Below are 230,686 nucleotides of genomic sequence, written 5' to 3' on the forward strand. Positions count from 1 at the left end.
GTGGCGCGCCCGGGCAGGCATTCGCCGAGCCCTTGGTGGGGCTGACGGTCGTGACGAAGGCGCCCGTTCCATCGACGCAACGGCCGTACGTCGTCGTCGCGTGCGCGGTCCATGAGTACTGATCGACGAGCGCGCCGGCTGGCGTGAACAGGCGCGCCGCGTCTGCCCCGCCGAGTCCGAAGCTGGCCGAGACGTCGACTGCGAGGAAGCCGTGCGACGCGAGCGTGGTACCGGCCGGAATCGCGAGGGAATGCGTGTCGTCGTTGTCCTTCAGAATGAAGCCCGAGATGTCAACGGCGCTCGCACCCGTGTTGTATAGCTCGATCCAGTCCGTCGCGTCGCCGTCGGATTCGACTTCGTTGACGCGAACAGTGATCGGGCTGCTGCAATCATTCGCGGCGTTTTTCGTCGCGCGCGCCGTGGTCGCGAACGATCCTGTTCCATCTGGGCAGCGACCATAGGTCGTAGCCGCATGCGACGTCCATGTATAGCTGTCGACGAGCTTGCCGGTCGGGTCGAACAAGCGTGCTGCATCGCTCGAACCGAGTCCGAAGTTGACCGAGACGTCGAACGTGGCGAAGCCGCCTGCCGCGAGCGTGGTGCCCGTGGGAATGGTGAAGGCGTGCGTATCGTCGTTGTCCTTGAGAACGAAGCCGGAGAGATCGACCGCGACGCCGGACGGATTGTATAGCTCGATCCAATCTGGATTGCTGCCGTCATCCGACTCGACTTCGTTGACCTTCACGGGAACGCTGCAATCGTTCGCTGCGCCCTTCGTGGAGGAGGTCGTCGTGGTGAAGTTGCCGGTGGCGTTCGGACAGCGGCCATAGGTCGTGGCAGCGTGCGCGGTCCACGAATACGAATCAACGATGCGGCCGTACGGATCGAACAGTCGCGCGGCGTCTGGTGCGCCGAGTCCGAAGTTGAACTGGTTGGGCTGATTGCCCGTGTCGAAGACGAGGTACGCACCGGCGGCGATGGTCGTGCCGGCGGGGATGGTGAAGTTGTGCGTGTCGTCGTTGTCCTTGAAGACGAAGCCGGAGAGATCGACGGTGGACGTTCCGGCGTTATAGAGCTCTACCCAATCATCCGGCGTGCCGCCGTTCGATTCGATTTCGTTGATCTTGATCGGTGCGAGTGGAACGGCCGCGACGTGGAAGCGAATCGGGAGTTCGTTCGCGGCGACCAGGAAGCCTGACGTTCCGTTGTCGCTCGTTGGCGCCCAGCGGCCGCGGACGACGTCGACGGAGATCGCGCCGACGAGCGTGGTGCCGCGGAACGCGCGGATGCGGTACGTCTTTCTGGTGACGAAGCTCGTGCTGAGGAGACTCCATGTCGCCTCGAACTGCCCAACGACGCTGTTCGCCGTCAATACTCCAGCGCCAGCCGTGGTGGTCGTCGTGAACTGCGCAATCGGGGCGCCGACGCATGCACCGGCTGTCCAGGCGCAGATTTCAATGCGTGTTGCGCCAGCGGCATCGAACGTCGTCGGGTTGGCGGCACCTGTTCCGAGCGGTGCCAGCCAGGCCAGCGTTCCTGCCGGCAATTCGGTTCGCGATGCCGCACCAGGCTGTACCTTCGCCGCATTCGGCGAAAGCACCGAATCGGAACACGACCACGCCGATAGCGCGACGAGGAACGCCGTCGTCGCGCCGAGAATCTTCCGAGCGATTGGCATCGATCAGGCCTCGCTCGTGGCGACAGTGCCCGTCGACGCACTCGCGCGACGACGGAGTCCGAAGCCAGCGATTCCGGCCAATCCGGTGCCGACCATGAGCAGCGTCGCCGGTTCCGGCGTCGCGGTAATCGGTTCTCGCGATGCGAACGTGCACGCCGCAGCGTCGGAGCAACTGTCAATCGGGTTGCCATCCGATACGCCGACGAACTCAAGGTCGGCGATCGTCATTGCGGATGGATCGAACGCGCGAGAAGTGTAGAAGCTGAACGTGATCAGGTCGTCGGAGCCGCAGGTCTGACCCATCTGGCCGATACCGCCAACGGGATCGGAAGCCGCGCATCCGCCTACGCCGTTGTTGCTGACCGCGGAGAGAAAGATTGCGTCGCCACTCTCGAAAATACTCCACGGCGATGAGTCCGTGAGCGTCGCGCCATTCTGGGCGACAGGAGTCACCAATGCGTCGACTTCAGTGCCAGGAGCGGCCGCCGGTTGGCCGGTGAGCAGCACAAGATTGTAGATGCTCGTCGCCAGATTCGGCATCGTCTGCGAATTGAGATTCTGCAGTGCGATCTCGAACAGATTCAAACCGCCCGGTCCAACGCCGAGCTGCGACGTCAACTGAACCGTCGCACAATTATTCAGCGCACCTTGAGTACACGCCTCGACGGTCGACGTCTGTTGCGCGGTAGCGGCGCGCGGGAGAACTACGGATAGGCCGCCGGCGAGCAACGCCAGGCTCGCCCATTGGCGATTGAGCAGGAACATCGGCATCGACTCCTCATATGGTGTTCAGGTCTCGTTGCCGACCGTCGCGGGCGGAACGAACGCGTCATGTTGGACGTGCCCGATTCGCGAGGCAACAGATCTTGAGCCGAGTCACGCGCTTGTTACGCGCCCGTTAAACAGCGTTCTCATTCGCACTGGCCATCGACAATTTTCTTTCCTGCTCGCGCCAACAGGTCTGCGGCGCTATCTCATACGTCGTGCCCTTCGGACGCCAACATGACCTCTGATCAGCGAACGCACGGAATCGCGCCGCGAGTGACGCGCTCACTCGCGCTGGCCCTGACATTCTTCGGTGCGGCCGCGTGTTCAACAGGCAGCGTCAGTCAGGCAGGCGTTGTCGCACACGAATCGCTTCCTGCCGACGCGACGCGGCTCCCGACCGGCGTGACACTCGATCCCGCCGGCGTCGTGCGCCCCGTTGGTCCGATGCCGCTGAACATGGTGATGGCGCCCGGAGGTAATCGCGTCGCGCTTCTGCTCAACGGGTGGTCGCGCACGGGCGTGCAGATCGTCGATTGGCGATCGGGCCGGATCGCGCAAACCATCGACTTGCCCGCCGCGTTTCTCGGCCTCGCCTTCTCCCCCGACGGCCAGTGGCTGTGCGCGTCTGGTGGGAACACGGATCAGATCTATCGCTTTCGTTGGGCCGGCGACTCCGCCGTCCTCACCGACAGCATCCCTCTCGTTCCGCGGGTCGCCGGCCGTCGCACGGGTACGCGCTACCCAGCGCAGCTCGCGTTCTCGCCGAACGGTCAGCGCCTGTATGTCGCGGAGAATCTCGCGGACTCGCTTGCCGTGATTGACATGACCTCGCGCGCGGTGATTCAACGCCTTCCTGCGGGTCGCTATCCGTACGGTATCGCCGTCGCCGCCGACGGTCGCGTGTTCGTCTCGGCGTGGGGCGGCAGCAACGTCGGACTCTACGCACCGCGCGGCGACGCGCTTGCCCCGGCCGAGTGGATTCCTGCCGGGCGTCATCCGTCGGCGCTGCTACTCGATCGCTCGGGTTCGCGTCTGTACGTCGCGTCGGCCAGCACCGATCGGATCGCTGTGATCGATACGAGATCTCGCAAACAGGTCGACGAGCTGCGCGATCCGCCGCCGGCTGGGCCAGACGAAGGGAGCACGCCGAACGCACTCGCACTCTCGGCGGACGAAACGAAGTTGTTCGTCGCCGAGGCCGACGCGAACGCGGTCGCCGTATTCGACGTATCGAATGGCGGACGCATGCTCGGCCGCGTGCCGACGGGCTGGTATCCGGCGTCGGTCACCGTTGCGGGGGCGTCGGTGCTCGTCGCGAACGGAAAGGGATCGGGAACCCACGCCAATCCCGACGGCCCTGGTCCGCGTGAGTCGCGCGAGCACCAAGGCTCGGGCGCTGACGGGACGCTCGGCCAGCTACGCGGAACGCTGTCGGTGCTCGACACCGCGATGTTCTCGGCGACTTCCCTGCCGCGCATGACCGAGCGCGTCGCGCGTGCCAACGGATGGGGAACGGCGTCGCGCCCTGGTCGTTTTCCACCGTTCGAGCATGTGATCTACGTCATCCGCGAGAATCGCACGTACGATCAGGTGCTTGGCGACCTGACGATCGCCGACGGTGACACTTCGCTGTTGTATTTCGGACGTCCCGTCACGCCAAACGCACACGCGATCGCGGAACGCTTCGGTGCGTTCGACCGGTTTTTCGTGAACGCTGAAGTGAGCGCCGACGGCCACAATTGGACCACGGCGGCGTATGCGAGCGACTACGTCGAGAAGACCGTTCAACCGAACTACTCCAGCCGCGGGCGAACCTACGACTACGAGGGCACGAACCGAGGCGTGATTCCCGACGACGACGTCAATGCCCCGGCGAGTGGATATCTCTGGACACTCGCCGCGCGCGCCAACGTCTCGCTACGCAACTACGGCGAATTTGTGTCCCCCGACCGCAATACGCCGGGACGCGTCGTTGCCAACAAGCCGGAACTCGTCGGCAACACGAATACAGAATACCCAGGCTTCAACCTCGACATTCCGGATCAGAAGCGCGCCGATGTCTGGCTCGCCGAGTTGGCGACGTACGTCCAGCGCGGTTCGATGCCGGCGCTCGAGATCGTGCGACTGGGAAACGATCACACTTCTGGTGGCTCAGCTGGTAAGCCGACGCCGCGCGCTGCGGTCGCCGATAACGATCTCGCGCTCGGTCGCATAGTCTCCGCGCTCAGCCGCTCACCCTTCTGGAAGTCGACGGTCGTGTTCGTGCTCGAGGATGACGCACAGAACGGCCCCGATCATGTCGATTCGCATCGGTCACCGCTGCTCGTGATCTCGCCGTACAGTCGTGCCGGGTCGTTCCATCGGTTCACGAACACGACCGACGTCGTGCGCACGATTGAGGGAATACTCAACCTCGGCTCGTTGTCGCATTTCGATTATTTTGGACGCCCGCTGACCGACATCTGGTCGACGGAGCCCGATCTGCGTCCCTACGACATACTCACGCCCGCAACACGTCTCGATGAGCGGAATCCCTCCGCATCACGTGGCGCGATCGAGTCGATGAGGCTGCGTCTCGAGCAGGAAGACGAGTCGGACGACGACGACTTCAGTCGCATCCTGTGGGGCGTGGTGAAGGGCTTCGACAAACCGTATCCTGGCGCGACACGCATGGCGTTGCTGGAGGCGCGACGGGGCCGCTGAGAAAGCTGCCGCACGGCTAGCGACGGCGGCTGCGGTATAGGGTACGCGAGTTGCTCGGTCGCCGGGCGTCTCGTGCAAGGACGAAACACTGCGCGCGCCATTGGTTGCGCTACATCCAACGACGAGCGCTGCTCGTCGTTCGCTGATCGGACTGCTGCTTGGTTCAATCAGCGCATTGGTCATTCCAGGCGAGAGTGCGGCGCAAACACGCGCCAGCGCGCCGGACAGTCTGATCAAACGACCGCGAATTGAATTCTTCGGCCAGCTCGTGGCCGACGCGATTCACGACTTCAACTCGGTCGATCCGAACTTCTACGATGTCTTGCGGCCGAGTAGGCTGCCGGCGTTCTCGAACGAGTTCGGTGATGACGGACACCAGTATTTCAGCGTGCGTCCGACGCGTTTCGGAACGCGGCTCACCGTTCCGACGAATGCCGGCGAGGTTCGCGGCATCTTCGATTGGGATCTGTTTGGCTCGGGCGCCAATCGCGGCAGTACTGCATTCAACCTCGTGCGAGCCTACGCGGAGCTCGGCAAGTTCGGTGCGGGGCAGTTCGACAGTCCATTCATGGATATCGACGTGTTTCCGAACTCGATCGAGTACTGGGGCCCGACAGCGATCGTGTTCTTCCGGAACATTCAGTTTCGGTATATGCCGATTCAGGGCGACTCGCGACTGACGATCGCGCTCGAGCGACCGGGAGCGAGCGCTGACCGCGGCGATCTTGACGATCATCTCGATCTTTCGAACGTCGTTGGTCGCTTTCCGTGGCCCGATCTCTCGGCTCAAGGGCGGCTCGGCCGCAAATGGGGCTACGTCCAGCTCGCGGGAATTCTCCGAGGCATCTATTGGGACGACCTCATCCCGCACGACACACTCGACCTTAGCGGGCATTTGCTCGGTTGGGGATTGAGCCTCAGCTCCAACGTCAAAACAAACAAGACGGACAAGCTGAAGTTCCAGGTCACGTATGGCAAAGGAATTCAGAATTATCTCGACGCACCGTTCGACGTCGGCATCGAGATCCATCCGGGAGATCTGACGCATCTGAACGCCGAAGCCGTCACGCTGCCGGTCTTCGGCGGATTGGCGTTCTACGATCATACGTGGAACGAGAAGGTGACGTCGTCCATCGGCTGGTCCGGCCTGCGCGTCACCAACAGCAACGGACAGAGCGCGCTCGCGTATCACGCGGGTCAGTACGCGCTGGTGAATCTGCTCTACAGCCCCGTACCGGATGTCATGGTCGGCGGCGAGTTCCAGTGGGGCCAGCGACGCAACGCGTTCGACAGCTTCCATCCGAACGACTTCCGCCTTCAGCTCACGGCCCGATTCAACTACTCCATCACGCTCACGCCGGACAAGGAGAAGCCCGATGGCAAATAGCACCACTCGCAAGCGACGCGTGAGCACTCGCAAGCAGCGCCCAATCACGCACAACCGACCGGCGAGCAGCGTACGGCGTGAGGCATCTTCCGCGTTTGGCGTGCATTCGGAGGTCGGCAGACTTCGGAAGGTGATGGTGCACCGTCCCGATCTGAGCTTGAAGCGCCTCACGCCTTCCAATCGCAATGAGCTGCTGTTCGACGACGTGCTGTGGGTCGAGCATGCGCAACAGGAGCACGATCAGTTCGTGCGCGAGCTGCGCGGTCGCGGCGTCGAGGTTTTTCTCGTGCACGATCTGTTGGTCGAAGCACTAGAACAGCCGGGCGCGCGTGAATGGGCGATCGAGCACACGGTCAGTCCGTACACCGTCGGGCCGTCGGCGGTAGATGCCGTCACGCAAGCGCTCGACAACATGACCTCCGACGAATTGGCGACGCATCTCATCGGCGGCGTGACGCGGGCGGAGCTGATGGAGTACGCGGATCGCGACCTTGGACTTCACTCGCTCACCGCGAGCGCGACGCCCGATTCGTCGTTCATCCTGCCGCCGCTGCCGAACCATCTCTTCACGCGTGACAGCTCGTGCTGGATCTATGGCGGCGTCTCGCTGAATCCGATGTTCTATCCGTCGCGACAGGCCGAGACGATCAATATCGGCGTCATCTATCGCTTCCATCCGATGTTCCAGGATGGCGGTTTCGAATTCTGGTATCCCGCTCCGGATCACGACGACGAGCACGACGAGTTCGATATTCAGGATTTCGGTCGCGCTGCGCTCGAGGGTGGCGACGTCATGCCGATCGGCAATCGGTCCGTGTTGATCGGACTCAGTGAGCGCACCACGCCGCGAATGGCAGAGATCCTCGCGCTGCGCCTGTTCGAGAAGAACGCGGCTGATAGAGTCATTGCAGTCGATCTGGAGAAGCAGCGCTCGTATCTGCACATCGACGTGGTGTTCACGTTCATGGATCGCGACACCGTCACGATCTACCCTCCGGCGATCGCCAACATGAAGGCGTTCAGCCTCAGGCCTGGCAAGAACTCGTGGTCGCTCGACGTCACGCCTGAGAAGAGCTTTCTCGGCGCGATCGCCAGTGGTATCGGCATGAAGGAGAAGGATCTGCACGTCATCCCAACGGGGGGCGACGCGGCGCAGCAGGAGCGCGAGCAGTGGGACAGCGGCAATAACGTCGTGGCGATCGAGCCAGGCGTCGTCGTGGCCTACTCGAAGAACATCTACAGCAATCAGAAATTCCGCGAAGCCGGGATCGAAGTAATCGAGATCGACGGCTTCGAGGTTGGTAAGGGGCGTGGCGGCGGTCACTGCATGACCTGTCCGCTGCAGCGCGATCCATGAGCCCGACCGACAAGGAAGGCGAGCGGCTCGTTCGCGAGCCGTCGATGATGGACTCGTTCATTCCGCTGATCGCGCTCGTCGTTCTGATCGGCGGTGCGATCCTGCTGTTCGGTCTCGACGCGCTCGACGGGCCTATCCCCGCGGCGCTCATCGTCTGCGATATGATCGCGGCGCTCGTCATCCTGAAGAACGGGCATCCGTGGAAGGACATCGAGGCGTCGAGTACGCGGGCACTCGGCTCAATCTCGAGCGCGATCTTCATCCTGCTCGCGGTAGGCGCGCTGATCGGCACGTGGTGTCTGTCCGGTACGATCCCGACGCTCGTGTACTACGGCATTCGTTTACTGTCTCCTGGATGGTACTACGCAGCCAGCACGCTCATCTGCGGCGTGATCGCCATGTCGATCGGAAGTTCGTGGACTACCGCCGGCACGATCGGGGTGGGCCTAGTCGGCATCGCGACGATGTTGGGCGTATCGACATCGATCACGGCTGGCGCGGTCATCTCCGGCGCGTATCTCGGAGACAAGCTGTCGCCGTTGTCCGAGACGACGATCATGACCGCGCAGATGGTCAAGGTCAACGTCTATGAACACATCAAGCGTCAGGCGTGGACGTCTATTCCTGCGTTCCTGATCGGTCTCGTGCTCTTCTTTTTGCTCGGCCTCCGCGGACCGCAGGTGGCGGGCATCGATACGGGCGTCGAGCTCAAGGAGCTCAACACAGTCTACAACATCACGATCTGGAACCTGCTGCCGCTGGTACTTCTCGTCGTGATGTCCCTCCGGAAAGTGCCGGCAACACTCGCGTTGATGGCGGCAGCCGTGTTCGCCGGCTTGCTCGCGATGGTAACGCAGCCCGACATCGTGCGGACCTTCGCAGGCGACCCGAGTCTCCACATCATTCCCGCCGGCATTCGCGCCGCATGGAAAGCGATGTCGACGGGTTTCTCGATCGACTCTGGTTTCGCCGACATCGATCGACTGCTGACGCGCGGCGGCATGTACAGCATGCTGCTGACGCTCTGGTTGATCATGGGCGCGGTGACGTTCGGCACGCTGCTCGACGAATTCGGATTGATCAAGCGACTGATCGATCCACTAGTCCGGTCGGCGGAGAGCACCGGGCGGTTGTTTCTCACCGTATTCGCTAGCGCATTTGGACTCAACATCATCGCTGGCGACCAGTACATCGCGCTGGTGCTTCCTGCGCGAACATTCCGGGCGGAATTCGAGAAACGCGGACTCGCAGCAACGAACCTTTCGCGGCTTTGCGCCGATTCCGGAACCGTGACGTCTCCCCTCGTGCCGTGGAACTCGTGCGGCGCGTTCATGGGAGCAGTGCTCGGCGTTCCGACGCTCCTGTATCTGCCCTTCTGCTTCTTCAACATCGCCAGCCCGTTGCTGAGCGTTCTGTACGGCTTCACTGGATTCAAGATCGAGAAGACCCCGCCGCAGGAGCCGAGCGCCGGCGCTGGAACGGCGTCGAGCGAAGCGGCGGCCTGACATAGACTCGAGGTAAATCGCATGACCGCGCCAGCAAGGAAGTTCGGCGAACAGCCGGAACGACCGGAACGGCCGAAGCTCGTGAAAGAGCAGCCGGGAGCCGTGCAGAAGCTTCCGCTCATGACACTCGCCGCCATGGTGGTCGGATCCATGGTTGGTGCCGGTGTGTTCTCGCTGCCGCGCAACTTCGCGCAAGCAACGGGAGTGTACGGTGCGCTCATCGCGTGGGCCATCGCCGGCACGGGCATGTTGATGCTCGCATTCGTGTTTCAAACGCTCGCCATTCGGAAGCCGGATCTCGATGCGGGTGTGTACGCGTATGCGAAAGCGGGCTTTGGCGACTACCTCGGCTTCTTCTCGGCGTTCGGGTATTGGGCGAGCGCATGCGTCGGCAACGTCAGCTACTGGGTGCTGATCAAATCCACACTCGGCGCGGCGATCCCGCAGTTTGGCGAGGGAAATACGATTCTCGCTGTCGCGATTTCATCGCTCGGCGTGTGGGGGTTTCACTTCCTCATCCTTCGCGGTGTGAAGGAAGCCGCGGGCATCAACAAGATCGTGACGGTCGCCAAGATCATCCCGCTATTGGTGTTTCTGGTCATCGTCGGAATCGCGATGAAGGCCGGCATCTTCCAATCGAACCTCTGGGGCGGCGACGAACGAAGCATGGGCGCCGTGTTCGGTCAGGTAAAAGCCACCATGCTCGTCACTGTTTTTGTCTTTCTCGGCGTCGAGGGCGCAACCGTGTACTCTCGATACGCCAAGAAGCGCGAGGACGTCGGCAAGGCGACGATCCTTGGCTTCCTCGGCGTGCTGTCGATGTTCGCGCTGGTAACGATCGTCTCGTACGGTGTCATGTCGCGCGCAGCGCTCAGCGATCTGCGCCAACCGTCGGTCGCGGGCGTTTTGGAGTCAGTTGTCGGACGCTGGGGCATGGTGTTCATCAGCGCGGGCCTGATCATCTCGGTGCTCGGAGCCTATCTCGCCTGGACACTCATGGCGGCCGAGGTGGCGTTCGTCGCGGCGAAGGATAAGGACATGCCGAAGTTCCTGTCGCGCACGAACACGAAAGACGTGCCGTCGGCCGCGCTGATCATGACGACCATCCTGATCCAGCTCGTGCTTCTCACGACGCTTTTTTCCGATGACGCATTCACGTTCACGCTGAAACTCTGCAGTTCCCTTTCGCTCGTACCGTACATGCTCGCTGCGGCGTATTCGCTCAAGCTCGGCATCACGCGCGAAACGTACGAGAAGGATCCGTCGAGTCGCGGCCGAGAGATGCTGGTCGCAGGCATCGCGACGTTCTACACGGTGTTCCTCATTTACGCCGCGGGCCTCAAGTTCCTGCTGTTGAGCTTCATCATTTACGCGCCAGGGACGATTCTCTTCTTCATGGCGCGGCGCGAACAGGGCAAGCGCGTTTTTGCACCCGCTGAACTCGTGCTCTTTGCGATTGCCATCGTTGGAGCGATCATTGGTGTCGTGGGGCTGTTCTCGGGTTGGATAACGATTTGACCCAGCGGCATGGATAACTTCGCGCAGTTCGCGCTCCTCGCTTTCACCTCCGTCCTGTTCATCGTCAACCCGATTGCGGTGATCCCGACATATCTGGTGATCACGCAGAAGGAGGCGTCCGCGCAGCGCGCCAAGACTGCTCGGCGTGCCTGTGTCTCGGCGGCATGCATTCTCGTCGCCTTCGCGCTGGGTGGAACGGCGATCTTCAAGCTATTCGGCATTACGATCGATGCGTTTCGCATCGCCGGTGGCTTGATTCTCTGGGTCGTGGCGATGGACATGCTGCACGGCGTGCGTCGCACGCAGGAAAGCGCGGAGGAGATCACCGAGGGCAGCGAGAAGGAGGACGTCGCGCTCACGCCGCTCGCCATGCCGATGCTCGCTGGCCCGGGGTCGATCTCCACGACCATGGTGCTCGCCGGTCAGGCGAGCTCGATGGCGGAAAAGCTTGCGGTGCTCGCGGCAATCCTCGTGACGATGCTGCTCTCGTGGATCGTGCTGCGCGTGGGTGAGCGGGTCGTGCTGCGAATGGGTCAGACGGGCATTCGCGTCATGACCCGCATCATGGGGCTGCTGCTCGCGGCGATTGCGGTGCAGTTCGTGATCACCGGCGCGCGGAACGCGCTGCGCGCCGGATAGCGCTTACTTCAATCGTCCGTACTTCCGCATTACGTCGAGCATTCGATCGACCGGCATCGCAAAAATCCGCAGATCGTTTGCGCCGGTTGTCGTCTCAGCGGCAAGCAGCGCGTTCGTGATCGCTGCCTCGGTTGCTTGCGCCGTAGCTTGGAAGAGCGGCGAGATGCGATCGTTGCTCAGCCTTTTCACTGAAGCAACGCTGTCTGCCGACCACGCCTTGGGATTGGCAGTCGAGAATGCGACGAAAATGTCGCCCGAGCTATTGCCACCGAATCCGCCCTGACGTCCGACGCCGAGCGACACGCGCGTTGCAATCCGCTTGAGCTGGTCCGGCATGAGCGGAGCATCGGTCGCCACGACTACGATGATCGAGCCCTGCTCCGGCGCATCGAGTCCCGTATCTCCACTGCCGGCCGAATCGCAATGTGGTCGTGTGCCGGGCGCAGCCGGTTCGCGATTCGCAATGCACGGTAAGAGATCTGTAATCTCTTCGTCGACGGGAACGCCAGCGATTCTGAGATCGCGACGCGACCCAAAGTTGCATTGGACGAGCACGCCAACCGTATAGCCGCCCTGCTGCGCCGGAAGCTTTCGTGACGCGGTGCCGATGCCGCCCTTGAAGCCGAGGCAGGTCATGCCCGTTCCACCGCCCACCACGCCCTCTTTCGGCAGACCGCCCGCAGCAGAGTTGAGCGCGCTCAGCACGTGCTCTTCCTTCACGTGAAAGCCATTTACGTCGTTCAGGCTCCCATCGTACGTCTCTGCAACGACTGGTAGCCACCATGGCTGCAGCACGTTCTTCTGCGACACTTCCCACTTGATGATCGCGTCGCGCACAACGCCAACGCTGTGCGTGTTGGTGATGCCAATCGGGCCTTCGAGGTAGCCGCCCTCCTGCATCCACGTCGTGCCGGTCATCTCGCCGTTGCCGTTCAGCGTGAACCACGACGCAAACACGGGATCGGAATTCGCTTTGCCGCGAGGATGCACCACGGTCACCCCGGTGCGAACAGGGCCCTGCCCGACCACCAACTTGCCGCTGCCAGAAATCAGCGTGGTGTGTCCAACTTCTACGCCTGCGACGTCGGTAATCGCATCGAGCGGCCCTGGAGTTCCGCCGATGGGAAGTTTGAGATCGTTCTCCCGCGGCTTTTGCTGAGCGCCGAGAGAATTGCCTGCGGCAATGATTGCGAGCATGACCAGAGCACGACCCTTCATGATGCCTCCGCGAGTTGGACCACGTAAGCGCAGCACAAGGATGTCATAGCGGGCCGAGCGGCGCCAGCAGCGTCGTGAAAGTTGGGCTGCGCCGCGGCGCGTGATTTGCGCGCGGGCTCGACACCCCAGCCCTCCACCATGACCACGACAACGTACCACAAGAGAACGCTAAACATCGGCGACCGAGCGTCGTCGAGGTATGTCTTCAATTGGCCAACACTCGAGTTCCGTACTGTTCACGGGATCGCCGGCCTTCGTGAGATTCGTTCGGAGTGGAATACCGTCGTTGGGGCAATGACGCACGCGCGGCACCTCCATCAGTTCGCCTGGTTCGACGCGTACGCCACCCACCTCGCTGCCCCTGAGGCACTCCGCTTTGTAGTCGCCTACAGACGAGGCAGGCCCATCGGAATTTTCCCGCTCGCGAATGGTATCCGAACGATTGGCGGAGTGTCTGTTAGAACTCTCGAAATCCCTGAGCATCCGCACCTTTCGCTCGGAGATTTTGTGTTCGATCGGCGCCCAGACAACGCCGGATTGGTTGCGTCGATGGTCGACTACCTCAACGGAGAGCCGAATTCCTGGGATGTGCTGGTCGCGCCAACCGCACTCGAGAACTCGTCGGTGCTGTTTTCGATCGGGGCCTGCCGTCCTCAGTCGACGTTCCTCGACGAAACGACTCCCTGTCACTTCCTCGACAACACGCCGTACAGCTCGAGGCTGAGTCAGCTCGCGAAGAGCTTTCGCAATGGGCTACGCAAGGCGCGCAACGCGTTGGCGCAGGAGAAGCAGGTTGAATTCGTTCGGGCGCCGGAGGTGTTGGGACTGCCGGCAGCGTTCGAACAGTTCGTCGAGGTCGAAGGCTCTGGATGGAAGGGCAACGACGGAACTGCGATCCGATCCGACGCCCACCTCATCGCATTCTATCGCAGCCTCATCGACGGATTCTCGGCGACAGGCGGTGTGCAGATCAACCTTTTGCGCGTGGCTCGCAAGTGTATCGCTGCGCAGTTCTGCCTGAAGGTCGATCGCTGTCTCTACATCCTCAAAATCGGTTATCGCGAGGAACACTCGCGCTTCGCGCCCGGCAACATGCTGCTCGAACGTGTCGTGAAACACGCCCTCGAAGTGGGCGACGTCGATTCGGTCAACCTTATTTCCGGCGCACCCTGGCAAGCTCACTGGCGACCACAAGCATACCGCTGCTTTGCGGTCTACGTCTTCAATCAGACGCTGCGCGGCCGAATGAGCCACGGAGCGCTGCTGGCGAAGGACCGACTGAGACCGGCATATCATCGGTACGTCAAACCGCTGCTCGACCGTCGGACGCGCGTAGTCGACGGGGACGAACACTAGCCGTGCACGCCGCGAGAATTCTTGACCCGTCGACGCCTCGCCCTGTCGTTAGTGTTAGCGTATGAATGACTGTCAGATCCTGTCGTATTTGAACGCTTCGGCGCAGACGCCCACTCCGTCGGTCGCCTCATGACCTTCCAACCGGAAGTGGATGCGGCCTTGCGTGCTCGGCTCACCGCGCTCTGCACCGAAGGGTGGGCACTCTGGGACAAATTCGACGAAGAGGTCCGCAGCAAGCGCTTCCATCCGTTCGTAGCGGCCGAGTACGACGCGGTAGTCGATGCTCTCATCGAGCATCGCGCGCCGAATCTCCGGTTTCTCGAATGGGGAGCGGCAACGGGCGTCATCACGATCATTGCCGATCTGCTGGGCTACGAAGCCTACGGGATCGAGTTGGAGCCAGACCTGGTTGTCACGGCGCGCAGGTTGGCCAAAGAGTACGGCTCGTCCGCGAAGTTCGTCGCCGGTAGCTTCCTGCCAACCGGATATCAGTGGCGTCCGAGCGACGGAGACGGACGCATTGGCACATTGGGAATCGGTGAGTCCGGTTACCGCGAGCTGGGTCACGCGTTGGACGACTTCGACGTGGTCTTCGGATATCCGTGGGATGGTGAGACCGCGCTGATGCTCGACTTGATGAATCGCTACGGCCGAAGCGACGCGCTGCTCCTCATCAATCACGTGACCGACGGCGTCGTGCCGTACCGTGGAGGACGCGTCTACCGTTGAGCTGAGAATCGGTGCAACTTTGCCGCTCCACCCTCGCATTGACCAGCGGCCAGGTACAACGATGATCACGCTGACGATCAACGGCACGCGTCGGACGTTCGACGGCGATACCACGATGCCGCTCCTCTGGTTTCTGCGCGACGAACTCGCGCTGACAGGAACCAAATACGGCTGCGGAATTGCCCAGTGTGGCGCGTGCACCGTACACGTCGACGGCAAGCCGATTCGCGCGTGTCAGCGACGGATGGCAACGCTCGAAGGCGCGACCGTGACGACGATCGAAGGCCTGCACCCGCGCGGCGAAGATCCGCTGCAGGTGGCGTGGCGTGAAATCGACGTCCCACAGTGCGGGTTCTGTCAGAGCGGGCAGATCATGGAGGCGGCGGCATTGCTCAAGAACACGCCGAAGCCGAACGATCAGCAGATCGACAGCGCGATGAACGGGCACATCTGTCGTTGCGGCACCTATCCTCGCATTCGCGCCGCGATCAAGGCGGCGGCGGAGAAGCGATCATGAGTGGCCGCGAGTCTTTCCCGTGGATGTCCAGCGCGACCTCGCCGGCGCCGAGCAACGAGGCCGACGCTCGCCGGTCTGACGATTCCGCCGACCCCGATCGCCGCTCGTTCATCAAACTGCTCGGCATGAGCGGGCTAGTTGTTGCCGCCGGGCCAATGGGCATTCGTCGCTTCACCGACGCTGAACGTTTCTTCGCCGCCAACGCCGAGCCGTGGTCGCCCGCGGTGTATGTCTCGATTGGCGACGACGGCCTCGTGTCGATCATCTGCCATCGCTCCGAGATGGGTCAAGGCATTCGCACGACCATGCCAATGATCATCGCCGACGAAATGGAAGCTGACTGGGCGCACTGTCGCGTGGTGCAAGCCGACGGCGACGAAGCGAAGTACGGTACGCAGAACACCGACGGCTCCACGAGCATTCGCGACTTCCTGAGCAAGTATCGCGAAGCCGGCGCCACCGTGCGCGCGCTGTTCGAGGACGCGGCTGCGAAAGAGTGGAACGTGAAGGTGAGCGACGTGCACGCGCGTCAGCACACCGTTGTGCACGCCCCAACGGGTCGCACGAAGACCTTCGGCGCCCTGGTCGCCACGGCACGTACCATCGCCATGCCCGCCAAGGAACGAGTGCGCATCAAGCGCCCGAACGAGCGGCGCTGGCAGGGCAAGAAGATGCCGTCGATCGACCTCGTGCCCATGACGACTGGAACCGCCGTCTATGGCGCCGACGTCATCCTCCCGGGAATGAAGACGGCCGTGATCGCGCGACCGCTAGTATGGGGTGGCAAGATCACGAGCGTCGACGACAGCGCCGCGCTGAAAGTGCCGGGTGTCGAACGCATCGTTCGCATGCCCGAAGCCAAGATGCCAGCCGGTTTTCTCCCGGTTGGCGGCGTCGCGGTGATCGCGGCGAATACCTGGGCCGCGATGAAGGGGCGCGACGCGCTCAAGATTACATGGGACGACGGCGCGAACGCGAGCTACGAAAGCGTAGCGTACAAGGCGAGCCTTCTCGAAGCAGTGCGGCAGCCCGGAAAACCGGGACGCACCAATGGCGACGCCACAACAGCACTCGCGTCGGCCAACCGCAAGGTGACGGCCGAGTACTACATGCCGCACCTGTCGCACGCGCAGATGGAGCCGGTGGTTGCCGTCGCGCGCGTGCAGGGCGGAACGATGGAGGCCTGGGCGCCGACGCAGTCGCCGCAGGACGCCCGTAAGTCCATCGCCGAATACCTCAAGGTCGACGTTTCTACCGTGACCGTGCACGTCACGCTCCTCGGCGGAGGATTCGGACGGAAGTCGAAGCCTGATTTCATCTGCGAGGCAGCGTTCCTCGCTCGGGAAATCGGCGCACCAGTGCGCGTGCAGTGGACGCGCGAGGACGACCTGCAGAACAGCTACTACCACTCGGCCGCTGCCCACCGGCTCGAGGCTAGCCTCGACTCAGCGTCGAAAGTGACGGCGTGGCTTCATCGGTCGGCGTATCCCGCGATCGGAGCGTCCTTCGCTCCCAATGTCGCGGGCGCTGATCCAGACGAGCTGACGAATGGCGCCAGCGATATTCCATTCGACATCTCGAATATGAGTGTCGAAATCTGCCCGGCGCCGGCACACACGCGCATCGGCTGGTACCGGAGCGTCAACGCGATTCATCACGGGTTCGCGATCGGATCATTCGTCGACGAGCTCGCGCACGCGGCCCGCAAAGATTCGGCCGAGTTTCTCATGGCGCTCATCGGCAGCGACCGTCGCGTTGACCTGTCGAAGGCAGGACTCGTTACGCCGGCGAGCAACTACGGCGCCACGTGGACCGACCATCCGCTCGACGCAGGCCGCGCACGCCGCGTCGTGGCGTTGGCCGCAGAAAAGAGCGGATGGAAGGGCAAGCTCCCGCGTGGCAAGGGACGCGGCATTGCGGTGCATCGGAGTTTCCTGTCATACGTCGCGATGGTCGTCGAAGTCGAGGTGCAGCCAGATGGCACGGTGCTCGTGCCGCGCGCGACGGTGGCCGTGGACGCCGGTTTCGTGGCCAACCCCGATCGCGCGAAAGCACAGATGGAAGGCGCGCTGATCATGGCGATGAGCAACACGCTCTATAGCGAAATCAGCTTCGCCAACGGTCGCGTGACGCAAAACAACTTCGGCAACTATGGCGTCACGCGACTGCGCGCCGCTCCGCGCGTCGTCGACGTGCACATCGTACAGAGCGAAGGACTTCCCGGCGGCATTGGCGAACCGGGCGTCCCGCCAGCAGGGGCCGCGCTGGCGAACGCGATCTTCGCCGCAACTGGCGTTCGTGTGCGCGAACTGCCGGTCGGCAAACAGCTAGCGGGTTGGACGGCGCGTACTGTGGGAGATCAGTAGCACCAGCGGTCGTGTGCGCGGTCTATCGCGACCGCGCACACTGTGCTTGTAACGTCGCGAGCGTGTTCTGCCCAGCAGTAAGCCCCGCGTTGAGCTGCGGAACGCCTCCCCCCGCGTAGCGGTCGCCTCCATTGCGAAGCTGCGACTGCGCGACATTCAAGAGCTGTGATAGCGGCGCAACACGCTGACACGCGGCGACCCGTCGTCGCTCTCCCTGTTCTTTCGATGCGGGATCAGGATACGTCAGGGCTACCGAGCCTCCGCCGACGACCGACGAAATTTCTGCGATCGGCGTTCCGACCGACTGAACGATCATCGACGCGATGAGAAACTTTGTCGACGAAGAGCTCAAGGCCGAATCGACGCGCGTCGCCGCCGCGATCTGTGCGTCCCACCCGTACGTGCTTCCGTAGAGCGCAGCGTGTCGTAGCGTCGTGGTCACGAACGTTTCGACGGACGTCGACAGCGTTGCGCGTGGAACGTTCTGGCCTAGCGCGCGACGGACATACGAGATGACGCTGTCGGTAACTCCAAGCGTGCCGAAGTTGCCGACGAGACTCGGATATGCCGCAACATATTTGGAATTCTGTCGGACCAAGCCGCGTGCTTCGTTGATGGCCGCTCGCAATGCGCCGACCTGACGCAGCACATTGAGCTCAGCTGCAATCGAGGACCCCGCGCCAGGCTGCGTTGCGGTACGTCCGAGAATGCGAAGAAGCTTGGCGGTGTCGCTTCGCTGATGCGCCGCGGCGATCGCGAGTCGCGACGCTTCGATCGGCGGTTGCGAGTCCAACGTAACGAGCCGATCGTAGGTCGTCGACACGTCTGCGTAGCGGTGCAGACGCGAGAGAAGCACGATCTCGGTCGCGAGCAATTCACGCTGGCTGGTTCCACGACGCCGCAACTCGCCGGTGAGCGCCAGCGCGCGATCGTTCAGTGAATCCGGCACCGGAGTCGTGAGCCGTGCGAAGGCAGCTAGCACGCATGGCGGCGGCAGTGGCGTGGTCGGATTCGCGATGAAGGCCCGATTCGCTTCCTCGACGGCGTTGATCACGATCGACGGACCATCCGCCGGATCTGGACAGGTCTGCATCACTGCCGGAGCAGCAGCGGGCGGAGGAGCGGCAACCACTGGCGCGGGCGTCGTGGCTTTCGGCGCGCAGGCCACCGCCGCCGCAAGAGCACATAACGCAATCGGAACGCAGTAGCTGGCTGGCCAGGAACTGATACGAAGAGAAAAGCGCAATGTCATCAGAATGGTGTGACGCAGGGCACTATCAGGAGCTCGAGCCGTCGATGTATGACTCGATGTACGCGTTTCTGAACTTACCGTGTGGGTCCAGAGATCGCATGAGCTCTCGAAAGTGCGACAGCCGAGGGAAGACAGAGGATAGACGACTTGCATCCATCATGAACAACTTTCCCCAGTGTGGTCGCGGCGCGAATGGAGCCAGCGCAGTTTCGATCGCGATGAGAAGCGGTTCCACGGCTGGCCAGTTGCGCTTCCAGGTGAAGTGGATCGCAACGCAGTCCTGTGCGTAGCATGGGCTCAGCCACAGTCCGTCGGCTGCCACGGTTCGCACCTCGGACACGAGCAGCTCTGGCGCAATCCGATCGCCCATCTGCATCAACGTGCGGAGCGCGACGACGCCATGTTCTCTCGGCACATAGTACTCCGACTGGAGTTCCTCGCCGCTGCTCGGCGTGAAGTCCATTCGAAAATGCGGCAGGCGTTCGTACCACGGACCGCTCAACCCCAGTTGCGGCGTGCAATGCTCGGCAGAGATCCCCGCAATCGGATGTCGATCCGACTCCGCTTTCGCTGCGCCGAAGAGCGACGCCGGCGCCTGTGACAGTCCGTCGTCGACCACGCGCTTCACCCAGAGCTGCGTGAAACGCTCGTGCGTCCAGTCGGTGAACAGGCTCACGCTGTATCCGCTCGCCTGGATCTCATCGAAATGCTCGGCGGCTTGCGCCAGCGGAAGATTCTCGTAGACGTCCTGCCGAACCTCAAATGATGGAACGACGTCGAGCGTCAGCGTCGCCACGATGCCAAGCGTACCGAGCGAGACGACCATTCCATCGAACTGATCGCCGTACATCGTGCGCGACACGCTCACGAGATCGCCGGATGACGTCACTAGTCCCATCGCCGATACCGCGGTCGCCAAATTCCCATTCCGCTCGCCCGAGCCGTGCGTCGCAGTCGCGCACGCACCAGCGACGGAGATGTGCGGAAGCGAGGCGAGATTGCGGAGCGCCAAGCCCTCGCGCTGGAGGTACGCGCCGAGTTGCCCGTAGCGCACCCCACCCTCAATCGTGACAGCCGTGCGCTCCGCATTGAGTCCAACGACACGGTCGAGCTTCGCCATCGCGATGACCGTGTCCGGCGAATCTGCGATCGCGTTGAACGAGTGTCGCGTTCCAAGCGCTCGAACGTTTCTTCTGTCGTGGACGAGCGCCTGGACCTGCTCCACGGAGTCTGGATACTCGATGGTCTTCGCCGAGTAGGCGAAATTGCCAGCCCAATTCCGATTCACGGTCGACGTCTGCCGCTGATCGATCACCGCGATCGCGCGGTGCCTACGCGTTCGGCGTTCCGCCCGTAAGGCGCTTCACCAACTCATAAAGAAACTTCTGCCCTTCGTAGAACGACTGCACTTTGAGCCGTTCGTCGCGACCGTGAAAGCGAATGTCGCCGCGGTCGTAGAAGAATCCTTGAATACCGTACGTGGGAATGCCAGCAGGGCGAAGATACATGCCGTCGGTTCCGCCCATCACCATCATCGGCACCACCGTGACCCCGGGCCACATTGCCGTCGTGACGGCCTTCGTCGCGTTCATCAGATCCTCGCGCATCGGCGAAGCTGGCCCGATATGCGGTGTGCCGTCGATCGTCAGCGTCACCGCGGTATCGTTGATCACGCGCTTGAGCGCGGCCGTCACGTAGCCGATCGAGTCTTCGGGAAGCACACGGCAATTCACGTTCGCCGCGGCGAGTTGCGGCAGCGCGTTCTTTGCGTGTCCGCCTTCGAGCTGCGTCGCAACACACGTCGTGCGAAGCGTCGCGTTCCAGGACGTCGACCCTGCAGCCACGCGATTCATTGCCGCCGCGTCGCCGTTGGCGACTGCAGCGAGGTCGGTACGAACAGCGCCTTTCTCGATCGTCGACATGGCGCGGAAGTATTCGCGCGTCACCGCGTTGGTCTTTAGCGGAAAGCCGAAGCTCGACAGATGATACAGCGCGCCCGAGAGGTGATAGATGGCATTGTCCGCGACCGGCAGCGAGCTGTGACCACCAGCGTTGCGCACCTCGAGACGATAGTTGATGACGTACTTCTCGCTCACCTGGAGGTCGTTCGACAGGCGCGTGCCGTCGACCGACTCGCCCCATCCTCCCTCGTTCAGCGAAAATTCAGCGTCGATCAGCTCGCGCTTGTTCTTGAGCAGCCACTCGACGCCGTTGTACGGTCCCCCGCCCTCTTCGTCTGCCGTGAGCGCGACGATGATGTCTCGGTCGGGTTTGAATCCCTCACGCTTGTACCGAATGAGATTGGCGATCCATACTGCGGCCTGCGCCTTGTCATCGCCGACGCCGCGGCCGTAGAAGTACCCGTCCTTCTCGGTGAGCACAAACGGATCCATGCTCCAGTCTTCGCGCTTCGCTTCAACGACGTCGGTGTGCGCGAGCAGCAGAACGGGACGGTGTCGCCCCGTTCCGCGATACCGTACGACGAGATTCGCCTTCTTCGGACTCGCACCGCCCACGAAGATGTCTGCCGCCGGAAAGCCAGCCGCCTTCAGCCGCTTCGCCGCTGCCTCCGCCACCGGAGTCGTCGAGCCGGTCGTGTACCCGGAGTGGATCTCGATCATCTCCTTGTAGATTGCGCGCGCCAGTTGACGCTCGCTCTCCGGCGGCATCGTCCGATCCTGAGCACGGAGCGTGGTCGCGCACAGGACAGCGCAGATGACGGCAGCGGGGCGAATCATGGCGGTCTCGAAGTGTGGAGGAGAGGCCCAAACGTACCGCGCACCGCGCGACGATGCCATGCACGACTGGACGTTGCTCTCAATCGCTCCCGTCGGCATACTCCGCCGCTGGATTCGCCGCCCCATCACCGGACGCAGACGTCGCGACATGAGCTCTTCTCGCCTTCAGCCGATCATCCTCGCCGCCGCGCTGGCGCTGTGTGCCGCAGGTCCGGCCGCCGCGCAAGCAGCTCGCGGAGCAAAGCCCGCATCGCCGACTGCGCAACGCCAGGCCGCGCTGCTCGACCCGACCGCCGCACTGTGGTCGGCTCACGCGCCGGCAACCGTGAACGTCGATATCGAGACCTCGCGCGGCACCATCACCATCGAGCTGGTTCGCGAGTGGGCACCCGTCGGCGTCGACCACTTCTACAATCTCGCGCGCGCCGGCTACTACGACGACACACGCTTCTACCGCGTGCTCCTCGGCTTCGTTGCACAATTTGGCATCGCTCGCGATCCCGCGATCGCCAATCTCTGGGGCAGCCGAACGATCCGGGCCGACTCCGCGCGCACGTCGAACGTTCGCGGCACGATCTCCTACGCGCAGTTCAAACCGTCGGACCGCACGACGAACGTATTCATCAATCTGCGTGACAATCTGAATCTCGACACGCTGCGCTTCGCGCCGATTGGACGCGTGGTGCAAGGCATGGAAGTGGCGGACAGTTTGTTCTTCGGGTATGGAGACATGCCCCTATCCGACCCGCCGCTCGGTGATGTGAAGCGGCTCTATAAGGAATCCAATAAATACATGGACAAAGAATATCCAAAGATGGACAAAATCATTCGAATCACAGTGAAACCATAAGGCGCGAAATGCCGAACGGCGCGAAATGCCAGACGGCGCCAAATGCCAGACAGCGCGAAATGCCAGACAGCGCCAAATGCCAGACAGCGCCAAATGCCAGACAGCGCCAAATGCCAGACAGCGCCAAATGCCAGACAGCGCCAAATGCCAGACGGCGCGAGAACGCGGAGCGAAATGCGGATGAACCTTGAGGCGTTCAGCGATTCAACAAGGAATTCAGCATTTTGACGATCACAACGAACAGGTTGTGAATCGGCCAATAGTCTCGCGCTTCGATTCGATTCGCGCGGAAATTCGCGCCCAAATGTCGAATCGCTTCCTCAGCTTCTCCGCGAGCGATCTCTAGCGGACGCGCGCGATCGCGACCCTTGCCGCGGCCAAAACCTTCGCTGATGTTCGCCGAGACGGACTGCGCGGAATCACGGAGCTGCCCAACGTGCAGGAGACGCCGCGGGCTGCGATCGATCAATTGATTGACTGCGTCTGCCGCACGCGTCGCGGCATCGAGGACGTCGAGATCTCGGTGTGGCATAGAACGAAACTGCGGCAATGCAACGCATCGACCGTGATCCTTCTAACGCCGTCCCGATCTTTCCCTTCCCGCCGTTAGGCGCCGTTCGGCATTCCGCGCCGTTCGGCATTCCGCGCCGTTCGGCATTCCGCGCCGTTTGGCATTCCGCGCCGTCTGGCATTTCGCGCCGTCTGGCATTCCGCGCCGTCTGGCATTTCGCGCCGTCTGGCATTTCGCGCCGTCTGGCATTCCGCGCCGTCTGGCATTCCGCGCCGTCAAAGCAGCGATTGCCAATATTTGCCCATCTGCCCTCGATTCTCGAATTGCCCCGACGTGAATCGTTGCCGCCACTCGTCGTGACCTACCGCCGCCGCCACGTCGATCGTCGACTCATCCGCGCCATACAACTCGAACGCCGCTGGCAAAATTGATCGATACCACGCGAGCATCAGAACGAATTCGTCGTCCAACTCCCGAGCCATCGCGCGATTGTCGAGCGTCTGCATCACGTCGCGCGCGAGGAGTTCCGGAATTTCCGCAATGCCCGTGATCGGCGACGGCTCGGTCGTGCTGATCCACACGATGAACACCGCGCGCTTGAGCGCTTCGATTCCGGTCGGGTCGTCGGGCGGACCGTCGACGTAGCTCCGCAAGATCGCCGGATACTCGGCGTACAGGCCGGCGCGCGTGATCTGTCGATCTCGTTCTTCGAGGGTTCCTTTGGCCCCGCGCAAACTCGCGAGCACCGCGGATTCCCAGCCGGCAATTGCATCGAGTGATGGCATACAGAACGGCCAAGCTAGTCGCCGGTTCGACGGCCTTCAATCAGCCGAGTCGCTTTTCGACCTCGGCCGGCCGCTGAGCGAAGAGGGGCAGTTGTCGCACGAGGGGTCCGAATCTGGGATGCGACAGAAGCTCCTCCAACTCGCGGTCGACGTAGACGGAAAGCGTCGTCGGGCCCGTCTCTGCCTCGATGTTGAGACGGATCGCCGCCTCTTTCTCGTCGTCATCGCCAAGAAGTAGTGCCGGGCCGAGTAGCGCCGCTTCACCGACGTACTCGGTGGCCGCGCGTTCGTCCAACTCACGAACCAGCGCCTGCGCTTCGTCGAGGCGCCCAAGGCGGACCAGCGCTCGGTGGAGGAACGCCATCATCAGCGCACCGCGCCGGCTCAATTCCACGGCTCGCTGGAATGCACCAAAGGATTCCTGGAATCGACCAAGCCGATCGAGTGCCATCCCGGATTGCCAAAGGCAGAGGACCGAGGCGGGATCGAGCGCGAGCCCCTCCGAATGCAGACGAAGCGCCTCCTCATAGTCGCGGGTCGTGTAGAACGACATTCCCGACACGCCACGGATGAACGGTGAGCGCGGATCACACTCTACGGCGCGAGCCACGTAGCGTGCGCACCCAGCGTGATCCTGCAAGAGACCGTGCAGCAATCCCATGTAGACGTTGGCGAGCGCGTCATTCGGATCGCGGCGCAGCGCCTCAGCAAGGTCCTCTCCGGCCATTGGCCAATCTGCGCGCAGATAGAGTTTCAACTGCGCGCGCAAGACATGAATGGTCGCAAGGTCGGGCTTCAGCTCGGCAGCGCGAGCGATCGCCGCCTCGGTCTTTGGCCGCGCAATGCTCGGAGGAATTGCCTGGTACACGCCGAGGCCAATGTACGCCTCTGCGAGACCGAGGTACGCACGCGCGAACGCCGGGTCGCGGGCGACGGCCTGTTCAAAGAACTCCAATGCCCGTCGCATCGAGGCCGGCGTTCGCTGCTGCACCGCCTCTCTGCCCCGCAGATACAGCTCATACGCCAGCAGATCGTCCGTCGGCTTGGCAACGAGCGACTTCGCCTCGCGGAGTCCGAGCGTGAGCTCTAGCCGCTCGACGATGCTCCGCGCGATCTCGTCTTGAATGGCGAAGATGTCGTCGAGGGCACGGTCGAACCGTTCGCTCCACAACTGGAAGCCATCGTGCGTGTTCATGAGCTGCGCGGTCACGCGCACCTTGTTGCCGGCGCGCCGCACACTGCCCTGCAACACCGTCGTGACGCCGAGCGTCTTACCGATCGTCGCGAGATCTTCGTTCTTTCCCTTGTACGAGAATGCTGATGCCCGCGCGGCGACACGAAGACCTTTCACCTGGGTCAGCGCACTGATGATGTCGTCGGTAATGCCGTCGCTGAAATACTCGTTGTCCGGATCGCCGCTCATGTTGACGAACGGCAGCACGGCGATCGTCGCGCCCGGTGCTGGCGTCGATACCACTGCCGGCATTTGCGCGGGTGTGGCCGACGCGCCCTCGAACGCCGCAACCACATCGGATGCACTCCCCGGGCGCTCGGCGGGATCCTTACCGAGGCACCGCATGACCATCGTCGCGAGCGACGGCGTGACGGTGGTCGTGTGCGTCGTGAGCGCCCTGGGCGTCTCCGTCATGTGCGCAACGACCAACGCATGTGCCGTGCGACGCTCGGCGAACGGATGCTGTCCGGCGAGGAGTTCGTAGGCCATCACGCCAAATGCGTACAGATCAGCGCGAAAATCGACGTCGGGATCGCCGGCTGCCTGCTCCGGCGCCATGTAGGCGGGCGTGCCGATCTGCGTGCCCATCTGGGTGATCGTCTCGCCGGGGCCCGCGAGCGTGGACGCGACACGGAGCGCGCGAGCGACACCGAAGTCGGCGACCATCGCCGTGCCCTCGCTCAGCAGCACGTTCTCCGGCTTGATGTCGCGATGTACGATGCCCTGACGATGCGCGTAGGCAAGTGCTTTCGCGACGTCGCGCAGAATGCCCTGCGCCTCATGCGACGAGATCGGCCCTGACTGAAGGCGCTCCCGGAGCGACGCGCCTGTGACGTACGGCATGGTGTAGAACGGCAGACCATCCACATCGCCAGCAGCGAGCAGCGGGACGATATGAGGATGCTGAAGACGCGCCGCGAGCTTGATCTCGCGCTCGAACCGTTCCGCCGATACACCCGCGCCAAGCTCCGGCGACAGCAGCTTCACAACGACGCGTCGACCCAGCCGCGTTTCCTCGGCCAGAAACACGCGTGACATGCCGCCGCCGCCGAGTTCGCGCTCGATCGTGTAGGCGTTGCCTAGTGTGGCTTGAAGCTGTGCGCGGAGATCAGTCATCGTTTTTCGGAAACTCCAAAAATCGCCGGATCGAGGCCGTAGCCCTTGACCACCGCCGCGAAACGGGGGCTGTGGCGGATCGAATTGTACGCCGGCATACCGAACGGCACCGAGAATCCGATGGGCTCGTGTGCACGCAATGCACGCTCGAGCGCATCCAAGCCACGCGTCGTGTCACCAGCACCGAGATAGGTCCAGGCCTCGGCGACGTTGACGAACGCATTGCGGCCGTGCTCCGCGGCGAGCGTCTGCAGATATGCGGCTGTTTCGACGCGACCGCCCGTCGCCGCGCGCAAATATCCCAGCCAGGGTGAGGCTTGCGGTACGGTACCCGTGGCCACAACTAAAAGTCGTGCGCTGTCGGGCTTACCAGACGCGTGCATGGCGAGTGCGAAGATCAGGCGGGCAAAGGCCGAAGTCGAGTCGAGCTCGTTGGCCCGGCGTGCCATCGCCAACGCGTCGCCGGTGTGGCCAGCATTCAGTAGGACAATGCCGGCCACGGCATACGTATTCGGAGACAGCGGATCGATCCGCGTCGCGCGCTGCGCCTGAGCGATCGCCTCAGCCGGGCGTCCCGTTTGATACAGCGCCGACATGAGCGCTCGGTGCGCCGTCGAATACGTCGAGTCGAGCGCGATCGCGTGCTCTAACGCGCGCGTGGACGCTTGCCACTGCAACGCCAACAGGTCGGACAAACCTTCAGCCGCGTATGCGGCAGCGTCCGTGGGGCTCAACGCTTTTGACTTCGCGATTGCCGCCCGCGCGCGACTGATCGCCGAGTCGGCTGGAACAGGCGAGAACAGTGGGAGCACAGAATACGCGACGCCGAGCTCGGCCCACGCTGGCGCGAATGTCGAGTCGTGATCCAGCGCGCGTTGAAAGTACTCGATCGAACGAGAGACGCCGCCGCCTCTCGCCTGGAGAAAGTGCAGTCCGCGCAGATACAAATCATACGTGTCGACGTCCGTCGTGTCTCTCGCCGGTTTGGCGCCGCCGGCTACGAGAGTCACACGCAATGCGCTCACGATGTCTCGTGTGAGATCATCCTGGACCGTGAACACGTCCTTCATCTCGCGCTCGTAGCTGCTGCTCCAAAGCAACTTGCCTGTTCGTGTGTCAGTGAGCTGCGCCAGCACACGCATGCGCGTGCCTTCCCGCCGCACACGCCCCTGCAATACCGCCCGGACGTCGAGCGCCTTTCCAACTTCGCGCGGGTCAGCGGCCTTGTTGCGGTACGAGAACGCTGAACTCGTTGCTGCCACGCGTAGACCGGTCACTTTCGTGAGCGCCGTCGTGAGCTCGTCGGCGATGCCCTCGGCGAAATATGTGTTGGCTGTGTCGCCTCCAATCGATTCGAAGGGCAAGACAGCCAGCGACTTCTCTCCGACGTCGCGATGCGACACGAACCAACCTGCAGCCGCGAGAACCGCGGCTGTGGCAATCGCCGCAGCGTACGTCCGCACCCGCCGCTTCGAGTCACCAGTGGCCGCACGTGGAGAGTATCGCGCGCCACCAGTCGTATCGATCGCATCGAGCTCCACGATCAGCTCGGCCGATGTTTGCGGTCGCCGAGCAGGATCCTTTTCGAGGCAACGCGCGATGAGTGCGGCGAGCGCTGGCGGAGTGTCAGCTCGTACGCTGGCCAAGGGCGCGGGGGTTTCGCCGATCTGCGCGGCCAGAAGCGCGTGGATCGTGGTACGATCGGCGAACGGATGGCGGCCCGTCGTCAATTCCCATGCGACGACTCCCCACGAGTACACGTCCGCGCGATGATCGACGTTCGGATCACCGCCTACCTGCTCAGGTGACATGTACGCCGGCGTTCCGATCGCCGCACCCATTTGGGTGAGCGTGGCGCTTTGTATGCTGTCTTCGGTCCGCGACGATGTAACCGCTTTCGCAATTCCAAAATCCGTGACGACCGCCGCGCCGCCGGAGAGCAGAATGTTCTCCGGTTTGATGTCGCGATGGACGACGCCTTCGCCGTGCGCGAACGCCAGTGCGCGCGCCACATCTCGGAGAATGCTGACGACTTCGTTCAACGACGTCTGTTGCCCAAGAGCCAACTTGGCGCGCAAGGACTCGCCGCGTACAAATGGCATCGAGTACCAGGGCAGCCCGTTCGCTTCGCCCGCACTCAACATCGGAACGATGTTCGCCTGCTGCAGCCGCGCGGCGAGTTTGACCTCGCGCGCAAACCGCTCGGCGCTCAGGCCCGCGGCCAAATCCGGCGCGAGCACTTTCACGACGATCTGTCGCCCGAGCGACTGATCGGTAACGACGAAGACGCGCGACATGCCGCCACCACCAAGCTCACGCTCGATCGTGTAGGTGCCGCCAAGAGTTGTTTGGAGTTGCGCGTGGAGGTCCGTCATCGGGCGGTCATTCTGCCTATGAACATGCGCAATCGACCTCGACTTGGCGAGGTAGACAGGACTATGATTGTCGCTAATCCTGACACCCAGGACTTCAAATGCCATTGCGAACACTCGCCGTCTCTGCCGCGGTCACGGCAGCGATCATCGCGGCGCCCCTGGCGGTCACCGCGCAGGGTCGCTGTATCCGCGCCTATGGAACGCCGGCGTGTAACACGGATTCCATCAAGCCCGTATTCGAGCGGACGCGCTGGCGCACGACCGGACTCGATCAGATCACCTTCCGCGTGGCGGAGCCGCAGAAGGAAGCCGCGTTCTACACCGCGCTCATGGGATGGAAGCTGCGGAGTGACGACGGCAAGCGCGTCGTGATGGACGTGGGAGATTGGGGCACCGTCGTCTTCCGGCAGGCGCCCGCCGATTCGTTCGCCACGCCGACTCAAACCGAAGGCCGTCCCGGCCGCACCCCGGTGCGAGCCGTGGTCGAGGGCTACGGATTTTCTATCGAGCCGTGGAACGCCAAGACCGTCGAGCAGGAACTCCGCAAGCGCGGCCTCACGCCAATTGCCGACAACGACGGCAAGGGCTTCGAGAGTTTCCATGTGAAGGATCTCGACGGCTTCGACTTGCAGATCTCGAACGGTCAAGGCTACGCCAAGGCGCGCCGAACGTCACAGGCAAACGCGAAGGCGTCGGCCCCAGCGCCGTTCGAGTCGACTGGCTGGCAAACCGTGTGGCTGGACCATCTCTCGTTCGGCGCAACGAACTACAAGGCGAGCGTGTCGTTCTACACCAACCTGCTCGGCTGGGCACCCACATACGACGAAGGCAGTCAGAACGAGCTGATGATCGGTGACGTGGGAGACATCATCATTCGCGGTGGCAATCCACTCGATCCCACGTTCGGCCAACGCCCAGGTCGCGCCGCCGGGCGCATCGACCACATCTCGTTCGGCATTTCACCGTGGGACACAGACGCGGTGAAGGCTGAGCTCGAGAAGCGCGGCTTGCCGTGGACGATCGACACGTCCGACGGCGCTGAGATCCATGCGGCGCAATATAAGAGTTATCATACGACGACGCCGAACGGCTACAACCTACAAATCAGCTACAACACGCACGACACTCGCCTCAACCTCGCAATCGCCGTGAATCCGCGACGGCCCGGAGTGAAATAGCCGTCGATACGATCACTCGCGACCCAGTTCGCGCTCGAGCGTGTATGCTGCCCCGAGCGCGGACTGAAGCTGTGAGTAAACGTCGCTGGTCACCGCCTACTTGATCGGGCCTCCCTTCTTCGTCTGTGGCAGCCCGTCGGCCATCCACTGCGGCATCGGCTTGTCCATCAAGTAGTGATCGAAGAACTGTTTCATCCGGATCGTGAAGTCCTTCTGGTTGTCGCGATTCGTGAGGTTGTGTGCTTCGCCAGGGTACGAGAGCAGGATTACTTGCTTTCCCGCCGCGCGCGCCGCGTTGAAGAACTGAAGGCCTTCGACGTAGTCCACCGCGCCGTCCTCCATGCCCTGAAGAATCATGAACGGCGTCTTGATGTTGTTGACGTGGAAGATAGGCGACTGATCCTCGTACAGCTTTGTCGAATTCCACGGTGTGACATTCGCGCCCATGCGCACCTGACCGACCGTCGTGATTCCCTGCTGCGGTGTTCCGGCGCTCTTGTACAGCTCATCGTAGAAGCTGATCAAGTTCGTTGGCGGTGCGCCGGTGACGACGGCAGCGAACATGTCCGTCTGCGTCACGATGTAGCTCGACTGATATCCGCTCCAACTGTGACCGTGCAGGCCGATGCGTTTTGGGTCGGCGTAGCCAAGCTCGATCACCTTCTTCACCGCGCTCGTCATGCAATCGACCGCCGACGTGCCAGGCGTACCAATCTCATACACGATGTCCGGCTGGAACACGAGATAGCCGTTGCTCGCATACGTCGACAGCTGGGGACTGTTGCTGTACCCGGGCGTCGAGAAGTTGTGATGCGTGTTCGACATGATCTCGTAGAACTCCACGAGCATCGGATACTTCTTTCCTGCCTCGTAACCCGCGGGCAGCATCAGCGTGCCTTGCAGCTTGTGACCCTTCGCCGTCGTGTAGTCCACGAGCACCTTCTTCGGCGACCACGCGTACTCCTTCAAGATCGGATTCGCGTCGGTCACTTTCTTCGGCGACGAGAATGCGCTGTTCGTCGTCCAGTAGTCCGGGAACTCGTCGAAGTCCTGCTCCGTGAAGACGATGCGATCGGCATCCTCGGCCTTGGCGACTCCACCGATCGCTTTGTCGACCCAGATGATCGGCGTCGGTGCCTGACCGGCAGTCACCTTCCAGTAGCCGGACTTCTTCGTGCGATCGCCGTACGCCGAGAGCGTTACGGGCTGCGAGAGATCAACAGCGTCGCTGTCAGCCGCTGCACCTCCGCCGCCTCGACCGCCACGCCCCCCACGACCACCACCGGCGCCGCCAAACCGAACCACGCGGAACTGAATCGCCTGCGATCGGCCGAGCCCCTGCGTCAGATTCGTCGGTTTGCCGCCGTCGAGTGGCGCCTGCCAGACATCAAACTTGTCGTACAACAGCACGGACTTCCCATCCCGCGTCCACCCGCCCACTCCCCAAATCGGCTTTTCATAGGCGTGATCGTCGTCTTCGTTTACATAGCTCTTGCCGGGAATCGACGACGCGTCGAGCGTCACGGCCTTGCCGTTGTCGAGATTGAATGCGACGACCTGCTTGTTCTTTAGGTAGAGGAACCACTTCGAGTCGGGCGACGTGCCATACGTGCGCGAGAGGCCCTTCTCGATCGGCGTGCGAACGCCAGTCACAAGATCGACCTTGAACATGTCTGCTCGCGACGCGCCCCACGCGATTTCACCGCGATACGCCGTATCGCTGCGCCCGATGCCAATGTTGTTGTTCGCCGCGTTCGTGACGGTGCGCATCAGCTCGTCGCCGAGTCGCACGAACTTACCTGTACTTACAGACACGACCCCCGGATACGTCGCTCGGCGCGTCTGCGCGATCTGAACGATCTGCACCGGCTGAGGGACGACGTCCTTCCAATGGAAGACGTCGACGTTCGCCTTGATCGAATCAGCCGCGAGAATCTCCGGCTCTTGCTCCTTGATGCCGACGAACAGTCGAGTTCCATCGGGGCTCCAGCGCGGCGTTGAGTATTCGCTCAACACCATTCCTTTCGGAAAGGAGGCGTCCTTCGATGGGTCGAAGACGAATGCCTTTCCAGCGCCCATTCCCAGCCCGGTCCAGGCGAGCAACGAGTTCTCGCGCTGCTTCATGTCTTTCGACTTGTCGCCACGCAGTGCCGCGAGGTTGGATCCGTCGCCACTCCAAGTCAGTGCGTCGTAGATGGCAGCTCCGGTGTTCAGCGCTCGCGTGACACCGGCTGCCGGGTCGAGCACATACACGCCGTTGCCGAACTTGTCGGCAGCATCGATCGTGTAGGCGAAGAGTTTTCCTGCGTCGTCGAATTCGAACTGATTGACGTTGCCGATCGCGAGATCGGTTCCGGTTGACAGATCTCGCAAGATGAGATCGGCACCGCTCGCAGGAGTAGCGGGTGCCCCCGCGCCGGCAGCGGTCGCGGCCGCAGGGCGATTGAAGCGCACCGCGATCCATTTCGAGCCCGGCGAAAACTTCCAGGAGCCAGCATTCGTGATCGTGCTTTTTTCTCCGGTCGCCAGGTTGAGCAATTCCAGATGCCCCACAGGGGCCGGCGCCTGCGGCTGACCGGCTTGCGTTACGCCGCGGCCAGTCTGAGCGACGCCTCGTCCACGCCCGGCGCCGCCGCCAGCGCGACCGGCCGGATTGACGAAGTACGCAGCCCAATGAGAATCATCTGAAAACGACGGCGCGTTACCACCGCCAGCCGCCGCGCCACGTCCACCGCCCCCGCCGGCACGTCCACCACCGCCAGGTGCTGCGCCGAGTGAGGTCGAGTAGTCCTTGTCGCCGTCGAATGCCTTGACGTGCAACACGGGATCACCGCCTTCGTTCGGCGTATAGGTGAACGTCATCCACTTCCCGTCGCGCGACAGCGCAGTCGAGCCAATCCGGTTCCAAGCGCCGTAGTCGTCGAGATTGAGAACCTTCAGCGGCGCTTTCGCAGCCGTGGTACTCGGCGACGGCGGGGTTGGCGGCCCGTTCTGCGCATTCGATTGCGCATGAATGCCGAGGAACGGCGCGACCACGAGAGCCGTGGCGAGCGGGAGGCGGGCCAGCCGACGAGAAGGGCGCATGGTTTTTCTCCGGACGGGGAGGACTTGGGCGAATCCAATGTGGCACCGAACGGAGGCCGGCGCGAACACCGTCCCCGGGCTACCCGGGACCGCGATTTAAGCGGCTAGGCTTGGGTGGCAGGCCGGACCTATATTCACGGCGCAAAGCACTCGTTTCTCGAGACCGGAGACGCCCGTGGTTCGAGGTGAAGACGCCCGTGAATTGACCGGCATTCCGCGTGCGCATTCCGCGGTGTTCCAAGACGTCGCCAACAGCACTGGCTGCATGATTTCGTCGCGCGCGGTGGGCAAATACGCCACGGGCCTGATTCTCGAGGGCTATGCGTCGAAGGGCTTTCACAACAAAGCCAAGTCGTGCAACTGGGGTCCGATGGCGGGCTTTGTTCTCGCGGACCCTCGCTTCACCAAGGCACCTGAGCTCGTAAAACAGGCCGAAGCGCTTGCCGACAGTCAGCACCACGGCGCCACGGAAGTTCCGCTCGTGATTTCAGAGAATCGGCGACGCTGGCTGTTGAACAACCACTGCATGCAGCCGTCGTCGCGAACGCCGAACACGCACTACTACTTCGCGCCGTCGCCGCAGGGCGAAATGATGCTGTTCGTGCTGCAGCGCGCCACGAAAGTACTCGGCGCAAATGGCGCGGAGATGTGGTCGGTGCACTACGCGTATGGAGAGAAGCGACTCGACTTTCGCGACCCAACCTCCAAGACCGGCGAGAAGTCGAAGGATTCGAACTATCTCCCCGTCCTCGCGATGCGCGACCCCTTCTGCACCATCGCGCCCAACAACTACCGCTCGGCGACGACTGGAGACTACGATCTTTTCGTGATCTTCGCTAAATCAGGCGCCTACCGGCCAGATAGTCTGGATCAGCGCATGGTTGGCCACGCCACCTTGGAAGCCCAGATCAAGAGCAAGGTGAAGCCCGGCGAAGATGAGCATTTGGGAAACATGACACAGCGCATCAGAAATATTCGCGACGCGCTGAACGAAGGCTTCATGCGCGCTGGATACACGGGCGGCAACATGGTGCATCACAGCGATGAGGGCGGGCGTCCGTTCGTCGGCGACGTCGATCTGCCCGTGTTCGCCGTGGTACCTGGTCAGGTTCGGCCCTTCGGCATCGAATCGGTCGACGACCTTCGGCAATTCATTTCAGTGACGCTCAACGGCTACGCGCCGGTCTTCAATCCGGGCTGGATGAAACAGCTCGTCTTCCATTCCGACAAGGGCGTTGCGGCCGGCATTCACAAGGAGTTGCTGGAGCGAACGGCAGGAATACGCGCGCGCCTCGATCGTTAGGGCTTGGCGGGTTCGAACCGCGTCGTCGATTGCGCGAGCTCCCAGCTCGTCTGATGCACGAGCCGCGCAATCCGTTCCATCTTCTCGAAGTTGATGCGCTCCGTCACATCACTGACGAGATGGTAGTCGGGATGCAGTCCGGTGTGAAACCAGATCGCCGGAACGCCGTGATTCAGGAACGGCCATTGATCGCTACGCCGTAGCAGCTGCGACACGTTGTTGTCGTAGTTCTTCTTGAACGTCAGTCCGTAGTTCGCGTTCGCGCGCTCCACTGCCGCGGCAAGCGACGGATACCGGCTCCACCCGAGCAGCGTCACGGTGTTCTTGTTCGCTTCGGACGTCTGCACCGGCAAGCCACGGAAGCGCGCGCCCCCATTCTCCGGCACTTCTTCGTTGCGGCCGATCATGTCCATGTTCAACACGGCCACGGTGCGATCGAGCGGAACGCTCGGCGCTTCGGCGTAGCCCCACGACCCCATGAGTGGACCGCGCTCCTCGGAGTTGAACGACGCGAAGAGTACTGACCGCTTTGGCCGCTGACCATTTGCCGCCGCCTTCGCATACGCCTCGGCGATTGCCAGCAGCGCCACGGCGCCGGAACCATTGTCGTCGGCACCATGAAACACAGAGTCGCCAACCGCGCCGTTGTGGTCAGGATGCGCGCTGATGATGATCCACTCATTCTTCAGTCGCGGATCGCTCCCCTCGATGGCGGCGAGAACATTTCGATCTGGCACCGTCTTGCGCACGACACCGGCGGCCACGGTCACCTGCACGCCGGGAAGCGGAACAGGAGCCGCTCCGCGCTTTGTCTCGGACTCGCGTGCGAGATCGGCGAGTGACTTCCCGGCCGTCTGTATCAGGCTATCGGCGAGAGCAACGGAAATCTGTCCGACCGGAATCGTCAGCTTGTCCGCCCAGAGAGCGAGCGTGTACGGCAATAGACGCGGAGGTTGGTCCGGCCAATACGCGCGCTCGGATGCGTCGAAGCGCTGCGCGTTGGAATGATTCTGCACGTCGGTCACGAACAGCACGGCGGCGGCGCCCTTGGCCTGGGCCGCGAGCGCCTTCTTTAGAGGACTCGAATACTCCGACGTCACCACGCCGTCGAATGCGCTCGTGCTGTCCGTTTCTCCGGGCTCATGATCGAGCATGAGCAAGACTTTTCCGCGGAGATCGCCGCCGAGGTCGTCGTAGCCGAGCGCGGGCGCGGTGATGCCGAAGTGGGTGAACACGACGTCACCCGTCGCCGTTGCAGTCGCGCTGAAGCGATGCGGATAGAAGCCCGTCGTCAGGCCATAGTGCGCCGTCGCGCCGCCGCGCGTGACCGTGAGGTCGTTGGTCGTGCCAAGCGAGCCGATCGACAGGCCATATGGAAGAAAATACGATCCATTCGCGCCCATTGGCTTGAGTCCAAGCCACTCGAAGCGTGACTTCACCCACTCGAGCGCGATGCCGTTTTCTGGCGTGTCCGTCAGGCGTCCACGAAGGGCGTCGCCGGCGAGGAACTCGAGGTCGGCTCGCATCTTGGCGGTCGTAATTGCGTCGTTTCCGGGCGCCCGCGCGGGCTTCTTCGCCTGCGCACTGAGCAGTGCGGGCACCAGGGCCATGATGACGATCGGACGCAGCATTATCGAGACTCCGAGACGGGTCGACGGTGTACGGGACGGCGTAAATCATACGTCGCGCGCCCTCGCCTGCCTATGTCGCACGTCGCCCGGTTTTGCGCTCTGCTTGACTTTGCGGCTTCGCGGTGTCGTGTTCAGGAAGGGACGCACTGCCCACCCCCCGAGCAAGGAGACCGCATGCCTGCGCAAGAGCGAGCGATTGTCGAGGCCGAGATTGGTCGAATTCTTCTCGAGCAGTGGGACCCGATGAACGCGAAAGCGAGTGCCGATCCGAACACGGGCTACGCGCCGCAAGCGCACGAAGTGTACAGTTTGCTCGCCCGCGGCGCGTCGGACGTTCAGATCGCGCGGCGCCTTCACCAAGTCGAGCGAGACGAGATGAATCACCCAGAGCTCGCGTCCCGCGACCTGTCTGGCGTCGTGCGTTCGCTTCGGGCCCTAGAAAAGACTCTTTAGCGTCACGGCCGCGGCCTGCCCCTCGGCGTGACCGGGCGCGCCGAGTACCTTTGTGCACCCTTTCCCCGGAGCAGTTGAAATATGTCGCAGTATGGCGCGAAGGAAATGGCGGCCGCGTTTCGCACCGTCCGCAAGAACACCGTCCAAATCGCAACCGAAATTCCCGAAGACAAATACGACTTCGTAGCCGCACCGGGCGTGCGCTCGGTCAGTGAGTTGTTGCGTCACGTCGCGTTCGCGAACCTGCTGCACTATGACTTCCATCGCGACAAGCGCGTGTCGACGCTCGTCGGCTACGACTTTGGCGCCATCATGGGCCGCATTCACGGCGAAGCGGGCAAGCCGCGCGACAAGGCGAGCATCATCGCTGTGCTCAACGATGAAGGCGAGAAGTTCGCGCAGTGGCTCGAGTCGCTCTCGCCCGAAGTGCTCGCAGAGACGTTCACGGATCCGATGGGCCAGAATCCCAAGACGCGATTCGAGCAATTGCTCGGCGCCAAAGAACACGAGATGCACCATCGCGGACAGCTCATGCTCGTGCAGCGCATGCTCGGCATCACACCGCACCTGACGCGGGCGATGCAGGAGCGGATGGCGGCGCGCGCTGCGGCGCCACAACCTGCCTAACGCTCGATGCAAGATCTGACGTCCGGCCCAATCACTCGGCATCTGCTGAAGACCGCGAGCTTCATGCTCGTGATGATGATCTTTCAGACGCTGTACTTTCTCGTCGATCTGTATTGGGTCGGACGGCTCGGAACGTCGGCAGTCGCCGGCGTTGGTATTGCCGGCAACCTCACGTTCGTCGTGCTCGCGCTGTCACAAATGCTCGGCGTGGGCACGACGTCTGTCGTGTCACACGCCGCCGGCAGGAAGGATCATGCTGAAGCGCAGCACCTGTTCAATCAGTCGCAGGCCCTGTCCGTCGTGACGGCGGCCTTGTTTCTCGTCGTTGGTCTGGCCATTCGCACGCGATACGCGGGCACCATGAGCGCCGACGCGGAGACCGCGCGGTTGGCCGGCGAATACCTGTTGTGGTTCATCCCGGCGATGGCCCTGCAATTCCCCCTGGGAGCAATGGGTGCTGCGCTTCGCGGCGTCGGGAATTTCAAGCCGGGCATGCTCGTGTCGACGGTCACCGTGGTGATCAACATGGTGGTCGCCCCGTTTCTGATTTTTGGCTGGGGCACGGGCCACGCATTCGGCGTCGCGGGTGCGGCAATGGCGTCGCTCATCTCGATCGTCATCGGCATCGTGTGGCTCGGAACGTACTTCGCGGCGAAGGACGCATACCTCCACTTCGATTTCAGCGACTGGCGTCCGGTGTTGAGCCAGTGGAAGCGGATGCTCGTGGTCGGATTGCCCACGGGTGCCGAGTTTGGAATGATGGGCGTGTACCAGTTCGTGGTATTCACGCTCTCGCGCCCTTTCGGCGCAGCGGCGCAGGCAGGTTTCGGCATCGGGATGCGCGTGATTCAGGCGCTGTTCATGCCGGTGGTCGCGCTTGGATTTGCAGTGGCCCCCGTCGCCGGCCAGAACTACGGTGCTCGGTTGGCAACGCGAGTGAAGGCGACGTTCAAGGATGCCGCGTGGCTCGCAATTGCGGTGATGGTCGCGTTCGGGATTCTCTGCCAGGTTGCTCCTGACGCGATGGTGCGCGCGTTTTCCAAGGATCCCGCAGTGCTCAGTGTCGGACGCGAGTACATGAGAATCGTCTCGTGGAGCTTCGTCGCCTCCGGGGTGATCTTCGTCGCGTCGAGCATGTTCCAGGCGATGGGCAACACCGTTCCGTCACTTATCGCATCGGCGACCAGAATGACGCTCGTCGTCGTTCCCGCGATTGCGCTGTCGCGATTGCAAGGCTTCGACCTGCGATGGATCTGGTATCTCTCAGCGGCCACAGTCTGGCTTCAGCTCGGGCTCGCGTTGGTACTGCTCAAACGCGAATACACTCGGCGACTGGACTTTGGCGTGCGTGCTCCCGCGACGGTGCCAGGCATTCACGCGACGGAGAACGTTACGTCGTAGTGTGATTTCCGTCATCTCACATCTCTCCCGCAACGCATAGTTTGCGCTAGCCGCTGAGAGATGGAGCAGTATGTCGGATATTAAAGATCTAATAACAGCTATTTTCGCCGAGTTCGATCGACTGGGACTGGTGCTCACAGAGTCGCCGTACCGCGGAATGGCTGCCGGGCCCGCCGGACCAGAGAGTCTGCTCGAGCAGCTACGCGACATGCAGCCGGGCGTCACCTGGCGAGACGTTCACCCCGACATGCCGAAGCATTGGGTCATCGGACGTCCGGAGACGTGGACATCGCCCTGATCGTGGCCGATAACGGTAGGTACCGGCGATGATGAATCGCTAAAACACCACCGGATGCTTGATGCTGTTGCCGGCCCACCAGACCCAGGCGGAATCGGACGGCACGCGGCGATAGGCCGCGCTCAACGGGAACGACTTCGCCCCAGCACAGCCAAGGCAATAGCGCGTCGGATTCACGGAGTCCACGACAAGCTCGAAATCCCAATACCAATCGGGACGCAGTTCTACCTGAACAGATCCTGAACTCACACTCGCAGTGCCGTCGACCAGCGCGAACTCGAGAAGCATGGTGCCCGTCAGAGGCATCGCAATTCTCGCGGGTGAGTCGGAGCCTGACCGGACGATCTCTCCGCTCGAGAACGTTCGCCGAACTCCCGGAGCGGTGAGAACGATCGACGGCGTCAGCGTCGGCAGCTGCGCGCGCGGTGCGTACCGAACAGACACTCGCGATTCGTCGGCTGAACACGCGGCGAAGACGACAAGGCCGGCTACGAACGCTCGTTTAAAGATATTGAACGTCACGATAATCGTCGTGGGTGCGGTCGAAGGCTCAACCGTGGTCCGTGCCGTTTCGTCACCCGGACACGCCGACCGCCGGCAACTGGTAGCCAAGCGTCGAGCGTGTTGAACGTTTATGACTTCGGTATCTCGATGTCCCCTGCTGCGAGCATACCTGCCGGGCTCCCGTCCATCGACGCGGTGAACCAGAAATGACCGGCGCCGATCAGCGAGCGCACCGTCGACAACGGCACGTCACGCGCGAACGCGACAGACTGGCCCGGATCCAGCGCGAAGGAATATGGATAGATGGCGCACGCCGGAGTCAAATAGGCGAGCGGTGCCTGCATCGGCACCGAGTCGCGCAGCGCCGCGGAGCGAAAGGGATACGCATTCACCGGACAGTCGCTCGCAATCGACGTGGACCGCCGTTCGGTCGCCGTGTTCGTGAGGAGCACGATGGTGCGCGCAGTGTCGGCGCCCAGAGAGCCGTGTACGATCCGAGTCGTCGCAACGTAGGCGATACCGTTGACTATTCGCGAATCAGGCAGCGGATCGCGCTCGCGAGTGATGTCGACCGCGCCGGCAGCGAACGATCGGAGGGTCATCGGAATCGGGCGCACCAACTGATCACCCATCAGTGAAAGCTCGACAGCGACGTAGTACCGTCCGGGAGCCAGGCTATCGCCGGCCACTTCGTACATCGGAAACGAAACGCGAAAGACGACCGAGTCCGCGGGAGCAATGTCGTTCGAGTAGTACGTGGCGAGACAAGCATTTCCCTGCTGGCCGCCGGGCGACTTGCGGTCCTCCGACCGCCAAGCCGGCGTACCGGTACGATCGGCGTTTCGATACAGACGAAAGCGCGCGCTGCAGCCGCCGTAGCCAAAGGTGACCGGACGCGTGTCGCCGTTCTTTAGAACGAACGCGATGTTCAAGCTGCGCGGCGCATTGCCGGCGATCTGGCTCTGCCCTACGAACTGCACGGCGGATAGGTCCCATGTCGCCGATATCTGATCGGTCGCGAGGTAGGACGATCCACCATTGAAGTCGAAGGTGCGACCATCCGCCGTGTGAATGGCGTAGACAATCGTGTACTTCGCCGGCGGCAACGAATCGCCGAGTATGTCGGATACACTCCAGTTGACCGTGACATCTGTTGGCGAAGCGTCGGTCGCTCCAGTGATCGGGCAACGGACCGTCTCGCCCGCACTGTCCGAGTTCCATGCGGCAGCCGAGCCTGCACGATACAAGCGTAGCGACACTGGACAGACGCGCAGCGGCAACCGGCGACCGCCGAGGGCTGCCGACGTGTCGTGCGCGAATGCGCGCACGGTGATCACCGACGGTTGATCGTCGTAGTGAATGGTCGCGACTACGGCAGTCTGCAGAACCGTATCGCCGAGCAGGACAGACAGGGAGTCCCACAATCGCGGAGGAAGTGTGCGGCTCGGCGTAATGGTATCGATGATGGTGCGTGCACCGGGCGCGACGACGAGGTCACGATCGCAGCCCAGCATGATGACACCGAACACCACCGCGACAATACAACTCCACGACAGGACTCTCCCGCGCAATACACCCTCGATGGTTCGGGTTCTACCTGCAACGGCTCGCGCAATCTACTAGAGAACGCTAATCACGCTAGGGCCGCGCTCGTTTATTAAAGAACTGAGTATTTCTCCTCTTGGTCTCGTGTCGTGGATCACAATCGACAGCTCGGCTCGCTTGAAGTCGACGTCGACGATTGGCTCGTGACTTGCGCCGCCGCCCGGCATGCCGAAATCCAAGCGCGTGCGTCAGCAGGCGCGACCCACCCGGCCCGTTCGCCCGCAGGCCGATCGTCGCGACAACGGTAGCCAATCGGTCTCGCTGAACATCAACGGAAAAGCATTCGACGTCGAACTCGACGTGCGAACAACGCTGCTCGACGCTCTGCGCGAACACCTTCATCTCAGCGGCACGAAGAAGGGGTGCGATCACGGCCAGTGCGGTGCGTGCACCGTGCTGATCGACGGACGGCGCATCAACTCATGTCTGACGCTCGCCGTCATGCACGAGGGCGACAAGGTCGTGACAATCGAAGGGATCGGCGAACCGGACGCGCTGCACCCAATGCAGGCCGCGTTTCTCGAGCACGATGGCTTTCAGTGCGGCTACTGCACGCCCGGGCAGATCTGTTCGTCGATCGGCATGCTCAACGAAGCGAAGGCAGGCTGGCCGAGTCACGCCACCGCTGACGTCGCATCGCACAAGATCGAGCTGACCGACGAGGAGCTACGTGAGCGCATGAGTGGCAACGTTTGCCGCTGCGCCGCCTATCCCAACATCATCGACGCGATTCGCAGCGTCGCCGGCCAAGGCCGCGCATGAAGCAGTTCACCTATGAGCGCGCCGCCGATGCCGACGCGGCGTTATCCGCAGTGGCGAAGACAGGCGCGAAGTTCATCAGTGGCGGCACAAATCTGCTCGACCTCATGAAGCTCGAGATCGAACAGCCGTCGCACCTCGTTGACATCAGCCGGCTATCGATGCGGCAGATCGACGATGCGCCCGACGGCGGACTCCGCATCGGCGCGCAAGCCGACAACGCGACACTCGCAGCCGACGATCGCGTGCGCACACGCTATCCCCTGCTCTCCCAGGCCTTGCTCGCCGGAGCGTCTGGCCAATTGCGCAACAAGGCGTCGACGGGCGGCAACCTGCTGCAGCGCACACGCTGCGTCTACTTCTATGACACGACCTCGGCGTGCAACAAGCGCACGCCCGGCGCCGGCTGCTCAGCGATCGGCGGATTCAACCGCAATCATGCCATTCTTGGTGCGAGCGACGCCTGCATCGCGACGCATCCGTCCGACATGGCCGTCGCAATGGTCGCTCTCGATGCGCGCGTCGAGCTGCGCAGTGGCAACGGCGGAATTCGCGAGGTATCTCTCCGCGACTTTCATCGACTCCCGGGTACTACGCCGCACATCGAGACGGAACTACACCAAGGCGAGTTGATCACCGCTGTGCTGCTCCCGCCTGCGCCCCCGGGGCGACAGTTCTATAGAAAGGTTCGCGACCGCGCGTCATACGAGTTCGCGCTCGTCTCGGTCGCCGCGATCGTGAAGACCGCCGATTCGCTGATCGCGTCGGCGCGCATCGCCTTTGGCGGCGTCGCGCACAAACCATGGCGCTCCGAGGAAGCCGAGGAAGTTCTCGCCGGCAATCCGGCGACGCTCGACACGTTCCGCGCCGCGGCAGACGCCGCCATGATCTCGGCCGTCGGCCGCGGACACAACGACTTCAAGATCGAGCTCGCGAGGCGCACGCTCATCGCCACGCTCGTCAAGCTCACCGAAGAGCAGACATGATCGGACAGCCAGTCAGCCGAGTAGATGGACCGCTGAAGGTCAGCGGCCGTGCGACGTACGCGTACGAAGAGTGGAGCGTCGGTCAACCGCTGTATGGCTTCATCGTCGGCGCCACGATTGGGCGAGGAAGCATCACCGCGATCGATGTTGCCGCCGCCGAGGCGGCTCCGGGCGTCCGCCGAGTGATGACGCATCTCAATGCGCCGGTACAGGGCAAGGTCGACATGTCGGTTCCGTCGGGATACTCGCGGGCGTTGCCCGTACTATCGACCGCCGACGTGCGTTGCTTCGGTCAACCCGTCGCCCTCGTTGTCGCGGACACCTACGAGCAGGCACGGGCGGGCGCCGGCCTGGTTCAGGTTTCGTACGACGTGGCGCATGGCCTGTTCGACTTCGCGTCGAAAGAGAACAAGGAACAGACGCCGAAAAAGGTGAACGCCGGTAGCCCGGCGGACAGCGTGCTCGGTGACTTCGAAGGCGCGTTCGCGGCATCGCCTGTCCAGCTCGACGAGACCTACTCGACGCCCTACACGTTTTCGCAGCCCATGGAGCCGCACAATTGTATGGCGTCCTGGGACGGCGACGCCGTCACGCTCTACGCGAGCTCGCAGATTGTCGCGGAAGGAAAGAACCGAATCGCCGCGACGTTTGGCCTGGATCCGCGCAAAGTTAGAATTTTCTCACGGTTCGTCGGTGGCGGGTTTGGCTCCAAGCTCGGCCTCCATGCCGAATCGATCCTCGCGGTGTTGGCCGCGCGCGAGCTGAATCGCCCGGTCAAGGTGATGGCGACGCGCCAGCAGATGTTTCACGTCATCGGCCATCGCGCCGCATCGCGGCAACGCGTTCGTCTCGGCGCCGATCGCGACGGTCGCCTGAACGCATTTGCCCATGACGTCGTGGCCAAAATCAGCACTGGCGACGACTACGTGGAACAGACCGCGACCACCGGGCGAGGGCTGTACGCGGCGCCAAATCGGCGAACGACGCATCGGACTGTCGCGCTCGACCTTCCACTCAACGAAGACGTGCGCGCGCCGGGCGAAGCTCCCGGTCAAATGGCGATCGAGCCGGCGATGGACGCGCTCGCGTACGCTCTCGACATGGACCCGATCGACCTGAGGATCAAGAACGAGCCGGCGCTGCACCCGGAGCTCGGCATCCCGTTCGGCGATCGTCGATTGGTCGAATGCATGCGCGAAGGTGCCAAGCTGTTTGGTTGGGAGCGACGTCCGACACAGCCGGCGACTCTCAGAGATGGCCGATGGCTGGTCGGCTACGGAATGGCGGCGTCGATTCGTCCGCACTTCTATGCGCCGACGCAGGTGAAGGTTCGTCTCGAGCACGATGGATCGGTGGTCGTGTTGTCGGACATGACGGACATCGGCACCGGCACCTACACGATTCTCGCTCAGATGGCGAGCGAGGAACTCGGCGTGCCGATGGATCGCGTCCGCGTGGAGCTCGGCGACTCCGATCTACCACCAAGCAGCGGTTCTGGTGGCTCGTGGGGCGCCACGAATGCGTCCGTCGCGCTCTCGCGCGCCTGTCGCAATCTCCGTGACCGTGTGCTCGCCGAGGTCGGAGATGAAGAGCGGGCGTCAGCCGCTGACCTCACGAAGATCGTGGCCGCGAATTTCCCGTCGGGGGTGGAGGGAGTCGGATCGTTCAAGGAGTCGTGGATGGATCCGAAGCCAAAGTCGCATTCACTGATCGCGTTCGGTGCGCACTTCGTCGAAGTCGGCGTCGACGCGGATACCGGCGAGACGCGACTGAGACGAATGCTTGGCGTGTTCGATATCGGGCGCGTGTTCAATGCCAAGACGGCCCGGTCGCAGCTGATCGGCGGCATGACTTGGGGCGTGTCGATGGCGCTGCACGAGGAAGGTGTCGTCGATACACGGACGGGTGCCTTCATCAATCGCGACTTCGCGCAGTATCTGGTTCCTGTGCACGCAGACATTCCGGCCATCGACGCGGTGCTGCTCGACGGTTATGACGCCGCCGCCAACGAGCTCGGTGCAAAGGGCGCGGGCGAGATCGGCAACTGTGGGTCCGGAGCGGCGGTTGCGAACGCGGTGTACAACGCGACGGGCATTCGGGTGCGCGAGTTTCCAATCACGATCGAAAAGCTGCTGCCGGGTCTACCGAGCCGCAGGTAGTCGGACCGAGGAGAGAGTCGTATGAAAATTGGAATCATCGGCGCGGGACATATCGGCGGCACATTGGTCAGGCGCTTGCGCGCGCTCGGGCACGACGTCTCGGTCGCGAATTCACGCGCACCGAGCACTCTCGCCGACCTGTCGAAGGAGACCGGCGCGAAGGCTGTTCCTCTGAAGGACGACGTGAAAGGGAAAGACGTGGTGATCGTGAGCATTCCCGAGAAGGCGGTGCACGATCTCCCGAAAGGGCTACTCGCCGATGCGGGCGACGCCGTGGTCATCGATACCGGCAACTACTATCCGCAGCAGCGTGACGGACGCATCGACGCCATCGAAGATGGACTGGCCGAGAGCGAGTGGGTGGCGCAGGAACTGGGCTGCCCGGTCGTGAAGGCGTTCAACAACATCTACGCGCAACACCTGATGGAGAATGGCCGACCGTCGGGCGACGCGGAGCGAATCGCGTTGCCGATCGCCGGCGATGACCGCGGAGATAAAGCGGTGGTGATGCGGCTGCTCGACGAGCTCGGGTTCGACGCGGTGGACGCGGGGCCGTTGGCCGAGTCGTGGCGTCAGCAACCTGGCACGCCGGTGTATGGAGCAGACCTGGACGTCGAAGGCGTACAGCGCGCGTTGGCGGATGCACAGCCGGAACGACTCCCGGAGTTTCGCGCACGGTGACCGCCTACGGTCGATAGCTGCTCAACACGAGTCCGTCTTTTCGCAGGTTGTCGTGGCAGGTAAAGCATTGCTGGGGAGTCGGCGCGTTGGCGAGCTCGGTCTTGCTGTCTCTTACGAAGCGCTGAAATCCCCAGCCACCCGTGGCCGCGAAGCGCAACGAGTCCTTCACCATGACGTCGAGCTGACGCCGTGGGCCTTCGGCGAATGCGCCGTTGTTGTCACGCATCTCCAGCCAATCGAACGCCACGACCGACCCTTCCGGAAACACGCGCGTCCGATAGCCAATCATGGCTTCAGCGTTCGCGTAAATGTGCTGGAAGCCACCGATCGCAGCGAAGTTCTTGTTGCTTGGCGCGACGAGTGTGCTCTTCACGTGCGCCCAGTTGCGATAGCCTTCTGGGTAGGCCACTGACGCCGCGGCGTGGGACGTTGCAGCCGTCCGCCACGCAACGACGCTGCCGAGTGACGCCCAAAGAACGAGAATGGTTCCGAGTTTCATCGATGTTCTCTCGCAATCGGCACGATCCGCGGGACGAGCCGATGCCTCGTAGATGTGAAACGAAAAGCCGAACATTTTTCGGCTGCGAGGAAACCATCGACTTCGCTCGTCGCGTCACATCGCAAAACAGCCGATAGCTTTTCAGCTATCGGCTGTTCGTTTGATCACTCTCGGGCTTTTGGCTCGATGCGATGTTCCGACGAAAACGGCTACGCGCTGAACTGGCGCAGATGATGGTCGAGATGCTTGTACGCCAGTACGGACCATTCTTGCGGCGTGAGCGGACCGAAGAAGCTGTGTGGGTGAGTGGTGCACCCGGCAGGACCACCGGAGACGAACCGGTCGATCAGCGCGCGTAAGCGTTGCTGTTCTGCTACCAGGCTCCGCTCGTCGCGAACGACCAGCTCTCTCGCTGTCGGAGTATTTCGTCTCAGCGGCTCTGCATTATCAATCGCTAGTCGCTTGATGACGCGGCCTATGACACGGCCCACCAAGGCGCGCGGCGGGCGGATATCTCCCAACGCCATCTCCATACCTGCGGCGCAGTGAGCCATCGCCTGCGCCGCGCTCATCTTACCCCAGAGGCGCTGACTCTCTGGCGTCACGCGCGCGACGCGCGCCTGAATGTCTTTCGCCACCGCGGGCTCGAAGAGACTCTTCATGGCCTTCCCTCCTCTCGCTACTTCGCCGCTGCCGGAAATGCCGGCAGTTTGCCAACGTCTCGCGCGTCGTGCTGAATGATCACGGTTGCTTTCAGATTCGTGGCGATCTGCTTGAACCGCTCGATCGACGCCACCGACTCGGCGCGACTGGTATTGAACGTCGGTACGCCGTTGCCCGCGTAGTTCTCGCGGAAGTGCGTGAGGTCGCCGGTGATCAGCACGTTGCCCATGTCCTTGAGGCGCACGAGTAAACTGTGATGACCCGGGGTATGCCCCGGCATGCCGAGCATGACGACCGTTCCGTCGTTGAAGATGTCTCTGTCGGCTGGCACTGGCTCGACTTTGCTGCCGCCGCTGATCCAATTGGCGAATGGCGCTGAGGTCGTGGCGGCGGCCTTCGGATCCGCGACCACATCCCAGTCGCCCTTGCCGATGAGCAGCGTCGACTGCGGAAACGAACTCACCTGCCCAGTGTGGTCGCCGTGATAGTGACTAATCCCCACGTACTTGATCTGGCTTGGCTTCAGCTGCAGCTGTCCCAACAGGTCGGCGAGACTCGTTTTCGGAGCTGTCGCTGTAGTTCCGGCAGGATTGCCGGTGTCCCAGATCATGTACTCGTCGCCATGGCGGATCAGGTAGCAGCTGTACGTGAGCTGCACCTTCATGCCTTCGAGGGCATAGGTGTCGGAGAATCGGCCGACGTCCGATGGCGCGGCGCCGGTGCCGCAGTCAAGGCGCGTCAGGGTGACGGCAGGCGTACCTTGGGCAAGCGCCAGCATTGGACCGGAAACGCCGACGCCCAGAGCGAAGGCAAATGTGCGCAGTAGTTGTCTCATCTTCTCTTCCGATTGGTTCGACAAACAAACAGCCGACAGCTATTCAGCTATCGGCCGTTTGTTTCGTCACGTCTCAGTACTTGTGTACTACCTCGGATCTAGCTTCCGACCCGCATTCAGATTGTCAAAATTGAGAATCGTATTGAACACCAGCCCATACGTTCCAATGGTCTCGCCGCGATAGAGCGGGTTGATCGAGAAGAGCACCACGTGCCCCTTCTCCAGCGGAGAGTCAACGACCGCCGGACGCTGTGCGATGTCGCCACCGCCGCTCAACAATCCTGATACCAGCAGTTCGTTCAATGCGCCGTAACGAAGCGCGACACGCGGACGTTGATCCGGCGGAATGATGCCCAGCGGGCTGCGAAGCTGCTCTTCCGTCGGCACTGCGTACTGCCACGGCTGAACCGGCGCGCGCTCCGGAGCCTTGAAGCGCTCTTCCAATGCCGGACGTCCCTGCACTTCATCCTGATCGTCCGGATGACCACGGCCCGTCTCGCGGCCCGCGCCACCGGCGCCACGACCACCACCACCGCCCCCACGTCCGCCGCCAGCCGTCGCCGAGACGCCGAAGCTCTCGCCGCCGTCGGTGTACGCGGCGATACCATCTGCAACGCCGTACACGATCGGGCTCGCGTCATCCACGAGACGCGTCTTGAGGAACGTACCCGTCACCGTGCCGCGCGCCGCCGTGTTCATGCCGACGCCATTCGTCATGCCGTTGTCGATCGCGAACTGCGCCGCGCCAACCGAACCGATGTACACGCCGCCGTTCTTCACGAATTTCTGAAGATTCTGCAAACCCTCATAGCCGAGACCCGGGCGCATGTCTTCGGTCTGCGCAAAGGCCGTGATGTTCGGCGTCTCCGGCGTGACCTTCCACGGAATCGGATTGCGCCACATCGGCATGCCGTCGATGATGCTCTTGCTGTTGCCGCCGCCAGGACCAAAGACGATCACGTCGTACTTCGCGTTCAGGTTCGCGTCCTTCGCCACATCCTGCGTGCTGATGTACGTGTACGGGATCTGGTTGAAGTCGAACGCCTGACGCCACCAGCCTTCCGTCTGCGTGCTCTGCCACGTGTGCATGATCGCCACGCGCGCCGCACGCACCGGATGCATCTTCACGCTCGGCGCGCTGGCAACCGCGGTCGCCTTGAGGCCGAGGTCCTTCGTCGCAGCGTCGAGCTCGGACTGGCCGATGCCCTTGATGACGAACGTGCCGCGCTTGTACTGCGTGCCGCCCGACTCGAACGGCTCTTCGGCCGCCTGGATGTCGGCGCTCTTGACCTTGTAGCGCAACGTCGCGAGGCCGTTGTCGGCGTTCGCATTGATGAGGAAGACGCTGCCCGAACCCGTGACGCCACCCGGCGCACGAACTTCGCCCGTCACCTTCGACATTGGCGTGTCGAGCACTTTCGCATCCGTCACGCGTGTCGCCTGAACGGCGAAGCCTTCGGGGAACGTCCAACCGGTGTCGTCGTACGGCGTCTTCTGCGGATCGTTCGGGCTCCAGAACTGATAGTCGAGGAGCGCGTCGGCGATGCGCGAGTACGGCTGGTCCATGCGGATTATGTAGCTGCCCGCCGGGAATTCCTTCGTCTCGGTCGTCGCTGCTGGTGTGGCCAGCGCGGCGGTCGCATCACCCGCCTGCTGCGCACCACCCCGTCCACCACGACCACCTCGGCCGCCAGCACCAACGGCGATCGTCTTGACCGGGAGCGTGACTGAGAACGCCGACGTTGCCTTCGAGATCTCGACGCGCTGCTTCTGCAGCACGCGGAGAAGCTCGGCCTGTGCGCCCGGACGCGGATCGTTCGCCGTCAGGATGTACGCAGCCGGACCTTCCGTCTTCGCCTTGAGGATCGACCGCTTCGACTTCTCATAGAAGTTCTGAAGGAGCTGGCGGCGATTGTTGGCGACGTAGTTGAGCGAGACGAGCAAGCCAGTCTGCTCGTAGTTGTTGTTGTTGCGCAGCGACCACATGACGCGCGGCAGCGGCGGGTTCTGCTTGAACCAGCTGCGCTGCGTGTCGTTGGCGCCGAGGATGCGTTCCTGCGTGTCGGCGCTGCCACCGTTACCAAACGTCTCATAGAGACGGCTGATGCCGTTGTGCGTCGCGGCAATGAACATCAAATAGCCCGGCGACCACGTGTCGAAGTTGCCGTGCGCGAACACGCCCGGCATGCCGTAGCGCGTCATTTCCTGAACGTTGTTCCAACCGATCATCTGCCACTCGTTCGTGAGCAGCGGATCGATCCACGAGTTGTACGGGCCGTCGCCGATCGTGTTGTCGTAGAGGTACGCGACCGACTCGTGCAGATCGTGCAGCACCGTCGCGTTCCAATCGACGTACGTGTTCAACACGTTCTGCGTCAGCTTGAGCGTCATGCCCATCGCGTCGCGGTTGTTGTCGTGCGCGACGTAGTGGCCCCAGTAAATCGCGTTCGGCGGGGTGTCGTTCGGATGGGCGAGCTTCCACTTATAGATGTCGACGATACGATCGCGTCCGTCGACTTCGACGATCGGCGTGATCAGCGTGATCACGTGATCGCGGATGTTCTTGACGAATGGTGCGTCATCGACCGCGAGACGATAGGCGAGCTCCATCAGCGCCGTGGGCGCGCCCGCTTCCGTCGAGTGAATCGTACCGGTGATGTAGTAGACCGGCGCCGCGAGGTTAGCGATTTCGCTGGCGGCCATGTCGTTCATACCGATCGTGCGCGGGTCGCCGAGCTTCGCGAGGTTCGCCTTGTTCGCGTCGAGCTTGGACATCAGCGCTTCCGACGCGATCGCGACGGCGATGTGTTCGCGGCCCTCTTCCGTCGTTCCAATCGAGTAGACCTTCACGCGGCCCGGCATCGCCTTCGCGAGCTGGCGCATGTAGTCATACACTTCTTTGGAGTACGGCAGCTTGCCCGGCGCGCCGGCAATGTCGCCGAGGACGGCCTTGGGCGTCGGCACGCCGGCTTTGGCCGGCATGTAGTCGACGAGCGGCGACAGGAAGAACTTCTCGGTGGTGTACTCGAGGATCTTCTTCGTGTACTCCGCATCGAGCGGCTGCTTTGGATCACGGCCCGGGCGCGATGCGGCGGGATCGTTGCTCTGCTGAGCGACGACCGTGACCGACGGAACAGCCATGAGGGCCAACAACAAACTGAGCGTGGCGGGGGAACGCCGCATGACACAACCTCGTCAAAGTGCGAAAACGGCCCGGCGGCGGAAGCCTGACGGGCACGGAGGGCTTTGGTACTGAACTAAACCTGTTCGATGAACCCGGACCGCGCCAGATTGTAGGCTGCCAAACACCGAGCCCGGGAGCCGAATCATGTGGAAAGAGTTCAAAGCGTTCATGATGCGGGGAAATGTCGTCGACCTGGCTGTCGCCGTAGTGATCGGCGCAGCGTTTGGCTCGATCGTCAAGTCGATGGTGGATGACATCATCATGCCCCCCATCGGACTGCTGGTGGGGCGCCTCGACTTCTCGAACCTGTTCGTCGTCCTCAAAGAGGGAACGAAGGCGGCAGGGCCTTATGCCACGCCGGCCGCAGCGCACGACGCAGGCGCCGTGACGCTGAATTACGGGGCGTTCATCAACAACGTCATCGCCTTCATCATCGTCGGATTCGCGGTGTTCATGCTGATCCGGATGGTCAATCGCTTTGGCGCGAAGCCCGCTCCGGCGGCGCCGAATACAAAGCCCTGCCCGGAGTGCACGATGTCGATTCCGCTCGCCGCCAAGCGCTGCCCGAACTGTACCGCCGTCTTGGCGTAGCGAGCGATGGTGGATGCCCGCCAGTCGTTCGAGGCGGGCTTACGGCACCGTGAACTGCCCCCGAACACCCGAGATGATTTTGCTCGGATCAATGTTCGGGTTGTTGAAGCGCTCGATGTCGGGAACCGGCAGACACACGGTGCCTCCGTACACACCGCCCTGTAGGTACGGTGATCCAGCCGCAGGCACGAGTTCCAGGTTCAGCCGCTCCACGTCGTAGGCGCGAGTCCCCTCGAGAAACAGGACACGTTGCCGTTCGCTGGCGATCAGATCCTTGATCGAGGCGGCGTCCGTCGCGCCGACGTACGGCTTGAGATTGACGGCCGCACGCATCGTGTTGACGATGGCGACTGCCGCTGCGCCGCCCTGGGCTTCGGCGAGAATCAACTGTGCCTCGGCATACCGGGTGATCGGCTGCGGAAGCGCCTCGCCGGCGGTCAGCGACGCCGCGTTGTATTTCACAGGAATGAATACCTGCGAGATGCCGTCGGGCGGAACGCGGGTCAGTTGAACGGTCGCCGAGCGCGGATCGATCTCGTTTTGCTCGGTGCGGAGCGTTCGCGCCGTCGGCTCGACGGTCAACGATCCCGCGGTGGATATCGCCTGGAACACGTGGTTGAATCGACGCGCGGTGACGGCATCCATCGTCGCGTTGAAGACGAACCCTGAAGGCACCAGTTGCGCATCGGCGATCGCGCCCGCCGTGTTGTGTTGATAGAGCCGGACCCTCGCACGTCCGGCCCGGGCAGCGTTCAAGAGGTCATTCGCGGATGGACCGACCGCCTGTGCCGCCGCAATCCCCGAGGTAAACCTCGCCTCGGCCAGCGCAAACATTCCGAGTTGATCGACGAGCGGCCCTCTGTCGAACGCTGCTTGGCACATGGCCATACCGAGCGCGGCGTAGCTGAATCCCGTGTATACGTTCGCTTGCGCGGTGAGGAGCGTGATGTTCGGGACCTGGGCGGCGGTCCAAGCCGCCAAGCTCTTGAGTGCGGCGTCGCCTTCGCCGCGCGCCGTGGACATCGGTGTGTAGACGCCGGTGTTCGACGTGCACGCGCTGGATCCATACACGCCAGAGGTGAAGCCGTTGTCGCGGCGATCGAGATTCCACGTGGCATTCGCTAGCGCCGAATCGTGCAGCTCGTCCGTTCCCAGGCCTTCGGCGATGACGTAGCCTCCCCACGCACATTCGAAATCACTAATCACGCTGTTGACCATGAGCGTGGCGTTGGCAGGGTCGTTGTAGACGTCAGCGCCGACGGAGTTCGGCACTGCGACGTCGAGCAACCCCGACGTTTTGCACGACACGAGCGCCGCCGCGGTGAGCAGCATCAACATCGCACGGCGTGTCATCGTCGACGACATGATCGTTTTGGTCGGAAGGTCACGACCCATTGTCTCGCGGCGCATCAGTAGGTAATCCGGAGGCCGAGGATGAACGACGTGAGCTGAGGATATTCCGTTTGGTCCGTGCCGAGGTTCGAATTCGTACCGCTCCCCCCGGAAAGACTATTCTCTGGATCCAGGCCGGTGTACCGCGTGTGGGTGTGCAGGTTGCGGCCGCTCGCCGTGATCGAGATGGCCTGCGCCCCGAGACGACTCAACAGTCGTGCAGGCGCGTCGTACGACAGCGAGAGTTCACGGAGCTTCCAGAAGTTGGCAGACCGTATGAAGTAGTCCTGGAGCTGACCACCGTTTTGTACCGTGGCGATGACCGCGGGTGAGTACCGCTCCGGATACATGTTCTCGAGACAGCCGACGAATACCTGACACACCTGCTCGTAGTTGGTGTCCGTGCGGCGAAAACCGTCTTGGAAGTCGACCATCGCGTACAATCTGAATCGGCGATAGCGAATGGTGTTCGTCCATGCGCCGGTCGTCGTCGGAACGGTGTGGCCGAAGTAGAGCAGCGGCGCTTGCAAGGTCTGCGATCCGGGTGCGTAGCAGGCAATCGTGCCGCCTTTGCCGTCGTCGCAAACCGGGTTGATCGCTTTTCTCGTCGTCGCGTCGTAGGTCGCGCTGACGACACGATAGGTGAAGAGATCGAATGGCGAGTAGCCAACGCGATGGAAGACGTCGCCAACGGTGCCGATCGCCGTGTTGCCGCCCGTCACATTGATGAGCGTGTCGCTGCCGGCACCCAGCTTCGCGATCTTCGCTGTCGTTGCCGCGATGTTGAAGTGCATGTCCCAGCCGAAATCGCGCCGGTTGAACAGCTGGCCCTTGAGTGCGAGCTCGAGCCCCTTCTTGTCGATGCGACCCGCGTTGATGAACTGTCGACTCGCTCCGAACGCCGTCGACGGCGCAACGGTGCTGGACAGAATCGCGTCTCGTGAAATGTCCTTGAACAGCGTCAGGTCGACGCCGATTCGGTCCTGGAACAGCCCCGCCTCGAATCCCGCCTCGCTACCGACCACGCGTTCCGGTTTGAGGTCCGCATTGCCGATCGTGCTGTTCGTGAGCGTCGTGGTGCCGTTCGCGCCGGCGACTGGCGCCAGTGTGCGCAAAGCCGAATTGCTGAGCGGTTGCTGGCCCGAGGCGCCGTAGGCGTAGCGGAAGCGCAGGTCGTCGATGAAGGACGGCAGTCGCTTGCGCGCCCAGGACTCTTCGCTGGCCACCCACGATGCGCTCAATTTTGGATAGGTCGTGAAGTGGGCATCACTACCGAACGCGCTGTTGTTGTCAACGCGAACCGCGCCCGTGATGAACAGCCGGCCATTGATGCCGAATTCTTGCTGGCCGTACGCACCGAGGGTGTTGTTCTGCACGAATGACGACGTCGGCGTTCCTTTCGTGCCGGTCGCCGAAACGGTTGAAAGTCCCGGCGTTGGGAAATGTTGGCCCGACGCGGCAAGCGTCGTCTGCGTATTCGTGTAGTACTGTGCGCCGAGGGTACTCTTCGCCGTCAGATTCGGGCGCACATCGAAGTGCACCGAGCCGCTGTAATCGTACGTGTTGAAAGTGGTCTGCTGGGTAGTCTCCGATCGCTGACCGTCGAATCGCGAGCCCAGGAAGAACACGATGACGGAATCCGTCTGGAATGGCAGCAGCGAATTGATGTCCTCGAGGGTGTAGTCTGTGCCGAGGAGAAATCGGTGCGACATCCAGGGAAACGGATCGTACTTCACGAGCGCGCTACCAGTAAAACGGCGCACGTCCTGCCAGTTTTCAGTTTTGTTATAGACTTCCGGCGGGCTGACGAAACTGCCGCGTGACCAGCCGCAACCGCGCGGAACCGTGGTAAAGAGGTACTGGCACGCAGCCGCCGTGCGCTGCGGTTGTGCGAACATTCCCCAGATCGGACCTGCCGAGCCGCCTTCGCCGGTCGTCGTCGTTTTGCTCGTCAGGTAGCCGGCGCTCGTCTCGAGGCTGAACTTCGGACTGGGAACGACCGACAGGTTCGTGCGGGCATTCTTCTGTGTTCGCGCGTTCGAGACGACGATGCCTTCGTTGTCCGTGGCTTCGCCGGCTGCGAAATACCGGAAAGCCCCAGCGCCACCGCTGGCGTTCATCGCGTAGTTCCGCGCGTCGCCGGTGCGGAAGAGTGGCGTGCCATTTTCGCGTTCGGTCTTTACATAGTTGATCGACCACACGCTATCCGTCTTTGGGTTGCGCCAGTAGTTCGTCCGCATGCGCCCTTCGGCGTTCTGGAAGAACTGCGAACCCGTTTGCGCAGTGAACGTGTACTTCGTCGCGCCCGCGTCGCCGCGCTTCGTCAGAATGTTGATGACGCCGCGCGCAGCCTCGGTGCCATATAGCGTCGCGGCAGCCGGTCCCTTCAGGACTTCGATGCTCTCGATCTCCTCGGGATTGATGTCGTTGAATCGTGAAATGATGCCGGTACTGCCGTTGTCCGTGCGAATTCCATCGATATAGACGAGTGGTGTGCTCGAGAGAGAAAACGATCCGACGCCGCGGACACGGATCTGCGCGCCCGCGCCCACCTGTCCGGTCGTACCCAGAACGGTGACGCCTGGTGCGCGTCCGCTGAGTAAACTCTCGAATGACGGAATGGCTGTCTGCGCGGTGACGTCCGCGGCGTTGACGGTCGACACGGACGTACCGAGTTCCTTCGTCTGCTGGCCGCCAGCCGTGCCAGTGACGACGAGCGAATTCAACTCGAGGGCCCGCTCGCTCAACGCGATTCTCAGATCGCGCCGCCCGACCTGCACTGTGTCCGTCTCGGGACGGAATCCGAGGAAACGCACGCTGAGGACGACCGTCGTGCCGTTGAGATCGGCGATCGAGAATCGTCCGGAGCCGTCCGTGGTCGCGCCCTTTCCAGGCACGCCGACGACCCCAATCTGAACGCCAGCCAATGGTCGCTGCGACCCCTCGGCGACGACGGTACCCGCAACGCTCCCGCTTTGCGCATACACCAGCGGCGGCAGCGCGAGCAGCGCAACGAGCGCGGATACGATCGGCCGGAATGCTGTCATCTCAGTCTCCCTCGGTGGTGGCGGACTCGCAGCAATTCAACGTTTACGAACGACGACTCACGACTCGGATCACGGAACGATGTGCGACGGAAGAACCATCAGGTCGAGGTGCGACGGCTGGGACGCGGAGTGATAGACACGCTGCGTCGCCTTGACGAAGTCGGACGGCTTCGCCGAGTAGATGTCCATGAACTTGTGCGGATTGCGATCAATCAGCGGGAACCAACTGCTCTGCACCTGCACCATGATGCGGTGGCCGGGTTGGAACGTGTGGTTCTTGTCGCGCAGATCCCACTCGATCGATGTCGGCTGATTCGGAACCATCGGCTCAGGCTTGACCAAGCTCTTTCGATACTTCGCCCGTACCACTTCGGCGCCGACGAGCATCTGGTAGTTTCGCATTCTCTGATCACCGCCGCCGCCACGCCCGCCGCGTCCCGCAGCGCCGGCTGGTGTGCCGTCCGCCGCCGGGACGTTGTCCGGAAAGACGTCGATCAACTTCACGACGTAGTCCGCATCCGTGCCCGACGTCGCGACGCGCATCTTCGCCAGAATTGGCCCGGCGATCGTCATCGGCTCTTTCAGCGGCTCGGTCTGGTAGACCATCACATCGGGACGCGTGGACGCAAACCACTGATCTTCCACCATCCAGAGAAACCCCTGGGTCGGGCGCTTCTCCGTGGTGAACGGCACCGGATGCGCCGGATCATCAACCCAACTGTCGAAGGAGTCGGTGGCGCCGGAGTTGGTCGGTGGGCTGAATGACAGTTTGCCGCCGGGCTGCAGGTAGAGCGACTTGCTCGTCGCCTGCTTCGGTGGCCACTGGTCGTAGGTCTTCCACACGTTCGTGCCCGATTCGAAGACAACCGCTTCGGGAAGCTGCTTCACCGGCTTGTCTTTCAGATAGCGCTGGAAGAACGGAAGCTGAACCTCGTTTCGGAAATAGTCGCCGGTCGCCGAGCCGAACTTCACAGCACCGAGCGAATCTCCGCCACCTGCTCCCCAACCGCCGTGATTCCACGGGCCGACGACGAGCGTGCTCTTATTGCCCGGATTGTTCTTCTCGATCGTATAGTAAATGCTCATCGGCCCATAAAAATCTTCCTGGTCGAACCACCCGGTGACGTTCAGCACGGCCGGCGTGATGCCCGTGAGATTCTTGAGGGCGTTCTGGTCCTGCCAGTACGAGTCGTAGTTGGGGTGCTGCAGAAAGTCGTTCCACGTCGGAACCTGGTCGTGGAAATACAGCTCGTTGACGCGAGCAACGGTTCCAATATTGAGATAGAAGTTGTACGCGTCTGTCGTTCCGTAGTTGAACGGCGCGCCACGCTCGGTCGTCTGTGCGCCCCGCGGCCTAGCGTTCCCGGCTAACCAGCTGAACGTGTACATGAAGCGGAACGCGCCGTTGTGATGGAAATCATCGCCGACGAACATGTCCGAGGGCGACGACTGCGGTGACGCGGCCTTCAATGCCGGATGCGCGGCGATCATTCCCATCACGGTCTGCCACGCCGGGTATGAAATGCCCCACTGCCCGACTCGCCCGTTGTTGCGCGGAATGTTCTTGAGCATCCAGTCGATCGTGTCGTAGTTGTCGCTACTCTCGTCGACGTCGCCGTTGCTCTTTTTGTTCGGTTTGTAGGGATTCATCACCCGGAACGTGCCTTCCGAGCGGAATTTTCCGCGCGCGTCTTGGTACACGAAGATGAATCCATCCCGGTCGAATTCCGGCGACGGGCCAAGCACACGTTTGTAGTCGGTCAGCGGATACGGCGGAATGCCGTACGGCGTGCGCAAGAGCATGAACGGCCAGCTCTGCGTCGTATCCTTGGGCGTGTACACGATGGTGTACAGCTTCACGCCATCACGCATCGGGACCATGTACTCGGCTTTGTTGTAGTTCTGCCGAGTGTACATCGTATCCTGCTGTGCGGCGCTGGCCTGCGCGATGGCAGAGGAAGCGGCGAGGGTGGTAGCGAGCGCGACGGCTACGGACTCGCGTCGCACTCTGTTCGGAAGAACGACCAAGCGGCTGCGCGGCATATCGTGTCCTCAACGAGCGTGGGACAGCTGCGGCGGGCCTAGTATGAGCGATCCATTCGGACTGTGCAAGAGTCAACTCTGAAACAGTCGACCATTGCGGTATACCTACCTGGGCGCCTATTGTAGGGCCCGTGAGAACCAATGCGCCCCATGATGTTCGCGCGCTCGCGACATCGGACGAGTATCAGGCGTGCGCCGCGCTTCAACGAGAAATTTGGGGGGCCGCATTTCAAGCGGCGCCCGCGGGCATTCTACAAGTCAGCTCTGAGGTAGGCGGCATCACCGCCGGAGCATTCGCATCCGACGGTCAGCTCGCGGGCTTCGTGTTCGGGCTCACGGGCGTCGGCGCCGACGGCGCGATCATTCATTGGTCGCACATCCTTGGCGTTCGCCCGGAGCTTCGCAACGCCGGGCTGGGCCGGACGTTGAAAGAGTTCCAGCGACGCGAGCTCGCGCGTCGACAGATCTCTCGGATGTACTGGACCTACGATCCGCTCATCGCCAAGAACGCGCATCTCAATCTCAACCTGCTTGGCGCTCGCATCGTACAATTTGTACCGGATATGTACGGTGTCACCGGAAGTCCCCTTCATCATGGGCTACCGACCGATAGATGCGTCGTCGTCACCGATACTTCACGTCCCCCGCGCGAGGCGTCCGTGGAGCTCGATGCAGCTGACCTCGATACGCCGGTACTGTCGGCGTTTCCGCGAGAACGGGACGTGGCGCTAAGCAAGGAACAACCCTTCGGCCCACGTGCGCGGCTGGAAATTCCTACCGATTTCGCGCGACTCCTCGCCGATGCGCCGGAAGAAGCGAAGTCGTGGCACGCCGTCGTTCGCGACGACTTTCGATGGGCGCTTGACAACGGATATATGGTCGCAGGCCTGCGTCGCGATCCGAATACGTCGCGATCCTTCTACATCCTGGAGAGACGGCAATGAGCGCACAGAGAGTCGCGGTCGGGCTGCTGCTGTCGATGGCGGTGTATGCGTCCGCGCAGGACGCGCCGTCGATCGAGGCGCGCTACAAGAAGACCGAGTATCAGGTGGCCATGCGCGACGGGAAGAAGTTGTTCACCGTCGTCTACGAACCGCGCGACACCACACGGCCGCATCCGATCCTGATGACGCGCACACCGTACAGCGTCGCGCCGTACGGTCCCACGGCCTATCCACGCGCACTCGGTCCAGCGGCGCAGTTTGCCGACGACGGATACATCTTCGTCTATCAGGACGTTCGCGGACGGTTCATGTCCGAAGGCGACTTCGTGCACATGACGCCGTGGAAAGGAATGGCTGGGGCCCTATCGACCGACGAAAGCACTGACACCTACGACACGATCGATTGGATAATCAAATCGATTCGCCACAACAATGGGCGCGTCGGCATCTGGGGCGTGTCGTATCCGGGATTCTTCGCTGCGTCGGCGCTCGTCAACTCACATCCCGCGCTCAAAGCCGCGTCGCCGCAGGCGCCGCAGGCCGACTGGTTCATGGGTGACGATGTACATCACCACGGCACGTTCTGGCTCACGAGCGCTTTTCAGTTCTTCACAACGAGCGGCCGAGCGCGGCCCGTACCGACCAGTGACCGTGGGCGAGGGTTCAGTTACGGCACCGACGACGGCTACGCGTTCTTTCTCGCGATGGGTCCGCTGTCCAACGCCGACAAACTGTACATCAAGGGCGACGCGCCATTCTGGAACGACATGATGGCGCATGGAACGATGGACGCGTTCTGGGAGGCACGCCGCGTGGCGCCGCATCTCAAGAACGTTGCGCCGGCCGTGCTCACGGTGAGCGGCTGGTACGATGCGAACAATCTTCACGGCGCGTTGCGCGTGCATGAAGCGATCGCGAACCAAAGTCCGTCAACGTCGAACCGAATCGTGCTCGGGCCCTGGTCACACGGGCAGTGGGCCCGCGGGCCCGGCGACGCGCTCGGCGACTTGAAATTTGGGTCGAACACCGGCGATTACTTCCGCGACAGTCTCGAATATCCATTTTTCAAATACTATCTCGAAAATTCTGGTTCTCTCACGCTTCCGAATGCCACGGCGTTCGAGACGGGCATGAATCGCTGGCGGACCTTCGACGCATGGCCCCCAAAAAGCGCCGCGACGAAATCGATCTACCTACAGGCTGGCGGAAAGCTCTCGTTCACGGCGCCGGCTGCTGCGGCCGCCGGCCAGGCAGCGTACGACGAGTACGTGAGCGATCCAGCGAATCCAGTTCCCTTCCTCGCCGACAAGAACACGGGGATGAAGCCGGACTACATGGCGCGCGACCAGCGCTTTGGCTCTTCACGTCCCGACGTGCTCGTGTACACGAGCGATCCGCTCGACAACGACGTCACCATCGCGGGCTCTCTCCGACCAACGCTCTTCGTGTCGACGAGTGGAACAGACAGCGACTGGATCATCAAGCTCATCGACCTCGACCCAGCCACGGGGTTCCAGCATCTCATCCGCGGCGACGCGATGCGCGGCAAGTTCCGGAACAGCTACTCGAAGCCAGAACCGTTCGTGCCCGGCAAAGTGGAACGCGTCGCATTCTCGACCGACGACGTGCTGCACACGTTCAAGCGCGGCCACAAGATCATCGTCGAGGTCCAGAGCACCTGGTTCCCGCTCGTCGACCGCAATCCGCAGACGTTCGTCGACATCTACAACGCAACCGCATCGGACTTCAAGAAAGCGACCGAGCGCGTTTACCACTCGGCGGCGCAGGCCTCGCGGATTGAAGTATCGGTGCTGCCATGATCGCGCTCAGGTCACGGGTTTTTTCTTCACCGTGAGCTGAATCTTCGACGAATTCGCCGGCGACCGGTACACCCGCTGTGTCGCCGCGCGATAGTCGGAGTCTTTGGCGTGATAGATGTCGACGAACGTCTGTGGGTTGCGGTCGAACATCGGGAACCACGAACTCTGAATCTGAACCATGATTCGGTGGCCCGGCAGGAATGTGTGATTCTTGTCGCCGATGTCGAACTCGAGATGCGCGACCTGTCCCGGCACGAGGGCCTCGGGCTTCGTCATGCTCTTGCGAAACTTGCCGCGCAGAATGTCGCCCGTGAGCAACATCTGATAGCCGCCCATGTTGCCCGGCGCGTCGGACGGATAAACGTCGATCAGCTTCGCGATCCAGTCTCCGTCGGTGCCTGTAGTCGAGACGTCGAGCATCGCGCGGACTGGACCTGACAGCGTCAGCTCTTCGGTCAGTGGTTCTGTCTCGTACACGAGAACGTCGGGACGGATCGCGGCAAAGCGCTGGTCTTCGACGGTGTAGAAATTTCCCTCGCTCGTTCGAATCTGCGCCGTGTACGGCACGGGCTTTTTCGGATCGCTGACGTACGCGTCGAACTGGGTTTCGACCTTGGCTGGCGGTGTGAACGCCAGCTTCCCGCGCTCCTGAAGGTAGAGGCTGCGCGTTTCAGTCTCCCTCGGCGGCCACTGATCGTACGTCCGCCATGCGTTCTTGCCCGTCTCGAAGACGATTGCCTTCGCCGAGTTCCAGTCGCCCTTGTCTTTTAGGTAGTAGTTGAAGAAGGGCAGCTCGATCTTGTCACGATAGTACTCGCCCGTCTTCGACCCGAACTGGATCGCATAGATGCTGTCGCCGCCGCCGCGCGCCCACGAGCCGTGCGTCCACGGTCCAACAACGAGTGTGCTCTTGTTCGTCTTGTTCCGCTCGTTGATCGCGTTGAACATGCGGAACGGACCGTAGAAATCCTGGTCGTCGAACCATCCCGCGACGATGAGCACTGGGAATGTGATGTTCTTCATGTCCTTCGGAACGTTCCGCGCCTGCCAGTACTCGTCGTATGTACCGTGCGCCATGAAGAGATCCCACGTCGGCACGCTGGTCGTAAACAACTTCGACGCATTTGCGGCCGCGCCCATCTTCATGAAGAAGTCGTAGCCGTCCGGAGTGCCGTAGTTGAATCGGCCCGACGGCTGATCCGTCGGCGCGTTGCGCTGCTGCGCGTTGCCCGACATCCAGGAAAATCCGTACGCAAGCTCGAACGCGCCGCCCGAGTGGTAGTCGTCGCCGAGGAATTGATCTTCGGGCGGCGCCTGCGGAGACGCGGCCTTGAGCGCGGGATGCGCGTTGATCATCGCCATCGCGACCTCCCAACCAGCCCACGAGATCCCCCACGCTCCAACTCGGCCGTTGTTGTTCGGGACGTTCTTGACCAACCAATCGATCGTATCGTACGCGTCGGTGCTCTCGTTCACGACGCCGGCTTTGTTCTCGACCGGCCGATGGTGGATGAATTCGCCCTCGGATCTGAATCGGCCGCGCACATCCTGATAGACGACGATGTAGCCGTCGCGCGCGAAGTTTGTGCTCGGGCCAATCGATGCGGCGTAGTTATCCGGGCCGTACGGCGGAATGCCGTAGCCCGTACGCGTCATCAGCATCGGGTACTTCTGTGATTGATCCTTCGGCGTGTACACGATCGTGAAGAGCTTGACCCCATCTCGCATCGGGACCATGTGCTCGGATTTCGTGTAGCGATCCCTCACACTGAAGTCGGCCGACTGGGCAGAGAGTGCCCGCGTGGCGATGGTCACAATCATCGCCACGTGAACCCAGGAACGTGAAACCACGTGGACCTCGCGCGGAGTGGGGGAATCAGCGAGGACTATCATGCGGCGACGTCCTCGTGACGGCAACCGCGCCGCGTCAGTGAACGGCGGTTTGGCGTTCGTCCAGGCTGCCTCGGTTCAATGCCGGGCGCTACGTTTCTCGATCCCCCTTTCGCTGTCTACCCACCCTCCCGCCTCACCGCAGTGTTTACGCTTGCACTCGCCGCCTTTCAGCTGGCGACGACAGTCCCGCAGGTCTACCACGGGCGCGAAGGACATACTCGGCTCGCCCCGCCTCGCATCGAAGCCGACGTCACGATCGACGGCCGCTTCGACGAGCCGGTCTGGCAGCAGGCCGCGCTCCTGACGGGTTTTTCGCTCTACTCCCCCGCTGACGGCCGTCCGGCGCCGGATTCAACCGAAGTGCGCGTCTGGTACTCGACCAACGCCATCTACTTCGGTATTCGCGCCTTCGAACCACACGGCCCGGTCACGTACACCTTTGCCGACCGCGATCGCGTCAGCATGGACGACAACGTCGAGATCCATCTCGACACGTTCAACGAACGCAATCGCGCGCTGGTCTTCATCGTCAACCCACTCGGCGTTCAGGCCGACGGGACGAAGAGCGAGGGCGGCGGCTTCATTCCGGGCGCAAACGTTGCGCCGGGCCAGAATGACCTGAGCGCGGACTTCATCTGGCAGTCGAAGGGTGTCGTCACTGAAGGCGGCTATCAGGTCGAGATTCGCATTCCGTTCAGCAGCCTCCGCTATCGCGTCGGGTCGGCGCAGACGTGGGGCATCCAGATCGATCGTCGCGTGCAGCACAGCGGTTATGAGGAAACGTGGACGCCCGCGATCCGCGCGTCGGCTTCGTTCATCTCGCAAGCCGGACAGCTCACCGATTTCTCCGGCATGCACCACGGTCAGATCATCGAGCTCAATCCTGAAGCGACGAACACCGTGAGTGGTTCCGCGTGTTGTGGTACGGCGTTGGACGGTTGGAAGTACAAATCGAATCCGCAACTCGGCGGGAACGTGCGCTGGGCGATGGGTAGCAACTTCGTGCTCAATGGCACGGTGAAGCCCGATTTCTCGCAGGTCGAAGCCGACGCCACGCAGATCGCCGCAGACGAACGTTTCGCACTCTTCTACGCCGAGAAGCGTCCGTTCTTCGTCGAAGGGTCGGATCAGTTCAATGTGCCGAACTCGCTCGTCTACACGCGCGCGATCGTGCGCCCCGACGGCGCAGTGAAGCTCACAGGTAAACTCGGCGGCGCTGACGTCGCCGTCCTCTCGGCGTTCGACGAGGGTCAGTCATCGACAAATGGCGACCGTCCGCTCGTCGACATCGTGCGTCTGCGTCAAAGCATCGGCGCACAATCGCAAGCGGGCATTCTGTACAGCGATCGTATTGGTGGCGGCCGCGAGAATCGCGTCATCGGCGGCGACACCAAGATCGTGTTCGGCGGAAAATATTTCGCGCAGTTCCAGGCGGTCGAAGGCATGACACGCGTGAACGGCACGACGACGGCCGGCCCGATGTGGGAGGCGGTGCTCGACGGTACGGGCCGCGCCTATGGCTTTCACTACAATGTGATCGGCATCGACCCTGACTTCCGCGCCGACAACGGTTTCGTCCCGCGTACGGGCTACGTGCAGCCGAGCGCGTCGAATCGATTCACCTGGTACGGTAAGCCGGGCGAAATGTTCGAGCGGTTCAACGTGTTCGCAACGCTCAATGGACTGTGGCAGTACGACGACTTCTTCTCGGCCAAGAGCCTGCTCGAAGATCACGCGTCAACGCAGCTGCAGATGACGATGCGCGGCGGATGGAGCGTCGGCCTGTCACCCCGTCTATCGACGTATGCGTTCTCTCCGTCGGACTACGCGAATCTCTACCTTGCACCGGGCGTGACCCGGAACTCGCCGGTTCCGTTCACGCCGCTCGACCGAATCGAGACGCTGACGAGCGGATTCAGCCTGTCGACGCCGCAGTTCCCCAAGTTTGCGGCGTCCGTTGGCGCGACGCTCGGCACCGACGTCGACTTCTTCGAGACGTCGCGCGTGAACCGCGTCGACTACAATGCGTCGCTCGATCTGCGTCCGAGCTCGCGCCTGCGCGTGGGTGCAACGTACGTCAGCAGCACGCTCACTCGGCGTCTCGATGATCGGCGCACGACGTTCACGAAGATTCCGCGCGTGAAGATCGAATATCAGATTGCGCGACCGATCTTCGTGCGAGTGGTGTCGCAGTACACCGCCAATCTCCGCGAGCCGCTGCGCGATCCGCGCACGGGCGAAGTGCTGCTCACGAATTCGTCTGGGGTGTATTCACCGGCAGCGCGAACCGCGACGAACTCGCTGCGCACCGACTGGCTGTTCTCCTATCGCCCGCTTCCCGGCACCGTGTTCTTCCTCGGATACGGCGGGAACCTCAGCGAGACGGATCCGCTGGCGTTCCGCGAGCTGCGCCGCACGAACGACTCGTTCTTCATGAAGGCGAGTTACGTGTTTCGGTAGGCCTTCAGACAGAACTGCTTTGACACGAATCACGCGGAATTGAAACGAATCGAATCGATGCGAATCAGGCGGCGACGCACGTCGCTATTCGCCAGTGAGATTCGTTCAGATTCGTGCCATTCGTGTCCAAGCAGTTGAACGACACCAGGCCATCCTGTCCGCACTGTCTGAGGCACAAAGCACCGTCACTACTCCGTCCGCAACGCCATGATCGGATCGACACGCGTTGCGCGGCGGGCCGGCAGATAGCTCGCGAGGCCGGCACTCGCCACTAGCAAGGCTGCCACGCCGAGGAACGTCAGCGGATCCGTGGCCGTCACGCCGAAGAGCAGCGTCGACATGAAGCGCGTCAACGCCAACGCGCCGACGAGGCCAACTCCGAGGCCGGCGAATACCAGCACGAGGCCGCGCCAAACGACCATGCGCTGTACGGCGCTCGATGTGGCGCCGAGCGCGATGCGAATGCCGAGTTCGCGCGTGCGTTGCGTGACGATGAACGAGAGCACACCGAAGACACCGAGCACCGCCATGACGAGAGCGACTCCAGCGAAGACGCTGAGCAGCGTCGTCGACCAGCGCGCCGGTGCAACGGCGGCACTGAGCACGTCGTCCATCGTTTGAACGTTTCGAACAGGAACGGTCGCGTCGAGTTCGTGGATGATCCGTCGCGACGCGGCCGCGACGGCGAGAGGATCACCGTTCGTGCGCACGACGAATGAGAAACCTGGCCACTTGGGTAGCGCAGCGAACGGCATGTACACGGTTGGAAGCGGATCGCTGCCGAGTCCCGCGTCGCGCGTATCACCGACCACACCGACGATCGGCGCATTGTCGATGAGCCGGCTGTCAGGGGAGCCGAGGTACACAAGCTTTCCAAGCGGATTCTCGCCGGTATAGTACTTCTTGACGAGCGCCTCGTTGACGACGATCCCCGGCACTTCTTTGCGATCACTCGCATCGAGGAATCGTCCGGCTTTGAGTGACAGGCCGATCGTCGTGAAATATTCAGGCGTGACGATGCGATAGGCTTCTCCAGTCGGCTGCACGTTGTCAGGGAGTGGCCGGTCGATCCGATTGTACCACGCACCAGTGCCGCGCCCGGCGATCGGCAGATTCGACGTCACCGCTGCGCTCACGACACCGGGTAGTGCTCGGATTTGGTCGAGCGCTGGGCCGAACAGCGTACCGTCGCGCTTCTGCGGCGAAACCGAAAAGGTGAGCACGTGATCGGTCCTCACTCCCGGATTCACGCGCTGCAGTAGATCGAAGCTCCGCAGGAGTAGTCCGGTGCCGATCAACAACACCATTGCCAGTGCGAGCTCCGTGACGACCAGCGCACTGCGCGCCCACTGATGCCCGCCGCTTCCGCGTGCGCCGTCACGCAGCGCCTCCGTTGAACCGCCGCGGGCTAGACTCCACGCAGGTACGCTGCCGAAGAACAGCCCAGCAATGACCGAGACGACGAGCGTGAACGCAACGACGCGACCGTCGAGCGAGATCTCATCCGCGCGCGGCAGATTCGTCGTGACCTGCGCCGAAAGGAGTAGCCGCAAAAACACTCGGCCGACGAGCAGCCCGAGCGCTCCCCCGGCGACAGCGAGAACGACGCTCTCTGTGAGAAGCTGTCTCACCACGCGTGCACGACCAGCGCCGAGCGCTTTTCGAACAGCGATCTCTCTGCGGCGCACCGATGCTCGCGCCAACAACAGATTTCCGAGGTTCGCACACGCAATGAGCAGGACGAACGCGACGGCCCCCATGATGACGACTAACTGGCGTCGCACGTTCCCGACGATCGTCTCCTGCAACGGCTGAACGACGATACGAGTTCCCTGATTGTACTTCGGCCAATCGCGCGCCAGCAGCGCGCCCACCGTCGCCATCTCGGCGCTGGCCCGTTCGATCGTCGCACCCTTCGCGAGTCGTCCAATGACCTGGATGAAGTACTGATCGCGATTGGCGCGGAACGTAGCGCTGAAGTTTGACGGGGCCCAGAAATCGATCGGCGCGCCGGGATAGCTGAACCCCGCCGGCATGACGCCGACGATCGTGCGCGGCACGCCGTTCAGATTCAGAGTAGTGCCGAGGACGGCGCGGTCATCGCCGTACAGGCGATGCCACGCGTCGAAGCTGAGCACGATCGTGCGTGGCGCGGCAGGATCTTCATCCGCCGGCGACAGCAATCGGCCGAATAGGGGCTGCACTCCGGCGACGTCGAGCAATCCACCGACGGTCGTTACGCCAGTGAATTGCTGAGGCTCGCCACGATTCGTGACGACTCCCGAACTGCCGTAGAACCCGGCGATTCGAAGCGCCGTCGAGTGCGACTGCCAATCGAAGAAACTTCCAGGCGACGTGGAGTTGATCGAGTTCGCCGCGGATTCCTTGGCGCGCTCGTTGATCGCGACGAGACGATCGGGCTCGCGCAATTTGAGCGGCGTCAGCAGAACTGCGTTGACGACACTGAAGATCGCCGCGTTGGCGCCGACGCCGAGTGCCAGTGTGAGAAGCGCGATGGCGGTAAACGCTGGCGCACGACGCAGCGAGCGAAAGGCAAAGCTGAGGTCCTGCCGGAGCGAGTCGAACATGTTTTCCTCCAACTGGGTCGACGCACTGTGAGCGCGCATCGTGCGAAGCGTTCGTCGCTCGCGAACGGCGAGGCGACAGAGGCCGGGGAGTTCACTGATGAGCGTGCGCCACGCAGCAAATCGGCCGCGCATTCCGCCGTACGCCCGTGCCGTGCGCTCGAGGTCCGCGAACACCGCGATCATGTCGTCGGCTAGTGCGTCGACAAAGCCCGACGGCAGCAATAGCACGATGCACGCGCGATAGGCGCGAACAACCATTGATTCATGACGCGATCGCTTCGACGCGCTCACGGTGACTGCTTCGACGGAATGAGTTTTTTCGCACGGGCCATCCCGGCCAATCGTTCGAGCCGCAGAGCTTCAGTGCGCGCGGCCTGCCGTCCGACCGGAGTGAGGTGGTAGTAACGCCGACGCGCGTCGTCGTTCACGCGCGGACGTTGGCGACACTCCTCGATCCAGTTCGCGTCGAGCAGGCGTTTGATCGCCGCATACAGCGTGCTCGCCGTAAGCGTGACGTCCCCGCCCGTACGCTCGGCCACGTCTTGAATGATGGCATAGCCGTGGAGATCCTCGTCGACGAGCGACAGAAGAATCTGGAAAACCTGTGTCGAGAGCGGCGCGGACGAGTTTCGGTCGATCACGCGGATTCCGAGTCTATGGCGTTGGGCGATATACCGTCGTGCGGTATAGTTGCACATCGCGCGGTGCGCGTCAACCCGCCCGCGACACCCCAATCAAAGCCTTACAGAACTCTGTGCACGCTATTCATAGATTCCGGCATGCCCACTCGCCGCGATTTTCTCAAGACGTCCGCCGTGGCCGGCAGCGCCGTTCTCGTCGGCGGCCTGCCCAAGCTCGCCGCCGCCGCTCCCCGCGCGTCGCTGAACCTGCTGGTTCTCGGCGGTACGGGATTCATTGGACCGCACCTCGTGCGCTACGCCGTTTCGCGCGGCCATAAGGTCACCGTGTTCACACGCGGTCGACACCAGGCCGAGCTGCCGCCTGAGGTCGTCTATCTGCAGGGCGATCGAAATGGCCAGCTCGCCGCACTCGAGGGAAAGAAGTGGGACGCCGTCGTCGACGACTCGGCCACCAATCCTGATTGGGTGCGTCAGTCCACGGAGCTGCTCAAGCCCAACGTCGGCTCGTATCTCTTCACGTCGTCGACGGGGGTGTTCTATCCGTACCTCAAGCGCGGCGCCGACGAGAATACGCCGGTGCTCTATGAGCCAATCGATCCCAAGGACGGTTCGGCGACCTTTGGCGCGTCGAAGGCGCAGTGCGAGCGACAGGTGATGCAGACGTTCGGCGACCGAGGCGTCGTCGTGCGACCCACGTACATCGTCGGACCGGGCGACACGACAGATCGCTTTCCCTACTGGCCTGTGCGCCTCGCGCGCGGCGGCGAAGTGCTCGCGCCGGGCAAGCGCGACGATCCGATGCAGATCGTCGACGTGCGCGACCTCGCCGAGTTCATGGTGCGTCTGCTCGAGGACAAGAAGCACGGGATCTACAACGTCGCTGGGCCGAAGGATGTGCTCACCGCGCACGACTTCTATCCGGCGGCCGCGAAGGCGCTCGACGCGAAGGTGAACTTTACCTATGTCGACGACTACGATTTTCTCGCCGCGCACAAAATCGACGAGGCGATTCCGTGGGCGATGCTCAAGGGCAATGACTACGGAATGATGTCGGTGAACAACGCCAAGGCCATCGCCGCCGGCCTCACGTTCCGTCCGTTGGCAACGACGGTGCGCGATACGCTCGCCTGGTGGCCGACGGTTCCGCAGGCGCGTCGTGACAATCCGCGTTTCGCCATCAAGCCGGAGCAGGAAGCCGCCGCGCTCGCGGACTGGCACAAATTGAAGGGCTGATCGCGCCGTAGTTGATGCGGCGGCGGATTCGTGCGAGTACATTCGACGCTCACGCTCTCCGCCGACCGCATGCCTGCCACCGCCGCACCCGGTAAAATCGGTTTTCGCGTCCTTCCTGCCCCGCCGCGACTCGACGACGATCTCGTCGAACGCTTCCGCGGGCTCGCCAGTCCGAACATCGCCGACGCGATGGGGCGTTTCGGCTTCATGGACCCCGGCATGCAATCGCGGTCCAAGCTTCCGCTCTGCGGACGCGCGGTCACCGTGCTGTGCCGCCCCGCCGACAATCTCATGGTGCACAAGGCGCTCGCTGTCGCAGAACCAGGCGACATCGTCGTCGTGTCCACATGCGGAAACATTACGAGCGCCGTCTTTGGTGAGCTGATGTGCCACACTGCTGCCGCGAAAAAACTCGGCGGCATCGTGGTCGATGGCGCCATTCGCGACGTGGACGGAATCACGAAACTCGGATTCCCAGCGTTCAGTCGCAGCGTGAGCCCGGGCGGGTGTGACAAGGACGGTCCGGGCGAGATCAACGTGCCGATTGCCTGCGGCAATACCGTCGTCATGCCGGGCGACATCATCGTGGGCGACGACGACGGACTCGCCGTGGTGTCGCGCGAGTCGGCGCGCGAGGTGCTCGATCTCGTTGCCGCGCTGATGTCGCGAGAAACAGCACGCATAGCCGAGATCAAGAGCGGCGTGTTGTACAAAGCGGAAATCGACGACGCACTGCGCAAGAAGGGAGTGATCGAGTGAGCGAGGACGCGTCGCTCCTCCTCATGACGCCGGGGCCGACGCGCGTTCCCGAGCGCGTGCTCCGTGCCGGCGCGCGGCCGATGATTCATCACCGCACACCCGAATTCTCGCGCGAACTCGCCGAGGCGATCGAACTACTCGGGCCCGTGTTCGGGACGCGCACCAAGCCGATGCCCGTGCACACGACCGGGCGCGGCGCGCTCGAAGCGACGATTTGCAATCTCTTCTCCGCTGGCGACGAGATTGCGATGTGCTGCAACGGCAAGTTCGGCGAGATGTGGGCTGGATTTGCCGAGTCGTACGGCCTTCGCGTCCATCGCTTCTCGACGAACTGGGAGCACGACGCCGATTCTGTCGAGCTGCGTTCGTTGCTCGACCTTCATCCGCGCATTCGTGCGGTCACCGTTGCCTACGGCGATACATCGACTGGCGTCGCCAACGATGTCGCCGGTATCGCACGCATCGCGCGATCGCACGGCGTCCTCACGCTCGTCGACGCAGTCTCGTCGCTCGGCGGAATGCCCTTCTCGTTCGACGAATGGGAGGTCGACGTCGCCGTGACGGCGTCGCAGAAGTGCCTGATGTCGAGCCCCGGTCTCGCCTGGGTCGCCATGAGCGATCGCGCATGGAAGGTGACCACCACCTCGCGCCTGCCAAAGAACTACTGGAACTTCACGGACATTCGCGATTCCATCTCCAAGGCAAAACCCGAAACGCCAGGCACAACACCCGTCCATCTCGTCCTGCAAGGGGCCGAAGCGCTGCGCATGATTCACGAAGAAGGTGTGGAGCAAGTGTGGGCTCGACATCAGGCGATGGCCGAACGCACCCGACAGCGCATCAACGCGGTGGGTCTCACGCTACAGTGTCCGGCCCACGTTCGACGTTCGGCGACGCTCACCGCGATTGCACTACCGCGTGGCATCGCGCCGAAACCGTTCCGCGATTCGATCAAGGCCGCTGGGGTGCTCACCGCGGCGGGCCTCGGACCATACGAGCAAACGGGCTTTCGCATCGGCCACATGGGCGACATTCGCATGGCTGACGTCGATCGCACGTTGGATGCGGTGCGCGACGCGCTCCGCGCCGCACAGGCCCCCGCCGCGCAGTGAAGCTCGAGACGAAGATTCTCGCCGCATTCGGTGCGGGAATCGCCGTCGGGGCAGTTTCTCGTCTCGAATCGTTGGGCGCTTTGCGTTCCGGCATCATCGCGCTCGAGCCGATCGGCGTCGTGTTCATTCGGCTCATCACAATGGTTGTCGTCCCCCTAGTGATCGCCAGCGTGTTCGTCGGCGTCGCATCGCTCGGCGACGTGCGCTCGCTCGGCCGCATCGGCGGCAAGACACTCGGCTATTTCGTCGGCACCACGGTGCTCGCCGCGATCATTGGTCTGCTCGTCGCCAGCGTCGCACACGTCGGCGCGGGACTTCCGCAGGTAGATCGCGATACACTGCTCGGTGCCGCGGCCTCGTTGCCGAGCACGCCTCCACCGACGTTCATTCAAACGCTCGTCGGAATGATCCCACAGAATCCAATCGCTTCGGCGGCATCTGGAGATCTGCTCCCGCTGATCATCGCCGTGTGCATCTTTGCGGCCGCTGCCACCGTTGCAACGGGACCCGCACGAGACAGCGTCGTTGGCTTCTTCAGTGGCGTGAACGAACTGTCGGCAATCGTCATCGCGTGGTTGATGAAGCTCGCACCCGTTGGTGTGTTCGTGCTCATCGCCGTCACGGTCGCGCGATCGGGAATGGCGCTGTTGACTCAACTCGCGACGTTTACAGTCGTCGTCGTAATCGCGCTGGCCGTTCACGTTGCGTTGGTTCTGCTCCCTGCACTCAAGCTCGGCGCGCAACACTCGATTCGACGCTTCTTCGCGTCCGTCAGCGACGCACTGTTGCTCGCGTTCTCGACGGCGTCTTCGAATGCCGCGCTTCCGGTGAGCATGGCGGCGGCCCGCGATCGGCTGGGGATTCGTGGCGATGTCGTTGGCTTCGTCTTGCCGGCCGGAGCTTCACTGAACAAGAATGGCGCGGCGGCATACAAGGCAGTCACCGCCGTATTCCTCGCGCAGATCTACGGTGTGCCGATGACTGCGGGCACGATGCTCACCGTTGCCGCAACATCGACGCTCGCCGCGTTTGCTGGCACCGGTGTTCCAGGCAGCTCATTGATCACGACCCTCATCGTTCTCAACGCCATTGGCCTCGGTCCTCGCGCCGCCGCCGGCATCGCGCTCGTCGCTGCCGTCGATCGACCACTCGACATGTGCCGCACAGCGGTGAACACGATTGGCAATTTGATCGGCGCCGCGTGGATCGCCCGCAGCGAGCGACGCAACCCGGCCGAACCTGGTGGACAGTTCGAGTACCCCGAGCCACGCGAGCGGGTGTTCGTCGGATGACGGTCGGAAAAACGATCAGCGAGAAGATTCTCTCGGCGAAATCCGGCACCGATGCACGCGCCGGTGACATCGTCGTTTGCGCCGTCGACCTCGTTGTCGGAACAGACGCGTCGTCGCCAATGACAATCGCGTACTTCGAGCGAATGGGCGGCGAGCGACTTTTCGACCCAACACGTGTCGTCTTCTCGCTCGATCACTACTCTCCACCGTCGACGCCGAAGACAGCCGCGTTTCACGATCAGGTCCGCGCCTTCGCCAAGCAGCACGGCGCCGAAGTGTTCGGCGTGGGCGAAGGGATCAGCCATCAGATCATCGCCGAGCGCGGGCGAGTGCGCCCGGGCGATCTGGTGATTGGCGCGGACAGTCATACCGTGACGTGCGGCGCGTTGAACGTCTTCGCAACCGGTGTGGGTTCGTCTGACCTCGCGGCGGCGCTGATCACGGGACAGATCTGGCTTCGCGTTCCCGAGACGATCCGCGTTCGACTCGTTGGCGAACGTCCGTCGTATGTTGCGGCCAAGGACGTGGCGCTCGCACTGATCGCCATCCTCGGCGCCGAGGGCGCGAACTATCGATCGCTGGAGTTCACGGGTCCAGGCGTCGCAGCACTCTCGGTGGATGAGCGTTTCGTGCTCTCGAATCTCGCGGTCGAGGCAGGAGCGAAGGCAGCGCTATTCGAGGTCGACGCCGCGACTGAGACGTACCTTGCGCGGAATGTGCTCGACGGCGCCGTCTCGAGCGACGCTGACGCGATTTTCAGTCGTGAAATCGTCATCGATCTCGCTTCGCTCGGCCCGCGCGTCGCGATTCCGCACTCACCCAACGACGTCGTCGAACTCGGCGCGGTCAACGGAACGCCGATCCATATGGTGTTCCTCGGCACGTGCACGGGGGGCCGCGTCTCCGATTTCCACGATGCGCTCGCCGTTCTTCGCCGCGGCGGTAGTCGCATCGCGTCTGGTGTGCAACTCGTTGCAACGCCGGCGTCGCGCGACGTCTATCTCCGACTCATGGAGGACGGTTCGCTTGCCGAACTCACGTCGATGGGCGCAATCGTCACCACACCAGGATGCGGCGCGTGTTGCGGTACGAGCGGCGCCATTCCCGGCGACGGGATGAACGTGCTATCGACCGCGAATCGGAACTTCAAGGCGCGCATGGGCAACGCCACAGCGGCGATCTACCTCGCGTCGCCCGCCGCGTGTGCGGCTGCGGCAGTGACGGGCCGCATAACAGACCCGCGGAGCATCGGCTGATGGCGATTCAGCTCGACGGCCGAGCTCGCGTTGTCGGTGACGACATCAACACCGACTACATCATCGCGTCCACGCGAAAGCAAGCCACGCTCGATGAGCAGGTGCTCAAGCAGTACCTGCTCGAGACCGTCGATCCATCATTTGCCGCGACCGTTCAACCGCGCGACATCCTCGTCGCCGGAACCAACTTTGGCTGCGGGTCGGCCATGGAAATCGCGGCGACGGTCATTCTCGCGGCGGGAATCAACGCCGTGGTTGCGCGCTCATTCTCGCGAACGTTCTTCCGCAACGCCGTGAATAACGGCCTCCTACCAGTCGAGTGCGACACGAGTGGCTTCGCGGAGGGCGACCAGCTGCACATCGCGATCGGAGACGGCAATGCGCGCGTCGTGAACCGAACACGCGGCATCACCGTCGATGCGACCCCGATACCAGCGATGATGGCGGACATTCTTCAAGCCGGCGGGTTGGTCGCGTTCGTCCGATCGCAGAGTATTCCGGACGCATCGCCTCCACGGGATCGATAGCCGCCGCGCGTCGCACCGGAAGCCACGACGAAAGGGGTGGCGAGTGTCGCAGTATTATTTCACCACGGTGCTCGTGCGCACGAACTCCAGCCCGCGGGCGCGTCCGTTCTCTGCCGTAAACGTCGCCGCCTTTGCTGACGGTGCGCCGACGAACTTGATCGTGATACCCGTGCCGCGGAGCGTCTGATGGTCCGTGGCGCGCAGCGTATCGGGCGTCGCGCGCGGGCGCTTGAGGACAACGCGCGTTCCGGCGCGCGATAGCTCGTAGTCCGCGTTCAGTTCGTCCGAGTGGTACCGTCCGGCCATCGACGCAGCTTCGCCGTCGGTGAGGTTGATCGTGGGTGTGGCCTGCTGTGCGGCGGCCGCTCGCGTAGTCGCCGGTGGAACCGGCTCCTTGAACAGCGGGGCGAACGCGACATCCGCCGCTCGATGTGCGAGGCCAACCGCGTCGGCAGTGCTGACGTTACACATCGTGGCGATGCTGGCGTGCAGCGACGGGAAGCGCGTGAGGTCGGTTCGATACCCGCCAGTGCTGCCGCTGTGTTCGACCATCGGAATGCCACGATAGGCGCCGATCTCGAGACCGAATGCGTAAGCAATCTGCTTGCCGTCGTTCAACACGCCGCGCTCGAGCTGACGCGCAAGAAACCCTTTGCCGCCGACTGCACCTGTATAGAAATTCTCATCCCACTTCTGGAGATCCTCCATCGTCGTCATCAGGCCGCCCTGCCCGACGATGTCGTTGTTCCAGATGTTCGTCTTCCAGCCATTCAAGGCGGTTGCCTCGGTGGACGGACTGTACGCCGCAGCACGACCGCGCACCGGCTGATTGTGATCGTCGTGAAAGTGCGAATTCGCCATCTTCAGGGGCGTGAAGATCTGCTCGCCGGCGAATTGGCGGAGAGTCTTGCCCGTAACGCGCTGCACGATCACGCCGAGCAACACGTAGCCCGTATTGCTGTAGTTGTATTCGGCGCCGGGATCGAAGTTCAGATGCTTCTGTCGCGAGGCCAGCGTGAGAATGTCGGCGACCGTGTACCCGTCATCCGGACGCATTCCCGCCGCGTCGACGAGCGCCCAGAAGTCCCGGATGCCACTCGTGTGATGCACGAGTTCGCCCACGGTGATCTTCTTCCCGTAGTCGGCGAGTTCGGGGACGTACTTGTGGACGTCATCATCGAGCGAAAGTCGCCCCTGCTCGACGAGCAGCGCAATCGATGCCGCCGTGAACTGCTTGGAGAGGGAGCCGGTGATGAATGGCGTCTGCGGCGTAATGGGGGCCGCGAACTCGACGTTCGCCAAGCCGTAGCCTTTGGCGTAGCTGATCCGCCCATTCTGAAACACGCCGACAACGCAGCCTGGCCCTGCGGGCGTGTACTTGGCGAACACCGCATCGACGCGACGAGCGAGTGAGTCAGGCAACGCCGATTGTGCAGCAGCGGAGCCGGCGGCCATGAGCGTGCCGAGAGTGACGAGGATCGAGCGACGACCAGTCATGTGCGCCTCACCAAAGGAAGATTGCTGCGCTACTTCGGGTTCTTGTTTGCTTTGCCGCGCTCAGTGAATCCACCGAACGTCAGCACCCATCGCAATGCGCGTCGCAGCCCGATGACTGTACCGGAGAGCGCGCCGACGCCAACCCTTCTGAAGACGGCATCAAGTCCGCGCGTGATGAGCAACAACAACCCCAGCACGCCAAGAGCAACGCCCCAGAGGGGAAAGATGACAATGAAGAAAATCAGGACAAACGGCAACAGCAGGAGCGGTACGAGCGGTGCCAACTGCATTTCGACAATCACGACCCTTCCTCCTTCGACAGCGGAGTGATTCAGACCTCAGCGACGCGCCATTTCGATCCCCGCGGTCGACGCGTCGAGTTTCAGGCGCGCGACGACCTCGTTGAAGCGCAGGTCGATGAGGCATACCTCGGGTGATTCGCCGGCAGACCTTGGGTCGGACACGACGAATACCGATGCGCCATCGCCGGCGTCGGCGAGCGCCTTGGGCGATCCGTGAATTCCCTTCACTGCGATCGCTCTCGACTTGTTCGGTGGCGTTACCGCCACGGAGCGGTTGATGATCGACACGCGTGTTCCGGCCGACGTGAGCGTCCGTCGCACCGCGAGCGGACCACGCCCATAGCTCGAATCCGTCGCCGCATCCACGACGCGATCGAGCCACGCTCCACAATCGCTCGTTTCAGCCGGCACGCACGGACGAAACTCGACGACCGACCGTTTGGTTGTGCCAGCAACACCCACGATCACGCGGAAGCGCTGCGCAATGCTCGGCGTCGACACACAGCAGACGAGCAACATCGCTCTCGTCAGCACTCTCCATTGACTCACGCGCTCACCAGATGTGCGGGACGAGCGCTGCTGCCCGAACCATCGGATCGCTCGGCTTGCACCCGAACGCCGCGGCGAACGAGGGCATGTTCGACAGTGGTGCATTCGCTCGCCATCGCTCGGGCGCATGCGGGTCGACCGTGACGCGACTCTTCAGCGCCTCGGGTCGAACGTGTGTGCGCCAACTCTGTGCGTAGGCAATGAAGAAGCGCTGCTCCGGCGTAAATCCCTCGATCAACTTCGGCCGCCCGTTTCGCTTCAACGCGAGCTGCAGCGCGTCGTAAGCCGTGAGCAGTCCGCCATAGTCGGCAATGTTCTCGCCGAGCGTGAGCTTGCCGTTGACGTGCATGGTGTCGACCTGAATGAAGCCGTTGAACTGCTGCACGACCTTATTGGCTTCCTTCGTGAAGTGCACCGAGTCCGACGGCAGCCACCAATCGCGCAAGTTTCCTCTGGCGTCGTAGTGACGACCCTCGTCGTCGAAGCCGTGCGTCAACTCGTGCCCGGCCCAACTCCCCCCAAGCGATCCGTAGTTCGCGCCGTCGTCCGCGTTCGGGTCGAAGGTCTGGGGCGCGAGCGCGCCAGACGGGAACACCATCTCGTTCTTCGTACCGTTGTAATAGGCGTTGACCGTCGGCACGGTCATCTCCCATTCCGTTAGGTCGACGTTCGTGCCGGGACGATTCACCGTCCGCTTCCACTCGAACGCATTCGCGCGCCAGACATTGTCGACGAATGGCCCGTCGGTCGTTTCGAGTTTGGAGTAGTCGCGCCATGTATCAGGATAGCCGACCTTCTCACGCATGAGCGCGAGCTTGTTCAGCGCCTGCTTCTTCGTCGCCTCAGACATCCAATCGAGTTTACGAACTCGTTCGCCGAACGCGGCCCGGATGTCGTCGATGAGTGCCTTCGCCCGCGTTCTCGCCGACGGCGGAAAGGTCTTTGCGACGTACGCTTGCCCGAGTGCTTCGCCGATCAGTCCATCGGTCGCCTGAAGGCAACGCTTCCATCGCGGCAACAGCGACTTTGCGCCGCTGAAGCGCCGATTGAAGTCGAAGCTCTCCTGGACGAACGCACTGCTGAGCCACGGCGCGGCGTCGCTGACGGTGTGATACCGGAGATATGCGCGCCAATCCTCGACTGGCGTTTGCACGATCAGATCGTTGAGTCGCTTGTAGAACGCCGGCTCTGCCACATTCACCTTCGCGAGCGGGCCGGTGAGTCCGACGTCGCGAAGGTAGGTTGTCCAGTCGACGTTCGGCGCGAGTTCGCGGAACTTGGCGAGCGTCATCGGATGATCCGTTGCCGAGGGATCGCGGCGTGCCACTCGCTCGAGCTGCGCTTTCGCCAATTCGGTCTCGAGACGCAGGATCTTCCCCGCGCTCGTGCGCGCCGACGCAGCGTTGTCGCCGGCGAGCGTCAGCATCTTCGTGATATGCTCGACGTACGCCTTGCGCAGCGAGTCGGACGACGGGTCGGTCTTGATGTAGTAGTCGCGATCGGGAAGCCCCAGCCCGCCGCGATCGAATTCGCCGAGATAGTGCGCTGCATCGTGCGCGTCGACGCTCGCGCCGTACGAGAACGCGACGTTCACCCCATACACTTGCAACCGCGCGATTTCATCGAGCAATGCGCCGCGCGAATTCACGGCGTCGATCGCGGTCAGCGTCGCCTTGAGCGGGGTGGCGCCAGCCTTCTCTACCGCCGCCGAATCCATGCACGAGGCGTAAAAGGTGCCAAGCTTGTGCGTTGTGTTGTCAGCCGGAAGCGCTTTCCGCTTAGCCATCGCATCGTCGAGGACCGATCGCACCGCGAGTTGGTTTCGATCGGTCATGTCGCGCGCGACCCCCGATGTCGAGTACGCCGCCGGTATCGTGTCCCGGGCAAACCACCCGCCGTTCGCGAAGTCGAAGAAGTCCGTGCAGGCACTCACCTTTCGATTCATGAAGCTCGTATCGACGACCTTGAGCGGCGAGAGCGACGCTGGCCCGTCAGCCGTGGCGCGCTGGGCCGAGGCCCGGGTCGCCATGAGGATCAATCCAGCGGCGGATGCGACGCGAACGAGATGGCCGGCTGCGCGAATTTGCATCGTTTCGGAGCGTAGAGGTCGACGACGGGCTTTTCCGAACGTATGGCCGCCGCACCGACGGGTCAACGGACCCAGACAAAGCGCGATTCTAATAGATTGTTGACGTCCTTCTGAAACCGAAAAGGCCCATGCGTCGAATCGCTATCGCCGTTGGTCTCACCGTGCTCGTCTCGGGCACCGCCGCTCATACCGCCTCCGCACAGCGGAAGCGCGCCGAGTTCACCCACGCGGACACGCTGCGCGGCAGCAACGGCCCCGGCCGGTCGTGGTGGGACGCGAGCTTTTACGATTTACACGTCACCGTCACGCCGGCCGATAGCAGTATTCGCGGCTACAACGCGATCACCTATCGGGTGCTGAAGCCGGCCAAGGAGATGCAGCTCGACCTGCAAACGCCGCTCGAGGCCGACAGCATCATCCAGGATGGCAAAACGCTGAAGTATCGACGCGATGGCAATGCGTTCTTCGTGTCGCTGGTCGCGGCGCAGCCGGCGCAATCGAAGAAGACGATCACGGTTTACTACCACGGAAAGCCGAAAGCGGCGAAGAACCCACCCTGGGACGGCGGCTTCATCTGGCGGACCGACAGCCTCGGTAACACCTGGGTCTCGACCGCCAACGAAGGATTGGGCGCGAGTGTGTGGTGGCCGAACAAGGATATTCTGTCGGACGAGCCCGATAGCCAGCGAGTCGCGATCACGGTCCCCGACTCCATGACAGACATCTCGAATGGTCGTCTTCGGAGCACGACGCACAACGCCGATGGCACCACGACCTTCGAATGGTTCGTGAGCGAGCCAATCAACAACTATAGTATCGAAGTGAACGCGGGCCATTACGCGCACTTCAGCGACGTGTTCAATGGCGAAAAGGGCAAGCTCACCGTCGACTTCTGGCCGCTCGCCTATCACGCCGACACCGCGCGCGTGCAGTTCAAGCAAGCCCTGTCGATGCTCAAATGCTTCGAGCACTGGTTCGGCCCGTATCCGTGGTACAAGGATGGCTACAAGCTGATCGAAGCACCCCACCTGGGCATGGAGCATCAGAGCGGCGTTGCGTACGGCAACAAATACAAGAATGGCTATCTCGGGCGGGACCTCTCGGGCACGGGACTCGGGATGAAATGGGATTTCATCATCGTGCACGAGAGCGGCCACGAGTGGTTCGGCAATAACATCACGGCCAAGGACGCCGCTGACATGTGGATCCACGAGAGCTTCACGAATTACTCGGAAGGGATCTATACGGAGTGCCAGGACGGAAAGGAAGCCGGCGCCGAGTACATCATTGGTAGCCGCAGGAACATCCGGAACGACGCGCCAATCATCGGCACGTATGGCGTGAACAATGAAGGATCGGGCGACATGTACTACAAGGGCGGCAGCATGATCCACATGCTCCGCCAACTAGTCGACAACGACGAGAAGTGGCGCGGCATTCTTCGCGGACTCAACTCGACATTCTACCATCAGACCGTCACGGCCGATCAGATCGAGTCGTACATCAACCGCGCCGCCGGCAAGGATTTTAGCAAGATCTTCCAGCAGTATCTGACGACGCCTGACGTTCCAGTTCTCGAATACAAGATCGATGGCGACAAGTTGTCCTATCGTTGGACCAAAGTCGTTCCGGGATTTGCGATGCCAGTCCGCGCGACGATCGGCTCGGGCAAACTCGAGTGGATCACGCCGACCGAAGCCTGGAAGGTCTGGCCGGGCAAAGTCGCCGCGACCGATTCAGTAAAGGTCGATCCGAATTTCTACGTCCTGACCAAGAACGCAGCCGCAGCCACTCCAGCACCGTAACGGATCATGCGCCCACGCCTCCACTCTGTCGCTCTCGTTGCGTCCATGCTACTCGTCTCGCGCGTGGCGCACGCTCAGCAGCTGGAGGCGTTGTGGTACTCCGTTGGTAGCGAGCAGAGCACACAGAGCTTTCTTGCGCACGCGGACCACATTTCGGTCATTTCGCCGCAGGTGTTCGCCTTTGACAAGGACGGCGGTATTCATGGCCATGTCGACCCGCGCATCGTGGCAAAGGCGCGCGAAGCGAAGGTGAAGCTCGTTCCGCTGGTGATGAATCCCGGCTTCGACCAGCCGCTCATTCACCGGATTCTCACAGTGCCCGAGGCGCGGAAGCGCGCCGTCGCGAGCCTCGTGTCGCTCTGTCGCGACAACCATTTCGATGGTCTTCAGTTCGACCTCGAGAATGTCAATGTTGCCGACAAGAAGGCGTTCACCGACTTTGTCCGCGAATCAGCCACCGCGCTACACGCCATCAACTGTATGATTTCGGCGGCGGTCGTTCCCCGCACCAGCGACGAGCCCGGCCCGACGAACTATCACCGCTGGATGTACGAAAACTGGCGTGGGGTCTACGACTACAAAGCGCTCGCCGAGTCGCTGGATTTTCTTTCGTACATGACGTATGCGCAGCACACCGGCGGTTCGACGCCTGGTCCGGTCGCCGGCTTCACATGGATGGAAGATGCGGTCAAGTTCATTCTCTCGACGGGCGTCCCACCGGAGAAGGTCTCGCTCGGTATTCCGTCGTATTCGGATTGGTGGTATCCGACATACACGAAGAAGTCGGGTGCACAGGTGCGCGGCAAGGATATTTCGTTCGCGAAGGCGAGCGAGCTCGTCGCGCAATATTCGTTGACGCCGACGTGGGATGATCGAGAGAAGGCATCCTTCGCCATCTGGTCGAATGCCGGCACGAATGAACTGATGTGGATCGAGGACGCCCGGGCTTTCAACGCAAAGCTGGAGCTCGTGCGGAAGTACAAGCTCCGCGGCTACTCCGTGTGGGTCCTCGGAATGGAAGACCCGAAAGTCTGGCTAGGCGCGAACCGCTGAGCGGTCGCCTGCAGCACACAGAAGCACGAGGCACCCTCTGTGACTCCGCGTCGTCTGCGGTTCGCAGCAGTTCCGATGTGACCAACGAAGGTTACCGGTAGCTCGCTTCGTGACCTTCGTGTCCTTCGTGGTAAATGGGCAGTGCTCATTGAATCTCGGAGCACGCGGAGGACTGACTGAGCCACGAAGGTCACGAAGGACACGACGATCTCCTTCGATCGTCATTCTTGGACCACAGAGAGCACAGAGGACACAGAGGTTTTCCTCCGCGACCTCTGCGTCCTCTGTGGTCAATTGCAGTTACGCGCCCTCTGTGGTCAATCGCAGTTACGCGCCCTCTGTGGTCAATCGCAGTTCCGCGTTCTCTGCGGTCAACTGCAGTTTCGCGTCCTGTGTGTCAATTGCAGTTACGCGACCTCGAAATGGACCTGAACATCAGGCGTCGCCACGGACACTGTGCCGAACAGCGGGCAGCGTCGCTTGAACCCGTCCACGACAGCGCCCGCATCGGTAGCATTCACGCCCCAAAGCGTTACATCGAGGCGCACCGAATTGAACGTCGTCACGTCGTCGCGGCGCTGATTCGCCCGATCGACGATGCCGTGGATTTTGATGACCACGCGTTGGAGCGCGATCTTCTGGTCGCGCGCGATCACGTGCATCAGCTCCACGCCACACGCGGCCACGCCCGATAGAAACGCTTCGGCCGGAGTGATCTCTTCACCCGGACAGTCGTTCTGGACCGGGCCGTCGATGACATAGTGGTGGTCACGCGCGCCGCAGAGCACACGACCAAAGACGTCAGTCGAGCGAGCGCTGACGTCGTATTCTCGGAGAGTCGAAGGAGGAGTCGTCATAAGATCCAAGCTGGCTGGATCGTGCGACTCATGCCAGACCCCACGCCGCGCGAGTTGCAACGCGCTTGTTCTCGATGCCTCGACCTCGCATACTGTCGCCTGCCGCCAACCGGAGCCGTCATGCGCGCCCGTGCCCTCAAACTCGCCGCTGTATTCTGCCTCTGCACTGCCCTGTCTGCGCGGGCGCAGGGTACTCCGGAAAAACAGGGCGCGACGTATCGCTCGCCGAATGGAACGACGCTGCATCTCATTCTCGACGATGCGAACGTCGGCCCCGAGGTCTCCGTCGGTGAAATCACGTTCCCCCCGAACGTCGACTCGGGCGACCACGTTCACGGGTCGATCGAAATCCTCTACGTGATCTCCGGACAGCTCGAGCACTTCGTCAACGGAAAAAGCCAAATCCTCACGCCGGGGATGGCCGGCTACGTCAAAGCACCCGACAAAGTCCGCCATAAGACCGGCCCCGCCGGAGCCAAGGTCCTCGTGGTCTGGGTGCCAGGCGACGAGGCGAAGAAGATCACGTCCCGCTGGACGAAAGAGCCGTAGGCCGCCATTCGCCTCGTAAGGATCTTGTGAGCCGACTTGCGCGATTGTGCTGAAAAATCAACATTGATGGAGCCCCAACCCGGTCGCCGACATGTCGCTCATCCTCCAGGACCTTCGCTACGCGATTCGCGGCCTGCGCCGCGTTCCCGGCTTTGCGCTCATCGCCGTGCTCACACTCGCACTCGGCATCGGCGCCAACACCGCGATCTTCAGCGTCGTCAACGGCGTCATTCTGCGGCCGCTCGGATACCCGCATCCCGAACAGCTCGTGTTCATCACGAGCCAATTCCCCAGTCTCGGGTTCAACCAATTCTGGATGTCGCCGCCAGAATTCCTCGAGCTCAGCGAGCGCAATCGGTCGTTCTCGGCAATCGGGGCGTATACGGTCGGTGCGCTGAACATCGAGGCCGACGGCAAACCGTCGCGCGAAACGGCAGCGCAAGTGTCCGCGAGCCTATTCAGCGCACTCGGTGTGCAACCGCGCCTCGGCCGCACCTTCAGTCAAGAGGAAACGCTGCCGAACGCCGCACCGACCGTCGTACTCTCGAGCGAACTGTGGGAGTCGGCATTCGCGAGCGATCCAGCGATCGTCGGAAAGCAAATCACCATCGACGCCACCAAACGAACCGTGGTCGGCGTGATGCCGCCGGGCTTCGACGTTCACGATCAGCGCGTGCGAATCTGGTCGCCGTTGCAACTCGATCCCGCGCAACGCGTCCAGGGCCGTTCGAGCCACTATCTGTATCTCGTCGGACGCATGAAGCCCGGCGTCACGCTGCGGCAAGCAAAAGCGGAGCTCAATTCGCTGCTCACACAGTGGCCTGCGGCAAACGGTGCGACCATCGATGCACGCCCGGGACAGCAGGGCTTCATTCACACACCAAATGTCAAAGATCATCCGCTTCGCTTCGATGACCTGCAGACGGACGTCGTAGGCAGCGTACGCACTGCACTGTGGGTGCTACAAGCCGCGGTCGCACTCGTACTGCTCATCGCGTGCGCGAACATGGCGAACCTGCTGCTCATGCGCGCCGAGTCACGACACAAGGAGATTGCGGTGCGTGCCGCGCTCGGTGCTGGTCGCTCTCGACTGCTGCGACAGTTCATCGCCGAAGGTCTCGTGCTGTCGATTGCCGGCGCTGTGGTCGGACTCGCGCTTGCCAAGCTTGGGCTCAAGGTGCTCGTTGCGTCGAATGCGGGAACGATTCCGCGCTCCGCGTCCGTGGAGCTGGACGGAGCAGTGTTGGCATTCACGCTCTTCCTCGCCGTAGGCACCGGAGTACTGTTCGGCCTCGCACCGCTACTGCACCTCAGCGCGCACAGTGTCGGACTTGCGCTGCGCGACGGCGGGAGCCGCACCACTGCGACGACGACGCGCAACCGTGTGCGACGCGGGCTCGCAGTGGCGGAGGTCGCACTTGCCGTGATGCTCGTCGTGGGCGCCGGACTCCTGATACGCAGCTTCTGGAATCTGATGAGCGTCGACTCCGGCTTTGATCGCGCGAAGATGACGACGTTCAACATCGTGTTGCCCGCGCAGCAGTACGCCGACAGCACGCGCCGCGTCGCGTTCTTCGACAACCTCAGCGCAAAGCTCGGCGCAATACCCGGCGTACAAGCTGTGGCGGAGATGAGCGGGCTGCCGCCAATGCGTCAGGTCAACGCGAACGACACGGACTTCGAAGGCATCGAGCGTACGCCGACTTCACCTGCGCAGAACATCGACTACTACCAGTACGTGACGCCGAACTACGTCGCGACGATGGGCATACCCGTGCTCGCGGGCCGAGGTTTTACGCCCACTGACGTTCAGGGCGCGCCTGCGGTGGTGATGGTCAATCAAACGCTCGCCAAACTCTTTTACCCGACGAGCAATCCAATCGGACGGCGTATCAAACCGTCCGGTGGTCAGACATGGTTCACGATCGTTGGTGTGCTCAAGGACGTGAAGCAGGGCGGCGTCGATGCAAAAACCGGCACCGAGCTGTACTTCAGCTATCCGCAACTGCCAGTGTATTTCGGCTCGGCGCCGCGCAACATGAACGTGGTTATTCGATCACCGCTTGCGACGGCGACGCTTGCTCCGGCCATTCGCGGCGCCGTCGCGTCGCTCGACGCGTCGCTGCCGATTGTTCGCCTGCGAAGCATGGACGATGTATTCTCCGACGCCGTGAGCCGTCCTCGTTTTCTCGCGCAACTCCTCGGCGTCTTCGCGAGTGTAGCACTCGCGCTCGCCGCGCTCGGTACATACGGAGTGCTCGCCTACTCCGTCACCGAGCGCCGACGCGAAATCGGGATTCGCATGGCGCTCGGCGCCGACCACCGCGGCGTTCTCAGCATGGTGCTCGGTCAGGGAATGGCGCTCGCTGGGACGGGACTGGTGCTCGGAATGATTGGCGCGATCGCCCTGACGCGTCTCGCGTCGACGCTTCTCTTTGGAGTGAGTCCCGCCGATCCGCTGACGTTTGCGTCCGTGGGCGGATTCATTCTCGTCGTCGCGCTCGCGGCGTGCATCATCCCTGCGCGTCGTGCTACGCGAGTCGACCCGTTAGTCGCGCTCCGACAAGATTAAACGCGCGCGATGGTTGATCGCGCTCCAGGGTGACGAATCCCGCGATTCCGCCGTTGACCAAGTAGTCAGCGGCAGAGTGCGAAAAGCGCCACGAGCGTTCGCACCGCCGAGACCGCTGATCTCGTTGGTGGAAATTTTCACCGGAAGATTTCTGAATGCGTGGGCGACGATAGTGTCGCCCATGACCACGTGCGCACGCACTTCCCGTCATACGCGTCTCATCGCGTCGTCAACGAGCAGCGCCGTCTGCTCACACGTGACTCGGGCAGAGCGTGGCCGTCCTGGCGCGTCTTCTCCGCGGCGAGATCAGCAGTCGCGCGTTGGTAATCATGATGTATGCGATTCGCGCGCATCAGGCCGGTTTGTCACTTCGCACGTTGCACGAACGCGGCACCGCCCTCGGCCGCATCGCACCAGACATTGACCCGATGCGCGACAAAAAGATTTGCGAGCGTACACCGGAGTGGAATACAGCGATGAGTTTCTTGTGGCCCGTTGCGTTGACGAGAAACTGGATCACCGAGTTATAACGGAGCAGACATTCGCGTCCGCGCATTCCATTTTCGCGTGTTGAGTTTTGCTCACGTCGCCGGTTTGCCCCCGCGCGTGTCGTTATGTTAGTCCGCACTTCTCTCGTTCTTCTCCCGGAGGCTTGCATGTTCCACGTCAAGCGGAGGACGGCGGCTGTTGCGCTGTTTGCCCTCCCGCCACTCGCGATCCCCGCGACCACTGCGTATGCGTTGGCGTCGCCGACTCCACGACTGGAAATCACAATCGTCGCGCGGCCGTCGTTTGCTGGCGTCATCAAAGGCCGCGTTACTGAAAAAGAAACGGGGCAACCGGTCGTTGCGGCGCAGCTCAGCGTCATGGTGGGAACGTCGCGACTCGGTGCAATCACGGATACGAACGGTGAGTACACGATTCGCGGTGTTCCGGCCGGTCAAGTTCGCGTGTCTGTGACGCGCATCGGCTTTTCGCCGACGTCGCAGCTCGTTACCGTTCCCGCAGATGGCGACGTCACCGCGGACTTCGCGATTGGACACGCCGCACTGCGCCTCGAAGAAATCGTCACGACGGCAACGGGTGAGCAGTCGCGTCGTGAAATCGGCAACGCCGTGGCATCGGTGAAAGCGGATTCGATTACGAAGACGCAGCCCGTGACCAACGTGACCGAGTTGCTGCAGGCGCGCGCCGCTGGTGTGCAAGTCGTGCAGACGCAAGGTGTGCTTGGCTCTTCGCCGAACATTCGCATTCGCGGTGTCGGCTCCCTCTCGCTGTCGAACGAACCGCTCATCGTTGTCGATGGTGCGCGATTCAGCAACGAGACCGAGCCGGGAAATCTTTCGGGCGTTCGCATCAACCGACTCGCGACGCTCGACCCCGAAGAGATTGAATCGATCGACATGATCAAGGGACCGTCGGCCGCCGCGCTGTACGGCACGGCAGCGTCGAACGGTGTCATCGTCATCACGACGAAGAAGGGACGCGCTGGCAGCACGAACTGGTCGGCGTTCGCCGAGTCGGGCATCACGCAGATGCCTGGCGGCTATCCCGCGAACTATTGGAGCTTTGGTCGCAACCTCGTGAACGGCGTTCCGGTTGCAGTTGCCGCCGGCGCACTTCCGCCGCATTGCACAATCACGGCTGCGGCGCAGAAGCAGTGCATCATCGATAGCGCGACCGTCTACAATCCGTGGACCGACGCGAGGTCCGACCCGTTCCGCAACGGCCCAACGAGTCAGATCGGTGTTCAGGCAAACGGCGGCTCGGACAAGCTGCGCTTCTTCGTGAGCGCCGATCACACCGGCGAAACCGGCCCGTATCACATGCCGGACTTCGAAGCCAACCGCATCACCGCGCTTCGCGGCACGGCTCCGGCTGGTCAGGAAATCCATCCGAACCAGCTGCACCAGACGTCACTGCGCGGCAATTTTTCGTTCGCACTGACGCCGAACGCGACGCTCGAGCTCACGACGGGCTACCAGGATCGCGATCTCTGGACGCCGTTTGACGGAACGTTCTTCGCTGGTCTTTCCAACCAGCTCTTCTCGGCGCCTGGATACGTGACGCCGACGAACGGCACGGCGCGCGAATTCGTTGGCGATATTTTCGGCGTTCAACAGCGCACCACGCTCGAGCGCTTCAACGGATCGGCAGCGTTCAACTGGACGCCCATCGCGGGCATTCAGTTCACCGCGCAGGGTGGCGTCGACAACGCGAATGCGAACAACTCCGAGACGCAGCTGCCGGGTCAGGGCACGCTGAACGGCTCGGCGTGGGGTCCGACCGCGTCGCAGGGCTACTCTGGTATCGACATCAACCGCACCAACTCGCTCCAATACACGGCGACGGTTCGCGGCCAGGGCACGCGCCACCTCACCAACTCGATCACGTCGGTGACGACGCTCGGCGGTCAATTCTTCAAGAGCGGCATCTACACACTGTTCGGCGAAGGCTACGGCCTCGGTATCGGCGCAACGACGCCGACCGCGGCGCAGCAGCGCCTCGCGACCACGACCACGACCGAGAACGCAACGGCCGGTGGTTTCGCGCAGCAGCAGATGAACTACAAGGACAAGCTGTTCGGAACCGTCAGCGCGCGCATTGACGAGAACAGTGCGTTCGGTAAGCGACAGAAGAACACGATCTATCCGAGCGCCAACGTGTCGTACATCATGTCCGATGAGTCGTGGTTCCCGAAGATCGCGTTGGCTGACAAGTTCCGCCTCCGTGGTTCGGTCGGTCAGGCTGGCCTCCCGCCGGGAACGACGGCTGCCATCACGTATCTCAGCACGCTCACGTATCCGAGCGCTGGTGGCGAATCGCCGGGTCTCGTGCTGCAGCAGCTCGGCAACCTCGAACTCAAGCCGGAAGTCACGACGGAGTACGAAGGCGGCTTCGATCTCGGCATGCTGAAGGATCGCGTGAACGTCGAGTTCACGTACTTCGCGAAGATTGCGAAGAACGAACTCTACCAGATGCCGCTACCGCCGTCGTCCGGCACAGGAGCGGGATCTCAGTGGGTTAACCTCGCCCGCGTCGACAACAAGGGCTACGAGCTCGCGATTGATGCGAGTATGCTCAACAACAATCTGCTCTCGTGGAACACGCGCTTGAGCGGGTCGCACGTCAAGAACAAGCTCGTGACCATCGGTAGCGTGCAACTGCCGTTGACGCAGGGCTCGCGTAACGCCGTCGGCTATCCGCTGTTCGGTCTGTGGGATCGTCCGTACACGTACAAGGATGCGAACGGCGACGGAGTGATCGTGCCCAGCGAGATCACCCTTGCCGACTCGGACAAGTACAAGGGCTCGACGTTGCCGGAATACGAAGCCGCACTGTCGAACAACTTCGGTCTGTTCAACAACCGGGTTCACCTCAACGCGTTGATGGACTACCGCGGCAAGTTCTGGAACTCGTATACGATCGGCTCGAACCGTTGCGTGTCGGCGGCAAACTGCGCCACGATCAACGTTGCCGGCAGCCCGCTCGATGACCAGGCCGCAGCCGTGGCCGCAGCAACCGGTGCACTTCGCAATACGCGCTACGGTCTGTTCCAGCAGAACGACTTCATCAAGCTTCGTGAGGTCTCGGTCGCATTCGACGCGCCGAGTTCGTTCGTCAACCGCTACCTGCACGGACGGAGCACGCAGCTCGTCTTCAGCGGCCGCAACCTGGCCACGCTCTGGACGAAGTATCCGGGAATCGATCCGGAAGCCAACCGCCAAGCAAACGGCAATGATGACCTTGGAACGCCGCCCGCGATTCGCTACTGGATCGCCCGCCTGAACTTCGCGTTCTGACCATTCACGAACTCAGACGAGACATGATCATGAAACTCAGACGGCACCTTCTCGCCCTTGGAGCGCTCCCGCTGTTGGGTGCGCTCGGGCTTGGGGCCTGCAGCAACGTCCATGACCGGTTGCTCGATGTGCAGACTCCCGATATCGTCGATCCGGGCAACACGCAGAGCATCGCCGGTGGACAGTCATACTACACGGCCTCGGTGGGTGACTTCTCGCGCCTCATCGGCGGCGACCGTGGCGGCAGCTCGCCGCTCGGACTCAACCTCACCGGCGGTCTCCTTGCCGACGAAATCTTCTCCGCACGCGCGGGGACGGAATCGATCGACAACCGCAACATCAACTTCAACAATTTCCCGATCGACTCGTGGGTGCAGGTCGGCAACACGTACGCTCGTACCGTGCGCGCCATCCGCCTGATCGTGCAGTTCCCGCCGGCGAGCGGTGGACCTGCTCAGCTCGCGCAGCTCCACGCGAACCTCGGCTACGTGCTGACGATTGCCGCTGAGCATTATTGCAACGGCATTCCGTTGTGGGATGGTCTGAGTGACGTGACGATCACGACGCAAACGTTCTCCACCGCCCAGCTCTATAGCGCGGCGATCGCGCAGTTCGACTCGGCGCTCACCTTGGCCGGAACGACAAACGGCCCGATCCGCAACTTCGCGCTGGTCGGCAAAGGACGCACGCTGATCGATCAGGCCACACCGGCGACCTTGGCGGCGAACACGGCAGCGGCAGCGGCCCTTGTTGGCGAAGTGCCGACGAGCTTTACGTCGACGACGCTTTTCTCGACGCTGACGACCGGCGTCGTGAACGCCATCTATGATTGGATGAACTCGACGAAGAACTTCGGCGCGTCGGACAAGGAAGGCGGCACGGGCCTCGACTACGTCTCGTCGAAGGATCCGCGCATCAAGGTCGACGGCACGAAGGTCGGACGAGGACAAGACGGGACGCCGACTCCGGCGATGAATCAATATCCGACGCTCAACTCGAACGTCGTCGTCGCCAGCGGCATCGAAGCACGAATGTTCGAAGCCGAAGCGCAGTTGGCAGCGGGTAACACCGCGGCCTTCCTCGCGACGCTGAATGCCGCACGCACGACGGTGGCGGGTCTCGCGCCACTCACGGATCCTGGCTCAGCGACAACCCGTCAGGACATGCTGTTCCGCGAGCGCGCGTTCTGGATGTATACGACGGCACACCGGTTGGGCGACATGCGCCGGCTCATCCGTCAGTACGGCCGTGGCATCGAGACGGTCTTCCCGACGGGTGCGTACTTCAAGGGCGGCACGTACGGCACCGACGTTACGCTCGTTCCGTCGCAGCCGGAAACGAACAACCCGCACTGGACCGCGTGCTCGGACAATAAGGCCTGAGGTTTTCGCGGCTCAGCTGTTTCAATGCAACAGGCGGCGTGCTCAGCACGCCGCCTGTTGTCGTTTCGGCGCATTGCGACGACGGCAAAGCGCCGCGACCTTTCGCGAACGATGACGACGACACCTGATCGCGACTACGTCCTCGGCACACACGACGACGAGATCGCACGACTCGGGCTTCAACACAACGTGTGGCGTCCGCATGCTCTCGCCGCGTGGCAACGAGCAGGTTTCAACGTTGGCCAGACAATCATCGATGTTGGCTGCGGGCCGGGGTACGCCACGCTCGACCTCGCGGAGCTCGTCGGGCCCACAGGGCACATTCACGCTGTGGATCGCTCACGCCGCTTTCTCGACACGCTCGACGCCAGGCGCCAAGCGCGCGGTTTAGAGAATGTGAATGCGGTTGAGTCGGATCTGGACGAACTCTCGTTCACGCCCAGCTCCGCCAACGCCGCATGGTGCCGCTGGGTGCTGGCGTTCGTCCTTCGTCCGCGCGACCTGCTGACGCGCGTTGCACGTGCGCTCAAGCCGGGCGGCGTGTTCGTGTCGCACGAATACTTCGACTACGCGTCGTGGCGCACGCTTCCCCGCTCCGCGATGTTCGAGGAGTTCGTGACGGCGACGATCGGCAACTGGCGGCGAAGTGGCGGCGAACCGGATATCGGCGCCGAGATTCCACGGTGGCTCGAGGAGCTGGACTTCGAGATCGAGTCGGTAAAGCCGCTCATCTTCGTGATCACGCCGCGAGACTACATGTGGCAGTGGCCGACCTCGTTCATGGACGTCGGCCTCACACGCCTCGTCGACCTCGGTGCAATCGATGCATCGCGGGGTGCGGAGATGGCGCTCGAGATGCGCGCGATCACGACGTCCGAACGTATGCGCATGATCACGCCCGGCGTTTTGGAAGTGATCGCGAGAAAGAAACGCTAGGAAAGACTCTCGAGTTGATGCTGTAGCTCGCGCGTTCGTCGCTCCGCCTCGTCAGCATAACATTGCGCGCGCTCGTGGGCGTACTGCTGACCATCGCCAACGTCGCGACACTCGATGTCGCGCGCGCCGAGCCAACTGTGCTGCGCCAACTTCAGCTGAACGACCGTCGCTGGATCCGGATCGGTGATCTGCGCCTTCGCTTGGCGCCGCAGCGCCGCGATGAGCCGCTCATACACAGCGTTCATCGGCTTGTCACCTCGCTCGATCGACGCGACGAGACACGCATGTTGATCCTCGGCGTCCGACGATTCGCATGCGTCAACGATTGACGCGGCACCTGGTGTCGACACGTCAGCCGGCTTGGACGAATCCGTGGTGCCAGGCGATTGCTTGGGGAGCGTGGCAGGCGGCGCGCCGCGCAAAGGTTCGTGACGACGAGTCGCCGGCGGTTGCACGAGCGGAGTAGATGGCGGCAGAGTCTCGGGCTTCACGGCGGGTTGCGAGATCGGCGCGGCACCTGGTCGCATACGGGACACTTCTCCGGCGGAGCTCGTCGTCTGCGTTGTTGCTTTCGGTACTACCGTGGGCGGTGGCTGCGGTTCGCGTTGGTATACGAGCGTCCCAGCAGCGCCAACCGCCGTGGAGATCACCGCGAGAATCACCAGGCGCGCGCCAAAACCCATACGTCCTTTCTCGGGCGTGTCCGTCGGTCTGGGAATGGGAGCGTCGGCAACCACGCGCGGTGGCGTCTCACGGCGAGGCGGCCTGGCAACGAAACTCGAGTCCGGAATCTCTTTGAGATGACTGATGAGCGTCTGTGGATCGGGCACGGCTCCACGCCGATCGCAGTTCATCATCGCGCTCAGTTCGCGAATCACACGCGGCGACAGATCGGGACGCACTTCGGCGAGCGGGCCGCCCTCGGCGTCGTCGGCCCGTCGGCCCGACAACATTTCGAAGGCGAGCTTGCCGATGGTTCGCGCATCGTCGCACGCGTCCGGAACGCCGCCGCCAGAGCCGAGCGGCGAGAACTCGAGCTCGACCAATACGCGTCCGCTGCCCTGTTGAAAGCGTACGGCGTCGCCCGGCAGCGCGCGGTGAACGATTCCGTTGTCGCGCGCCCACGCCACCGCCGACGACACCTGCTCCAGTACGCCTGCTGCGCGCGACGCCGTCAGCGGCCCCTCGGCAGTGACGACCTCATCGAGCACCAACCCGCGAACGCGCGGGCGAATCACGGCAAAGTTGCCGCCAAGCCAACGCGACTCGAGCACAGGAACGACAGTCGGATGACGGATCACGCTGAGTGTCCGCGCGTCCGACGCAAACAGCGTCAGCGAGTTGTCGTGGTCGTTGCGAGGCGCGCCGAGCACCTGGATGGTGACGTCGCGATTCAGCCCGAGGTGTCGCGCGAGGAAGGTGCGCGACCGCTTCGAGTGGCGGAGCTCGGTCTCGACACGATAGTCGGACTCGAGTGCTGCGAGATCGGGGGAAAACTCGTCAGGCATCCGTTGGCTCCGGACGAACCGTGAGCCAACGGATGCCTGCGTGAAGCGTGCCCGCGCGTGTAGTGCTAAACCGACTGCTTTGCCGCGCGCTCGGCCTGGACGTACGTGAGCCACCCATACGGATCGTCACCCTTGCCGTGCACGAGATCGAGGAACCGCTGCTGGATCTGGGTCGTGATCGGCCCACGTTTGCCGTTCCCAATCTGAATACGATCGACACTGCGTACAGGTGTCACTTCGGACGCTGTTCCGGTGAGGAACACCTCGTCGGCGGTGTAGAGCATCTCGCGAGGCAAGTCCTGCTCACGAACCGGGAAGCCGCCATCGCGCGCCAACGTGAGAATCGTGTTGCGCGTGATTCCGTTGAGCAGCGTGCCGTTGAGCGTCGACGTGTAGATCGTGCCGTTGTGCACGAGGAAGACGTTCTGGCCGGAGCCTTCGCTCACCATACCGTCTGGGCTGAGCGCGATGCCTTCCGAGAAGCCGTTGCGCAGCGCTTCCATCTTGACCAGCTGGCCGCTCAGATAGTTGCCAGCCATCTTCGCCATCGATGGAATCGTGTTCGGCGCAACGCGGTGCCAACTCGAGACACACGCGTCGACGCCATTCTCTAGCGCGCCGTCACCGAGGTACGCACCCCAGGGCCAGCACGGGATGAAGACCTCGACCGGACTGTCGAACGGCACCATGCTCGACGCGCCGTAGCCGCGCAGAACCATCGGGCGGACGTAGCAGGCATCGAGGTTGTTGCGCTCGATCAGTTCGCAGGTGGCCGCGACCAATTCGTCGAGCGAGTACTTCATGTCCATCCGGTAGATGCGGGCGGAGTCGAGCAGCCGCTGGAGATGGTCCTCGAGCCGGAAGACGGCCGGGCCGCGAGGCGTGTTATAGGCTCGAATGCCCTCGAACGCCGACGATCCGTACTGCAGGGAGTGACAGAGGACGTGAACGGTGGCATCGGCCCAGCGAACAAATTCGCCGTCGCGCCAGATCCATTCAGTCTCGTTGATCTTTGCCATGAAATTCCTCGGGAAAGGCCCGACTGGAACGACCCAGTCGTCGGCTGGTGGAAATATGCCCGGTCGCGCAATCGCACGCAAAACTGGCGGCGCCGGCCTGCCCCGACCTGGCGGAGGCCCGAGACAACCCTTTTGTTGGGGGTAGTGTCTAAGGGTAGACCCGAGGAGGAGACCGGACGATGGCCCTGCTGAAAGGCACGCTCGACGTGCTTGTGCTCAAAACGCTGTCCTGGACGCCGATGCACGCCTTCGAGATTACGACGTGGCTCGAGGAGCGATCGTCACGACGGCTCCAGGTCGACGACGCGGCGCTGCTCCAAGCGCTCCACCGGATGGAGGAGCGCAAGCTCATCGCCGCCGAGTGGGGTGTGACGAAGAACGGCCGGCGAGCGCGATACTATAAGCTCACGACCACGGGCCGGACCCATCTCCGCGCCGAATCCGAACGGCTCGTCGACCACTTCGACGCGCTAACGACGGTGCTCGCCGCCAAACGGATCGAGCGATGAGCGACGCCGATTTCCGGCCGGGCGTTCGACGCCTGTTTCGGCTCCCGGCGCGCGACGACCGCGCGCTTCACGCCGACGTCGACGCCGAGCTCGAAACGCTCTTCGCGTCGCGCATCGAGCACTTCATCGCACAGGGAATGTCCCCCGCCGACGCGCGTACCGAGGCGCTACGCCGACTCGGCGCCAGTGTCGAAGAGGTTCGCAACCAACTCCACAATTCCGCTGAAGTCCGGGAGCGACACATGCAATTCGATGAACGACTCGAGTCCTTCGCACAGGACATCCGGTACGCGGCGCGAGGACTGATCCGGCGCCCGGCGTTCACCATCGTCGCCGTCTTCACGCTCGCCATCGGCATAGGGGCAACGACGTCGATCTTCAGCGCGGTAAACGTACTGCTGCTTCGCTCCCTGCCCTTCGCTCGGCCGGCCGAACTCATGAAGGTCTCGATGGTCACACCGGCGAATGGGACGCGCGGTCCGAACGACGACATGGTCTGGTCGTATCCCAAATTCACGGTCCTTCGAGACGCGCAGCGATCGTTCAGCGATCTCTCATTGTACCAAGCGCAGCAGTACACCGCTACGAGCGGCGAGGTAGAGATCATTCGTGGCGAAGCGACTGGGGCGACCTACTTTCGAACGTTAGGCATGACGCCGTCGCGCGGCGTCGACTTCGATCGCGGCATCGACGCACAAGCAGGAGCGCCTCGCCAGGCAATCCTCACGACGGGATTGTGGACGCGCCGCTTCAATGCGGACCCAGACATCATCGGTAAGACGATCGACCTCGATCGCGAACCGTATACCATCATTGGCATCGCGCCAATCGGCTTCCAGGGACTGACCGGACGCGCGGATCTGTTCGTTCCGATCACGGCTCGGCCAGCGCAGGATCTGACCGAACCGCAGGGGCACCAGTTCTCGCTCGTGGCGCGCCGCCGCAGCGGTGTGAGCGTCGAGCAAGCAGCCGCGGAGGTACGGATCCTCGGCAAGCGGGTGAACGACGCGTATCCGAACGACAACTCCATCGGTGCGTGGGGAGCCAAGGCACAGCCGCTGAACAGCACACGCGTCACGCCAATCATCCGGCGTTCGCTGTTCATCCTCTTCGGCGCCGTCGGCTTCGTGCTGTTGATCGCGTGCGTCAACGTCGCGAATCTCCTGCTCGGCCGAGCCAGTGCGCGCCGCCGAGAGATCGCGGTCCGCTTGGCGATCGGCGCCGGGCGCGGGCGACTCGTTCGTCTGATGCTCACCGAGAGTGCGTTGCTCGCGCTCATCGGTGGAACGGCCAGTATCGGCGTTGCCTGGGCGGGAACGCGCGCGCTGAGCGCGATCAACCCGCTCGTGAATGCGCCCGGTCAGGTTCGCGGAGGTCTCGGCGCGGTCACGTTGTCATCGGTGAGTCTCGACTGGACGGCGCTGGCCTTCACGTTTGGAATCGCACTCGTCGTGGGTCTGCTGTTCGGCCTCGTGCCCGCGCTTCACGCAACGCGTGAGTCGCTCGCGACTGCAATGAAGGACGGTGTTACCGAGCGTCGTAAACGCATGCCATCGGCGCGACGAATGCTCGTCGTGGCGGAAGTCGCGCTGGCGGTCATTCTTCTCGCCGGCTCCGGACTCATGTTGCGCAGCCTCGGGAAATTGCTGGCGATCAATCCGGGTTTCGATCCGCACAACGTCCTCACACTGCGGCTCACGATTCCGCCGGGCGGGATGGCACGCGACTCGATGCCCGCGTTCTACACAGAGATGCTGGACCACCTGCGCGCCGTACCCGGTGTGGCCGACGCATCTCTCGTGAATTGCGCGCCGCTCGACGGCGGCTGCAACGGAACCAAGATCGACCTGATGGATCGACCACACGTAGAAATACCGGCGATGCCGAACATCGGCGTACACTGGGCAACGCCGACGTGGTTCTCGACGATGCGCATTCCATTCAAGCGCGGACGTCTGTTCACGCTCGCTGACCGCGCCGGCGCGCCAAATGTCGTGATCGTCAACGAAGCCGCCGCGCGAAGCTTCTGGCCCAACGAAGATCCGATCGGCAAGCGCGTTGGCGTACTGCAGGGCGGCTTCGACAAAGGAGCCGAAGTGATCGGCGTCGTCGGCGACGTGCGTCAGAATGCCGATTCGGTGGCGAAGCCAGACGTGTATCTCCCGTACTATCAGTCGCCAAGCGGGAGGATGATGATTTTCTTACGAACGAATACTGAACCGACGGCGGTGCTGCCTGACGTCCGGCGCGCGCTCCACGACGTAGCGCCGCTGTATCCCGTGTACGACGTTCGGACGATGAGCGCGCGCGCCGCCACGGCAACCTCACAGGCTCGATTCAGCGCGGTATTGCTTGGTCTCTTCGCGGCGACCGCGCTATCGCTCGCTGCGGTTGGGATCTATGGCGTGATGTCGCTCGTGGTTGCGGCACGCACGCGCGAAATCGGTATTCGAATGGCGCTGGGTGCCGACGCGCGGCGTGTGCGTCGCCAAGTCGTTGGGGAAGGACTCGGACTCGTGTCGCTTGGCGCGGCCATCGGTTTGGTTGGCGCGTTCGCGTGCACGCGAGTGCTGCGGACGATGTTGTTCGATCTCACACCGAGTGATCCGATCACGTACGTGAGCATCATCGCGGTACTAAGCGCGGCAGCGTTCGCGGCGAGTTGGATTCCTGCGCGTCGCGCAGCGACGGTGGATCCGATTTCCGCGCTGCGAGCGGACTAACTAACGCTTAGCGAGCCACTCGACTGTCTTGATCAGTTCTGGAATTGGAATCGGCTTTCGCATGACGCGCCATTTTCCTGGCGCGTCTGCGAGGTTCCAGAACTCCTCCGTCCAGCCGCTGACGTAGAGCGTCGGACGGTGGCCAATGCGCTCGGCGATTTCACGGGCGAGGTCGGCGCCGTCGGTGTCGGGAAGGCTGATGTCGAGGACCAGGACGTCGACGTTCCCGTCCATTCGATCGATCTGGGCCAGGGCATCGATGCGGCTGCCGGCGGTCGAGACCGCAAAACCGTTGAGCGATAGGATCTCGACGTACGCCTCGCAAATGGCCGGGTCGTCGTCCACCACCAGGACGCGCGGTCCGCGCACGGCGTCGTCAGCTACGGACATGGCGTGACTCGGGCCGAATGCGATCATGGGACCAGGGGACGGGTGTCGACCGACACGGGCGGACAGAGCCTCGTTCTATGAGGATCGACCGGTCCGAGCTCGAACTTGAGACTCGGGCCGGCGAACGTTCGCCTTCGCGCCGCCGTATAGAAGGAGAGACGTTTTCACGAGGATCGGAGACTTTGTGTCGGTAAAGAAACATCACGTTACCCATCGCATCGTTCGCGCCGTTGTGGCCGCTGGAATGACTGCCGCTCTCATAGCCTCTGTGGCCGCGCTGCGGCCAACGTGGCGCCACGTTCCTGGCTTGGCGTTCCGGGTGTCGGCCTCGACGCGCATCTTCGCTGGCGACGCGCCGCGCGGTCAGGACGACGAGGTGATGCGCGGTCGTGGAGTCGCCGCCGAGAATCACTCGCGTATCGAGTTTCTGGCGTACACGCCTGCGCCGCAGGGCATCACGACAGACGACTTCCTGATTTCGGTGGACTCGGGCAAGGTGTTCGTCCAGCACACCAACCCAACGCGGTACACGCCGGCCGACGACATGCTCGGAGGCCCGGGCGTCGTGGCGCTGTCGCGCATTATGGGCGGCGGAGGCGGAGGCCGCGGCGGGTTCGGCGGCGGCGCGGGTGGACCTCCGGGTGGCGGAGCTGGCGGCCGCGGTAATCGCGGCGGCGGTGGCCCTCCGGGCGGCGGAGGCGGTGGTGCTCGAGGCGGACGTGGCGGCCGAGGTGGTCGCGGCGGAATTGGCAGTGGCCTGCTGAGCCAGCTCGAACTGCTAGACGTCAAGTTCAACATCGAGAAGCTCGGCGCAGGCGAAGCGATCGAAGGCCGTCCGACGCAGCACTATCGCATCACGACGGACTATCGGATTCTGTGGGGCGACCAGGGCTTCCCCGCCCATGGCGTCACAGAGATTTGGACGACCGCGCTGCCGACGACGATTCCGAATCCATTCGAACCGCTGGTCGTTGCCGAGCAGTCGAGCGATGGACCGCTCATCGAGTACGCGCTCAAGCTGCGCGCGATTCGGTCGCAGTTGGAAGGCACGCCGATCAAGGTCGTGACGACGACGACGTTCAGCGACATCGGCGACGTCGTGGGCCTTCGCAGCTACATCGGGAACGATCCGACTGTCACGAATCCAAAGCTGACGGTCGTGCAGCAGACGCAGATCACGAACATCGCGCCAGCGGATGTCGATCCGAAGCTGTTCGTCATTCCTGACGCTGGTGCCGGGTCACCGGAACAAGACTGAGGTCTGAAGTCTCCGGTCTCAGATCTCAGAGCCGAGTGCGGCTGGCGGGCCGTCGTGCGTCGTGCGATTTTCTTGCGATGAAACGCCTTGCTCTTCTCGTTGCATCGATCGGCGCGCTTGTGGTCGTGAGCGCGCCGCGCCGCGCGGAATCGTCAACTAGCCTGCGCCGGCCACGCGTCCATCGCATTGCACGCACGACCTGGGATAGCGTCTACTCGGATTCGCAGGCAACGCGCGGCGACACGCTCTACAAGAACACCTGCGCCAAGTGCCACGGCCCCGCGCTCGCTGGTACAGATTCGGCCGCGGAACTCGTCGGGAAGTCCTTTCTCGCCAACTGGGACGGGCTGACGCTCGACCAGTTGTACGACAAGGTCTACACGTCGATGCCGCCCGACAATCCGAAGTCCGTGCCGCGCGGACAGCTCGCGGACATTCTCGCGTACGTCCTGTCGCAGAATCACTTTCCCGCCGGCAAACAGCCGCTGACCGACAACATGGATCAGCTGAAGGACATCACGCTGTTGAAGAGCCACCCGTAAGGCCTAGGCCCACCACTAGAGCGGATCGGAGACAACTCATGCGTTGGAACGCGCGCGTAGTGTGCACGACGATCGCGACGATTGCCGTGTCCTTGCCGGCGATGGCGCAGGCGACGACATCGCAACAAGCGACCATGGCGCCAATCAATGATCTCCCGAACCCATATCGAACGGTCGAGGGCTGGGCAAAGCTGCCACAGGGCCGGGCGCCGTGGGGATCGACGAGCGCCGTCGCCATCGACCGCGACGGCCAGAGCATCTGGGTCGCCGAGCGATGTGGCACGAATAGCTGCGTGGGTTCGACGATCGACCCGGTGATGAAGTTCGACGCGAATGGAAACATGCTGACGCACTTCGGCGCCGGCATGCTCGTGTTTCCTCATGGTATTCTCGTCGATCGCGAGGGCAACGTCTGGGTGGTGGACGGCGCGCCACCAGGCGGTGGCGGCCGTGGCCGCGGCGGCGCCGCGCCGGCAGCTGACGCGCCACCACCACCTGCGCCGACGACCGGGCATCAGATTTTCAAGTTCAGCCCCGACGGGAAGCTCCTGCTGACCCTCGGCAAGGCGGGTGGTGGGCGAGATCCGGAGTTCTTCTTCCAGCCGAACTCGATCCTCATCGCGCCGAACGGCACCATCTTCGTTTCGGAGGGACATGCGTCGTCGCCGGGCAGCACGGCGCGCGTATTTAAGTTCTCGAAAGACGGAAAACTCATCAAGGCGTGGGGCACATTCGGAGAAGGCCCCGACGACTTCAACCAGCCGCACGCGCTGGCGATGGACTCGAAAGGCCGCCTGTTCGTCGGCGACCGGAGCAACAACAGGATCAAGATCTTCGACCAGGACGGCAAGCTGCTCGACACCTGGTACCAGTTCAGCCGCCCGAGCGGAATCTTCATCGACAAAGACGACAACATCTACGTCGCCGACTCGGAGTCACAGTCGGTCGGCAACGGACGCGACCGTCAATGGACGCGCGGCATTCGCGTCGGCAGCGCGAAGGACGGAACGGTGAAGTATTTCATTCCCGACCCGGTCGCAAAGGCCACGAACACAAGCTCCGCCGAAGGAATCGCGGTCGATGCAAAGGGCAACATCTGGGGCGCTGAGGTCGGTCCGACGACGTACGGTCCCGGGTTTGAGAATCGCTCGCTGCTGAAGAAGTACGTCAAGCAATAGGAAACGGCAGCGACGCGAGAAACACCGCAGACTCACGCGGATGATTCTCAATCTTCCTAGCGCGAAAAAGCCCCCGGCGAAAATGCCGAGGGCTTTGTTGCTTGCCTGAGCGCCGGTGTTAGTGCTGCGCGCCGCCTCGCGGTAGCGCCAAAGCGATGAGACCCGACGGCCCGCCGGTTCCCGAAGCAAACACGATGTACTGTTTGCCCTGGTGCAGGAACGTCATTGGCACCGCGGTGTTCACGGCCGGAATGCTCACTGCACCCACCTGCTTGCCGGTCGCCTTGTCGAACGCGTAGAGGCGCGGACCCGCGCCAGCTCCGCCACCACGACCGCCACCCTGGGCGCCAGGAGCGCCAGCGCGCCCACGACCGCCTGCCGCACCGCCGCTACGGCCGGTGCCGTTGATCACCAGCGTCTTGGTGGTAATGACCTCAGGCTGTCCGCCAACCGCCGGAATCTTCGGCAGGGCCACGCCGGCAAACATCGGGTCGTTGGAGGTCTGCTCGCGCCAGAGGTTGCCGTTCGGCACCCACCACTTCTTGTCACCCGTGTTCATATCGTACGCGGTGACACCGCCCATTTCCTTCGGCTTGAGAATCGACACGCCGCCGATCGTGGTGACAGCGCCGACGCGCGCGAAACCGCCGGCGCGTCCGCCGCCTTCAGCCGCGGCGGGCGAGGAGTAGCCCGCCGGAGGCGCTGCGGCGCCCGGCTTGCCGCAACTGTTGTGTGGCGACGTGAAGTCGAGTTCAGAACACGGATCCTTCTGCACCGCGATCGTGCTCATGCCCGTCTGACCGCCGACGTAGATCATGCCCGTTTCCGGATCGGCTGCGGTACCGCCATCGATGTTCACACCACCGCTCGCACCAGGCGAATACCATGAGCAGGTGTATTGCGACTTGCCGTTCTTGCCCTTTCCGTCGGCCGGCGATGCGGGAATGAAGTACGGACCCATGCGGCACTTCTGCGCGAGCTTGAGCGCCGAGTCCTTGATCGCGGGCGTGTAGTCGATGAGGTCTGCTTCGAGCATGCCCTGTTGCGAATACGGCGCGGGGCGCGACGGAATCGGCTGCGTGGCCGACGTCTGTTCGCCTGGCACTTCACTCTGCAACACAGGCGTCTCGACGATCGGCCAGATCGGCTCGCCCGTGACGCGATCGAGCGTGTACACCCAACCCTGCTTCGTCGTCGAGGCGATGATCTTTCGCGGGCGACCATTCACGGTCACGTCGAGAAGGTTCGGCGCCATCGGCACGTCATAGTCCCAGATGTCGTGGTGCACGAGCTGATAGTGCCACTTGCGTAGACCCGTCTTCACGTCGATCGCGACGATCGAATTGCCAAACAGATTGTCGCCAGGCCGATGACCGCCGTATTCGTCGGTGAGCGGCATTCCGACGGGGATATACACGAGGCCGAGTTCGGGATCGGCGGTGTACGTCGCCCACGGGTCGTTTTTGCCGACGCCGTCGCTGCCGACCTTGGAACCGCTCTTCCATGTGTCCGCGCCGAACTCACCCGGCTGCGGAATGAGATTGAACTTCCAGAGCTGCTTGCCAGTGTGCATGTCGAAGCCGCGCACCGTACCCGGAATGTTGTGCTTGTGCAGCGGGTAGTAGCCGTGGATCGCCGAGTTGCCGACGACGATCACGTCGCCGACGACGATCGCGGGCGACGAATTGGCGATTTGTCCGGCAGCCGGATCAATGCCCATCGTGCCGTCTGCGCCAGTCTTCGTCGTGGCGTTCCACTTTTCGCCCGGCTTCGCTTTGCGCGCTGGATACGCTTCGCTGATTTCGAGCGAATTCGTATCGTCGACGGCGAGCGGAACGAGCGGATATCCGAGTCCTTCCATCAGATCGACGACGCCATTCTTGCCGACTTTTGGATCGCCCTTGCCAGTCTTCGCATCGAGGATCGCGAGATGGTAGCCAGGCGTAACGATGATGACGCGCTCGTTCGTGCCGTCGGTCCAGTAGGAGAGTCCGCGGCCGGCGAACTGACGCGGCGCCTTCTGCCAACGGATGCCTTCGTCGATGCCCCAGTCCCAGAGCGTCTTGCCCGTGGACGGATCGACGCCGAATGCCTTGCGGCGAGTCGTGGCGACGGTGAACAGTCGGCCGTTCGCGTACAATGGCGTCGTGCGATAATACTCATCGTCGCCGTAGCTCGACGCGTCCCATCGCCACGCAACCTGCAGCGAGTCGAAGTTCGACGCATTGATCTGATCGAGCGCGGAGTAGCGTGAGCTCCACGCGTCGGCGCCCCAGTAGCGCCACTCACCAGGCTTGTTGCCGCGCACGAGCGCGGCCGCCTGTTTTGCACTCGATTGTTTCGCGTATAGCACGAACGCGCCCGACAGCAGCGCGCCGGCAAAGAACGACATTCCCAGATTGCGTGGCCAACCGGTCAGCCAACGTCGCGTCATGGCTTCTTCCTCGTTGCGGTGGAGGTGCCGCTGGACTTCACTTCGATTCGGAACTTCTTGAGCGAGTCGGCATCCGGGTACAGCTCGTCCTTGCCGACGGGCATTGCGTTCATCTTGAGCAGATACGCTACGACATCAGCGACGTCTTCGGGAGCCAACGTGCCCGGGTCGTTCTTGGGCATGCGCTCGCTGATGAACGTGAATAGATCAGACAAAGGCTTGCCGCGCCACCACTGGGCGAACGTCGCCCCTGTGTGGGACGTGGGCGAATGACAGGACCGACATGTGCCGGTGTACAGGTTCTTGCCGCGATTGGCCTGGTCGGTCGTATAGATCCCACTCAACGTCGACGGGCCCGACCGCGCGGCCGGCTTGGTGGTAGCAGACGCTGACTGCACGGGCTTTCCCGCCGGTTTCGGAGTCTGTCCATGCAGCTGAGCGGCTGAGACGGCGATGAGGCACGCGGCGACGGCCAAGGTCCAGCGCGACCGCGATTGAACGACGGCATGACTCACAGATCCGACTCCGCTCCTTGCGTAAGACTCGGCCCGATTTCCTGAGGACCACGCGGTGGCCCCAGACGCCGACGCAGCTCGATCATCGCCCACGCGGCCCCACCAACGATAAGCAGCAGCATGAGCGCCCGCATCCCGCCGGCGACGAATTCCGCGTCGATCGTGGGCAGACGAAACTCGTACTGCGAGAGCACAGCGCCGCGGTCCAACATCCAGTGCCACGCGGTGTGCGCCACGAATGCGGAGAGAATGATCGTCCCCATGCGCTCTTTGACGCCGTACTTGAAGAGAAGCACCAACGCTGGAACGGTGAGCGCCAGTACGAATAGTTGGCCGAGCTCGACACCGACGTTGAACGCGACGAGCGACGTGGCGAGGTGCGCGCCGGCAAACTGCAGCGACTCGCGCAGCGCGAAGGAAAATCCGAACCCGTGCACGAGTCCAAAACCAAACGCGATCAGTGCGCGTCGCTCGAGCTTTGGCCCCACAATGTTCTCGAGCGCCATGTATACAATGGACAGCGCAATCAGGACCTCGATCAACGGCGGAAACCACGCGGCAGTCGGCGCGAGGCCCGCGGCCGATGCGATGAGCGTGATCGAGTGCGCGACGGTGAACGACGTGATGATCGCCACGAGCGGACGTATCCGCCGGAACGGAATCACGAGGCAGAACACGAACAGCAAGTGGTCGATGCCGTCGAGGATATGCTCAAAGCCGAGTCGAACGAACGCCAGCGCCGCCTGGTACCATCGCGGGTCGAGCCGCACGAGGCCAGGATTGCCGACGTACTCGAACGCGCGCTCGGCGCCGTTCGGCGGCACGAAGCGCAGCACGGTGTTCGTCCGTACCCCAAGACGGGCGAGCGCCGGATTGATCGAGAAATGCGATTGATCGGAGGTGATCTTGTAGTCGATCTCGACGTCGAGCATCGCCTGCTGCCAGGCAATGTCTGTCGTCGCGGGCAGCGGCGGCTCGTCGAAATGCGACACGGCGCGCTGGTAGTTCTCGAACGACCGATCGGACGGCAGCGACACACGCGTGGCGACGATCTGCCCGTCGGTGAGGCGCGTGTCTTCCTCGTAGAGATGGACGTCGTCGGCAATCCAGATCTTGGTCGCCTGAGGGAGCAGCGGCGCGAGCTCGGGGAGCCGCAGATATCCCGGTCCGCGCAGCGGAAATTCCATGTCCCGAATCGCTTCGAGCGGCACGCGAACGATCAGCCGCAAGCGATCCCCCGCCGGCTTCACGAATGCCAGAATGGTGACGCTCTTCGGAATCTCGTGCGCCTCACTTGCCGGCGGCGCAATGAGCAATAGGCCGAGCGCAAGGATCAGCGCCCAACGTATGCCCAGTCCTGCGTTCCACTTCCCTCTCGCCGCTCTAACGGTTCGACTATCCATGACGTAAACTTTGCGCGTGGTACGTCGGCGCGCGAGTATTCACGCCGAAAACGTGTGACACGCGGGGACGAGTTCCGACCGCTACAGGAGAGATGCGATGAATCGGTGGCGAAAGCTGCTGTTTGGAGCGACAGGGGGACTCGCGGCGGCCAGTTCGGCGTTCGCTCAGGCAAAGCCGGCGGCGGCCAAGGCCGCAGCGGCGACGGGGCCAAAATTCGAAGTCGAAATGCTCTGGCCCAAGCCAATGCCGAACCGATGGATCCTGGGCTCCGTGGTCGGAGTCGCGGTGGATGCGCGCGACCACATTTTCGTTCTGAGCAATCCCGACTTCTTCAACGCTCGCACGGAAATCGGGTCGGGCACAAACCCGCCGACGAGCGAATGCTGCACCGGCGCCCCCGCCGTTCTCGAGTATGACGCGGCTGGTACGGTCGTCGGTCACTGGGGCGGTCCGGGCGACGGCTACGACTGGCCAACGACGCCGAGTGGCATTGCGATCGATCCAAAGGGCGACGTCTGGATCGGCGGCAGCGGCGGCAGTGACACGCGCCTATTGAAGTTTTCTCATGATGGAAAGTTCATTATGCAGGTCGGCAAGGCGGTGACCGCGGTCGCGTCGGCGGCTCCATCGGGCGCGGCTGCTCCTGACACGGCGTACGCTGGCGTGAGTCGCGGTGCAGCCGCCGCAGCGGGCGGCGGTCGTGCAGCCGGTGGCCGTGCTGGTGGACGCGGGGGTCGCGGCCGTGGCGGTGCTCCTGCACTTCCGCCGAACAACGCGAGTCTCGAGACATTTGGCGGGCCAACGAACATTTCGTTCGACGCCAATTCCAACGAGGCATTCGTCGCCGACGGCTCGCGCAATCGTCGCGTCGCGGTGATCGACATGACCACCGGCGCGATCAAGCGTGTGTGGGGCGCGAACGGCAACAAGCCCGACGACGCAAAGCCGGCTGCTTATTCCGCGAGTGCTCCGTCCGCGGCGCAGTTCGGCTTTGTAGCATGCGCCGATGTGAGCAAGGACGGCATGGTGTATGTCTGCGACCGCTCGAACGACCGAATCCAGGTCTTCAAGAAGGACGGTTCGTTCGTGAAGGAAAAGGCAGTCGGCTCCGCCACGCTCGGCGACGGCTCAGTGTGGGACGTCGCGTTCTCCGCTGATCCGGCGCAGAAGTATCTGTACGTCGCGGACGGCATGAACATGAGAATCTGGGTACTCGATCGCGCCACGCTCGAAGTGATCTCCACGCTCGGCGACGGCGGGCGGCAGCCTGGCGAGTTCTACGCGGTTCACAGCATCGCGACCGACTCCAAGGGCAACATCTACACGGGCGAAACGTACGAGGGCAAGCGCGTGCAGAAGTTCACATTCAAGGGCATTGGTGCCGTCGTCCCGAACGCTGGCGCTGCGTGGCCGCGTGCGGCCGCCAAAGCGGGGAGCGCGAAGCCATGACTCGTAACGGTTATATCGTTCGCATCTCGGCGCTCTTGGTTGCCATCGGTGCGCTAGCGATTGGACAGCGAGCGCTGGAGGCGAGCGCTCGAATTCATAACGTGACGGCACCGCGCTTCGAGGTCGATCCACAGTGGCCCAAGCCGTTGCCGAACCACTGGGTGCTCGGCAACGTCATTGGCGTTGGCGTCGATGATCGCGACCATGTCTTCATCGTGCATCGCAACGACACGTTCGATTCGACCGCCGAGATTGGCGCGGTCGCGAACCCAAAGCTGAGTGAGTGTTGCGTCCCTGCTCCGCCGGTGCTCGAGTTCGATCCTGCGGGCAATATGGTTGCGGCGTGGGGCGGTCCGCCGGCCGACAAGCAGTACGTCTGGCCGCTGTCGAATCACGGCGTCGCAGTGGACAACAAGGGTAACGTGTGGATCGGCGGCAACGGCGCGGGCGATTCACATATTCTCAAGTTCACGCACGACGGCCACTTCCTGCAGCAGATCGGAGTTCCCGGTCAGCCGACCGCGAGTAACGACACGACGCACTTCGGTCGCGTCGCCAAGATCACCTTCGATCTCAAAGCGAACGAAGCATTCGTCGCTGACGGCTACGGCAACAAGCGCGTCGCCGTGCTCGACATGAACACGGGGCGCATCAAGCGCTTCTGGGGCGCGTACGGCCACGTACCGTCCGACTCGAACCTCGGCCCGTACAACCCCGACGCCCCGCTCGCACAGCAGTTCCGGAATCCAGTGCACTGCGCGGAGCCGAGCAACGACGGATTGGTGTACGTGTGCGACCGCGTGAACGATCGCATTCAGGTCTTCGAGAAGAGCGGCAAGTTCGTGAAGGAGAAGATCATCAAGCCGGCCACGCGCGGCGACGGCTCGGTATGGGATATCGCCTTCTCGAAGGACCCAGCGCAGAAATACATCTTCCTCGCCGACGGCAAGAACGAGAAGGTGTACGTGATGGATCGCCAGTCGCTCGAGATCCTTACGCAGTTCGGCGACGGCGGACGTCAGCCCGGCATGTGGTTCGCCGTGCACAGCATCGCGACCGATTCCAAGGGCAACATCTACACGGCCGAGACGTACGAAGGCAAGCGCCTGCAGAAGTTCAGTTACAAGGGCATCACCTCCGTTCCGCAGGAGCAGGGCGTCGTCTGGCCCAAGCCGTAGTCGATGGAGTCTGAGAGTTTACTCGAACGCCTCGCGTCGCACCGCATGTTGAGTGCGGTGCCGCGCGAGGAACTCGAGTGGGTCGTTCGCCACGGCGAGCTGCGACGTGCAGCGGCCGGCGACGTCATCAACTCGAAAGCGATGGGTCCGGTCCCCGGCCTGATGATCGTACTGTCTGGCCACATCGCGATCTACGTCGACCGCGGCGCGGGCCCACAGCGAATGCTCGCGTGGAACGCAGGCGACATCAGCGGCATGCTGCCGTATTCCCGGATGAAGGCGTCGCCGGGAAACATGATCGCTGAAGAGCCGTCAGAGTGGTGCTTCGTCTCGCGAGATTGTCTGCAGGAAATGACGCGCGAGTGCCACGAGATCACGACGATCCTGGTACACGTCATGGTCGATCGCGCGCGCGAGTTCAGCCACACTGAATCGCAGAACGAGCGCATGGTTTCGCTCGGGAAACTCGCCGCTGGACTGTCGCACGAGTTGAACAACCCCGCGTCGGCGGTCGCACGCAGCGCTCGGCTCCTCGGCGACCATCTCGCGGGCATCGAGCAAAGCTCTCGTGAACTCGGCCAAGCTGCGCTCTCCACTGCCGAACTCGAAGCAATCGAAGCCACGCGCGCCGCGGCCACGGCGGCGTTGAGTCGCGTTCGGTCACCCATCGAGGAAGCGACACACGAGAGCGAACTCTCGGATTGGCTGGCCGATCATGGCTTGGCCGAGTCCACGGCCGATTCGCTCGCCGGCTCGGCGATCACCATCGATGCGCTCGATGAATTGGCGCGGGCAATCGACCCGGCCAAACTCGACGCGGCGGTTCGCTGGATCGCCGAAGGAAGCACCGTGCGCCGCATGGCCAAGGAAATCGAGCAGGCGGGAACACGAATTTCAGAGCTCGTTGGGCAGGTAAAGAAGTTTGCACGGATGGATCAGGCGCTGCTCGCAGAACCGGTGAGTCTCGCCGAAGGGCTGACCGCGACGCTCGCGATTCTTCGAGACAAGGCGCAGTCGAAATCGGTGAGCGTATCGGTATCGATCGATCCGAACCTTCCTGCGGTTCGCGGCTTTGCCGGCGAGTTGAATCAGATCTGGGTCAACCTGATCGACAACGCGCTCGATGCAGTGAGTGAAGCGGGTCGAGTCGACGTGACGGCAAAACACGAACAGGGGTCGGTCGTGGTGCGCGTCGTCGACGACGGTCCAGGAATTCCGCCCGAGCTGCGCGAGCGAATCTTCGAGGCGTTTTTCACCACGAAGCCGGTTGGTTCGGGACTCGGACTCGGACTCGACGCGGTTCGCCGGCTCGTGCGTCACAATGATGGAGTCATCAAAGTGTTGTCGGATCCTGGTCGCACACAGTTTGAAGTCACACTCCCGCTCGTCGACGTTCGGCGCGACGGAGTCACGCGATGAGTAAACCAGTCATTCTCGTCGTCGACGATGATCCGCAGGTGCTCGCAGCGGTGCGACGCGACGTGCGCACGCGCTATCGCGAGACGTACACGGTGATGGGAGCCAACTCCGGGCACGAAGCTCTGTCGACTGTGCGCGAGCTGAAGGCGCGAGGCGACGCGGTGGCGCTCATCGTCAGCGACCAACGCATGCCCGGCATGCTCGGCGTCGAACTGTTGGCTGAGGCGCGCACGATCTATCCGATCGCGCGACGCGTGCTGTTGACCGCGTACTCCGACATCGACGCAGCGGTACGCGCGATCAATGAAGCGCACCTCGATCACTATCTGTCAAAGCCGTGGGATCCGCCGGAAGAGCATCTTTTCCCCGTGCTCGACGAACAGCTCGACGACTGGCAGGGGGCGCGTCCGCGCGAGCACGCCGGCCTTCGGCTCGTGGGCCATCAGTGGTCGCCGCGCTCGCACGCGGTGAAAGATTTTCTCGCGAGCAACCTCATTCCCTACGAGTGGCTCGACGCGTCGCGCGACGAAAGCGCACGCACGCTGCTCGATGCTGGCGGCGTGCTCCCGGCGGAATTGCCCGCGCTGTTTCTCGAGAGCGGTGAGGTGCTGCGAAACCCGTCGCTGGTCGAGGTGGCCCAGAGCCTCGGTCGCCCGACGACGGCGACGCACGACCTCTATGATCTCGTCATCGTCGGTGCGGGACCAGCGGGACTCGCCGCGGCGGTCTATGCGTCGTCCGAGGGACTGCGCACTCTCTTGCTCGATCGACACTCGCCGGGCGGACAGGCGGGAACAAGCTCGCGCATCGAGAACTACCTCGGCTTTCCGACTGGAGTGAGCGGCAGCGAGCTCACACGTCGCGCCGTGGCGCAAGCCACGCGACTCGGCGCCGAGTTCATCACGCCGGTGGAAGTCGTCAGCCTGGCGATCGAGGGCGGTTACAAGAAGCTGAAGCTGAGCGACGGGCGCGAGATTGTCGCGAAAGCGATGGTCGCGACGACCGGCATGGTATATCGCGAACACGAGGCGCACGGCGTTCCGGAGCATGCCGGAGCTGGCGTGTACTACGGAGCCGCAACGACCGAAGCCACAGCATGCAAGGACAAGCGCGTGCTGGTCATTGGCGGCGGGAATTCCGCTGGTCAGGCGGCGATGCACCTGTCGCGTTATGCGAGCGAAGTGCACATCGCGGTTCGGCGCGAAGGGCTCGAGGACACGATGTCGCGGTACCTGATCGACCAGATCGCGGCGACGCCGAACATTCAGCTTCGGCCGCGCACTGAGTTGGAGCGCGTCGAGGGAACCGAACGACTCGAACGCGTCGTGCTCAAGTCGGTACACGATGAATCGACCGCGGTCGAGGAAATGCACGCGGTGTTCGTCTTCATCGGTACGCGTCCGCACAGCGAATGGCTGCCGGCAGAAGTGCTGCGCGACGCCAAGGGGTTCGTGGTGACCGGGCGCGAGGCGCTGTCCTGCGAGGGCTTCGCGCGCACGTGGAAGGAAGCGCGCGAGCCGCTTCCGCTCGAGACGACATCCCCTGGTGTATTCGCCGCGGGCGATCTTCGCGCCGGCGCGATGAACCGCGTGGCGTCGGCCGTGGGCGAGGGCGCCATGGCGGTCCGGCTCGTGCACGAATATCTGGCGCTGACATAGGGCAGCGCGAATTCGGGGAACTCGGGAATAAACCGGATCGTTGGTGAGTTTGGTCTTAGGCAGCCGGGGATCCAATCCCGGCAGCAGCCTGGATCCAGCGACCATTTCATGGCACAAGCGGACGTCGAACGGTTCGAGCGCATCGTCCTGCCCTACTTGGACGATGCGTACACTCTAGCTCGCTATCTCCTTCGCGACGAGCACGACGCGCAAGACGTCGTGCAGGACGCGGCGTTGCGCGCGCTTCGGCACTTCGACGGATTTCGCGAAGGTGACGCGCGCGCGTGGCTGTTGTCGATCGTTCGCAACTGCTGCCACACGTGGCATCGCCGCCGCAAGTCAAATCAGCGCGAGTTACCGATCGATCATGTGCAGCCGATTGCCAGCGACGCGGATCCCACCGACGGCGCGGCGATCGAAGCATCCGACCGCGCCGCAATCAATCGCGCGGTCGGCACGCTGCCGGAGGAATTCCGCGAGGTCATCGTGCTGCGCGAAATCGAGGAGTTGTCGTACAAGGAGATCAGCGATGTCGTCGGCGTCCCGATCGGCACCGTGATGTCGCGCCTCGCGCGCGCGCGAAAACGTCTCGCCCAGCTGCTGCGCCAGGGCGAGCAGGAGGCAAGCTGACATGCAGTGCACAGACTGCCTCGAGAAAATCGACGCGTACGTGGATAACGAGCTCTCGCCCGATGAAGCGCGCAACGTAGATCAACATCTGGCGTCGTGCTCCGACTGTGCCCGCGCTCATGCGGAGCTCGTGTCGCTCAGCCGTTCGCTCAAGGAGGGACTCGTGCGATATCGCGCGCCTGACGTTCTCAAAGCAAGAATCCGAAGCGCGGTTCTGGCTGAACCGGCCCGCGTTCCGAAGATCGCACTCGCGACGTCGCGGATGCGGCTGGCCGCCGGTGCGGTGTTGGTGGCGGCGTTCAGCAGCGCGGCTACGCTGGCAGTGGTCAATGCGCGGACCGCGCGTCCGGCGGTCGAGGCGGAAGTCGTGGCGAGCCATATTCGCTCGTTGATTCCCGGACATCTCACCGATGTCGTCTCGACGAATCAGCACAACGTGAAGCCGTGGTTCAACGGCCGAGTCGATCTGTCACCCGCGGTACCGAGCCTCGACTCGGCGGGGTTTCCACTCGTAGGCGGGCGCGTCGACTATGTGGGCGGCAGAGTGGTTCCTGTCACCGTGTATTCGCGACGGCAGCACATGATCAATGTCTACGCCTGGCCAGTCGATGACGCACATGCAGCCGCGCCGCAGCACTTCGCCGAACGCGGCTACCATGTCGTGCGATGGACCTCCGGTGGCATCGAGCTCTGGGCGGTATCGGACCTCAACGCACCAGAGCTCGATCAGTTCGTCGAACGCTTCAACGCGTCACGATGATCTGTCCCTGCATCTTCGGGTGGAGCGAGCAGAAGTAGTCGTAGGTCCCCTCGCGATCGAGCTTGGTGGAGAAACGCTGATCGGTGTCGAGAACGCCTGACTGCTTGAACTGACCGCGCGCGCTGACGATGAGGTGCGGAACGTCGTCGTTGTTGACCCACGTGACGGTGGTCCCGGCGCTCACAGTGAGTGGCGACGGTGCGAAGCGGAAGTTGTCGATGCCAATCTCATTCGGACCAAGCGGCACGGCCGAGCGCTCGGCGCGTCGACGACTCATGGCGTCGTGAGCTGCCGCTTCGAATGCCGGCGCTTCTCCTGATAACGTGGCATCGACGATCGCGAGTGAAGAACGACCTGGAATGAAGGTGACGTTGGCAATTCCAAGAACGCTCTTTAGTCGCTCTGAATCCACTTTCATTGGGCCAGGTGCCGGGGCAGTACCTGGAGCCGGCTGCGGAAACGCGGTCGACATGGCGGTGTGAAATGACATGTGCCCTTCGATCTTCTGCATGATCTGATGAATGTGGCCATTCAGCACCGTGACCGATCCGAAGCGCTTGAGCAGTGCGAGTGCCTGCTCTGAATCGTCGGTCCCCCAGCCCCATTCGGGATAGACGGTCCAGAGCGGCACGTGCGCGAACAGGACGATGGGCGTGCTGCTTGGCAGCTCTGCCACATCCTTCTTGAACCACGCGAGTTGATCGGCTCCGAGCGAACCAAGGCCGCCCGCTTTGAGATTGAGCACGTTGACGAGCCCGACGAAGTGCACGCCGCTATGGTCGAAGCTGTACCAGCCGCCACCCTGTGTGCCCGCGCCATAGCGTCGTAGGTAGTCCGCGCCATTGTCGGTTGCGACGTCGTGTTCGCCAGGAACGTAGAACACGCGATCGGTGCGAACTGATTTGAGAATTTGATTCGCGGTGTCGAACTCCTCGGGCTTGGCGAGCTGCGTGATGTCGCCCGTGTGCAGCACGAAGGCCGGCCGTTCCGGCAGCGCATTCAATTTGTCGACGGCATTCTGCAGCGTCGCAGCAACGTCCTTGTTGGCTTCCTTGTTGAAGCCGATGTGACTGTCGCTGATCTGTGCGAAGAACACGCTCTTACGCTGCGCGTCACTCAGAAATGGCAAACGATTGAGCGGAACGGATGCCGGCACGCCGCCGTGCAGCGTCCACACCATTCCGGTTCCTGCCCACGCCATGCAGCGAAGAAACCCGCGACGATCGATTCCGTCGGCGGTGGCTTCTTCATTCTCGTTGATGTAGTTGCCGGCCGATGGCCGGGTTGTCGCCTTGGCGTCGAATCGTTCGACGTCGCGGTCGCGATGTTTTGACATTCGGAGCCTCCTGGATTCATGAGGAGACTCCGTAACGCGACGATCTATTCCCGGACGCCCGACTTCGGCACTGATGCCGCACTAGGGCCGTGCAGCTTCTCCTCGTGGTGCGACTGTCGGCTTTCCGCCGATCTTCACACCAGCGTCCGATTTCCCGAGTAACCACGCGACCGCGTCGGCCTCGGTGTCGAACAATCGCATTTCGCGTCCGACGACCCGAGCAACCATCTCGGCGAGGAAGCGTTTGAGGCCTGTGATACCGATCAGCGCGAGCTTGTCGATATACGGCTTGGTGCGGGCAGAGCTCTGTTTGAACAGCTCGACCGCTGCGGACGACGCAGTCGTGTCGCTCAGATCCGCGATCGCCAGGACCGATCCCTGTGGCTGGCGACATACTTCGCGATCCGCCGCTTGGACCTCGGCGCGCAGCGCCGCCGTGTCGTTCTTGAAGCCGGAATAGTTCAGATACATGACGCGACGGCCGCCGCGTTCGATCCAGGCTGATTGCACGCTCGACTCCTTACGACTGAACGTGGGACATACGGACCCAGTTCAAAGGATCGTCAGTCGGAGCGAGTGTGATCTACGGCTGTAACGTTTCGTATCAGGCCATCGGCTACTCCCCGACGCGCTTTGGATTCACATAGAAGTTGACATCGACTTTGAACTCGGCTGGATTGGTCAGCTTCGCGGTTTTCCAGTTCGCAGTGGGGCGAATGAGCGTATAGTCGCGACCATCTAGCGCGACCTTCAGCGGCATGTCGAAGCCAGGCACGACGTCCGTCCATCGATACGACAGTGAGTCGCCCGTGATCTTGTACTCGAACGTCGGGACCATCGTCGTGCGCAGATACTGATCGAAGACCTTGGACAGGTTCACGCGCGCCTGGGCGCTGATGTAGTCCTCGACCTGTTTGCCCATGACTGTCTGGTGCCAGAACGTCTTGTTCAGCCCCATGAGAATGCCGCGCCACTTCGCGTCGTCGCCGACGATCTGACGAATGGTGTGCAGCATCTCGCCGCCCTTCGGGTACATGTCGCCGGAGCCCTGGTCATTCACGTCGTACGCGGGAATGATCGGGCGGTCGTTGCGAATGCCGCGGCGATTTCCGACGATGTACTGCGCGCCCGCCTCCTTCCCGAATTGGCACTCCGTGTAGATGCCCTCGGCGTAGTTGGCGAAGCTCTCGTGCACCCACATGTCGGCGTTGTCCTTCGCCGTGATATTGTTGCCCCACCACTCGTGCGCGCTCTCATGGACGATGATGAAGTCCCACTTGAGGCCGAGTCCGGTGCCGGAACCGTCGCGCTTGCGATAGCCGTTCTGATACCAGTTCCCATATGAGACGGCGCTCTGGTGCTCCATGCCCGTGTTCGGCACTTCGAGGAGCTTGTAGCCGTCCTCGTACCATGGGTACGGCCCGAACCAGTGTTCGAAGCATTCCATCATTGATCGCGCTTGCGGCCACTGCCGATGCGCGTTCTCGAGATTGTAGTCGAGCGGCCAGAAGTCCATCGTCAGCTTGCCCTTCAAGCCGTCGTATGTCTCGGTGTAGTGCGCGTAGGTTCCGCCAGCGACGGCAATCGCATAGTTGTTGATTGGGTTGACCACGAACCACTCGTAGGTCGTCGTGCCGTTCGCATTGTGCGTCGTCTTTCGCAGGCGCCCGTTTGACACATCCATCATCGGATCAGGAAGCGTGAGCGCGACGCGTTGACTATCGGGCTCGTCGGCCTGCGTGTCCTTGTTCGGCCACCATACCGACGCACCCATTCCCTGATCGGTCGTCACGACCCATGGGCGGCCGAGGCTGTCCTTGGCCCAGCTGAAACCGCCCTGCCAGGGCGGATTCTTGGCGATCTGTGGATGGCCGTGATAGTACACTCGAATGGTCTTTCGATCGCCGGTCTTCTGCGGGGACGCGAGCGTCGCGAAGAACGCGGCGCCGTCGCGGCGAAACTTCACGGCGCGTCCGTCCTGAATCATGCTATCGACTTCGAGCGGCTCCATGAGATCGATCTGCATCTCCGTGGCCGGCTTGAGAACGCGATAGGTGATGCCGTTGTAGCCAGCAATGCTGCTGTCTTTCGGATTGATCGAGACGTGCAGGTCGTAGAAGCTCGCATCCCACCATGCGCGCCCCGGCGTATTGAACGATCCGCGCAGGGTGTCGGCATGCGAGGACTTGGGTGTGTAGTTCGTGCGCGGACCCAACGCGTTCGATTTTGGAAACTGCGGATTCGTTGGGTTCTGCGAGGCGAGAAACGCGGCATCGCCAAGCGACAGCGCAACGAACATCACGACGGCGAACGGAAAGACTCGGCGCATGAGCAGTTCCTCGAGTATTGAGTCGTTTGAGCGACGTCCGTGAATCTACGCCGGGCCCGCTTGAAACGCTCGTCGACCCCGCTGTGCCACCGCCTGAGGCCCGCGATCTCGACGGGAGAAGCCTTGGCCTGCATTCGTCGCGGCGCGGCGCGTGCCTATTCAGCCAGCGTAGGCCATTCGGGTAGTCGTATATGTTGCATCCATTCATCAGTACCCGGCCGGCTCGTACCGGTCGTTCACGCGCGCTGCTCCTCAGCATCGTCGCCCACCTCGTGGTCATCATCGTCGTCCTGGCGCCGAAGGCAAAGACATCGGCCTCCGCGGGCGACATCCGACGCGGCACACGTGCGAGCGAGCATGTGCAATTCATAAAGGTCGCCGCCGAGCCAGCGCCGGTGGCGCAGGCGCCAAGACCGGCACGTCGGACGGCGGCCGTGAATCCGAAGCTCGTGCAGACCGCGGCCGCGGTCATACCGCACGTCGCGCCGGTCTCGATCGATCTGTCGTCCGTGATCGACGCCGGGCCGCCGCTGCCCAACGTGGACCTTACGAGCAAAATCACGGATTCGCTCGACTTCAAATCGCCTCCAAAGGCAGACGTTGGCGGCGACGGTCTCGGGCGCGGCAACGACGGCGGACTTTCGAGTTCTGGTATCTACACCGCCGACCTCGTCGAGAAGATCGTGATGCCCTACCCCGACAATCCGCGGCCGGTGTACCCGCCGTCGATGCTGTCGGCGGGGATCGAGACGGCGTTCGTCGTGCGGTTCGTCGTCGACACCACCGGGCGAGTGGATGACCACTCGCTCAAGTTTCCATCGTCGGCGGGACGTCTGTTCGTCGATGCGGTGCAGCGCGTGCTGCTCAGGTCACGCTATCGGCCGGCGGAATTGGGTGGACGTCGCGTAGCGCAGTTGGTCGAGCAGCAGTTCACGTTCAAGATCGCCCGCTGAACCGTCGTTGACCTTTCTGCCGCGCGCCCCTGGCTCAGGGGCGCGCGGCGTTTATCATTTGTGAATGGGGCCTTCTGAGCACGAAGTCGAGCGCGGCTTGCCACCGGCGCTGGCCGGACTCGTTGCCGCTGTCGCCGGCATGGGCACATACTACGCGGCGTTTACCCTCATCAAGGATCGAGTCTCTCGTCGCCTAGCGGTCGGCCATCAAGTCTCCAATGCTGACACACGCTGGCTGATCGTCGCACCAATCGGTCTCGCTGTACTCGCCACCGTCGGTATCTATTGGCTGGCGACACGCTGGGAGAAAGCGAACGTCGCGGAGCGGAGCAGTCGTCGAGCCACGTCGGAGCCGCGGGCCACATCGGTGCCGCCGCCGCCGACCGAGCCGCCATCCACCGCCAGCGGTGTGAAAACCGTGTTCTGGTTTATCGTACTCGCGTGTGGCGCTGTTGGCGGAGCCATCTCGGGATTCTTCGCGCAGAGTTCTGGCCCAATCGCCGTGGTTGTTGCAGGCGGCGTTGGAATGCTCTACGGGATGGGACTCGGACTCGTTCCTGCCGTTCCATCGGCGCTCATCATCGGGATCATCGAACGCCGTCGCAGGTAGCTAAGTCATTTCGCGCAGACGTCGCGCGGCCCCGGAAACTGCGCGGAGCTCGCCGCGCCGATCCGTTCGCGTTCGACCGCAAAGCGCATTTGACTGAGCAGCGTCACTGCCATCGGCTGCCCGAAGGTTCGCGCCGGCGCACTGAGACGTCGCACCGAGTCGGTTCCGAAGAGTCGGAAGACCGTGGTATCGACACGCACACCCTGACATCCGGTGAGAACCCGGAGCGTATCGCGATGCTGGACGATGCGCGACACCGGCGACCCAACGTACGTTCGCACGCTGTCCGAAGACGTCGGAACCTGGAATGGGTCGCTCATTCCCAATCGCGCACGCCGCTGGCGGTCCTGATCGGCGAGTACTTCGCTCGCCAACAGCGCGCGCTCTACCATCGCCGACGACGCCGGGATCGCGTGCGCGGCCGCCGGAATAGCCCGCTCTCCGCCAGCGTCGCGAAAGCGGACGACAATCGCCGAGTCGCCGTCCACGACCAGCGTCATTTCCGAACGCAGCTTCCCATCGATCGAAAGCCGACGCGTCACCGTGTCGGCTCGATAGACCACTCGGGTCTCGGTGGTGTCGCGCAACACCCACAAGGTGTCTGCGCGATACCGAAACACGCCGATGGTCGGACTGACGAATGTCTGCTGTGCCTGTACGCCGCGCGCCGTCACCACGCACGCGGCCAACGCCACCCACACCCGAAGACGATGCATGCTACCTCAAGCCGTGAGTGGCGTTGTTCTCAAACTCTAATGTTAGACCGCGTCGCTCGTGCTCGTAAAGTTGAAGTCGCGAGCCTTGACCGGCGGGACGACAATCGCCTGGCCCGGACTTCCATCTTCACTCGCGCTCACGCGCACCGGACGACCCATCGCCTCGAGATTGTTGAGCATGAAGATCGGCGACTCGTTCCAGCGCAGGTTCTTCACCGGGTGCGTGATCTTGCCGTTCTCGATGAGGAACGTGCCGTCGCGGGTAAGGCCCGTGTACAGAATCGTGCGCTGATCCACGGGACGGATGTACCAAAGGCGCGTGATGAGCAAACCACGCTGTGTGGACGCAATGAGCTCTTCGATCGTCGATGTGCCGCCCGACATCTTCATGCCGCCAGCGCCGCCACCAAATCCACCGAAGCCGCCGCCACCGCCCGCGTTCGGCTGAACGCCCTGCTTCTGCGCCCAGAAACGATCGTACGACAGCGTCTTCACGACACCGTTCTCGATCCATACGCGTTTGCCGAGCGGAAGTCCATCGCCGGCGAATGCAGCGCCGGGCGCATCGGGATCCATCGGGTCGCTGGACAACGTCACGCGCTCGTCAACCACTTTCATCCCAAGCTTGTTGCCACCGCCCTGCTTGGAAAAGAAGCTGCGGCCCTCGTCGGCAGCACGCGCGTTCAGCGCACCGGCAATGAGCTGCACGAGATTGCCGACCGCCGTCGGCTCGAGCACCACCGTGTAGCGGCCAGGTTCGATCGCAACCGGATTCACTGAGCGACGCGCCTTGTCAGCCGCGCGCGATCCGATCGACGCGGCGTCGATCTTGGTGAAATCGTCGTGTGTCGCGCCGGCCCAGCCGGAGCCGGTGCCGTCATTCGTGCGGACGGTCGTCGTCATCGCGGCGCCCGTGTCGCGACGATACGCGAAGAGACCCGAGGTATTCGCGATCGCAAACGAATTCACGCGCGTCTCGATGTAGCCGGTCGCCGCGAGCCCGTTCGTGGCCGCCGATGTCGCAGCCTTCACTGCGATAGCGCGCGCCGCGGCGTCGATCGATGCCGTTGCATCGCTCCAATCGCGCGACTCCTGATACTGCTGCGGTCCGAGGTCCGGCATCATTTCCGGATCTTCAGGCGCGAGCCGCGCCAGCGCTTCGGCGCGATCGACAACCGCCTTGAGCGACGCATCGTCGAGCTTATTGGTCGTCGACGTTGCCGAGCGTTTGCCGAACGTCGAGCGAATGGAGACGACGTGATCGAAGTTGTCGCCGCTCGTCGAAATCTGATTCACGGCAAAGCGCGTGTTCCCGCGCGCGCCGCCAGTAATCGTGACCTGTGCCGAATCGGCTTTCGAAAACGCCAATACCTTCTTGCAGATGGCCTGACACTCGTCGCGCGTCAGGTAGCGCGCTGCTGGTGCTGGTGCAAACAGCGAGCGCGGGCCGGAGTATTCAGTCGAGTGGCTCACGCGGTCCGTCCAGTGTTGATGACGTTGATATCGCGGAAACGAGACGGCACGCATCCGTGGCTCACCGCGTTGCTCTGGCTTGGCTGCCCCTTACCGTCGTTGTTCGCGCCGCCGAGGAAGTAGCTGCGCTTACCGCCGATCATGTCCATGGAGCCCCAGAACTGCGGCGTGCGAAGCTGGTACGCTACGTCCTTGAGCATGCCGACGATTTTGCCGCCCTTGATCTCGTAGAACAGCTGGCCGCCGAACTGCGCGTTGTAGCGCTGCTGATCGATCGAGAACGAACCGTCGCCAACGATCGCGATGCCGCGATCCGTCGCCGCGATGATGTCTTCCCACATGAGATCCTTCTCACCGGGAAGGAGCGACACGTTCGGCATGCGCTGGAACTGCACGTCAGCCCACGACTGAGAGTACGAGTTGCCGTGCGAGCGGGTGGGCTTGCCCTGCTTCTTGTACCACCAGTCGAGATACGGCGCCTGCTCGCGCGTGGTCTGATAGTCGACGACGACGCCATTCTTGATGATGTCGAACGTCTCAGGTGCTACGCCCTCGTCGTCCCACTTACACCCGGCGAGCGAACCAGCTTGGCTGCGATCGCCTTGAATGTTCATGAGCGGCGGACCGTACCTGAGCTGGCCGAGAATCTTCTCCGGCGGCGAGACGAAGCTCGTGCCCGCATAGTTCGCCTCGTAGCCAAGCGCGCGATCGAGCTCTGTGGGGTGCGCGACGCTCTCGTGGATCGTGAGCCACAGGTGCGTCGGATGCAACACGAGATCGTAGCGGCCGACTTCCACCGGCTTGGCCGACAGCTTCTGCACAGCTTCCTGCGCCCAGCGGGCGCCGTTCGTCACGAAATCGGAATCCGTCACGTGCTCGTAGCCGAGTCCACGCGGCGCAACGTCAGTAGACTGACGCGTCTGGAAGTCCGAATTGTCCGCCGACACCGCCGTCACCGTCATGCTCGGCGAGCAGCGATACAATGTCTGTACCGTGAGCGCGCCTTCGGTGTTTGCGAACGTCTTTTCTTCGCGCAGGAAGTTCATGCCTGAATTCACGAAGCGCGCACCATTTTTCATCGCGGCTTCGTTCGCCGCGATGAGAAGCGCGACCTTGTCGGCAATCGGGACGTTGAACGGATCGACCTTGATCGGAGCCGTCCACTCGCCCTTCTGCGGTGCGCCATACGGCGCGAGTGTGATTGGGCGCGTGACGGCAGCGCGATTGGCCTTGGCCTGCACCACGGCCTGACGCGCGGCGGCAACCACGCCGTCGGTCGAGAGATCCGCAGTGGCGACGAAGCCCCACGCGCCATTCACGAGCGCGCGAATGCCCATACCGAACGTTTCGTTGTCTGCGAGGCCTTGAACGCGGCGTTCGCGCGTCTGCACGAACTGCGAGCGATTCTGCGCGATGCGAACGTCAGAGTACTCGGCGCCCGCCGACTTCGCGGCATCGATGGCCTTGAGCGCGAGATCGCGGAAATCGGCCGCCGGAATTGGCGAGAGCGCTTCGGTCGGCAAAACCAGCGCACCCGCGCGGCCCGTCACCAGCGCCGACGCGGCCGCAGCTGCGGCCGACGTCTTCAGAAAGTTACGACGATTGACTGTCACGGAATATTTGGAGAAAGGAGAGGCACAGAAACGACTACTTGCTCAGATACGGAATCGGCGCAGGCAAATGCTCGGCGAAGCGCCATGGTGCTGCACCAGCGCGTGTGAGCGGCGTCTTGGCCAGCCGCGCACGTACCATGGCGATCGGCATCGGTCCACCCTGCAGCACGCTGTCGTGGAATTCGCGTTCGGTCATCTTCTTCGTATCGACGAGTTCGGCGTGCAACGAGCGCAACTCGAGACCGCCGATCATGTAGCCGATCTGATAGAGCGGCGCATAGCTGCCGTTGAACGAGCGACGGACTTCGCCTTCGGCATTCGCACGCTCGAAGTCGACCGTATCGACGAGGAACTGAATCGCCTGATCCGGCGTCATCTTCCCTAGGTGGAAGTTGAGCGAGAAGATGATTCGCGCGCTGCGATGCATGCGCCAGAAGAGCGCACCCATCCGATCTTCGGGGCTCGCGTCAAAGCCTTTGTCCCACACGAACATTTCCCAGTAGAGCGACTGACCTTCGTTCCAGAACGGCGTCGAGAACATGCGGCGGTGCTGGTTGTAGCGCGCCGTCATGAAGCCCTGGAGATGGTGCCCAGGGTTCAGCTCGTGAAACACCGTGGCGTGTGAAAAGTGCGGGTTGTTGCCGCGCATGCTCATCATCTTGTCGTCGTCCGACATATCGGCCGTCGGGTACGACACGAGGATCTGTTCGCCACCGAGGAAGAAGGGAGAGACCTTCTGACGCTCGGGAGAGAGCATTTCCATGCGCCAGTCTTCCTTGGCGAGCGGTGGAATCGTCACCCAGTCGTGCGCGTCGAAATACGACTCGGCCTGACGTGCGAGATCGCGAATGACTTCGATCTGCTTGCCCGGCTCGACGTAGGTGTCCTTCACCTTCTCCATTGCCGCCTTCCAATTGTCGCCGAAGCCCATTTCGCGAGCGGCCTTCTTCGCTTCGCTGAGGCTGAAGGCGTATTCCTTTTCGGCGATGGCGATGAGCTCTTCGGGCGTGTACGGAATCATTTCGTGCACGAGGTCGGCCTTGAGACCTTCGGCGCCAATCGGGTCGCCGATGATCGGACCTTCACCGTTATCGCCGCCGCCACCACCGCCACCGCCGCCGCGACCACCACGCCCCCCGCCGGCGGCCGCGCCTGCCGCGGCAACCTGAGTGGCAGCAGCGGCGCGGAAGCCAACGACGCGTTCGCGCAACGTGCGCGCGTAGGCGGTCAGCGATTCATCGAGCTTGCGATACGGATCCTTGAGCCACCACGAGAACATCGGGTCGAAGCCGTCGTAGTAGCGATACCAGTTGGTCACCGTGCCGCGAATCTGATCGACGTTGTCTGCACCGCGGTTGGCCACGGTACGCGTCACGCGCGGCGCCACCGCGCGCGCACGACCAGTGTCACCCTGCACAGCCACCTGATTGGCGGCGCCGCCTCGTCCTGCGGGCGCCTCGAACAGTGCGCGAAGGCTGTCCACGGTCTTGGCGACCGCGGCAACCGTTCTCGCCGCGGCGCGTGCGTCCACCGGCGCCAGCGTCCGACGCGTGTCCTGCAGCGTCAACAGGCGATCAGCAAAGGGCACCAGCACCGCCGTCTCGGAACGGTTCTTGTCCTGACGGTCGAGCAGCGCGAGCTGATACTGCACGTGATTGTCGAGGAGGACGTAGTCGACGCGGCCCTCTTGCGAGAGCTTCTCGAAGTTGATTTCGCCGAGTCGGGTGCGCCATCCTGTGAAGAACTCGCGCATCCGCTTGCGCTGTTCCGGCGAGTCGTTGGCGTCGTAGCGGCGAATGAGAGAACTCTGATCGGCCGAATATCGTTCGACCACGTCAGCCAACTCGCTGCCCGGCTGGCCGACGAGCGTAGACAGCTTCGGGATGGTGGCCATCGGATCGTCGGGCGTCTTGCTACGGGGCGCCTGGGCCTGCAGCGCGAACGCCGAACCGACAAGCATCCCCAGCACCGCGGCGGAGCGCAGTTGACGCGGGGGACGGGCAACGTACGTCATGTGAATCCTCGAGGAATTGGCGAGTCACCGTGAACGATGCGTCGCGGCGGACGGCGGCAGCGCCGGGACCGAGGAGCGACGTCCTCCAATATCGTACGCCACGCGGCGCGGCGCGAATGCAAAAGGCCAGACGACAGCCTTGCGGAGGAGCGGCCGCGAAGGGATGATAACTGGATGCGCCCAGCCTCCCGCACTCTCCGCCTGGCACTCGCCGCCAGCCTCGGTCTAGGAACCGTCGTCGTCGCCCAAACCGCGCCAACGTCCGGCACCCGGCCTGCCCGCCTGATCATCCGCAACGCCACCGTCGTCGACGGCAACGGAACGCCCGCCAAAGGTCCGTACGACATCGTGGTCGTCGACAACGTCATCACGCAGATGGCAGCGCTCGATCCCGTCGCCCTCGGCCGGAATGGCGCGAGTCGCCGCATTCAGGGCGGCGCCAACACGGCGGAGATCGACGCCACAGGCAAGTACGTCATGCCAGGGCTGATCAATGCGCACGCACACCTGCAGGACGACCGCGGGGGCACGGCGCAGCCGATCGATTATGAATTGAAGATCTGGCTCGCCTGCGGAATCACAGCAATTCGGGACGTTGGCAGCGATACGCGAAAGGCCCTCGCCTGGCGCGAAGCCAGCGCCAAGGGCACGCTTGCCGCGCCGCGGATTTTCATCTACCCACAGTTCGGCCGTCCGACCAACGCCGACTCGGCCCGCGCCAAGGTGCGGCTGCTCAAGTCGCAGGGCGTGGACGGTATCAAGTTGCTGGGCATCGATCGCGACATCATGCAGGCGATGGAGGACGAGGCGCACAAGGAAGGCCTGCGCATCGCCCACCACGTTGGCGTCGAAGAGACGAATGCCTGGGACGACATCCACTTCGGCACGACGAGCATCGAGCACTGGTACGGCATTCCCGACGCTGCGATCGTCGATGGCGTGCAGGGCTTTCCGTCGTACTACAACTACAACAACGAGACCGATCGTTTTCGCTGGGCGGGCCATCTCTGGCGCGAGGCCGATCCCAAGCGCCTCGACATGGTACTCGACTCAATGGTCGCGCGCAAAGTCGCCTGGGTGCCTACGCTCGATATTTATGAGGCGTCGCGAGACCTACAGCGCGCGCGCACGCAGCCCTGGTTCACCGACTATCTGCACCCAACGCTCGAGGAGTACTTCCGTCCCGATCCGGCGAATCACGGTTCGTACTTCTTCGGCTGGACGTCGACCGACGAGACGTACTGGAAGGAGAATTATCGAATCTGGATGAACGCGGTGCGCGAGTTCGAGCGCAAAGGTGGACTCGTGGGTGCGGGTGACGATGCGGGCTTCATCTACCAGATGTACGGCTTCGGGCTCATTCGTGAACTCGAACTACATCAGGAAGCGGGCTTCAGCCCGATCAAGGTCATTCAGCATGCGACGTTCAACAACGCACGCATTCTCGGTAAGGAGACCGAAATGGGCCGTGTGCGCGTCGGCTTCAAGGCTGATTTGATCGTCGTGAACGGAAATCCGCTCGAAAATCTCAAGGTGTTCTATCCCACCGGCGTCGATGACATCAAGGATGGCAAGCCGGTGCACACCGGTGGCGTCGAGTGGACGATCAAGGATGGAATCCCCTACCACGGCCCCACGTTGATGCGCGAAGTGAAACAGTTGGTCGCCAAGGCGCGCGCCGATCGCGGTACCAAGACGGCCGACCGTAGCGAGAAGCCCGATCGCCGATAGCACGTCGCGGGTTCGGCCGCGGACGGCGCTGATTCTCAGCGTCGTCTTGCTTGCGCTGGCGTCGTGGAACTTCATCCCGGCGCCAACGTTCTTTCTGCTCTACTTCGACGTCGGCGCGCCGGAAGTGAGTGCCTGGCTCGCCTTGGCCTCGCTTGCCGTGCTGACGATCGGCGCACTCGATGTGCGACGATCGAAGCTGGCACGCGCGACAATGCTGTTCTCGACAGTCGCGGCGATCTTCGCGCTGTCGCCCTTTGTCCGCCTGCCCGGCACTGAGCGTGGATTCGAGACCGCGATGCAACCCGTCTCGGCAGCGCCACAGGATCCGGCGCGAAGCAGCCCGCTCGTCGTCGCCGATCTCTTCCGCGGAATTCCGAGCGGACAAGCGAAGATGAGCAGCGTTGCCTGGCGATCCGAACAGCCGGCGTCACGACTTTCGATCGACGTGCATCAACCGATTCGGCCGGGTCGCTACCCGATTTTGGTGCAGATCTACGGTGGCGCGTGGCAGCGCGGCAGCCCGAAGTCGAACGCCAATTTCGCCAGCTGGCTCGCATCGCACGGGTGGACTGTATTCGCGATCGACTATCGTCACGCGCCTGCAGCGCGGTGGCCCGCCCAACTGGACGATGTCGACAGCGCGTTGGCGTGGGTACGCGATCACGCCGCGCAGTACGACGGCGACACCTCTCGAGTCGTGCTCCTCGGACGCTCGGCCGGCGCTCACCTCGCGATGCTCGCGGCGTATCGCGAACCGCCGCTCCGGGTGCGTGGCGTCGTGAGCTACTACGGGCCTGTCGACCTGGTAGACTCATATCGGTATCCGCCCCATCCCGATCCGATCGATGTTCGCACTGTTGAGGAAACGCTCATCGGCGCGCCACTCGACTCCGCGCTGGCCACGTATACCGCTGCCTCACCCCTCACGTACGTGACGCGCCAGTTGCCTCCGACGCTGTTGATCTATGCCGGCAGAGATCACATCGTCGAACCAAAGTACGGCGTGCGACTGCGCGATCGGTTGCTGGCGACCCGCACACCGGTGGCATATCTTGAAATTCCGTGGGCGGGCCACGGATTCGACGCTGTGTTCAACGGGCCGAGCTCGCAGTTGGCACTGTACCACACGGAACGATTTCTGGCCTGGGCCACGCGCTGAGACCGTTCGACCTCACGGCGCGAACGCTGCGCAATGTTCTCGTTTCCGCCACAGATGAGAGCCGACGTATGCAGAGCAACGCCACGAACGTCGTAGTCGATCGCCGCCGATTTCTCGGTACGGCCTGGGCCGCAGGCCTCGTGCTGCTATTTACGCCTCGAACCAGGCTGCTAGCGAGCACCGCCCCCGCGCATCCGACGCCGCGGCCCGGGATCACCGGCGAGCGCGTTCTGTCACGCGCACAGCTGGCCGATGACGAGGCGCTCATTCCGCTGTTCGACTCGATTCGAGAGATCCCTCAAATCGCCGATGGCATTCGATGTAGCTGCGGCTGTACGAATCCACCGACGTTCTATTCGCTGCTCTCCTGCTATGAAGGCGACGGCATGGCGCGCCATTGCGCCGTTTGTCAGGGACATGGGAAACTGGTCGCGCGCCTGCACAAGGAAGGCAAGTCGCTCGATCAGATTCGTGCAGCAGTCGACGCCAAATTCGGATGACGGAATGAACCTTCGGCCCGCGCTGCTCGCTCTTGCGCTACTTCCGGTCCCGGTGCTCGCTCAGATCCGCGCGAGCGAAGTCGGCACAGTGTCGCAGGTCATCGACGGAACGACGATTCGTGTCGAGTACTCGCGGCCTCGAGCGCGTGGGCGAAATCCGCTCTTCGGGACGAAGGCGGTTCAGTGGGGTGAGACCTGGACGCCCGGCGCCAACTGGGCAACGACGTTCGAGGTCGACAAGAACGTGAAGGTCAACGGCCATCCGGTGCCGAAAGGCAAGTACTCAGTGTGGATGGTCGTACGTCAGTCGGGCGATTGGACGTTCGTTCTCGATCCCAAATCGCATCAATACCACGAGGACCATCCCGACTCGAACGCGCGCCAGATCCGCTTTCCCGTGAGAAAGGAAACGGTGCCGTTCACCGAGGTACTAACGTGGTCGATGCCGGCGATTCGCGTGAATGGCGCGACGTTGGCAATGGACTGGGAGACCGCGCGCGTGCCGGTGGACATCGAGGTCGAGCCGTCGTACACCTTGGCCATGTCCGCGCAGGACGCGGCGGCTTACGTCGGAGAATACGAATACGTCAACGTGGATTCCGCCGGCAAGCCAAAGGGAAAGGCTATGCCTTTCACCATCACGCACGAGGGCGGCGTCCTCAAAGGACACTGGACGCCCGACGATCCGTACATGAAGCGGTTCGCACTCATCCGGATTGCGCCCGACTGGTTCGCGCCTGGCCTGTACGACGACAAAGGCCAGATTTATGAAGTGCTAAAACCCGACCTCATCTTCGAATTCACCCGCGTGAATGGTCGCGTCGTGAGCCTCGTCACGCGCGACATGGAGGACGGGGTGGTTGGGAAGGCGGCGCGGAAGTAGAGGTCACTGGTCACTGGTCTCAGGGAAAACCAGAAACCTCAGACCAGAGACCAGAGACCAGAGACCTCAGACCAGAGACCAGAGACCTCGCCTACAGTTCGGCCAGAATCTTCGCCTTGATCTGCTCGAACTCGGCGTCGTTCAACAGCCCGCTGTCGAGCATTTCCTTGGCACGAGCGAGGCGAGACGTCGGTGAATGGTCGCCGCCGCCGCCACCAGTCGATACGCCGCCGAGTGACCCGCCGAGCGCGCCGACCTGAATGCCACCGGCCTTGGCGCGCAGCTCTTCGAGTTCCCGAATACGACGCTTCTCGCGCCACGCCTGCGCGCGGGCCTGACACACACGATACACTTCCTGCGCTTCCGATTTGCGCAGACCCTGAATCACCATTCGCGCCGGCGGACCTTCGTTCGTCGCAAGATCGTTGCTGCGATACGCTGACAGCGTGAGGCTCGCGCCGAAAACTCCGACGCTCACGTCGGACTCGCGAAGATCCTGCCAGCGAAAGTCGACCGGCTTGAAGCCGCCGAATGGCCCGCGCTGCACGACGATCAAGCGACCGCTCGTCGCGCCAACGGCTTGACGCCGATGGAAGAGCGCGAACAAGCGGCGTTGAATCGCCATCGCCTCGAGCACCTCGCCCGGAATGAGCATCGAGCGGAGCGCTTCGAGCGAGTCGTACACGCCGCGACTCGTTGCCGCATCGGGCGGAATCGATGCTGTTGGGGACTGGGTGGAGGTTCCCATCGCAAGCCTCGTATCAGAAAAGTCGAAAGAGAGTAGCGCGTGAGCTCATCAGGGCATCACGCGTACATCGATGCGGGAGTTCTTGTTCGCGGCGTGATAGACGCGCATCGTCGCCGTCTTGAAGTCGTCCGGCTTCGCCTCGAAGATATTCGGCACGAACGTCTGCGGATTGCGATCGTTCAGCGGGAACCACGAACTTTGGATCTGAATCATGATCCGGTGGCCCTTCTTGAACGTGTGGTTGATGTCGGGCATCGCGAAGTGCAGTGAATCCGGCTTGTTTGGCACGAACGCGACCGGTTTCGCGGGATCCTTGCGATACCGTGCGCGGAACGGCTCACCGCGAACGAGCTGCTGATAACCCGCGACGGTGAAGCCCGTGGTGTCGCCTGCCCAATTCGGCGCATCCGACGGAAAGACGTCGATCAACTTCACATCGAAGTCGGCGTCCGTACCAGTCGTCGCAACGTGCAGCACCGGCGCGACCGGCCCGATGATCGTGACGTCCTCGGTCAGCGGCTCCGTTTGATACGTCAGCACGTCGGCACGCTTGGACGCGAAGCGCTGATCGCCCGTCATGTAGTCGCGCGGCATGCCGCTCGCCGACGGCTTTTCGCCGACCGGAACAGGATTCGACGGATCACTCACGTACTCATCGAACGCCGGCCCCTTCCCCGCGCTCACCGCGCCCGTGGGCTTGGTCCACGAGAGCTTGCCACCGGGAACGAGATAGAGCGACTTGGCAATCGACGTCTTCGGCGGCCACGCGTCGAAACGATCCCATGTCTCACCACCGGTGCGATACACGAGCACCTTCGAGAGCGGCGGCTTCGGACCATCAGCGAGATAGTGCATGAAGAACGGGAACTCGATGGAGTCGCGGAACCACGGACCCGTCGCCGTATTCCATCGCAGCAAACCATGCGCGTTCCCCTCGCCGCGCGCCCAGCCACCGTGCGACCACGGACCGATCGCAATGTGATTATCCGAGCCCGGCGCAAGCTTCTCGATGCCGCGGAACGTGCGCCACGGACCAGCGAGATCTTCGGCGTCGTAGTACCCACCAACTTCCAACATTGCGGGGACGCGCTTTACGTGACGACTGATGTCGCGCGCCACCCAGTACGCGTCGTACGACGGGTGATGCATCACGATGTCCCAGAGCGGCGCGGTCGCCGGAGGCAACCACTTTCGCGACCCAGGTCCGATCGGACCCATCTCGAGGAAGAACTTATACGCGTCGCCCTGATTGTTCGGACGATCGTAGCGCGGATCCGGTCCGAGCTCGGGTGCACGTGGCGTGCGGCCGTAGCCTTGATAGAAATCGAAATTGGCGCCGAGCATGAAGGCGCCGTTGTGAAACAGGTCGTCGCCCATCCAGAGATCGGTCATCGGCGCGCCAGGCTCACACGCCTTGAGCGCCGGATGCGGATCGATGCAACTCGCGGTGGTATAGAAGCCCGGATAGGACGTTCCGTAGATCGCCACGCGACCGTTGTTGTGCGGCACGTTCTTCACGAGCCAGTCGATCGTGTCGTACGAATCAGTCGATTCGTCCACGTCTTTCGGACCCTTCTGATCCTTGTGCGGCGTCATCTCGGTGTACGCGCCTTCCGAGTAGTTCCGCCCGCGCGCGTCCTGATAGACGAAAATCATTCCCGCATCGGCGTACTTGGTGCCGCTACCCGGTCCGAGCGACGCGCGATACGCATCCGCGCCGTACGGGCCAACGCCGTAGGGCGTGCGATCCATGAGGATCGGCACGTTGCGCGTCGAATCGCGCGGAACGTAGATCGACGTGAATAGCTTGACGCCGTCGCGCATTGGGATGCGGACTTCGAGCTTGCGATAGTGCGCCTTTACCGCCTCAGCGGCCGCCGGATTGGCGCCGCGCTGAGCGCTCGCACCAGCCGCTGAACCGACGATGAACGCCAAGGCGAAAAGCGCCGGACCGCGGCGCATGAACGATCGAGCTAGAGCCAAGCACAACTCCCGACAGGGTGATTCGCGACAATATGGTCGGGAGTGTTCGTGTCGCCTAGGCCCGGACCCCTGGTTCGGGCTTGGCGTAGCTCTCGGACGGTCGCTGCCCTGCCGGCAGCGGTTCGCCCTCGAGGCGGCGAATCTGCGACGGCGCAACCACCCGCGCTCGGCGAATTCCCCGGAAGTCCTCGAGGCAATTCCAGCCCTTATCCGCGTTCCGGCTCAGGAACGTGTCGAGCCCCACGTTGAGTCGGCGGATGACCGTCGGCCCAACGTTCTGATCGAGCATCGCCGACGTCCCCACCTGGACGGTGCCCGCACCCAGGAGAAAGTACGACAGGGCTTGAGAGAAGTCTGATACGCCGCCAACACCGGAGAACGCGCAATTGGGAAAAGCGTTGCACATGCGCGCCATCGCATGGAGCGACAGCGGCAGAATTGCCGGGCCACCAAGTCCACCCGACGAGACGAGGCCATCGACGTTCACTTCGAACTCGAGGGTGTCAGCATCGATGAGCGGTAGCGACGGGAAGGTGTTCGACGCGACGACGGCGTCCGCCCCGCTGCGAAAACACGCGTCTGCCTCGACGATCACATCGCGCGTTGCGGGAGCCAGCTTGGCCCAAACCGGAACGCTGGAGATTCCTTTCACCGCTTCCATCACCGCCGAGCGAACGCGCTCGCCCTGCGACGTCGCTGCCGCACCCGCGGAGAAGTTGCACTCCAGACCATCCGCCCCGGCCTCCTGACATCCCTCCGCCAGCATCTGCCAGTCGCGCAAATCGGCATCGGTCGCCGAGCCCGCCATGATCGATGCGATGACGACGCGCGTGGGATACGCATCCTTGATGCGGCGAATGTGGGTCATCCACCAGTCGAGCGATTTCTCGGACGTCTGCTCCCAATGCCACGAACCGTGAAGCGCCGAACCCGGCCGCTCTTTCGTCGACACGCAGTGATTGTCCGGCGACGTGCGAAGAAACGCCGTTCGTGGTCCAGCAACATGCGCCACGGCACGAAGCCCGATCGTCTTCACGACCACTCCGCCCCAGCCCGCATCGAACGCGCGAAGGATGTTGGTCTCGGATTCCGTCGGCGGCGCCGACGCCAGGAGAAACGGGTTCTCGAATCGAATTCCAGTAAACGTCACCGCTCGCGATCGCATGCATCCTCCTCGCTTTTTCGCCCTGAACCGTCAACCGATCACTACCGTTGCGCTTCTACGACATCCAGTTCGTTCCCGACTCGCGATTCCACTTCGTCGTCATCTTCTTCGCTTGCGTCCAGAACTCGATCGAGCCTCGGCCCGTGATGTCGCCCACACCGAATCTGGATTCGTTCCAGCCACCGAACGAGAAAGGCTCCCGCGGAACTGGCACGCCAACATTCACGCCGACCATGCCGGCACTCGCATGCTCCATCACATATCGCGCCACGCCGCCGCTCTCCGTGAAAACCGATGCGGCATTGCCGTAGGGCGACGCGTTCTCGATGGCCAGCGCTCCTTCCACATCGGGTGTGCGGACGATCACAAGTACGGGACCGAAGACCTCCTCTTGCGCAATCTTCATGTCAGGGGTGACGTGATCGATGATCGTGGGTCCGAGGTAAAAGCCGTTCTCCTTACCCGCCACACGTGCGCTGCGTCCGTCCACGATCACCTTGGCTCCGGCGGCTTCCGCTTCGTCGATGTACCGCGTGATTCGCTCCTTGGCCGCCGCTGAAATCACCGGACCGATGTCCTTTCCTGGCACCATCGCGCGCGCCACTTCTGCCATGCGTGCGATGATGTGGTCGGTTGCCGACACCGCCACCATGACCGACGCCGCCATGCAGCGCTGTCCAGCACACCCTGACATCGACGCGATGATGTTGGTCGCGGCCATCTCACGATCGGCATCGGGCATGACGATGAGATGATTCTTTGCGCCGCCGAGTGCGAGGCAGCGCTTGAGGTTCGAGGTCGCGCGCTTGTAGACGATTTTTGCGACCTTCGTCGAACCGACGAAACTCACGGCCGCAATGTCAGGGTGATCGCAGATCGCTTCGACCGCTCGCTGACCGCCGTGCACAACCTGAAAGACTCCCGACGGCAGCCCCGCCTCGCGCAAGAGCTCGGCGATTCGTCCAGCGCTGAGCGGCACCATCTCCGACGGCTTGAGAATCATGCAGTTGCCGAGCGCGATCGCGTTGGGGATCGTCCAGTTCGGCACCATGTTCGGAAAATTGAATGGCGCGATCGACGCGACGACGCCCAGCGGAAATCGCTCGATGCGACATTCAACACCGCGGCTCACCTCGAGCACTTCGCCGGGCGCGATCTGCGGCAGCGAGCAGGCGAACTCGGTAAGCTCGGCGGACTTGAGCACTTCCGCACGCGCTTCGCTCTGAATCTTGCCGTTCTCTTCCGACACGAGAGCGGCAAGCTCGTCGATATTCGACTCGAGCAGCGCCTTGTATCGATAGAACACCTGCACGCGCTCCTTGATGGGCATAGCGGCCCACGCGGGAAATGCGGCGCGCGCCGCCTGAACAGCAGCATCGACCTCGGCCGATTCCGAGAGCGGAACTCGGGAGATGACGTCACCGCTGCTGGGATTGTAGACGTCGATGAATGGACGCGACCCGGCGGGGGCAATGAAATCACCGGCGACGTAGTTGCGAAGCTCTGCGTACTTCATTGGCGCTCCTGGATATTCAGATCGAAACGGATGCTAGTGCCACACCGAGAGAATGACCGCCGCCAACATCATCGACACGAGATTGAACCCGCTGTCGATCACCCACAACATCTTCGGCTTGAACGAGAAGATCGCTGTACCATAACTCGTCGCGCCCGTGAACCCGAGCCACGTCAACAGCGCGACATGAACGCTCGTCATGACCGATGGGTGCGAGAAGTGGCCGAGGAACATTGCCATGACCCACGAGACCAGCAGCCCGCAAATGAACACCTGGACGTAGTGGATCGGCTTCGCGCCGCCGGCCATTTCTTCCATCGATTTGTTTTGCAGCCGGACCCACGGCTTCGCAAACAGCACCGGCGAGTACCAGAGTCCGCCAAGCATGAAAATGGCGACTCCGCTGACAAGCACTGCGAGAAAGTTGACCGGCGGCATCTGGTGATCCTCTTATGGAATGGACGGGCGGCGACCTGAGCGGTACACTATCTAGCCTTGGGGCGCGGCGATAGAGAGATGCCGCCGTGCGGCGTGACCGCCCTGTTCACCAGACACAGACGGCAGAGATGAAACGCAGAGACTTTCTCAGCAACGTCGCCTCGACGTCGCTGCTCGCGGCAATGCCCGCGATCGGATTGAGCGACGCCGAGCGTCTAGCGGTTGGACGTCCGGTAAGCGACGAGTGGGATCTCAGTTGGGTGAATCGCCTGCACGGGAAATCGCGTGCGGTATTCGACTCGCCCGAAGTCTCCGAGGGCGCCGCGCTCTTTCGCGCGTGCCTGTGGCGCACGCAACACAACAAGGTCTTCGGAACGCCGATGGCCGAGCTGACACCGGTTGTCGTTTTTCGTCACTCGGGAATTCCGCTCGTCATGGATGATGCACACTGGGATCACATCGGCGTCGGCAAGGACGTAAAGATGAAGGATCCGGCGACCGGCAAATGGTATCGCAAGAATCCCATCGGCAGCGCGTCGCCCGACGCACCGGCCGAGTTCAAGGAGATCACGCTTCCCGCGTTCATGGCCAGCGGCGGGATCGTGCTCGCCTGCAACCTCGCCTTCGGCGAAATCATCAGTCAGTACAAGGCGAAGGACAAACTTTCCGACGCTGATGCGGAGAAGGCTGCCAAGTCGCACATGCTGCCCGGCGTCATCCTACAGCCCTCCGGATTCTTCGCCGTGCTCAAGGCGCAGGACGAGGGCTGCAAATTCATGCTCGGATCCTGACATGACTGTTCGCTCTTGGTTGGTTCTCGCCGTTGCCGCGGCGCAAGTCGTCGGCGCGCAAGGACGTGGACGCGCAGGCAACGCAGTGCGGCAGTACGTCGCCGTCGATACTGCGGTACTCGCGCTGACTCACGTACGCGTCATCGACGGCACTGGTGCGCCTGCACGCGATGATCAGACTTTGATCATTCGCGACGGCAAGATCGCGTCGGTTGGCGCTGCTGCAAGCACCGCAGTGCCGGCGGGCGCGCAGGTCATGGACCTCACTGGCAAATCGGTGATCCCGGGGCTCGTCATGGTGCACGAGCATCTGTATTACCCCACCGGTCCTGGCGTCTACGGCAATCTTACCGAGAGCTTCACGCGACTGTACCTCGCCGGCGGCGTGACGTCGATGCGCACCGGTGGCAACATGAACGGCTACGGCGAGCTCGCGATCAAGAAGAGCATCGACCGCGGCGACAAGCCTGGCCCGTGGATTGACGCGACCGCGCCGTACCTCGAGGGGCCAGGACTCGGACTCGGCCAGGTGCACGAATTGGCCGACGCCGCCGACGCGCGCCGTCTCATCGACTTCTGGCACGACGCGGGTGCGACATCGCTCAAAGCGTACATGCACATCACGCGCGACGAGCTCAAGGCGTCGCTCGACGAAGGCCACAAGCGCGGCATGAAGCTCACCGGCCACCTCTGTTCCGTGACCTACAAGGAGGCCGCCGAACTCGGAATCGACAATCTGGAACACGGCTTCTTTGCCGCGACGGATTTCGTTCCGAACAAGAAGCCGGACGAATGCCCTGGCCAGGGCGCCGGCCAGGCCGCGATGGCGGCCATCGACGTCAAGGGTGCGCCGATCAAGGCGCTCATTAGCGAACTCATACAGCGCAAGGTTGCGGTCACGTCCACCCTCACGGTGTTCGAGACGTTCACACCTGGGCAACCCATGCCGCCGGGACTCGACGTGCTCGATCCGATCCTCAAGGACCAGTTCGAGCAGCGCTATGCCGCGACTCAGCGCAACGCACGATCGAACTACGCCACGCTCTTTCCGAAGATGCGCCAACTCGAGGTCGACTTCTTCCGCGCAGGCGGCATGCTGCTCGCCGGAACCGATCCTACTGGCGGTGGCGGCGTCATCGCGGGCTACTCGAATCAGCGTCAGGTCGAGTTGCTCGTCGAGAGCGGCCTCACGCCGCTCGAAGCGCTCAAGGTCTGCACGTTGAACGGCGCCACGTTCCTCGGCCGCGCGGATCGCACCGGCTCGATCGCCGCCGGCAAACAAGCCGATCTCGTCGTGATCGATGGCAATCCAGCAGCGAGCATCGCCGATATTCGGAAGGTGAATCTCGTGTTCAAGGAAGGCGTGGGCTACGACCCGGCCAAGCTCATCGCATCGGTGAAGGGGAAAGTCGGTTTGTTCTGATTTACCACGCGCTTTGGCGGCGCGGTGAATGCAAGTTGGACACGAATGCGCTAAGGTTCTTCACGACTTAGCGCATTCTCTTTTTCCCTGAGTGTTGTGCCCTTCACTTCGCTACACCTGCATCGCGATCTCCTTCGCGGTGTCAAAGAGCTCGGCTTCAATCGGCCGACGCCCATTCAGACCGACGCCATCCCCGCCGCGATCTCCGGTCGCGACGTGCTCGCCTGCGCGCAAACGGGTAGCGGCAAGACCGCCGCGTTCCTGCTGCCGATTCTGCATCAACTGCTCGAGAAGAAGCGCGGCACCACGCGCGCGCTGATCCTCACGCCCACACGCGAGCTTGCCGCGCAGATTCTTCAAGAGCTCGAACAGATCGCCGTGCACACGCCAATCACCGCCGCGGCCGTTTTCGGCGGTGTGGGCATGGGTCCGCAAGAGCACGCGTTCCGCACTGGCGTCGATGTCGTTGTCGCGACGCCTGGTCGCCTGCTCGACCATCTCAAGCATCCGTACGCCAAGCTGGACAAGATCGAGCATCTCGTCCTCGACGAAGCGGACCGCATGCTGGATATGGGATTCCTCCCGGACATCCGGCGCGTGTTGAAGCTGCTGCCGGCGAAGCGCCAGACGCTGTTCTTCAGCGCAACGATGCCCGACCCGATCGTCGCACTGACGCGTGAGCTGCTGCATTCGCCGGCAACGATCAACCTCGAACGAAAGTCGGCGCCCGCCGTCGGAATCACGCAGGCCGTGTATCCGGTGTCGCAGGAGCTCAAGTCGTCGCTGCTCTTTGCGCTGCTTCAGGGCGGCGGAATGAAAGAAGCGCTCGTCTTCACGCGCACCAAGCATCGCGCCAATCGGTTGTGGGAGCATCTCGAAAAGCGCGGCGTCAGCGTCGCGCGCATTCACGGCAATCGATCACAGGCGCAGCGCACTGACGCGCTCGAAGGATTCAAGTCGGGCCGCTATCGCGTCCTCGTTGCTACGGACATCGCGGCGCGCGGCATCGACGTCGAAGCGCTCGGTCACGTCGTGAACTTCGACGTTCCCGCGCAGCCGGAGGACTACATCCATCGCGTTGGCCGCACGGCACGCGCCGAGATGACGGGTGAGGCCTACACGTTCGTTGCGCCCGAAGAGATGGACGATCTCCGCTCGATCGAGCGCGCGATCGGCAAGCCGTTGCCTCGCGTCACGCTGCCTGACTTCGACTACAAGGCGCAGCCAACGACGAAGTTGGAGATTCCGCTCAAGGAGCGCATCGCCAAGCTGCGCGCGCAGCGTTCGGACGATCGCGCGCGTGCCAAGGCGAAAGAAGAGCGCCGCTCCGCGGCTGCCGCGGGCGCACCCGCTCGGTCGCAGTCAAAGCCGACGAGTCGTCCGGGACAGCCGCGCGATGGTGAGAAGTCGGCAGCGGGTGGCCCGGCGAAGCATCGTCGCCGCCGACGGCGCGGTGGCGGCGGTGGTGGTGGTGGAAACAGCGGCGGCAACGCCCCACGCTCCGACCGAAATCCGTACGCCGATTAGTTGCCGGTCGCGTTACGCGGCGTTCGACTTTTTCTTCTTCGCCTGCTGATCCGCTTCCCAGTGGAAATGGTGCAGCACGCGATGAAAGACCGGGCCGAGTAGCATCGCGGCGAGCACGAGGAACACGATGCCGGCGTACAACGCGTACACGCCGGCAAAGATCTTCGCGCTCGTCGCGTGTAGTTCTCCCACCGGGCCCATGCCGCCAAGCAGCATCGCGGCATTCAGAAATGCGTCGACCCAGGACTGCTCGGCGAGCCAGTGATACCCCGCCATCCCAATCGCTAGGGACAGCCCAACCACGCGACTCGCCGCCACGCCCTGACGCATCAGGCGGCGCGCAAAGAGCCGTCGACTCAACGGCGGTTGGCTTCGGTGTTCGTATTTGAACATACGGCGAAGCTGTACAGTCGAGACGGTCTACGCCAGTCCATTGGCGGTCATCAGTAAAGTCTTGATGCGGGGCGCGTACGCCTTTCGTCCACGCGGCGTGCGACTTCACTCGACCCGACGCGGCCCAATTGCTGCGAACCCAACGATGGGTCGCAGATGCCACTTCCACCGCCGCTCGAGATGCCGCACGCGGGCGATTCAGTCGACCCGCGACCGATCGTCCTCCTCGTCGACGACGATCCGCTGAGCGCGGAAGCATGTCGCAACGCGATCTCCGCCGGCGGTGCCGTCGACGTCATCCACGTTCGCTCCGGCGAGGACGCGGTCGAACAGCTCAACCGGAACGGCGGCATCGACTGCGTCATCTCCGCCATCGATCTTCCGGACATGAACGGATTCGACGTGCTTCGTGCGACGCGAATTCTTCGACCGCTCACGCCGGTGCTGCTCGTCACCGGCCTCTCCGATCCATCGCATCCAAGCCTCGCGATTCGCGAAGGCGCTGACGATCTCCTGATCGCGCCGGTTGCGGCCGATGCGCTGAGAGCGCATACGAACGCGCTCATCGTGAAGGGACGCGCGGCCAAAGCCGTTGGTGCGCGCACGGTCCTGGCGGTCGGTGCGCACCCAGACGACGTCGAGATCGGCGTCGCAGGCACACTACTCCGTCATGTTGCCGCTGGCGACCGCGTCATTCACTTGATGATGACCGACGGCGAAGCGGGCGGACATCAGAACGTACGCGTTGAAGAAGCGGAACTCGCCGCCGCGACGATCGGCATGACGCTCGTGCGCGGTCATCTGCCCGACGCATTTGTCTCCGACGCGCGCGAAACGGTCAAGATCGTCGAACGTATCGTCGGCGAGTTCTCGCCGTCGGTCGTGTACGTGCATTCGCCGCGCGACGGACACCAGGATCATCGCGCATCCTATCACGCCACAGCGAGTGCGTCGCGCGGCGTGCCTACGCTCTGCGCCTATCAGAGCCCGAGTTCCACTGCAGACTTTCGCCCGAATCGGTTCATCGACATCGGCGAATATCTCGACGCCAAGATCGCCGCGATCAACATCTATCGTTCGCAGACGGCCACGCGACTCTATCTCGCCGAAGACATGATTCGCGCGACGGCCCGCTACTGGGGACGCCATGCCGCGCATCGCCTCGTCGAGCCGCTCGAAGTGATGTGGCAGCTCACGGCATGACGATCAAAGTTGCCGTCACTGGTGCCGGTGGGCCGTCTGCCGTGTCGTTCCTCCAAGCCGTCTCGGCGCCACGCATCGATCTGTTTGCCGGCGACGTCGATCCGTACGCGCCCGGACTGTATCTCGTACACCCGGATCACCGCTGGATTCTCTACCCTGGCGCCGATCCGCACTTCGTCGACGATCTCCTCACGCGCTGCATTGCTGCGCGCATTTCCGTGCTCGTTCCCACGGTGGATCACGAACTGCTGCCGCTCGCACGACGACGCGACGAGTTCGAGCGCCATGGCATTCGCATGCTTCTCGCCGACCTCGACACGCTCGAGACGTGTCTCGACAAGGCGGCGCTCATGAAGCGCTGCGAAGGTGCGTGCTCGATACCGCGCACAGGGATCTTCGACGACGATCTCGATCTCACCGGTTGGCCCCTTCCGCTCTTCGTGAAGCCGCGGCTTGGCTCCGGTGGGCGCGGCGCAAAGCGCGTCGATGATCTCTCGGCGCTCGATCGCATTGTCCGCGATGGATCGCACATCGTGCAAGAGTACCTCGGGGGCACAGAGTACTCCGTCGACGTGCTCTCGGGCCCCGACCGCAAGGTGATCGCTGCGGTTCCTCGAGCGCGACTCAAGATCGACTCTGGCATCGCGGTCACTGGTGTGACGCTTCACGAACCGCGCCTCGAGGCGTTCGCGCGCTGCGTCGCGAAGACCATCGGCGTCACGTTCGTCGCCAACATTCAGTTTCGCGAAGATGGCGACGGCGTTCCACGATTGCTCGAGGTCAACGCCCGCTTTCCTGGTACAATGCCGCTGACGGTCGCCGCCGGTGTAAACATGCCGAACCTCGCGCTCGACTTGCTGCTCGGCTATCCGCTACCCGATGGCGTCGCACACTTTCGAGATGTCGGAATGGTTCGCGTCTGGCGCGAGCACTTTGTCGACGTGGATGAGATCGACACACTGCGGCGCGTGCGCGCGGCGCGCGACCATTCCATCGGAGACACTCTCGCGTGATCACTTCGGCGTTCGTCGTGTCGACGCTGGTCCTCGCGTATGTAACACTGCGCCTCTATCGGCGGCGTGGGGACGCGATGGAAGACACCATCACCGGCCTACCGAGCCGCGACTTCTTCGAGCGCTATTTGCGCCAGTGCGCAGCGCGCTCTACCCGGCACCCGCGGTATGGGTTCGCCGTTCTCCTGCTCGACATCCGCGGTTTTGCGCAGTTGCGACGAGATCTCGGACGTTTTGCCGCCGAGGAGATCCTCGGTGATTTCGCCGAACGTATGCGGCTGTGCATTCGGCCGAGCGATCTGATCACGCGTTTCGACGGCGACAACTTTGCGCTCATTCTCGACGACGTTCGACAGATCACCGATGCGACGCGTGTCGCACTACGCGTGCAGGACTCGATGACCGAAGCCGTCACGCTCGCCGCGCAGCCGGTTTCAGTGCGCGTGAATGTCGGCGTGACGCTGACGACGCCAGGCGTACGCGCCGATCCCCGACTCTTGCTGCAGGAAGCAGAATCGGCACGTGCACGTGCAATCGAGGTGGGGCGTCCCTACGTCGTATTCGACCAGGCGCTCGACGCGAAGTCGTTGAGCGATCTCGCGCTCGAGCAGCAGCTCTCGAACGCGCTCGACTCCGACGCGTTGCAGTTGTCGTTTGCGCCAATCATCCGCGACGACACTGGCCAGTTGGCGGGCTTCTCGGCCGAACCACAGTGGGATCACCCAGAACGCGGTCTGCTCACCGCCGACGAGTTCCTGCCGGTTATTGCCGGATCTGCGGAAACCCTGCGTATTGGTGCCTGGGTTGTAACCGAAGCGTGCGACGCGCTACGGCGGCTCGCCGACGCCTCCGCAAATCCGCCCATGATGATGGTTCGAGTAACCGAGACGGAATTGATGCGCGGCGACATTCCGTTGGCCGTCGAGAATGCCTTCGCCGCTCGCATCGAGGTTGCACAGCTCCTGCGCATTGAAATTCCGGTGTCCGCGCTGGCCAACATGAGCGCCGAACCGAGGAGCGCCATCGTTCGGCTCCGCGCACTCGGAGTTGGACTTCACGTCTCGAGCGGTCGCGCGCTTGGCGTCGACTCGTTCATCGATCCAGTCGCCAAGAGCGAGCTCTCGCTCCTCGCCGCGATTCAACCGACCGGACGGTCGTCGACCGCACACGCGATTGAACCGGTGCCATTCGAAGTCGCCTTGGCTCTCACCCGTGGAGAGTTTCCGGAATTGCCTCGCCGCGCGGCGCTCGCGGCGCCGAGCGAACTACCACCGGAGCACGAGGCCGGCGGTCGCTGAACGTTGCGCAAAATGGCCTTCGCGATCGGATAGCTCCGTCCGAATGCCGAAGGTTGGCCGCGCGTACCAGGTAATTTCGCCGAAGCCTGTCGTTGCGCTGAACCTCGGATCGATGTCCTGCACGACGCCAACGCTGTAGCTGATGCTCCGGCTCGGGTCAACGAGAAACGACGCCCGCGCCACCGTGCGAGCATCGAACTCAGCCTGACGAATGCCTTGAGAGAAATCGAACGTGAGCACCTGAGCGCGGCGCAGCGTATACTCGATCCCTGCGCCGAATTGAGGCTCGCCGTTGCCGCCTGCGATCGGTCGCGTGGTGGCATGCACGACGATCCGATCGGTCAGCTTGAACGCGCCGTCGAGCCACAGGAACGATTGCGACGTGTCGCTCGACGACGTCCACCGTTCGCCACGCGCCGTGAGCGTTACGGACTGACTCGGTCGCCCAATGACCCCAAGCGACGCGACGTACTGTCGAATACCGTTCGCCGAATCCTGATTGAGAAAGATTCCCTGAAATGCGTCGCCACCACCGATGACCGCGAGGCGGCCGGTGAACGACAACGAGGGATTCACAGGAACCTCGGCTGTCGCGCCCCACGTGCTCGTCACATCGCCATGCGCGCCGGACGAACCGGCATCGAGTTGCAACGTGAGCGGGCGATCCCATTCGGTTTCGTGCAGCAGATCTCGCGCGTTCTGTGACGTGGAATCAAGCGCCAACGCTTCGCGAAAGCGGTGGCGAGCCACGCTGTATCGACCTTCGCCGCGCGCGACGAAGCCCAGTCCGATCACGGGATCGAGGGCGAGCGGTTGCTCGCGATGTAGTGAGTCGAAGCGAGCTTCGGCGTCTTTCCATCGTTGTGCGAAGCTCAGTTTCCAAGCGGCCTGCACGCGTGCGCGCCACGTCGTGTCCATTGCCTCGGGATGACTTCGCTCGGGCGACGAAGGCGCGTTCGTGGAATCGCTCTGCGCCACGGCGACCGACGATGTGACGAGCAGCGCGCCCAGGCCGGCGACGATAACCATCAGTCGTACAAGTTTTGCCTCGATGTACGGCACTCCCCGAACACATGTGAGCGTCAATGCATCCACTCCGACTGGACGAAGATTTTCACGTCCATTCCACATTCTCCGACGGGGCTGACTCCGTCGAGGCGAATATTGCTGCGGCGGCAAGCCGAGGACTCGTGCGCCTTGGGTGCGTGGACCACGTGCGGCGCGATACGTCGTACGTCGCCCGATTCGTGGACGCCGTCAGCGCGCTCCGCGAGTCCACGCCCATCGAAACGGTGATCGGCGTCGAGGCAAAGATCCTCGATGCGTCCGGTACGTTGGACCTTCCGCCCGGACTGACGGGCGTCGACTTCGTCTTTATCGCCGATCATCAATTCCCCGACGAGGAAGGGCCCGTATCGCCGCGAACCATTCGCGATGCGATCGCCACGAATGAGCTGACCTCGGTGGAGGTCGTCGAAGAACTCGTGAATGCAACAATCGCGTCGATGATCCGGTATGCGCCGGAATACCGAATCGTGCTTGCGCACCTATTCAGCATCGTTCCGAAACTCGGCCTCGACGAATCGACCGTGACGGACGAAGCGATCAGCCGGCTGCTCTCCGCCGCGCACCTCACGGAGGCGGCGATCGAGGTCAGCGAGCGTTGGCGGTGTCCAAGCGAGCGCGTCGTCCAGATGGCTGCCGCGCGCCACGTTCGATTGGTGGCGAGTACGGATAGCCATCGCGCGTCCGACGTCGGGCAGTACAGTTATGTCGCGAACGTCGCGGCGAATCTCAGTGGAGCCCGTCGCTCGGCCGCATGATCTTCGCGACGCCACTCGGCAACGACCGCCGACGGCGCTCCGCGAACCGACGGCGACGCGATTGGTGCGGCGCCGTGTTCGCCAGCTGCTCTACGGCTTCGCCGACGTCGCAATCGGCCTGCTGATCCTTCTGGCTTTCCTGCCAGACGACGCTCGGCTGTTCGTCATCCAACTCGTGTGCGTGGCGCTCGTGTTGCTCGGCGCCACACCTGTCGCCGCGTCACTCTTTCAGTCGCTCTTGCTTGGGTTCAACTACGTACGAACCAGATACGACCGTCTTCTGCCGTACTATCCGCGAACGGCGGTCGTTGTCCCGGCATGGAATGAGAGTTTGGTGATCGGCACGACGATCGATCACTTGCTGGGGATGGAATACCCAGCGGACCGGCTGCGAGTCGTCGTGGTCGACGACGCGTCGACCGACGGTACGCCGGACGTCGTCCGAGCAAAGGCCGCCGAATATCCGGGCCGCGTCATGCACGTGCGTCGCGCGTATGGTGGCCAAGGCAAGGCGCACACGCTCAATGCTGGCATCGCCGACGTGCTTGCCGATCCGTGGGCGCAAGCGGTGTTGATCATCGACGCCGACGTGCTCTTCGAACCGAGTGCGCTGCGACGGATGACGCGACACCTGTCCGATCCGAGCGTGGGCGCGGTCACGGCGTACATCAAACAGGGAACGCAGGGCGGCAACTACCTCACCCGCTTCATCGCCTATGAGTACGTCACGGCTCAAGCAGCAGCACGGCGAGCGCAGAACGTTCTTGGCGTGGTCGCCTGCTTAGCTGGCGGCGCGCAGTTGCACTCGCGCGAAAACCTAGAGGCGATGGGCGGACGAATCGATACGTCGAGCCTCGCCGAGGACACCGTCACGACCTTTCAGACCCAGCTGCATCACCGGCGAGTGGAGTTCGAGGGCAATGCTGTCGTGTGGGCCGAAGAGCCGTCGACGCTAACTGGATTGTGGAAGCAGCGAATTCGCTGGGGCCGGGGCAATGTGCAGATCTCGCTGCAATATCTGTCGATGTGGGGACGGAATCGCGCCGCATTTCATCGGCTCGGCGGACTTCCCTTCTTCTTCATCTGGTTCACGGTCCTGCTCATGCCGCTGCTCATGCTCGGTGCGGCGACTGGGCTGCTCACGCTGCACGCGATTGGCGCGCCGGCGGCATGGAAGGTCTTTCGCGTCCTCTGGATCTGGCACGCAATCGCCTACGTGTTCGGTACGGCCATGGCCCTCACGATCGACCGCGACACCGCGAAGCGAGCGTGGAAAGAAGCGATTCTCTTTCCCGGCGTGATCGCGCTCGTCGCTATGGCGTACAGTGTCTACCCACCCGTGCTGAACGTGTATGCCGCACGAGGGCTCGCAGACATTGGGATTGTCCTCTCGAGCAGCGCACGTGATTGGCTGGCCGTTCTGATGTACGCGTGGATTTTCCTCTGCGTTCCATTCGCGTATCTCGGCAAAGCGTGGTCGCAGTATCCGAGGTTGCGATGGCTCGCACCCTTCACGATCTACCTGGTCGGCTACGGTCCGTTCCTCTGCGCAGTCACCTTCGGCGCGTACGTCAAAGAGATGCGCAACGTGAGCGCGGCCTGGGACAAGACTGAAAAGGTCGGCCGCGTGTCGCTTGGAGCAGCTCGACCGTGAGCACCGAAACTGATCCGCTCGAACCCATCTGGAACGAGCGCTTCAATGCCGATGTCGCTGACGACGCCGCCGCCGAGCGATCGATTCTCGAGGGTGAGCTGGCCATCGCCGCCGTTGTGATCGTGCTCGTACTGCTCCGCGCGCTGCTGTCGTAGCGATTTACGGCGATTGTTCCGTTTGTGCGGACCGCTCTGGTTCCCGGGCATCGACGTTGCCTCTTAGGAGGTCGGGTAGATGCGGGGGGTGGCGATGGCGGGGCGAGACGACAGCGCGACGATGAGATCACATCGACTCTTGGTGCCGGACGCATTGGCGCGTACGGCAGCGACACATCAACAGTACCGGCTGCAGCTCGACGCATTGCGTCGGCAGCGCGTATCGAGCGCAATCAGCGGCGAGCGCGGCGCAAGTTCGCGACGCGGTGCGGCCGCACTGATTCTGATTCATGACTCACGCATTGCACGCGATGCCTTTCACGACGAAGTCGCACACTTCGTCAGCTATCTGGAAGGCACCGGCGCGCCGTTGCGGCGAATCATCGATCACGTCCGCGGCATGCTCGACGCGCTCCGCGCTTCAGGCGTGCTGTACGACGACGGCGGCGCCATGGCCGACGAGCTCGCGCGGTGGATCATGGAGGACACACGGCAACGTCACGCGATCGCCATGCGGCCGCGCGAAACGCCGTCACGTGTGAAGCGCGAAACGCGCGTCCTTCAACTTCCGCTCAACCGGCGCGCGATCGTTCGACTGGTTTGATCGGCGAAAGCGGGCGAGCGACGCGTCGCTAGCTCAGCACCATGCGATAGCCTTCGACCACTTCGCCGCCAGCTGGCTCGAAGTCACGGTCGGGCGCGCGCTCGAAGCCCATGCTCAGGTACAGACGCATGGCAGCGCGCATGCTCTTCGACGTGTGCAGACCGAGTTCGGTCGCACCCGTGAGGCGTGCGCGTCGAACGCACTCTTTCACGAGCGCGCTCCCCACGCCCATGCCGCGCGCCTCTGACGACACGGCAAGCAGGCGCAATTCCGGCCCGGGCGACGCCTCTGTGAGCTCGCCGTATGCCCGCGCTGACGGCGGAAAGAGCAGCACGCTGCCCACGATCTTGCCGCCGGAGTCGGCCACGATGCGATCGACGGGACCGCTCGACGCGAGCGCAGAATCGATGGCACCGCTCAGGCCCTCCCACGAACTTGGCGACATCACGAACGCGAACTCGGCATAGGCACGACGTGTCAGCTCGGCCAACGCTGGCAGGTCTGCCTGGGTCGCATCACGAATCGTGAAATCGCCTGGCTTCATGGTTCAGTGCGGAGACAATGTGCGTCGGCACCGATGCTAAACGCGCGCCGGAGGATTGATCGCCCGGCCCAGCACGTACCCAGACACGCCACCGAGCAGCGTTCCGATCACCTCGGCTTGAATCCGGCCGTCGATGCCAAGAATGATCACGGCCGACGTGAGGAGGAACACGGTCATCAGCTCGACGAGCAGCCCCGACGTGATGATCGACCGGCGCAGGTCGTCGCTCTTGTAGAACAGCGGCGCCAGGAAAAGCGCGATGAGTGCGAGAGCGACCGCGGGAATTCCGATCGTGATGATCCGCGAATCGAGCTTGGCCTGATCATCTTCTCGCTGTCCAATGGCTCGGCTGACTTCGGCCGCGTCCTCTGACAGACGCGTCGCCTCGTCTCGGTCGGCCTTGCTGAGAATTCGGACGTCGCTCGCTCGCGCGCTGAACGCCGTCAACAAGTCGGACTTGTAGCTCTGGAACGCCGAGTCGGAGAGTGCTGCCTCGAACGCCGTCAGGTCGGACCGCGGAAGCCGCTCCGCGGGACCGCCACCGTCGTCTCGGAGCCCCTGGTAGAGCCGAGTGTTCTCTAACGGCCGCGCCTGCGCCACGGGTACCACGGCGGCAAAGGGCGTGCGCTCCAGAAAATCCCGGGCAACCTGTGGTTTGGCGACGCGCGTCGTGAGCCCGGCCTCGACGGACGTGAAGTTGTTCGCGGCGGCGTCGGTGGCAGCAACGAGCTGCTTGCGCAGCTCTCTCGAGGCGGGATTCTGCCGAAGTTGGAGGAAGAGCTGGTGGACGTTCGCCGAATCCTCCTCGACCGAGGCAGGTCTCGTTGCCGCAGCTAGCCGCAGCGTGTCGGCTGCGAAGAGGCGCAGCACCGAGTCTGCCGGGTCGAGCGACGATCGCACCCGTCGACGACGCTCATCGAGCTCCGCGAGCATTCGCTGGAGCTCGAATCGACTGACGCCGTTGATGTTCAGACGGTGCGTCGTCGCAGGCGACGCGGGTTGATTGGCGGGGGTGGCTTGTGCGGACGCGTGGTGCGTCGAATGGGCGATGAATAGCAGGGAGAATGCGAGACTGCGACGCAGTCGCATGTGCGCTCCGAGGATCGCTCAGTGAATGGCTATCGGATGCGCGGCAATCTAATCAATTCACGCCAGTTGTCACCGAAAAAGGTGCGGCACGAAGCGCGACGTATTCCCCGTCACCCAACCATCGGCTTCACGCACGCCCATACCACCCGCCTCCTGACCAATCATCCAGCTGCCGAGCACTGGTCGCTTGCCATCGAAGTTCGGAATTGGCGCGAGCTGCTGAAAGACGTAACCCTCCGCTCCGTACTCGCCCGTCGACTCGAGATGCTCCTTCATCGTATGCACGGTGACGTTCGCACCCTCGCGCGACAGCAACGGCTTCTTCACGTATTCGAACATTCCATTCGGCTCGTCGAAATACGCCGGCAGCAGATTCGGATGCCCGGGAAACAGATCCCACAGCACGGCGAGAATGCCCTTGTTCGACAGAACCATCTTCCATGCGGGCTCGATGAACTGCGTCTTCGCCTTGGGCAGAAACTGGGCAAACGGCTCGTGAATGATCCATTCCCACGGATAGAGCTTGAACAGCGTGGCGATACGCTTGTTCGACGCATCCACGAACTCGCGGGCGTCCGGGTCCCAACCAATGTCCGACACGGCCAACAGCTCGGCACGCACGCCCGCCTGCACCGCCGTCTCGGCGAGATAGGCGGTCGTCATGCCGTCTTCGATGTCGTCCATCGACGAGAAGTGCACCAGCGGTCCGAGTGCGCCACCGCCGCGCAGATACGGAATCATTTCTCGCCACAGGCCGACGAGCCGTTCGTGGATCGAGTTGAACTGGTCGGCGCCCTTGTGGAGCGCCTCGAGCCAATCCCACTGAATCACGGACGCTTCGAGTAGCGACGTTGGCGTGTCGGCGTTGTACTCGAGCATGACCGGCGGCGACTTGCCGTCGTAGGCGAGATCGAACCGTCCGTAAATCGACGGCGGCTCCTCCTTCCACGACCGCTCGATGAGCGGAATGGCATGCTCCGGAATCTTGAGTTCCGGATACCGGCCATTGTCGATCACATCCTGTACGGCCTCGAGGCAGCGCGCGTGAAGCTCGTTGGTGGCGCGCTCCACGGAGTCGATCTCGTCGGTCGTGAAACGATAGTAGGCGTCTTCGCTCCAATACGGCGTTGCGCCAGAGTGCCACTTGAGGCCGCGCGCCTCGACGGCTTCCTGCCAATTGGGGCGCGGTGTGCTTGCAACTCTCTCCATGGTCAGCTCCCCGCCGCGCCGTGACCGGCGCCAATGCTGCCGAAGCCACCACGCACCACGCTTGGGCGTGAGGGCGCGGAATAACTCGGCGAATAGACAGTAGGCGACATCGAGCGCACACGGCCGCCGCCACCGACGTAGCCGCTGTACCGGTTCATGTACCACAAACCGGCGTACGGATAGACGTGCGGATACCAGGTTCCCGAATACCAGTAGCCGTGATTCGTGACCGCCGCGTCGCACGCAATCTGAGAGTACGACTCAGGCTCGCACGGATCGAAGGCAGGAGAGCGGGAGCACGCGGTCGCGCTCACGAGCGCGGCCAGGGCGGGAACGAGCGAGAGCGGCACCGATAGAGACCGGCGGCGTTTCGAGTTCTCGCGATTGGTGGGCATAGAAAAGGACGCCTCGGCGTCCCCACGGGTCAGGCAGCAGTCCGAGCTCGCACATCCGAGCATCGGATTCCAACGATTGTCCATACGCAGGACGGCAGCAGAAAGTTACACCGGTTTCGCGTCGCCCCACACTGCGCACAGTTCGTCCCCCACGAATTGACGTCAAACGGGCAAACACGGTTGTTAGGTGCCGACCCCCACCCACTCAACCCTCACCCTTTCGAGGAGACCCTCGCGTGGCGACATCGTCCGTGGCCTTCGGGCATCAGGAAACCGCTCGACCGAGCGCCCTGTCGAAATTCGTGTTCGCTGGAGCCACCGTCGCCTTTCTCGATGGCATGTTTGCGGTCGTGGTCTACGTCTGGATCATGCACCGCACGAGCGCCGGCCGAATCTTTCAGTCCATCGCCGCCGGTCTGCTCGGCAAGGCATCGTACGACGGCGGCAGCACGACGATCGCCCTCGGCGTGATCTGCCACATCCTCATCGCGTTCACCTGGACGGCGATCTACTACGTGGCCTCACGCCGCGTTTCGAGCATTCGTCAATTCGCAAGCTCGAATGCCGGCAACCTGATCACGGGTTTGATTTTTGGCGCCGCGATGTGGCTCGGCATGGACTTCGTCGTTCTGCCGCTGAGCGCAGCCAAGCAAACGCCACCCGGCAGCTGGCAGTTCTGGCTGCAACTGGCTTGGCACATCGTTGGCCTCGGCCCACCGCTCGTCCGAATCCTACGATAGCGCGCTGGGAGCGAAGAACACCTCGAGCGCGGCGCGCAGTTCTGGCGTCAACGGCTGCGCTTTCGACGCAGCATAGTCGAAATGCACGACCACGGATCTGATGTCGGCAGCGCGTTGGTCATTCGCGAACACCGTCTGGCCGAGCGTGACACTCGTCGTGCCGAGGCGCTCGACCCACGTGTCGACCCGAACGCGGTCGCGGTACTCCACCTGCCGCCTGTAGTCGACGTACAGGCTCGCGAGAATCAGCGACCGTACCGGTTTGCCGAGTTCTTCAAAGAACTGTAGACGCGCAATCTCGGCCCACGCGGCAAAGCTCGCGTTGTTGACGTGGCCAAGCATGTCGGTGTCGCTGAAGCGCACCTGAATGTCGACGGTATGAACGCTCATGACAAAGCATACACCCGGCGGGAATGATCCCGCCGGGTATCATCGTCGCGACTCTAGCCGGGCGGAATCCGTCCGGTCGAGTCGGGACGGCGCGTCGTGTCGCGAACCGCATTCTGCTTAGCGATGCTGTCTCGGCGAATGGAGTCGCGGCGCCCACCATCCAGCCACGTGGTGTCGACACGAACCACGTGCTGTCTCGACGTGTCGCGTTGATGCGACGTATCGCGCACGTAGCCGGTGTCCGGTCGAGCCGTGTCGCGCAGCGCAGACTCACGACGCATGCTGTCGGCGCGCGCCACGCTATCCGTCCTCGCCCACACAGAGTCAGCCCGCGCAGAATCGTGGTTCGGCGCAACGACACGCTCGGGCGCCTGGTCGTTCGTGTCCACAGCCGGCTTCTGAACCACGCGACGTTTCGGCGGAGCATCCTGACTCGGCGTATTGTCGCGCGGCGGCGTTGCGCGCTGCTGCGATGATGCGGTGTCGATTGGCTGAACGGCCGCGGGGTTCGCCACCGAATCTGGTCGTGGTGCGGGCGCCGGAGTGAACGCACCAGGCACCACCGTTCCCGCTGCAGATCGCGACACAGGCCCCACCGGCGTTGTCGCCACCGTATGTCCGGGCATGCCGTGGCCGCGCACATAGAACACGCCGCCTACCGCTGCGCCGGCCAGCAAGAACAGACCGACGCCCGCCGCGACGGGAACGGCCCAGCGTCGCCGCGCGCCTGGAGGCGCCGCTCGCTTGGGCAACACTACTTTGCGCGGTGCACCGACGATGCTACGAATGTCGGGTTGCTCTTTTCGCAGCGCCTCGCGCGCATCGCGTGCGATCCCCGCATCTGCGTCCGCGGCCGCCTGTTCGCGAGCACGGCGCGCCGCCGCCATTTCTTCCTGGTGCTCCTCGCGAACGCGCGCAATGGCTCCGCGACGCGACTCGAACTCGTTGATCCGCCTGTCGAGCAGCGCCATCTGCTGCTGCAACTCGTCACGGACCTCGCTGAGCTCTTTCTGGTGGTCGCTCATCGTCTGTTCGAAATCCGCGCGCTCGGTGGCTAACATCTCGGATTGCTCCGTTGCCATCTGCTCGGTTTCGAGACGGTGATTCTCGCACTGCGCGATCGCGACGCGATGCTGCTCTTCGTACTCCTCCTTCATTGCCGCTAGCTCGACCTCGGCCTGCTTGAGCACATCGCCCGCGGCGACGATGCCGACGAACGTCGGCACATCGGGTTCTTGCTGATCGTCGCGAGCGCCGTGCACCATCGCTTCGGTCGCATCGACGACGCGAAGCGCGAGATTCGGTGCAAGCTCCTCGAGCGGCTGCCCAGTAGCCTCGGCAACGAACGCCTTGCCAGTGAGCATCGACCACGCGAGCGCCCCGATGGTGCGCGCGTCACCGTTCACGTCGTTCACGCCCTCGACAGGAATCGGCATGGGGCCGAGGACGACGCTCACGTGCTGCGACTGCGGCGCGAAATACACGTTGTCCGGGGTGACGCCGCGATGAACGACGCCGCTCGCTCGCGCCCAATCCAGCACGCCCCAGATTTCCTGCAACACCACCGCTGCGCGCGGATTGCTGAATGCCTCGCCAGCTTTCAGCGCTTCGGCGAGCGTCGTTCCCTGCACGCGCGCCGTGACCACCGCCAGCGTGCCGGTGCCGAGCCATCGCGACTCATACACTCGAGCCATACCCGGATGCGATAGACTCGACAGCAACTGCACATCCGCGGCGAAGTGCGACAGTTCATTGTTCGCCCCGCCGCGCGGCGCCGAGAACAACGTAATGATGACCTCGGTCCCGTCGTCGCGACGCGTCGCCATGTATTTGCGGACGCCTTCGGTCTCGCGCAGCTCTCCAACGATCTTGTACGAATCTTCGAGCGCCTTGACGTCCGGCGCTGGTTGCTTTTCGGCCATGGGATCCAGCTCTCTCGACATCGTGGGTGTGCGGCGTGCCCGACACCCATGAGTGCGTAATCCATGCCGCGACGGTTGTTTAACGAATTGGCAGCGGACTCGGCCGATGCTGCTACTTCGTCGTAACTCGTTTGAAGCGAACGTCCAACACTCGGCCAGCGAAGAACGCGAGGCCGGTGACCTTGCCGCCGGCGTCGCGTGAAAAGCGAATGCTTCCGAGCTCACCGCCGGGCGTCTCGAAATCGTCGACATACGACGGCGTCAGTTCGAACTCATCGGCCGGACGACGAAGCAGAAACAGCTTGCTGCCTCGACCAACGATGCGAAGACGCACGTCGAGCTCATCGCTCGTGTACTCGCCGACGTAGTCGTTCACCGGAATCGTCGCGGCAGCCGTGCGCACTTCGACGAAGCGAGACGTGTCGCCCGACGGTCGAACCAGAGCCATTGTCCGCCGCCCGCGTTCGCCGCCGAACGTCGCCTGGCCGATCGACGACGCGAATGTGCTGCCGCCCCGTGCGGCCCACTGTTGCGCGTTCTGGCCGCTCCCGCTGGTCAGCGAGCCATTGGCGGTCCCGAACGAGATCGTCTGATCGGTGAACGCGTCACGATACGTTCCCGGCCAACGCGCAACTTCAGACGCGGGAATGTCGACGTGCTCCGCCTTCGCCTGCGCGGCAGTTGTCGGTGCGAACGTCAGCACGAGATCCGCAACCTGATGCCCGAGCGCCGTGGGATTGGCACGCGCGTAGTTGCACCAGACGGCGATCGAGACGTGTTGCTCGGGAAAACGCGCCAGATACGTTCGATATCCAGCAGTCGACCCGTTGTGGTTCACTTCACGAACGCCACGATAGTTCGTCACGATCACGCCGAGCGCGTAGGTGATCGATCGACCGGTGGTGAGACGCATCGTCGTTTGCATGGCGTCGACGAACGCGCGTCCTCCCACCTTTGGATTGTCGAGGTTCTCGTTCCACTTGAGCAGATCGCCCATCGTGCTCAGAAGCCCGCCGTTCCCAATCATGTTGGTGAAGGGCATGTCGGTGTGGAAACCGTCGGCCGGCGTGCCCGAATATGCTGTCGCGCGATTGGGCACGACCTCGGTGAAGTCGTCGCGCCACTGCGTGTGCGTCATCCCGAGTGGACGAAAAAGCCGTTCTCGCGAGAACGCGTCGAGCGACTTGCCGCTCACTCGCTCGACGATCAGCCCGGCGAGCGCGTATCCCGAGTTGCTGTAGAGGTACTCCGACCCAACCGGGAAGTTGAGCATTTTCTGATGGGCGATCAGATCCAGCGTCGTTGCCGGCGAATGGACCTGCGTGCCCGGGCCGCGTCCCTCGATCCCGAGCAATCCCCATTGGTCGCGCAGCCCGCTCGTATGCGTCAGCAGGTTGCGAATGGTGATTTTCTGCCCTCCGAAGCTCGGCACCTCTGGCAGGTATTTTCGGATGTCGTCGTCGAGTGAGAGTTTGCCGTCCAACTGGAGCAGCACAATGGCCGCCGCCGTGAACTGTTTCGCGACAGAGCCGCTCTCGAGGACCGTGGTGTCGGTGAGCGGCACTCTGTACTCGAGGTTCGCCAGACCATAGCCATGGACGTACATCGGCTGGCCGTTGCGGGCCACGCCAACCGCACACCCCGGAGTGCCGGCGTACCTGGCAAAAACCTGATCGATCTTTCCGGTGAGTTCCGACGACGTTTGGGCCGCGAGCGCGGCAGGCACCGCGAGGCCGAGGGCGAGGACAATTGTGAGTGGGCGCATGCGATGAACATGCGCCGCGCCCCGCGGCTCGGCTACTCCGCTTCGGCAATCGTGGAAATCGCCACTCAGCCTGCGCGCCGACTCGTTTTCCCGCCACTCACGTATACGCCCGAGCCATGCCGAATTTCCACGACGCCCATCACCTCGAGCCGCGTGAGCGCTTCGCGCACGGTCGCCACGCCGACGTCGAACCGGCGCGCCATCTCCGCGATCGTCGGAAAGCGATCGCCCGCGCAAAACTGTCCGGCCTCGATGGAACCCTCGATCCGCAGCACGAGCTCATCGGACAGCCGCTGCTTTCGAATCGGAACGAACGCGATATCTGAACGCATGTTCAAATTCTCAACCTCCACGCAACGCTTCCACCGCCGGCACCGATGCGGCCCGGCGTGCGGGAACCCAACTCGCCACAACCACCGCCACGAACAAAATCGCGGCGATTCCCGCGAGTGTCACCGGATCACCCGGTTCGACACCGTACAGCAGCGATCGGAGCCAACGCGACGCGACCAGGGCGACCGGAACACCGATCAAAGCTCCGACGAAGGCAAGGACGATGCCCTGTCGCACCACCAAACGAATGACGTCCGCGCCGGTCGCGCCGAGCGCGAGTCGAACGCCCATCTCGCGCGTGCGCTGGGCGACTCCATATGAGATCACGCCATACGTGCCCATCATCGCCAAGACGAGGGCGAGGACCGCGAAGAGCGAAAGCAGTTGCGCCAAGAATCGCGTTTGGCCGAGCGCACCGCCGAGCCGTTCTTCCAGCGTCGCGACGTTGTACGTCGGAAAACCCGGCGCCGCCACGCGCAACGCACGGCGTGTCGCCTCCGTCACGCTCGCGGGATCACCGCTCGTGCGCAACATGATCATCATGCGGAAACTCATCGGAAACTGGTAGTACGAGACGTAGACGTCTGGCGTGGGGTCTTGGCGAAGCCCGTAGTAGCGAACGTCACCCACCACACCGACGACACGAGCCGTGTCATGCGCCTGAAGCACGAGGCGCTTGCCGATCGGATCCTCGTTTGGCCAGAACTCGCGCGCCGCCGTCCGGCTCACAACGACCACCTGAGGCGTGCCCCTGATGTCGCTCGGCGCGATCGACCGCCCGCGAAGCAGCGGAACTCGCAAGACCGAGGTCCAATCCGGCGTGACCCAGTGCGTTCCCGCGTCTGCGTTTCGTGGGCCGGCGACTCCATCGAGAACCACCATGCCACCGCCGGCGCACCCCCCGCTCTGCGGCGCGCAATCGGCGATCGCGACGTTCGTCACGCCGGGAACGGACTGCAGGCGATCGATGGCCACGTCGTAGAACCGCGTGATCGAATCGCGCGACCACGCCGCGGCGCGATTGACGCGCATCGTCAGCACACCACTCGGCTCGAATCCCGGGGGCACGGCGACCAGGTGCACGAGGCTGCGAACGAGAACTCCCGAGCCGGCGAGCAGCACGACCGCGAGTGCGATCTCGAACGTCGTCAGCGCATCGCGGAGCGAGATCCGGCGCGCGACCGAACGCATCGCCGTACCCGACTCGGTCTTTAGAGATTCCGTCAGCTCCGGACGTGTCGCCTGAATCGCGGGTGCGAGGCCAAAGAGAATCCCCGTGGCAATCGCAATCGCGCCCGCGAACGCGAACGCTGACATGTTGAGCTGAAACGGCTCTACGAATACTGTGCCCACACCGCTGGCACTTTGATCGCCCCATAACGCCGGCCGCGCCGCCGAGATTACCCGTACCCCGACGGCCGCGACGGCAACGCTCGCGACGCCGCCGGCGAGCGCAAGCAACAGGCTTTCCACGAGGAGTTGTCGCACCAGGCGCACGCGCGACGCACCGATCGCGAGTCGAACGGCAATCTCGCGGCGGCGGCTCGCTGCCCGCACGAGAAACAGATTCGCGACGTTGGCGCACGCGACGAGAAGCACCATCGCGACCGCACCGAACAGAAGGAAGAGATTGCGACGGTCCGACTCATCGATTCGCGTCTCGTCGAGCGTGCGCGCGCTGACCCCCCAATGTCGCACACGCGGTCCGTGGTCGGGAAACTGTTGGTCGATGCGTGGGCCGAGCTCACGAGAGAGCGCGGCCGCGCGCTCCGGCGTTACACCGGGCGCGAGACGTCCGATCACGTAGAATGCGTGCTGATACGGATCGAGAAAATTGAGCTTGTCCCACGCCGCGGGACTGCTCAGAAACGGAATCCAGAACTGCGCCTGCCCGCTCACGCCGGCGAACTTTGGGGGCGCCACTCCGATGATCGTGAACGTTGCAACGTCGATCGTGAGCGGCTGACCAATCACCGATCGATCGGCGTTGAACGACGTGCGCCATAGCTCGTCGGAGATCACGACCACCGCCGCACCGCCGGGGCGGTTCTCGGTCGGAACCATCGCGCGACCGAGCGCCGGCGTGATGCCCAGTGTCGTGAAATAGTGCGAATCGACGAACTCGCCCGACGTCCGAATTGCGTCGTCGGCGACGCGGATGGTGCTCTGAACGCCGAACCACGCCGTCAGGTCGGTGAAGACGTCCTGCGCCCCACGAAACGTTTCGAGCTTCGGGTACGACCAGGGAATGTTGTCCGTCCTGCGACCGGCCGTCGTCGGCGGCACGGTCAGCGCGAGACTCATGAGTCGCTCGGGCGCGCGAAACGGAAGCGGACGTAAGAGCAGGCCGTCGACCGCGCTGAAAATCGCCGTGTTCGCGCCAATGCCGATCGCGAGCGTGCCGATGGCAATCGCGGTGAACGCCGGCGTTCGGCGGAACGTTCGCAGCGCGAAGCGGACATCCTGTGCGAGCACGTCGAAGAACGCGAGCCCGGAGACGCGTCGCGATTCTTCCTGATAGTAGGTGCTGTTTCCAAAGCGACGCCGCGCAGCGGACCGCGCCGCGTCGTGCGTCAGATCGCCGTGCGCGGCATGCTCGCGCTGCATCGTCTCGAGATCGACGTGGAAATCAACTTCCTCGGCGAGCTCCGTTTCGTGCGTGCGCGGCCGAGACAGCACGCGCAGGCGATAGCGAATCGAATCGAAGAGCGACATGATCGCCTCCTAGACGCGACGAAGCACGCGGTTGATCGCCGCGAGCATGACGTCGAAGCTCGAGATTTCGTTGCCGAGCTGCTTTCGCCCGGCGGCGGTGAGTGTGTAGTAGCGCGCGCGGCGCCCCGTGGGTGACTGACCCCACTTCGAAGTGATCCAGCCTTTTTTCTGGAGACGTTCGAGCGCCGGATAGAGCGAGCCTTGCTCGATTCGCAGCACGTCGTCCGACAGCGCTTCGATCTGCTGCGCAATCGCGTAGCCGTGCGACGGCCGCACGGTGAGCGTTTGCAGCACGAGCATGTCGAGCGTGCCTTTCAGTAGCTCGCTCTTCTGCGCTTCTGGATCTTTGGCCACGACGTGCCCTCGGTGTACGGTGATGGGTAGAAATCCTACCTATCTGATAGGTAGGATTTCTACACATCACCTGTCAAGGGCGAATTTGCTCGCGCCCCGTTGCGCGAAAACTTGTGCCGCAGCGTCAACGGGCCATGTTACCACGAAGGACACGAAGGCCACGAAGATGCCTATGCGTGGCAGTCCTTCGTGGCCTTCGTGATCTTCGTGGTGAATCTCTGATTATCGACTCGGGAGCTTGGCCGCCCGCGTTGACTTCGCGGAACCGCTGGCCAGAAGACTCAGAATGTCGTTGTTCACGCCCGCCGCCGTCACTGCGGGCCCAGCGCCAGGCCCGGTGATCACCAGCGGCTGCGTGTGATAGCGCGCCGTCGTGAAGGTGAACTGATTGTCCGTTCCCTCCAACGCGCCCAGCCGACCGTGCGCCGGCGTCTCGACAATTCCCACACTGATCGACCGCGACGTTACCCGCGCGCGATACCGAAGCACGTTGCCCGCATTGCGCGCCGCCGCCACACGAACGTCCCACGCAACATCGAGATCCTCGAGCCGCGACACGAACGCATCCAACGGAATAGCGTTCCACTCCGGCGCCAGCAACGACTCCACCGACACATCAGAGAGCTCGCCGCGAAATCCAATCGCGCGCGCGAGAATCAACGCTTTCCGCGCCACGTCCACGCCAGACAGATCGACGCGCGGATCCGGCTCCGTGTATCCCGCATCGATCGCCGCGCGCAACGCCGTCGAGAAACGCTCACCGCGTCCGAGCGCGCCGAACAGAAAACCCAGCGTGCCCGACGGGCATCCTTCGATCGACAGCACGGTGTCGCCCGCTTCGAGAAGCTTGTTCAACGTATCGATGACCGGCAGACCGGCACCGACCGTCGCTTCGTTGAGTATTCGACGACCGTGCTCACGTGCGAGAGCCTGCAACGCGTCGACCGACACCTGCGCACCCGCAAGCGGCACCTTGTTCGCCAGCACAATATCGAAGCCATTCGTCAACGCGGCCGTCAGTAGCTCCGTCGTATCCGCCGGCGTGGCATCGACGAGAATGCGCCGTGACGACAAACCTCCGCCGCGCACGATCGCCTCGAGGGCGCGCGCTGGAGACACAGCATGGCCGCCCTCCGCCTCGCGCAACGGCTGCCCATTCGACTTCGCCTCACACAGCTCAGCCAGGCGTTCCGTCGTGAATCCATCATCGTCGGCGATGTAGCCGCTCCGATCGATCAACGCGCGGACGCGTGCACCCGACGGGCCCCAGCTGTCACATGCACCAACCTGTGTGACGAGCTCACGGCCGATCGCGCCAAAGCCGAGCACGACGACGTCGACTGCTTCCTGCGCTGTTGTATCGACGATGTCGCGCGCGACGACGACTGAAGGCGTCACCACCGCCGCGTCGAGATTCGTCACGAGGTCGCGCACGAGATCATCCGAACCCTCGATGCCAACGGACAGTCGCAGCAGCGACTCCTTGATCCCGGCGACCGCCCGCGCTTCAGCGTCCATCGACGCGTGCGTCATCGTTGCCGGATGCGCAATCAGACTCTCCACACCGCCCAGCGACTCGGCCAGCGTGAAACACTCCAGGCCGCGCACGAAGCGCTTCACAGATTCCACACCGCCCGCGAGCTCGAAGCTCACCATCGCGCCGAAACCGCGCTGCTGCGTACACGCGAGCGCATGTCCCGGATGATCGGCGAGTCCGGGATAGTACACGCGCTCGACTGCCGGGTGACGAGAAAGCGCGTCGACGACGGCAGCCGTGTTCTCCAAGTGCGAGCGAATGCGCGGGTGGAGTGTGCGCACACCGCGCAGCGTCAGGTAGCTGTCGAACGGAGCGCCCGTGACGCCAAGACAATTGGCCCACCACGCCAGTTCGTCGGCGAGCGTCTTGTCCGCAGCCACCACGGCGCCGCCGACAACATCACTGTGTCCGTTGAGATACTTCGTCGTCGAGTGCAGCACGATGTCCGCACCGAACGACAGCGGCTGCTGCAACGCCGGCGACAGAAACGTGTTGTCGACCACGACGAGACTGCCCGCCGCGTGCGATACCGCGACAACTGCGCTGATGTCCGTGATGCGCAGCAGCGGATTGCTCGGCGTCTCCACCCATACGAGGCGCGGCTTTCGCTCGGCGATCACCGCGGCGCTACTCGGATCGGTGAGATCGATGAACACCACTTCGAAGTAGCCACGCTTGGCCAACGAGCGAAGTAGACGCTGCGTTCCGCCGTAGCAGTCGTGCGCCGCAACGATCGTGTCGCCGCGCGAGAGCAACTGCAGCGTGAGTGTCACCGCCGACAGGCCGGTATTCGTGACCACCGCGCCTGCACCGCCCTCGAGATCGGCCAACGCGTCGGCGAGCTGCGACCGCGTGGGATTGCCGCTGCGCGTATAGTCGAACTTCCGCGGTGCGCCGAATCCCTCGAAGGCGAACGTCGACGAGAGATGAATCGGTGGCACCACGGCGCCGTGCTCACGATCAGTGGCGATTCCGGCGCGCACCGCGCGCGTCGTCGAAGTGAAGTGGCCGCGGTCGCTCATGAGAGAATGCTCGTGTTGAGGGCTGAAGTCAGAATGGCGCCGAGGGCGGCCGGTTCGGTGAGAAAAGCGTCGTGGCCCGTAGTCGTGGGCAGATCGACGAGTCGTGCGGGGCCGCCGAGCTTGGCCGCCAGCGCTTCCAACTGAATTCGCGGGACGATCGCGTCGCCTTCGGCCGCCACGACGAGCGTGGGAGTCCGAATCGCCGACGCATCCACCTGGTGTAGATCGCCCGACAGCGACAGCGCGAGGAAACGCTCTGGGCGCCACGTGGCGGCGAAGCGCTCGCCGTGATGAAGCAAATACTCTTCGACTGGAAACACCGCGTCATTCGCAGTACAGCTCGAGGGACGCGCGTCGAAGCGCTCGGCGAACTCGCCGGCGCTGCGATAGGTCGTCATCGCCAACGCGCGCGCTAACGCCAACGCATCACTCGCGCAGCCGTTGTCGAGTCCCAACTCCACGACGCGTCGCTGTACGGAACGAAGCGCAGTGCTCATCGGATGCGGTGCGTCGGGCGCCGAGATCACGACGAGCGATTCGACACGATGCGGATATCGCTCGGCGAACGCCAACGCGACCATGCCGCCGTACGATGCGCCGACGATCGCCTGCACGCGCGCGACGCCAATCTCGTCGAGCACCGCGGCGAGTGCGTCAGCCTGATCGTGCGTCGTCACCCGGCGCTCGGGCCGACCGTCGCTGCCACGGCCGCCGTCGACGTAGTCGAAGCTCAGCACCTGATGCTGCGCCGTATCGATCGCGCGCCCCGGTCCGACGACAGGCTCCCACCAACCGGGACGGCCGTCGACGGCGTTCGCGCAGACATGGCGGCTCGCCGAGATCCCGCCGAGCGCGACGACGACAGGCGCTCCGCGCGGTCCAATGACCTCGTATGGGGGAAGCTCGAGTTCCGTTTCCGACGCGACAATGCGACTCACCACGACCTCCTCGTAGAAATGCGCGCCGCCGAGTGCCACTGCCTGTGCATTCGGGGCGCCGAGGTCGCGTCGGCGCTAAAGAGCGCCGATGGAAATCGGGCCGAAAAACGAAATGGCCCGGGCGGAAGAGATGGCCGCCGGGCGCGTCGCGTTTTAGCACATTATTTAGCGTGGCGGCAATAGGCGGCAAATGACCACGTACAACTTCAATTGTGACGGTAGAATATTGCCCAAAGCCGAACCTGTCAATAGTGGCCTCTGGGCACGCTCCCGAAGAGGCTTCTATTAGTGAGCGCGGCCACACATAATGCAGTGCTCCCTGACGGCTTCCCTCTTCCGCTCCCAAATGATTCGTCGAGTTCTCGTCGCGACCGCCATCACGGCGATCGGCGTCGCGTGTGCCAAGTCTGGCAGCTCCTCGCCTAGCCCTGAACAGGCCCCCGGCGGCGCTCCGAGCGCGAATGTGGCGACCGGATCGACCCCCGAACGGGCGATTCGACGCGACTTCCCCATGACGAACATGATTCGGCGGGCCTTCGCCGAGGGGACACGCGACTCGACGGGACGGCCGGGGCGAAAGTACTGGCAGCTGTGGATGGATTACACGATCAACGCGCGCCTCGATCAGTCGACATCGACTCTCGCTGGCCGCGAAACGATCGTGCTTCGCAACAACAGCGACTCGGCGCTCTCGTCGATTCAGATGCGCCTCGATCAGAACATTTTCCGCGGCGACGTTCCGCGCGGCGCCTCGATCCCGGCCGAGAATACCGACGGCATGCGGATCACGAAGCTCGTCGTGGACGGAGCCTCGGTCGACATGAATCCGCCAGCGGGCGCTGGGCGCGGTGGACGTGGCGCCGGCGCGCCGGCCGCACCAACGACCCCGTTCGTGACCGGAATCAGAACGACGTCGGCGCGCATTCAACTGCCGACGCCAATCGCTCCGAAGGGCACGGCACGGATCGAAGTCGAATGGAACTACAAGCTCGCCGGCGGCCCGGGACAGGGACATCGCATGACGTTCCGTTGGGGGGACACGCTCTATCAGGTGGCGCAGTGGTATCCGCGCGTCGCCGTGTACGACGACCTTCGCGGCTGGGACACGGATCCCTATCTCGGCCCTTCAGAGTTTTATAACAACTTCGGGCGCTTCGACGTCAGTCTCGACGTGCCCGCCGGTTGGGTCGTGGGATCGACCGGCGTGCTCAAGAATCCGGTCGAAGTGCTGACGCCTGTGGCGCGCGAGCGCCTGGCGCATGTGCTCGAGTCCGACTCGATGCGCACGATTGTCGGCGCCGAGGAGTCGGGGGCTGGCCGCGCGACAGCGCCGGGCGATCGGTTGACGTGGCACTTCGTTGCCGACACGGTGAACGATTTTGCGTGGGCCACGGCCAAGAACTTCGTATGGAAAGCGACGCGCGCGACGATTCCTGGACGCGGCCCGATTCCGGTCCACGTGTACTTCCAGCCCGGCCGCGCCCAGCAGTTCGCCAACTCCGGTCCCATCCTTCGCCACGCGCTGGAGTTCTATTCGAAGTTGCTGATGCCCGATGCGTTCCCGCAGCACACGATGGTCGATGGACCGGACAACGGTATGGAATACCCGATGTTCGTGATGTCGAACGACGGCCCGGCCGACCATGAGACGGAGCACATGTGGGCGCCGATGATGGTGAGCAACAACGAGACGTGGTACGGCTGGATGGACGAAGGATTCAATCAGTACATGAACATCCTCTCGGCCGCCGACGCCGCGCACCAGCCGCCGAATCTCAACGGTCCGGGACAGAGCTACGGTCGCACGAGCGGCGACGAGCATGAGGGATCTTTGATGTGGGACGCCAACTACGGCGGCCCGAGCTATTCGTTCCAGGCGTATAGCAAGACGCCGCTGATGCTGTCGATGCTCGGCGGAATCGTTGGCGACACGACGGTCTGGCGCGCGCAGTCGGAGTTCATGAAGACCTGGCGCTTCAAGCATCCCGCGCCGTGGGACTACATGTTCTTCATGAGCAACGCGCTCAAGCGCGACCTTGGCTGGTTCTGGTACTACTGGCTGTTCACGACGGAGTCGGTCGAAGGATCGATTCAGTCCGTGAGCACGAGTGGCGGTCGCACAACTGTAACGGTGCATCAGGCCGGCGCGATGCCGTCGCCGGTTGTCCTGCGCGTGGATCTCGGCGCGGGATCAGGGGCGACCTCCATGCGCAACGCGCGCATGATCAACGACCACACGGCGATCGTCACCTATCCGGTCGATGTGTGGTTCAACGGATCGCGAACCTTCCGTGCCGAGCTCGACTTTGGCGGTCGCGCGGTCGAGAAGGTGCAACTCGATCCGGGCTGCCGTTTCCCTGATCGGGATCCGAGCGACAACGTTTGGCCGCGCGGCGGCGCGGCTGCGGTTCAAGCCGGGGGCGGTCGCGGTGGTCGTGGCGGCGCCGCCAATACGGCGGCGTGCCCGGGGGACACCCCCTGATTATTCGCTGAGATTGTTTCGCCGGGTCGCCGCGGGAAGGCAGTGTCGCCGCGCGACCTGGGCAATCCTGCCAAAACTGCCGGCAGAATTGCCACTGGCCCGCGCTCTGACACCGCCTCCCCGCAGCTCCCACCCAGCTTCCTGATGTACTAGGCGTGTGGCGCGGGCGCGCCTCTGCGCGACGGTGCGCGCGCCCACACTCTGCAACGCGCCCCGAGCAACATGCCCGGCGATGTTCGCGCGTGCTTACCGATTTCGCCGCGCCTGACGCGCATGGCGTTTACGTTCGCGCGCCCCTAAAACGGAAGCGCCGCGGGACGAGACGTCGGAGCGCGAGCCGAGGCAATACTGCCGCAGTTTGGCAGTATTGCCAGCGGTCGCGCGGAGACGTCTCGTCCCGCGGCGCTTCCCGCCTTTATCCCGCCGTCAAAACGAAAACGCAACCATCTGAGCTCGGCGAGCATCTAACGTGGGCTGGCCCGTGCAACTTCGGCTGGTCGCCTCCGTAGGGGCGACGGTGCCTCCAACTCGACGGTCATGACCAATCTGAAGCTCGCATTCCGAACGCTCTTCCGTACGCCGTTCGTCACAATCGTCGCAGTGCTATCGCTGGCGCTCGGCATCGGCGCGAATGCGGCCATCTTTTCGCTGTTCGATCAGATGTTGCTGCAGCCGATCCCTGACGCGCGCGACCCGGGGCGGCTGGTGAACCTCGCGGCCCCTGGGCCTAACCCAGGGTCGCAGTCGTGCAGCCAGGCGGGTGGGTGCAATGAAGTCTTCTCCTACCCGATGTTCCGCGACCTCGAAAAGGGGAACACCGGCTTCACCGGAATCGCAGCGCACCGCAGCTTCGGGGCGAACGTCGCGTACAAGAACCAGACGCTGAACACCGAGGGATTGCTCGTCTCGGGATCCTATTTCCCGGTGCTCGGAGTCGCTCCGGCGCTCGGCCGTCTGTTCACGCCAATGGACGATCAGACCATCGGCGCAAATTTCCTCGCCGTGCTGAGCTATTCCTACTGGGAAACAAAGCTCGGCGCCGACCCAAAAGTCATCGATCAGAGAATCGTCATCAACGGTCAGACGATGACGATCATCGGGGTTGCGCCCAAAGGGTTCGACGGCACGACGCTCGGTACCGCGCCCACGGTCTTCGTTCCGATCACCATGCGCGGCACGATGTCGCCGGGCTTCGACGGCTTCGACAAACGACGCAGCTACTGGGTCTATTTGTTCGGCCGGCTCAAACCCGGCGTCTCGATGGACCAGGCCAAATTGGCCATCAACGCCGTGTACAAGCCGATCATCAACGACGTCGAAGCTCCGCTGCAAAAGGGCATGAGCGCGACGACGATGGTGAAGTTCAAGGCCAAGGAACTGACGCTCGAGGACGGCCGTCGCGGACAGAGCAGCATGCATCGCGAGGCCAAGACGCCGCTCATTCTGCTGATGTCGATCACCGGCATCGTGCTGCTGATCGCCTGTGCAAACATCGCCAACCTGCTTCTGGCGCGCGCGGCGAATCGCACGACCGAAATGGCGGTGCGGCTGTCGCTCGGCGCGACGCGGAAGCAAGTGCTGGTGCAGTTGCTCACCGAGTCGGTGATTCTCGCCGTACTGGGTGGTATGGTGAGCATCGTGTTCGCGCAGTGGACGCTGACGTCGCTGATGGCCCTCATGCCGCCCGACGCTTCGCAGTCGATGCACTTCGCCATGCACTGGAACGTCGTGTACTTCGCGGCGGCGCTGTCGCTTGGAACGGGATTGCTGTTCGGACTCTTCCCCGCTCTGCAGAGCACGAAGCCAGACCTCGTCACGACACTGCGCGCCGGCTCCGGCAAGCTCGCCGGCGTCCGCTCGGCGGCGCGCTTCCGCAACTCGCTCGTCACGGTGCAGATCGCCCTCTCGATGGCGCTGCTCGTGTCGGCCGGACTGTTCGTGAAGAGTCTGCAGAACGTCAGCAAGGTCGATCTCGGATTCAAGACGGAGAACGTCGTGACCTTCGGTCTGTCGCCCGAGCTCAACGGCTACAAGAACGCGCGGTCGCACCAGTTCTTCGGTCAGGTCGAAGACGCGCTCGCAGCGATACCTGGCGTCACGGGCGTTTCGTCCGCGCTAGTGCCGGTACTCGCCGGCAACAGTTGGGGCAGTGACGTCGCCGTGCAGGGCTTCAAGAAGGGCCCAGACACGGATGCAAATGCGCGCTTCAACGAAGTTGGCCCGGGCTACTACAAGACACTGGGCATGCAGGTGCTGAGCGGTCGGGAGTTCACGCCCTCCGATCAGTTGGGCACGACGAAGGTCGCGGTCGTCACGGAGGCGTTCGCCAAGAAGTTCGGGCTCGGACGCGATGCCGTCGGCAAGTTCATGAGCAATGGCGGTAACGATTCGCTCAACGTGCAGATCGTTGGCCTCATCAAGGACGCGAGCTACAACAACGTGAAGCAGCCGCCTCCGCCGTTGTTCGCGTTGCCGTACAAGCAGGATTCAACCGTCGGCTCGATGGCATTCTACGTTCGCACGGCCGCCGATCCGATTCAGGTCCTGCGCGCAATCCCCGCCGTGATTCAGCGCCTCGATCCGAATCTTCCGGTCGAGAATCTCAAGACGCTGCCGCAGCAGGTGAAGGAAAACGTCTTCATGGACCGTATGATCAGCACGCTGTCGGCCGCCTTCGCCCTGCTGGCAACGATGCTCGCCGCGGTCGGTCTCTACGGTGTGCTCGCCTACTCGGTCGCTCAACGCACGCGCGAAATCGGCGTCCGCATGGCGCTCGGTGCCGATGCGTCGAGCGTCCGCGCGATGGTGCTGCGTCAGGTTGGCGTGATGACGTTGATCGGCGGCGTCATCGGCATCATCGCTGCACTCGCGATCGGGCGCGGCGCAAAGTCGTTGCTGTTCGAGCTGCAGGGCTACGACCCAACGGTGATCGCAATGTCGGCCGTGGTGTTGACGATCGTCGCACTCGGCGCCGGTTATTTGCCGGCACTGAAGGCGTCCAAGGTGGATCCGATGCAGGCGCTGAGATACGAGTAGGGCCTGCGGCGTGAGGCGTGCGGCGTGCGCCTCGCGCTCAGCGTATGTCCTCGGCGAACCAAACCTCCGGCCTCCCCACCACGCCGGCCTTCACCATCGCCTTATGAAGCTCCACTGACTCGGTGAATTCCCGCGCCCGGGTCAGATTCTCGGCCTCGAGCGTGATGATGATCTCGAGCGGGCGATCGACGTTGCGCTGCACACGCTGCACGGTCAGCCCGTACTCGCGACGCCTCGCCTCGTGGCTGTCGAACGCCTCGCGCCAATGCGCGTAGTCCTCAATCGGATGCCGTACGTAGATCGTCGTCACGGCATCTCCGTCGCGCCGCGGGTGGTTTGAACCTTTCTCCCCATCAGCCTGTCGAACGAACTGGCGCCCTCCACCAGGCTCGGGGAACACACGATGCAAAATCTGAAGCTGGCGTTTCGAACGCTCTTCAAAACGCCCTTCGTCACGATCGTCGCGGTGCTGTCGCTCGCCCTCGGCATCGGGGCCAACGCGGCTATCTACTCGCTGTTCAACGAGATGCTGCTCCAGCCGCTGCCCGTGACTCAGCCGGAGAAGCTCGTCAACTTCGCCGCGCCCGGTCCCATTCGAGGATCGAACTCGTGCGGTCAGGCCGGCGACTGCGACGAAGTGTTCAGCTATCCGATGTTCCGTGACCTCGAGAAGGCGAACACGGCATTCAGTGGTATCGCCGGCCACACCATCTTTGGCGTCAATGTCGCCATGGCTGGCCAAACGGCGGTGAGCGGCGACGGGGTCTACGTCTCCGGATCGTATTTCCCCGTGCTCGGCATTCGGCCGGCGCTCGGTCGCTTGTTGACGCAGGCAGACGATCAGACCATCGCTGGCAGCTTCGTCGCCGTCGTGAGCTACGCGTACTGGGAGACGCAGCTCGGCTCGAACCCGAATGTGATTGGGCAGCAGCTCACGATCAACGGAAAGCAGTTCACGATCATTGGTGTGGCGCCAAGAGGATTTACCGGGACCACGCTCGGTTCGCGTCCATACGTGTTCGTTCCGCTCACCATGCGCGCCGGAATCAATCCGTCATTCGACGACTACCAGCGCCGCAATTCGTATTGGGTCTACCTGTTCGGGCGACTCAAGCCGGGCGCGACGTTCGATCAGGGACTGAGTTCGGTCAACGGCGTCTACCGCACGCTGATCAACGACGTCGAGGTTCCGCTTCAGAAGGGCATGAGCACCAAGTCGCTCACGCAGTTCAAGGCGAAGCTCGTCACGATGACGGACGGCCGCAAAGGTCAGAGCTCGACGATCAAGAGCTCGCGTACGCCATTGACGCTGCTGTTCGGCATTACTGGTATCGTCCTGCTCATCGCGTGTGCCAACATCGCGAATCTGCTGCTGGCACGCGCTGCGAATCGCGCTATGGAAATGGCGGTTCGTCTGTCGCTCGGCGCTACACGGCGCCAGTTGATCGTCCAAGTGCTCACCGAGTCCATTCTGCTCGCGGTACTCGGCGGCATCGTAAGCATCGTCGTCGCGCATTGGACGCTCGCTGGGATCACTGCCATGCTGCCGCCGATGGTGGCCGCGACGATGGAATTCAGCTTGAGTATTCCGGTACTCGTTTTTGCGGCGCTGCTGTCGCTCACCACTGGCCTGGCATTCGGCATCGTACCCGCGCTTCAGAGCACGCGCCCGGATCTCGTCACCGAGCTTCGCAACAACTCCGGCAAGTTATCCGGTAGCCGAGCGGCCGCGCGTTTTCGCACGACGTTGGTAACGGCGCAGATTGCGCTCTCCATGGCGCTTCTCATCTCGGCGGGTCTCTTCATCAAGAGTCTTCGCAACATCGCGCGCGTCGACCTCGGCATCAAAATCGACAACGTCGTCACGTTCGCAATCTCGCCGACTCGAAGTGGCTACGACTCGACGCGGACACTCGCGCTGTTCCAACGCGTGGAGGAGGAGCTCGCGGCCACGCCTGGCGTCACAGCGGTGACATCGGCCATGGTCCCGCTGCTCGCCGGCAACAACTGGGGACGCGGCGTTTCCGTCGAAGGCTTCCAGAAAGACGCGGACACCGACGACGGCTCGCGCTACAACCCCGTTGGCGCGAACTACTTTCACGTCCTCGGCGTTCCCCTCCTCGCTGGTCGCGATTTCACGCTGAACGATGGCGTCGGCTCGCAACGCGTGGCGATCGTGAACGAGGCGTTCGCCAAGAAATTCAACCTGGGCACGAATCCTGTCGGCAAGCACATGTCGGTCGACAACGATTCGCTCAACATCACGATCGTCGGCTTAGCCAAGGATTCGAAATACTCGCAGGTGAAGAACTCGGTGCCGCCAGTCTATGTGCTTCCGTACCGGCAATCCGGACGCCCGCAGACGAACTACTTCTACGCTCGGACATCGCTGCCGCCGGAGCAGATCCTGCGCACGATTCCCGCGACGATCAAGAAGCTCGACCCGAACCTTCCGGTCGAGCGACTCAAGCTGCTTCCGCAGCAGGCCGAGGAAAACGTCTTCATGGATCGCATGATCTCGACGCTCGCCGCGGCATTCGCGGCGTTGGCGACGTTACTCGCGGCGATCGGACTGTACGGCGTGCTCGCGTACTCCGTCGCGCAGCGCACGCGTGAGATCGGCGTGCGCATGGCGCTCGGCGCGAACAGTGGCGCCGTGCGTGGCATGGTGCTCAAGCAGGTCGGTCTGATGACACTCGTTGGCGGAATCATCGGACTCGTCGGCGCGCTAGCCATCGGCAGAGGCGCGCAGTCGCTCTTGTATCAACTCAATGGCAACGATCCCATCGTGATCGTGGTCGCGACCATCGCACTCACCGCGGTAGCGTTCGGCGCCGGTTTCATTCCGGCACGACGCGCGAGTCGTGTCGACCCGATGGCGGCGCTTCGTTACGAGTAGCTACTCCGGAATCGCTGCAACGACGCTCGACCCTCGCGTTCGCGCGAAGAGCGCGAGCGTCGCCGCCCCGAGACCGAGGCCGAGCATCAGTGTCCAGGTCACGGTTCCACCCGCGCGATCGAGGAGCGCGGCCCCCAGCCACGGTCCGACGATGAGTGCGAGCGAAAACGTGCTCGAGAATGCGCCCATGTATTCGCCTGTTCGGCCCGGCGGCGCTAGCTCGCTGACATAGGCTGTGGACGTCGGGAAGAAAATCATCTCGCCGAACGTCCAGATGACCACAGTCGCCGCTATCGCCAGCGGGGATTGAGCCACGGCGAGCGCCCCGAATCCAATCGCCACCAGCGCAATGGCCAGGGAGAGCGTGCGACGCATGTCCCAATGCGCCATCGCAATATTCAGCGGAACCTCGATCGCGACGATGATGAGCGTATTGAGCACGAACAGCCCGCCGTAGAACGATTCCGGATAGTGCAGGTCGCGCACGATCGTCAGCGGCATCGCCCCTTGGTGCTGCGAGAATACAAGATTCATCAGGAACGACGTCGCGAAGAATGTGAGCGCCGTCCGGTCGCGCCACACAACGGACGATTTCGCGAACACTGCCGCGCGTGCGGCGACGACGTGCTCTGGCTCTGCGCCGCCTGTTGACCTGCGACGCACCCAGAGGAGCGCCGATAGCACGACCGCTGCCACGAGCGAGGTCGCGCCATCGACGACGAAGAGCAGCGGGAACGACACCTGCGCGAGAAATCCGCCGAGTGCTGGACCAACGCTCATGCCGAGGTTGATGGCCAGCCGATTCACGGCGATCGCGGCCTTTCGTTGCTCCGGCTTTGTGGTGTCGGTGAGCGCCGACATCGTTGCTGGTCGCGCGGCGTCAGCGACGACGGCCCAGAGAAACGTGAGGCCGACGACCGCGACGAATGTATGAACGAGCGGAATGATCAACAGGATCACGCCGGTGAGCGCGAGCGACACTCGCATCACGGCGAACGGCCCGATGCGATCGGCGAGACGGCCGGCGATCGGGGCCGTCACTAGACCGCCGACGCCGTACGCACTGATGGCGAGCCCAGCCAGCGGTGCCGACACGTGGAGATATCTCGTGAGATAGAGCACGAGAAAGGGCAACGCCATCATCCCCGCGCGATTGACGAGGGTGGTGGCGAAGATGATCCACACATCGGTTGGCAGTCCGCGGAGACCGCGGTACGGATTTGGGAACGGCACGGATCGCGAGTGGACGCCCGGGGAGTTGAAAGATATCTCGCCGAGCGTCCAGGTGGTCCGCCCGGCTTACATCACGTTCAGGTTTGCGAGGTATTCGTCGAGCTCTCTGCGTAGGTCGTTGCGCTTCGCCTCGAGGCTTTCGCGTTCCTTTTGCAGCCGTTCGATCGACGATTCCTGCTCATTCAGCTTGGCGAGGAGTCGTTCGTAATACTGCGTGGAAGGCGCCACAGTTTTCATGTTCTCGCGAATCCGGTTCTGCTCGGCAGTTATCTGCCCTACCTGCTGTGAGTGCGTGTTGATGTCCCGCTCGACGTCGACGATTGCCTGTCGCATGCGAATCGCCTTGGAAATGGCGTCGCGCACTGCAGTGGGAATCGTCCCGGTTCGTGTGTAGTTGAGTAGCTGCCCGACATCTGCTGAGAGCAGCGCGTAAGACTCGGACTGCGTCAGCTCCTCCTTGACCGCGAGCGTCGTCACCTTGCCGGGAGCAGCAATGCCCTTGAACCGGTACACGGCGGGCGTCGTCTCGGCCGGCTTCTGCGTATCGAACAACGCCCATCCCTGGGAGAATGGGTGTTCGATGATGAGCATTTTCTCCTTCGCTGACTTGTTGTCCGCCGCGTACTCGACTGTCTGCACCAGCCGGCGCTTGAGAACGATCGCGCCCTTGTAGATGGTTGCGCTCACGACGGCGTCCGTACTCGTCGACTTCGTGTTGTCCACGGTCACGTCGAGATCGATGCCAAAGCTGAGTAGACGCTCTTGGCCTGGCGGAACGTTGTCGATGCGCGCGTCGCCGCCGTAGCCGCCGCGATCGAGCACCGTCATCGGCCCTTGGAGCAGATGCTTGCCCGTGGAGTTGGTGAGGCGAACGCCATTGAGCGGATTCGTGCGGAGCACGCCGGCATTGTAGATCGAAACGCGTTCGATATCGACGCTGTCGGTGATGATCGGAATCATCGCCGACTTCTGGCGCGGCAGGCTGACGTCGCCCACAGTGTACTGAAACAGCTCGCCGAGTGACGTGGCCGATGCCATCGCGGCCACCGTAGCGGCAGAGAACGACGCTGCGCCATGAATGGCGACGTCCGACGTCACGACGACTGCGTCGAGCTGCACCGGCAGCGGCTTGCCGTCGGGCCCATAGCCGATTCTGCGCTTGGCCATCCCGCCCGCTGTCCCCATCGCCGGTGCGGGCGCTGGCACCGCCGGGGCGTCGGCCATCGCGACGCGGTCGCGCGCGTCGCCAATCCCCGCATCGTACACCTGCGGCCGAAGCCCGGCGAACATCTCGGGCACGACGTTCGGCCGCGACGCATACAATGGCTGGTACAGATCCATCGTGAACGACATCGGTCGCCCGCTCACGAGTGAGAGCGAGACGTCATTCCAATCACTCTCGGTCTGATTCTCCACGATCGCCCAGCCCTGCAACCTGCCACGCTTTCCCTTTTCATCGAGCAGCAGGCGATAGCTCGTCTTCCATACAGGCGTCTCGACGACGTACCCAATTCGCACACGCCGTTCGCCAGCGCCATTGAAGTTGATCGTCACCGGCTTCTTGTCCTGATCGCGCGCCACCACGAGCGCCGAAAGCGCTTTCGACAGCTCATCCTGTAATTGAGCATCGTCGAGCGTCAGGTTGTTGATTGCCTGCAACTCCACGGCACGAATGCTCGCGCCCGAGATCAGATTCAGCACGGGCACGTCGACGACGTCGCCCTTGTCGATCGCTTTGCGGCGCGATTCGACGCCGAGAATCGTTCCCGTCATCCGCTCGGCCTGCGCCTGAATCGTTACCTTCGCGCCGCGCAACTGATTGAGAAGATCGGCGAGGCTCGGATTCCGAGTGATGTCGACTTGGAAGCTTCGCAGCGTCTTGGCCAGCGGATCTTGCGACGGATACGTGATCACACCGACACGGCCGCCGTCCTGATCCTGCAGCATCAACGACTTGAGGATGTCGTTGATCTGAGTGGTCTTGAAGCGCAGCTGCGTTGCGCTGTTCCCGCGTACGGCGCCCGCGTGCTCGAAATATCCGACGCCGGAGGAGAACAACATCACCTTCTTCACCGGAACGTCAGTGGCGGCAGTCCCAACCTGGACCGACTGCGCAACGACGGCACTGACGGGCGCAATGCCGATCAGCAGCGAGACAAGAACGCGGTTTACCACGGGCCCTCGATTGTGAGCGACTCCTCATACAACTCCACTAGTGGCTCGAAACGCCACATTCGTCCCAGTGGAGACGTCGTTCACACTCGAATTTGCACACGCAATGACAAAGCTACGATTTGCAAATCACCGCGCCGCATTTTGCAAGACGCTCTACTCCGGCGCTGCCACCTCGACGCGTCCCTTCAAGCCACTGTCTCGTTTATAGATGTCGTCGGCAAAGAAGAGCTGATGATCACGCTCGTACGCCGTGAAGTAGACGATGTACACGGGAACCTTGCTCGTCAGCGACACCCACCGGTCGTTCTTCCCCGCCTCCATCGACGTCTTCACGCTGTCAGGCGTCCAGCCAAGCACATACTCGGCGAGTTTGTTCGGTTGCTCGAGACGAATGCACCCGTGCGACGCAGCACGTGCCGCCTTGTCGAACAACGTTTTCTGATTCGTGTCGTGCAGATAGATGTTGTACTCGTTGGGGAACAAGAACTTCACGAGCCCGAGCGAGTTGTGCGGTCCAGGCCGCTGTCGCAACACGCGCGCACCGTTCTCCACGCCGTATTCCATGTCGTTCCGCGCGAGATAGCTCTTGTCCGACGCGATTTTCGGCAGAATCTCGCTCTTCAGAATGTTCGGCGTCGGCTTCCAGTACGGTCGAAACACGACGTAGCGCATCGAGTCGCTGAAGACCGGCGTGGCATGGCCGTTGTACTCCGCGCCTACCACGACCTTCATCGACAACACGCGCTGTCCCGAGTCGTACGCGTCGAGCCGGAACGACGGAACGTTCACGTAGACATAGCGCTGGCCGAGCATGCGGGGCAGCCAGCGATGACGCTCCATGTTCGAGCCGATCTGTCGCACGCGTTCCGCGGCCGGGACATTCAGTGCAGCGAACGTCCCGCGACCAATCTTTCCGTCCGGCTCGAGATTGTGGCGGCTCTGCCACTGCGCAAGCACACTGAGAACCGAATCCTCGGCGGGTATCTCGTAGCCCTCTGCCGTCAAACGCTCGGTGAGCTCTTCTGGGCTCATTCCGGTTTCGACAGGCTTCCATCCACCTTTCGCGACGATCGCTCGATAACGCGCGTATTCGGATTTGAGCAGCACGTACTCTGAATCCTGCGGCGCCATCTCGCCAAGTCCGTCGGCCATCGACGAATCCTGCAGCGTTGCGAAGAGCGCGGAATCGACCGCTGAGCTTCGCGCCGGAATGTGCCACGACTGCGAAACGGTGCGAGGATCGACCTGACCGATGAGCATGTCCGACGCATAGCCGACGTACGCTGCCGTGAGCAGCATGTCGGCGTTCGCGATGGTCTGCGCCGTCGCACCACTATCGAGTCGCTTCGCGTTCACCCATCGACGTAGAGAATCGATCGGATACGCATCGGTACGGAGTGCATGATCTGGCGCGCTCTCGAGCGCTGCGAGCAGCGCGGACGCGCGGTCCTTGATGCCCTCCGGCTCCAACCATAGCGGCGCATACTCGTACTGCGAGTACAGCGCGCGCACGGTCTTCCATCGCTCTGGTGTAATCCACACCGGCGCTGCGCCACTATCGACTAGCGCTCGTAGCGTACCGCGAACGTCCGGCGCCTGAACGCCGAGAACGACGGAGACTTCTTGCGGAACGTATTTCGGTTTGCGCGGCGCGGTGTGACACGCGGCCAGCGCAGCGAGCGTCGCAATGGCGACGCGGATACGATACCTCAGGGGGAACCGACCGCCTGACACATGGCCTTGGAGCTAGCGGACGCACCGCGCTCCACCCCGGCGCGCATGGCCGAATCCACCATTCCCGCCGGAAGCTTCGACATCATTTTCCGCATGTCCATCGTGCGGAAGTCTGCCGGCACCTGGAACACGGACGGATCGAGCGGTCCGTGCTCGAGCTCGACATACTCGCTCGTCGTTGTCACCGTCATCATGCGCCCCTGCGCGTTCGGCCTGGTGACTCGGTTCATCGTACGTAGCGGCGTGCCGCTCGGGATCGATGAATTCGATGCCGATTGCGCCGTACCGATCTGGGTACCGAGCGCTGCGTTCGTTGTCGCCAACAGTGACTCGGTAGCACGATGAATGTCGACATCGGGCGCAATCCACATTTCCGAAACACCATTCACGGTCCCGGTGCAGGTCGTACCGCCAACCGTAATATCGACCGTCGCCTGACTGGTGATGCGAACGTGGTGCGTCGCGTGGCCGAGGATGCGATCGCCCGCGCCGAGATCCTCAAACTGCGACTGTGTCGTGTGCGTGGCGAATTTCGGCGTGGCAATCGTACCCAGGGCGCTCCCGACCTGCATCACCATCGCGGTGTGCTGCCCCGTCATGACCATCGTAATCGTGCTGTCGGCGGCGTTGATGATCTGATACATGCCCTCGGCGGCCTCTCCTTGCGGCATGTTGGAAACCTGTACGGTCTCCATGCGGAGCCTGCCGTCGGTCACGTATTGACGCGTCGCCATCGACGATCGGTGCGCGGCGTCGCCGGAATCGATGGTCAGGTTCATCGTCAGCTTCCACCCGACCGGCGACGACTGGGCCGCCATGCTCGACCCGGCGATGAGCAGGGCCAGAAATGCAGCCCGGTAACAGCGTGAGTGAGTCACAAAAAGATCCTAGAGAGGAATTTCGAAAACCTGTTTCAGCGTCGTCGCTTTCAGTTGCTGGGTCGTGAAGAACGAACTCTGGGCCTTGAGCGCCGCGACGAGCGTTTGACGCGGAACCTCGGTGCCTTCAGCCATGTTGCCGTACTTCCCTTCCATGGTAGAGACGACTGTCTGCAGGCGGTCTGCCTTTGTCGACGAGCCACGATTCAGAAAGTTGTTCCACAATGACTTCGGCGTCGCATTCCGACTTCCATGATGCCCAACCTTATATAGCGACACCTTGGCAAGCCGTTTCATGAGCGCCGCGTCCTTCAAGGTGAACGCCCAGTTCTCGATCTGTGCGTCGCCCGGAAACAGCATCGCTTTTCCGTTCACTTCGAACAACAGTATGACGCTCGTGTTGTTCAATGCGTCATCCATGATTCGGACGATGCTCAACAGGCTGTCCCCGCGAAGGGCCCGCAGGCGCGGAATGAACCAGCGCGCGTAGAGCGGCGGGCGCCTCGTCGATAGTGTTTTGGCGCGCGGAAAGACCTTGGCGCTGCTCGCCGCCACACGTCGCCCGGCCGCCGCCTGGAGCATCCAGAACTCGGCGGCGTCCTTCGATCGCTCCTTGGTAATCTCAGCCGACTGCTTGATCGTTGGAGGGCCAAGAACGGTCACCTTCACGCCCGGCAGTAGCGTTTCGAAACCGTGCTTGCTGCCGTGCGACACGTACGTATGACGCTCGCCCATCCGCTGGAGATTCTTCACCGCCGACGCGTTCTGGATTCCCTCCTCGCCCAGGAACGCCAGCCCCTCGAAGAAGCGCTTCCGCCAACCCGCGGTTTCTGCGCTCGCGAGGGCGTTCGCCTCGGCGACAACACCGGATGAGACATCCTGCATCGCCGCCAGCGATGCTACGAATGCCTGCGGCGCGGTCGTCGAGACGGTCGTCGCCTCTTTGGCGTCCGTCTGCGCTTTCGGATCCTCCGTCCACGGCTGAACGATCAGGTGCGGCTTCAGCGATGCGATGATGTCGCCAGATCCCGTTCCATCGGCCAGCGTCGCGAAGCCGGCGATGTGATCCTTGTGCCGATGCGTGAGCACGACGGCATCGAGCTTTCCGCCACACTCCTTCTTGATGTCGTTCGCAATCTGAAGGAGCAGGTTCTTCGGCGCGTCGGCCGGCTGTCCATTACTACCAAAGTCGATGAGAATGTGCCGATCGCGCTGCGGATAGTGCCACGTGAGCAGAAAGCAGTCGCCGAATCCCACCTGGTATGCGCGAAGGGTCAGGCTCGTCGGTTTTGTCGCGGCCATTCTACCACTCCTCGCGGCTATCGGGTTCGAGCGTCGCATTCAATGCGCGCTGCAGGTGCATGGCCGCGAATGGCTGTGCCGCCGGCTTGGTCGTCTCGAAGAAACCGTACTTCCAGAGATAGTCCAACCGGCGCTGCTGCCGAACCGTATCGTCGAAGCTGTTATGAATATTGAATTTCAACTGCCCGTATTCGTTGAACACGAGCGCGTTCCCGCCGTACAGTGAAACCGGCGTCGTGGGTGGCATTCCCTCTGGCGCAACGAGGCCAACGCTCCCGAGCTCCGCTGCCGAAATCTTGAGGATCTGATAGAACTCGGCGACGGTCTCGCGCAACGGAAATCCGTCTGGCGCAACGCGCAGGCACGGCCGCACTGACAGCACGTGGCCAAACGCACCCTCTTTCACGCCAAGCGCTTTCCGATTCTCCCAGATGAACCAGAACACTTCGTCGGGGTCGCGCAGCATCGACTCGAAGTGCGTGCGCGCATAGACGAATGGTTCACCGCGCGACGATTCCCACAACCCCGGCTGAGCGACCGTTCCTTTCGACGCCGGCTTCACTCCGAATCGCGCGAAGCTGTCGAGCAGATGGGCGCGGAACTGATACAAACCGTCGTCCGGTCTGAGCTCGGTGTCGGCGGTGATCAGCGCACTCACGAAGTCGCCGAACTCCAACTGCACTGGCGGCGTGTAGTCGAGCGCGCGAACGGCCATCGTCAGTAGATAGTCGGCCGCTGCAGCACCCTCCTCGACTACACGCGCTCTATCCAATTGCCCACGCGCCACGTCACCGAGCGAGTCGAGACGCGACGACCAAACGCGCACGAAGGCATCCATGATTGCCGCAACCAACAGCTCACCGCGACGATGCGGCTCGAGATACTCGGGATCTGACAAATAGTATTTCGGCGACGGCGTGATGCTCACCGAACGTCGCAGCGCCTGGCCGCGAACACCGCTCATCTCCGCGCCCATTTGCTCGGCGAGTCCAAAGAAGATCGAACTCTTGAGCGCCTTGGCCGACACGCGATCGCGCGCGATGAGCCGGCTCGCCTTTCCACTCGACCGCTGACTCACCGTTGGGTCGATGTCGATCAGCTTGTCGACGATCCCACGGAGCGAAAAGACCGATAGCAACGCCACCACGTCGGCGAAGCCTTCGTGAAATGCCGCCTGGTCTGGCGACGACGGGTCGGTGAACCGCTCGCGAAGTCCGTCCACGAGCGCATGTGTCGTTTCGTGCGCGACGACGTCGTGCGACAGACAGCTGAACACCATCGAGCCGTCCTGCGCCGGGAAATACCCAAACACCAACGCTTCGTCGCGACCTGAATAGAACGCGTTCGCGTCAGCAAAGGCGTGCGGCGCAACCTTGAGCTGATGCGCCTGGAAACCCCAACTCACACGGCGGCCGAGTGCAAACTCGAAACGCGCCAACGTGCGCATCACGATTGCGTAAACGTTCTGCGCGTGAAAGCCCGGATCGGACAGCAGGCGTGAGTCGGAGACGTGGCGATACGGATCCGTGTACGTCCCCTTGGGCCCGGAGTACGCGCCGGGAGCAACGGGCTTGTACAGCGTGTCGCTCGATGCGTCGTAGTCGATGACCTGAACCCGGTGCCCCCACGGGCCAGCCACCAACAGTTCCGCCGGCACCTGCACCTCGGCGGTCACGATCCGCCCATTCCGCATCACGCTCGGATCCTGCGCGATGATCCGCAGCGTTCGCGTTCGGTCTTGCTCTGGCATCGACTGGCTTGTCGGGACGCTGAGACAGTACGACGCTCAGGCGCAGCGGTCAATATGGTCGAGCAAAGATTAGCGGATTCTCATTTTCGCGTGGCCATTTACCCGTCACGAATCTGAGAGTTTGGTGAAACAAAACAGCCCGACGAGACGGTCGTTTCAGCTAGCCTGTGGCCGAAGCTGGTACAGGAGGTCGTCCTCGACCCGGTAGAGCAGCGGAGCGATCGCGATCCGCGGATAAATCGCCCGAAGGCGATCCGCCTCGCGAAGTACGAACTCCACTTCGTCGCGGAATCCGAACTTGGGCGCCGACTCCTCGAAGTGCTTGACGGCATGCGCCTCGTTCCAGCCCGCGGCGTCCATCAGCCCACGAATGAACTGCTCGCGCCGTTCATTGAGGCGCGCCATTCCGCAGTCCGTATGCGCAATCAACACGATCGTGCGTATCCCGCCCACAGCGATGGCGTATGAAATCCGGAACTCGTTGTCACGCATGTTGGCGCCGGCTGTCCGCAGAACGAAGGCAAAGTCGTTAGGGATGCTGAGCGACTTCCGGCTGTCCATGCACATGCCGATCAGCAGCTGCGGCGTCATGGACGACCCTCTCGCGCGCCCGAGGTTGTGGTACTCGAGGAGGAGTCCTACCGGAGTTCCGGCGTACTCCGGGAGGATGTCGTCGACGTAGTTGACGGGAATGATCTCGGCCATGCCGGAAATTTAGCGGGCTCGGGGCATTCCTTGCTGACCGACGGTGCGCCGAGTCATGTTTGCGCCTCTGGCGGTATTGCCAACCCCCAATCCGCGAATCGCGTGGCTTTTCCGACCCAGATCGCCCCGGAATCGAAGTACGAGCGGCCCGTTCCGCCGCCGATTTCCGCCGAGCCAGAACCCTCGGCCTGGCATCCAGCCACACTCGCCGCGTTTCGTTTCGGCGTGGTCTACTTCGGCTTGTACGTTCTCACGACGCAGATGCTCGGGGCGCTGATCGTACTTCCCGGGCTGAATCTTCCCCTGCTGCAGGGCGTTCCGCCACTTCGAAATGTCATCGTGTGGATTGGCGCGCACGTCTTCGGAATCGCTAAGACCATTACATCGCAACCGACTGGAAGCGGCGACCGGACGTTCGACTTCCTTCACGGATTCACGCTGCTGGTGGTGGCTGTGGTCAGCACGGTGATCTGGACGTCGGTGTCGACCCAGCAGCATCAGGCTCAGCTCTTTCGCCGCTTCCGCCTTTTTCTGCGATTTGCGCTCGGCACGACCATGCTCAGTTACGGCATGGTGAAGGTCATTCCCCTTCAGATGCCGATCGGCACGCTCCAAAAGCTCGTCGAACCATTCGGCAATTTTTCGCCAATGGGCGTGCTATGGTTTTCCATTGGCGCGTCGCCCGCGTACGAGACGTTCGTCGGACTCGCCGAGGTGTGCGGTGGCCTACTGGTGCTGATTCCAGCCACGGCGCCAATCGGAGCACTCATGTGCCTCATGAACACCATCGAGGTGTTCGCGCTCAACATGACCTACGATGTTCCGGTCAAGCTGTTTGCGTTCCACCTCGTTGTGATGTCCGCGTTCCTCGTCGCGCCAAACGCACCGCGACTGTTCGACTTCTTCATTCGTCGCCAGCCCACGCATGTTCGTCCCGAGCCGTCGCTCGGCGCTACACCCGGAACACGCCGCGGCCTTCGCAACGCGCAGATCGGTTACGCCATTTGGGTGGTGCTGTGCCTTGGCGGTTCCGGCGTTCAGTCGTGGAAGCGGTACGGCGACGGCGCACCGAAGTCACCGTTCTACGGGATCTGGACAGTTGACGCGATGGCGGTCGACGGTCAGGAGCGGCCGGCACTCGTGACGGACAGCACGCGGTGGCGCCGCGTCATCTTCCAGCGCCCCACGAGCGCGACCTTCCAGCGCATGAACGACTCGTTCGTCAGCTACGGTTCCGTCGTGGATACAACGGCGAAAACGCTGAAGCTCACCGCGTTCGATTCGGCCAAGACGCTCTCACCGCTTACGTTTCAGCGGCCGACCAGGGATCGCATGTTGCTCGATGGCACGTTGGATGGGCACGCCGTCCATCTCGAACTGTCGTATCGCGATCCTGATACATATCTCCAACGGAGTCGCGGATTCCATTGGATCTCGGAAGTTCCGTTCAACCGCTGATACTTCTGACTTCTGTAATACTTTTTCGCTCATTGCCTCGTGCTTGACGCCATCGTCGTCGGCGCAGGTCCGAACGGTCTCGCCGCGGCGATCACACTCGCCCGCGCGGGGCGTTCGGTTCGGGTGTACGAGGCTACGTCGACGATTGGCGGCGGCACACGTTCGGCCGAGCTCACAAAGCCGGGCTTCGTGCACGACGTCTGTTCGACGGTCCACGCGTTGATGCTCGCGTCGCCCTTTCTCAAGAGCCTTCCGCTCGCTGATTTCGGGCTCGAGCTCGCGCATCCGGCCGCGCCATTCGCGCATCCGTTCGATGACGGCACTGCAATCGCCGTTCGCCAATCGATCGACGAGACCGTCGAGGCGCTGTCATCCTCCGATGCACGGTCGTATCGTCGGCTCGTCGAACCATTCGTCGAACGCGCCGACGACTTGATGCATGCGATGCTCGGACCGTTTGGCGTCCGCAATCCATTGCTGATGGCGCGCTTTGGACGACACGCAATTCGATCGGCCGAGGCGCTCGCGCGCGCGCGCTTCAAGGACGCACGCACGCGCGCAATGTTTGCCGGCGTTGCAGCGCACAGCATGGTGCCGCTCGACCAACTCTCGACCGCCGGCTACGGACTCGCGCTAGTCATTGCGGCACACGCCGGCGGTTGGCCGGTTACACGCGGCGGCTCGCAGCGTGTGGCCGACGCAATGGCCGCGTATCTCCGCTCGCTCGGCGGTGAAATCGTCACCGACATGCGCGTTGATTCCCTCGCCGCGCTTCCGCCAGCGCGCGCCGTACTCTGCGACGTCACGCCGCGTCAGCTCGTGCGAATGGCTGGAGATCGCATGCCGGCCCGCTACCGCACACGTCTCGACAAGTATCGCTACGGGCCAGGGGTGTTCAAGATGGACTGGGCGCTGAACGAGCCCGTGCCTTGGCGAGCGAAGGCGTCTGCCGGCGCCGGGACGATTCACATCGGCGGCACGATGGAAGAAATCGCCCTCGGTGAGCGCGAGGCGTGGCGGGGGCGTTCCGTCGAACGACCGTACGTGCTCGCCGTGCAGGCGACTGTGTGCGACAGTACTCGCGCGCCGGCTGGCAAGCATACGCTGTGGGCGTATTGCCACGTTCCGCACGGATCGACCGTCGACATGACGCAGCGGATCGAAAGTCAGATCGAACGTTTCGCGCCCGGCTTCCGCGACTGCATCGATGCGAAGAGTGTCATGTTCCCGGCGGACATGGAACGCCGCAACGCCAATCTTGTTGGTGGCGACATTGGCGGCGGCGCTGGTGACTTCGCTCAGTTCTTCGCCCGGCCGGTCGCCAGTCTCGATCCGTACAAGACCGCGATGGATGGCGTGTACCTCTGCTCAGCATCGACGCCGCCGGGCATCGGCGTCCACGGTATGTGCGGCTACTACGCGGCGAAATCAGTGCTCGCTCGGTAGCCTCGGAGCTATCCGTTCTTCGGCTTTTCGTAGTTGAACATCCAGTGCACGCCGAACTTGTCGGTCAGCATTCCGAAGCGCGCACCCCAGAACATTTCCTGCACTGGCATCTCGACCTTCCCGCCGTCCGCCAGCGCCGCGAATAGATCTTCGATCTCTTTGTCGCTCTCGCAGGCGATGTTGATGTAGTAGTTGTTTCCCTGTGTGAACGGCGAATCCGGCGGGATGTCGGACGCCATCACGACACACGCCTCACCTCTGCTGAGAAACGCGTGAATGACGCGATTCTCCGTTCCCGGCTTCGCCATTCCAGCGTCGGCGTACGTCTGCATCTGGAGCTCCGCGCCAAGCGCCTTGGCGTAGAAGCGCATGGCTTCGGCGGCGTCACCGTCGAAGTTGAGATACGGATTGAATGATTTCACTGGTCGGGTTCGTTGGTTTGATATAGGCGACAGCGAACGTTGATCAGGACGAACCGTGCCGAGAACGACCGCGCGGCGCAATCCCACTGAGCGAGCAGAACCGTGGCATTCAGCGACTTGTGTCGGCGGCCTGAACGGCGTTTAGTTTTTCGAGACCGGCAGGTTCAGCAGTACGTCCACCCAGCTGAAAGCACCTTCGGCCGCGCTTGCCTCGAATTGCTGAATGCGAAGAACACTGCTCCTCGCCACGCTTGTTGGAATCGTCGGTTGCACGGAGACGACCGCACCGAACCCGCCGGTTGCCGTCACGGCGTCGATCGATCGTTCCACGTTCCGCGCGGGTGACACCGTCACTGTGACGGTCACCATTTTCAACGTTGGCAGCGACTCGACGTCCGTCTATCCTGACGCCTGCGGCTTCTATCCATTCGTCGTCACGACGCTGGACGGCGTCGAGGTTGGGCCCGAAGTCGTTCCGGTGGCGTGCTCGCTCGCGTTGCACGTCCGACCGCTCGCGCCGCACGAGTCCTACTCGTTGTCGACGAAGTGGACGGGATCGGCAACGCGCCTCGACCCGAATCAGCCGCGATTGCTTCCTCCCGGCGACTACATCCTGAACGCGCGCACGTTCGGCACCCCGCAGCAATCGATTCCGACAGCGATTCGCGTTGTGAATTAGTCGGGTAGCGCGCAACTTCTACCTGCGCGCCGCTGCGCCATTCAGCGTCCTCAACCTCGCGAACCACAATGCAAAGCGGTGCAGGCGTTCTCGACTCTAGCGCTGCGGTCGCCGCGGGATGGCTTCGCTGGTTGGTGATCGGGTGGCTCGTCGCCGGTACATTCGACATCTCATACGCGACGAGCTTTTCGTATTTCCGAAGTGGAGTCGCGCCATCGCGCATTCTGCAGTCGGTCGCCAGCGGAGCCCTGGGTAAAGACGCCTATCAGGGAGGTGCGGCGACCGCGACGCTCGGGCTCGGTCTGCATTTCGTGATTGCGCTCATCATCACGTGCATCTTCTTTGCTGCAGCCTCACGTCAACCGGTGCTCACGGCGCAGCCCATTCTGGTTGGCGCCCTGTATGGCGCGATGGCATACGCAGTCATGAACTATGTAGTCGTTCCCTTCTCGCGCATCGGTCCGCGTCCAACGCCCGCCACGCCAGTTTGGGTGACGGGTCTGCTCGTCCACATGTTCCTGATCGGCGTTCCAATCGCGCTCGCCGCACGCCGGGGGTTCAATCGATGAAACCGTATCTGGCTGTCATGGCTGTGGTTTTCGGGCTGCTCGTGGTCGCGCACATCTTTCGAATGTTCGCGGAGCCCGGGAGCAGCACGCACAACCCCTGGTTCATCGGCATCACGATCGTTGCCGGAGCGCTCTGCGCCTGGTCGGTCCGGCTACTCGTAAGACCGCCAAGGGCGTAGGCGTCAGTCGGCGAAGAGCGTCGTGGACAGATAGCGCGACGCGGAATCCGGCGCGATCATCGCGACGCGCGCGTCAGGTCCGAGCTCGCGCGCAATCTGTAGCGCCGCCCACGCGATCGCACCAGACGACATTCCAACGAACACGCCCTCTTCGCGCGCCAGTCGTCGCGCGAGCGGAAACGCATCCTCCTCCCAGACCTGGATCACGCGATCCACGACTGTCCAATCGAAATTGTCTGGCACGAAGCCGGGACCCATCCCCTGGAACTGATGCTGCCCGCGCACGCCGCCCGACAGCACGGGAGAACGCGCTGGCTCAACCGCGACCACGAGTGCCTCTGGCCGTCGCTCCTTGAGAAAATGGCCGACGCCCGCGATCGTGCCGCCGGTGCCCGACCCATACACGAACGCGTCGATGCGCCCTTCGAGCGCGTCCCAAAGCTCGGGCGCTGTAGTCCGATAGTGGATGCGCGGGTTCGCCGGATTGGAGAACTGATTCGGCATCCACGCGCCGGTCGCGATGCGGATCTTGTCGGCCTCCTCGATCGCCGCGAGCATGCGACGCTCGGGATCGGTGAGCACCAACTCTGCGCCGTACGCGAGCAACGTACGCTTCCGCTCCTCGCTCATCTGCGCCGGCAAGCAGAGAATCAGCTTGTAGCCGCGCGCTGCTGCCACCTGCGCCAAACCAATGCCGGTATTGCCAGACGTCGGCTCCACGATAGTGCCACCCGGCTTGAGCAGGCCGCGCTCCTCGGCGTCGAGAATCATCCCGAGTGCTGTGCGGTCTTTGATCGACGCACCCGGGTTGAGTCCCTCGAGTTTGACCCAGACCTCGGCCATGCCCGGCTCCACGACCCGTTCGAGCTTCACCACCGGCGTTCGGCCGATGGTCGAATCGATTCGATGACTCACAGGCTGGGGCGTCAGGACCCGGCTTCGCTCAGTCTCTGTTTTCACGAAGAACATCCTCAGCTACCAAATGGGGAGCAAAACAAAAAACGGCCACCGAAGGTCGGCGGCCGGGATCAACTTCCCTGGATCTGTGGGAGTGCGAGTCGGTTAGGTCGACGATCGCGTTCCCGGGCGCCAAACGATATGCGAGTGCTGTGGACAGCCCCGACAACAGGAGGCGGCCATGGCGACCGGACAGGTGGATTGGAGCGGGAGGACGCAACGCGACATATCGAAAGCGTACGGCCCCCCGCAAGCCCCGTCAATCTGCCCGACACTCTCCGAACCAAACTGCCGTTCCGGTTGTCTTACGCCTCGGAGACCCTTTCCCCCGAGAAACTCATGCGCTCGAAGTTCCTGTTCCTGTCGCTCCTCGCTGGTCTGATCGTCGCCGTATCTCCCGCTCACGCCTCCGCCCAGTGGGTCACCTCTCGCGGTTACGATTCGCGCGACTACGACCGCGTACGCGAGCAGGCGCTCGAGCGAGCCGAACGCGCTCGCGAACGCGCTTCCGAGCAGCGCGCACGCTCTCGTGAACAGGCCGCTGAGCGGCTTGCGCGCACGCGAGAACGTGCAACAGAACGTGCGTACGAACAGCGGCGCGAACGCATGGAGCGGAAGTGACGCGCAGCGTCGAGCGCACGAATCGCGACATCCGCAATCATCTCGAGCGCGAGCGACGTCAGTTCGATCGCGTGTCGTACCCGCGCGAGTATTATCGTCGCTGGGAGTGAAGTAAGTTGGGTCCATGCGACCCACACTTCGACGGCTTTTCCTTCTCACACACCTCGTCGCGCTTGCGCCGGCTCTGGCGCAACGCGGCGGTCGTGCTCCCACCCGTCCAGCCACCGTCCTGATCGCTGACGCGACGCTGATCGACGGTACCGGTGCGGCTCCACAGCCGCATCTGAGTATTCTCATAGACCGCGGTCGCATCAGTCGCGTCTTGTCGTCCGCCGAGCCGGCGCCAGCGGCAGACACGGTGATCAACGCCGCGGGCCTCTACGCCATGCCAGGGCTGATCGACGCCCACGTGCACATCGGCACGACTCCGTGGGTTGACGAAAGCGCCCAGTTGCGACGCGCGCTTCGCGGCGGCGTCACCGCGGTATTCGATATGGCAAGCGACACGCGTGCAACCGGCGATCTCTCGCGGGCGGTGCTCGCCGGCGAGATCTCCGGTCCGTCGATCTATTACACCGCACTCATGGCTGGACCCGCATTCTTCGCCGACCCGCGAGTGCTCGCGGCAAGCTTGGGATACAAGGCCGGCGAAGCGCCGTGGATGCAGTCGGTCACGAATGAAACAGATTTCGTTCGTGCGGTCGCTCGCTCAAAGGGCACTGGCGCGACGGCGATAAAACTCTACGCCGCCCTCGACGGCGCGGTCGTCACGCGGATTGCCGCCGAGGCGCGACAGCAGGGTCTTCGTACCGTTGCACACGCCACGGTCTTTCCTGGAAAGCCAAGTGAACTCGTCGACGCGGGCGTCGACATTCTGGCGCACACACCCTACCTCATCTGGGAAGCGAGCGCACCGACGGACAGCTTCCAACTCCGCGGCCGCGGCGATTTCGTGCATGTGCCGCCAAACTCGCCGATCATCGAGCGTCTCCTCGCTCGCATGCGCGAACGCGGCACGATGCTCAATCCGACGCTGTGGGTATTCGCCGAGTCGCAACGACCCGATTCGGTGACCGCGCTGCGGTCGCCGTGGATGTACGCCGTGACCAAGCGCGCCTGGCAACTCGGGATTCCGATCGTCGCCGGCACCGATGGTCTCATCTCTCGCGACTCACTGCCCACGATTCATCGGGAGCTCGAGCTCCTCGTATCGAACGCCGGACTGACGCCGCTCGACGCCATCACCTCGGCCACGCGCAACGGCGCGCGCGCGATCGGCATCGAGAAGACGTACGGCACGCTCGAGGTCGGAAAGACCGCGGATCTGCTGCTGCTCGCCGGTAATCCAGTCGATGATATCCGTAATACACGACGCATTCGCCTCGTGGTGAAGAACGGAGCAGTCGTCAGCGGACGAGAATAATCCGCACAAGCGCAGCTCGGTCTGCTTCGCTAAGCGACTTGAGTAAGCCATCACAACCGTAGGCGTTGATCGCTGTACTGTTCCATATCCCGGAACTGAGAGAAGTCGAAATGCGCAAGAGACGTTGGCTCCCCTTGGCGTTGTGCGTCGCATTGTCGAGCGCGTGCTACCATCAGGTTGTTCACACAGGAGCCACTCCTGGGAAGATCACCGTCGAGCATTGGTTCGTGTCGACATGGCTCTGGGGACTTATTCCGGCGAAGGACATCGACGTCCGACGTGAGTGCCCTGCGGGAGTGGCGACGATCATGAGCGAAGAGAGTTTTGTGAACGGCCTGATCACCGTTCTAACGGTCGGGATCTACGCGCCGCAGCACGTGCAGGTCACCTGCGCCGCGCAGAGCGCAACCGGGCGCACGGATGACCTTCCCGCCGAAACGCGCTAACAGCCCAGTCAACGGAGACTCACATGACTCGCATTCGTGGACTCGCGTTTCTCGCGCTCGTCCTCTCGCTGGGCTGCTTTCGGATCGTCGTTGTCACGGGCGCGCCCGCGTCGGACAAGCAGATCGACAATCCCTGGGCGCATTCGTTCGTATTTGGAATCGTTCCGCCAGGCGAGATCTCGACGAAGGAGGCCTGTCCGCAGGGCATCGCACGATATCAAACGGAACGCAGTTTCCTGAATGGTTTGGTCGGCGCGCTCACGGAGAACATCTACACGCCAATACATACCACGATCACGTGCGCTTCAGGACCCGTCGCGCGTTGATCGTGTCCTGATCGCCCACACACTACGGCGTCTTCGCGTCGTCGCCCGGCTTGGTCTTGAGGAACACGACGCGCAACCGTCGCTGTATTTCGTACGCGGTGTCGGGAAGAATCGGCCGCGTCCGATCTGTGTGAAGTGCATGTATCGAACGGATCGTCGACGCGAGCGAAATCGACGGAAGCACTTCGTCGAAATCCGACACAGCCTCAACGACGGCGATCTCTGGCGTTTCGTCGGGGACCTTCGTGAGGCGCAGCCGCGCTCGCCGAATCTGAAAGCTCGAGCGATCGAGATACATCGATCCTGACACGTCCGGCTGTCGAATCTTCGATGCTGCCGCGAAGTCGACGCGCACCACGGCGTGACCGTCGACGGTATCGACACCGCCGTTCGCGAAGCAGTGATTCTCGAGAAATGTGCGCTCAGCGAACTGCGTCAGCGTCGGAATGTTGAACACGACTTGTCGCCGTCGCGGATCGTCCGATTGCACCACGACATTTCCCGGCGAATAGCTCCAGCGCATTCCGGTGCCGACGGTCGTGGTATCAATGCGCTGAAGAATCGACTCGCCGCCCACGTAGTGAATGGTCGACGCGCGCTCCATTGCGTAGACGAACGGGTATTGATCGGCGAGCAGGCGATATCGATCGGCGTTCTCCCGCAACTGGTCGAAGATCGCGGCGAACGCCGGATCGTTCGTTGCGCGCGGCGGACCGGGATTGGTGCACTGTCCCAGAGCGCGCACGGTCATCCCACCCAACTCGACGGCGATTTTCGCGAGCTGGATGCGCACGGTATCGGCGCGGTTACGATGCGCTGCGAGCGACAGCTCGACGGGCGAGTAGCCGATGTGTCGCACCGTCAGGCGGACCACGCCTTCGGGAAGATCGCGAAGGGCGAAGTATCCGCGTTCGTTCGTGAATTGCTCTCGTCCCAGCGCCGGGATCGCTACCACGCTATACGCGAGCGGCGCGCCGTTTTCCTTCGACACCACGACGCCCGCAATCGTCCCCCTGGCGCTCGAGTCGGCGCGGGGGGCGCGCTGCGCGCGAGCGAGCGATGACGCCGTGAGGAGAACCGCCGCGACGTGAACCAATCGCCGGAGAGCCTTCGTCATGTGCCGTAACCTAGGCCGCTGGGGCACCTCTCACCGAAGGTGCCCGGATGGGTCCCGCACGTACCCGGATCCGTCTGCGGAACGAAAAGATCTGAGTCGCTGGTCAGCGGGTGCTTGTCGAAAGCACCGGTGAACTACATGTTGCGAGTCGGCGGACTCACCAGCTCCGCCGGCTCGCGCGAAAGCATCTCGGCGCCACTGGCGACGCCGCAACCTTAGGGGTCGGCGTGCCCTACTCGTCGCCACAACACGAATGAAGGCCCAGTTCGAGCACGCGCCTGTCGCCTTCGCGGTGACCGAGGGCCCCGAGCACGCAGTGCGTTACGCGAATGTCGTGTTCAGCCAGCTCCTTGCCGCCGGCCAGATCGCGATCGATGCCACTTTAGCAAACTCTGATCGGACGTCGTCGAATATCGCACCGGCGCTCGACCGCGCCTTCCGAGGAGAGATCGTCCAGGATGAATTGCTAGCGGTCTCGGCAGGAACGGCGAGATGGAGTTGCACGGCGTGGCCCGTCGAAACAGACACCGTAGGACTGAAGGGCGTGGTGGTCGAGATTCGCGACGCCGGTGATATCGGAAAGGCCGTCACCCGCCAGCGTGCTCTCACGGAACGACTGCTGCTCGGCGCACTCCGCGAACAGGATTCCGCTCGCCAGGCGATCGAAGCTCGCAGCCGCGCCGCGTTCCTGGCCGCGGCAAGTCGCAACCTCGCTCTGTCCCTCGATCAAAATTCGACGCGCGAACTGGTGCAACGCAGCGTACTTCCTCGCAAGGGAAGTTGGTGCATCGTCGACATCATCGAATCGAACGGACAGATTCACCGCCTCGCTGTAGTTCATCCGGATCCGGCAAAGCAAAGTCTCGCCAGCGAACTCGCCGACGCGTGGTATCCGACGCCTGAGGATCCGGTCGATCCGCTGAGCATCGGGCGCCTTGCCACCGGACATCCGATCCTCTTCACGAACGACTCGAGCGCCGCGCTGGTCAGTGCTGCGCATGGACCGGAGAATCTCGCTGTTCTTCGACGGCTGGGCTTCGGCGCGCTACTGGTCGTTCCACTGGTCGCGCGCGACATGGTGCTGGGTACCATCACGTTCGTCATCCCCGAAGGTGACGATTCGTTCTCTAGCGACGAAATTGCCCTCGCATCGAATCTCGCCGACCGTTGCGCGCTTGCCCTCGAGAACGCCCGCCTCTACCGCGAAACAGACGCTCTGCGCGCGGCAGCCAATGACGCAAACCGGGCCAAGTCTGAATTCCTGCGCAACGTCGGTCACGAATTGCGAACGCCGCTCTATGCCATCGGCGGATATGTCGAGCTCCTCGAGACGACCACGCGGGGAGTGCTCACCACGGAACAGCGGTCTGACCTCAAGCGCATCAAGTACAATCAGGAGCACCTTGTCACGCTAATCTCGCAGTTGGTCAACTTCGTGCGGTCGGAATACGGTCGCGTGGAGTACGACCTTTCCGACGTGTCGGTTCAGGCCGCGTTGACCGACGTCGCCGTTTTGCTGGACGGGGCCGCGCGCGAGCGCCAGTTGGTCCTCGACGTACACATCGGAGACGTCGACGCATTCGCGCGGGCGGATCAGGATCGCGTCCGCCAGATCCTTCTGAATCTCGTCATGAACGGAATCAAGTACAGTCCGATTGGTGGCGGAGACGTTACGCTGAGTTTCGCTGCGCACCACGACACCGTAGTCATTCAGGTATCTGACTGCGGACCGGGCATCCCGACGGAGAAGTTGGAGGCCATCTTCGAGCAGTACGTGCAACTCCCGGGCGGGGCCGCAAACCGCCAGGGCGGATTCGGGCTTGGTCTCGCCATCAGCCGCAGCCTTGCACGAGCCATGGGTGGCGACCTCACCGTCGAGAGTACGGTCGACGTCGGATCTCGCTTCACCCTTACGCTCCCTCGTGTGAGCGCGGATTGGCTCTGATAGCCGTTCCGCCTGAGCACGGTTCTCGCACGTGCTTTCACCGATGATTCCTCCAGAGCCGTCGTCGGCTCGCGCCATGGCGCGTCAACTCCTCGCCGCCTCGGTCGCTGAGAGCGAACAGCCGAAGGATGTTGCGGCTGCAATACAACGCGTGTGCACACGCGCATCGGAGAATCTTCGTCGCGCGGTCGGCGACGACGGATATGACGCGCTGCTCGCCCGTGCACTTCGACGAACGGAGAGCGAGCACCCGGCGTTGGCAGACATCCGTCGCAACGTGGACGGCAGCATTTATCTCGACGGCATTGTCACCGGCGCCGAGAAGCACGGAGTTCCTGCGGTATCTGCCGCCGTCGAAGCACTACTCGCCGCGCTCGTCGACATTCTGAGCGGCCTCATCGGAGCGGACATGGTCCTAAATCTCCTGAGCAACGATGGTCCCACCTCACAACCACCCGGCGTACGGCCGATTCGATGACTGCCCCTGAGTCTTCACTCATTCGGAATATTCTCACGGGCGTACCAGGCCTCGACGCGGTCCTTGGTGGTGGCCTGTGTGAGTATTCGTTCAATCTGATCGCTGGAGCTCCGGGAGTCGGCAAGACGACGCTCGTGCAACAGATGCTCTTTGCCAATGCGACCGCCGAACGCCCCGCACTGTACTTCACGGTCCTTGGCGAGCCGACGATCAAGATGATTCGATATCAGCGTCAGTTTGGCTTCTTCGACCCGGCGCGCGTTCCGTCAGCGGTGCGCTTCGTGAACCTTTCGGCTGAGGCAGCTCAAGGCGACTTGGACGCGGTGTTGCAGCGAATCGTCGACGAGGTCGCCAACGAGAAGCCGGCCTTCGTCGCTGTCGACTCGTTTCGCACGATCAACAGTTCGCCCGACTCGGTCGATGCGGATGGCGGACTCACACTGGCGCGCTTCGTCCAGCGCCTGGCGCAACAACTCACCTCGTGGGAAGTGACATCGTTCCTCATCGGCGAGTATTCCGAAAGTGAAGGTCGTCATCCGGTATTCACTGTCGCCGACTCCATTCTCTGGCTGTCGGAAGACGTCGAGCGGAATTCCACCACGCGAAAGCTGCGCGCGGTCAAAGTTCGCGGACGCAGTCCAATGCCCGGCCTGCACACATTTCGAATCACGAACGCGGGAATGCAAGTCTTCCCACGTATTCCCGAGCAACAGCTGCTGCGCAAGACTCGCTCGGGCCGACGACTCGCGACGGGAGTTCCTGGTCTCGACGAGATGACCGGTGGCGGCTTTCCAGAGGGAGATGTCATTCTCATCACCGGTCCCGCGGGCAGCGGAAAGACGACCTTCGCGTCGCAGTTCGTTGCGCAAGGCCTCCTCGACGGCGAGAACTGTGTCGTCGCCGTATTCGAGGAGTATCCTGAAGGCTATCTCGCTCGCGCCAAGACGCTGCCCGTCGACCTCGACGAAATGATCGAAGCGAATCGGTTTGCCGTCACCTATCTGCGTCCGCTCGACCTCTCGGTCGACGAAATGCTCGCCGAGATCGGCGAGGTCGTCGCGCGCATTGGCGCAACGCGCGTCGTCATCGATTCGCTTTCTGGCTTCGAGATCGCCCTGGCACCGACGTTCCGAACGGACTTCCGCGAGTCGCTGTATCGGTTGGTCGGCGCATTGACGGCAACCGGCGTGACGGTACTGATGACGGCCGAGGTCGTCGACGCGAATCCAGCAGTTCGCGCGACGTCGGAGCGCGTATCGTTCATCACCGACGACATCCTGGTGCAGCGATACGTCGAGATCGACGGGCGACTCGAGAAGGTGCTCACCGTCGTGAAGATGCGCGGCAGCGAGCATTCGACCGACTTCAGGCAATATCATCTCAGTCCCGGAGGCGCGAGGATCGGTCGATCGCTCGGCGGTTATCGTGGGATCACGACTGGTGTTCCCGAATTCATCGGCAATCAGTCAACAGTAGACCCTGACGGGTGATGCTATGACGATCGAGCGACCGGACGTCGATCGCGGGCCGATCGACCACGAGAGCGCCGAAGTGTCGCTCGTGGCTGCGCTGGCGCGCCACCTCGCCTTTGCGCCGGTGGCCTTTGCCGTGACGGAAGGACCAACGCATGTCGTGCGCTACGCGAACGTCGCCTTTCAGACGTTGCAGACTATGGGCGACATTCGCATCGGTTCGCCCGCGCCCCATGCCGAGCGTCCTGGCGTCGACCTCACGCCATTGCTCGACCGCGCATTTCGCAGCGCTGAGACAATACGCGATGAACTGCTGGCTCCGGCGACTGGAACCGCTCGTTGGCGTTGCACCATCTGGCCGATTGCGAACGAAACGCGCGTCCCTGACGGGCTCGTTCTCGAAGTCCGCGACGCTGCGTTTGTCGAAGGCGCCATCGAACGACAGCGCGCTATCGCCCAGCGGCTGCTCCTCGGCGCGCTGCGCGAGCAAGACACCGCGAAGAGCGCGCTTGATGCCGGTCGACGCGCCGACTTTCTAGCGTCGAAGAGCCGCGACCTCTCCCGATCGCTCGATCAGGACGCGACGCGGGCGCTCGTTCGACAGACGGCGCTTCCTCGCGAGGGTACGTGGTGCATTGTCGACATCATCGAGTCGAACGGTTCGATTCATCGGCTTGCGGTCGTCCACCCCGATCCCGAGAAACAAACTCTCGCCAAGACACTGGCAGACAGCTGGTATCCCAAGCCAGACGATCCTGACGACGTCCTGAGTCTCACGCGGCTCGCTGGAGGCAAGCCGTTGGTGATCACGGCGGACTCCGAAGCGGAGCTGGTCGCGGCGGTGCACGGTCCAGAAAACCTGGCCATTCTTCGTGAGCTCGGCTTCGGCGCGCTCCTCATCGTGCCGCTGATCATTCGAGACACGGTGCTCGGCACAATCACCTTCGTCACCCCTGAGGGTGGCGAGCCATTCACCCCGGAAGAAATCTCGCTCGCCGCCGACCTCGCCGACCGCTGCGCGATGGCGCTCGACAATGCGCGTCTGTATCGCGAAGCCGATGCCCTTCGCGCATCGGCAAACGAGGCCAATCGAGCAAAGTCTGAATTCCTCGGGACCATGAGCCACGAGCTGCGAACACCGCTCAATGCGATCGGCGGATACGTCGGACTCCTCGAGATGGCGGCGCGCGGTTCATTGAACCCGGAACAGCGAGCAGACCTCGGGCGCATCAAGCACAACCAGGAACACCTGGTCGCGCTGATTGCTCAGATACTCACGTTCGTGCGCACCGAAAGCGGTCGCATGGAGTACCACCTGAGCGACGTTCCGGTGCTCCCGGCGATGAAAGAGGTGGCCGACCTCCTCGATGGATCCGTGCGAGAGCGGAAGCTGACGCTCGACATCGAGGCCGATGACCCCTCCGCAACGGTGTGGGCCGACCCCGACCGCGTGCGTCAGATTCTCATGAACCTCGTGATGAACGCGGTGAAGTACAGCCCGATCGGCAGCGGCGGGATTACGCTCAGGTCTGCTACAACAGCGGAAGCCGTGAGCATCCACGTCATCGACTGTGGCGCGGGGATTCCCGCCGAGAAACTGGACGCGATCTTCGAGCCGTTTGTTCAGCTTGCCGATGGAGTCACCAACCGGCAGGGCGGGGTCGGACTTGGCCTTGCGATCAGTCGCGATCTCGCGCATGCGATGAAAGGCGATCTGACGGTCGAGAGTACGGTGGACGTCGGATCGCGCTTCACACTCACGCTGCCGCGCGCCGCTTCAGAGCGCCGTAAGAGCGCAGATTCGGAGCGCCGTAAGAGCGCGGATTCAGAGCGCGTCGCCCCGCCCTGATCCGCGCCGCAAGACAACGGCTCGATCGCGTGCAGGTGCCCGATCAGCCGTGCGCCGGATTGTTCCTGTGCAGGAATTCCTCGATGCGACTCGCGATCTCTTCGCCGTGCGTTTCGAGTGCGAAGTGGCCTGTGTCGAGCAGATGTGTCTCGACGTTCTTCAGATCGCGCGCATACGGCTTCGCACCGTCGGGCGGAAAGATGAAGTCGTTCTTACCCCACACGATCAACGCCGGCGGCTGATGCGTGCGGAAGTATTCCTGGAACTTGGGATAGAGCGGGACGTTCGTTCGATAGTCGTAGAAGAGATCCATCTGAATCTCGAGGTTCCCCGGGCGATCCAGGCCCACCTGGTCGACGAGCCACGTTGTAGGATCGAGTAGCGAGCAGTCGCTAACACCATTCTCGTACTGCCATCTCGTCGACTTCGGACTGACGAGCGAATTCAGCGCCTTGCGATTCTCCGGCGTCGCATCGGCCCAGTACTTCTTGATCGGATCCCAGAATTCCTTCAAGCCTTCGTCGTAGGCATTCCCGTTCTGGATGACGAGCCCCTGAATCGAGTCAGGGTTCTTCAGCATCAGCCGATACCCGACCGGCGCGCCGTAGTCCATCACGTAGAGTGAAAACTTCCGCGCACCGATCTGCTTCAGCAGTTGGTCGACGATGTTGGCGTAGTTCTCGAACGTATAGGCGAACTTCGTGTGGTCCGGCATGCTGCTCTGGCCAAACCCCGGATAGTCCGGCGCGATCAGCCGGAACGAACCGGCGAGACGCGGTATGAGATTCCGAAACATGTTCGAAGACGTCGGGAATCCATGCATCAGCACCAACACCGGCGCATCGCTCGGCCCGGCATCGCGGTAAAAGATGCTCTGCCCGTTTACCTGGGCGGTCTTGTAGTGAACGGGGTGTTGCGTTCGAGTGGAAATGTCGACTGTGGTCATCGGCGCTAGTGCTCCTGTGTTGGGCGCGACGTCGCGGGCAACAAGGGTGCCGATCCCAGACGCGCCAAGCACGACGCGACGACACCGACGCACTCTACTCGACGTCGATCACCGCGCGCCAGCGAGGAACTTCAGGCGCGTTCTGGCCAGGACGAGGTCGGGAAGATCAGATGGCGCAGCTTGCCACCGTTCCATCACCGTTCGGTACTGCGATACGGCGGCGGCCGTATCACCCGTCGCGAGCAACAACTCGCCGAGGGCGACCGGGGCGTGAAGCCACTCGGCTTGCCCTTCCGATCCAAAGCCTCGCTCAGCGATCACCGCCGCCAATGTCGACTTCGCCGAGTCGGCTTGATGCGACGCCGCGAAGGCAGCCGCGGTCAGCGTGAGGCGAAGCACCGGCCAAGGAAGCGCGCGCGCACCTCGCAGCGACGCGAGCGCACTGTCAGGCTGGTGATGTGCTAGCGCGATGGCGCCATCAGCAAATGCTATCGCCGACTGATCCTGGGCATTCTCCCGGGCAGCTCGCGCACGAACCAGGCGCGCAACGGCCTCGGCATCCTGACTGCGCTCGAGCTGCTCGCACTGAAACACCAATACGCTGAGGAGTGTTGGCGAAAATGTTGGAGCGGAGGTGAGCGCAATGGCACGATCGATCTCGTGGTTTGCATCAGCAATGCGATTGTTCGAGCGATAGACTCCAGCCAGCAACATGTGATTGCGAGCTTCGCTCAGTCGCGTGTTCGGTTGAACGGACGCTGCGATCGCCTGCTGCAGCGACTCGGAGGCATCGCGTACGTTACCACGCCAAAACGCGAGCAGCGCCAACGATCGGAAACCCAATGCGCGGTCGTCGAGGCGAGGCTCGGTTGTCATCCGACGGAACGCCGTCTCCGCATCGGCGAGTCGCCCGGCCTCGACGAGAGCACTGCCGTATTCGTTGTTGATGTTGTTGCGGTACAGTACCGTCGAGTCGATGCGCTCCGCACGCCGGTAGCTCTCGATCGCGTCAGCAGGCCGGCGAAGACGCGAGTTGGCGGTCGCCACATTGATCCATGTGTTGGCATACGACGAATCGAGCGCGATCGAGTGCTTGAAGGCATCGATCGCTTCAGCCGTGCGGCCACCGCCGAGCAGGTTGGTGCCGTAGTCATACCAGCTCACGCTGTTCGGAAAGCGCTCGGCCAGCTGCCGCGACAGAGCGATGGCTGAGTCGGTACTTCCACGGTTCTGCGCGCGGCCAATGCGGAGGCCAATCAATTCCCGGTCGGTCAGGCGGCTCGCGTGCGAGAGCGCCAAATCGTAGTAGTGCTCTCCGCGTTCGCGATCGTGCGCATAGTAGTGCCATCCCGCTAGCGCACCGAGTGCCATCGAAAACGTCGAATCGAGATCCACGGCCCGTTCCCACAGCTCACGAGCGCGCGGAAAATCGCCCTTCACCCATGCGGCCGATCCGTCGGCGTAGGAATGAAGCGCCTCGATCGATGCCGTTGTCACGAGCGGTAGCCGCGCGCGATGCTCGGTGAGCTCTCTACTCGACTCACCCAAGCTTCGGCGAACGCGAAACAGCAATTCGTCGAGCGCCGGTAACACGCCCGCCCGCGATACTGGGGGTGTGCTGTCACTTGCGAGCAGACGATGTCCAACCACATCGGCCAATTCGGTGTGAATGACTATCGCGTCGCCGTGACGCGTGGCGCTCACGCCGAGCACCCATGGAACCTCCGCCCGCTCGGCGACCGCCTGGGCGAGGGAAAAGGTGAGTGCCGTGTCGGGATGCTCGATACGCATCAACGCGTAGAGCGGCGGAACGCGCGATCGTGGAAACAGCCGAACGAACGGCGACTGTCGTAGCGCGATGGACACTGCCGTACCCAACGACCGATCGAAGACAGTATCACCGGTGCGGTTGGCGACGTCGGCCACGAGCAGTTGAACGCTCGCGTCGGGCGCGGCCTCGTGTCGGGCGCACCCGATTGCGAATAGAATGACAGTGGCGACCACGGCGGGCGCGTGCATCGTCCGAAGCCTGCGTAATCGCGGCAAGGCAAACGTCATCGAGGACAAAGCCTATTGCGCCGAGTGTCTACCGTCGTGACTGAGCCAACGTTCGGCCGCATCCCGTCTGGTCGCGAGGAACGGATCGGCCGATGCCCAGGCGCGGGCAACGATACCATAGTGAACCGCGGCGCTATCGCGCTGTCCGTCGGCGTCGAACAACTGCGCGAGTAACTCGTGCAGTTCCGTGCGCGTGATGTACAGCCCAGCGCCCTCGATACCGCCATGTAGAGCTCCTTGCACGATTGGAATCGCTTCGTGTGGCCGATGCAATCGCAGAAGCGTTTTTCCCAACTCGGCGTTGATCCGAGTGTATCCGAATGTCGGCGAGTCCAGGGCCGCTCGAAATTCCCGCGCGGCCGCCTCATCCTGCTGCGCACGCGAGTAGAGCAAACCACGCACGAAACGATGCAGCGACGCGTCGCGCCTGAACGAGCTTCGGCTACCGGCCACTTCGATGCTGTCCACCAAGCGTCTGGCCGACAACGTGTCGTTCGCGGCAACGAAGGCGGTCGCCGCGAGCGTCAGCATCCATGTCGTCGAGCGTGGAGTCTGTGCTCCGTCCTGCCCCGCGCGCGCGAGCGTCAGAAACTGATCGGCCGCAGTCGTCGGACGCGCCATTTCCCAATCGAGAATCGCCGGCATGTATGGGTCGCGCGGCACGTCCCGGCGAGCAATCCTCGACTGCGGACCGCGACCGTCGTGCACGAGCGCAAGCGCTTCGCGATAGCGCCCTTCGCTTCTCAGACCGATGGTGCAGTACCAACGATACTGCGCGAAATCCACCGTGTTTTCGGTGGTGAGTCCATCGGCGCATTCATCGTCGACCGTTTTGAAATGATCGAGTCGCAGCGCTTTGACGAGCGTCGAGAGGTGAGAGGTATCAGTCTTGGCGCCGAGCGTCGCGGCGTGTGCCATCGCGGCATCGGCTTCGGAGGTTCGTCCAAACCCGACAGCCCAATCCGCAAGCACCGTCCAGGGAACGGCATCGCTCGGCCGCATCGCACGCCAACGAGCGAGCGTTCGGCGCACGGTCGCATCTGAATCTGCCCACTCGTAGCGCGTTACCAGGATGCTGAGCGCTTCGCACAGACGACAGATCGCCGCCTCGCCGACGCCGGCGGCTGAATCGAGCGCGATCGAACGATTGAGAAGACTCACCGCGCGGCCAAGATCGCGCGTAACTTCGCCCGCGCGAGTCAGCGCTTCAGGATCGTTTGGATAGCGCACGGCCAACGTTTCGGCTGCCGCCAACGTGCGCGCGTCATTCGCTCGCGCGCCGACGTGCGTAGTGATGAGCAACCGATCACGACTCGGTGCCGTCGTCGCGAGCGTGAGCGCACGTTCGGCGAGCTTTGGTTCATCTGCGTCGCTCGTCGCGAGAGCAGTTCGCCACGTGTAGTATGCGGCCATCGCGAATGTTGAATCCTCGCGCTGAGCATTCTGAAACAGGCGACGCGCGGCGACAGCGTCGAAACGGAAGAAGGCGCGGAGTCCTTCCTCGTAAAGTCGGAGCGCAACTACTGATCGCGTACTCGCCTCGCCGGAGGAGCTTAGCCCCGCGCTCCCGCCAGGCTCAGCGGTGGCTGCGGTGTGTGCCCCGCCATCGTGAACCGTACGCAGGCCACGTACGACCGCGGCGAGCGCCACCAGTGCGATGAGTCCCACCCCGACGCGCACGACGCGATTTCGCCAAGGCCGACTCGATCCCGCACCGAGAACCGCCGGCGACCGCTCTGAATCTGAAACCGATCGAGACGTGAGGCCGGCGGTCTGAAGCGTATTAGAGATATCTAATTGCCGCCCAGAGTACGCCGCCTCAACATCCTGATCGATCTGAGGCGCCTCCTGCTCTGGCGCGGGCGGAACGTATCGATCGGGCGGCTCGCGTCGAGCGCGTTGCGTGGCGATTTCCGCCCCCGGCGGCGATTCGCGCAATCGGGCGATGAGCCGCTCCAGCTCGGCGTCGGGATCGAGATCGAAGTCGCGCTGCAAAACCTCGAGATGTGCTTTCCCATGCGCGACTGCCGCAGCTCGATCTCCGCGAGCGGCGAGTGCCTCGATGTATCTCGCGGCGAACCTGGAATTGCCGGGATTGATCCGAGTCAGCTGTCGGAGGAACTCGATCGCTTCGTCGTGTTCGCCTTCCGCCGTGCAGGTCGCGGCTGCCGCCTGAATGGCGCGCACGGCGTCGGCGTCGACTGAGGATCGCTCTGACTCGACCCATCGCTCGAATTCGGGCGCCTCGTTGAGATAGAAGCCGTCGAGAAACGGACCGGCATAGAGTCTCGACGCCTCGGCCCAACGCTCTGCGCGGGCGGCCTGACGGAACGCGTCGATGTCGCTGGAAATTCGGTTGGGCTCGAGACGAAGCTCGGCTGAAGCGACAACGACGTCAGCGCCAAGCTCCCGCTTGAGACTGTAGAGCGCCTGCGAGAGTGCGTGGCGCGCGCGGTCTGGATGGGACTCGGGCCACAGGATGCCGAGCACGCGCTCGCGGCTCACTCCTTTGGCGCCGGCGGCCGCGCAAATCGCCAGCAATGCAAGCGATCGCGGTCGCGCTGCAACGCCGCCTTTCGCCTCAGGATTTTCGACCCAAAGCCCACCGAACGTATTGAGACGCAGCGACATAGGCCACGCTGATACCGAGATGACGCGCGCGTGATAGCCGGCTGAGGGAGCCCGACGAATTTGCGCGTCGATTGTACGTCGGGACAGGGGCAGTAGCAAGCGCTCCGGCCTCGAATTGGGTTCCGGCGCTCGAACCGTTCCCCACCCCTCTCGCAGGAAAGCCATGATTACCAAACGACTGCCCACGCTCGCGACCCTGATTGCCGCGTTCGCTTGCGCACCGCTGACTCCAGTGCTCGCGCAATTCCCCGGCACGGCGCAGAGCGGCTCCTCCGACCACCACCTCCTTCGAGTCGGCTTCGGCGGCGGAATGAGCGTCCCGACGCAGCACGCCGCCGACGCATTTAAGAACGGCGTGAATGGCGAAGCGTTCGTGCTCATCGACCTGCCCATCCTTCCGACACTCCGCGTCAACCTCGGCTACCAGAAGTTCGACTACAAGCAACTGCTAACCGGGCAGGCGCAGGGAACGACCAACATTTTCAGCGGCGTTGGCGGCCTTAACGTCACGCTCATCCCCTTCGGGCCAATCCGCCCGTATGTCACGGCCGGCGTCGGTGCCTTTCACGTGTCCGACGATCTGACCGCCGCCGCGACGACAGCAGCGCCGGGAATCAACGCATCCGCATCGAGCATCAAGTTCGGCGTCGACGGCGGCGCCGGATTGCGCCTCAAGCTCGGACGACTCGAAGCATTTGCCGAAGGCAAGATTCAGAACGTGTACACGGATCAGGGCGTGATCGACCGAAAGAACATCACGTCGATTCCCGTCACGTTTGGGATTCTGTTCTGATGCGTACGTCTCGCCGAAGCACAAACGTCGGCCGACTCCTCCTCATGGCCGCGGTGTCGCTGAGCGCGGCACTCTCCGTGTCGTGTTCAGCAGACGCGTCGACGTTGGCCGGCGCCATCACCGGCGGAGGAAAGCGTGCGAGCGGACGCGTCTCACTCGCCGTATCCGTCGATGGGTCGCGCACGCAAGCGTACGTAGGCGTGACCGAGACAAAGCGCGAGCTCGCTCAGAGCGACCTTGCGTTCGACCTTGTCGAGATTCAGGGAATCGGCGGCGCCCTGTTCAAGTGGGACAACACTCAGTACGGCGGCACCGCAAGCGCGTTCGAGGAATACACCAAGCCGGGCACTGTGCCGATTCCTGGGACACGGGATTCCAGAAATTGCACGACGGTCGATTCGACGAGTCAGAGCTTCTCGAGTGCGGCCGCGGGTGGTCAGTCGGGCGACGTGAAGCTGGAGATACAGGGGAACAGCTATCAGCTGTACATCGATGCGGGCGGCTTCGGTCCAACGAACCTCGTTCAGATCACCAACACCAATTGCACGAACGACGGCCACTTCCAGCGGTCGAGCATGGCGTCAACACTGAACCTCGTTCCATTCAGCCAGTATTTCTCGTCGTACACCAACGGCGCGGCGGGGTCGAGGATTTCCGTCAACGGCACCATCCCCGCGGGGTCGAATCGCGTGAACGACGTGCTGCAATGGACGGACTCCATGGTCGTGTTCTCAGTTGGAACAACGACCACGAAGGTCCCGGTCTTCGCGCGATTGACCTGGGACATCACGATCAAGTAGCGACCGTCGCCGTTCAGTCGGCGCGCAGTGCCTGAGCAGGATCGATCTGTGTTGCTCTGCGCGCCGGTACGTACGCCGCAATCGCGGCGACAACGATCAACACGACGCACACTCCGCTAAGGACGAACGGATCCGTTGGACTGACGTCGTAGAGGATTGAACGCAAGAGGTGCGTGCTCGACAGTGCCGCTACCACACCGATGACGACTCCGATGCCCGTCATCGTCAGGGCCTGTCGAAGCACTCCAAATCGCAGATCCTCCGGCGAGGCGCCGAGCGCCATACGTACACCGAGCTCGCGCGTTCGCTCACGCACCGCGCTGGCCATGACGCCATACAATCCGATCGCGGTGAGCAGCAGCGCCGTGGCGCCGAATCCAGAAAGCAGCAACGCGCTCAACCTCGGCTGCGCGAGCGGACCGGCCAGCAATTGATCCATCGTCTGTGAATTCCAGATCGTGACTCGAGGATCCACCACGGCGATCTCGCGTCGTATCGCCGGCAACACCGATGCGAGATCGCGGGATGTGCGCACGGCGAATAGCCCCTGCCACCCTATCTGCCGGAACGGATGGTACACGATAGGCGTCGAGCGGCGCAGCTCGCGATAGTGCGTGTCGCCGGCGACTCCGACGATCGTCCAGCGTGGCGTCTTCACCCCATATCCTCGCGCGGGGCGAACGTGCTGACCTACTGGATTCTTTCCCGGAAAGTATTGGCGCGCGAGCGCCTCGCTGATCACGACAACCTGCTCCGCCTTCTCATCGTCGGTATCGAGAAATCCTCGACCGCGCAGAATCGGAATGTCGAACGTGCGGAAGTAATCGGTGCCGCCAACCTCCCACGGTATGAACGGATTCGCTTCCCCTTCCGCGTCCGTCTGGTCGTCGGTGGCGAGTTTGCTGATGTAGAAATCATCACCGCCGAACGGTTGATCGATGACGGGAGTGATTGCCGTCACGCCGGGAACCTCGCGCAGCCGCTTGTAGAGCGCCTGTCCGAGCGCCCCTTCTTTTGCGCTCGAGTCGTACGTCGCAAGCGGGTACGTGATCGCGACGAACGACAACCGATCCGCGGCGTAGCCGAGCTCGATGTGCTCGAGCTGAACGAGACTGCGCGCGAGCAGGCCCGCGCCCATCACGAGAACGAGGGCGAGCGCCACCTGCGACACTACGAGCGATCGCCGAGCGGCCTGGCGCTTACGAGTCTGCGTTCCGGAGCGGCTGTCGGCGCGCAGCGGGGACGCTAGATCAGTGCGGGCCGCGCCGAGCGCTGGCAAGAGTCCGAACAGCAGTACGGCTGCCGTCGTCACGCCTAGACCGATCAGCAAGGCTGTCGTGTCGAACCGGACGAGATCCATGCGCGGCAGCTCTTTCGGCGCGACTGATGTGAGAATTCGAATGAACATTGCAGCGACGCCAACTCCCAGCGCGCCGCCAGCAGCCGCGAGCAACACGCTCTCGACGAGTAGCTGCCGAACAACGCGCGCGTACGTGGCGCCGAGTGCTCGGCGAATTCCGAACTCGCGTGCGCGCGTCGATGCGCGGAGCAGCAATAGGTTGCCGACGTTCACACAGGCGATGACGAGTAGCAGAGCGACCGCGGCGCTCAGCGCCCAGAGCACGGAACGAACGCTGCCGACGATGTCTCCAGTCAGCGGCCGAGCTTCAGCGCCGACGAACGTGCCGACACCGAAGCCTTGCGTCTCCAGGCGTTTCACGAAACCGAAATACTCAGTTGCCGCGGCCGCAGGTGTCGCACCAGGAGCCAATCGAGCAACGACGAGTTGCTGAATCGTCGCAAGCTTTGGCGACTCTGCTTCCCAATCTTCGGCGCGCAGCGGATAGTCGAGGCCCGGCGGCGCGACGCCGATCACGGTGAACTCCGATCGTGTCGCGGAGACGATCAGCTTGCGACCCACGATGTTCGGATCGCCGCCGAACTTGTGCTTCCACGCAGCGTAGCTGAGTACTGTCACGGGCGCCGCACCCGTAGCGCCATCTTCAGGTCGAAGTAACCGGCCCATCAGCGGCCGAACGCCGAGCACGTCGAAGAAATTCGCCGTGACCGCGGATCGGTTGATGATCACCTGCCGATCGCCGTCGAGGAACGGAAGCGGAATGCTTCCAAGGTGATAGACGCCCGCGATTCCAGCGACCGTGCGACCTTCGCGCTGCATGTCGGTGATGACGGTGCCAGCAGGGTCCACCTTGGTGCTGCCTCGATTGAGCGATCGAAGAACGACGAGTCGCTCGGGCGCGGTGACCGGAAGCGGTTCGACGAGCACGGCGCGGAACACCGTGAACATCGCCGTGGCCATCCCGATGCCGAGGCCAAGGATGAGCACCGCTGTGACTGTGAAGGTCGGGACACGCCGAAAGCCACGAAGGGCGACGCGAATGTCCTGCGCTAGGCTTTCCATGAAGCGTCTCCAGGAGACAGTGGTCGCTTTCACCACGACAACGACACGCGGCAGTTCACGCACCCTGAGGCCGACCTTTACCGTCGGAGTCGAAGCCCCCACTGCGTCGAGAGAAACTGCTCCAGCACGACTGCGGTGACATCGCCGAACCGATTCTGGTTTGCCGTGTTGTCGCGAACGCCAGCGTAGTTGGCCTCGATCTGAACACCGCAGATTCTCCCGCCCGTCAAGCCGCCATACGACGGCGCTTCCACTCCGCAGGCGTTGCGACGCGTGTTGTCACCAGCCGAGAAGTACGGCGCGCCGTTCGGACGCGGGTCCTGCATGCTGGGAAGAGACGGGAAACCGTTGTTCGCGTATAGGGTGCCGAGACTCGCCGGTCCGCGTAGCAGAGCGGAGAGCGGCAGCGCGCTGCCCTTCACGATCGTGGCAATACTCGAGGCGGCCGCAATACCTCGATCATCGTTCAACTCGCGGTCGGTGAGTTGCAGATCCGCCGATGCGATCAGATAGCCGAGTTCGAGCCGCTGGATCGGGTGCCCATGCCCGTGCATGTCCATGTACCAGCCCTTGCCGAACGACTGAAGTACTGAGCGCTTCGCCGCGTCGATGAAGCCATCCCATTCGTGCAGGGCCGCTTCGGCTTCGGCATTGTTGCACGCGGCTTCGGGCGCCGTGCGGTTCGCGTCGAGCTTGCGCCGAGAAATGTGCGCGATGATCACATGTGGATACTGACCGAAACGAGCGAAGTACCTCGCCTGCATGGCGCGCACGAGAGCGATGGTGTTGAGATCGGTCGTCGTCGTCGCGGATCCTCCGCAGCGCTCGGCAGTTCGGTCGGGGATCGACGCCGGGACAAGCGCACCGCCGTGCGGCGCCGTGAATATGACCGGCGCGTTCCCGGCGATGTATTCCACGTAGCCGTGCGCGCCGAGATACGAACGGCCTGGGACGTACGCTGCGGCCGGGCCTGTCTCGCTCGCGGTTCGCGGAACCACCGGGCCAGTGCGCGAACAACCCGCGATGAAACCGAGGGTCGCGACGAAGCCACTCAGGCCTCTCATGCGGGATGCTGCAACTGCACGTGCAGATGATCCGCGGTCCCGATGTGTCGCAGCGTGCTGAAACCCATCATCCAGAAGCATAGTTGCACGGTGCCGTTCGCAATCTCCGATCGACCACGCGTTCGGAGATCCACCGCGTGCACCCAACCGTCGCGTTGCATGTAGTGCATGGTGCGGTCGTTCAGAGGCAGCCCCATCCGCCCGTAGTCGGCCGGAACGCGCGCCAAATCCGTGATCGCCAAGTCTGCGTCGACGAGAATCACTGTCGACAGCGCTACGCGAAGAATTGGATGTAGTGAAAGGAAGTAGCCGTGCACTTCGTCGGACTTGGCGTTCACGCGCGCGAGGTAAAACAGCGCTGACAGGCACCACGTTCCGACAATCGGCACGGCGATCCACCGTGCCAGCCGACGCGCTCGCGCCCTGCCCTTGAGCCGACTGGCCAGTCGAGAGGCGAACAGCGCCACGAGACCGAGCGTGAGCGATACGCCTCCCGCGATCGCGACCCAGGTCGGGGCACTGTGCGTATAAAAGAATACTGATGCGCGGACGTACACGAGGAATGGCAGCACGATGATCGCGACCAGCTTTGCGAGCGTCGTGATCCCCTCCACGAGCCACGTCGACCAGCGACCGGACTTACGCCTCGACATGGAGCGCACTACGCACTGAGGATCACGAAATCTTCAACCCGCCAGCTGCAAAACGAAGACGGGCGGAACCGTTCTGGTTCCGCCCGTTCGCTGCATCCGACGACAAGTCAGATCAGCCGCACTCGCTGAACCCGCACACGTGGCACTTCACGCATCCTTCCGCGTACTCCATCTGCGACCCGCAATCCGGGCACGTTCCGATGTACGCTTCCGCATGATGATGTAGCCCGAGCGACAGTTCCATCTCCGCCGCCGCATTTCCCGTCGGGCGCAGCGCGGCAGGCACCTGATGCGTCATCGACGTCACCATGTCCGCCTGACCACCGCTCTGCCCCGCCGACGGCATGAGCTCCTGCTGCACACCGATGACGCGGTCGCGATGCCACTCTTCGATCGCAATACCAATCGCGTCCGGCACCGACAACACCTTGTTCGGCCCGAGGCCAACGGCACGATCGGACGAGATGCCGCGCAGCTGACGATGGATCTCCATGATCGGAATGCCGGAGCGCAGCGCGAGCGACACGAGGCGACCCATCGCCTCCGCATCGGCCATCGCAGAACCACCGGCCTTACCGAGCGTGAGGAACACTTCGAACGGCTGACCTTTTTCGTCTTCGGTGATGTTCACGAACATCACGCCGAGCGGAGTTTCCTTGCGGATCGTGGTGCCGCGGAGCTTGTCCGGGCGCGAGCGCTTGGCGCGGCGCTGGAGATTCTCGGCTTCCACTTCATACAACTGCTTCTTGAGCTTCTCGATCTCCGCATCCTTCTCAGCCGCGGAGCTCTTGAGGTCGGCGATCGCGGCGCGATCTTCTTCACGGCGCGGAGCCGCAGCTCCGTCGCGCGCTTCCTTCGCCTTTTCGGTGGCGCCCGTGCTCAACACCTGGTTGTCGCGGCTACCATCGCGGTAAACCGTGACGCCCTTGCAGTTCATATCGTACGCGAGCTCGTAGATCTTGCGAACGTCTTCGACCGTGGCGGCGTGCGAGAAGTTCGTCGTCTTGCTGATGGCCGAGTCGCAGAACTCCTGGAAGGCAGCCTGCATCTTGATGTGCCATTCCGGGGCGATCTGGTTCGCCGTAACGAACACGCGCTGCCACTGGAGCGGCACTTCCGGGAAGTCGACGCGACCTTCCTTGGCGATGCGCTCCATGAGTGCTTCTGAATACCAACCCTCTGCTTTCGCGATCGCGACGAAGTCCTCGTTCACGTCAGGCATCATCACGCCAGCCTGATTGCGCATGAACGCAACCGCGAACAGCGGCTCGAGGCCCGAGCTGCAACCGGCGATGATGCTGATCGTTCCCGTGGGTGCGACCGTCGTGACATTGCAGTTGCGCAGCAGCTGCATTGGACGGACGCGATCGCCGTTCTCGTCGCGCGCGCACGTCTCATCCGGTCCCCAGATGCTCTTGGGCCACTCGGGGAACGGTCCACGCTCGGCCGCGAGACGGCTCGACTCCTTCTTGCCTTCGACGTCGACGAATTCCATGATGCGACGGCCGAACTCCACGCCGGCGTCGCTATCGTAGGCGATGCCAAGCTTGATGAGCGCGTCGGCGAAGCCCATGATGCCAAGTCCGATGCGGCGGATACGCTTGGACAGCGAATCGATTTCCGGCAGCGGGTACTTGTTGACGTCGATGATGTTGTCGAGGAAGTGCGTGCTCAGATGGATGTCCGCGCGGAACGCGCCCCAATCCATCTTTCCGTCGGTCACATAGTAGCCGACGTTGATAGAACCCAAATTACAAACGTCATACGGGAGCAGCGGCTGCTCGCCGCACGGATTCGTCGCTTCGTACCGGCCGAGGTGCGGGACCGGATTGTATTTGTTGGCTTCGTCGACAAAGAACACGCCCGGCTCGCCCGTGCGCCACGCACCGAGAATCATCTTGTCCCACACCATGCGCGCATCGAGCGTGCCGACAACCTTCTGGTTGCTCGGGTCGATGAGATCGTAGCTCGAGCCAGCCTTGACGGCCGACATGAACTTGCGCGTGATGCCGACGCTGATGTTGAAGTTCGTCACCTGCGTGAGGTCTTCCTTGCAGGCGATGAAATCCATGATGTCCGGGTGGTCGACCCGGAGAATGCCCATGTTCGCGCCGCGCCGCGTACCGCCCTGCTTCACCGCGTCGGTCGACGCGTCGTACAGCTTCATGAAGGAGATCGGGCCGCTCGCCACACCCGTCGTCGACCGCACCATCGATCCCTTGGGACGCAGGCGCGAGAACGAGAAGCCCGTGCCGCCGCCGCTCTGATGGATGAGCGCCATGGCGCTCAACGTGTCATAGATGCCGTTCTTGCCGTTGGCCAACGCATCTTCGACCGGCAGGACGAAGCACGCACTGAGCTGGCCGAGCGGGCGACCGGCATTCATAAGAGTCGGCGAGTTCGGCTCGAACCGACGTTGCGTCATCAGGAAGTAGAACTGCTCCGCCGTCTGACGAACGCTCCCATCGCTCGCCCCATACCGCCAATCCGCCTCAGCGACGACAGTCGCCACGCGCCAGAAGAGATCCTCAGGCTTTTCGACCGGAGCTCCCTTTTCGTTCTTGACCAAGTAGCGCTTTTCGAGAACGGTACGCGCATTGGACGAGAGCGACACGGGACCCGGAGGCGGGTTTACGGGAAGGGGCATGTTGACGGGACTCCTACGGCGAAACGGTTTTGGCGGGGAGCGCATCGCGGGGGTACGCGACACGCGAGCTACGATGGGCGGCGGGGGCTGCTGGCTACGGTATCCTAGGCGGCGCTGCGACCTTCGTGTGTCTCACGACTCGTGTCACGATTCCATCTCGAGATTGGCTTGCTCCGAGCGCAGTCTCGACGACGGGTCTGCGATTGCGGGCGGTGAATGTCGCCACGTTCGTGTTTCCACGCCAGTGGTAAGATAACACCCTGTGCAACAAACACTTACAAAATCCGGATCACGAACCTGAATGCGGGCGAGCGCTTGCGTTGATAACACCAGCCCGCGTGTCGACAACTCCACTCAACTAACCACCGAAATTGTGCACAGTCCGCGCCTACGCGCGGCCAAACGACAGCTCAGACATGACTTAGGTCCGACTCCAACCGTGACCCCGATAGGGCGGCGCCGGTCGCCGATTACGAGCCCGACAGTGACGTTTTAGTGACCACTTCGTGATGACCTTGCTTCGATTCTCGTGAAGCTGGCCCTGCCGACTCGACTATTCCCTGCCCAACCTGGCCCACCTGCTCGAATGCTCCAGCTCGATGCTGCTCCTGAAGCTCGAGGTACGCGGCCACCGTCTTCCGAATCCGATCACGCTCCGCATCACTCGTCTGACGGAGCACGCGAGCCGGAATCCCGATCACCAACGAATTCGGCGGGATCTGCATCCCCTCCGGACAGAGTGCACCCGCTCCAACGATGGAGCCGCTGCCGACGTGCACTCCATTCAGCAGAATCGCCCCCATCCCGATCAGACAGTCGTCTTCGACCGTCGATCCATGAATGATCGCTCGATGCCCGATCGCAACGCGCTTGCCGATCGTCGTGGGAACGCCGTCATCGACGTGCACCACCGTTCCATCCTGCACATTGGAATCGTCGCCGACCGTGAGCGTGTCACTGTCGCCGCGCAACACGGCCGTAGGCCACACCGACACACGCGCCCCAAGCGTCACGTTGCCTGCAACGTACGCGAGCGGATGAATGAAAGCTGTCGGGTGGATCGAGGGCACGTCTGCTGGCGGAGTGGGGGCGGGCGCGGAGGAAGAATGTAGCGATCGTTTTCGCGCGCGGGAGTCGTTGACCACACCCTTTTTCACGAATTTTTCTGCGACGATAACCGTTGACATCGGTGATCGTTGCGTGGTGAGACTAATTCGCGATAGAGCTCCGAGCAGAGCGACTCGAGAGCGCAACGTTTTGTCGCGTGCCGCTGTCTCAGTCTCGGTTTCCTCTCTCGGGATTCAGACATGACGACGTGGACGACGGTAGGCGACACGATCCGGCAAGACGTGCACTTCGCAGTGCGCGGCATCCGGCGACGGCCGGCATTCACCGCGGTCGTCGTCATGACGCTGGCGTTCGGCATCGGCGCGAACACGATGATGTTCGGCGTACTCGATCGCCTGTTGCTCCACGCCCCACCACACATCGTCGACCCTGATCGAGTCGTCCAATTCAACAATCATCGAATCGGGACGACCAGCTATCAAACCACGCAGGCGTACGGCGTGTACAACGCGCTCCGCGCCGACGTCAGCGATTTTGCCGACGTCGCCGTCGCTACACCGACGAATCTCAGCCGGCGCGCCTACCTCCCGTTCGGCCGAGGAGAAGCGGCAACGCGCGTTGGCGGCGCACTCGTGAGCGGCAACTACTTCTCGCTGCTCGGCGTACGTCCCGCCCTCGGCAGGTTCTTCACGCTCGACGAAGAACCCGAGGCCAATCCACAGATGCTTGCCGTCATCGGCCATGGCTTTTGGCAGCGACAGTTCGCTGGTCGCCCCGATGTCATAGGCAAAACGATCGACATGGGTGACGGCCGATACACCATCGTCGGCGTGACACCTGCGGGCTTCACCGGCACCGAACTCGTGGACGTCGACGTCTGGCTGCCTGTCACCGCCGCCGAGGATCTGCGGTTTGCCAAGGGACCCGACTGGACGACGAACCCGGGCTCGACATGGATCTACGTCATCGCGCGACTGAAGCCTGGCGCTACGATCGAACACGCGCAGGCGCAGGCTGGCGCCGCGTACCGAACGTGGAATGCGCAGCACATGAAGAATCCGTCGGCGAGGGCGCTCGCGATGAACGACTCGCAGGTCGTTGCCCTCGGCTCGATCATTCCGGGCCGATCGCTGTCGGGCTTCGGCATCGGAGCCACCTCGGGCGAAGTGAAAGTCAGCAAGCTGCTCGCGGCAGTAGCGATCGTGGTGCTGCTCATCGCCTGCGCGAACGTAGCGAACCTTCTGCTCGTACGTGCACTCTCCCGCCGCCGCGAGACGGCGGTGCGCCTCGCGCTCGGCGTAGGTCGTGGACGACTCATGGTGCAGTTGCTCATCGAGGGTCTGGTGCTCGCGGTACTCGGCGCCGTCGGCGCGCTGGTCGTGGCCGATGTCGGATCGCACGCAATACGCCTGTGGCTCCTCGGCGACGGCGCGTGGACTGGCACGTCGATCGACGGACGGGCGTTGGCGTTCACGGGCGGCGTGGCGCTCTTCACCGGCATTCTCACATCGCTCGTTCCCGCGATCGAAGCGAGTCGCGCCGATCTCAACTCGGCGCTCAAGGCTGGCGGGCGAGAAGGATCAGTGAGCCGGTCTCGGATGCGATCGTGGTTGCTCGCCGCGCAGGCCGCGTTGGCGATCGTGCTGCTCACCGGCGCCGGCCTGTTCATTCGCAGCCTGAACAACGTCGCAGCGCTCGACCTCGGCATCGACACCGATCACGTGCTCGTCGCCCAAATGAACCAGGGAAAGCTGAGCACCGCCGAGGCGAGGCGACTCTTTGCGGACTTTACAGTTCGCGCAAAGCAGCTGCCGGGCGTGACGGCGAGCGCCGTAACGATAGGGCTTCCATTCGGCCTGAGTTGGGGGACGCAGCTCTCTCTCGTAGGGCGAGAAACGCCAAAGTTCAAGAACAATCCAGTGCAGTACGCTGTCACCAGCGAGTACTTCGACGCCCTCGGCGTTCACTTGCTCTCGGGGCGCACGTTCACGGAGGCGGATCGCGCAGGGACGGCGCTGGTTGCAGTCGTGAATGAGGAGCTGGCGGGGCGCTACTGGCCTGGGCAGAGTCCGATCGGTTCGTGCGCAAAGGTCGAGGCTGACACGATGCCGTGTACGACGGTGATAGGTGTCGTGTCGAATACGCGCCGACAGAATTTGGTAGAGGAGCCGGTCGCGCAGATCTATCGTCCGCTCGATCAGCTTCCCGAGGTGGCGACAAAGAACACGGTGAGCTTCTTCGGCTATACGCTCGTTGTACGCACTCGACGCGACGCGGGCGCGCTCGTGGAACCGCTGCGACGCGCGATGCAGACCGCCGGGCCGTCGATGCCGTATGCGAACGTGCGGCGGATGAGACAGATGTTCGATGCGCAGACGCGGACCTGGGAGATTGGCGCGCGCGTATTCACCGCGTTTGGCGCGCTGGCGTTGGCGCTCGCGGCGATCGGACTATTCAGCGTGGTGGCGTTCACCATCGGCCAGCGGATGCACGAACTCGGCGTCCGCGCAGCACTCGGCGCTCGGTCAGCCGATCTGGTGCAGCTCACGGTCGTGCGCGGACTTTCTCCCGCGCTTGTTGGAATACTCATAGGAATCGCCCTCGCGCTCGCCGGCGGCCGCTTCGTGAGCACGCTGCTCTTCCAGGTTTCGCCGCGTGACCCGATCGTGCTCGGCGGCGCGTGCGCGGCGCTCGTGGCGGTGGCCGTCGCGGCGTGTCTCGTGCCCGCGATGCGCGTGGCGAACGTCGATCCGACGATCGCCCTCAGAACAGATTAGGGCTTCGAGGTTGCTGCAGAATACGTAATCTTCCAGATGCGGCCGCCCTTGTCGTCGCTCAGAAAGAGCGCGCCATCGGGTCCCTGCGCGAGTCCGACGGGTCGGTGGAGCGCGCCTTCGGGGCTGACCATTGGGCCGGCGAAACCGCTCGCGAATACACTGTAGTCGCTGGGCAGTCCCTCTTTGAATTGCAGGAACACGACCTGGTAGCCATCCTCGGCGAGCGGCGCTCGAAACGCCGAGCCGTGGAAGGCGATGAACACGCCGCCCTGATAGCTCGCGGGGAACATCTTCCCGGTGTAGAACAGCATCGACATCGGCGACCAGTGCGCTGGGAACGCGATGAGCGGTTGGATGAGACGCTCGCAGCGGCCGACGAGTTCCTTGTTTCCGCCGTACTCCGGCGCGAGCACCCGCTCCTGCTTTAGATAATCGTAATAGCAGTACGGCCAACCAAAATCGGCGCGCGTCGTGGCGACTCTGACCATCTCCTCGGCCGCGAGCGACGCGCTTTCTTCGTCGCTATACAGCGAGGGCCAGAGGTCGTGCAATTCATCGCGCCCATGCGAAACGGCGTAGACCATCGTGTCGCTTGGGTTGACCGCGAGCGCGACCGCGTTGTGCAGGCCAGTGGCGATGCGCGTGCCATCGGCGACGTGTTGCCCGTTGCGATCGGTCCGAAAGGTCCAAATGCCGCCGCTCACAGCGAGGTCGGGACACGGATCGCGTCCCGCGGTGCCGGCCAGTTCCCTCGCCGCGCATCCATTCGACGTCGCGCCGATATTGACGACGAGATTCCCATGTCGGTCGAGCGCGAGACTGTGCGACGGGATCTGACGCTGGGCCAGCCCCGTAATCACCGTGTCGACGCGCCGCTTCGGAAGCAGAGAGTCGGTGAGCCGGTACCTGAGCACCTCCGTCGCCGTCGACGCATAGAGGACAGAGTCACCCGAGAGTACCAGGCCGTGCACCCCGCCCTCACCGAAGCGCTGCGCCGCATCTGCTCGGCCGTCCTTGTCGGAGTCGCGCAACAATACGATGCCGCCGGTCTCGCGGCGCTGGTCGAGCACGCCAACAATGACGTCGCCATTCTTGCGAACGACGAGATGACGCCCAGGTCCGGCGCTATCCGAGAAGATGTGGGCGCAAAAGCCCGGCGGCAGCTTGATGGAATCGTCGCAGCCCGGACCGGCCGATGTGGCGCGGTTGCGATTGCAGGCGGCGAACAGGAGGAGGAGCGAAGCAGCGAGCGGGCGGAGCATTGCGGACGAGAGATGCAGGATACATGCGAGACGGCGCGGGCGGCGTGAGGCGGGCGGCGTACGGCGAGCGGCGAGCGGCGAGGAGCGGCGGAGAGCTCACAGCTACAGGCTCACAGCTACAGGCTCACAGCTACAGGCTCACAGCTACAAGCTCACAGCTTCGAGCTTGAGCTCACCGTCGCCTTCGAGATGCTCGCAAGCCGCGACCCTCCGTCCCGCCTGCGCGGTTTCAAAACGAAATGCCCGATACGACGTACGCCTGCCACGCATTCCGCTGAAAGTACCCGCCGTTTTCCATCGGGTGCGCCACGCCAACTCTGAACCGGTTCGGCGTATCCCACGAGAACACGCCGATGTTCAGATTCAGTTCCGCACCGACCGACCCGATGTCGAGTCGGCGATCCTGGCCCGCGAAATTGCACACTTCGCGATTCGCTTTCACGTTGGGGCACCACGCGGTGCCGTAGTCGCCAAAGAGCGACAGCGACGTGCGGTCGAAAAAGAACGGAAGAATTCCTGGACCACCGCCAAACAAAAGCATCGGAATGCGATACTCGGCCGAGCCGGTGAAGGCGCGCGTACCGAGCAGCGTTCCGCCAGCGAATCCTCGCACGGGGAAAGTCCGGCGGCCTTCGCCGAGCACGTAGCCTGGAATGATCTGGAAGGTGTTGCCGCTCACGCCGCCCACGGAGAAGTAGCCGTTGGCGTTGTCGTCGGCCCAACCACCTGCGCCGCGCACCGCGAGTACGTGATGCGCGAAACCCGGGAAGTCGAACGACTTGTAGCCTGTTGCAGTGCCAATCGCGCTGAACGTCTGTCCGCCGGATGCGGTAACTCCGCTCGCGAGACGATCGCGAACCGTTGCGGCCAGTGCGACGCCGTCTTCAGGTGAGATGCTGAACTGCGGACGTTGATAGTTTGCGAAACTCGCGGCGACGACGACGTTGGGAAAGTCGAGCGTACCGAACCGGCCGGTCGTATCGATCGCGGGAATCAGACTGCCAGGGCTCGTGAAGTGATCCCAGCGTTCAAAGCCGGCGCCACCCGATAGCGTGATGGATGTGCGATAGCGCTGACGGATCCACGTCGCGAGCGCGTCACCGTTCCACGTGCGACGATAGAGTTCGCCGAGCAGGTCGCGGCGCGGATTGCGCGCGAAGATACCGCCAAGGCTTTGCCAGTCTTGTGATGCGTCGAGCTGGATGATGGGAAGCCCGAGCCCCGAGTACTGGTACACGGCGCCGCCCGTGATGCCGCCGCGATCGTTCGTCGGGACCGCGAGGTTCGCCGTGAATGCGTGCCGGCCAATGACATCGTTGCCGCTCGTGTTGCCGCCAATGCGATAACCGCCGTCGATGCCGTCATCGAGATTGGGCAGCCAGTACCGTGGCAACAACGAACGCCACGCGCTGTACGGCTTCGCCGCGCTCGTGTCGACGATCAGCGGCGCGACTCGCTTCTTCGATACCGTGTCGAGATAGGGCTCGACGCGCTCGAGGGTTCGCGTGTCGTTGGCGCCCGATCCGGTCGCACAGCAGTTGCCGACGCCCAGGTGATAGCCGTCGCCGCGAAAGAGCACCGCGGACAATCGGTTCGCGGTCGGCGCAGCGTTTGGTTGAAACAATCCTGTTTCAACATTGCTCACGAGGAACGTACGCGGCTCGGTGAAGCCGCTCGTTCGAGTGAATTCCTGAACGTAGATTTGAGCGCTTCCCGTACGATCGGAGCTGTAGAGGATGCCGCGATCGTCGCGCAGCCAACTCGGCGTGGCTTCAACCGAGGTGCCACTCGACACCGTGTGCACGATACGACCGATCGTATCGAGAATGACGATTTGCGAAATGTTGCCACGCAGCCAGCGCGACGCGACGATGTAGTCACCCGCGTGAGACCAACGCGGCTCCGTCCACTGCTCGTCGTACGACCCAGCCGTGATCGGCATGATGCGCTTGCCGTCGCGCGACACGCGGACCAAGCGTGTTGCGCCGGGGATGATCTGCGTGGCGACGATCTCTCCATCCGCCCGCGCATCGGGATTGGTGAGACGCTGGTCGAACGTCAGCTCATGTTCGTGCTTGCCACTCTGAATCCAGAGGTCTGAGCGCTGCTGGTACGGATTGACGAAGTCGACCTGCGAATACAGAAAGTCGCCGTTGGCGAGCGGCACGTTCGCAGAACGACTGTTGCGCCGGCCAATCCGCGTGCGACGGCCGTTGAGATCGACGCGAAAGGCGCCGAACGACTCTCGGCCGGGCGAGCCGCTGTAGACGATCGCCGAGTCGGTAATCCATCGAGGGTCATATACAAAGACCCCTTCGCGCGTCAGGTCTCGCCAACCAGCGACTGGGGCAACCAGAGCAACTCGAACCGACTGAGTGACAGAATCGGTAAAGTTGCGCCACGCCCGCGTGAACGTGACGCCAAAGGCCTGTTTGCCGGGAACGTCGAGCAGATATGGAACGATCGTCGCGGCGGATTTGTCGACGAACGACCGTACGCGCCCTTCGCCCTGCGTGCGCGCGAGGTAGTCCACGAACAGCGATCCAAACGCGTACGCCGATTCACCGAAGGGAAAGCGTCCATACGCGAGACTGATCGCACCGATCGACGGAAAGGTGTGATCGATCGCCGCGGCGCGCGCGATCATTCGGTGCTCAGAGCCCTCGATGCGACCAGCGCCGGCGATCCTGGACTCCTCGTACACAGCGAGTCCTTCGGTGAGCCACGACGGGTTATAGAGATTTGGAAAGAGCGCCGCCGCTCGTCCGAACACGTGTTGGCCCAGCGACCACACGCCGCGCGTGCGGTCGAGATGGAAGATGTGGGTTAGCTCGTGCGTGATGACGAGCTGTCCCCAATCGTTGGTGTAGCGCAGCGCGGACTCCGATACCGGCGGATTCGCGTAGATGACGATGCGATTCGTCGGATAGGGAGTCGCCGAACCGTTCGAGACATCGACGTCGTCGGAGATGACGACGTCGATCATGCCGCGCGGCGGATGGAGATCTTTTGAGAGCTCGGTGTACGCGCGCTCCGCGTCGGCGGCGATGCGTCGCGCCAATCCTTCGGTCGGCGAGGTGAAGTGCACGAAGAAATGGTTCGTGCGAATCGTCAGCCACTTGTGCGACGGATCCTGTGCGGAAAGCGGCGCGCGGGAAACGGTCAGAGGGAGTAGCGCGAGAATAGCGGCGCGGAATAGCCGGCTGATCCACTTCGCTCCCCGCGATCCTCCCAACCGCTCCCGTTTCCAGCCGATCATCGCTGCGCGAACGATCGGAAGTATGCCTCGACTCCGTCGGCGACGCCGCGGGCGTAGCGTTCCTGGAATTCAGCCGACTTCACGGCGTTCTCCTGCTCGGGCACCATGAGGAACGCGCCTTCGCAGATGACCGACGGCATCCATGACGTACGTCCAATCGCAATGTTCTGATAATGAATCCCGAGGTCGCGCAGGCCCATCTCGCGCATCATCCCAGCCTGAACGAGACGAGCGAGCGGTTCTGATTGCGGGTGAAAGAAGAGCGTACTGGTGCCCACGTTCGGAAAGGGATTGATCCCGTCGCCGAACGCGTTGAGATGAATCGAAATCAATGCGGCGGAGTTCGAGCGGCGTGCAACGACGCTGCGTTCGTGCAGATCGACTGCCGCAGGCGTCGTGCGCGTCATGACAACCTTCGCGCCGCGTTCCTCGAGGATCTGACGAAGCTTCATCGCTACGGGTAGGACACCCGCGGCCTCGGTCAACCCTGTCGGACCGACAGCGCCGCCGGGCGGATGGCCGGGGTCGACGGTGAGCGTGAGTCCCTCGAGCGGATGGCTGAGCGACACTCGCGGCGGACGACGAAGTCGCAGCACGAGCCCGCGCGAATCGAACAGCACCAAATATCCGAACGGCGGCTGCGATAGATCAAACGAGATGCGCACGCGATCCGTCTGCTCCGGAACCCAGTTCACCATGCGCACGAGCGAATCATTCTGCAGGAACTTGATGATGTCGGGCGACGCCGTCGTACCGTACAGCGTGAGGTTGATTCGATCGGTCGTTTGCTCGATGAGATACGGCGGCGGCGACGACACGGGCATAATGACGTCGACCCACTCCGGCGCTGACACGAGCGTCATTGCACTCACCACGCGGCGCGGCGACGGATATCCGGGCGCGAGCGTGTGCACGCTCGCCGAATCGACCCACACCTCGAGTTCTGAATCGAGACGAACGCGGACGTTGTCGTTATTGCGCCCGGTCGTCTGAACGATCGTCCCGGGCACGAACATCCACTTGTACGTGCCGTTCGGCACCGGACGCGCGATGATGTTCGAGTCGGGATCGTTCTGCGCCGAGGCGGTGCCGAGCGTGACGAACTGCGGCGCGCCGGCTTCACGCGTGGTCGTGCGCGTGAGATTCAGCTTCACCGTATCGCGATCGCGTGCGACATAGAGCACGGCGCCGTTCTTCATCGCACCCGACTGTATGTCGGTGGCGAAGGTGTTGCCGCCGGTGTTCACGAGATGTTGCGTGGCGTTGTTCGCGAGCACCCATGCGGTGGCATTGGCTGGCGCGCGAACCGATACGCGTACTGGCTCGTTGTCACGAAGGGCAATCACCGTCCCACGCGGCGACGCGCTCGACGAATCGACGACCAGGCGGCCGTCGAGTGCGAGGTTGGGACGCTCGGACGGCACACGAACCGGAACGGTCGCAATGGCGCTATCGGTGCCGTTCCTCACAACGAGTTCGTACCGCGGAGCGCTCGCCGGCGGCACGGGCAGATAGGCGAGGAAGGTTCCGTTGGGCGCGACCGGCACACGTGCACCGTTGATCGTCAACGTTGCGTGTCCGTTGCCCACCGAGCCGAAAATGAAATTGGAATCACGAACCGGAATGGTCTGGTTCGCGGAGGGAAAGACGAGCTTGGGCGCGAGCGGGCCCTCGACCATCGGAATCGCCGGAAGCGGCGGTGCCTGTCGCGGCGTGATGCCGCGTTCGAAGGTCGGAATAGTCGGCGGCGAAACCGGAGGGCTGGTTCGGCCGGGGCTCGGCGCGGGCGACGATGGCGTAGGAACCGGCGCGGATTGGCAGGCCGCGAGGAACGCGATGATCGCGATTGGAGGGGTCCGCATGCGGGGGAGAAATGTAGGGCGAAACAGTGCTAAACCGTTAGGCCGCTGGGGCGTGCAATTCATTGACCACCCCCTGGGCAACGATCTATATTCGCGCCTCATGGATGTTTTCCCGCCGGAGGCCTACGCGTGACGTCTTGCGCCTTCTGCGGACGGGAGAATGACGCCGCGTCGCGTTTTTGTATTGACTGCGGCAAGCCGATGAACCCGTCCGCTGTGCGAGTCGGTCCCGCGTACGCTCCTCACCCCTCAGGGGGTTCGCCGCAACCTGTCAGCGTCCCAGCTGCGGCCCTCAGGCCGCCGCTCGACATCGCCGGCAACGGGTCGGTCGTGCCAGCCACCCGGGTGTCCGAAGCCGTCTGTCCGCGCTGCCGCAACGTCGTTACCGCCGGCCTGCCCTTCTGTGGACACTGTGGCCAGCGCGTTGGCCAACGAGTGTCCGTGGAGATGCCGACGCCCGCCGGCGGGGGCACTCAGGTCATTGGGGCGGGCCGAATGGCCGGTCCCAAGCTCGCCCTGCTCGGCGACGCCGGCGAAGTTTTGCAGCAGTACACGCTGGACCGAGGCGAGGCGGTCGTGGGCCGCGGCGACGCGGACATCCGGTTCGAGTCGGACACCTTTATGTCGCCGATCCATGCCCGGCTCGAGCTGCGCGACGGTCAGCTCTGGCTTCGCGACCTCGGGTCACGCAACGGGAGCTGGGCGTTCATAGACCAGCCGACGCGGCTCACCGACGGCGACCTGATTCTGATCGGTTCGCAGTTGCTGCGCTTTCGCCGCCTTGGGTATCCCGGGCCGAACCCACCCGAAGCCGATTCGACCCGCCGGATGGGATCGACGGTCCCCACCGTGGACATCGCCGTTATCGAACAACTTCGTGCCGATGGGAGCTGTCGCGACGTCTATCACCTGTCGCCCGCCCGAACGGTTGGCATAGGCCGAGAGACGGGCGACTGGATTTTCCCCTACGATCCAACGATGAGCGGACGCCACGCGGAAATTCGATCAGAGGACAGCGAGTTTTTCGTCCACGACACCAATAGCCGGAACGGCGTCGCGATGGCCGTGCGCGGAGAGCGCGCGCTGAGTCGCGGCCAGCGCCTGCTGATCGGCGATCAGATCCTGCGCGTGGAGAGTGTGTGAACCCGCTGAAGATCTGTCCGCAGTGCGGCACTGAGTATCCGGCGAATGCTCGTTTCTGTGAAGTCGACGGAACGGCGCTTCGCTCAGCGAGCGGCGACAACGATCTCGTTGGATCGATCGTCGCCGAGCGTTATCACATCCTCAAGAAGCTCGGCGAAGGCGGCATGGGTCAGGTGTACCTCGCCGAGCATGTGAAGATGGGCCGCAAGAGCGCGCTCAAGGTGATGCACCCGGGGATGGTCAAGGACGTCGACGCGATCAGCCGCTTCAATCGCGAAGCGTCGAACGCCGCGCGTATTTCGCACCCGAACGTCGCGGCGATTTACGACTTCGGCGAGACGCCCGAGGGCATCATCTATCTCGCGATGGAGTTCGTGGACGGTCTGCCGCTCACGAAGGTCATCGAGCAGGCGGGATCGCTCCCAGCGCTCCGCGTTGCTGAAATCGTGCGACAAGCGGGCGAGGCGCTCGCGGTGGCGCACGACATGGGCATCGTGCATCGCGATCTCAAGCCCGACAACATCATGGTCGCCAAGACGCGCGATGGCGGCGACCTCGTGAAAGTCGTGGACTTCGGCATCGCGAAAGCGGCGGGCAACGAATCGCAGAAGGTGACGAAGACGGGTCTCGTCGTCGGCACGCCGGAGTACATGAGTCCCGAGCAGCTCGCGGGCGATCAGCTCGACGGACGGAGCGACATCTATTCGCTCGCGCTCGTCGCGTTCAACATGCTCACCGGCAAGCTGCCCTTCCCCGCGGATTCGGCGCAGGAATCGATGATCATGCGCCTCACCGATCGCCCCAAGGCGCTCGGCGAGATGCGGCCTGACGTCGCGTGGCCGGCCGATGTGCAGACGGTGATGGACAAGGCGCTCGAGCGCGATGCAACGCAGCGCTACCAGACCGCGACGGAGTTTGGTCGCGATCTGCATCGCGCGATTTCGCGGATGCCGGAAACCGCGGCCGCGGCGATGGGAACGGAGGTGATCGGCATTCCGCCGACACGCGTGTCACCTCCTGGCCCGGAAGCGCCGGTCGCAGCGCCCGCACCAACGCGCTCGTCGGTCCCGGCGGCAGCAGCGGCACCAATGCCGTCGCCGACGCCTGCGGTTACGACACCGCCGCCCCGTAGACTGTCCGTTCCGCTGATTGGGGGACTGGCAGCGATCGTGATCGCGGCGGTCGTGATCATGAATCAGAACGGCAAGGGCAAGACCGATCCGTCGGCGGCTCCAACCACCGCGCTGCAGAGCGGCGCAGTGACTCCGCCCACGACGACCGCGTCGACTCCGGCTGATTCGACGACTGGCGCCGCAAAGTTTTCGGCGCCGGTTGCCGCGCCGGCGGAAGAGGCCACATTCGATCAGCTCGACATTCTGGCCGATACCGCAGCGACAGCAAAGCGCGCCCTATCCCTGCTTGCCGCCAAGCCGTTGCGGTCCGCCGAGGATACGGTTCGCGCCGCGTTAGTGAGTTTTTCGGCGAAGCTCACTCTCGAAGACGGCGATGCCTGCGTAGGATTGAAGAAGGTCGCCCGCGTGGCACCGCGGACCACGAAGGCAAACCTGGTCGCCAGGAAGCTGCGCGACTTGTGCACCGACTGAGTTCGCACTTGGCCCTTTCCAATTCTCCGTCCTCGATGAGCTCTCCTTCGAACGTGCCGTCCGGCGAGGTGACAGTCCAAGTCTTTGGGCGCACCGACGTGGGTCGCACGCGCGAACACAATGAGGACGCATTCGTCGTCGCCGATCTGTCGACAGACAACGCGACACTGCAGCCCGAAGTACGAACGCACACCATCGGGCGCAAAGGCTCGTTGTTCATGGTTGCCGACGGTATGGGCGGCGCGGCGGCCGGCGAAATCGCGAGCGCGATGGCTGTCGACGTGGTCGTGAGAGAGCTGCGCGCGGTGTGGCTCGCCGAAACCGCCGAGAGTCCCGAGGCGTTCGTGCGATCGATCAAGATCGCGACGAAAGCAGCGAACGAGCAGATCAACACATTCGCAGCGACGCATCCGGAATTTCGCGGCATGGGCACCACCGCGACCGTCGCCGGTGTGTACGGCGACACATTGTACCTCGCGCAGGTTGGCGACAGTCGCGCGTACCTCGTGCGCGACGGCGTGGCTCGACAGATCACGAAAGATCAGTCGCTGATGCAGAAGTTGATCGAGGCTGGCGAACTCACAGAAGAAGAAGCCGCGCTGAGCGAGCGTCGAAACATCATTCTGCAGGCGCTCGGTCCCGAGCCGACGATCAAAGTCGATCTCACGCACCAGACCGTCCGCCGCGGCGACAAACTCGTGCTGTGCAGCGACGGGTTGTCAGGCCAGGTGACGAAGGACGAAATCGCCGCGATCGTGACGGCCGAGTCGGATCTCACGATGGCGTGCAAGCGATTGATCGATCGCGCAAACGAAAATGGTGGACCGGACAACATCACTGTCATCGTTGCGCGCTTTGATGGCAGCGGGTTGCGTGGACCGGAGAGCGACGACGAGATCGGACATCGCGTTTTTCCGCTGCCCGATACAGGTCAGACGCCAGCCATGCCGATCGATCGCGTATTCGATACCGAAACGCCAACGCGATCGATGCCGGGGCAGCCGCGTCAGCGAACGACGAGTCCGACGATTCCGGCAGGAACGCCGGCGATTGGTGGCGCGCCCAACGTCGATGTGTCGGCTGATCGGCGCAAACAGGGGCGAATCATCGCGATGGTTCTGCTCGCGATACTCGTGATTGGAGCCGCCTGGTTCGTCGTGAGCCAGGTTCGGTCGACGGCGGCACCAGTGAGCACCGCGTCGCCCAAGCCGTAATGCCAATCGAGCTGCGCATTCAGACCGGGGCGCGCGCCGGGGTCTGTCAGTCGTTCGACAAGTCCGTGATCGCGGTTGGCCGTCATCCGCTGAGCGACCTGCGCTTCGACGCGAACCAGGACCTCGACGTCTCGACACGTCACGGAGAGATTCGCGCCGTCGACGGACGCTATGCGGTTCACGACGCCAATAGCACGAACGGAACATACGTGAATGGGCTGCGCGTTCCCGCCGGCGGATCTCTCGCGCTGCGCGACAACGACGTGATCGCGTTTGGTGTCGAGGGCCCGAAGGTCGCGATCCGCATTACCGCGGTCGACGCGAACGTGGCTCCGCCCAAAACGGTGCCGCATCTCGAAGTCCTGCCCCCCGGCGGCGATCAAATCGCCGGCGTCGGTGCACCGCCGCGTCAGCGGACGAGCGAGCGCGTCGCCGTTGCGGTGCAACAGCAGACGCGCCGTCTACGCATTGCGGTGATCGCGACGGTCGTGGTGCTCGGCGGACTGGCTGCTGGCTTGTTCTACAAGAGCTCACGCGATGCACAGGTCAACGACGATCGCATCAAGAAGCTCATCGCCGCGAACGACGAAGTCAGTCGCGAGTTGAAGACACGGCTGCAAGGCGATACTGCGTTGACGAACACCTTGCAGCGACACAACGATAGTCTGACACGGATCGTTCGCGAGGCGCGTAACGCGGCGCAGATAGCGGCGGCGTCGAGCGAACTGCAGCGGAGCCACGATCAGCAGCGAAAGTTTGCCGACCTCGGGCTTCCTGCTGTGCGCGAAGCGAATGACGCCGCCGTCGTGCTGATCTCGACGGCGATTGGATCACAGCCGTTCGAGGCCACCGGGTTCTCCGCCTCGGCGAAGGGTGAGATCGTCACGAACCGTCACGTCGTGATGGACAGCACGGGTCAGCGCGCGTCGCGTATCCTCGTGAAGTTCGCCAACACGCGAGTGTGGAAGCGCGCGCATATCGTAAAGCTTCCTGATGATGCAAACGTCGATCTCGCGCTCGTGCAGATAGACGAAGGCGGTGCACAGTACCCTTCAGTGCACGACGTCGCGACGTCGGTCGATGTTCCGGTCGGCAGTTCGATCGGCACGATCGGCTTTCCGCTGGGTACGGACTTACCAATGGAAGGTCACGGACGCGACGGCATGGCCAAGACATCGCTGACCGTCGGCACAGTCAGCAAGTCGATTCCCGGGCTGTTGCAAATCGACGCGTACGCATCGCATGGCTCGAGCGGTAGTCCGGTGTTCGACGCGCACGGGCACGTTGTCGGCGTCGTTTGGGGCGGCGCCAAGGAAGCGGCAGGCAGAATCGTGTTCGCCGTGCCTGCCGACGAGATCAAAGCGCTACTGAAGGGAGTGAAGTAGGTCGCAGCTCGCAGTCGCAAGCGCGGGCGTTCCCACCTTATTGAGGAAACACTCATGAACCGCATCGTTCACGTGCTGGCCAGTGTCGCATTGACGCCATTGGCGTTGGCCGCGCAGGCAGCAAAAGCGCCGTCGTCTGCCGTCATGACGGACGCCCAACAGATTGCGTCGGCAGTGCTGCCGCTGCCCGCGGAATTCCGTGAGAGTGCGCGCGTCCTTGGCTACCACGATGGCGGTGCGAAGCTGGTGCCGCTGCGCGAAGGCTCAGGCGCCTTCACCTGTCTCGCCACGGATCCGAAGCAGAAGGATTTTCACGTGGCATGCTATCACAAGTCGATGGAACCGTTCATGGCGCGCGGACGTGAGCTGCGTGCCGAAGGAGTCACCGGCGATCGCGTCGACACCGTGCGGTTCGCCGAGGTGAAGTCGGGAAAGATCGCGATGCCGAAACAGCCGGCGTCGTTGTATCAGTTGATCGGCGGCACGTTCGATCCGGCGACGGGAGCGGCCACGGGCTCGCGAAGTCTGTTCGTGATTTACATCCCAGGCGCGACGCCAGCATCAACGGGACTGTCGGACAAGCCGGTGCAGGGTTCGCCGTGGTTGATGTTCCCAGGCACGCCGAAAGCGCACATCATGCTCGTGCCGAAGATGTAACGGACGGCGGACGGCGGACGGCGGGCGGCGGGCGGCGTTACGCCGGTGTGAGTTTGCCCAGGATGCGCGCGCCGCGGGCGCCGGTGGCGCGCGGGACGTTGCCCGGTTCGTGGTTCATGTGCAGGTAGGCGAGGAGCGCGAACGCCACCGCTTCCTTTGCTTCGCCGTCGAAGAAGCGTTCGTCGAAGGCGCGAACCGTGATCGGCGTAATTTCGCGTTCTATCATGGCGATGAGCGTCGGATTCTTCGCGCCGCCGCCAGACACTAGAACTTCGGCCACCGGTTCGGGCATGAAGCGGCGATATGCGTCGGCGATGCTGCGCGCCGTAAGCGATGTGGCCGTGGCCACGATGTCTTCGCTCGACGCGTTGGCGCGCTTCGCTCGACAGAGCGCGATGAGCGCGTCGACGTAGGCGCGATCGAAGAGTTCGCGACCGGTCGACTTGGGCGGCTCGGCGGCAAAGTATGCGTGCTCGAGCAATTCGTCGACGACCTCGGCGATTGGATCGCCGCGCGCTGCAAGCGCACCGTCGACGTCGTACATAGCGCCGGGAACGAGCGCGCGCACCACTGCGTCGATCACAGTAACGCCAGGGCCGGTATCAAACGCGCGAACACCGTCCATGTTGCCGGCTGGCGGAACGACGGTCACGTTGCCAATGCCGCCAATGTTCTGCAGCGCGCGCCAATCGTCGCCAGAGAACAGCAGCGCGTCAGCGATTGGAACGAGCGGCGCGCCCTGCCCACCGGCGGCAACGTCGCGAACGCGAAAATCGCTCACGACATTGATGCCTGTGCGCTCGGCGATCACCGCCGCTTCGCCAAGCTGCCACGTGGAGTGTGGCGCTTCGTGCCACACGGTCTGCCCGTGCGATCCGATGGCGATGACCTCGGCGCGCGGTACGCCCGCTTCGGCGAGTACGGCAATCGCCGCATCGGCGAACCAGGTGCCGAGGTCGAACGCGAGACGACAGTACTCCTGCGCGGTACCATGGGTCAGCGCGCGGTGCAGACGGTCGGATTGCGCAGTGTCGTAGTGCGTTCCGATGAACGCAAGAAGCTCGGGCTCGATGGTGCCGCGTTCGTTGCGAGTAAATCGAACCGCTGCGGCGGAGATTCCGTCGAGCGACGTGCCCGACATGAGCCCGATGTATACGCTCACGCCAATCGCACCGGCGGTGGCGGCCGCTTGACGACGCGCCGAATGATGCCGCCGCCTTCATCGAGCGCGTGCTCGGCGTCGCTGCGCGAGGCATGCAGAAAATGCATGGCGATCGCAGTCTTCACGGTACCGCCGCTCTCGTCGAGGAGCGTGCGCGCACGATCGCGGTCGACGTCGCAGATCTCCATGATGATTCTCTCACTGCGATCGACCAGCTTGACGTTCGTCGCGCGGAGATCGACCATCAGATTGCCGTACGTCTTGCCGAGGCGAATCATGGCGCCGGTCGTGATCATGTTGAGCACGAGCTTGGTCGCCGTACCAGCCTTCATTCGCGTGGAACCGGTGACGACTTCGGGGCCGGTGATCGGCAGGATCAGGGTGTCGACGAACTCCAGGGTCTCCTTGGGCGGAGGCGAGCACGCCACGAGCGCGGTCGCTGCCGGAAGAGTTCGCGCGTGTTGTAACGCTTGACGGACGTACGGCGTGGTACCCGACGCAGCGATGCCAATCACGAAGTCGCCGGCGCGAACGCCGCGAGCATTCAGGTCCTCGATGGCACCTTCGAGCCTGTCTTCGGCGCCTTCCTGAGACCGAGTGAGCGCGGCATAACCGCCGGCGATGATCCCCTGCACCATCTCGGGGTCGGTGCCGTAGGTGGGCGGACATTCGGACGCGTCGAGCACGCCAAGCCGGCCGGAGGTACCGGCGCCGACGTAGAACAAACGGCCCCCGGCGCGGAACGTCTGCTCGGCGCGGTCGATGGCGGCAGCGATCGCGTCGCGCTGCGTAGCAACCGCGTCGGCGACGGCGCGGTCTTCGGCGTTGATGAGATCAACGATCTCTAATGAAGTCGCGAGATCGATCTCGGCGGTGCGCGGGTTCCGCCGTTCGGTGAGGCGCGGGTCGAGGAACGTCATGTCGCGGCGAAATTTACCTGCTTCATCTCCACATCGTCCAATTTGCGTAGGACGAGGGGTTAGGGAGTGGCGGACGACGGAACACGCCCTTACCCTCGGGTATCACCCGCAGTCGGCGCCGCTGGTGCGGTTTGGCTTTGGTTCAGGAGATCACTGTGATTCGACGTTTCGTATTCGCCGCTCTCATGGTCGCCGCTGTGGCGCCGATTGGAGCGCAGATCAGCCGCGGTCGAGGGGGCTTTTCGGCTGGCCCTGACTACTGGGTAGGACTGTCGTACGGCTACATGGATGGCCTGACGCTCAACGACGGCCACTCGAACAGCACCTGGGCGTTCCGGTACACGTCCCAGCTGCGCGCCACGCTGGAAAAGACCATCGTCGGCGGCGTCAGCTTCGGCGCCTCGGCCGGCTTTGCCAATCCGAAGCTCTCGTACATCGGCCGGACGGCCGGCGACCCATGCGGTCCGGGATGTCAGGCAGACGCCGACGTGACGCAGTACATGGCGTTCGTGCGCAGCGGCGGCGGCGTGGGCTTCCACGGGCTGTTCAATCTCGAGGCCGGCGTGACGCAGTTCTCGAAGTTCCGCGATCGAACGACCGGCAACGCGCTGAGCGCGACGGGTTCATCGAACGATTTCACCTTCGGCTTCGGCGGCGGCTTCGGCTACGGCTTCACGCAGAACACGGACTTCTACATCAGCGAGCAGATGGACATCGTGCTGCACCCGCAGGGGGACAATCCGGGGTTGCAGCAGTCGTCGGCGCCGAGGTTGTCAGTGTTTCGGGCGGGGGCGAGAGTCGGGTTCTAGCAGGCGGCGTACGGCGTGAGGCGTACGGCGTGAGGCGAATCGCGTAGGGTAAATGAGAAAACGGGGTGCGGCGCGAAGCCGTACCCCGTTTCGTTTTATCTGCGCGAGCTACCAACAAACCCACCCGTCACGCCGCCCGCACCGTAGCCGGCGCCGTCAGCTTCACGACGATATTCCCGCCCGCATTGATGCAACCCTGATAGTTCGACGTTGCCGCCGCTGCTGCCGCACCAGCTGCCGCACCAGCCGCGCCGCCAATGACGGTCGCCTTGGTGCTCTTGCCGATGATACGACCCGCGATCGCGCCCGCGACGGCGCCGATGCCAACCTTTTGCGCATCCTTCGCCGCCGGCTGATCCTTGATGCGATCGACCGCCGCCGACGTCACGCTGGCCTGAATCGGATACGTCTTGCCGCCGAACGTCACCGAGTTGACTTCGAACTCCATGACGATTGGATCATTAGAGTTCTCACTTCTCTTGAGACGCGTCACCGTAAGGTTGACCGTCGCGCCAGCAGGAATCGAGGCGCCGTTCGAGCCGGACACCGCGTTGTCGAGCGTGGCCGTCACGTGATCGCCGACGGCGTTCGTGTTCGTGCAGATCTTCGACGACGCATGCGTGTTCAGTGTCGAGCCTTCGGAAATCGTCCCGACTGCGCCGCCGCCGGTCGCGCCTGGATTGCCACTTGCACCAGGATTCGTCGTGACCGTGTTACCACTCGGAGTCGTCGTCGTGGCAGGCACTGAAGGCTTGGGCGCCGGAGCACTCGGCTTCGGTGCCGGTTTTGGCGTGCGCGGAGCGCTCGGCTTTGGAGTCGTCGCGACGGGCGTATTTGCCGGAACATCCTTGAGCGCCGGTTGCGCCGTGGAATCACGATTCGCAAGCGCGAGATCACGATTCAACGTTGTGTCAGCGCCGAGCGCCGTGCTGTCCGCCTTTTTTGCATCGGAGCGACATGCGCCGAGCAGTGCGACAGCAGCGAGTGCGATGGGCGCTCCAAGGCGGCGGGTATATTTCAACATGGGAATTCCTCCTGGAGTGAGCTGAGCCGTGGCAAAGCATATGCCAGCGTTGAGTTCCCTGCGGCGGCTCCTGCCATACTACCGCCCATATCGTGCTGATGTTGCATGGGGACTCGTACTTGTTGTTGCGTCAGCAGCGTTTGCGAGTGTAGTGCCGTGGTTCCTCCGTCGTGCGCTCGACGGGATTCGATCAGGCGCATCCCTACAATCTATCTGGCTACTCGGCGCAGCGATGGTGGGTGTATCACTCATCGGCGGTGTCGGACGTTACCAGATGCGCAAGCTGATGAACGGCGTGAGTCGCTGGATCGAGTACGACTTGCGAAACGATCTCTTTCGCCAACTCGAATCGCTCGACCCATCGTACTTCGCCAGCGTGCGAACCGGCGATCTCATGGCGCGGCTCACGAATGATCTGAGCGCCGTTCGCATGGCCGTCGGTCCCGCAATCATGTACCTCGGCAACACGATTGCGGGTGGAGCGTTTGCCCTCGGCTTCATGATCTTCATATCTCCGAAGCTGACGCTGATTGCCGCGCTGCCAATGGCCGCCCTACCCATCATTGGCGTCCTGCTCGGCCGACACATCCATGCGCGCTTCGAAGCCGTTCAGTCGCACTTCAGCGATCTCACGACGCAGGCCCAGGAGAATCTCGCGGGCGTGCGCATCGTGCGCGCGTTTCGACAGGAGGACGCGGAGATCGCTCGCTTCGGCGCGCTCAACGAGCAGTATCTCGAGAAGAACATGAAGCTGGCGCACCTGTATGGCACCATGCAGCCGGCCTTCTCGATCTTCGCCGGACTCGGAATGGTCGCCGTGGTTGGACTCGGCGGCCGGCTCGTCATCCAGGGCGCGATCACCGTGGGTGATTTCGTTGCCTTCGGTATGTACCTCGGCATGTTGACGTGGCCGCTCATCGCGCTTGGATGGGTCATCAACCTGTTTCAGCGCGGCGCCGCATCCACGATTCGACTGCTCGATATTCTCGACGCGAAGTCGCAACTCGCGGCGCCCAGGGAACCGCGCGCGTTGCCACCAGCTGGAGCCGGGCGCGCAATCGAATTCAGAAACGTCGGCTTTCACTATCCCGCGGAATCCGGCGGCGCACCGCGTTGGGTGCTGCGCAACATCAGCTTCACCGCGCCCGCGGGTGCGACCATCGGCGTCGTCGGTGCGACTGCGAGCGGCAAGAGCGCGCTAATGGATCTGATCCCGCGCTTTTTCGACCCTCAGGAGGGCGAGATTCTGCTCGACGGAATCCCGATTCGCTCGCTCGACATCGCGTCGCTCAGAGCCGAGATCGGCTACGTCCCGCAGGAGAGCTTCCTGTTCAGCGACACGATCGGAAGCAATCTCGTCTATGGCACACAAAACGCAGATGCAGGCCCATGGGCAGCGGAGATCGCACAGCTTGGGGAAACGATCAAAGCTTTCCCTGGCGGGTACGAAACAGTCCTCGGAGAACGCGGGATTAATCTCTCCGGGGGGCAGAAGCAGCGTGCCGCGCTCGCAAGAGCACTGGCACGTCGTCCAACGATCGTGTTGCTCGACGATGCGCTCTCAGCCGTAGACACGCATACCGAAGCAGAGATTCTGCGGTCGTTGCGCGAAGCGTTGGCGGGTCGAACCGCACTCATCGCGTCGCACCGTGTGAGTGCCATCAGAGATGCAACGTGGATCATCGTGTTGGATGAAGGGCGAATCGTGGAACAGGGGCGTCACACCGAGCTGCTTGCGGCTGGTGGACGATATTGGGCGTTGCTGAGTCGGCAACAACTCGAGGAATCCATCGAAGAGGCTGGCAACGACGAGTTGGCAGCGACCGGTACGGAGGATAGAATCAACGCATGAGCCGGGTCGAAAGCGCATCGCATCTTTCCACGCCGCTGGACGCAACGACCTCCGACTCGCGCCTCGCGGCGCTCGAGGCGGAAGTTGCCGCGGCCAGCGTTGAAATCGCCGAACTTCGAGCGCGCGACGCGCTGAAGACGCAATTCCTCGCTAACATCTCGCACGATCTCCGCACGCCACTCACGGCGGTCATCACACACGCCGAGATTTTGCGCGACGGAATTCTGGGCGATCTCACACCACGCCAGATGGAGAGCATTCGCGGCATCATCAGCGGCGGACGCCAACTCCTCAATCAGGTCGGCGAGATCCTCACGTACGCTCGTGGCGCAGCAAATCAGCTCACCCTCGTGCCAACTCGGTTCGCCGTGCGCGACGTGCTCGAGCAGGTGAGCGCGTTGAATGAGTCTCTGCTGAAGAAAAAGCGCCTTGTGCTGTCCGTAGACGTCGACGAAGAGCTACCGCTCGTCGATGGCGACCGCGAAAAAATCGCGCACGTCGTCGGCAACTTGCTCGGCAACGCGATCGATTTCACGCCCGCCGGTGGACGCGTGTGGCTGCGCGCTAACCGTGCGTCAGCGTCGGATTGTCCGTCGATGCTCGTTGAAGTTGGGGATTCCGGCGTCGGAATTGCCGAAGAGCATCATGAGCTGATCTTCCGCGAATTCGCACAGGTCGACTCGACGCCCTCGCGACCGCACCATGGAACGGGGCTCGGTCTCACCATCGCGCGCAAGCTCGTTGAGCTCCATGGCGGCAGGATTTGGGTCGAGAGCCAACTCGGCACCGGAAGCCGCTTCTTCTTCACCGTTCCGCTACAACAGGCGGACTGACCGGAGACCGCAGTGGATGATCGGGCGCACGTGCTCGTCGTAGAGGACAATGAGCTCGTCAGCAGCGCACTGCGGATTCTGTTCGAGAGCGTCAATCATCGCCTGTCGGTTGCGGCGAGCGTCGCCGAAACACTGAGCGTCGCCGAGCACGATCCGCCCGATCTCGTCTTTCTCGATCTCACGCTGCCCGACGGCGACGGCCTCCTCGCGGTCCGTCCACTCCTCGATTCGGGATGCC

Annotated in this window: 180 protein-coding genes and 2 pseudogenes (2 of these 182 only partly in view); 95 read left to right on the forward strand and 87 right to left on the reverse strand. The window is 63.0% G+C overall.

Translation table 11 applies throughout. The features are described 5' to 3' along the window. Together AC6H4Z_RS17175 and AC6H4Z_RS17180 are read right to left on the reverse strand one after the other, a co-directional pair. Positions 1–1,678 carry the 5' portion of a lamin tail domain-containing protein gene (locus AC6H4Z_RS17175; RefSeq protein WP_497543184.1) on the reverse strand. The gene continues 980 nt to the left of window position 1, outside the view, so only the first 1,678 of its 2,658 coding nucleotides appear in the window; the start codon lies at positions 1,676–1,678; the stop codon falls past the left edge of the window. A gap of 3 nt (positions 1,679–1,681) precedes the next feature. After that, on the reverse strand, positions 1,682–2,449 hold the full coding sequence (locus AC6H4Z_RS17180) for a PEP-CTERM sorting domain-containing protein (protein WP_497543185.1): 768 nt from the start codon (positions 2,447–2,449) through the stop codon (positions 1,682–1,684). Positions 2,450–2,680: 231 nt separating this feature from the next. Here AC6H4Z_RS17180 and AC6H4Z_RS17185 point away from each other — a divergent pair, with 231 nt between their 5' ends. From AC6H4Z_RS17185 to AC6H4Z_RS17210, 6 genes are all read left to right on the forward strand, one after another. Then, on the forward strand, positions 2,681–5,149 hold the full coding sequence (locus AC6H4Z_RS17185; RefSeq protein WP_497543186.1) for an SMP-30/gluconolactonase/LRE family protein: 2,469 nt from the start codon (positions 2,681–2,683) through the stop codon (positions 5,147–5,149). Between the two features lie 100 nt (positions 5,150–5,249). Further along, entirely contained in the window at positions 5,250–6,536 is a 1,287-nt protein-coding gene (locus AC6H4Z_RS17190; protein ID WP_497543187.1) for a DcaP family trimeric outer membrane transporter, read from the forward strand. Beyond that, positions 6,526–7,893: an arginine deiminase gene (locus tag AC6H4Z_RS17195; protein WP_497543188.1), complete on the forward strand. Its 1,368-nt coding sequence runs from the start codon at positions 6,526–6,528 to the stop codon at positions 7,891–7,893. The genes AC6H4Z_RS17190 and AC6H4Z_RS17195 overlap by 11 nt, the downstream gene beginning before the upstream one ends. Then, positions 7,890–9,398 carry a Na+/H+ antiporter NhaC gene (gene nhaC, locus AC6H4Z_RS17200; RefSeq protein WP_497543189.1) on the forward strand — a complete coding sequence of 503 codons (1,509 nt, stop codon included), beginning with the start codon at positions 7,890–7,892 and terminating at the stop codon, positions 9,396–9,398. Before AC6H4Z_RS17195 ends, nhaC begins: the two co-directional genes overlap by 4 nt. Before the next feature lie 21 nt (positions 9,399–9,419). Continuing rightward, positions 9,420–10,916, forward strand: coding sequence for a basic amino acid/polyamine antiporter (locus tag AC6H4Z_RS17205; RefSeq protein ID WP_497543190.1), 1,497 nt, complete (start codon positions 9,420–9,422; stop codon positions 10,914–10,916). Between the two features lie 9 nt (positions 10,917–10,925). Then, positions 10,926–11,555, forward strand: a complete 630-nt coding sequence (locus AC6H4Z_RS17210; protein ID WP_497543191.1) for a MarC family protein — start codon at positions 10,926–10,928, stop codon at positions 11,553–11,555. 3 nt (positions 11,556–11,558) lie between these two features. Here the strand turns inward: AC6H4Z_RS17210 and AC6H4Z_RS17215 are convergent, their stop codons facing one another. Beyond that, positions 11,559–12,773, reverse strand: coding sequence for a DmpA family aminopeptidase (locus AC6H4Z_RS17215; RefSeq protein ID WP_497543192.1), 1,215 nt, complete (start codon positions 12,771–12,773; stop codon positions 11,559–11,561). Between the two features lie 138 nt (positions 12,774–12,911). On the opposite strand from AC6H4Z_RS17215, the gene AC6H4Z_RS17220 reads away from it, so the two are divergent. The 4 genes from AC6H4Z_RS17220 to AC6H4Z_RS17235 all read left to right on the forward strand — a co-directional run bounded on the left by AC6H4Z_RS17220 (position 12,912) and on the right by AC6H4Z_RS17235 (position 17,741). After that, entirely contained in the window at positions 12,912–14,129 is a 1,218-nt protein-coding gene (locus AC6H4Z_RS17220) for a GNAT family N-acetyltransferase (RefSeq protein WP_497543193.1), read from the forward strand. Positions 14,130–14,258: 129 nt separating this feature from the next. Next, a complete protein-coding gene (locus AC6H4Z_RS17225; protein WP_497543194.1) occupies positions 14,259–14,858 on the forward strand; it encodes a hypothetical protein in 600 nt (199 codons plus the stop codon). A gap of 61 nt (positions 14,859–14,919) precedes the next feature. Beyond that, positions 14,920–15,375, forward strand: a complete 456-nt coding sequence (locus AC6H4Z_RS17230) for a (2Fe-2S)-binding protein (RefSeq protein WP_497543195.1) — start codon at positions 14,920–14,922, stop codon at positions 15,373–15,375. A gap of 23 nt (positions 15,376–15,398) precedes the next feature. Then, on the forward strand, positions 15,399–17,741 hold the full coding sequence (locus tag AC6H4Z_RS17235) for a xanthine dehydrogenase family protein molybdopterin-binding subunit (RefSeq protein WP_497543196.1): 2,343 nt from the start codon (positions 15,399–15,401) through the stop codon (positions 17,739–17,741). Between the two features lie 22 nt (positions 17,742–17,763). Here the strand turns inward: AC6H4Z_RS17235 and AC6H4Z_RS17240 are convergent, their stop codons facing one another. The 3 genes from AC6H4Z_RS17240 to AC6H4Z_RS17250 form a co-directional block, all read right to left on the reverse strand. Beyond that, entirely contained in the window at positions 17,764–18,837 is a 1,074-nt protein-coding gene (locus tag AC6H4Z_RS17240; RefSeq protein ID WP_497543197.1) for a tetratricopeptide repeat protein, read from the reverse strand. 181 nt (positions 18,838–19,018) lie between these two features. Further along, positions 19,019–20,308, reverse strand: a complete 1,290-nt coding sequence (locus AC6H4Z_RS17245; protein WP_497543198.1) for a D-arabinono-1,4-lactone oxidase — start codon at positions 20,306–20,308, stop codon at positions 19,019–19,021. A gap of 16 nt (positions 20,309–20,324) precedes the next feature. After that, positions 20,325–21,731 (reverse strand): M20/M25/M40 family metallo-hydrolase, encoded by a 1,407-nt coding sequence (locus AC6H4Z_RS17250; protein ID WP_497543199.1) that lies wholly within the window; start codon positions 21,729–21,731, stop codon positions 20,325–20,327. Positions 21,732–21,879: 148 nt separating this feature from the next. On the opposite strand from AC6H4Z_RS17250, the gene AC6H4Z_RS17255 reads away from it, so the two are divergent. Continuing rightward, on the forward strand, positions 21,880–22,581 hold the full coding sequence (locus tag AC6H4Z_RS17255; protein ID WP_497543200.1) for a peptidylprolyl isomerase: 702 nt from the start codon (positions 21,880–21,882) through the stop codon (positions 22,579–22,581). A 196-nt stretch (positions 22,582–22,777) separates the two neighbouring features. Here the strand turns inward: AC6H4Z_RS17255 and AC6H4Z_RS17260 are convergent, their stop codons facing one another. The 4 genes from AC6H4Z_RS17260 to AC6H4Z_RS17275 form a co-directional block, all read right to left on the reverse strand. Next, positions 22,778–23,113 carry a four helix bundle protein gene (locus AC6H4Z_RS17260; protein ID WP_497543201.1) on the reverse strand — a complete coding sequence of 112 codons (336 nt, stop codon included), beginning with the start codon at positions 23,111–23,113 and terminating at the stop codon, positions 22,778–22,780. A gap of 254 nt (positions 23,114–23,367) precedes the next feature. Then, positions 23,368–23,877, reverse strand: coding sequence for a hypothetical protein (locus tag AC6H4Z_RS17265; RefSeq protein ID WP_497543202.1), 510 nt, complete (start codon positions 23,875–23,877; stop codon positions 23,368–23,370). 40 nt (positions 23,878–23,917) lie between these two features. After that, positions 23,918–26,227 carry a protein kinase domain-containing protein gene (locus tag AC6H4Z_RS17270; RefSeq protein WP_497543203.1) on the reverse strand — a complete coding sequence of 770 codons (2,310 nt, stop codon included), beginning with the start codon at positions 26,225–26,227 and terminating at the stop codon, positions 23,918–23,920. Next, positions 26,224–28,602 (reverse strand): protein kinase domain-containing protein, encoded by a 2,379-nt coding sequence (locus AC6H4Z_RS17275; RefSeq protein ID WP_497543204.1) that lies wholly within the window; start codon positions 28,600–28,602, stop codon positions 26,224–26,226. The genes AC6H4Z_RS17270 and AC6H4Z_RS17275 overlap by 4 nt, the downstream gene beginning before the upstream one ends. 98 nt (positions 28,603–28,700) lie before the next feature. Between AC6H4Z_RS17275 and AC6H4Z_RS17280 the strand changes: the two genes are divergently transcribed. Then, positions 28,701–29,780, forward strand: coding sequence for a VOC family protein (locus AC6H4Z_RS17280; protein ID WP_497543205.1), 1,080 nt, complete (start codon positions 28,701–28,703; stop codon positions 29,778–29,780). Between the two features lie 96 nt (positions 29,781–29,876). On the opposite strand, the gene AC6H4Z_RS17285 is transcribed toward AC6H4Z_RS17280, so the two are convergent. Further along, a complete protein-coding gene (locus AC6H4Z_RS17285; RefSeq protein ID WP_497543206.1) occupies positions 29,877–32,864 on the reverse strand; it encodes a S9 family peptidase in 2,988 nt (995 codons plus the stop codon). A gap of 175 nt (positions 32,865–33,039) precedes the next feature. Between AC6H4Z_RS17285 and AC6H4Z_RS17290 the strand changes: the two genes are divergently transcribed. Beyond that, positions 33,040–34,167, forward strand: a complete 1,128-nt coding sequence (locus tag AC6H4Z_RS17290) for an anthrax toxin-like adenylyl cyclase domain-containing protein (RefSeq protein ID WP_497543207.1) — start codon at positions 33,040–33,042, stop codon at positions 34,165–34,167. On the opposite strand, the gene AC6H4Z_RS17295 is transcribed toward AC6H4Z_RS17290, so the two are convergent. Further along, complete coding sequence (locus AC6H4Z_RS17295) at positions 34,164–35,798, reverse strand: M28 family peptidase (protein WP_497543208.1); 1,635 nt, start codon at positions 35,796–35,798, stop codon at positions 34,164–34,166. The two genes, AC6H4Z_RS17290 and AC6H4Z_RS17295, sit on opposite strands and share 4 nt — an antisense overlap. 174 nt (positions 35,799–35,972) lie before the next feature. Between AC6H4Z_RS17295 and AC6H4Z_RS17300 the strand changes: the two genes are divergently transcribed. From AC6H4Z_RS17300 to AC6H4Z_RS17315, 4 genes are all read left to right on the forward strand, one after another. After that, positions 35,973–36,251, forward strand: a complete 279-nt coding sequence (locus AC6H4Z_RS17300; protein WP_497543209.1) for a hypothetical protein — start codon at positions 35,973–35,975, stop codon at positions 36,249–36,251. An 81-nt stretch (positions 36,252–36,332) separates the two neighbouring features. Continuing rightward, positions 36,333–36,878, forward strand: coding sequence for a DinB family protein (locus AC6H4Z_RS17305; protein ID WP_497543210.1), 546 nt, complete (start codon positions 36,333–36,335; stop codon positions 36,876–36,878). Positions 36,879–36,884: 6 nt separating this feature from the next. Further along, the gene (locus AC6H4Z_RS17310; protein ID WP_497543211.1) at positions 36,885–38,279 is read left to right on the forward strand and encodes an MATE family efflux transporter; all 1,395 of its coding nucleotides are present in this window, start codon (positions 36,885–36,887) and stop codon (positions 38,277–38,279) included. A 70-nt stretch (positions 38,280–38,349) separates the two neighbouring features. Then, a complete protein-coding gene (locus AC6H4Z_RS17315; RefSeq protein ID WP_497543212.1) occupies positions 38,350–38,577 on the forward strand; it encodes a hypothetical protein in 228 nt (75 codons plus the stop codon). Positions 38,578–38,616: 39 nt separating this feature from the next. Here the strand turns inward: AC6H4Z_RS17315 and AC6H4Z_RS17320 are convergent, their stop codons facing one another. Continuing rightward, a complete protein-coding gene (locus AC6H4Z_RS17320) occupies positions 38,617–39,099 on the reverse strand; it encodes a hypothetical protein (protein WP_497543213.1) in 483 nt (160 codons plus the stop codon). Between the two features lie 110 nt (positions 39,100–39,209). Beyond that, complete coding sequence (locus tag AC6H4Z_RS17325; protein WP_497543214.1) at positions 39,210–40,652, reverse strand: hypothetical protein; 1,443 nt, start codon at positions 40,650–40,652, stop codon at positions 39,210–39,212. A 199-nt stretch (positions 40,653–40,851) separates the two neighbouring features. Between AC6H4Z_RS17325 and AC6H4Z_RS17330 the strand changes: the two genes are divergently transcribed. Genes AC6H4Z_RS17330 through AC6H4Z_RS17345 form a run of 4 tightly spaced genes read left to right on the forward strand, consistent with a single transcriptional unit; the run spans position 40,852 to position 45,271 of the window. Then, a complete protein-coding gene (locus tag AC6H4Z_RS17330; protein WP_497543215.1) occupies positions 40,852–41,448 on the forward strand; it encodes a 2Fe-2S iron-sulfur cluster-binding protein in 597 nt (198 codons plus the stop codon). Next, on the forward strand, positions 41,445–42,431 hold the full coding sequence (locus AC6H4Z_RS17335; protein ID WP_497543216.1) for an FAD binding domain-containing protein: 987 nt from the start codon (positions 41,445–41,447) through the stop codon (positions 42,429–42,431). Before AC6H4Z_RS17330 ends, AC6H4Z_RS17335 begins: the two co-directional genes overlap by 4 nt. Continuing rightward, positions 42,428–44,590, forward strand: coding sequence for a molybdopterin cofactor-binding domain-containing protein (locus tag AC6H4Z_RS17340; protein ID WP_497543217.1), 2,163 nt, complete (start codon positions 42,428–42,430; stop codon positions 44,588–44,590). The genes AC6H4Z_RS17335 and AC6H4Z_RS17340 overlap by 4 nt, the downstream gene beginning before the upstream one ends. A 21-nt stretch (positions 44,591–44,611) precedes the next feature. Beyond that, positions 44,612–45,271, forward strand: coding sequence for an NADPH-dependent F420 reductase (locus AC6H4Z_RS17345; protein ID WP_497543218.1), 660 nt, complete (start codon positions 44,612–44,614; stop codon positions 45,269–45,271). Positions 45,272–45,275: 4 nt separating this feature from the next. On the opposite strand, the gene AC6H4Z_RS17350 is transcribed toward AC6H4Z_RS17345, so the two are convergent. The 4 genes from AC6H4Z_RS17350 to AC6H4Z_RS17365 all read right to left on the reverse strand — a co-directional run bounded on the left by AC6H4Z_RS17350 (position 45,276) and on the right by AC6H4Z_RS17365 (position 50,451). Beyond that, positions 45,276–45,770, reverse strand: a complete 495-nt coding sequence (locus AC6H4Z_RS17350; protein ID WP_497543219.1) for a cytochrome P460 family protein — start codon at positions 45,768–45,770, stop codon at positions 45,276–45,278. Between the two features lie 209 nt (positions 45,771–45,979). Next, positions 45,980–46,432 carry a DUF1569 domain-containing protein gene (locus AC6H4Z_RS17355; RefSeq protein ID WP_497543220.1) on the reverse strand — a complete coding sequence of 151 codons (453 nt, stop codon included), beginning with the start codon at positions 46,430–46,432 and terminating at the stop codon, positions 45,980–45,982. 17 nt (positions 46,433–46,449) lie between these two features. Then, a complete protein-coding gene (locus AC6H4Z_RS17360; protein WP_497543221.1) occupies positions 46,450–47,268 on the reverse strand; it encodes an N-acyl homoserine lactonase family protein in 819 nt (272 codons plus the stop codon). A gap of 87 nt (positions 47,269–47,355) precedes the next feature. Continuing rightward, a complete protein-coding gene (locus AC6H4Z_RS17365; protein WP_497543222.1) occupies positions 47,356–50,451 on the reverse strand; it encodes a M14 family zinc carboxypeptidase in 3,096 nt (1,031 codons plus the stop codon). A 145-nt stretch (positions 50,452–50,596) separates the two neighbouring features. On the opposite strand from AC6H4Z_RS17365, the gene mscL reads away from it, so the two are divergent. After that, positions 50,597–51,043, forward strand: a complete 447-nt coding sequence (gene mscL / locus AC6H4Z_RS17370) for a large-conductance mechanosensitive channel protein MscL (protein ID WP_497543223.1) — start codon at positions 50,597–50,599, stop codon at positions 51,041–51,043. Positions 51,044–51,082: 39 nt separating this feature from the next. On the opposite strand, the gene AC6H4Z_RS17375 is transcribed toward mscL, so the two are convergent. The 3 genes from AC6H4Z_RS17375 to AC6H4Z_RS17385 form a co-directional block, all read right to left on the reverse strand. Then, positions 51,083–52,453 (reverse strand): RagB/SusD family nutrient uptake outer membrane protein, encoded by a 1,371-nt coding sequence (locus AC6H4Z_RS17375; RefSeq protein ID WP_497543224.1) that lies wholly within the window; start codon positions 52,451–52,453, stop codon positions 51,083–51,085. Beyond that, a complete protein-coding gene (locus tag AC6H4Z_RS17380; protein ID WP_497543225.1) occupies positions 52,453–55,482 on the reverse strand; it encodes a SusC/RagA family TonB-linked outer membrane protein in 3,030 nt (1,009 codons plus the stop codon). Before AC6H4Z_RS17380 ends, AC6H4Z_RS17375 begins: the two co-directional genes overlap by 1 nt. A 69-nt stretch (positions 55,483–55,551) precedes the next feature. Continuing rightward, positions 55,552–57,525, reverse strand: coding sequence for a CocE/NonD family hydrolase (locus tag AC6H4Z_RS17385; protein WP_497543226.1), 1,974 nt, complete (start codon positions 57,523–57,525; stop codon positions 55,552–55,554). 131 nt (positions 57,526–57,656) lie between these two features. On the opposite strand from AC6H4Z_RS17385, the gene AC6H4Z_RS17390 reads away from it, so the two are divergent. Beyond that, positions 57,657–58,469, forward strand: a complete 813-nt coding sequence (locus AC6H4Z_RS17390; protein WP_497543227.1) for a hypothetical protein — start codon at positions 57,657–57,659, stop codon at positions 58,467–58,469. Then, complete coding sequence (locus AC6H4Z_RS17395) at positions 58,466–60,289, forward strand: CocE/NonD family hydrolase (protein WP_497543228.1); 1,824 nt, start codon at positions 58,466–58,468, stop codon at positions 60,287–60,289. The genes AC6H4Z_RS17390 and AC6H4Z_RS17395 overlap by 4 nt, the downstream gene beginning before the upstream one ends. A 6-nt stretch (positions 60,290–60,295) precedes the next feature. Here AC6H4Z_RS17395 and AC6H4Z_RS17400 read toward each other — a convergent pair whose 3' ends face one another. Further along, entirely contained in the window at positions 60,296–62,110 is a 1,815-nt protein-coding gene (locus AC6H4Z_RS17400) for a CocE/NonD family hydrolase (RefSeq protein ID WP_497543229.1), read from the reverse strand. A gap of 213 nt (positions 62,111–62,323) precedes the next feature. On the opposite strand from AC6H4Z_RS17400, the gene AC6H4Z_RS17405 reads away from it, so the two are divergent. Next, positions 62,324–64,642 carry a carbohydrate binding family 9 domain-containing protein gene (locus AC6H4Z_RS17405; protein WP_497543230.1) on the forward strand — a complete coding sequence of 773 codons (2,319 nt, stop codon included), beginning with the start codon at positions 62,324–62,326 and terminating at the stop codon, positions 64,640–64,642. A 188-nt stretch (positions 64,643–64,830) separates the two neighbouring features. On the opposite strand, the gene AC6H4Z_RS17410 is transcribed toward AC6H4Z_RS17405, so the two are convergent. After that, the gene (locus AC6H4Z_RS17410; RefSeq protein ID WP_497543231.1) at positions 64,831–67,488 is read right to left on the reverse strand and encodes an ABC transporter permease; all 2,658 of its coding nucleotides are present in this window, start codon (positions 67,486–67,488) and stop codon (positions 64,831–64,833) included. A gap of 29 nt (positions 67,489–67,517) precedes the next feature. Beyond that, a complete protein-coding gene (locus tag AC6H4Z_RS17415; RefSeq protein ID WP_497543232.1) occupies positions 67,518–67,871 on the reverse strand; it encodes a PadR family transcriptional regulator in 354 nt (117 codons plus the stop codon). Between the two features lie 138 nt (positions 67,872–68,009). Between AC6H4Z_RS17415 and AC6H4Z_RS17420 the strand changes: the two genes are divergently transcribed. Genes AC6H4Z_RS17420 through AC6H4Z_RS17445 form a run of 6 tightly spaced genes read left to right on the forward strand, consistent with a single transcriptional unit; the run spans position 68,010 to position 74,050 of the window. Then, a complete protein-coding gene (locus AC6H4Z_RS17420) occupies positions 68,010–69,104 on the forward strand; it encodes an NAD-dependent epimerase/dehydratase family protein (RefSeq protein ID WP_497543233.1) in 1,095 nt (364 codons plus the stop codon). Between the two features lie 30 nt (positions 69,105–69,134). Further along, a complete protein-coding gene (locus AC6H4Z_RS17425; protein ID WP_497543234.1) occupies positions 69,135–69,863 on the forward strand; it encodes an RraA family protein in 729 nt (242 codons plus the stop codon). Next, entirely contained in the window at positions 69,860–70,975 is a 1,116-nt protein-coding gene (locus tag AC6H4Z_RS17430) for a pyridoxal-phosphate-dependent aminotransferase family protein (RefSeq protein WP_497543235.1), read from the forward strand. Before AC6H4Z_RS17425 ends, AC6H4Z_RS17430 begins: the two co-directional genes overlap by 4 nt. Further along, a complete protein-coding gene (locus AC6H4Z_RS17435; protein WP_497543236.1) occupies positions 70,972–72,267 on the forward strand; it encodes a dicarboxylate/amino acid:cation symporter in 1,296 nt (431 codons plus the stop codon). The genes AC6H4Z_RS17430 and AC6H4Z_RS17435 overlap by 4 nt, the downstream gene beginning before the upstream one ends. After that, positions 72,264–73,523 (forward strand): aconitase/3-isopropylmalate dehydratase large subunit family protein, encoded by a 1,260-nt coding sequence (locus AC6H4Z_RS17440; protein WP_497543237.1) that lies wholly within the window; start codon positions 72,264–72,266, stop codon positions 73,521–73,523. Before AC6H4Z_RS17435 ends, AC6H4Z_RS17440 begins: the two co-directional genes overlap by 4 nt. Further along, on the forward strand, positions 73,523–74,050 hold the full coding sequence (locus AC6H4Z_RS17445) for a LeuD/DmdB family oxidoreductase small subunit (protein WP_497543238.1): 528 nt from the start codon (positions 73,523–73,525) through the stop codon (positions 74,048–74,050). Before AC6H4Z_RS17440 ends, AC6H4Z_RS17445 begins: the two co-directional genes overlap by 1 nt. Positions 74,051–74,104: 54 nt before the next feature. Here AC6H4Z_RS17445 and AC6H4Z_RS17450 read toward each other — a convergent pair whose 3' ends face one another. From AC6H4Z_RS17450 to AC6H4Z_RS17465, 4 genes are read right to left on the reverse strand one after another with little or no spacing between them, the layout of a single operon-like run. Continuing rightward, entirely contained in the window at positions 74,105–75,547 is a 1,443-nt protein-coding gene (locus AC6H4Z_RS17450) for a serine hydrolase domain-containing protein (protein WP_497543239.1), read from the reverse strand. A gap of 29 nt (positions 75,548–75,576) precedes the next feature. Continuing rightward, on the reverse strand, positions 75,577–75,849 hold the full coding sequence (locus tag AC6H4Z_RS17455; RefSeq protein WP_497543240.1) for a hypothetical protein: 273 nt from the start codon (positions 75,847–75,849) through the stop codon (positions 75,577–75,579). A gap of 36 nt (positions 75,850–75,885) precedes the next feature. Next, positions 75,886–76,398: a hypothetical protein gene (locus tag AC6H4Z_RS17460; RefSeq protein WP_497543241.1), complete on the reverse strand. Its 513-nt coding sequence runs from the start codon at positions 76,396–76,398 to the stop codon at positions 75,886–75,888. A gap of 4 nt (positions 76,399–76,402) precedes the next feature. Next, on the reverse strand, positions 76,403–78,487 hold the full coding sequence (locus tag AC6H4Z_RS17465) for a M13 family metallopeptidase (protein WP_497543242.1): 2,085 nt from the start codon (positions 78,485–78,487) through the stop codon (positions 76,403–76,405). Positions 78,488–78,615: 128 nt separating this feature from the next. On the opposite strand from AC6H4Z_RS17465, the gene AC6H4Z_RS17470 reads away from it, so the two are divergent. Next, positions 78,616–80,292: a M1 family metallopeptidase gene (locus tag AC6H4Z_RS17470; RefSeq protein ID WP_497543243.1), complete on the forward strand. Its 1,677-nt coding sequence runs from the start codon at positions 78,616–78,618 to the stop codon at positions 80,290–80,292. A 6-nt stretch (positions 80,293–80,298) separates the two neighbouring features. Next, positions 80,299–81,345 (forward strand): glycosyl hydrolase family 18 protein, encoded by a 1,047-nt coding sequence (locus tag AC6H4Z_RS17475; protein ID WP_497543244.1) that lies wholly within the window; start codon positions 80,299–80,301, stop codon positions 81,343–81,345. A gap of 407 nt (positions 81,346–81,752) precedes the next feature. On the opposite strand, the gene AC6H4Z_RS17480 is transcribed toward AC6H4Z_RS17475, so the two are convergent. Continuing rightward, on the reverse strand, positions 81,753–82,202 hold the full coding sequence (locus AC6H4Z_RS17480; protein ID WP_497543245.1) for an OsmC family protein: 450 nt from the start codon (positions 82,200–82,202) through the stop codon (positions 81,753–81,755). A 120-nt stretch (positions 82,203–82,322) separates the two neighbouring features. Between AC6H4Z_RS17480 and AC6H4Z_RS17485 the strand changes: the two genes are divergently transcribed. The 5 genes from AC6H4Z_RS17485 to AC6H4Z_RS17505 all read left to right on the forward strand — a co-directional run bounded on the left by AC6H4Z_RS17485 (position 82,323) and on the right by AC6H4Z_RS17505 (position 91,444). Beyond that, entirely contained in the window at positions 82,323–82,751 is a 429-nt protein-coding gene (locus AC6H4Z_RS17485; protein WP_497543246.1) for a cupin domain-containing protein, read from the forward strand. 91 nt (positions 82,752–82,842) lie between these two features. Next, entirely contained in the window at positions 82,843–85,323 is a 2,481-nt protein-coding gene (locus AC6H4Z_RS17490) for an ABC transporter permease (protein WP_497543247.1), read from the forward strand. Between the two features lie 656 nt (positions 85,324–85,979). Next, entirely contained in the window at positions 85,980–89,126 is a 3,147-nt protein-coding gene (locus AC6H4Z_RS17495) for a SusC/RagA family TonB-linked outer membrane protein (RefSeq protein ID WP_497543248.1), read from the forward strand. Positions 89,127–89,155: 29 nt separating this feature from the next. Next, on the forward strand, positions 89,156–90,508 hold the full coding sequence (locus AC6H4Z_RS17500; protein ID WP_497543249.1) for a hypothetical protein: 1,353 nt from the start codon (positions 89,156–89,158) through the stop codon (positions 90,506–90,508). Positions 90,509–90,619: 111 nt separating this feature from the next. Then, positions 90,620–91,444, forward strand: coding sequence for a class I SAM-dependent methyltransferase (locus AC6H4Z_RS17505; RefSeq protein ID WP_497543250.1), 825 nt, complete (start codon positions 90,620–90,622; stop codon positions 91,442–91,444). Here AC6H4Z_RS17505 and AC6H4Z_RS17510 read toward each other — a convergent pair. Further along, positions 91,441–92,952, reverse strand: a complete 1,512-nt coding sequence (locus tag AC6H4Z_RS17510) for a lysozyme inhibitor LprI family protein (protein ID WP_497543251.1) — start codon at positions 92,950–92,952, stop codon at positions 91,441–91,443. The genes AC6H4Z_RS17505 and AC6H4Z_RS17510 overlap by 4 nt on opposite strands. Positions 92,953–93,017: 65 nt before the next feature. Next, on the reverse strand, positions 93,018–93,971 hold the full coding sequence (locus AC6H4Z_RS17515) for a branched-chain amino acid transaminase (protein ID WP_497543252.1): 954 nt from the start codon (positions 93,969–93,971) through the stop codon (positions 93,018–93,020). A 179-nt stretch (positions 93,972–94,150) separates the two neighbouring features. Here AC6H4Z_RS17515 and AC6H4Z_RS17520 point away from each other — a divergent pair, with 179 nt between their 5' ends. Both AC6H4Z_RS17520 and AC6H4Z_RS17525 read left to right on the forward strand, forming a co-directional pair. Continuing rightward, positions 94,151–94,480, forward strand: a complete 330-nt coding sequence (locus tag AC6H4Z_RS17520; protein ID WP_497543253.1) for a PadR family transcriptional regulator — start codon at positions 94,151–94,153, stop codon at positions 94,478–94,480. Beyond that, positions 94,477–97,203, forward strand: a complete 2,727-nt coding sequence (locus tag AC6H4Z_RS17525) for an ABC transporter permease (RefSeq protein WP_497543254.1) — start codon at positions 94,477–94,479, stop codon at positions 97,201–97,203. Before AC6H4Z_RS17520 ends, AC6H4Z_RS17525 begins: the two co-directional genes overlap by 4 nt. Here the strand turns inward: AC6H4Z_RS17525 and AC6H4Z_RS17530 are convergent, their stop codons facing one another. Further along, positions 97,204–97,593, reverse strand: coding sequence for a response regulator (locus tag AC6H4Z_RS17530; protein WP_497543255.1), 390 nt, complete (start codon positions 97,591–97,593; stop codon positions 97,204–97,206). Between the two features lie 184 nt (positions 97,594–97,777). Here AC6H4Z_RS17530 and AC6H4Z_RS17535 point away from each other — a divergent pair, with 184 nt between their 5' ends. The 3 genes from AC6H4Z_RS17535 to AC6H4Z_RS17545 all read left to right on the forward strand — a co-directional run bounded on the left by AC6H4Z_RS17535 (position 97,778) and on the right by AC6H4Z_RS17545 (position 100,571). Continuing rightward, the gene (locus AC6H4Z_RS17535) at positions 97,778–98,851 is read left to right on the forward strand and encodes a hypothetical protein (protein WP_497543256.1); all 1,074 of its coding nucleotides are present in this window, start codon (positions 97,778–97,780) and stop codon (positions 98,849–98,851) included. A 77-nt stretch (positions 98,852–98,928) separates the two neighbouring features. Further along, entirely contained in the window at positions 98,929–99,393 is a 465-nt protein-coding gene (locus AC6H4Z_RS17540; protein ID WP_497543257.1) for a c-type cytochrome, read from the forward strand. A gap of 38 nt (positions 99,394–99,431) precedes the next feature. After that, positions 99,432–100,571 carry a peptidyl-alpha-hydroxyglycine alpha-amidating lyase family protein gene (locus tag AC6H4Z_RS17545; protein WP_497543258.1) on the forward strand — a complete coding sequence of 380 codons (1,140 nt, stop codon included), beginning with the start codon at positions 99,432–99,434 and terminating at the stop codon, positions 100,569–100,571. Between the two features lie 118 nt (positions 100,572–100,689). Here AC6H4Z_RS17545 and AC6H4Z_RS17550 read toward each other — a convergent pair whose 3' ends face one another. From AC6H4Z_RS17550 to AC6H4Z_RS17560, 3 genes are read right to left on the reverse strand one after another with little or no spacing between them, the layout of a single operon-like run. After that, positions 100,690–103,005, reverse strand: a complete 2,316-nt coding sequence (locus AC6H4Z_RS17550) for an outer membrane protein assembly factor BamB family protein (protein WP_497543259.1) — start codon at positions 103,003–103,005, stop codon at positions 100,690–100,692. Continuing rightward, positions 103,002–103,520 carry a c-type cytochrome gene (locus tag AC6H4Z_RS17555; RefSeq protein ID WP_497543260.1) on the reverse strand — a complete coding sequence of 173 codons (519 nt, stop codon included), beginning with the start codon at positions 103,518–103,520 and terminating at the stop codon, positions 103,002–103,004. Before AC6H4Z_RS17555 ends, AC6H4Z_RS17550 begins: the two co-directional genes overlap by 4 nt. Next, on the reverse strand, positions 103,517–104,923 hold the full coding sequence (locus AC6H4Z_RS17560; protein ID WP_497543261.1) for a HupE/UreJ family protein: 1,407 nt from the start codon (positions 104,921–104,923) through the stop codon (positions 103,517–103,519). The genes AC6H4Z_RS17555 and AC6H4Z_RS17560 overlap by 4 nt, the downstream gene beginning before the upstream one ends. A 97-nt stretch (positions 104,924–105,020) precedes the next feature. Here AC6H4Z_RS17560 and AC6H4Z_RS17565 point away from each other — a divergent pair, with 97 nt between their 5' ends. From AC6H4Z_RS17565 to AC6H4Z_RS17590, 6 genes are all read left to right on the forward strand, one after another. Further along, positions 105,021–106,373, forward strand: coding sequence for an NHL repeat-containing protein (locus tag AC6H4Z_RS17565; RefSeq protein ID WP_497543262.1), 1,353 nt, complete (start codon positions 105,021–105,023; stop codon positions 106,371–106,373). Then, positions 106,370–107,551: an NHL repeat-containing protein gene (locus AC6H4Z_RS17570; protein WP_497543263.1), complete on the forward strand. Its 1,182-nt coding sequence runs from the start codon at positions 106,370–106,372 to the stop codon at positions 107,549–107,551. The genes AC6H4Z_RS17565 and AC6H4Z_RS17570 overlap by 4 nt, the downstream gene beginning before the upstream one ends. Before the next feature lie 3 nt (positions 107,552–107,554). Then, entirely contained in the window at positions 107,555–108,970 is a 1,416-nt protein-coding gene (locus AC6H4Z_RS17575) for an ATP-binding protein (protein ID WP_497543264.1), read from the forward strand. Beyond that, positions 108,967–110,628 (forward strand): NAD(P)/FAD-dependent oxidoreductase, encoded by a 1,662-nt coding sequence (locus AC6H4Z_RS17580; protein WP_497543265.1) that lies wholly within the window; start codon positions 108,967–108,969, stop codon positions 110,626–110,628. The genes AC6H4Z_RS17575 and AC6H4Z_RS17580 overlap by 4 nt, the downstream gene beginning before the upstream one ends. Positions 110,629–110,736: 108 nt before the next feature. Further along, positions 110,737–111,258: a sigma-70 family RNA polymerase sigma factor gene (locus tag AC6H4Z_RS17585; RefSeq protein ID WP_497543266.1), complete on the forward strand. Its 522-nt coding sequence runs from the start codon at positions 110,737–110,739 to the stop codon at positions 111,256–111,258. Position 111,259: 1 nt separating this feature from the next. Beyond that, positions 111,260–112,018 (forward strand): anti-sigma factor family protein, encoded by a 759-nt coding sequence (locus AC6H4Z_RS17590; protein WP_497543267.1) that lies wholly within the window; start codon positions 111,260–111,262, stop codon positions 112,016–112,018. Here the strand turns inward: AC6H4Z_RS17590 and AC6H4Z_RS17595 are convergent. The 3 genes from AC6H4Z_RS17595 to AC6H4Z_RS17605 form a co-directional block, all read right to left on the reverse strand. After that, entirely contained in the window at positions 112,002–113,354 is a 1,353-nt protein-coding gene (locus AC6H4Z_RS17595) for a metallophosphoesterase (RefSeq protein ID WP_497543268.1), read from the reverse strand. The genes AC6H4Z_RS17590 and AC6H4Z_RS17595 overlap by 17 nt on opposite strands. 81 nt (positions 113,355–113,435) lie before the next feature. After that, positions 113,436–113,864, reverse strand: coding sequence for a hypothetical protein (locus AC6H4Z_RS17600; RefSeq protein ID WP_497543269.1), 429 nt, complete (start codon positions 113,862–113,864; stop codon positions 113,436–113,438). A gap of 106 nt (positions 113,865–113,970) precedes the next feature. After that, positions 113,971–115,683: a M1 family metallopeptidase gene (locus AC6H4Z_RS17605; protein WP_497543270.1), complete on the reverse strand. Its 1,713-nt coding sequence runs from the start codon at positions 115,681–115,683 to the stop codon at positions 113,971–113,973. A 191-nt stretch (positions 115,684–115,874) separates the two neighbouring features. Between AC6H4Z_RS17605 and AC6H4Z_RS17610 the strand changes: the two genes are divergently transcribed. Beyond that, entirely contained in the window at positions 115,875–116,636 is a 762-nt protein-coding gene (locus tag AC6H4Z_RS17610) for an energy transducer TonB (RefSeq protein WP_497543271.1), read from the forward strand. Positions 116,637–116,700: 64 nt separating this feature from the next. Further along, the gene (locus tag AC6H4Z_RS17615; protein ID WP_497543272.1) at positions 116,701–117,246 is read left to right on the forward strand and encodes a hypothetical protein; all 546 of its coding nucleotides are present in this window, start codon (positions 116,701–116,703) and stop codon (positions 117,244–117,246) included. A 5-nt stretch (positions 117,247–117,251) separates the two neighbouring features. Here the strand turns inward: AC6H4Z_RS17615 and AC6H4Z_RS17620 are convergent, their stop codons facing one another. The 4 genes from AC6H4Z_RS17620 to AC6H4Z_RS17635 are packed head-to-tail and all read right to left on the reverse strand — an operon-like array spanning position 117,252 to position 123,062. After that, positions 117,252–117,962 (reverse strand): hypothetical protein, encoded by a 711-nt coding sequence (locus tag AC6H4Z_RS17620; RefSeq protein WP_497543273.1) that lies wholly within the window; start codon positions 117,960–117,962, stop codon positions 117,252–117,254. Between the two features lie 42 nt (positions 117,963–118,004). Beyond that, the gene (locus tag AC6H4Z_RS17625) at positions 118,005–119,435 is read right to left on the reverse strand and encodes a TldD/PmbA family protein (protein ID WP_497543274.1); all 1,431 of its coding nucleotides are present in this window, start codon (positions 119,433–119,435) and stop codon (positions 118,005–118,007) included. Beyond that, positions 119,432–121,048: a TldD/PmbA family protein gene (locus AC6H4Z_RS17630; RefSeq protein ID WP_497543275.1), complete on the reverse strand. Its 1,617-nt coding sequence runs from the start codon at positions 121,046–121,048 to the stop codon at positions 119,432–119,434. Before AC6H4Z_RS17630 ends, AC6H4Z_RS17625 begins: the two co-directional genes overlap by 4 nt. 34 nt (positions 121,049–121,082) lie before the next feature. After that, positions 121,083–123,062, reverse strand: a complete 1,980-nt coding sequence (locus AC6H4Z_RS17635; protein WP_497543276.1) for a DUF885 family protein — start codon at positions 123,060–123,062, stop codon at positions 121,083–121,085. Positions 123,063–123,236: 174 nt separating this feature from the next. Between AC6H4Z_RS17635 and AC6H4Z_RS17640 the strand changes: the two genes are divergently transcribed. The 4 genes from AC6H4Z_RS17640 to AC6H4Z_RS17655 all read left to right on the forward strand — a co-directional run bounded on the left by AC6H4Z_RS17640 (position 123,237) and on the right by AC6H4Z_RS17655 (position 127,335). Further along, positions 123,237–124,793, forward strand: a complete 1,557-nt coding sequence (locus AC6H4Z_RS17640) for an amidohydrolase family protein (RefSeq protein ID WP_497543277.1) — start codon at positions 123,237–123,239, stop codon at positions 124,791–124,793. Between the two features lie 46 nt (positions 124,794–124,839). Continuing rightward, a complete protein-coding gene (locus tag AC6H4Z_RS17645) occupies positions 124,840–125,952 on the forward strand; it encodes an alpha/beta hydrolase (protein ID WP_497543278.1) in 1,113 nt (370 codons plus the stop codon). Between the two features lie 68 nt (positions 125,953–126,020). Continuing rightward, positions 126,021–126,452: a hypothetical protein gene (locus AC6H4Z_RS17650; RefSeq protein WP_497543279.1), complete on the forward strand. Its 432-nt coding sequence runs from the start codon at positions 126,021–126,023 to the stop codon at positions 126,450–126,452. A gap of 4 nt (positions 126,453–126,456) precedes the next feature. Continuing rightward, positions 126,457–127,335: a DUF2911 domain-containing protein gene (locus AC6H4Z_RS17655; protein ID WP_497543280.1), complete on the forward strand. Its 879-nt coding sequence runs from the start codon at positions 126,457–126,459 to the stop codon at positions 127,333–127,335. 91 nt (positions 127,336–127,426) lie between these two features. On the opposite strand, the gene AC6H4Z_RS17660 is transcribed toward AC6H4Z_RS17655, so the two are convergent. From AC6H4Z_RS17660 to AC6H4Z_RS17680, 5 genes are all read right to left on the reverse strand, one after another. Continuing rightward, positions 127,427–128,083 carry an SHOCT domain-containing protein gene (locus tag AC6H4Z_RS17660; RefSeq protein ID WP_497543281.1) on the reverse strand — a complete coding sequence of 219 codons (657 nt, stop codon included), beginning with the start codon at positions 128,081–128,083 and terminating at the stop codon, positions 127,427–127,429. Between the two features lie 48 nt (positions 128,084–128,131). Then, positions 128,132–130,045 (reverse strand): CocE/NonD family hydrolase, encoded by a 1,914-nt coding sequence (locus AC6H4Z_RS17665; RefSeq protein ID WP_497543282.1) that lies wholly within the window; start codon positions 130,043–130,045, stop codon positions 128,132–128,134. A gap of 76 nt (positions 130,046–130,121) precedes the next feature. Continuing rightward, complete coding sequence (locus AC6H4Z_RS17670) at positions 130,122–131,231, reverse strand: beta/alpha barrel domain-containing protein (RefSeq protein WP_497543283.1); 1,110 nt, start codon at positions 131,229–131,231, stop codon at positions 130,122–130,124. A gap of 55 nt (positions 131,232–131,286) precedes the next feature. Further along, on the reverse strand, positions 131,287–132,747 hold the full coding sequence (gene mmsA / locus AC6H4Z_RS17675; protein WP_497543284.1) for a CoA-acylating methylmalonate-semialdehyde dehydrogenase: 1,461 nt from the start codon (positions 132,745–132,747) through the stop codon (positions 131,287–131,289). Positions 132,748–132,780: 33 nt separating this feature from the next. Further along, positions 132,781–133,185, reverse strand: coding sequence for a DUF1761 domain-containing protein (locus AC6H4Z_RS17680; protein ID WP_497543285.1), 405 nt, complete (start codon positions 133,183–133,185; stop codon positions 132,781–132,783). Between the two features lie 128 nt (positions 133,186–133,313). On the opposite strand from AC6H4Z_RS17680, the gene AC6H4Z_RS17685 reads away from it, so the two are divergent. The 3 genes from AC6H4Z_RS17685 (at position 133,314) to AC6H4Z_RS17695 (ending at position 136,926) form a co-directional block, all read left to right on the forward strand. Then, positions 133,314–133,976: a hypothetical protein gene (locus AC6H4Z_RS17685; protein ID WP_497543286.1), complete on the forward strand. Its 663-nt coding sequence runs from the start codon at positions 133,314–133,316 to the stop codon at positions 133,974–133,976. A gap of 1 nt (position 133,977) precedes the next feature. Then, positions 133,978–135,399 carry an amidohydrolase family protein gene (locus AC6H4Z_RS17690; RefSeq protein WP_497543287.1) on the forward strand — a complete coding sequence of 474 codons (1,422 nt, stop codon included), beginning with the start codon at positions 133,978–133,980 and terminating at the stop codon, positions 135,397–135,399. Between the two features lie 96 nt (positions 135,400–135,495). Beyond that, positions 135,496–136,926 (forward strand): DEAD/DEAH box helicase, encoded by a 1,431-nt coding sequence (locus AC6H4Z_RS17695; protein WP_497543288.1) that lies wholly within the window; start codon positions 135,496–135,498, stop codon positions 136,924–136,926. Between the two features lie 12 nt (positions 136,927–136,938). Here the strand turns inward: AC6H4Z_RS17695 and AC6H4Z_RS17700 are convergent, their stop codons facing one another. Then, positions 136,939–137,319, reverse strand: a complete 381-nt coding sequence (locus AC6H4Z_RS17700) for a hypothetical protein (RefSeq protein ID WP_497543289.1) — start codon at positions 137,317–137,319, stop codon at positions 136,939–136,941. Positions 137,320–137,475: 156 nt separating this feature from the next. On the opposite strand from AC6H4Z_RS17700, the gene AC6H4Z_RS17705 reads away from it, so the two are divergent. The 3 genes from AC6H4Z_RS17705 to AC6H4Z_RS17715 are packed head-to-tail and all read left to right on the forward strand — an operon-like array spanning position 137,476 to position 140,833. Beyond that, positions 137,476–138,522 (forward strand): PIG-L family deacetylase, encoded by a 1,047-nt coding sequence (locus tag AC6H4Z_RS17705; RefSeq protein WP_497543290.1) that lies wholly within the window; start codon positions 137,476–137,478, stop codon positions 138,520–138,522. Next, the gene (locus AC6H4Z_RS17710; protein WP_497543291.1) at positions 138,519–139,535 is read left to right on the forward strand and encodes an ATP-grasp domain-containing protein; all 1,017 of its coding nucleotides are present in this window, start codon (positions 138,519–138,521) and stop codon (positions 139,533–139,535) included. Before AC6H4Z_RS17705 ends, AC6H4Z_RS17710 begins: the two co-directional genes overlap by 4 nt. After that, positions 139,532–140,833 carry a diguanylate cyclase domain-containing protein gene (locus AC6H4Z_RS17715; protein WP_497543292.1) on the forward strand — a complete coding sequence of 434 codons (1,302 nt, stop codon included), beginning with the start codon at positions 139,532–139,534 and terminating at the stop codon, positions 140,831–140,833. The genes AC6H4Z_RS17710 and AC6H4Z_RS17715 overlap by 4 nt, the downstream gene beginning before the upstream one ends. Here the strand turns inward: AC6H4Z_RS17715 and AC6H4Z_RS17720 are convergent. Next, positions 140,801–141,919 (reverse strand): tetratricopeptide repeat protein, encoded by a 1,119-nt coding sequence (locus AC6H4Z_RS17720; protein ID WP_497543293.1) that lies wholly within the window; start codon positions 141,917–141,919, stop codon positions 140,801–140,803. The genes AC6H4Z_RS17715 and AC6H4Z_RS17720 overlap by 33 nt on opposite strands. Between AC6H4Z_RS17720 and AC6H4Z_RS17725 the strand changes: the two genes are divergently transcribed. The 4 genes from AC6H4Z_RS17725 to AC6H4Z_RS17740 all read left to right on the forward strand — a co-directional run bounded on the left by AC6H4Z_RS17725 (position 141,919) and on the right by AC6H4Z_RS17740 (position 145,069). Beyond that, the gene (locus AC6H4Z_RS17725) at positions 141,919–142,656 is read left to right on the forward strand and encodes a PHP domain-containing protein (protein ID WP_497543294.1); all 738 of its coding nucleotides are present in this window, start codon (positions 141,919–141,921) and stop codon (positions 142,654–142,656) included. The two genes, AC6H4Z_RS17720 and AC6H4Z_RS17725, sit on opposite strands and share 1 nt — an antisense overlap. After that, positions 142,631–144,310 carry a glycosyltransferase family 2 protein gene (locus AC6H4Z_RS17730; protein ID WP_497543295.1) on the forward strand — a complete coding sequence of 560 codons (1,680 nt, stop codon included), beginning with the start codon at positions 142,631–142,633 and terminating at the stop codon, positions 144,308–144,310. Before AC6H4Z_RS17725 ends, AC6H4Z_RS17730 begins: the two co-directional genes overlap by 26 nt. Then, positions 144,307–144,465, forward strand: coding sequence for a hypothetical protein (locus AC6H4Z_RS17735; RefSeq protein ID WP_497543296.1), 159 nt, complete (start codon positions 144,307–144,309; stop codon positions 144,463–144,465). Before AC6H4Z_RS17730 ends, AC6H4Z_RS17735 begins: the two co-directional genes overlap by 4 nt. A gap of 121 nt (positions 144,466–144,586) precedes the next feature. After that, positions 144,587–145,069 (forward strand): hypothetical protein, encoded by a 483-nt coding sequence (locus AC6H4Z_RS17740; protein WP_497543297.1) that lies wholly within the window; start codon positions 144,587–144,589, stop codon positions 145,067–145,069. 28 nt (positions 145,070–145,097) lie between these two features. Here AC6H4Z_RS17740 and AC6H4Z_RS17745 read toward each other — a convergent pair whose 3' ends face one another. From AC6H4Z_RS17745 to AC6H4Z_RS17760, 4 genes are all read right to left on the reverse strand, one after another. Then, positions 145,098–145,613 carry a GNAT family N-acetyltransferase gene (locus tag AC6H4Z_RS17745; RefSeq protein ID WP_497543298.1) on the reverse strand — a complete coding sequence of 172 codons (516 nt, stop codon included), beginning with the start codon at positions 145,611–145,613 and terminating at the stop codon, positions 145,098–145,100. A gap of 36 nt (positions 145,614–145,649) precedes the next feature. Next, positions 145,650–146,702, reverse strand: coding sequence for a hypothetical protein (locus AC6H4Z_RS17750; protein ID WP_497543299.1), 1,053 nt, complete (start codon positions 146,700–146,702; stop codon positions 145,650–145,652). A 69-nt stretch (positions 146,703–146,771) separates the two neighbouring features. Next, positions 146,772–147,911, reverse strand: a complete 1,140-nt coding sequence (locus AC6H4Z_RS17755) for a glutathionylspermidine synthase family protein (RefSeq protein WP_497543300.1) — start codon at positions 147,909–147,911, stop codon at positions 146,772–146,774. A 2-nt stretch (positions 147,912–147,913) separates the two neighbouring features. Further along, the gene (locus tag AC6H4Z_RS17760) at positions 147,914–148,306 is read right to left on the reverse strand and encodes a hypothetical protein (RefSeq protein WP_497543301.1); all 393 of its coding nucleotides are present in this window, start codon (positions 148,304–148,306) and stop codon (positions 147,914–147,916) included. A 236-nt stretch (positions 148,307–148,542) separates the two neighbouring features. On the opposite strand from AC6H4Z_RS17760, the gene AC6H4Z_RS17765 reads away from it, so the two are divergent. Then, complete coding sequence (locus AC6H4Z_RS17765; protein WP_497543302.1) at positions 148,543–149,046, forward strand: hypothetical protein; 504 nt, start codon at positions 148,543–148,545, stop codon at positions 149,044–149,046. On the opposite strand, the gene AC6H4Z_RS17770 is transcribed toward AC6H4Z_RS17765, so the two are convergent. The 9 genes and pseudogenes from AC6H4Z_RS17770 to metX form a co-directional block, all read right to left on the reverse strand. Next, complete coding sequence (locus AC6H4Z_RS17770) at positions 149,038–149,436, reverse strand: acyl-CoA thioesterase (protein ID WP_497543303.1); 399 nt, start codon at positions 149,434–149,436, stop codon at positions 149,038–149,040. The genes AC6H4Z_RS17765 and AC6H4Z_RS17770 overlap by 9 nt on opposite strands. A 53-nt stretch (positions 149,437–149,489) precedes the next feature. Next, positions 149,490–151,358 (reverse strand): hypothetical protein, encoded by a 1,869-nt coding sequence (locus AC6H4Z_RS17775; protein WP_497543304.1) that lies wholly within the window; start codon positions 151,356–151,358, stop codon positions 149,490–149,492. A gap of 112 nt (positions 151,359–151,470) precedes the next feature. Next, complete coding sequence (locus tag AC6H4Z_RS17780; protein ID WP_497543305.1) at positions 151,471–153,123, reverse strand: serine hydrolase domain-containing protein; 1,653 nt, start codon at positions 153,121–153,123, stop codon at positions 151,471–151,473. 65 nt (positions 153,124–153,188) lie between these two features. Next, positions 153,189–153,455, reverse strand: a complete 267-nt coding sequence (locus tag AC6H4Z_RS17785) for a FadR/GntR family transcriptional regulator (RefSeq protein WP_497543306.1) — start codon at positions 153,453–153,455, stop codon at positions 153,189–153,191. Between the two features lie 10 nt (positions 153,456–153,465). Next, the gene (locus AC6H4Z_RS17790) at positions 153,466–156,171 is read right to left on the reverse strand and encodes an ABC transporter permease (RefSeq protein ID WP_497543307.1); all 2,706 of its coding nucleotides are present in this window, start codon (positions 156,169–156,171) and stop codon (positions 153,466–153,468) included. 9 nt (positions 156,172–156,180) lie between these two features. After that, positions 156,181–156,525: a PadR family transcriptional regulator gene (locus AC6H4Z_RS17795; RefSeq protein ID WP_497543308.1), complete on the reverse strand. Its 345-nt coding sequence runs from the start codon at positions 156,523–156,525 to the stop codon at positions 156,181–156,183. Between the two features lie 222 nt (positions 156,526–156,747). Then, positions 156,748–157,854 (reverse strand): homoserine dehydrogenase family protein, encoded by a 1,107-nt coding sequence (locus AC6H4Z_RS17800; protein WP_497547061.1) that lies wholly within the window; start codon positions 157,852–157,854, stop codon positions 156,748–156,750. 27 nt (positions 157,855–157,881) lie between these two features. Next, positions 157,882–159,084 (reverse strand): annotated as a pseudogene (gene metB / locus AC6H4Z_RS17805) (cystathionine gamma-synthase); the annotation flags it as partial. Further along, a complete protein-coding gene (gene metX, locus AC6H4Z_RS17810) occupies positions 159,081–160,022 on the reverse strand; it encodes a homoserine O-succinyltransferase MetX (protein ID WP_497543309.1) in 942 nt (313 codons plus the stop codon). The pseudogene metB and the gene metX, both read right to left, overlap by 4 nt. Positions 160,023–160,368: 346 nt before the next feature. Between metX and AC6H4Z_RS17815 the strand changes: the two genes are divergently transcribed. Beyond that, on the forward strand, positions 160,369–162,504 hold the full coding sequence (locus tag AC6H4Z_RS17815) for a M1 family metallopeptidase (RefSeq protein ID WP_497543310.1): 2,136 nt from the start codon (positions 160,369–160,371) through the stop codon (positions 162,502–162,504). 537 nt (positions 162,505–163,041) lie between these two features. Beyond that, positions 163,042–165,540, forward strand: a complete 2,499-nt coding sequence (locus AC6H4Z_RS17820) for an ABC transporter permease (protein ID WP_497543311.1) — start codon at positions 163,042–163,044, stop codon at positions 165,538–165,540. A gap of 37 nt (positions 165,541–165,577) precedes the next feature. Here the strand turns inward: AC6H4Z_RS17820 and AC6H4Z_RS17825 are convergent, their stop codons facing one another. After that, the gene (locus tag AC6H4Z_RS17825) at positions 165,578–165,850 is read right to left on the reverse strand and encodes a cyclase (RefSeq protein ID WP_497543312.1); all 273 of its coding nucleotides are present in this window, start codon (positions 165,848–165,850) and stop codon (positions 165,578–165,580) included. Positions 165,851–165,943: 93 nt separating this feature from the next. On the opposite strand from AC6H4Z_RS17825, the gene AC6H4Z_RS17830 reads away from it, so the two are divergent. Continuing rightward, the gene (locus AC6H4Z_RS17830) at positions 165,944–168,439 is read left to right on the forward strand and encodes an ABC transporter permease (protein WP_497543313.1); all 2,496 of its coding nucleotides are present in this window, start codon (positions 165,944–165,946) and stop codon (positions 168,437–168,439) included. On the opposite strand, the gene AC6H4Z_RS17835 is transcribed toward AC6H4Z_RS17830, so the two are convergent. From AC6H4Z_RS17835 to AC6H4Z_RS17865, 7 genes are all read right to left on the reverse strand, one after another. Further along, positions 168,440–169,672 (reverse strand): MDR family MFS transporter, encoded by a 1,233-nt coding sequence (locus AC6H4Z_RS17835; RefSeq protein WP_497543314.1) that lies wholly within the window; start codon positions 169,670–169,672, stop codon positions 168,440–168,442. It abuts the gene before it with no gap. Positions 169,673–169,738: 66 nt separating this feature from the next. Beyond that, a complete protein-coding gene (locus AC6H4Z_RS17840; RefSeq protein ID WP_497543315.1) occupies positions 169,739–171,847 on the reverse strand; it encodes a DUF4139 domain-containing protein in 2,109 nt (702 codons plus the stop codon). Between the two features lie 153 nt (positions 171,848–172,000). Further along, positions 172,001–173,581, reverse strand: a complete 1,581-nt coding sequence (locus tag AC6H4Z_RS17845; RefSeq protein WP_497543316.1) for a L,D-transpeptidase family protein — start codon at positions 173,579–173,581, stop codon at positions 172,001–172,003. Continuing rightward, entirely contained in the window at positions 173,557–174,459 is a 903-nt protein-coding gene (locus tag AC6H4Z_RS17850) for a DUF4412 domain-containing protein (RefSeq protein ID WP_497543317.1), read from the reverse strand. Before AC6H4Z_RS17850 ends, AC6H4Z_RS17845 begins: the two co-directional genes overlap by 25 nt. 9 nt (positions 174,460–174,468) lie before the next feature. Further along, positions 174,469–175,761, reverse strand: a complete 1,293-nt coding sequence (locus AC6H4Z_RS17855; protein ID WP_497543318.1) for an MBL fold metallo-hydrolase — start codon at positions 175,759–175,761, stop codon at positions 174,469–174,471. Between the two features lies 1 nt (position 175,762). Next, positions 175,763–177,511, reverse strand: a complete 1,749-nt coding sequence (locus tag AC6H4Z_RS17860; RefSeq protein WP_497543319.1) for a hypothetical protein — start codon at positions 177,509–177,511, stop codon at positions 175,763–175,765. A gap of 156 nt (positions 177,512–177,667) precedes the next feature. Continuing rightward, a complete protein-coding gene (locus AC6H4Z_RS17865) occupies positions 177,668–178,216 on the reverse strand; it encodes a carbonic anhydrase (protein ID WP_497543320.1) in 549 nt (182 codons plus the stop codon). 102 nt (positions 178,217–178,318) lie between these two features. Between AC6H4Z_RS17865 and AC6H4Z_RS17870 the strand changes: the two genes are divergently transcribed. Further along, entirely contained in the window at positions 178,319–179,674 is a 1,356-nt protein-coding gene (locus AC6H4Z_RS17870; protein WP_497543321.1) for a hypothetical protein, read from the forward strand. Positions 179,675–179,713: 39 nt separating this feature from the next. Beyond that, positions 179,714–181,120, forward strand: coding sequence for a phytoene desaturase family protein (locus AC6H4Z_RS17875; RefSeq protein WP_497543322.1), 1,407 nt, complete (start codon positions 179,714–179,716; stop codon positions 181,118–181,120). Between the two features lie 8 nt (positions 181,121–181,128). Here AC6H4Z_RS17875 and AC6H4Z_RS17880 read toward each other — a convergent pair whose 3' ends face one another. After that, positions 181,129–181,542 (reverse strand): VOC family protein, encoded by a 414-nt coding sequence (locus AC6H4Z_RS17880; RefSeq protein ID WP_497543323.1) that lies wholly within the window; start codon positions 181,540–181,542, stop codon positions 181,129–181,131. A 223-nt stretch (positions 181,543–181,765) separates the two neighbouring features. On the opposite strand from AC6H4Z_RS17880, the gene AC6H4Z_RS17885 reads away from it, so the two are divergent. From AC6H4Z_RS17885 to AC6H4Z_RS17895, 3 genes are all read left to right on the forward strand, one after another. Continuing rightward, on the forward strand, positions 181,766–182,221 hold the full coding sequence (locus tag AC6H4Z_RS17885; protein ID WP_497543324.1) for a hypothetical protein: 456 nt from the start codon (positions 181,766–181,768) through the stop codon (positions 182,219–182,221). Between the two features lie 68 nt (positions 182,222–182,289). Continuing rightward, complete coding sequence (locus tag AC6H4Z_RS17890; protein ID WP_497543325.1) at positions 182,290–182,790, forward strand: hypothetical protein; 501 nt, start codon at positions 182,290–182,292, stop codon at positions 182,788–182,790. Between the two features lie 17 nt (positions 182,791–182,807). Continuing rightward, positions 182,808–182,969, forward strand: coding sequence for a hypothetical protein (locus tag AC6H4Z_RS17895; protein WP_497543326.1), 162 nt, complete (start codon positions 182,808–182,810; stop codon positions 182,967–182,969). Positions 182,970–182,972: 3 nt separating this feature from the next. On the opposite strand, the gene cysK is transcribed toward AC6H4Z_RS17895, so the two are convergent. Beyond that, a complete protein-coding gene (gene cysK, locus AC6H4Z_RS17900; RefSeq protein WP_497543327.1) occupies positions 182,973–183,929 on the reverse strand; it encodes a cysteine synthase A in 957 nt (318 codons plus the stop codon). Positions 183,930–184,265: 336 nt separating this feature from the next. Between cysK and AC6H4Z_RS17905 the strand changes: the two genes are divergently transcribed. The 4 genes from AC6H4Z_RS17905 to AC6H4Z_RS17920 all read left to right on the forward strand — a co-directional run bounded on the left by AC6H4Z_RS17905 (position 184,266) and on the right by AC6H4Z_RS17920 (position 186,742). After that, entirely contained in the window at positions 184,266–184,547 is a 282-nt protein-coding gene (locus AC6H4Z_RS17905; RefSeq protein ID WP_497543328.1) for a hypothetical protein, read from the forward strand. 124 nt (positions 184,548–184,671) lie between these two features. Further along, positions 184,672–185,970, forward strand: coding sequence for an amidohydrolase family protein (locus tag AC6H4Z_RS17910; RefSeq protein ID WP_497543329.1), 1,299 nt, complete (start codon positions 184,672–184,674; stop codon positions 185,968–185,970). 110 nt (positions 185,971–186,080) lie between these two features. Then, positions 186,081–186,416 carry a Bor/Iss family lipoprotein gene (locus AC6H4Z_RS17915; RefSeq protein ID WP_497543330.1) on the forward strand — a complete coding sequence of 112 codons (336 nt, stop codon included), beginning with the start codon at positions 186,081–186,083 and terminating at the stop codon, positions 186,414–186,416. Positions 186,417–186,439: 23 nt separating this feature from the next. Further along, entirely contained in the window at positions 186,440–186,742 is a 303-nt protein-coding gene (locus AC6H4Z_RS17920) for a Bor/Iss family lipoprotein (protein WP_497543331.1), read from the forward strand. Positions 186,743–186,764: 22 nt separating this feature from the next. On the opposite strand, the gene AC6H4Z_RS17925 is transcribed toward AC6H4Z_RS17920, so the two are convergent. Continuing rightward, on the reverse strand, positions 186,765–187,859 hold the full coding sequence (locus AC6H4Z_RS17925; RefSeq protein WP_497543332.1) for a carboxypeptidase-like regulatory domain-containing protein: 1,095 nt from the start codon (positions 187,857–187,859) through the stop codon (positions 186,765–186,767). 253 nt (positions 187,860–188,112) lie between these two features. Between AC6H4Z_RS17925 and AC6H4Z_RS17930 the strand changes: the two genes are divergently transcribed. The 4 genes from AC6H4Z_RS17930 to AC6H4Z_RS17945 are packed head-to-tail and all read left to right on the forward strand — an operon-like array spanning position 188,113 to position 193,603. Continuing rightward, the gene (locus AC6H4Z_RS17930) at positions 188,113–189,804 is read left to right on the forward strand and encodes a sensor histidine kinase (RefSeq protein WP_497543333.1); all 1,692 of its coding nucleotides are present in this window, start codon (positions 188,113–188,115) and stop codon (positions 189,802–189,804) included. A 43-nt stretch (positions 189,805–189,847) separates the two neighbouring features. Continuing rightward, positions 189,848–190,282: a hypothetical protein gene (locus tag AC6H4Z_RS17935; RefSeq protein ID WP_497543334.1), complete on the forward strand. Its 435-nt coding sequence runs from the start codon at positions 189,848–189,850 to the stop codon at positions 190,280–190,282. Continuing rightward, positions 190,279–191,772, forward strand: coding sequence for a DUF7125 family protein (locus AC6H4Z_RS17940; RefSeq protein ID WP_497543335.1), 1,494 nt, complete (start codon positions 190,279–190,281; stop codon positions 191,770–191,772). Before AC6H4Z_RS17935 ends, AC6H4Z_RS17940 begins: the two co-directional genes overlap by 4 nt. A gap of 4 nt (positions 191,773–191,776) precedes the next feature. Then, complete coding sequence (locus AC6H4Z_RS17945; protein WP_497543336.1) at positions 191,777–193,603, forward strand: GAF domain-containing sensor histidine kinase; 1,827 nt, start codon at positions 191,777–191,779, stop codon at positions 193,601–193,603. Positions 193,604–193,646: 43 nt separating this feature from the next. On the opposite strand, the gene AC6H4Z_RS17950 is transcribed toward AC6H4Z_RS17945, so the two are convergent. The 3 genes from AC6H4Z_RS17950 to AC6H4Z_RS17960 form a co-directional block, all read right to left on the reverse strand. Beyond that, on the reverse strand, positions 193,647–194,549 hold the full coding sequence (locus tag AC6H4Z_RS17950; protein ID WP_497543337.1) for an alpha/beta fold hydrolase: 903 nt from the start codon (positions 194,547–194,549) through the stop codon (positions 193,647–193,649). A gap of 108 nt (positions 194,550–194,657) precedes the next feature. After that, positions 194,658–196,568: a tetratricopeptide repeat protein gene (locus AC6H4Z_RS17955; RefSeq protein ID WP_497543338.1), complete on the reverse strand. Its 1,911-nt coding sequence runs from the start codon at positions 196,566–196,568 to the stop codon at positions 194,658–194,660. Between the two features lie 51 nt (positions 196,569–196,619). Beyond that, positions 196,620–199,238 carry an AfsR/SARP family transcriptional regulator gene (locus AC6H4Z_RS17960; protein ID WP_497543339.1) on the reverse strand — a complete coding sequence of 873 codons (2,619 nt, stop codon included), beginning with the start codon at positions 199,236–199,238 and terminating at the stop codon, positions 196,620–196,622. A gap of 163 nt (positions 199,239–199,401) precedes the next feature. Between AC6H4Z_RS17960 and AC6H4Z_RS17965 the strand changes: the two genes are divergently transcribed. Next, the gene (locus tag AC6H4Z_RS17965; RefSeq protein WP_497543340.1) at positions 199,402–200,031 is read left to right on the forward strand and encodes a hypothetical protein; all 630 of its coding nucleotides are present in this window, start codon (positions 199,402–199,404) and stop codon (positions 200,029–200,031) included. Next, entirely contained in the window at positions 200,031–200,831 is an 801-nt protein-coding gene (locus tag AC6H4Z_RS17970; protein WP_497543341.1) for a hypothetical protein, read from the forward strand. Before AC6H4Z_RS17965 ends, AC6H4Z_RS17970 begins: the two co-directional genes overlap by 1 nt. Before the next feature lie 13 nt (positions 200,832–200,844). Here the strand turns inward: AC6H4Z_RS17970 and AC6H4Z_RS17975 are convergent, their stop codons facing one another. From AC6H4Z_RS17975 to AC6H4Z_RS17995, 5 genes are all read right to left on the reverse strand, one after another. Continuing rightward, positions 200,845–203,253 carry an ABC transporter permease gene (locus AC6H4Z_RS17975; protein ID WP_497543342.1) on the reverse strand — a complete coding sequence of 803 codons (2,409 nt, stop codon included), beginning with the start codon at positions 203,251–203,253 and terminating at the stop codon, positions 200,845–200,847. Positions 203,254–203,330: 77 nt separating this feature from the next. Beyond that, complete coding sequence (locus AC6H4Z_RS17980; protein WP_497543343.1) at positions 203,331–204,317, reverse strand: hypothetical protein; 987 nt, start codon at positions 204,315–204,317, stop codon at positions 203,331–203,333. After that, positions 204,314–204,970, reverse strand: coding sequence for a hypothetical protein (locus AC6H4Z_RS17985; protein ID WP_497543344.1), 657 nt, complete (start codon positions 204,968–204,970; stop codon positions 204,314–204,316). The genes AC6H4Z_RS17980 and AC6H4Z_RS17985 overlap by 4 nt, the downstream gene beginning before the upstream one ends. A gap of 112 nt (positions 204,971–205,082) precedes the next feature. After that, positions 205,083–207,617, reverse strand: coding sequence for a vitamin B12-dependent ribonucleotide reductase (locus AC6H4Z_RS17990; RefSeq protein ID WP_497543345.1), 2,535 nt, complete (start codon positions 207,615–207,617; stop codon positions 205,083–205,085). A gap of 470 nt (positions 207,618–208,087) precedes the next feature. Then, a complete protein-coding gene (locus tag AC6H4Z_RS17995) occupies positions 208,088–208,687 on the reverse strand; it encodes a gamma carbonic anhydrase family protein (RefSeq protein WP_497543346.1) in 600 nt (199 codons plus the stop codon). A 237-nt stretch (positions 208,688–208,924) separates the two neighbouring features. Here AC6H4Z_RS17995 and AC6H4Z_RS18000 point away from each other — a divergent pair, with 237 nt between their 5' ends. Then, positions 208,925–211,462: an ABC transporter permease gene (locus AC6H4Z_RS18000; protein WP_497543347.1), complete on the forward strand. Its 2,538-nt coding sequence runs from the start codon at positions 208,925–208,927 to the stop codon at positions 211,460–211,462. On the opposite strand, the gene AC6H4Z_RS18005 is transcribed toward AC6H4Z_RS18000, so the two are convergent. The 3 genes from AC6H4Z_RS18005 to AC6H4Z_RS18015 all read right to left on the reverse strand — a co-directional run bounded on the left by AC6H4Z_RS18005 (position 211,459) and on the right by AC6H4Z_RS18015 (position 217,845). Further along, the gene (locus tag AC6H4Z_RS18005) at positions 211,459–212,724 is read right to left on the reverse strand and encodes a PQQ-dependent sugar dehydrogenase (RefSeq protein ID WP_497543348.1); all 1,266 of its coding nucleotides are present in this window, start codon (positions 212,722–212,724) and stop codon (positions 211,459–211,461) included. The genes AC6H4Z_RS18000 and AC6H4Z_RS18005 overlap by 4 nt on opposite strands. Positions 212,725–212,953: 229 nt before the next feature. Beyond that, positions 212,954–215,983, reverse strand: a complete 3,030-nt coding sequence (locus AC6H4Z_RS18010) for a hypothetical protein (protein WP_497543349.1) — start codon at positions 215,981–215,983, stop codon at positions 212,954–212,956. Next, positions 215,980–217,845: an N-acetylmuramoyl-L-alanine amidase family protein gene (locus AC6H4Z_RS18015; protein WP_497543350.1), complete on the reverse strand. Its 1,866-nt coding sequence runs from the start codon at positions 217,843–217,845 to the stop codon at positions 215,980–215,982. The genes AC6H4Z_RS18010 and AC6H4Z_RS18015 overlap by 4 nt, the downstream gene beginning before the upstream one ends. 129 nt (positions 217,846–217,974) lie before the next feature. Here AC6H4Z_RS18015 and AC6H4Z_RS18020 point away from each other — a divergent pair. The 6 genes and pseudogenes from AC6H4Z_RS18020 to AC6H4Z_RS18045 form a co-directional block, all read left to right on the forward strand. Beyond that, positions 217,975–218,250 (forward strand): annotated as a pseudogene (locus AC6H4Z_RS18020) (double zinc ribbon domain-containing protein); the annotation flags it as partial. 42 nt (positions 218,251–218,292) lie between these two features. Next, on the forward strand, positions 218,293–218,988 hold the full coding sequence (locus AC6H4Z_RS18025; protein ID WP_497547062.1) for an FHA domain-containing protein: 696 nt from the start codon (positions 218,293–218,295) through the stop codon (positions 218,986–218,988). Continuing rightward, positions 218,985–220,592: a protein kinase domain-containing protein gene (locus tag AC6H4Z_RS18030; protein WP_497543351.1), complete on the forward strand. Its 1,608-nt coding sequence runs from the start codon at positions 218,985–218,987 to the stop codon at positions 220,590–220,592. Before AC6H4Z_RS18025 ends, AC6H4Z_RS18030 begins: the two co-directional genes overlap by 4 nt. A 35-nt stretch (positions 220,593–220,627) precedes the next feature. Beyond that, positions 220,628–221,806, forward strand: coding sequence for a Stp1/IreP family PP2C-type Ser/Thr phosphatase (locus AC6H4Z_RS18035; RefSeq protein WP_497543352.1), 1,179 nt, complete (start codon positions 220,628–220,630; stop codon positions 221,804–221,806). After that, a complete protein-coding gene (locus AC6H4Z_RS18040) occupies positions 221,806–223,191 on the forward strand; it encodes a trypsin-like peptidase domain-containing protein (RefSeq protein ID WP_497543353.1) in 1,386 nt (461 codons plus the stop codon). Before AC6H4Z_RS18035 ends, AC6H4Z_RS18040 begins: the two co-directional genes overlap by 1 nt. Before the next feature lie 54 nt (positions 223,192–223,245). Further along, positions 223,246–223,848, forward strand: a complete 603-nt coding sequence (locus tag AC6H4Z_RS18045; RefSeq protein WP_497543354.1) for a hypothetical protein — start codon at positions 223,246–223,248, stop codon at positions 223,846–223,848. 37 nt (positions 223,849–223,885) lie between these two features. Here the strand turns inward: AC6H4Z_RS18045 and AC6H4Z_RS18050 are convergent, their stop codons facing one another. Continuing rightward, positions 223,886–225,010 (reverse strand): anhydro-N-acetylmuramic acid kinase, encoded by a 1,125-nt coding sequence (locus tag AC6H4Z_RS18050; protein ID WP_497543355.1) that lies wholly within the window; start codon positions 225,008–225,010, stop codon positions 223,886–223,888. Then, the gene (murQ, locus tag AC6H4Z_RS18055; protein ID WP_497543356.1) at positions 225,007–225,930 is read right to left on the reverse strand and encodes an N-acetylmuramic acid 6-phosphate etherase; all 924 of its coding nucleotides are present in this window, start codon (positions 225,928–225,930) and stop codon (positions 225,007–225,009) included. The genes AC6H4Z_RS18050 and murQ overlap by 4 nt, the downstream gene beginning before the upstream one ends. Positions 225,931–226,085: 155 nt before the next feature. On the opposite strand from murQ, the gene AC6H4Z_RS18060 reads away from it, so the two are divergent. Further along, positions 226,086–226,739: a hypothetical protein gene (locus tag AC6H4Z_RS18060; RefSeq protein WP_497543357.1), complete on the forward strand. Its 654-nt coding sequence runs from the start codon at positions 226,086–226,088 to the stop codon at positions 226,737–226,739. 127 nt (positions 226,740–226,866) lie between these two features. On the opposite strand, the gene AC6H4Z_RS18065 is transcribed toward AC6H4Z_RS18060, so the two are convergent. Beyond that, positions 226,867–227,763, reverse strand: coding sequence for a hypothetical protein (locus AC6H4Z_RS18065; protein WP_497543358.1), 897 nt, complete (start codon positions 227,761–227,763; stop codon positions 226,867–226,869). Between the two features lie 28 nt (positions 227,764–227,791). Here AC6H4Z_RS18065 and AC6H4Z_RS18070 point away from each other — a divergent pair, with 28 nt between their 5' ends. The 3 genes in view from AC6H4Z_RS18070 to AC6H4Z_RS18080 are tightly spaced (at most 12 nt apart) and all read left to right on the forward strand, a layout consistent with a single transcriptional unit that may run on beyond the window. Beyond that, a complete protein-coding gene (locus AC6H4Z_RS18070; protein WP_497543359.1) occupies positions 227,792–229,615 on the forward strand; it encodes an ABC transporter ATP-binding protein in 1,824 nt (607 codons plus the stop codon). Next, positions 229,612–230,448: a sensor histidine kinase gene (locus tag AC6H4Z_RS18075; protein WP_497543360.1), complete on the forward strand. Its 837-nt coding sequence runs from the start codon at positions 229,612–229,614 to the stop codon at positions 230,446–230,448. Before AC6H4Z_RS18070 ends, AC6H4Z_RS18075 begins: the two co-directional genes overlap by 4 nt. Positions 230,449–230,460: 12 nt before the next feature. Then, a protein-coding gene (locus AC6H4Z_RS18080) for a response regulator (RefSeq protein ID WP_497543361.1) crosses the window boundary here: on the forward strand, positions 230,461–230,686 show its 5' portion. The gene runs 158 nt beyond the window's last position; the window shows 226 of its 384 coding nt (coding positions 1–226); it begins with the start codon at positions 230,461–230,463; the stop codon falls past the right edge of the window.

The sequence above is a fragment of the Leucogemmata humicola genome, from assembly GCF_055379415.1.

What these genes read in the sequence shown, in the direction of transcription:
- AC6H4Z_RS17180 (WP_497543185.1), bottom strand. Translation starts at nt 2,449, where the DNA reads ATGCCGATGTTCCTGCTCAATCGCCAATGGGCGAGCCTGGCGTTGCTC.
- AC6H4Z_RS17185 (WP_497543186.1), top strand. Translation starts at nt 2,681, where the DNA reads ATGACCTCTGATCAGCGAACGCACGGAATCGCGCCGCGAGTGACGCGC.
- AC6H4Z_RS17195 (WP_497543188.1), top strand. Translation starts at nt 6,526, where the DNA reads ATGGCAAATAGCACCACTCGCAAGCGACGCGTGAGCACTCGCAAGCAG.
- nhaC (WP_497543189.1), top strand. Translation starts at nt 7,890, where the DNA reads ATGAGCCCGACCGACAAGGAAGGCGAGCGGCTCGTTCGCGAGCCGTCG.
- AC6H4Z_RS17205 (WP_497543190.1), top strand. Translation starts at nt 9,420, where the DNA reads ATGACCGCGCCAGCAAGGAAGTTCGGCGAACAGCCGGAACGACCGGAA.
- AC6H4Z_RS17210 (WP_497543191.1), top strand. Translation starts at nt 10,926, where the DNA reads ATGGATAACTTCGCGCAGTTCGCGCTCCTCGCTTTCACCTCCGTCCTG.
- AC6H4Z_RS17215 (WP_497543192.1), bottom strand. Translation starts at nt 12,773, where the DNA reads ATGAAGGGTCGTGCTCTGGTCATGCTCGCAATCATTGCCGCAGGCAAT.
- AC6H4Z_RS17220 (WP_497543193.1), top strand. Translation starts at nt 12,912, where the DNA reads ATGACCACGACAACGTACCACAAGAGAACGCTAAACATCGGCGACCGA.
- AC6H4Z_RS17225 (WP_497543194.1), top strand. Translation starts at nt 14,259, where the DNA reads ATGACCTTCCAACCGGAAGTGGATGCGGCCTTGCGTGCTCGGCTCACC.
- AC6H4Z_RS17230 (WP_497543195.1), top strand. Translation starts at nt 14,920, where the DNA reads ATGATCACGCTGACGATCAACGGCACGCGTCGGACGTTCGACGGCGAT.
- AC6H4Z_RS17235 (WP_497543196.1), top strand. Translation starts at nt 15,399, where the DNA reads ATGTCCAGCGCGACCTCGCCGGCGCCGAGCAACGAGGCCGACGCTCGC.
- AC6H4Z_RS17250 (WP_497543199.1), bottom strand. Translation starts at nt 21,731, where the DNA reads ATGATTCGCCCCGCTGCCGTCATCTGCGCTGTCCTGTGCGCGACCACG.
- AC6H4Z_RS17255 (WP_497543200.1), top strand. Translation starts at nt 21,880, where the DNA reads ATGAGCTCTTCTCGCCTTCAGCCGATCATCCTCGCCGCCGCGCTGGCG.
- AC6H4Z_RS17260 (WP_497543201.1), bottom strand. Translation starts at nt 23,113, where the DNA reads ATGCCACACCGAGATCTCGACGTCCTCGATGCCGCGACGCGTGCGGCA.
- AC6H4Z_RS17265 (WP_497543202.1), bottom strand. Translation starts at nt 23,877, where the DNA reads ATGCCATCACTCGATGCAATTGCCGGCTGGGAATCCGCGGTGCTCGCG.
- AC6H4Z_RS17270 (WP_497543203.1), bottom strand. Translation starts at nt 26,227, where the DNA reads ATGACTGATCTCCGCGCACAGCTTCAAGCCACACTAGGCAACGCCTAC.
- AC6H4Z_RS17275 (WP_497543204.1), bottom strand. Translation starts at nt 28,602, where the DNA reads ATGACGGACCTCCACGCGCAACTCCAAACAACTCTTGGCGGCACCTAC.
- AC6H4Z_RS17280 (WP_497543205.1), top strand. Translation starts at nt 28,701, where the DNA reads ATGCCATTGCGAACACTCGCCGTCTCTGCCGCGGTCACGGCAGCGATC.
- AC6H4Z_RS17285 (WP_497543206.1), bottom strand. Translation starts at nt 32,864, where the DNA reads ATGCGCCCTTCTCGTCGGCTGGCCCGCCTCCCGCTCGCCACGGCTCTC.
- AC6H4Z_RS17295 (WP_497543208.1), bottom strand. Translation starts at nt 35,798, where the DNA reads ATGCTGCGTCCGATCGTCATCATGGCCCTGGTGCCCGCACTGCTCAGT.
- AC6H4Z_RS17300 (WP_497543209.1), top strand. Translation starts at nt 35,973, where the DNA reads ATGCCTGCGCAAGAGCGAGCGATTGTCGAGGCCGAGATTGGTCGAATT.
- AC6H4Z_RS17305 (WP_497543210.1), top strand. Translation starts at nt 36,333, where the DNA reads ATGTCGCAGTATGGCGCGAAGGAAATGGCGGCCGCGTTTCGCACCGTC.
- AC6H4Z_RS17310 (WP_497543211.1), top strand. Translation starts at nt 36,885, where the DNA reads ATGCAAGATCTGACGTCCGGCCCAATCACTCGGCATCTGCTGAAGACC.
- AC6H4Z_RS17315 (WP_497543212.1), top strand. Translation starts at nt 38,350, where the DNA reads ATGTCGGATATTAAAGATCTAATAACAGCTATTTTCGCCGAGTTCGAT.
- AC6H4Z_RS17330 (WP_497543215.1), top strand. Translation starts at nt 40,852, where the DNA reads ATGCCGAAATCCAAGCGCGTGCGTCAGCAGGCGCGACCCACCCGGCCC.
- AC6H4Z_RS17335 (WP_497543216.1), top strand. Translation starts at nt 41,445, where the DNA reads ATGAAGCAGTTCACCTATGAGCGCGCCGCCGATGCCGACGCGGCGTTA.
- AC6H4Z_RS17340 (WP_497543217.1), top strand. Translation starts at nt 42,428, where the DNA reads ATGATCGGACAGCCAGTCAGCCGAGTAGATGGACCGCTGAAGGTCAGC.
- AC6H4Z_RS17345 (WP_497543218.1), top strand. Translation starts at nt 44,612, where the DNA reads ATGAAAATTGGAATCATCGGCGCGGGACATATCGGCGGCACATTGGTC.
- AC6H4Z_RS17350 (WP_497543219.1), bottom strand. Translation starts at nt 45,770, where the DNA reads ATGAAACTCGGAACCATTCTCGTTCTTTGGGCGTCACTCGGCAGCGTC.
- AC6H4Z_RS17355 (WP_497543220.1), bottom strand. Translation starts at nt 46,432, where the DNA reads ATGAAGAGTCTCTTCGAGCCCGCGGTGGCGAAAGACATTCAGGCGCGC.
- AC6H4Z_RS17360 (WP_497543221.1), bottom strand. Translation starts at nt 47,268, where the DNA reads ATGAGACAACTACTGCGCACATTTGCCTTCGCTCTGGGCGTCGGCGTT.
- AC6H4Z_RS17365 (WP_497543222.1), bottom strand. Translation starts at nt 50,451, where the DNA reads ATGCGGCGTTCCCCCGCCACGCTCAGTTTGTTGTTGGCCCTCATGGCT.
- mscL (WP_497543223.1), top strand. Translation starts at nt 50,597, where the DNA reads ATGTGGAAAGAGTTCAAAGCGTTCATGATGCGGGGAAATGTCGTCGAC.
- AC6H4Z_RS17375 (WP_497543224.1), bottom strand. Translation starts at nt 52,453, where the DNA reads ATGCGCCGCGAGACAATGGGTCGTGACCTTCCGACCAAAACGATCATG.
- AC6H4Z_RS17380 (WP_497543225.1), bottom strand. Translation starts at nt 55,482, where the DNA reads ATGACAGCATTCCGGCCGATCGTATCCGCGCTCGTTGCGCTGCTCGCG.
- AC6H4Z_RS17385 (WP_497543226.1), bottom strand. Translation starts at nt 57,525, where the DNA reads ATGCCGCGCAGCCGCTTGGTCGTTCTTCCGAACAGAGTGCGACGCGAG.
- AC6H4Z_RS17395 (WP_497543228.1), top strand. Translation starts at nt 58,466, where the DNA reads ATGAGCGCACAGAGAGTCGCGGTCGGGCTGCTGCTGTCGATGGCGGTG.
- AC6H4Z_RS17400 (WP_497543229.1), bottom strand. Translation starts at nt 62,110, where the DNA reads ATGATTGTGACCATCGCCACGCGGGCACTCTCTGCCCAGTCGGCCGAC.
- AC6H4Z_RS17410 (WP_497543231.1), bottom strand. Translation starts at nt 67,488, where the DNA reads ATGGTTGTTCGCGCCTATCGCGCGTGCATCGTGCTATTGCTGCCGTCG.
- AC6H4Z_RS17420 (WP_497543233.1), top strand. Translation starts at nt 68,010, where the DNA reads ATGCCCACTCGCCGCGATTTTCTCAAGACGTCCGCCGTGGCCGGCAGC.
- AC6H4Z_RS17440 (WP_497543237.1), top strand. Translation starts at nt 72,264, where the DNA reads ATGACGGTCGGAAAAACGATCAGCGAGAAGATTCTCTCGGCGAAATCC.
- AC6H4Z_RS17445 (WP_497543238.1), top strand. Translation starts at nt 73,523, where the DNA reads ATGGCGATTCAGCTCGACGGCCGAGCTCGCGTTGTCGGTGACGACATC.
- AC6H4Z_RS17450 (WP_497543239.1), bottom strand. Translation starts at nt 75,547, where the DNA reads ATGACTGGTCGTCGCTCGATCCTCGTCACTCTCGGCACGCTCATGGCC.
- AC6H4Z_RS17465 (WP_497543242.1), bottom strand. Translation starts at nt 78,487, where the DNA reads ATGCAAATTCGCGCAGCCGGCCATCTCGTTCGCGTCGCATCCGCCGCT.
- AC6H4Z_RS17470 (WP_497543243.1), top strand. Translation starts at nt 78,616, where the DNA reads ATGCGTCGAATCGCTATCGCCGTTGGTCTCACCGTGCTCGTCTCGGGC.
- AC6H4Z_RS17475 (WP_497543244.1), top strand. Translation starts at nt 80,299, where the DNA reads ATGCGCCCACGCCTCCACTCTGTCGCTCTCGTTGCGTCCATGCTACTC.
- AC6H4Z_RS17480 (WP_497543245.1), bottom strand. Translation starts at nt 82,202, where the DNA reads ATGACGACTCCTCCTTCGACTCTCCGAGAATACGACGTCAGCGCTCGC.
- AC6H4Z_RS17485 (WP_497543246.1), top strand. Translation starts at nt 82,323, where the DNA reads ATGCGCGCCCGTGCCCTCAAACTCGCCGCTGTATTCTGCCTCTGCACT.
- AC6H4Z_RS17490 (WP_497543247.1), top strand. Translation starts at nt 82,843, where the DNA reads ATGTCGCTCATCCTCCAGGACCTTCGCTACGCGATTCGCGGCCTGCGC.
- AC6H4Z_RS17495 (WP_497543248.1), top strand. Translation starts at nt 85,980, where the DNA reads ATGTTCCACGTCAAGCGGAGGACGGCGGCTGTTGCGCTGTTTGCCCTC.
- AC6H4Z_RS17500 (WP_497543249.1), top strand. Translation starts at nt 89,156, where the DNA reads ATGAAACTCAGACGGCACCTTCTCGCCCTTGGAGCGCTCCCGCTGTTG.
- AC6H4Z_RS17505 (WP_497543250.1), top strand. Translation starts at nt 90,620, where the DNA reads ATGACGACGACACCTGATCGCGACTACGTCCTCGGCACACACGACGAC.
- AC6H4Z_RS17510 (WP_497543251.1), bottom strand. Translation starts at nt 92,952, where the DNA reads ATGCCTGACGAGTTTTCCCCCGATCTCGCAGCACTCGAGTCCGACTAT.
- AC6H4Z_RS17515 (WP_497543252.1), bottom strand. Translation starts at nt 93,971, where the DNA reads ATGGCAAAGATCAACGAGACTGAATGGATCTGGCGCGACGGCGAATTT.
- AC6H4Z_RS17520 (WP_497543253.1), top strand. Translation starts at nt 94,151, where the DNA reads ATGGCCCTGCTGAAAGGCACGCTCGACGTGCTTGTGCTCAAAACGCTG.
- AC6H4Z_RS17525 (WP_497543254.1), top strand. Translation starts at nt 94,477, where the DNA reads ATGAGCGACGCCGATTTCCGGCCGGGCGTTCGACGCCTGTTTCGGCTC.
- AC6H4Z_RS17530 (WP_497543255.1), bottom strand. Translation starts at nt 97,593, where the DNA reads ATGTCCGTAGCTGACGACGCCGTGCGCGGACCGCGCGTCCTGGTGGTG.
- AC6H4Z_RS17540 (WP_497543257.1), top strand. Translation starts at nt 98,929, where the DNA reads ATGAAACGCCTTGCTCTTCTCGTTGCATCGATCGGCGCGCTTGTGGTC.
- AC6H4Z_RS17545 (WP_497543258.1), top strand. Translation starts at nt 99,432, where the DNA reads ATGCGTTGGAACGCGCGCGTAGTGTGCACGACGATCGCGACGATTGCC.
- AC6H4Z_RS17550 (WP_497543259.1), bottom strand. Translation starts at nt 103,005, where the DNA reads ATGACGCGACGTTGGCTGACCGGTTGGCCACGCAATCTGGGAATGTCG.
- AC6H4Z_RS17560 (WP_497543261.1), bottom strand. Translation starts at nt 104,923, where the DNA reads ATGGATAGTCGAACCGTTAGAGCGGCGAGAGGGAAGTGGAACGCAGGA.
- AC6H4Z_RS17565 (WP_497543262.1), top strand. Translation starts at nt 105,021, where the DNA reads ATGAATCGGTGGCGAAAGCTGCTGTTTGGAGCGACAGGGGGACTCGCG.
- AC6H4Z_RS17570 (WP_497543263.1), top strand. Translation starts at nt 106,370, where the DNA reads ATGACTCGTAACGGTTATATCGTTCGCATCTCGGCGCTCTTGGTTGCC.
- AC6H4Z_RS17575 (WP_497543264.1), top strand. Translation starts at nt 107,555, where the DNA reads ATGGAGTCTGAGAGTTTACTCGAACGCCTCGCGTCGCACCGCATGTTG.
- AC6H4Z_RS17580 (WP_497543265.1), top strand. Translation starts at nt 108,967, where the DNA reads ATGAGTAAACCAGTCATTCTCGTCGTCGACGATGATCCGCAGGTGCTC.
- AC6H4Z_RS17585 (WP_497543266.1), top strand. Translation starts at nt 110,737, where the DNA reads ATGGCACAAGCGGACGTCGAACGGTTCGAGCGCATCGTCCTGCCCTAC.
- AC6H4Z_RS17590 (WP_497543267.1), top strand. Translation starts at nt 111,260, where the DNA reads ATGCAGTGCACAGACTGCCTCGAGAAAATCGACGCGTACGTGGATAAC.
- AC6H4Z_RS17595 (WP_497543268.1), bottom strand. Translation starts at nt 113,354, where the DNA reads ATGTCAAAACATCGCGACCGCGACGTCGAACGATTCGACGCCAAGGCG.
- AC6H4Z_RS17605 (WP_497543270.1), bottom strand. Translation starts at nt 115,683, where the DNA reads ATGCGCCGAGTCTTTCCGTTCGCCGTCGTGATGTTCGTTGCGCTGTCG.
- AC6H4Z_RS17610 (WP_497543271.1), top strand. Translation starts at nt 115,875, where the DNA reads ATGTTGCATCCATTCATCAGTACCCGGCCGGCTCGTACCGGTCGTTCA.
- AC6H4Z_RS17615 (WP_497543272.1), top strand. Translation starts at nt 116,701, where the DNA reads ATGGGGCCTTCTGAGCACGAAGTCGAGCGCGGCTTGCCACCGGCGCTG.
- AC6H4Z_RS17620 (WP_497543273.1), bottom strand. Translation starts at nt 117,962, where the DNA reads ATGCATCGTCTTCGGGTGTGGGTGGCGTTGGCCGCGTGCGTGGTGACG.
- AC6H4Z_RS17635 (WP_497543276.1), bottom strand. Translation starts at nt 123,062, where the DNA reads ATGACGTACGTTGCCCGTCCCCCGCGTCAACTGCGCTCCGCCGCGGTG.
- AC6H4Z_RS17640 (WP_497543277.1), top strand. Translation starts at nt 123,237, where the DNA reads ATGCGCCCAGCCTCCCGCACTCTCCGCCTGGCACTCGCCGCCAGCCTC.
- AC6H4Z_RS17650 (WP_497543279.1), top strand. Translation starts at nt 126,021, where the DNA reads ATGCAGAGCAACGCCACGAACGTCGTAGTCGATCGCCGCCGATTTCTC.
- AC6H4Z_RS17655 (WP_497543280.1), top strand. Translation starts at nt 126,457, where the DNA reads ATGAACCTTCGGCCCGCGCTGCTCGCTCTTGCGCTACTTCCGGTCCCG.
- AC6H4Z_RS17660 (WP_497543281.1), bottom strand. Translation starts at nt 128,083, where the DNA reads ATGGGAACCTCCACCCAGTCCCCAACAGCATCGATTCCGCCCGATGCG.
- AC6H4Z_RS17665 (WP_497543282.1), bottom strand. Translation starts at nt 130,045, where the DNA reads ATGCGCCGCGGTCCGGCGCTTTTCGCCTTGGCGTTCATCGTCGGTTCA.
- AC6H4Z_RS17670 (WP_497543283.1), bottom strand. Translation starts at nt 131,231, where the DNA reads ATGCGATCGCGAGCGGTGACGTTTACTGGAATTCGATTCGAGAACCCG.
- mmsA (WP_497543284.1), bottom strand. Translation starts at nt 132,747, where the DNA reads ATGAAGTACGCAGAGCTTCGCAACTACGTCGCCGGTGATTTCATTGCC.
- AC6H4Z_RS17680 (WP_497543285.1), bottom strand. Translation starts at nt 133,185, where the DNA reads ATGCCGCCGGTCAACTTTCTCGCAGTGCTTGTCAGCGGAGTCGCCATT.
- AC6H4Z_RS17685 (WP_497543286.1), top strand. Translation starts at nt 133,314, where the DNA reads ATGAAACGCAGAGACTTTCTCAGCAACGTCGCCTCGACGTCGCTGCTC.
- AC6H4Z_RS17690 (WP_497543287.1), top strand. Translation starts at nt 133,978, where the DNA reads ATGACTGTTCGCTCTTGGTTGGTTCTCGCCGTTGCCGCGGCGCAAGTC.
- AC6H4Z_RS17700 (WP_497543289.1), bottom strand. Translation starts at nt 137,319, where the DNA reads ATGTTCAAATACGAACACCGAAGCCAACCGCCGTTGAGTCGACGGCTC.
- AC6H4Z_RS17705 (WP_497543290.1), top strand. Translation starts at nt 137,476, where the DNA reads ATGCCACTTCCACCGCCGCTCGAGATGCCGCACGCGGGCGATTCAGTC.
- AC6H4Z_RS17710 (WP_497543291.1), top strand. Translation starts at nt 138,519, where the DNA reads ATGACGATCAAAGTTGCCGTCACTGGTGCCGGTGGGCCGTCTGCCGTG.
- AC6H4Z_RS17725 (WP_497543294.1), top strand. Translation starts at nt 141,919, where the DNA reads ATGCATCCACTCCGACTGGACGAAGATTTTCACGTCCATTCCACATTC.
- AC6H4Z_RS17740 (WP_497543297.1), top strand. Translation starts at nt 144,587, where the DNA reads ATGAGATCACATCGACTCTTGGTGCCGGACGCATTGGCGCGTACGGCA.
- AC6H4Z_RS17745 (WP_497543298.1), bottom strand. Translation starts at nt 145,613, where the DNA reads ATGAAGCCAGGCGATTTCACGATTCGTGATGCGACCCAGGCAGACCTG.
- AC6H4Z_RS17750 (WP_497543299.1), bottom strand. Translation starts at nt 146,702, where the DNA reads ATGCGACTGCGTCGCAGTCTCGCATTCTCCCTGCTATTCATCGCCCAT.
- AC6H4Z_RS17755 (WP_497543300.1), bottom strand. Translation starts at nt 147,911, where the DNA reads ATGGAGAGAGTTGCAAGCACACCGCGCCCCAATTGGCAGGAAGCCGTC.
- AC6H4Z_RS17760 (WP_497543301.1), bottom strand. Translation starts at nt 148,306, where the DNA reads ATGCCCACCAATCGCGAGAACTCGAAACGCCGCCGGTCTCTATCGGTG.
- AC6H4Z_RS17770 (WP_497543303.1), bottom strand. Translation starts at nt 149,436, where the DNA reads ATGAGCGTTCATACCGTCGACATTCAGGTGCGCTTCAGCGACACCGAC.
- AC6H4Z_RS17775 (WP_497543304.1), bottom strand. Translation starts at nt 151,358, where the DNA reads ATGGCCGAAAAGCAACCAGCGCCGGACGTCAAGGCGCTCGAAGATTCG.
- AC6H4Z_RS17780 (WP_497543305.1), bottom strand. Translation starts at nt 153,123, where the DNA reads ATGCGCCCACTCACAATTGTCCTCGCCCTCGGCCTCGCGGTGCCTGCC.
- AC6H4Z_RS17785 (WP_497543306.1), bottom strand. Translation starts at nt 153,455, where the DNA reads ATGCGTTCAGATATCGCGTTCGTTCCGATTCGAAAGCAGCGGCTGTCC.
- AC6H4Z_RS17790 (WP_497543307.1), bottom strand. Translation starts at nt 156,171, where the DNA reads ATGTCGCTCTTCGATTCGATTCGCTATCGCCTGCGCGTGCTGTCTCGG.
- AC6H4Z_RS17815 (WP_497543310.1), top strand. Translation starts at nt 160,369, where the DNA reads ATGATTCGTCGAGTTCTCGTCGCGACCGCCATCACGGCGATCGGCGTC.
- AC6H4Z_RS17820 (WP_497543311.1), top strand. Translation starts at nt 163,042, where the DNA reads ATGACCAATCTGAAGCTCGCATTCCGAACGCTCTTCCGTACGCCGTTC.
- AC6H4Z_RS17830 (WP_497543313.1), top strand. Translation starts at nt 165,944, where the DNA reads ATGCAAAATCTGAAGCTGGCGTTTCGAACGCTCTTCAAAACGCCCTTC.
- AC6H4Z_RS17855 (WP_497543318.1), bottom strand. Translation starts at nt 175,761, where the DNA reads ATGGCCGCGACAAAACCGACGAGCCTGACCCTTCGCGCATACCAGGTG.
- AC6H4Z_RS17860 (WP_497543319.1), bottom strand. Translation starts at nt 177,511, where the DNA reads ATGCCAGAGCAAGACCGAACGCGAACGCTGCGGATCATCGCGCAGGAT.
- AC6H4Z_RS17865 (WP_497543320.1), bottom strand. Translation starts at nt 178,216, where the DNA reads ATGGCCGAGATCATTCCCGTCAACTACGTCGACGACATCCTCCCGGAG.
- AC6H4Z_RS17885 (WP_497543324.1), top strand. Translation starts at nt 181,766, where the DNA reads ATGCGAAGAACACTGCTCCTCGCCACGCTTGTTGGAATCGTCGGTTGC.
- AC6H4Z_RS17890 (WP_497543325.1), top strand. Translation starts at nt 182,290, where the DNA reads ATGCAAAGCGGTGCAGGCGTTCTCGACTCTAGCGCTGCGGTCGCCGCG.
- AC6H4Z_RS17895 (WP_497543326.1), top strand. Translation starts at nt 182,808, where the DNA reads ATGGCTGTGGTTTTCGGGCTGCTCGTGGTCGCGCACATCTTTCGAATG.
- AC6H4Z_RS17905 (WP_497543328.1), top strand. Translation starts at nt 184,266, where the DNA reads ATGCGCTCGAAGTTCCTGTTCCTGTCGCTCCTCGCTGGTCTGATCGTC.
- AC6H4Z_RS17910 (WP_497543329.1), top strand. Translation starts at nt 184,672, where the DNA reads ATGCGACCCACACTTCGACGGCTTTTCCTTCTCACACACCTCGTCGCG.
- AC6H4Z_RS17915 (WP_497543330.1), top strand. Translation starts at nt 186,081, where the DNA reads ATGCGCAAGAGACGTTGGCTCCCCTTGGCGTTGTGCGTCGCATTGTCG.
- AC6H4Z_RS17920 (WP_497543331.1), top strand. Translation starts at nt 186,440, where the DNA reads ATGACTCGCATTCGTGGACTCGCGTTTCTCGCGCTCGTCCTCTCGCTG.
- AC6H4Z_RS17925 (WP_497543332.1), bottom strand. Translation starts at nt 187,859, where the DNA reads ATGACGAAGGCTCTCCGGCGATTGGTTCACGTCGCGGCGGTTCTCCTC.
- AC6H4Z_RS17930 (WP_497543333.1), top strand. Translation starts at nt 188,113, where the DNA reads ATGAAGGCCCAGTTCGAGCACGCGCCTGTCGCCTTCGCGGTGACCGAG.
- AC6H4Z_RS17935 (WP_497543334.1), top strand. Translation starts at nt 189,848, where the DNA reads ATGATTCCTCCAGAGCCGTCGTCGGCTCGCGCCATGGCGCGTCAACTC.
- AC6H4Z_RS17940 (WP_497543335.1), top strand. Translation starts at nt 190,279, where the DNA reads ATGACTGCCCCTGAGTCTTCACTCATTCGGAATATTCTCACGGGCGTA.
- AC6H4Z_RS17945 (WP_497543336.1), top strand. Translation starts at nt 191,777, where the DNA reads ATGACGATCGAGCGACCGGACGTCGATCGCGGGCCGATCGACCACGAG.
- AC6H4Z_RS17950 (WP_497543337.1), bottom strand. Translation starts at nt 194,549, where the DNA reads ATGACCACAGTCGACATTTCCACTCGAACGCAACACCCCGTTCACTAC.
- AC6H4Z_RS17955 (WP_497543338.1), bottom strand. Translation starts at nt 196,568, where the DNA reads ATGCACGCGCCCGCCGTGGTCGCCACTGTCATTCTATTCGCAATCGGG.
- AC6H4Z_RS17960 (WP_497543339.1), bottom strand. Translation starts at nt 199,238, where the DNA reads ATGTCGCTGCGTCTCAATACGTTCGGTGGGCTTTGGGTCGAAAATCCT.
- AC6H4Z_RS17965 (WP_497543340.1), top strand. Translation starts at nt 199,402, where the DNA reads ATGATTACCAAACGACTGCCCACGCTCGCGACCCTGATTGCCGCGTTC.
- AC6H4Z_RS17970 (WP_497543341.1), top strand. Translation starts at nt 200,031, where the DNA reads ATGCGTACGTCTCGCCGAAGCACAAACGTCGGCCGACTCCTCCTCATG.
- AC6H4Z_RS17975 (WP_497543342.1), bottom strand. Translation starts at nt 203,253, where the DNA reads ATGGAAAGCCTAGCGCAGGACATTCGCGTCGCCCTTCGTGGCTTTCGG.
- AC6H4Z_RS17980 (WP_497543343.1), bottom strand. Translation starts at nt 204,317, where the DNA reads ATGAGAGGCCTGAGTGGCTTCGTCGCGACCCTCGGTTTCATCGCGGGT.
- AC6H4Z_RS17985 (WP_497543344.1), bottom strand. Translation starts at nt 204,970, where the DNA reads ATGTCGAGGCGTAAGTCCGGTCGCTGGTCGACGTGGCTCGTGGAGGGG.
- AC6H4Z_RS17990 (WP_497543345.1), bottom strand. Translation starts at nt 207,617, where the DNA reads ATGCCCCTTCCCGTAAACCCGCCTCCGGGTCCCGTGTCGCTCTCGTCC.
- AC6H4Z_RS18000 (WP_497543347.1), top strand. Translation starts at nt 208,925, where the DNA reads ATGACGACGTGGACGACGGTAGGCGACACGATCCGGCAAGACGTGCAC.
- AC6H4Z_RS18005 (WP_497543348.1), bottom strand. Translation starts at nt 212,724, where the DNA reads ATGCTCCGCCCGCTCGCTGCTTCGCTCCTCCTCCTGTTCGCCGCCTGC.
- AC6H4Z_RS18010 (WP_497543349.1), bottom strand. Translation starts at nt 215,983, where the DNA reads ATGATCGGCTGGAAACGGGAGCGGTTGGGAGGATCGCGGGGAGCGAAG.
- AC6H4Z_RS18015 (WP_497543350.1), bottom strand. Translation starts at nt 217,845, where the DNA reads ATGCGGACCCCTCCAATCGCGATCATCGCGTTCCTCGCGGCCTGCCAA.
- AC6H4Z_RS18025 (WP_497547062.1), top strand. Translation starts at nt 218,293, where the DNA reads ATGCCGACGCCCGCCGGCGGGGGCACTCAGGTCATTGGGGCGGGCCGA.
- AC6H4Z_RS18035 (WP_497543352.1), top strand. Translation starts at nt 220,628, where the DNA reads ATGAGCTCTCCTTCGAACGTGCCGTCCGGCGAGGTGACAGTCCAAGTC.
- AC6H4Z_RS18040 (WP_497543353.1), top strand. Translation starts at nt 221,806, where the DNA reads ATGCCAATCGAGCTGCGCATTCAGACCGGGGCGCGCGCCGGGGTCTGT.
- AC6H4Z_RS18045 (WP_497543354.1), top strand. Translation starts at nt 223,246, where the DNA reads ATGAACCGCATCGTTCACGTGCTGGCCAGTGTCGCATTGACGCCATTG.
- murQ (WP_497543356.1), bottom strand. Translation starts at nt 225,930, where the DNA reads ATGACGTTCCTCGACCCGCGCCTCACCGAACGGCGGAACCCGCGCACC.
- AC6H4Z_RS18065 (WP_497543358.1), bottom strand. Translation starts at nt 227,763, where the DNA reads ATGTTGAAATATACCCGCCGCCTTGGAGCGCCCATCGCACTCGCTGCT.
- AC6H4Z_RS18075 (WP_497543360.1), top strand. Translation starts at nt 229,612, where the DNA reads ATGAGCCGGGTCGAAAGCGCATCGCATCTTTCCACGCCGCTGGACGCA.